The organism is Bradyrhizobium elkanii USDA 76 (assembly GCF_023278185.1).
Classification (GTDB): Bacteria; Pseudomonadota; Alphaproteobacteria; order Rhizobiales; family Xanthobacteraceae; genus Bradyrhizobium; species Bradyrhizobium elkanii.
In genome coordinates this window covers 4121830-4345415 of record NZ_CP066356.1, presented here as the reverse complement: position 1 = coordinate 4345415, position 223586 = coordinate 4121830, and the positions used below count along the sequence as shown (strand labels likewise).

223 protein-coding genes, 3 tRNA genes, 1 pseudogene and 1 riboswitch (2 of these 228 only partly in view) are annotated in these 223586 nt (G+C 64.7%); of the genes and pseudogenes, 71 read left to right on the top strand and 156 right to left on the bottom strand.

Translation table 11 applies throughout. The features are described from left to right. From JEY66_RS21065 to JEY66_RS21050, 4 genes are all read right to left on the bottom strand, one after another. On the bottom strand, positions 1-428 hold the 5' portion of the coding sequence (locus JEY66_RS21065; protein ID WP_026191947.1) for an IS5 family transposase. It extends 397 nt beyond the left edge of the window; the window shows 428 of its 825 coding nt (coding positions 1-428); it begins with the start codon at positions 426-428; the stop codon falls past the left edge of the window. Positions 429-480: 52 nt separating this feature from the next. Continuing rightward, entirely contained in the window at positions 481-1731 is a 1251-nt protein-coding gene (locus tag JEY66_RS21060; protein ID WP_018272006.1) for an IS4 family transposase, read from the bottom strand. A gap of 266 nt (positions 1732-1997) precedes the next feature. Further along, positions 1998-3050 (bottom strand): phenylacetaldoxime dehydratase family protein, encoded by a 1053-nt coding sequence (locus JEY66_RS21055; RefSeq protein ID WP_041482663.1) that lies wholly within the window; start codon positions 3048-3050, stop codon positions 1998-2000. 87 nt (positions 3051-3137) lie between these two features. Next, entirely contained in the window at positions 3138-4148 is a 1011-nt protein-coding gene (locus JEY66_RS21050; protein ID WP_018272008.1) for a carbon-nitrogen hydrolase family protein, read from the bottom strand. 207 nt (positions 4149-4355) lie between these two features. Here JEY66_RS21050 and JEY66_RS21045 point away from each other — a divergent pair, with 207 nt between their 5' ends. The 3 genes from JEY66_RS21045 to JEY66_RS21035 all read left to right on the top strand — a co-directional run bounded on the left by JEY66_RS21045 (position 4356) and on the right by JEY66_RS21035 (position 7377). Further along, a complete protein-coding gene (locus JEY66_RS21045; RefSeq protein WP_018272009.1) occupies positions 4356-5312 on the top strand; it encodes an AraC-like ligand-binding domain-containing protein in 957 nt (318 codons plus the stop codon). 164 nt (positions 5313-5476) lie between these two features. Continuing rightward, on the top strand, positions 5477-5830 hold the full coding sequence (locus tag JEY66_RS21040) for a PilZ domain-containing protein (protein WP_016848266.1): 354 nt from the start codon (positions 5477-5479) through the stop codon (positions 5828-5830). Between the two features lie 125 nt (positions 5831-5955). Continuing rightward, entirely contained in the window at positions 5956-7377 is a 1422-nt protein-coding gene (locus JEY66_RS21035) for an MFS transporter (RefSeq protein WP_018272010.1), read from the top strand. Positions 7378-7476: 99 nt separating this feature from the next. Here the strand turns inward: JEY66_RS21035 and clpA are convergent, their stop codons facing one another. Then, positions 7477-9882, bottom strand: a complete 2406-nt coding sequence (gene clpA, locus JEY66_RS21030) for an ATP-dependent Clp protease ATP-binding subunit ClpA (RefSeq protein WP_026192862.1) — start codon at positions 9880-9882, stop codon at positions 7477-7479. A 260-nt stretch (positions 9883-10142) separates the two neighbouring features. Beyond that, the gene (gene clpS, locus JEY66_RS21025; protein ID WP_026192863.1) at positions 10143-10475 is read right to left on the bottom strand and encodes an ATP-dependent Clp protease adapter ClpS; all 333 of its coding nucleotides are present in this window, start codon (positions 10473-10475) and stop codon (positions 10143-10145) included. A gap of 514 nt (positions 10476-10989) precedes the next feature. Between clpS and JEY66_RS21020 the strand changes: the two genes are divergently transcribed. Beyond that, a complete protein-coding gene (locus JEY66_RS21020) occupies positions 10990-12870 on the top strand; it encodes a TadE/TadG family type IV pilus assembly protein (RefSeq protein ID WP_018272012.1) in 1881 nt (626 codons plus the stop codon). A gap of 72 nt (positions 12871-12942) precedes the next feature. Here JEY66_RS21020 and JEY66_RS21015 read toward each other — a convergent pair whose 3' ends face one another. After that, on the bottom strand, positions 12943-13281 hold the full coding sequence (locus JEY66_RS21015; RefSeq protein WP_016844841.1) for a phasin family protein: 339 nt from the start codon (positions 13279-13281) through the stop codon (positions 12943-12945). 423 nt (positions 13282-13704) lie between these two features. Between JEY66_RS21015 and JEY66_RS21010 the strand changes: the two genes are divergently transcribed. Continuing rightward, positions 13705-15498: a D-alanyl-D-alanine carboxypeptidase gene (locus tag JEY66_RS21010; RefSeq protein ID WP_026192864.1), complete on the top strand. Its 1794-nt coding sequence runs from the start codon at positions 13705-13707 to the stop codon at positions 15496-15498. A gap of 238 nt (positions 15499-15736) precedes the next feature. Here the strand turns inward: JEY66_RS21010 and JEY66_RS21005 are convergent, their stop codons facing one another. The 5 genes from JEY66_RS21005 to JEY66_RS20985 all read right to left on the bottom strand — a co-directional run bounded on the left by JEY66_RS21005 (position 15737) and on the right by JEY66_RS20985 (position 21421). Continuing rightward, positions 15737-16456 carry a DnaJ domain-containing protein gene (locus tag JEY66_RS21005; protein ID WP_016842845.1) on the bottom strand — a complete coding sequence of 240 codons (720 nt, stop codon included), beginning with the start codon at positions 16454-16456 and terminating at the stop codon, positions 15737-15739. 295 nt (positions 16457-16751) lie between these two features. After that, positions 16752-18038, bottom strand: a complete 1287-nt coding sequence (locus tag JEY66_RS21000; RefSeq protein WP_018272014.1) for a TAXI family TRAP transporter solute-binding subunit — start codon at positions 18036-18038, stop codon at positions 16752-16754. A 299-nt stretch (positions 18039-18337) separates the two neighbouring features. Next, positions 18338-19078, bottom strand: a complete 741-nt coding sequence (locus JEY66_RS20995) for a vWA domain-containing protein (protein ID WP_016842847.1) — start codon at positions 19076-19078, stop codon at positions 18338-18340. A gap of 89 nt (positions 19079-19167) precedes the next feature. Next, positions 19168-20109 (bottom strand): alpha/beta hydrolase, encoded by a 942-nt coding sequence (locus JEY66_RS20990; RefSeq protein ID WP_050999547.1) that lies wholly within the window; start codon positions 20107-20109, stop codon positions 19168-19170. Positions 20110-20497: 388 nt separating this feature from the next. Further along, positions 20498-21421: a division plane positioning ATPase MipZ gene (locus JEY66_RS20985; protein WP_018272016.1), complete on the bottom strand. Its 924-nt coding sequence runs from the start codon at positions 21419-21421 to the stop codon at positions 20498-20500. Positions 21422-21714: 293 nt separating this feature from the next. Between JEY66_RS20985 and panC the strand changes: the two genes are divergently transcribed. Further along, on the top strand, positions 21715-22566 hold the full coding sequence (gene panC / locus JEY66_RS20980; RefSeq protein WP_018272017.1) for a pantoate--beta-alanine ligase: 852 nt from the start codon (positions 21715-21717) through the stop codon (positions 22564-22566). A 121-nt stretch (positions 22567-22687) separates the two neighbouring features. Then, positions 22688-23434, top strand: coding sequence for a hypothetical protein (locus JEY66_RS20975; protein ID WP_018272018.1), 747 nt, complete (start codon positions 22688-22690; stop codon positions 23432-23434). A gap of 21 nt (positions 23435-23455) precedes the next feature. Here the strand turns inward: JEY66_RS20975 and JEY66_RS20970 are convergent, their stop codons facing one another. The 5 genes from JEY66_RS20970 to JEY66_RS20950 form a co-directional block, all read right to left on the bottom strand. Further along, complete coding sequence (locus JEY66_RS20970) at positions 23456-23896, bottom strand: DUF1489 family protein (protein ID WP_018272019.1); 441 nt, start codon at positions 23894-23896, stop codon at positions 23456-23458. Positions 23897-24035: 139 nt separating this feature from the next. Then, positions 24036-24986, bottom strand: a complete 951-nt coding sequence (locus JEY66_RS20965; protein ID WP_018272020.1) for a hypothetical protein — start codon at positions 24984-24986, stop codon at positions 24036-24038. Between the two features lie 153 nt (positions 24987-25139). Further along, positions 25140-25343, bottom strand: a complete 204-nt coding sequence (locus tag JEY66_RS20960; RefSeq protein WP_018272021.1) for a hypothetical protein — start codon at positions 25341-25343, stop codon at positions 25140-25142. A 218-nt stretch (positions 25344-25561) separates the two neighbouring features. Beyond that, positions 25562-25930, bottom strand: coding sequence for a YidB family protein (locus tag JEY66_RS20955; protein WP_018272022.1), 369 nt, complete (start codon positions 25928-25930; stop codon positions 25562-25564). Between the two features lie 105 nt (positions 25931-26035). Then, positions 26036-26689, bottom strand: coding sequence for a glutathione S-transferase family protein (locus JEY66_RS20950; protein ID WP_018272023.1), 654 nt, complete (start codon positions 26687-26689; stop codon positions 26036-26038). Positions 26690-26809: 120 nt separating this feature from the next. On the opposite strand from JEY66_RS20950, the gene JEY66_RS20945 reads away from it, so the two are divergent. Further along, positions 26810-27487 (top strand): DUF599 domain-containing protein, encoded by a 678-nt coding sequence (locus JEY66_RS20945; RefSeq protein ID WP_018272024.1) that lies wholly within the window; start codon positions 26810-26812, stop codon positions 27485-27487. A gap of 12 nt (positions 27488-27499) precedes the next feature. Here JEY66_RS20945 and JEY66_RS20940 read toward each other — a convergent pair whose 3' ends face one another. The 4 genes from JEY66_RS20940 to JEY66_RS20925 all read right to left on the bottom strand — a co-directional run bounded on the left by JEY66_RS20940 (position 27500) and on the right by JEY66_RS20925 (position 32697). Continuing rightward, the gene (locus JEY66_RS20940; RefSeq protein WP_018272025.1) at positions 27500-28402 is read right to left on the bottom strand and encodes a hypothetical protein; all 903 of its coding nucleotides are present in this window, start codon (positions 28400-28402) and stop codon (positions 27500-27502) included. A gap of 187 nt (positions 28403-28589) precedes the next feature. Beyond that, a complete protein-coding gene (locus JEY66_RS20935) occupies positions 28590-29375 on the bottom strand; it encodes an aldo/keto reductase (RefSeq protein WP_018272026.1) in 786 nt (261 codons plus the stop codon). A 72-nt stretch (positions 29376-29447) separates the two neighbouring features. Beyond that, positions 29448-30779 (bottom strand): cytochrome-c peroxidase, encoded by a 1332-nt coding sequence (locus JEY66_RS20930; RefSeq protein WP_018272027.1) that lies wholly within the window; start codon positions 30777-30779, stop codon positions 29448-29450. 271 nt (positions 30780-31050) lie between these two features. After that, entirely contained in the window at positions 31051-32697 is a 1647-nt protein-coding gene (locus tag JEY66_RS20925; RefSeq protein ID WP_080650432.1) for a phospholipase C, read from the bottom strand. A 159-nt stretch (positions 32698-32856) separates the two neighbouring features. Here JEY66_RS20925 and JEY66_RS20920 point away from each other — a divergent pair, with 159 nt between their 5' ends. Beyond that, positions 32857-33174, top strand: a complete 318-nt coding sequence (locus JEY66_RS20920) for a hypothetical protein (RefSeq protein ID WP_145972846.1) — start codon at positions 32857-32859, stop codon at positions 33172-33174. Between the two features lie 6 nt (positions 33175-33180). Here the strand turns inward: JEY66_RS20920 and JEY66_RS20915 are convergent, their stop codons facing one another. From JEY66_RS20915 to psrA, 10 genes are all read right to left on the bottom strand, one after another. Continuing rightward, positions 33181-34065 carry an alpha/beta fold hydrolase gene (locus JEY66_RS20915; RefSeq protein WP_018272029.1) on the bottom strand — a complete coding sequence of 295 codons (885 nt, stop codon included), beginning with the start codon at positions 34063-34065 and terminating at the stop codon, positions 33181-33183. Positions 34066-34107: 42 nt separating this feature from the next. Next, on the bottom strand, positions 34108-35520 hold the full coding sequence (gene hydA / locus JEY66_RS20910) for a dihydropyrimidinase (RefSeq protein WP_018272030.1): 1413 nt from the start codon (positions 35518-35520) through the stop codon (positions 34108-34110). Beyond that, on the bottom strand, positions 35520-36284 hold the full coding sequence (locus tag JEY66_RS20905) for an aspartate/glutamate racemase family protein (protein WP_018272031.1): 765 nt from the start codon (positions 36282-36284) through the stop codon (positions 35520-35522). The genes hydA and JEY66_RS20905 overlap by 1 nt, the downstream gene beginning before the upstream one ends. Continuing rightward, positions 36281-37099, bottom strand: coding sequence for a GntR family transcriptional regulator (locus tag JEY66_RS20900; RefSeq protein WP_018272032.1), 819 nt, complete (start codon positions 37097-37099; stop codon positions 36281-36283). Before JEY66_RS20900 ends, JEY66_RS20905 begins: the two co-directional genes overlap by 4 nt. Positions 37100-37114: 15 nt before the next feature. Continuing rightward, positions 37115-37891, bottom strand: coding sequence for a maleate cis-trans isomerase family protein (locus JEY66_RS20895; RefSeq protein ID WP_018272033.1), 777 nt, complete (start codon positions 37889-37891; stop codon positions 37115-37117). A 52-nt stretch (positions 37892-37943) separates the two neighbouring features. Next, positions 37944-39248: an MFS transporter gene (locus JEY66_RS20890; RefSeq protein ID WP_016846566.1), complete on the bottom strand. Its 1305-nt coding sequence runs from the start codon at positions 39246-39248 to the stop codon at positions 37944-37946. 363 nt (positions 39249-39611) lie between these two features. Further along, a complete protein-coding gene (locus tag JEY66_RS20885; protein WP_016846567.1) occupies positions 39612-40928 on the bottom strand; it encodes an MFS transporter in 1317 nt (438 codons plus the stop codon). Positions 40929-41012: 84 nt separating this feature from the next. Then, a complete protein-coding gene (gene phnY / locus JEY66_RS20880) occupies positions 41013-42461 on the bottom strand; it encodes a phosphonoacetaldehyde dehydrogenase (protein WP_018272034.1) in 1449 nt (482 codons plus the stop codon). 26 nt (positions 42462-42487) lie between these two features. Further along, positions 42488-43732, bottom strand: coding sequence for a phosphonoacetate hydrolase (gene phnA / locus JEY66_RS20875; RefSeq protein WP_018272035.1), 1245 nt, complete (start codon positions 43730-43732; stop codon positions 42488-42490). 28 nt (positions 43733-43760) lie between these two features. Beyond that, a complete protein-coding gene (psrA, locus tag JEY66_RS20870; protein ID WP_018272036.1) occupies positions 43761-44891 on the bottom strand; it encodes an iron-containing alcohol dehydrogenase PsrA in 1131 nt (376 codons plus the stop codon). 80 nt (positions 44892-44971) lie between these two features. On the opposite strand from psrA, the gene JEY66_RS20865 reads away from it, so the two are divergent. Further along, positions 44972-45880 carry a LysR substrate-binding domain-containing protein gene (locus JEY66_RS20865; protein WP_041482664.1) on the top strand — a complete coding sequence of 303 codons (909 nt, stop codon included), beginning with the start codon at positions 44972-44974 and terminating at the stop codon, positions 45878-45880. Between the two features lie 21 nt (positions 45881-45901). Here JEY66_RS20865 and JEY66_RS20860 read toward each other — a convergent pair whose 3' ends face one another. The 3 genes from JEY66_RS20860 to JEY66_RS20850 are packed head-to-tail and all read right to left on the bottom strand — an operon-like array spanning position 45902 to position 48808. Next, complete coding sequence (locus JEY66_RS20860; RefSeq protein ID WP_026192868.1) at positions 45902-47074, bottom strand: MFS transporter; 1173 nt, start codon at positions 47072-47074, stop codon at positions 45902-45904. Then, positions 47074-48444: an NAD(P)-binding domain-containing protein gene (locus JEY66_RS20855; RefSeq protein ID WP_018272039.1), complete on the bottom strand. Its 1371-nt coding sequence runs from the start codon at positions 48442-48444 to the stop codon at positions 47074-47076. Before JEY66_RS20855 ends, JEY66_RS20860 begins: the two co-directional genes overlap by 1 nt. A gap of 46 nt (positions 48445-48490) precedes the next feature. Further along, a complete protein-coding gene (locus tag JEY66_RS20850) occupies positions 48491-48808 on the bottom strand; it encodes an ArsR/SmtB family transcription factor (protein ID WP_026192869.1) in 318 nt (105 codons plus the stop codon). Between the two features lie 132 nt (positions 48809-48940). On the opposite strand from JEY66_RS20850, the gene JEY66_RS20845 reads away from it, so the two are divergent. From JEY66_RS20845 to arsC, 4 genes are read left to right on the top strand one after another with little or no spacing between them, the layout of a single operon-like run. Continuing rightward, positions 48941-49303 carry an ArsR/SmtB family transcription factor gene (locus JEY66_RS20845; RefSeq protein ID WP_016847441.1) on the top strand — a complete coding sequence of 121 codons (363 nt, stop codon included), beginning with the start codon at positions 48941-48943 and terminating at the stop codon, positions 49301-49303. After that, the gene (locus JEY66_RS20840) at positions 49296-49823 is read left to right on the top strand and encodes an arsenate reductase ArsC (RefSeq protein ID WP_018272040.1); all 528 of its coding nucleotides are present in this window, start codon (positions 49296-49298) and stop codon (positions 49821-49823) included. The genes JEY66_RS20845 and JEY66_RS20840 overlap by 8 nt, the downstream gene beginning before the upstream one ends. A 4-nt stretch (positions 49824-49827) precedes the next feature. After that, the gene (gene arsB / locus JEY66_RS20835; RefSeq protein WP_018272041.1) at positions 49828-50889 is read left to right on the top strand and encodes an ACR3 family arsenite efflux transporter; all 1062 of its coding nucleotides are present in this window, start codon (positions 49828-49830) and stop codon (positions 50887-50889) included. Beyond that, positions 50886-51287, top strand: a complete 402-nt coding sequence (gene arsC, locus JEY66_RS20830) for an arsenate reductase (glutaredoxin) (RefSeq protein WP_018272042.1) — start codon at positions 50886-50888, stop codon at positions 51285-51287. Before arsB ends, arsC begins: the two co-directional genes overlap by 4 nt. Before the next feature lie 621 nt (positions 51288-51908). Here the strand turns inward: arsC and JEY66_RS20825 are convergent. Beyond that, complete coding sequence (locus tag JEY66_RS20825; RefSeq protein ID WP_018272043.1) at positions 51909-52229, bottom strand: helix-turn-helix domain-containing protein; 321 nt, start codon at positions 52227-52229, stop codon at positions 51909-51911. Positions 52230-52356: 127 nt separating this feature from the next. Next, complete coding sequence (gene mgtE / locus JEY66_RS20820) at positions 52357-53778, bottom strand: magnesium transporter (RefSeq protein ID WP_018272044.1); 1422 nt, start codon at positions 53776-53778, stop codon at positions 52357-52359. An 84-nt stretch (positions 53779-53862) separates the two neighbouring features. Here mgtE and JEY66_RS20815 point away from each other — a divergent pair, with 84 nt between their 5' ends. Beyond that, positions 53863-54678, top strand: coding sequence for a polysaccharide deacetylase family protein (locus tag JEY66_RS20815; protein ID WP_018272045.1), 816 nt, complete (start codon positions 53863-53865; stop codon positions 54676-54678). Positions 54679-54774: 96 nt separating this feature from the next. Beyond that, complete coding sequence (locus JEY66_RS20810) at positions 54775-56154, top strand: polysaccharide deacetylase family protein (protein WP_018272046.1); 1380 nt, start codon at positions 54775-54777, stop codon at positions 56152-56154. A 41-nt stretch (positions 56155-56195) separates the two neighbouring features. On the opposite strand, the gene JEY66_RS20805 is transcribed toward JEY66_RS20810, so the two are convergent. The 3 genes from JEY66_RS20805 to JEY66_RS20795 all read right to left on the bottom strand — a co-directional run bounded on the left by JEY66_RS20805 (position 56196) and on the right by JEY66_RS20795 (position 57156). Beyond that, entirely contained in the window at positions 56196-56477 is a 282-nt protein-coding gene (locus JEY66_RS20805) for a hypothetical protein (protein WP_370143546.1), read from the bottom strand. A 255-nt stretch (positions 56478-56732) separates the two neighbouring features. After that, a tRNA-Leu gene (locus JEY66_RS20800) sits at positions 56733-56817 on the bottom strand. Positions 56818-56910: 93 nt separating this feature from the next. After that, complete coding sequence (locus JEY66_RS20795) at positions 56911-57156, bottom strand: FliM/FliN family flagellar motor switch protein (RefSeq protein WP_021080574.1); 246 nt, start codon at positions 57154-57156, stop codon at positions 56911-56913. Positions 57157-57216: 60 nt separating this feature from the next. Here JEY66_RS20795 and lipB point away from each other — a divergent pair, with 60 nt between their 5' ends. Beyond that, positions 57217-57945: a lipoyl(octanoyl) transferase LipB gene (gene lipB / locus JEY66_RS20790; protein WP_018272048.1), complete on the top strand. Its 729-nt coding sequence runs from the start codon at positions 57217-57219 to the stop codon at positions 57943-57945. A gap of 3 nt (positions 57946-57948) precedes the next feature. Here the strand turns inward: lipB and JEY66_RS20785 are convergent, their stop codons facing one another. Continuing rightward, positions 57949-58374 (bottom strand): tautomerase family protein, encoded by a 426-nt coding sequence (locus tag JEY66_RS20785; protein WP_018272049.1) that lies wholly within the window; start codon positions 58372-58374, stop codon positions 57949-57951. A 114-nt stretch (positions 58375-58488) separates the two neighbouring features. Here JEY66_RS20785 and JEY66_RS20780 point away from each other — a divergent pair, with 114 nt between their 5' ends. Beyond that, positions 58489-59346, top strand: a complete 858-nt coding sequence (locus JEY66_RS20780; RefSeq protein ID WP_018272050.1) for a LysR family transcriptional regulator — start codon at positions 58489-58491, stop codon at positions 59344-59346. 18 nt (positions 59347-59364) lie between these two features. On the opposite strand, the gene JEY66_RS20775 is transcribed toward JEY66_RS20780, so the two are convergent. The 4 genes from JEY66_RS20775 to JEY66_RS20760 all read right to left on the bottom strand — a co-directional run bounded on the left by JEY66_RS20775 (position 59365) and on the right by JEY66_RS20760 (position 62484). After that, the gene (locus JEY66_RS20775; protein WP_129965101.1) at positions 59365-59727 is read right to left on the bottom strand and encodes a hypothetical protein; all 363 of its coding nucleotides are present in this window, start codon (positions 59725-59727) and stop codon (positions 59365-59367) included. Positions 59728-59801: 74 nt separating this feature from the next. Continuing rightward, a complete protein-coding gene (locus tag JEY66_RS20770; RefSeq protein ID WP_018272052.1) occupies positions 59802-61238 on the bottom strand; it encodes a TIGR01777 family oxidoreductase in 1437 nt (478 codons plus the stop codon). After that, positions 61235-61900 (bottom strand): DUF4166 domain-containing protein, encoded by a 666-nt coding sequence (locus JEY66_RS20765; RefSeq protein ID WP_016841399.1) that lies wholly within the window; start codon positions 61898-61900, stop codon positions 61235-61237. The genes JEY66_RS20770 and JEY66_RS20765 overlap by 4 nt, the downstream gene beginning before the upstream one ends. A 26-nt stretch (positions 61901-61926) precedes the next feature. Beyond that, on the bottom strand, positions 61927-62484 hold the full coding sequence (locus JEY66_RS20760; RefSeq protein WP_016841400.1) for a GbsR/MarR family transcriptional regulator: 558 nt from the start codon (positions 62482-62484) through the stop codon (positions 61927-61929). 230 nt (positions 62485-62714) lie between these two features. On the opposite strand from JEY66_RS20760, the gene JEY66_RS20755 reads away from it, so the two are divergent. After that, positions 62715-63527, top strand: a complete 813-nt coding sequence (locus JEY66_RS20755; RefSeq protein ID WP_016841401.1) for a class I SAM-dependent methyltransferase — start codon at positions 62715-62717, stop codon at positions 63525-63527. 9 nt (positions 63528-63536) lie between these two features. Here JEY66_RS20755 and JEY66_RS20750 read toward each other — a convergent pair whose 3' ends face one another. From JEY66_RS20750 to JEY66_RS20735, 4 genes are all read right to left on the bottom strand, one after another. Further along, positions 63537-63836 carry an acylphosphatase gene (locus JEY66_RS20750; RefSeq protein WP_016841402.1) on the bottom strand — a complete coding sequence of 100 codons (300 nt, stop codon included), beginning with the start codon at positions 63834-63836 and terminating at the stop codon, positions 63537-63539. Then, positions 63833-64699, bottom strand: coding sequence for an isocitrate lyase/PEP mutase family protein (locus JEY66_RS20745; RefSeq protein WP_016841403.1), 867 nt, complete (start codon positions 64697-64699; stop codon positions 63833-63835). Before JEY66_RS20745 ends, JEY66_RS20750 begins: the two co-directional genes overlap by 4 nt. A 137-nt stretch (positions 64700-64836) precedes the next feature. Next, positions 64837-66852, bottom strand: coding sequence for an acetyl-CoA carboxylase biotin carboxylase subunit (locus JEY66_RS20740; RefSeq protein WP_248887625.1), 2016 nt, complete (start codon positions 66850-66852; stop codon positions 64837-64839). Positions 66853-67059: 207 nt separating this feature from the next. After that, positions 67060-67266: a hypothetical protein gene (locus JEY66_RS20735; RefSeq protein ID WP_016840474.1), complete on the bottom strand. Its 207-nt coding sequence runs from the start codon at positions 67264-67266 to the stop codon at positions 67060-67062. A gap of 339 nt (positions 67267-67605) precedes the next feature. Between JEY66_RS20735 and JEY66_RS20730 the strand changes: the two genes are divergently transcribed. Both JEY66_RS20730 and JEY66_RS20725 read left to right on the top strand, forming a co-directional pair. After that, positions 67606-68385: a thermonuclease family protein gene (locus JEY66_RS20730; RefSeq protein WP_016840473.1), complete on the top strand. Its 780-nt coding sequence runs from the start codon at positions 67606-67608 to the stop codon at positions 68383-68385. Positions 68386-68487: 102 nt separating this feature from the next. Then, complete coding sequence (locus tag JEY66_RS20725; RefSeq protein ID WP_026192871.1) at positions 68488-70956, top strand: PAS domain-containing hybrid sensor histidine kinase/response regulator; 2469 nt, start codon at positions 68488-68490, stop codon at positions 70954-70956. A 19-nt stretch (positions 70957-70975) separates the two neighbouring features. Here the strand turns inward: JEY66_RS20725 and JEY66_RS20720 are convergent, their stop codons facing one another. The 3 genes from JEY66_RS20720 to JEY66_RS20710 form a co-directional block, all read right to left on the bottom strand. Continuing rightward, on the bottom strand, positions 70976-71272 hold the full coding sequence (locus JEY66_RS20720) for a septal ring lytic transglycosylase RlpA family protein (RefSeq protein ID WP_016840471.1): 297 nt from the start codon (positions 71270-71272) through the stop codon (positions 70976-70978). 105 nt (positions 71273-71377) lie between these two features. Next, positions 71378-71827 carry a PPC domain-containing DNA-binding protein gene (locus JEY66_RS20715; RefSeq protein ID WP_018272056.1) on the bottom strand — a complete coding sequence of 150 codons (450 nt, stop codon included), beginning with the start codon at positions 71825-71827 and terminating at the stop codon, positions 71378-71380. A 77-nt stretch (positions 71828-71904) separates the two neighbouring features. Continuing rightward, the gene (locus tag JEY66_RS20710; protein WP_018272057.1) at positions 71905-74607 is read right to left on the bottom strand and encodes a bifunctional diguanylate cyclase/phosphodiesterase; all 2703 of its coding nucleotides are present in this window, start codon (positions 74605-74607) and stop codon (positions 71905-71907) included. A gap of 259 nt (positions 74608-74866) precedes the next feature. Here JEY66_RS20710 and JEY66_RS20705 point away from each other — a divergent pair, with 259 nt between their 5' ends. The 5 genes from JEY66_RS20705 (at position 74867) to JEY66_RS20685 (ending at position 82073) form a co-directional block, all read left to right on the top strand. Further along, on the top strand, positions 74867-75094 hold the full coding sequence (locus JEY66_RS20705; protein WP_018272058.1) for a hypothetical protein: 228 nt from the start codon (positions 74867-74869) through the stop codon (positions 75092-75094). A 74-nt stretch (positions 75095-75168) separates the two neighbouring features. Further along, positions 75169-75543 (top strand): hypothetical protein, encoded by a 375-nt coding sequence (locus tag JEY66_RS20700; RefSeq protein WP_018272059.1) that lies wholly within the window; start codon positions 75169-75171, stop codon positions 75541-75543. Positions 75544-75654: 111 nt separating this feature from the next. Next, entirely contained in the window at positions 75655-76875 is a 1221-nt protein-coding gene (locus JEY66_RS20695; RefSeq protein ID WP_026192873.1) for an efflux RND transporter periplasmic adaptor subunit, read from the top strand. After that, positions 76868-80092 carry an efflux RND transporter permease subunit gene (locus JEY66_RS20690; RefSeq protein ID WP_018272061.1) on the top strand — a complete coding sequence of 1075 codons (3225 nt, stop codon included), beginning with the start codon at positions 76868-76870 and terminating at the stop codon, positions 80090-80092. Before JEY66_RS20695 ends, JEY66_RS20690 begins: the two co-directional genes overlap by 8 nt. Before the next feature lie 139 nt (positions 80093-80231). Continuing rightward, positions 80232-82073: an alkaline phosphatase family protein gene (locus tag JEY66_RS20685; protein ID WP_026192874.1), complete on the top strand. Its 1842-nt coding sequence runs from the start codon at positions 80232-80234 to the stop codon at positions 82071-82073. 43 nt (positions 82074-82116) lie between these two features. Here the strand turns inward: JEY66_RS20685 and JEY66_RS20680 are convergent, their stop codons facing one another. Beyond that, positions 82117-82698 carry a hypothetical protein gene (locus JEY66_RS20680; protein WP_026192875.1) on the bottom strand — a complete coding sequence of 194 codons (582 nt, stop codon included), beginning with the start codon at positions 82696-82698 and terminating at the stop codon, positions 82117-82119. Positions 82699-83086: 388 nt separating this feature from the next. Between JEY66_RS20680 and JEY66_RS20675 the strand changes: the two genes are divergently transcribed. Next, entirely contained in the window at positions 83087-83746 is a 660-nt protein-coding gene (locus JEY66_RS20675; protein WP_016844449.1) for a peroxiredoxin, read from the top strand. 21 nt (positions 83747-83767) lie between these two features. After that, a complete protein-coding gene (locus JEY66_RS20670) occupies positions 83768-85231 on the top strand; it encodes a cryptochrome/photolyase family protein (protein WP_018272063.1) in 1464 nt (487 codons plus the stop codon). On the opposite strand, the gene JEY66_RS20665 is transcribed toward JEY66_RS20670, so the two are convergent. Further along, a complete protein-coding gene (locus JEY66_RS20665) occupies positions 85228-86100 on the bottom strand; it encodes a DMT family transporter (RefSeq protein WP_018272064.1) in 873 nt (290 codons plus the stop codon). The genes JEY66_RS20670 and JEY66_RS20665 overlap by 4 nt on opposite strands. 413 nt (positions 86101-86513) lie before the next feature. Between JEY66_RS20665 and JEY66_RS20660 the strand changes: the two genes are divergently transcribed. Both JEY66_RS20660 and JEY66_RS20655 read left to right on the top strand, forming a co-directional pair. Continuing rightward, positions 86514-87803 carry an IS4 family transposase gene (locus tag JEY66_RS20660; RefSeq protein WP_018272065.1) on the top strand — a complete coding sequence of 430 codons (1290 nt, stop codon included), beginning with the start codon at positions 86514-86516 and terminating at the stop codon, positions 87801-87803. Positions 87804-88134: 331 nt separating this feature from the next. Next, the gene (locus JEY66_RS20655) at positions 88135-88962 is read left to right on the top strand and encodes a hypothetical protein (protein ID WP_026192876.1); all 828 of its coding nucleotides are present in this window, start codon (positions 88135-88137) and stop codon (positions 88960-88962) included. Positions 88963-88992: 30 nt separating this feature from the next. On the opposite strand, the gene JEY66_RS20650 is transcribed toward JEY66_RS20655, so the two are convergent. Together JEY66_RS20650 and JEY66_RS20645 are read right to left on the bottom strand one after the other, a co-directional pair. Beyond that, a complete protein-coding gene (locus tag JEY66_RS20650; protein ID WP_240537239.1) occupies positions 88993-89496 on the bottom strand; it encodes a hypothetical protein in 504 nt (167 codons plus the stop codon). Positions 89497-89506: 10 nt separating this feature from the next. Further along, complete coding sequence (locus JEY66_RS20645) at positions 89507-90688, bottom strand: MFS transporter (RefSeq protein WP_018272067.1); 1182 nt, start codon at positions 90686-90688, stop codon at positions 89507-89509. Positions 90689-90805: 117 nt separating this feature from the next. Here JEY66_RS20645 and JEY66_RS20640 point away from each other — a divergent pair, with 117 nt between their 5' ends. The 4 genes from JEY66_RS20640 (at position 90806) to JEY66_RS20625 (ending at position 92562) form a co-directional block, all read left to right on the top strand. Next, on the top strand, positions 90806-91627 hold the full coding sequence (locus tag JEY66_RS20640; protein ID WP_018272068.1) for an AraC family transcriptional regulator: 822 nt from the start codon (positions 90806-90808) through the stop codon (positions 91625-91627). An 87-nt stretch (positions 91628-91714) separates the two neighbouring features. Further along, positions 91715-91942, top strand: coding sequence for a hypothetical protein (locus tag JEY66_RS20635; protein WP_016844441.1), 228 nt, complete (start codon positions 91715-91717; stop codon positions 91940-91942). Positions 91943-92027: 85 nt separating this feature from the next. Further along, positions 92028-92246 (top strand): hypothetical protein, encoded by a 219-nt coding sequence (locus JEY66_RS20630; protein WP_016844440.1) that lies wholly within the window; start codon positions 92028-92030, stop codon positions 92244-92246. A gap of 13 nt (positions 92247-92259) precedes the next feature. Then, entirely contained in the window at positions 92260-92562 is a 303-nt protein-coding gene (locus JEY66_RS20625) for a hypothetical protein (protein WP_018272069.1), read from the top strand. Positions 92563-92886: 324 nt separating this feature from the next. Here JEY66_RS20625 and JEY66_RS45155 read toward each other — a convergent pair whose 3' ends face one another. Beyond that, on the bottom strand, positions 92887-93009 hold the full coding sequence (locus tag JEY66_RS45155; protein WP_256438759.1) for a hypothetical protein: 123 nt from the start codon (positions 93007-93009) through the stop codon (positions 92887-92889). Positions 93010-93179: 170 nt separating this feature from the next. Between JEY66_RS45155 and JEY66_RS20620 the strand changes: the two genes are divergently transcribed. Further along, positions 93180-95492, top strand: coding sequence for a cation:proton antiporter domain-containing protein (locus JEY66_RS20620; protein ID WP_018272071.1), 2313 nt, complete (start codon positions 93180-93182; stop codon positions 95490-95492). Positions 95493-95544: 52 nt separating this feature from the next. On the opposite strand, the gene JEY66_RS20615 is transcribed toward JEY66_RS20620, so the two are convergent. Next, a complete protein-coding gene (locus JEY66_RS20615; RefSeq protein ID WP_018272072.1) occupies positions 95545-95991 on the bottom strand; it encodes a hypothetical protein in 447 nt (148 codons plus the stop codon). A 212-nt stretch (positions 95992-96203) separates the two neighbouring features. On the opposite strand from JEY66_RS20615, the gene JEY66_RS20610 reads away from it, so the two are divergent. Next, positions 96204-96476, top strand: coding sequence for a hypothetical protein (locus JEY66_RS20610; protein ID WP_018272073.1), 273 nt, complete (start codon positions 96204-96206; stop codon positions 96474-96476). A gap of 102 nt (positions 96477-96578) precedes the next feature. After that, positions 96579-96655: transfer RNA gene (locus JEY66_RS20605), tRNA-Arg, on the top strand. Between the two features lie 282 nt (positions 96656-96937). On the opposite strand, the gene JEY66_RS20600 is transcribed toward JEY66_RS20605, so the two are convergent. Next, complete coding sequence (locus JEY66_RS20600) at positions 96938-97948, bottom strand: AraC family transcriptional regulator (RefSeq protein WP_026192878.1); 1011 nt, start codon at positions 97946-97948, stop codon at positions 96938-96940. 159 nt (positions 97949-98107) lie between these two features. On the opposite strand from JEY66_RS20600, the gene JEY66_RS20595 reads away from it, so the two are divergent. Beyond that, complete coding sequence (locus tag JEY66_RS20595; protein WP_018272075.1) at positions 98108-99253, top strand: alkane 1-monooxygenase; 1146 nt, start codon at positions 98108-98110, stop codon at positions 99251-99253. Between the two features lie 26 nt (positions 99254-99279). Here JEY66_RS20595 and JEY66_RS20590 read toward each other — a convergent pair whose 3' ends face one another. From JEY66_RS20590 to JEY66_RS20565, 6 genes are all read right to left on the bottom strand, one after another. Beyond that, the gene (locus tag JEY66_RS20590; protein ID WP_018272076.1) at positions 99280-100062 is read right to left on the bottom strand and encodes a class I SAM-dependent methyltransferase; all 783 of its coding nucleotides are present in this window, start codon (positions 100060-100062) and stop codon (positions 99280-99282) included. A 182-nt stretch (positions 100063-100244) separates the two neighbouring features. Beyond that, positions 100245-100616, bottom strand: coding sequence for an SANT/Myb-like DNA-binding domain-containing protein (locus tag JEY66_RS20585; RefSeq protein ID WP_016846479.1), 372 nt, complete (start codon positions 100614-100616; stop codon positions 100245-100247). Between the two features lie 239 nt (positions 100617-100855). Continuing rightward, positions 100856-101149 (bottom strand): hypothetical protein, encoded by a 294-nt coding sequence (locus JEY66_RS20580; RefSeq protein WP_016846480.1) that lies wholly within the window; start codon positions 101147-101149, stop codon positions 100856-100858. A gap of 223 nt (positions 101150-101372) precedes the next feature. Continuing rightward, complete coding sequence (locus JEY66_RS20575; RefSeq protein WP_063710733.1) at positions 101373-101795, bottom strand: zinc-ribbon domain containing protein; 423 nt, start codon at positions 101793-101795, stop codon at positions 101373-101375. Between the two features lie 211 nt (positions 101796-102006). Then, a complete protein-coding gene (locus tag JEY66_RS20570; RefSeq protein ID WP_016846482.1) occupies positions 102007-102468 on the bottom strand; it encodes a MaoC/PaaZ C-terminal domain-containing protein in 462 nt (153 codons plus the stop codon). A 127-nt stretch (positions 102469-102595) separates the two neighbouring features. After that, positions 102596-103459, bottom strand: a complete 864-nt coding sequence (locus tag JEY66_RS20565; protein WP_018272078.1) for a bifunctional methylenetetrahydrofolate dehydrogenase/methenyltetrahydrofolate cyclohydrolase — start codon at positions 103457-103459, stop codon at positions 102596-102598. A 15-nt stretch (positions 103460-103474) separates the two neighbouring features. Continuing rightward, positions 103475-103554: riboswitch (ZMP/ZTP riboswitch) on the bottom strand. Between the two features lie 220 nt (positions 103555-103774). Between JEY66_RS20565 and JEY66_RS20560 the strand changes: the two genes are divergently transcribed. Continuing rightward, positions 103775-104182: a hypothetical protein gene (locus JEY66_RS20560; protein ID WP_018272079.1), complete on the top strand. Its 408-nt coding sequence runs from the start codon at positions 103775-103777 to the stop codon at positions 104180-104182. A 120-nt stretch (positions 104183-104302) separates the two neighbouring features. On the opposite strand, the gene JEY66_RS20555 is transcribed toward JEY66_RS20560, so the two are convergent. Continuing rightward, positions 104303-104827, bottom strand: coding sequence for a hypothetical protein (locus JEY66_RS20555; RefSeq protein WP_018272080.1), 525 nt, complete (start codon positions 104825-104827; stop codon positions 104303-104305). A gap of 213 nt (positions 104828-105040) precedes the next feature. Further along, positions 105041-105679, bottom strand: coding sequence for a hypothetical protein (locus tag JEY66_RS20550; protein ID WP_018272081.1), 639 nt, complete (start codon positions 105677-105679; stop codon positions 105041-105043). A gap of 261 nt (positions 105680-105940) precedes the next feature. On the opposite strand from JEY66_RS20550, the gene JEY66_RS20545 reads away from it, so the two are divergent. Then, a complete protein-coding gene (locus tag JEY66_RS20545) occupies positions 105941-106324 on the top strand; it encodes a VOC family protein (RefSeq protein WP_026192879.1) in 384 nt (127 codons plus the stop codon). Between the two features lie 15 nt (positions 106325-106339). Here the strand turns inward: JEY66_RS20545 and JEY66_RS20540 are convergent, their stop codons facing one another. Then, a complete protein-coding gene (locus JEY66_RS20540) occupies positions 106340-106771 on the bottom strand; it encodes a hypothetical protein (RefSeq protein WP_240537240.1) in 432 nt (143 codons plus the stop codon). Between the two features lie 237 nt (positions 106772-107008). Here JEY66_RS20540 and JEY66_RS20535 point away from each other — a divergent pair, with 237 nt between their 5' ends. Further along, complete coding sequence (locus tag JEY66_RS20535; RefSeq protein WP_026192881.1) at positions 107009-107359, top strand: GrlR family regulatory protein; 351 nt, start codon at positions 107009-107011, stop codon at positions 107357-107359. A gap of 185 nt (positions 107360-107544) precedes the next feature. Here JEY66_RS20535 and JEY66_RS20530 read toward each other — a convergent pair whose 3' ends face one another. The 11 genes from JEY66_RS20530 to JEY66_RS20480 all read right to left on the bottom strand — a co-directional run bounded on the left by JEY66_RS20530 (position 107545) and on the right by JEY66_RS20480 (position 122558). After that, positions 107545-110226, bottom strand: a complete 2682-nt coding sequence (locus tag JEY66_RS20530) for a PAS domain S-box protein (RefSeq protein ID WP_018272083.1) — start codon at positions 110224-110226, stop codon at positions 107545-107547. 145 nt (positions 110227-110371) lie between these two features. Then, positions 110372-111343 carry a Bug family tripartite tricarboxylate transporter substrate binding protein gene (locus JEY66_RS20525; RefSeq protein ID WP_018272084.1) on the bottom strand — a complete coding sequence of 324 codons (972 nt, stop codon included), beginning with the start codon at positions 111341-111343 and terminating at the stop codon, positions 110372-110374. A gap of 138 nt (positions 111344-111481) precedes the next feature. Beyond that, positions 111482-112390, bottom strand: a complete 909-nt coding sequence (locus JEY66_RS20520) for a DMT family transporter (RefSeq protein ID WP_018272085.1) — start codon at positions 112388-112390, stop codon at positions 111482-111484. 303 nt (positions 112391-112693) lie between these two features. Then, on the bottom strand, positions 112694-113494 hold the full coding sequence (locus JEY66_RS20515) for an NUDIX hydrolase (RefSeq protein WP_018272086.1): 801 nt from the start codon (positions 113492-113494) through the stop codon (positions 112694-112696). Positions 113495-113496: 2 nt separating this feature from the next. Beyond that, positions 113497-114453 carry a dihydrodipicolinate synthase family protein gene (locus tag JEY66_RS20510; protein WP_018272087.1) on the bottom strand — a complete coding sequence of 319 codons (957 nt, stop codon included), beginning with the start codon at positions 114451-114453 and terminating at the stop codon, positions 113497-113499. Between the two features lie 130 nt (positions 114454-114583). After that, positions 114584-115462 (bottom strand): SDR family oxidoreductase, encoded by an 879-nt coding sequence (locus JEY66_RS20505; protein WP_018272088.1) that lies wholly within the window; start codon positions 115460-115462, stop codon positions 114584-114586. Between the two features lie 82 nt (positions 115463-115544). Continuing rightward, positions 115545-116405, bottom strand: a complete 861-nt coding sequence (locus tag JEY66_RS20500; protein ID WP_018272089.1) for a MaoC/PaaZ C-terminal domain-containing protein — start codon at positions 116403-116405, stop codon at positions 115545-115547. Between the two features lie 206 nt (positions 116406-116611). Then, on the bottom strand, positions 116612-117001 hold the full coding sequence (locus JEY66_RS20495) for a Zn-ribbon domain-containing OB-fold protein (RefSeq protein WP_018272090.1): 390 nt from the start codon (positions 116999-117001) through the stop codon (positions 116612-116614). Then, entirely contained in the window at positions 117001-118158 is a 1158-nt protein-coding gene (locus tag JEY66_RS20490; protein WP_018272091.1) for a thiolase domain-containing protein, read from the bottom strand. The genes JEY66_RS20495 and JEY66_RS20490 overlap by 1 nt, the downstream gene beginning before the upstream one ends. 398 nt (positions 118159-118556) lie before the next feature. Further along, the gene (locus tag JEY66_RS20485) at positions 118557-119060 is read right to left on the bottom strand and encodes a DUF4262 domain-containing protein (protein ID WP_018272092.1); all 504 of its coding nucleotides are present in this window, start codon (positions 119058-119060) and stop codon (positions 118557-118559) included. Between the two features lie 3 nt (positions 119061-119063). Beyond that, complete coding sequence (locus tag JEY66_RS20480; RefSeq protein WP_018272093.1) at positions 119064-122558, bottom strand: indolepyruvate ferredoxin oxidoreductase family protein; 3495 nt, start codon at positions 122556-122558, stop codon at positions 119064-119066. Between the two features lie 234 nt (positions 122559-122792). Here JEY66_RS20480 and JEY66_RS20475 point away from each other — a divergent pair, with 234 nt between their 5' ends. Next, complete coding sequence (locus JEY66_RS20475; RefSeq protein ID WP_018272094.1) at positions 122793-124019, top strand: c-type cytochrome; 1227 nt, start codon at positions 122793-122795, stop codon at positions 124017-124019. A gap of 4 nt (positions 124020-124023) precedes the next feature. Here JEY66_RS20475 and JEY66_RS20470 read toward each other — a convergent pair whose 3' ends face one another. After that, positions 124024-124665 (bottom strand): trimeric intracellular cation channel family protein, encoded by a 642-nt coding sequence (locus JEY66_RS20470; protein WP_018272095.1) that lies wholly within the window; start codon positions 124663-124665, stop codon positions 124024-124026. A 144-nt stretch (positions 124666-124809) separates the two neighbouring features. Here JEY66_RS20470 and JEY66_RS20465 point away from each other — a divergent pair, with 144 nt between their 5' ends. Further along, a complete protein-coding gene (locus JEY66_RS20465) occupies positions 124810-125250 on the top strand; it encodes a hypothetical protein (protein ID WP_018272096.1) in 441 nt (146 codons plus the stop codon). 64 nt (positions 125251-125314) lie between these two features. Here JEY66_RS20465 and JEY66_RS20460 read toward each other — a convergent pair whose 3' ends face one another. From JEY66_RS20460 to JEY66_RS20450, 3 genes are read right to left on the bottom strand one after another with little or no spacing between them, the layout of a single operon-like run. Further along, positions 125315-126133, bottom strand: coding sequence for an isocitrate lyase/PEP mutase family protein (locus JEY66_RS20460; RefSeq protein ID WP_018272097.1), 819 nt, complete (start codon positions 126131-126133; stop codon positions 125315-125317). A gap of 56 nt (positions 126134-126189) precedes the next feature. Beyond that, positions 126190-126540, bottom strand: a complete 351-nt coding sequence (locus JEY66_RS20455) for an antibiotic biosynthesis monooxygenase family protein (RefSeq protein WP_016839915.1) — start codon at positions 126538-126540, stop codon at positions 126190-126192. Positions 126541-126573: 33 nt separating this feature from the next. Next, entirely contained in the window at positions 126574-126882 is a 309-nt protein-coding gene (locus JEY66_RS20450) for an NIPSNAP family protein (protein ID WP_018272098.1), read from the bottom strand. Positions 126883-126999: 117 nt separating this feature from the next. On the opposite strand from JEY66_RS20450, the gene JEY66_RS20445 reads away from it, so the two are divergent. After that, positions 127000-127695: an ArsR/SmtB family transcription factor gene (locus JEY66_RS20445; protein ID WP_026192884.1), complete on the top strand. Its 696-nt coding sequence runs from the start codon at positions 127000-127002 to the stop codon at positions 127693-127695. Between the two features lie 305 nt (positions 127696-128000). Then, a complete protein-coding gene (locus JEY66_RS20440; RefSeq protein ID WP_016839912.1) occupies positions 128001-128264 on the top strand; it encodes a GCG_CRPN prefix-to-repeats domain-containing protein in 264 nt (87 codons plus the stop codon). A 58-nt stretch (positions 128265-128322) separates the two neighbouring features. Here the strand turns inward: JEY66_RS20440 and JEY66_RS20435 are convergent, their stop codons facing one another. Further along, entirely contained in the window at positions 128323-128619 is a 297-nt protein-coding gene (locus JEY66_RS20435; protein ID WP_018272100.1) for a twin-arginine translocation signal domain-containing protein, read from the bottom strand. A 341-nt stretch (positions 128620-128960) separates the two neighbouring features. Here JEY66_RS20435 and JEY66_RS20430 point away from each other — a divergent pair, with 341 nt between their 5' ends. Beyond that, positions 128961-130208 (top strand): glycerophosphodiester phosphodiesterase family protein, encoded by a 1248-nt coding sequence (locus JEY66_RS20430; protein ID WP_018272102.1) that lies wholly within the window; start codon positions 128961-128963, stop codon positions 130206-130208. 149 nt (positions 130209-130357) lie between these two features. Beyond that, complete coding sequence (locus tag JEY66_RS20425) at positions 130358-130708, top strand: cupin domain-containing protein (RefSeq protein ID WP_018272103.1); 351 nt, start codon at positions 130358-130360, stop codon at positions 130706-130708. 550 nt (positions 130709-131258) lie between these two features. Here JEY66_RS20425 and JEY66_RS20420 read toward each other — a convergent pair. From JEY66_RS20420 to JEY66_RS20405, 4 genes are all read right to left on the bottom strand, one after another. Further along, a complete protein-coding gene (locus JEY66_RS20420; protein ID WP_016840013.1) occupies positions 131259-131606 on the bottom strand; it encodes a hypothetical protein in 348 nt (115 codons plus the stop codon). A 68-nt stretch (positions 131607-131674) separates the two neighbouring features. Next, complete coding sequence (locus tag JEY66_RS20415; protein WP_129965104.1) at positions 131675-132052, bottom strand: hypothetical protein; 378 nt, start codon at positions 132050-132052, stop codon at positions 131675-131677. Between the two features lie 20 nt (positions 132053-132072). Then, positions 132073-132282, bottom strand: coding sequence for a hypothetical protein (locus tag JEY66_RS20410; RefSeq protein WP_018272105.1), 210 nt, complete (start codon positions 132280-132282; stop codon positions 132073-132075). 154 nt (positions 132283-132436) lie between these two features. Beyond that, positions 132437-133969: an acyl-CoA carboxylase subunit beta gene (locus JEY66_RS20405; RefSeq protein WP_018272106.1), complete on the bottom strand. Its 1533-nt coding sequence runs from the start codon at positions 133967-133969 to the stop codon at positions 132437-132439. 159 nt (positions 133970-134128) lie between these two features. On the opposite strand from JEY66_RS20405, the gene JEY66_RS20400 reads away from it, so the two are divergent. Then, complete coding sequence (locus JEY66_RS20400) at positions 134129-134530, top strand: DUF4260 domain-containing protein (RefSeq protein ID WP_016840011.1); 402 nt, start codon at positions 134129-134131, stop codon at positions 134528-134530. Here JEY66_RS20400 and JEY66_RS20395 read toward each other — a convergent pair. Next, a complete protein-coding gene (locus tag JEY66_RS20395) occupies positions 134523-135323 on the bottom strand; it encodes a PilZ domain-containing protein (protein WP_018272107.1) in 801 nt (266 codons plus the stop codon). The two genes, JEY66_RS20400 and JEY66_RS20395, sit on opposite strands and share 8 nt — an antisense overlap. A 148-nt stretch (positions 135324-135471) precedes the next feature. Continuing rightward, positions 135472-136335 (bottom strand): DMT family transporter, encoded by an 864-nt coding sequence (locus JEY66_RS20390; RefSeq protein ID WP_018272108.1) that lies wholly within the window; start codon positions 136333-136335, stop codon positions 135472-135474. Positions 136336-136701: 366 nt separating this feature from the next. On the opposite strand from JEY66_RS20390, the gene JEY66_RS20385 reads away from it, so the two are divergent. Continuing rightward, positions 136702-138057, top strand: a complete 1356-nt coding sequence (locus JEY66_RS20385; protein ID WP_018272109.1) for an aminotransferase-like domain-containing protein — start codon at positions 136702-136704, stop codon at positions 138055-138057. A 24-nt stretch (positions 138058-138081) separates the two neighbouring features. On the opposite strand, the gene JEY66_RS20380 is transcribed toward JEY66_RS20385, so the two are convergent. The 5 genes from JEY66_RS20380 to JEY66_RS20360 all read right to left on the bottom strand — a co-directional run bounded on the left by JEY66_RS20380 (position 138082) and on the right by JEY66_RS20360 (position 142454). Further along, positions 138082-138738, bottom strand: coding sequence for a carboxymuconolactone decarboxylase family protein (locus tag JEY66_RS20380; RefSeq protein WP_016840007.1), 657 nt, complete (start codon positions 138736-138738; stop codon positions 138082-138084). Positions 138739-138818: 80 nt separating this feature from the next. Further along, positions 138819-139628 (bottom strand): class D beta-lactamase, encoded by an 810-nt coding sequence (gene blaOXA, locus JEY66_RS20375; RefSeq protein ID WP_018272110.1) that lies wholly within the window; start codon positions 139626-139628, stop codon positions 138819-138821. A gap of 132 nt (positions 139629-139760) precedes the next feature. Then, entirely contained in the window at positions 139761-140024 is a 264-nt protein-coding gene (locus JEY66_RS20370) for an EscU/YscU/HrcU family type III secretion system export apparatus switch protein (protein ID WP_016840005.1), read from the bottom strand. Continuing rightward, positions 140021-141604, bottom strand: a complete 1584-nt coding sequence (gene fliK / locus JEY66_RS20365) for a flagellar hook-length control protein FliK (protein ID WP_018272111.1) — start codon at positions 141602-141604, stop codon at positions 140021-140023. Before fliK ends, JEY66_RS20370 begins: the two co-directional genes overlap by 4 nt. Before the next feature lie 64 nt (positions 141605-141668). After that, a complete protein-coding gene (locus tag JEY66_RS20360) occupies positions 141669-142454 on the bottom strand; it encodes an ATP12 family chaperone protein (RefSeq protein WP_018272112.1) in 786 nt (261 codons plus the stop codon). Between the two features lie 70 nt (positions 142455-142524). Here JEY66_RS20360 and JEY66_RS20355 point away from each other — a divergent pair, with 70 nt between their 5' ends. After that, complete coding sequence (locus JEY66_RS20355; RefSeq protein ID WP_018272113.1) at positions 142525-142980, top strand: hypothetical protein; 456 nt, start codon at positions 142525-142527, stop codon at positions 142978-142980. 115 nt (positions 142981-143095) lie between these two features. Here JEY66_RS20355 and JEY66_RS20350 read toward each other — a convergent pair whose 3' ends face one another. From JEY66_RS20350 to glsA, 4 genes are all read right to left on the bottom strand, one after another. After that, entirely contained in the window at positions 143096-144403 is a 1308-nt protein-coding gene (locus tag JEY66_RS20350) for a metal-dependent hydrolase family protein (RefSeq protein ID WP_018272114.1), read from the bottom strand. Positions 144404-144575: 172 nt separating this feature from the next. Then, positions 144576-145139 (bottom strand): HdeD family acid-resistance protein, encoded by a 564-nt coding sequence (locus JEY66_RS20345; RefSeq protein WP_026192887.1) that lies wholly within the window; start codon positions 145137-145139, stop codon positions 144576-144578. Positions 145140-145568: 429 nt separating this feature from the next. Continuing rightward, a complete protein-coding gene (locus JEY66_RS20340) occupies positions 145569-147221 on the bottom strand; it encodes an MFS transporter (protein WP_026192889.1) in 1653 nt (550 codons plus the stop codon). Between the two features lie 71 nt (positions 147222-147292). Continuing rightward, on the bottom strand, positions 147293-148291 hold the full coding sequence (gene glsA / locus JEY66_RS20335; protein WP_018272117.1) for a glutaminase A: 999 nt from the start codon (positions 148289-148291) through the stop codon (positions 147293-147295). A gap of 426 nt (positions 148292-148717) precedes the next feature. Between glsA and JEY66_RS20330 the strand changes: the two genes are divergently transcribed. Further along, positions 148718-148927, top strand: a complete 210-nt coding sequence (locus JEY66_RS20330) for a hypothetical protein (protein ID WP_018272118.1) — start codon at positions 148718-148720, stop codon at positions 148925-148927. A gap of 152 nt (positions 148928-149079) precedes the next feature. On the opposite strand, the gene JEY66_RS20325 is transcribed toward JEY66_RS20330, so the two are convergent. From JEY66_RS20325 to JEY66_RS20315, 3 genes are all read right to left on the bottom strand, one after another. Continuing rightward, positions 149080-149382, bottom strand: a complete 303-nt coding sequence (locus JEY66_RS20325; protein ID WP_026192891.1) for a hypothetical protein — start codon at positions 149380-149382, stop codon at positions 149080-149082. Between the two features lie 88 nt (positions 149383-149470). Further along, the gene (locus JEY66_RS20320; protein WP_018272121.1) at positions 149471-150685 is read right to left on the bottom strand and encodes an amidohydrolase family protein; all 1215 of its coding nucleotides are present in this window, start codon (positions 150683-150685) and stop codon (positions 149471-149473) included. A 108-nt stretch (positions 150686-150793) separates the two neighbouring features. Then, positions 150794-152080: an RluA family pseudouridine synthase gene (locus JEY66_RS20315; protein ID WP_026192892.1), complete on the bottom strand. Its 1287-nt coding sequence runs from the start codon at positions 152078-152080 to the stop codon at positions 150794-150796. Positions 152081-152208: 128 nt separating this feature from the next. Between JEY66_RS20315 and JEY66_RS20310 the strand changes: the two genes are divergently transcribed. Continuing rightward, complete coding sequence (locus JEY66_RS20310) at positions 152209-153162, top strand: alpha/beta hydrolase (protein ID WP_041482665.1); 954 nt, start codon at positions 152209-152211, stop codon at positions 153160-153162. A gap of 214 nt (positions 153163-153376) precedes the next feature. On the opposite strand, the gene JEY66_RS20305 is transcribed toward JEY66_RS20310, so the two are convergent. Next, on the bottom strand, positions 153377-154711 hold the full coding sequence (locus JEY66_RS20305) for a replication-associated recombination protein A (protein WP_016843778.1): 1335 nt from the start codon (positions 154709-154711) through the stop codon (positions 153377-153379). A 19-nt stretch (positions 154712-154730) separates the two neighbouring features. Further along, on the bottom strand, positions 154731-156089 hold the full coding sequence (locus JEY66_RS20300) for a DegQ family serine endoprotease (protein ID WP_018272124.1): 1359 nt from the start codon (positions 156087-156089) through the stop codon (positions 154731-154733). 341 nt (positions 156090-156430) lie between these two features. Here JEY66_RS20300 and JEY66_RS20295 point away from each other — a divergent pair, with 341 nt between their 5' ends. Then, positions 156431-158029: an OprO/OprP family phosphate-selective porin gene (locus tag JEY66_RS20295; RefSeq protein WP_016843776.1), complete on the top strand. Its 1599-nt coding sequence runs from the start codon at positions 156431-156433 to the stop codon at positions 158027-158029. Positions 158030-158184: 155 nt separating this feature from the next. On the opposite strand, the gene JEY66_RS20290 is transcribed toward JEY66_RS20295, so the two are convergent. Continuing rightward, positions 158185-158565: a winged helix-turn-helix transcriptional regulator gene (locus tag JEY66_RS20290; RefSeq protein ID WP_016843775.1), complete on the bottom strand. Its 381-nt coding sequence runs from the start codon at positions 158563-158565 to the stop codon at positions 158185-158187. Positions 158566-158684: 119 nt separating this feature from the next. Here JEY66_RS20290 and JEY66_RS20285 point away from each other — a divergent pair, with 119 nt between their 5' ends. From JEY66_RS20285 to JEY66_RS20275, 3 genes are all read left to right on the top strand, one after another. Next, on the top strand, positions 158685-159698 hold the full coding sequence (locus JEY66_RS20285; protein WP_018272125.1) for a zinc-binding alcohol dehydrogenase family protein: 1014 nt from the start codon (positions 158685-158687) through the stop codon (positions 159696-159698). 191 nt (positions 159699-159889) lie between these two features. Further along, a complete protein-coding gene (locus tag JEY66_RS20280) occupies positions 159890-160969 on the top strand; it encodes a phosphotransferase (protein WP_016843772.1) in 1080 nt (359 codons plus the stop codon). A 63-nt stretch (positions 160970-161032) separates the two neighbouring features. Continuing rightward, a complete protein-coding gene (locus JEY66_RS20275; RefSeq protein ID WP_018272126.1) occupies positions 161033-162160 on the top strand; it encodes an Rv3169 family protein in 1128 nt (375 codons plus the stop codon). Positions 162161-162287: 127 nt separating this feature from the next. Here the strand turns inward: JEY66_RS20275 and JEY66_RS20270 are convergent. The 33 genes and pseudogenes from JEY66_RS20270 to rpsL all read right to left on the bottom strand — a co-directional run bounded on the left by JEY66_RS20270 (position 162288) and on the right by rpsL (position 182693). Next, positions 162288-162592: pseudogene (locus JEY66_RS20270) on the bottom strand (DUF1330 domain-containing protein). A gap of 6 nt (positions 162593-162598) precedes the next feature. Then, on the bottom strand, positions 162599-163393 hold the full coding sequence (locus JEY66_RS20265) for an SDR family NAD(P)-dependent oxidoreductase (RefSeq protein WP_018272128.1): 795 nt from the start codon (positions 163391-163393) through the stop codon (positions 162599-162601). Between the two features lie 291 nt (positions 163394-163684). After that, positions 163685-164101 carry a 50S ribosomal protein L17 gene (gene rplQ, locus JEY66_RS20260; RefSeq protein ID WP_016843769.1) on the bottom strand — a complete coding sequence of 139 codons (417 nt, stop codon included), beginning with the start codon at positions 164099-164101 and terminating at the stop codon, positions 163685-163687. A gap of 122 nt (positions 164102-164223) precedes the next feature. Next, complete coding sequence (locus tag JEY66_RS20255) at positions 164224-165255, bottom strand: DNA-directed RNA polymerase subunit alpha (protein WP_035631062.1); 1032 nt, start codon at positions 165253-165255, stop codon at positions 164224-164226. Between the two features lie 119 nt (positions 165256-165374). Next, the gene (gene rpsK / locus JEY66_RS20250) at positions 165375-165764 is read right to left on the bottom strand and encodes a 30S ribosomal protein S11 (RefSeq protein ID WP_006021048.1); all 390 of its coding nucleotides are present in this window, start codon (positions 165762-165764) and stop codon (positions 165375-165377) included. A gap of 114 nt (positions 165765-165878) precedes the next feature. Beyond that, positions 165879-166247, bottom strand: a complete 369-nt coding sequence (rpsM, locus tag JEY66_RS20245; protein WP_016843766.1) for a 30S ribosomal protein S13 — start codon at positions 166245-166247, stop codon at positions 165879-165881. Between the two features lie 189 nt (positions 166248-166436). Further along, positions 166437-167321, bottom strand: a complete 885-nt coding sequence (locus JEY66_RS20240; protein ID WP_026192895.1) for an adenylate kinase — start codon at positions 167319-167321, stop codon at positions 166437-166439. 71 nt (positions 167322-167392) lie between these two features. Further along, the gene (secY, locus tag JEY66_RS20235) at positions 167393-168727 is read right to left on the bottom strand and encodes a preprotein translocase subunit SecY (RefSeq protein WP_016843764.1); all 1335 of its coding nucleotides are present in this window, start codon (positions 168725-168727) and stop codon (positions 167393-167395) included. Between the two features lie 156 nt (positions 168728-168883). Further along, positions 168884-169369: a 50S ribosomal protein L15 gene (rplO, locus tag JEY66_RS20230; RefSeq protein ID WP_018272131.1), complete on the bottom strand. Its 486-nt coding sequence runs from the start codon at positions 169367-169369 to the stop codon at positions 168884-168886. Between the two features lie 21 nt (positions 169370-169390). Then, on the bottom strand, positions 169391-169582 hold the full coding sequence (gene rpmD / locus JEY66_RS20225; RefSeq protein WP_024578582.1) for a 50S ribosomal protein L30: 192 nt from the start codon (positions 169580-169582) through the stop codon (positions 169391-169393). A 34-nt stretch (positions 169583-169616) separates the two neighbouring features. Beyond that, positions 169617-170192, bottom strand: a complete 576-nt coding sequence (gene rpsE, locus JEY66_RS20220; RefSeq protein WP_016843761.1) for a 30S ribosomal protein S5 — start codon at positions 170190-170192, stop codon at positions 169617-169619. Positions 170193-170250: 58 nt separating this feature from the next. After that, positions 170251-170610, bottom strand: a complete 360-nt coding sequence (rplR, locus tag JEY66_RS20215) for a 50S ribosomal protein L18 (RefSeq protein ID WP_016843760.1) — start codon at positions 170608-170610, stop codon at positions 170251-170253. 11 nt (positions 170611-170621) lie between these two features. Next, on the bottom strand, positions 170622-171155 hold the full coding sequence (gene rplF / locus JEY66_RS20210; RefSeq protein WP_016843759.1) for a 50S ribosomal protein L6: 534 nt from the start codon (positions 171153-171155) through the stop codon (positions 170622-170624). A gap of 14 nt (positions 171156-171169) precedes the next feature. After that, entirely contained in the window at positions 171170-171568 is a 399-nt protein-coding gene (rpsH, locus tag JEY66_RS20205; RefSeq protein WP_018272133.1) for a 30S ribosomal protein S8, read from the bottom strand. A gap of 16 nt (positions 171569-171584) precedes the next feature. Then, positions 171585-171890, bottom strand: a complete 306-nt coding sequence (gene rpsN, locus JEY66_RS20200) for a 30S ribosomal protein S14 (protein ID WP_016843757.1) — start codon at positions 171888-171890, stop codon at positions 171585-171587. Between the two features lie 46 nt (positions 171891-171936). Continuing rightward, positions 171937-172494, bottom strand: a complete 558-nt coding sequence (rplE, locus tag JEY66_RS20195) for a 50S ribosomal protein L5 (protein WP_016843756.1) — start codon at positions 172492-172494, stop codon at positions 171937-171939. Further along, entirely contained in the window at positions 172487-172801 is a 315-nt protein-coding gene (rplX, locus tag JEY66_RS20190) for a 50S ribosomal protein L24 (protein WP_016843755.1), read from the bottom strand. The genes rplE and rplX overlap by 8 nt, the downstream gene beginning before the upstream one ends. Next, the gene (rplN, locus tag JEY66_RS20185; protein WP_011473865.1) at positions 172801-173169 is read right to left on the bottom strand and encodes a 50S ribosomal protein L14; all 369 of its coding nucleotides are present in this window, start codon (positions 173167-173169) and stop codon (positions 172801-172803) included. The genes rplX and rplN overlap by 1 nt, the downstream gene beginning before the upstream one ends. Before the next feature lie 75 nt (positions 173170-173244). Continuing rightward, positions 173245-173493 (bottom strand): 30S ribosomal protein S17, encoded by a 249-nt coding sequence (gene rpsQ / locus JEY66_RS20180; RefSeq protein ID WP_016843754.1) that lies wholly within the window; start codon positions 173491-173493, stop codon positions 173245-173247. Positions 173494-173503: 10 nt separating this feature from the next. Next, complete coding sequence (gene rpmC, locus JEY66_RS20175) at positions 173504-173710, bottom strand: 50S ribosomal protein L29 (RefSeq protein WP_016843753.1); 207 nt, start codon at positions 173708-173710, stop codon at positions 173504-173506. A 5-nt stretch (positions 173711-173715) separates the two neighbouring features. Beyond that, on the bottom strand, positions 173716-174129 hold the full coding sequence (gene rplP / locus JEY66_RS20170; protein ID WP_018272134.1) for a 50S ribosomal protein L16: 414 nt from the start codon (positions 174127-174129) through the stop codon (positions 173716-173718). A 30-nt stretch (positions 174130-174159) separates the two neighbouring features. Continuing rightward, positions 174160-174861 (bottom strand): 30S ribosomal protein S3, encoded by a 702-nt coding sequence (gene rpsC / locus JEY66_RS20165; protein ID WP_018272135.1) that lies wholly within the window; start codon positions 174859-174861, stop codon positions 174160-174162. 20 nt (positions 174862-174881) lie between these two features. Continuing rightward, positions 174882-175268, bottom strand: coding sequence for a 50S ribosomal protein L22 (gene rplV, locus JEY66_RS20160; RefSeq protein ID WP_018272136.1), 387 nt, complete (start codon positions 175266-175268; stop codon positions 174882-174884). Between the two features lie 10 nt (positions 175269-175278). Further along, complete coding sequence (gene rpsS / locus JEY66_RS20155; RefSeq protein ID WP_018272137.1) at positions 175279-175557, bottom strand: 30S ribosomal protein S19; 279 nt, start codon at positions 175555-175557, stop codon at positions 175279-175281. A 12-nt stretch (positions 175558-175569) separates the two neighbouring features. Then, entirely contained in the window at positions 175570-176403 is an 834-nt protein-coding gene (gene rplB, locus JEY66_RS20150) for a 50S ribosomal protein L2 (RefSeq protein WP_018272138.1), read from the bottom strand. Positions 176404-176415: 12 nt separating this feature from the next. Then, positions 176416-176715: a 50S ribosomal protein L23 gene (locus JEY66_RS20145; RefSeq protein WP_016843746.1), complete on the bottom strand. Its 300-nt coding sequence runs from the start codon at positions 176713-176715 to the stop codon at positions 176416-176418. Beyond that, positions 176712-177332, bottom strand: a complete 621-nt coding sequence (gene rplD, locus JEY66_RS20140; RefSeq protein ID WP_016843745.1) for a 50S ribosomal protein L4 — start codon at positions 177330-177332, stop codon at positions 176712-176714. The genes JEY66_RS20145 and rplD overlap by 4 nt, the downstream gene beginning before the upstream one ends. Before the next feature lies 1 nt (position 177333). Continuing rightward, positions 177334-178053, bottom strand: a complete 720-nt coding sequence (gene rplC, locus JEY66_RS20135) for a 50S ribosomal protein L3 (protein ID WP_018272139.1) — start codon at positions 178051-178053, stop codon at positions 177334-177336. A gap of 54 nt (positions 178054-178107) precedes the next feature. Continuing rightward, on the bottom strand, positions 178108-178416 hold the full coding sequence (rpsJ, locus tag JEY66_RS20130; protein WP_002712302.1) for a 30S ribosomal protein S10: 309 nt from the start codon (positions 178414-178416) through the stop codon (positions 178108-178110). 86 nt (positions 178417-178502) lie between these two features. Next, positions 178503-179693 carry an elongation factor Tu gene (gene tuf / locus JEY66_RS20125; RefSeq protein ID WP_018272140.1) on the bottom strand — a complete coding sequence of 397 codons (1191 nt, stop codon included), beginning with the start codon at positions 179691-179693 and terminating at the stop codon, positions 178503-178505. A 39-nt stretch (positions 179694-179732) separates the two neighbouring features. Continuing rightward, positions 179733-181805, bottom strand: a complete 2073-nt coding sequence (fusA, locus tag JEY66_RS20120) for an elongation factor G (protein WP_018272141.1) — start codon at positions 181803-181805, stop codon at positions 179733-179735. 30 nt (positions 181806-181835) lie between these two features. Next, on the bottom strand, positions 181836-182306 hold the full coding sequence (gene rpsG, locus JEY66_RS20115) for a 30S ribosomal protein S7 (RefSeq protein ID WP_016843741.1): 471 nt from the start codon (positions 182304-182306) through the stop codon (positions 181836-181838). Positions 182307-182321: 15 nt separating this feature from the next. After that, positions 182322-182693 carry a 30S ribosomal protein S12 gene (gene rpsL / locus JEY66_RS20110; protein WP_006611834.1) on the bottom strand — a complete coding sequence of 124 codons (372 nt, stop codon included), beginning with the start codon at positions 182691-182693 and terminating at the stop codon, positions 182322-182324. Positions 182694-183391: 698 nt separating this feature from the next. On the opposite strand from rpsL, the gene JEY66_RS20105 reads away from it, so the two are divergent. Then, complete coding sequence (locus JEY66_RS20105; protein WP_018272142.1) at positions 183392-184603, top strand: FAD-dependent oxidoreductase; 1212 nt, start codon at positions 183392-183394, stop codon at positions 184601-184603. Between the two features lie 46 nt (positions 184604-184649). Here the strand turns inward: JEY66_RS20105 and JEY66_RS20100 are convergent, their stop codons facing one another. The 6 genes from JEY66_RS20100 to rplJ all read right to left on the bottom strand — a co-directional run bounded on the left by JEY66_RS20100 (position 184650) and on the right by rplJ (position 198991). Next, positions 184650-186683 carry an ABC transporter ATP-binding protein gene (locus tag JEY66_RS20100; protein ID WP_018272143.1) on the bottom strand — a complete coding sequence of 678 codons (2034 nt, stop codon included), beginning with the start codon at positions 186681-186683 and terminating at the stop codon, positions 184650-184652. A gap of 226 nt (positions 186684-186909) precedes the next feature. Beyond that, a complete protein-coding gene (locus JEY66_RS20095) occupies positions 186910-188970 on the bottom strand; it encodes an FAD-dependent oxidoreductase (protein ID WP_026192896.1) in 2061 nt (686 codons plus the stop codon). A gap of 180 nt (positions 188971-189150) precedes the next feature. Further along, a complete protein-coding gene (gene rpoC / locus JEY66_RS20090) occupies positions 189151-193353 on the bottom strand; it encodes a DNA-directed RNA polymerase subunit beta' (RefSeq protein ID WP_016847590.1) in 4203 nt (1400 codons plus the stop codon). Positions 193354-193480: 127 nt separating this feature from the next. Further along, complete coding sequence (gene rpoB / locus JEY66_RS20085; protein WP_018272145.1) at positions 193481-197599, bottom strand: DNA-directed RNA polymerase subunit beta; 4119 nt, start codon at positions 197597-197599, stop codon at positions 193481-193483. Positions 197600-198041: 442 nt separating this feature from the next. Beyond that, positions 198042-198419, bottom strand: a complete 378-nt coding sequence (rplL, locus tag JEY66_RS20080) for a 50S ribosomal protein L7/L12 (protein WP_016847588.1) — start codon at positions 198417-198419, stop codon at positions 198042-198044. Between the two features lie 53 nt (positions 198420-198472). Beyond that, a complete protein-coding gene (gene rplJ / locus JEY66_RS20075; RefSeq protein ID WP_018272146.1) occupies positions 198473-198991 on the bottom strand; it encodes a 50S ribosomal protein L10 in 519 nt (172 codons plus the stop codon). Between the two features lie 619 nt (positions 198992-199610). On the opposite strand from rplJ, the gene JEY66_RS20070 reads away from it, so the two are divergent. Together JEY66_RS20070 and sigJ are read left to right on the top strand one after the other, a co-directional pair. Further along, a complete protein-coding gene (locus JEY66_RS20070; RefSeq protein WP_051110113.1) occupies positions 199611-200525 on the top strand; it encodes a hypothetical protein in 915 nt (304 codons plus the stop codon). After that, positions 200503-201387 (top strand): RNA polymerase sigma factor SigJ, encoded by an 885-nt coding sequence (gene sigJ / locus JEY66_RS20065; protein WP_018272148.1) that lies wholly within the window; start codon positions 200503-200505, stop codon positions 201385-201387. Before JEY66_RS20070 ends, sigJ begins: the two co-directional genes overlap by 23 nt. Positions 201388-201395: 8 nt before the next feature. On the opposite strand, the gene JEY66_RS20060 is transcribed toward sigJ, so the two are convergent. The 7 genes from JEY66_RS20060 to JEY66_RS20030 all read right to left on the bottom strand — a co-directional run bounded on the left by JEY66_RS20060 (position 201396) and on the right by JEY66_RS20030 (position 206934). Next, positions 201396-202352, bottom strand: a complete 957-nt coding sequence (locus JEY66_RS20060) for a 2-hydroxyacid dehydrogenase (RefSeq protein ID WP_018272149.1) — start codon at positions 202350-202352, stop codon at positions 201396-201398. A 155-nt stretch (positions 202353-202507) separates the two neighbouring features. Continuing rightward, entirely contained in the window at positions 202508-203200 is a 693-nt protein-coding gene (rplA, locus tag JEY66_RS20055; RefSeq protein WP_018272150.1) for a 50S ribosomal protein L1, read from the bottom strand. Between the two features lie 6 nt (positions 203201-203206). Further along, positions 203207-203635 carry a 50S ribosomal protein L11 gene (gene rplK, locus JEY66_RS20050; protein WP_016840552.1) on the bottom strand — a complete coding sequence of 143 codons (429 nt, stop codon included), beginning with the start codon at positions 203633-203635 and terminating at the stop codon, positions 203207-203209. Positions 203636-203766: 131 nt separating this feature from the next. Next, positions 203767-204300 (bottom strand): transcription termination/antitermination protein NusG, encoded by a 534-nt coding sequence (nusG, locus tag JEY66_RS20045; RefSeq protein WP_016840553.1) that lies wholly within the window; start codon positions 204298-204300, stop codon positions 203767-203769. Between the two features lie 20 nt (positions 204301-204320). Next, positions 204321-204512, bottom strand: coding sequence for a preprotein translocase subunit SecE (gene secE / locus JEY66_RS20040; protein WP_016840554.1), 192 nt, complete (start codon positions 204510-204512; stop codon positions 204321-204323). A 338-nt stretch (positions 204513-204850) separates the two neighbouring features. Then, entirely contained in the window at positions 204851-206188 is a 1338-nt protein-coding gene (locus tag JEY66_RS20035) for an ATP-binding protein (RefSeq protein ID WP_018272151.1), read from the bottom strand. Beyond that, positions 206188-206934, bottom strand: a complete 747-nt coding sequence (locus JEY66_RS20030) for a response regulator (RefSeq protein WP_018272152.1) — start codon at positions 206932-206934, stop codon at positions 206188-206190. The genes JEY66_RS20035 and JEY66_RS20030 overlap by 1 nt, the downstream gene beginning before the upstream one ends. Before the next feature lie 204 nt (positions 206935-207138). On the opposite strand from JEY66_RS20030, the gene JEY66_RS20025 reads away from it, so the two are divergent. Next, positions 207139-208047: a DUF3313 domain-containing protein gene (locus JEY66_RS20025; RefSeq protein ID WP_018272153.1), complete on the top strand. Its 909-nt coding sequence runs from the start codon at positions 207139-207141 to the stop codon at positions 208045-208047. Between the two features lie 5 nt (positions 208048-208052). Here JEY66_RS20025 and JEY66_RS20020 read toward each other — a convergent pair whose 3' ends face one another. Both JEY66_RS20020 and JEY66_RS20015 read right to left on the bottom strand, forming a co-directional pair. Continuing rightward, on the bottom strand, positions 208053-209666 hold the full coding sequence (locus JEY66_RS20020) for an acyl-CoA synthetase (protein ID WP_018272154.1): 1614 nt from the start codon (positions 209664-209666) through the stop codon (positions 208053-208055). Between the two features lie 80 nt (positions 209667-209746). Then, the gene (locus JEY66_RS20015) at positions 209747-210511 is read right to left on the bottom strand and encodes a FadR/GntR family transcriptional regulator (protein WP_018272155.1); all 765 of its coding nucleotides are present in this window, start codon (positions 210509-210511) and stop codon (positions 209747-209749) included. 184 nt (positions 210512-210695) lie between these two features. On the opposite strand from JEY66_RS20015, the gene JEY66_RS20010 reads away from it, so the two are divergent. Next, entirely contained in the window at positions 210696-211901 is a 1206-nt protein-coding gene (locus JEY66_RS20010; protein ID WP_018272156.1) for an ABC transporter substrate-binding protein, read from the top strand. Positions 211902-212039: 138 nt separating this feature from the next. Here JEY66_RS20010 and JEY66_RS20005 read toward each other — a convergent pair whose 3' ends face one another. Beyond that, entirely contained in the window at positions 212040-213026 is a 987-nt protein-coding gene (locus tag JEY66_RS20005) for an AraC family transcriptional regulator (RefSeq protein ID WP_018272157.1), read from the bottom strand. Between the two features lie 341 nt (positions 213027-213367). On the opposite strand from JEY66_RS20005, the gene JEY66_RS20000 reads away from it, so the two are divergent. From JEY66_RS20000 to JEY66_RS19970, 7 genes are all read left to right on the top strand, one after another. Further along, complete coding sequence (locus tag JEY66_RS20000; protein ID WP_026192900.1) at positions 213368-214579, top strand: OpgC domain-containing protein; 1212 nt, start codon at positions 213368-213370, stop codon at positions 214577-214579. Positions 214580-214703: 124 nt separating this feature from the next. Next, positions 214704-215108 (top strand): DUF2059 domain-containing protein, encoded by a 405-nt coding sequence (locus tag JEY66_RS19995; RefSeq protein WP_016840564.1) that lies wholly within the window; start codon positions 214704-214706, stop codon positions 215106-215108. A 35-nt stretch (positions 215109-215143) separates the two neighbouring features. Further along, positions 215144-215317 carry a hypothetical protein gene (locus JEY66_RS19990; RefSeq protein WP_157183464.1) on the top strand — a complete coding sequence of 58 codons (174 nt, stop codon included), beginning with the start codon at positions 215144-215146 and terminating at the stop codon, positions 215315-215317. A gap of 78 nt (positions 215318-215395) precedes the next feature. Further along, on the top strand, positions 215396-215785 hold the full coding sequence (locus JEY66_RS19985; RefSeq protein WP_016840565.1) for a VOC family protein: 390 nt from the start codon (positions 215396-215398) through the stop codon (positions 215783-215785). Between the two features lie 82 nt (positions 215786-215867). Further along, positions 215868-217010: a beta-keto acid cleavage family enzyme gene (locus tag JEY66_RS19980; RefSeq protein WP_129965105.1), complete on the top strand. Its 1143-nt coding sequence runs from the start codon at positions 215868-215870 to the stop codon at positions 217008-217010. Between the two features lie 74 nt (positions 217011-217084). Further along, on the top strand, positions 217085-217849 hold the full coding sequence (locus JEY66_RS19975; RefSeq protein ID WP_018272160.1) for a carboxymuconolactone decarboxylase family protein: 765 nt from the start codon (positions 217085-217087) through the stop codon (positions 217847-217849). A 26-nt stretch (positions 217850-217875) separates the two neighbouring features. After that, positions 217876-218406 (top strand): hypothetical protein, encoded by a 531-nt coding sequence (locus JEY66_RS19970; RefSeq protein WP_041482888.1) that lies wholly within the window; start codon positions 217876-217878, stop codon positions 218404-218406. 182 nt (positions 218407-218588) lie between these two features. Here JEY66_RS19970 and JEY66_RS19965 read toward each other — a convergent pair. Further along, positions 218589-218664, bottom strand: a tRNA-Trp gene (locus JEY66_RS19965). 169 nt (positions 218665-218833) lie between these two features. Between JEY66_RS19965 and JEY66_RS19960 the strand changes: the two genes are divergently transcribed. Further along, complete coding sequence (locus JEY66_RS19960; protein ID WP_026192902.1) at positions 218834-220057, top strand: serine hydrolase domain-containing protein; 1224 nt, start codon at positions 218834-218836, stop codon at positions 220055-220057. A 139-nt stretch (positions 220058-220196) separates the two neighbouring features. Here the strand turns inward: JEY66_RS19960 and JEY66_RS19955 are convergent, their stop codons facing one another. Together JEY66_RS19955 and JEY66_RS19950 are read right to left on the bottom strand one after the other, a co-directional pair. Continuing rightward, positions 220197-220964: an SDR family NAD(P)-dependent oxidoreductase gene (locus JEY66_RS19955; protein ID WP_026192903.1), complete on the bottom strand. Its 768-nt coding sequence runs from the start codon at positions 220962-220964 to the stop codon at positions 220197-220199. Positions 220965-221040: 76 nt separating this feature from the next. After that, positions 221041-221748 (bottom strand): histidine phosphatase family protein, encoded by a 708-nt coding sequence (locus tag JEY66_RS19950; RefSeq protein WP_018272163.1) that lies wholly within the window; start codon positions 221746-221748, stop codon positions 221041-221043. 139 nt (positions 221749-221887) lie between these two features. Here JEY66_RS19950 and JEY66_RS19945 point away from each other — a divergent pair, with 139 nt between their 5' ends. Both JEY66_RS19945 and argE read left to right on the top strand, forming a co-directional pair. Continuing rightward, complete coding sequence (locus JEY66_RS19945) at positions 221888-222673, top strand: SDR family NAD(P)-dependent oxidoreductase (RefSeq protein ID WP_018272164.1); 786 nt, start codon at positions 221888-221890, stop codon at positions 222671-222673. A 474-nt stretch (positions 222674-223147) separates the two neighbouring features. Continuing rightward, on the top strand, positions 223148-223586 hold the beginning of the coding sequence (gene argE / locus JEY66_RS19940; RefSeq protein ID WP_018272165.1) for an acetylornithine deacetylase. It continues 731 nt past the right edge of the window; the window shows 439 of its 1170 coding nt (coding positions 1-439); it begins with the start codon at positions 223148-223150; its stop codon lies beyond the right edge, outside the window.

Genomic DNA, 223586 nt, shown 5'->3' with positions numbered 1-223586 from the left:
TTGCGCCCCTTGACCCGCTTGGCCATGTCAAACCCGCTTGGACCGCCATTTTCCGCGGTCTTCACGCTCTGGCTGTCGATGATCCCAGCCGTTGGAGTGGGGTTGCGTCCTTGCCGTTCGCGCATGCGTCGGACCAGGGCATCATTGACCCTGCGCCACAATCCAGAACCGCGCCATTTGTAAAAATAGTACTGAACCGTCGAGCATGGTGGGAAGTCCTTTGGCAGCGCGCGCCATTGGCAGCCGCTGGCTCCAATGTAGAGAATTGCATTCATGATCACGCGCAGGCTGATCTCGCGCGGACGGCCGCGCCGGCATTGCGCAGGCATCAACGGCTCGATCAGTTCCCACTCCGCATCCGTCATGTCGCTTGCATAACGAAGTCCGTCGCGTCGATATTGTTGTCGGGTGATTTCGGTCCAACACATGTTGTGCTCCCTCGAGTCTTCGCAAACACGAAGGAATCACAACGGGCTGAAATCACTCAACTTTCTTTTTAAAGCAGGCTCTGAGGGCCAACAGGCCCTGGAGGATCGTGATTGGGCCTGGTTTGCCGTAGTATCCGGTCCAACCGCCGAGACGCGCGCATACCCAGGCTGCGTAGGCAAGCGAGCGAGAGGGATGCGGGTTTTTTTGCCGATCAGTTTTTCCCTCGAGAGTTTGGCAGATTGCCTCGATAGCCGAATGATCCTCGGGATTGAACGCATCTTCGAGCGGTCGGCCTGCTGCCCCATCGCGCTCTCGCACCATTTGCAGGACTTGGATCGCGGCGACCAGCGTTGCCGCGGTTAAGTTCTCGAATGGACCGCCCTCAACCACGCGCACGGCTTCGATGTTGAAGCCCTTGGCCTTCATGAGGCGGAACAGTTGCTCGATAGTCCAGCGCTGGCGATACAGGCCGGTGATCTGCTGTGCAGATGCCAGTGTCGTCACTTGATGTGTCGTTAGTAACCGCCAGTGCACCGGAGAGATGTTCGCAGCGGGATCGACCTCGCGCGCCTCCACCAGAGTGAGCGTGACCTCCTTCGGTAGTTCGGCCTCTTCGCCTGGGTATTTGCGTCTTGGCCGCAGCAGGCTGATCTGCCGTGTCCGCAAGGCTAACACGGCTTTCCTTGCCGGCTGGCCTGGCTTGGCCGGTAGATCAATGACTTCCCGGCCAAGCTCTGGCACTTCATCCAAGCAATTGTAGAGCGTGCCACCACCCTTCAGAGCTCGATCGTAATTGGCTCTGATCAGCAGCTCGGTCTCGACCGGTCGACAGGCAAACTCCTCGTAAATGTCACCCTCTCGGTCGGCAACCACTGTCACGCACGCCGCCCCATGAGCTGCCAACTCAGCCGCCGTGAGAGTGCTATCGAGCCAGCGGCGGCTCTCCTTATCCGCAAATGCCCGCACGGCCCGCTGGCTCTTCTTGCCGCCAACATGTTTGAGGAACGTCGCATCAATGAGCCCGAGCAATGCGCCGTCACCGGCGTCTACCGCGATCATCGCGTGAAGGCTCAAACTGTCGAGCCTGCCATCGTCTCGCAAGCTCGTGGTGTCCTGTATCGCCAGAACATGACGTCCCTTGACCAGCCCTGCGGTCCGCAACCGGGCCGTGGCCACCATCTCCTCCGGGATCACCCGCCGATTGCGCAGGAAACGCGTGATGCGGATCTCGCCGGCCCGATCCCCACCAACACGTCGAACACTGATCCCAGATTGACCGACGCTGACAAGGCGGGCCAGCAAACGGGCCCCCCTTTTTCCAGGCGCCGGTCGCCAAACCGTCCCAATCCGCCTTCCATCGCGCTCTCCATCGGGCACAACCCTCCCAATGGATTCAGAATTCAGGGAAACTGACAAGCCACCGCAAGCTCAAGATGTGTGAACATGCTAGGGTCAAACCGAGGGACGACAAGCGGAGGCAAATGCTCACTTTCGCTTCTTTTCAGTCATGGGCGCAGACAAGCCCGGTCATGACGAAGTTATCTCTCACGGCCGTCTCTTAGGCTAACTCAGCTCGACTGATCCGCCGCGACCTGTACGGCGGTGAGCATGCCGGTCCGTTCGTGGCAGCCGAGATATTCGAAGAACTGCTCGTCGGCGGCAGCGACCGTGACCTCGTGATACAGCCTGAGCTTGGCGCTCGGGCCCAAGGTCGAGAGATATTTCATCGCCGCGCCAAAAATCCTGACATGGGTCGGGTGCGATTCCGCCCAGCGCTCGAGCGCCGCGAGGCTCTTCCACCAGCTCTGGCCGTAGGACTTCTCGGTCGGTCGTCCCTGCGCATCAACGACGCGCATATAGCGGTTGGCGTAGCAGCCGATCGGCACGCCGTCGTCGCGCAGGAAATCCATGCCCTCGCGCAGCACCGGCTCGACATCGTCGAGATACATCTTGCGCTCCGACGCTTCGGTGTCGCTCCAGTCCTGTCCGGAGCGGATCAGGCAGAGATTGTCATGCGCGACCACGCGGATGCGCGCGCCGTCGCGGACCGCACGCGGCTCGCCGCCCGGCGTCATCGCGTCGGTCTGCGACAGCGGGATACGGTCGCGCATGCCGCCCCAATAGGCGTGCTCCTGCACCTCTCCGTTCATGCCGTCGGCGAGCACCGCGACACCCTCCGGGCGGCCGAGCGACGAGAACAGCGTCTCGTAGCGCGCAACATGCGGCCGCAGCACCTCGATGAAGCGGCCGAGGCCCTCAGTGGCACCGCCGCCGGTCCAGGCCTCGCGCGCACCGTCGAACCAGGCGTCGAAACGCCCGGCGTCGTCCCAATAGGCAACCGAGACGACGTTGGTGTAGCCGGCCTGGTCGACATGTTGCGCACGATCCCAATGCGTCGGGCCGTTCTCGCCGGCAAAACGTTTTGCGATCGATGCGAGCGCCTCGTTCGCCGCGGCAGTCAGTTCGCCGCGAAACTGCACGCCGAAATAGGCCATGATCACGCGCGTGACCGCGGGCTTGTGGCGTGCGACGAAGGACGGATAAGGCGGCGCATAATCGTCGGGCACACGCCGATGACGCGATCGGGCCGTCTGCAGATGAGATGGAATGGCTGATTCCATGGCAGTCGCCTCCGGTTGGATGTCGTGCAAGGCATGATCCGGAAAAGTGCGAAGCGGTTTTCCGAAAAGATCATGCCCGTAGTTTGTTCAGCTCGCGGCCGCGTCGATCTCCTCAAGGCTGTCGAGCGGCAGCGCGAAGTGCTCGACGCGCTTCGAGGGCTTCTTGTTCAGCAGCAGGCGCGTGACATCGGGCCGCGAATAATGTCCGGCCGGGTCGGCGGCGTTCTTGGCGATCCCGATCGCGCCGAGATCGATATCGGCGAGCAGCAGGCCCTCCTGCTCGGGCGGCAGCTTCTCGGCGATCGAGCTGCCGTCCGGCCCGTAGATCGCGGCGTGTCCGCCGCCGACATGCAGCAGCGCGTGCTTGTCGTCGCGGTCGCACATCTCGTCGATCATCGCCTGCGAGACCGTGGCGCAGGGCGCGAGCACGAAGCACGAGCCTTCAACGGCGTAGACCCGCGAGGCCGCGTTGTTGACCTCCCAGCCGAACGCCGGCGCGAACGGATCGTACAGCGAGAAGCTCGGCCAGGCCGCGACATGGACCTGCTCGTTCTGGGCGTACATCGCGTATTTCGACAGCGGCTGCAGGTGCTCCCAGCAGCACAGCGCGCCGAGCCGACCGATGCCGGGACGGTCATGCACCGCAAGGTCGCTGCCGTCGCCCTCGCCATAGACGGTGCGCTCGGCATGGGTCGGCCGCAGCTTGCGCCGCTTGGCGATGGTCTCGCCGTCGGGGCCAACAAGCCATTGCGCGAGATAGAGGCTACCGCCGTTGCGCTCGGACAGGCCGAGCACCGCGGTCATGCCGGCCTTCTTGACCGCGAGCCGCAACTTCTCGGCCTGCGGGCTGTCGTAGCTCAGCGAATTGTCGAAATAGCGCTGCACGAAGCCGCGCCCGATCGCCCAGGCCGGCGAGTCCAGCCAGATGTACCAGGGGTAGCCGGGGATGAAGGCCTCGGGAAACGCGATCAGCTTCGTCCCCTTGGCGGCGGCCTCCTCGATCAGCGCGATGGACTTGGCGATGGAGGCGTCGAGGTCGAGCCAGGCCGGTGCGGCCTGCACCACCGCAACGCGGTATTTCGGATGTTCGATGCCCATGATGTCCTCCTCGCGGCCGACGCTTCCGGCCGGTTCGTGCTTGATCGGGCCTAGCGGCCTCTGACATCATGCTGCCCCGTGACCGGGCACGCCGTTCGACCAGGACGGAAGGAAAATTCGACTACGGAGGAGATTCCCCGGCCGTCCCCGGTATGAAGCTTGCTTTGTTCGCGTGGCCAGCGTTTGCACTCGTGAAGGGAGGAAATCATGCCGGCCCTGTTCACCACTGAAGACGCGCCCACCCATCGGCGCCTTGCGCTCTGGCAGGACATCGTCTGCGACGTGTTCGTGCAGCTCGACTGCAAGTCCGATCTCGGCACCGCCTTCCACGGCGCCATCACCAGCGCGCAGCTCGGCGCGGTGAAATGCTCCGTTGTCTCGTCGAGCCGGCAGCGCGTGCTGCGCACGCCGTCGCGGATCGCACGCGCCAGCGAGGATTTTGTGCTGTTCGCGCTCGGCCGGAGCGGCGCGGGCGGCGTGGTGCAGGACGGCCGCGAGACCGTGATCCAGCCCGGCGAGTTCGCATTCTACGACACCACCCGGCCCTATGAATTGCGGTTCAACGCCGAGTTCACGCAGACCATCTTCCAGGTGCCGCGCGCCATGCTGCACCGGCGCTTCGCCGGCACCCAGGGCCTCACCGCGACCACGTTCACATCGGATCGCCCGGTGCAGCGGCTCGCCTGGCAGTTCATCTCGGGACTCTCCGAGATCGCCGACAAGCTCGATCCTGACAACGCGATCCGCCTCGCCGACCAGGCTGCCGACCTGCTCGCGATGGCGATGAGCGAGCGGCTCGGCGGCGCCGCGCTGCCCGCCTCGACCCACCGCTCCGCGCTGCTCTACCGCCTGAAGGCGCATGTGCTCGCGCATCTGCCGAACCCCGAGCTCGGCCTCACCGAGACCGCCGCCGCGCTCGGCATCTCGCCGCGCTACGTCAACAGCCTGCTGGCCGACGAGGACACCTCGTTCCAGCGCTTCGTGCTGGCGCAGCGGCTGGAGCGCTGCAAGCGCGACCTCGCCTCGCCGGCGCACGCGCATCGCCACATCGGCGAGATCGCATTCGCCTGGGGCTTTAACGATCTCTCGCATTTCGGGCGCGTGTTCCGCGACCATTACGGCCTGTCGCCGCGCGACTGGCGGCAAAGCCGGCTGCCGAACTAAAGCGTTTTCGAGCGAAACCGAGGGCCTCTTGCGGCGCAAAATAGCCGGGAATCCACGCCCTCACGGATGCAAATATTTACACTAACTGCAACGGGTTCCCCTGGCGCCCTTCTTTTCGCTGAGGCGGACCGGTACAGTCGTGCCGTTCATTTGGAGGATTTCCCATGCAGGACCGGCGCCAGAGCGTACGCGACAAGGTGTTTTTTGGTGCGGTTGCGGAGATCAATGAACGCGGCTCGACGATGGATTGCGTCGTGCGCAATATCAGCGAAGGCGGTGCCTGCGTTGAATTTGGCGATGCTGTGCATCTGCCCGAAGAGTTGAATCTCAGCGTCGCACGCAAGGGCCGCTCGTTCCTGGCCCGCCTGATCTGGCGCCAGGCCAACAAGGTCGGCCTCGCCTTCCGGATCATGACCTCGGACACGCCGGTCAGCGATCTCGACGAGCGGGTCCGCCGCAGCGAGATCAAGAAGCGGCAGCTGCAGCGGCGCATCAATGAGTTGCTCGGCCAGGGCTGAGCCAGCTCGGCTGGGAGCCATCGTTTCCGTCGCGGCCGGCATCCGGCATTCGGGGTTGCAAAGGCCGGGCTAATCCAGCATGCGGTAATCCCCGCAACGCCGGAACCCAAGAGCCACTCCACGACATGTCGTCCGCGATGACAGAGCATCCCGACGGGCTGCCGCAACCGCAGCGCAATTGGGCCATTCTCACGATCGCGCTCGGCCTCGTGATGGCCGTCGTCGACGGCTCGATCGCCAACGTTGCGCTGCCGACCATTGCCCGGGATCTGAACGCCAGCCCCGCGTTCTCAATCTGGATCGTCAACGGCTATCAATTGGCGATCACGATCTCGCTGCTACCGCTGGCCTCGCTCGGCGAAATCATCGGCTATCGCCGCGTCTATCTGGCGGGGCTGTTGCTGTTCACGCTGGCCTCGCTGTTCTGCGCGCTGTCGCACACGCTGCCGCTGCTGACGGTCGCCCGCATCCTGCAGGGGTTTGGCGCTGCCGGAATCCTCAGCGTCAACACCGCGCTGGTTCGCTTCATCTATCCGCATTCGCAGCTCGGCCGCGGCATCGGCGTCAACGCGCTGGTGGTCGCGATCTCGGCCGCGGTCGGCCCGACCATCGCCTCGTTCATCCTGGCGGTCGGGACCTGGCCGTATCTGTTCGCCATCAATGTCCCGCTCGGCATCGTCACGCTGGCGCTGGGCTGGCGCTTCCTGCCGCACACCAGGCCGGCGGTTCACGCGTTCGACTGGCAGAGCGCAGCGATGAGCGCCATCGCGTTCGGGTTCGGCATCAGCGCGATCGACAGCGCCGGCCACGGCGGGGCGCTGTATCTCTGCGCATTGGAGTTCGCCGTCGCCGCAGTCGCCTCGCATTTGCTGTACCGGCGGCAGCAGCATCTGCCCTCGCCGCTGCTGCCCGTCGACCTGCTGCGGATTCCGATCTTCGCGCTCTCGATCGGCACCTCGATCGCCTCGTTCTGCGGCCAGATGCTGGCCTTTGTCGCGATGCCGTTCTATCTCGAGAACCATTTCGGATATTCCGCGGTTCAGATCGGCCTGTTGATCACGCCGTGGCCGATCGCGGTCGCGTTCGCCGCCCCGCTCGCGGGCTGGCTGGTGGAACGCTATCCGGCCGGCCTGCTCGGCGGCATCGGCCTGCTGCTGTTCGCGACGGGATTGGGCACGCTGGCCTTGATGCCGGCCAACGCGACGCCAATCGACGTGATCTGGCGCATGGCACTCGCCGGCGCCGGCTTCGGCCTGTTCCAGACCCCGAACAACCGCACCATGATCGCCGCCGCCCCGCGCGAGCGCTCGGGCGGCGCCAGCGGCATGCTAGGGACCGCGCGCCTGCTCGGACAGACCATCGGCGCCGCTTTGGTGGCGCTGCTGCTGGCGCGCTATCCGGCTGACGGCACCCGGATCTCGCTGATGGTCGGCGTCGGTTTTGCCCTCGTGGGCGCCGTGCTCAGCACGCTGCGGCTGTCCTCCGCCGGCAGCCGCGGCGCCGATCAGGTCCGGGTCCATGAGGGCCAGCGTTTGAAGGGCGAGTGACGCCGCGTACAATGCGGATCGCATCGGAGCCCTCCACCGCCGCAAACAAAAAGGCCGGCTGTTCAGCCGGCCTTTCCATTTCGTTGCTCGGCTCGCGCCTCAGACCTTGACCATCGGCCCCTTTGAGGCCGGCCCCTTGGTGCCGCCTCCGCCACCGTTGGGACCACCCTTCGGCGGCTTGCGCTTGCGCGGCGGCAGGTTCTCGGGCTTCGGCGTGACCGGGCCCTCGACATATTCGAAGCCGATCTTGTCCTTGGCGGCCGCCTCGTCCTTGACCAGGATGACGCGGACGTGTCCGCCGCCCTTGAGCTGGCCGAACAGCACCTCATCCGCGAGCGGCTTCTTGATGTGCTCCTGGATGATGCGCGCCATCGGACGTGCGCCCATCTGCTCGTCATAGCCGTGCTCGATCAGCCAGGCCTTTGCAGGCTCGGACAGCTCGATCGTGACGTCGCGGTCGGCGAGTTGCGCCTCGAGTTGCAGCACGAACTTCTCGACCACCATGCCGATCACCTCGGCATTGAGGTGCGCGAAGGAGACGATCGCATCCAGCCGGTTACGGAACTCCGGCGCGAACTGGCGATTGATCGCCTCGTGATCGTCGCCTTCCCGCTTCGAGCGGGTGAAGCCGAAGGCCTGCCGCGCAAGATCGGCCGCGCCGGCATTCGTGGTCATGATCAGGATCACGTTGCGGAAGTTGACCTGCTTGCCGTTGTGGTCGGTGAGCCGGCCATGATCCATGATCTGCAGCAGCACGTTGTAGAGGTCCGGGTGCGCCTTCTCGATCTCGTCGAGCAGCACCACGCAATGCGGATGCTGATCCACGCCATCGGTGAGCAGGCCGCCCTGGTCGAAGCCGACATAGCCGGGAGGCGCGCCGATCAGGCGCGACACGGTGTGCCGCTCCATGTATTCGGACATGTCGAAGCGCAGCAGCTCGACGCCGAGCGACGCCGCGAGTTGCTTGGCCACCTCGGTCTTGCCGACGCCGGTCGGACCCGAGAACAAATAGCTGCCGATCGGCTTCTCCGGCTCGCGCAGGCCGGCGCGCGCCAGCTTGATCGACGCTGCCAGCGACTCGATTGCCTTGTCCTGGCCGAATACCGTGCGCTTCAGGGTCTGCTCGAGATGCTTCAGCACCTCGGCATCGTCCTTCGACACGCTCTTCGGCGGGATCCGCGCCATGGTCGCGATCGTGGTCTCGATCTCCTTGATGCCGATCGTCTTCTTGCGCTTGCTCTCGGCGACCAGCATCTGCGCCGCGCCGGACTCGTCGATCACGTCGATCGCCTTGTCGGGCAGCTTGCGGTCGTGGATGTAGCGCGACGACAGCTGCACCGCCGCCTCGATCGCCTCATTGGTGTATTTCAGCCGATGGTAATCCTCGAAATAGGGCTTCAGGCCCTTGAGGATCGCGATCGCGTCTTCCACCGTCGGCTCGTTGACGTCGATCTTCTGGAAGCGCCGCACCAGCGCGCGGTCCTTCTCGAAGTGCTGACGGTATTCCTTGTAGGTGGTCGAGCCCATGCAGCGGATCGTGCCCGAAGCCAGCGCGGGCTTCAGCAGATTGGACGCATCCATCGCGCCGCCGGAGGTGGCGCCGGCGCCGATCACGGTGTGGATCTCGTCGATGAACAGGATGGCGTTCGGATGCGCCTCCAGCTCCTTCAGGACCTGCTTGAGCCGCTCCTCGAAATCACCGCGATAGCGGGTGCCCGCAAGCAGCGTGCCCATGTCGAGCGAGAACACGGTCGCGGCCGCCAGCACTTCCGGCACGTCGCTGTCGACGATGCGCTTGGCGAGGCCTTCGGCAATCGCGGTCTTGCCGACGCCAGCTTCGCCGACGAACAGCGGGTTGTTCTTCTGGCGGCGGCACAGCACCTGGATCGCACGATTGATCTCGGCATTGCGGCCGATCACCGGATCGATCTTGCCGTCGCGCGCCTTCTTGTTGAGGTTGACGCAATAGGTCTCGAGCGCTTCGCCCTTCTTCTTGGCGTCCTCGTTGCCCTTGGTCTCGGTTTCCTCGTCGACGCCGCGCACCGGCCGCGCCTCGGACACGCCGGGCCGCTTGGCGATGCCGTGGCTGATGTAGTTGACGGCGTCGTAGCGCGTCATGTCCTGCTCCTGCAGGAAGTACGCGGCATGGCTCTCGCGCTCGGCGAAGATCGCGATCAGGACGTTGGCGCCGGTCACTTCCTCGCGACCGGACGACTGGACGTGAATCACCGCGCGCTGGATCACGCGCTGGAACCCGGCGGTCGGCTTCGCGTCATCGGCGCCGTCAGTCACCAGGTTTTCGAATTCGGTCTCGAGATAATTAACGAGGCTGGTCCTGAGCTTGTCGAGATCGACGCTGCAGGCCCGCATCACAGCCGCCGCATCCGAGTCATCGATCAGCGACAGCAGCAGATGTTCGAGCGTCGCGTATTGATGGTGACGCTCGTTTGCGATCGCCAATGCACGGTGCAGCGATTGTTCAAGGCTTTGGGAAAAAGTTGGCATTCGCGTCCTCTATGGCCCCCTGCCATCATGATCGCCATTACCGGGTCAGGCAATAACAACCTTCGTGATCGCCTTTGATATAGTTACGACGGATCGTGGCGAAAGACCGGTCCCGCGATGATGGTTTTCTTCTAAATTCGGGGCATCGGGGCGTCGCGCGGCGGCGCCCCGTGATCGTACGGGAACGCCGTTCACCACCATCAAAAACCGCGATGCAAGACCCGTTCCGCGCCTCGCGGCGGGTCAGTCGTTCCAGCGAGCTATTTCTTTTCCATCACGCATTGCAGTGGATGCTGATGCTTGCGCGCGAAGTCCATGACTTGCGTCACTTTGGTCTCGGCGATCTCGTAGGTAAAAACGCCGCACTCGCCGATCCCGTGGTGGTGAACGTGCAGCATAATCTTGGTCGCCGCCTCGGCGTCCTTGTTGAAGAATCGTTCCAGCACGTGAACGACGAACTCCATCGGCGTGTAGTCGTCGTTCAGGATCAGGACGCGGTACAGGTTCGGGCGCTTGGTCTTCGGCTTGACCTTGGTGATGACCGAGGTCGACGGGCCGCTGCCCGTCCCGTTGCGGTTGTCATCATTGCTCATTTTCGGCGCCGGCGCGGCGGCCACCGCCGGCATCGACGAAACCGGCTCGGAAATCGGGACTGTCAACGTGGATCGCAACATGGCTCAGGCGTTCGAATTCCCCAAGGGAAGCCGGATGGCGGAAAACCGGATGGCAGTTGGACGGCGGTCGCGATTGCCGCAAGACTGATCGCGGAACCCCCAGCAATGCTTTCCAGCTTGCCGCTCCCGGTCCGATCCGGCGGCCGGATCGACTTCCCGAATATGGGCCTCGCGAGGCCCTGCCGCAAGCGCGGACCCGGCGCGGCCCACCGGTCCGATTCCCGGCGCGGCAACCCTCGGAAGGTTAATCATTTCTGCCTGATTTGACAAAGGAGTCGGGCCGCCAATTTAGACGTCATTGAGGATAGCCAGCGCTTTTGCCCGGCTTTTGAGCCTCCCCCACGCCACCCTGCCGGGTTTCCCGCGCCCGATTCACCATCTGTTTAGCGGCGCCGGTCGAGATGCCACCGCAATTCATTTCGACGAGAGTGCCATGCTTGGTTCAGCCATTTCCGATCGCGTCTGCGCGGTTGCTCGCCGGTTTTCCAGGGCAAATAACGGCAATGTCGCGGTGATCTTCACCTTCGCAATGCTGCCGCTCCTCGCTTTCGTGGGAGCTGCGATCGACTATACCCGCGCCAACAACGCCCGCTCCGCGATGCAGGCGGCGCTCGATTCGACCGCGCTGATGCTGTCCAAGGATCTGACCATGGGCAACATCACGGCTGCGGAGATCCCGAGCAAGGCGCAGACCTACTTCACCGCGCTTTACACCAACAAGGACGGCCAGGGCATTTCCGTCACGGCCAACTACACCACCCCGACCTCGAGCGCGGCGGCCAACATCCTGCTGGGCGGATCCGGCTACATCAAATCCGATTTCATGCAGCTGGCCGGTTTTCCGACGCTGGGTTTCAAGAGCTCGACGACCACCACCTGGGGCAACGTCAAGATGCGCGTCGCCCTCGCCCTCGACAACACGGGATCGATGGCGCAGGACGGCAAGATCACCGCGCTGCGCAACGCCGTGGCCGGAACCGGCGGACTGATCGACCAGCTCAGCGCGCTGAGCAAGAACAATGGTGACGTCTATATCTCCGTCATTCCGTTCGCCAAGGTCGTCAATGTCGGCACCAGCAATGTCGGCCAGAGCTGGATCGACTGGACCGACTGGCTCAATCCTCCGACCACGCAGCCCGCCAACGGCACCATGCAGGCGAGCCTGCCGATGAACTGGCACGCGGTCGGACCCGGTGCGCGATGCCCCTGGACCAACAGCAATGGCGGCTTCACCTGCACGAAGAACCCGACCAGCACGTCCAACACGAACTACATCCCCTCGAGCGGGAGTTATTCCGGCTACATTTGCCCCAGCGTCGATGCGAACTCGCACACGCGCTACAATGGCTGCTGGGTGAGCACCGCGGCCGGCACCGGCGTGTTCTGCAGCGGCTCAAACTCGTGTGCATGTCCGACGGACTCCACGGGCAACGCGGTGTCCGGCTGCAGCTGTAAGACGACCAGCGGCGTCTATCAGTGCACCGGCAAGCTGTATACCCACGACTGGACGCAGCCGGGCCCCAACGACACGGTCGACAATACGAGCCAGCCCCGGGTCAGCGCCGTTGTCGGGTGGACCAACAACCAGTGGACCTCGACCAGTCAGACCCCGACGGTGAAGAACGACTGGCGGCAAGCCTCTACCAATCCGATCGGCAACTGGACGGGCTGCATCACGGACCGCACCCAGCCGAACGATGCGACCGGCGTCCTGCCGGCGTCGTCCGACGTCACCACGCTGTTCCCGGCCAACGAGTACTATGAGAACAGCACATTCTATTGCAGCAGCAGCGCCTCGACGTCGCTCGAGCCCATCATTCCGCTGAGCTACAACTGGAGCGCGCTCAAGACGGCGGTCAACGCGATGCAGCCGACCGGCGGTACCAACCAGGCCGTCGGGCTCGCTTGGGCGTGGCAATCCCTGCTGGTGGGCGGTCCGCTGAACACGCCGTCGGAGGACACCAACACGACCTACAATCGGGTCATCATCCTCTTGTCCGACGGTCTGAATACCGAGGACCGCTGGCCCGAATACGGCGACGGCAGCTCGCAGGCCTCAGGCAATCCGATCGACGCAAGGCAGGCATTGATGTGCCAAAATCTGCAGAACGCGAAGGATTCCAACGGAGCGCCGTTGTACACGATCTACACGATCCAGGTGAACACGAGTTCGCCCGCCGATCCGACCTCGACCGTCCTGAAGAACTGCGCCAGCACGCCCGACAAATTCTTCATGCTGACCAGCTCGACCCAGATCCTGACGACGTTCAACACGATCGGAACCGCCCTGAGCAAGCTGCGGCTGGCGAAATAGCCGCCCGCTTCAGGCACAACAAAAAAGCCCGGCCAAACGGCCGGGCTTTTCGCTTGTCTTGGCCGGCAACGCTTACTGAGCGGCGGGCGCGAACTTGGAGACCAGGCCCTCATAGGGCTTGAAGGTCTGCTTGGCGCAGTCGCTGTACAGGCCGGCGATCTTCTGCGATTCCGCGACGAAGGTCTCGTAGGACGAGCGCAGGTACTCGGTCTGCGCCTCGAGCGCCTTGTCCAGCGACTTCACGCCCGACAGCTTCTCGACGAACGACTTGGTGTCCTCAAAGGACTTCTTGGCATAGTCGCCATAGGCGGTGGCGATGGCCTGAACGCCGCTCTGCAGGTTGTTGGCCGACGCGGTGACCGACTCGAAATGCTCTTTGCCGTAGTTCTGAATGTCTTCGATCTTGACCATGGATGGAATTCCTTTTCCCAGACTTGAAGGCGCAAATTCCCATTGCCGGGAAGCTCCCGGCCCCTTGACGCCGATAGCAATATCGCATCGCACAATATAGTCAACGAATATTGTGCATCGCACAATCACACAACCCCGAATCTCCGGCATTTGCGATAAACCCCGGGGGACTACGCAACGGTTGCTTAATCTTTTGGAAACTCGGTCCGCCTAACCTGATTCCCGGACTTTGTTCGCCTTCCGACAGACAGCCTCGAAAGCTGTTTGTGAACAACACCTTAGCTAGAAGAGCGACCTGAGCCGCCACCTCGGCCGATGGTTCTGCCCGAAGTGGATTGTTGCGCAGGCAAGGATCGATGGCCGCCGGGCACAATTTCGCCTCACGAGCCAGTGATCTAGATAGAAATTGGGACGGGGAAGTAGATGCTTCGAACAACCTTGGCCTCCTCGCGGGCGCTGCGAGTTGGCGTTCTTGGGCTCGTTACCGTCACGACGGCGATCCTGATCACGAGTGATAGCGCCGAGGCGCGCCGTCACCGGCGCCACTACGCCCGTCACCACCACAGCCAGGAAGCGCGCGAGAGCTACAGCCCGCAATTCGCGTCGATCATCGTCGACGGCAACACCGGGTCGGTGCTGACCGCCACCAGTCCCGACGGCCTGCGCCACCCCGCCTCGCTGACCAAGATCATGACGCTCTATCTGCTGTTCGAGCGCCTCGATTCCGGAAAGATGAAGCTCGACACCGAAATGCCGGTGTCCGAGCATGCCTCCGAGCAGGACCCGACCAAGCTCGGCCTGCGGCCCGGCTCGACCATCAAGGTCGAAGACGCCATCAAGGGCCTGGTCACCCGCTCGGCCAATGACGCCGCGGTCGTGATCGCCGAGGCGATCGGCGGCAGCGAAGACGATTTCGCCCGCATGATGACCCGCAAGGCCCGTGCGCTCGGCATGAGCCGGACCGTCTATCGCAACGCCTCCGGCCTGCCCAATGATGAGCAGGTGACGACGGCGCGCGATCAATCGACCCTCGGCCGCGCGATCCAGGACCGCTTCCCGCGCTATTACCGCTACTTCTCGACCTCGGTGTTTAACTTCCGCGGCCAATCGATCCGCAACCACAACCATCTGCTCGGCAACGTCGAGGGCGTTGACGGTATCAAGACCGGCTATACCCGCGCCTCCGGCTTCAACCTCGTGACCTCGATGCGTCGCGGCAATCGCTTCCTGGTCGGCGTGGTGCTCGGCGGCCGCAGCGGCGGCTCGCGTGACGCCATCATGCGCAACCTGCTCGCCGAGAACGTCGGGAAGGCCGCGACCACCCGCACCGCCGCCGCGATCACCGAACGCAATCCGGCCGACGCCAATGTCGAGGTCGCCGACGCGGATAATGCGCGCGCGCCGGACACTTCGCCGGTCGCGGCGTCGGAGCCCGCCGCTGCAGCTGCCGCGATCCAGGCGCCGCGCCCGGCCAGCAAGCCCTCCCTGATGGCGGCCGCGGCCGCCGCGCTGCCGCCGCTCCCGGCCAAGCCGGAGCCGCAGGCCAAGCCCGAGCCGGCGCCGCTGACCTCAGGCGTGATCCAGACCCAGCCGATCGCCGCGATCCCCGGCTCGGCTGAACCGATGAAACCGGTCAAGGTGAAGACGGTGCAGGTCAAGGCCGGCCAGATCAAGCTCGCCGCCGCCGGCCCGGCGCAGTCCGCGCCCCCGATCACCAACACGATCCCCGCGCGCGGCGAAGTCCCCGAGACCTCCAATGCGATGATGGCGCGGGCCGCCGAAACCTCGAGGCCCGAAATGCCGCCGCAGCCGGCCAATTTCGGCACCGGCAACGGCATCCTCGGCGTGCTGCCGGCCTCGGCCGTCCATGCACCCGCTGCCCCGGCATCGCAGGCCGTGGCGTCGATCGAACCCGCCACCCGCAGCGTGCAGGCCGCTCCGCCGACCAGTTCAGCAAGGCCGAGCGCCGCCCACACCGGCTGGATCATCCAGGTTGGCGCGCTGGAGTCCGAGGGCGAGGCCAACAAGCGCATCGACCTCGCGCGCAGTTCGGCCCGCGGCCTGCTCAGCAAGGCGGATCCGTTCACCGAGGTGGTCGCCAAGGACAATCGCAAGCTCTATCGCGCCCGCTTTGCCGGCCTCGAGCGCGATCAGGCCGAGGCGGCTTGCAAGACGCTGAAGCGCGCCGAGATCTCCTGCATCACCGTTCGCAACTGATCGTCGGCATCAGCTGATTTCGAACGGCCGGCGCCGCAAGCGCCGGCCGTTTTGTTTTTGCCCTCGCGAAACGGCCGGCCGGCCGCGCGCGGCACGAACATGAAACTTCTCGTCAAGATTTTACGGTTAAGTTTTCCCGAAAGAGCGATCGGCCACGCCGGACAGCGGCGGGCCAGACGGGGCATCAATCAGAAACGGAAGGCAGCTCTCGGCTGTGGCGTTGGTAGCGTAGCCGGAGTTAGAGATGCGTGCGAAGCAGAGTGTCCTTGGCCTCGTTCACACGGGCCGCGAGGTACGTCGAGCCCCCCTGGTCGGGATGGAGTTTCTTCATCAGGGTACGGTGAGCCCGGCTGATGTCGTCGCGCGACGCTCCCGGCTGCAGGCCAAGGATCTGATAGGCCTCCTCGTTCGTCATTTTGCCGCCCGACGCCGCACGGCCCTGCCCCCGTGCCCGGTCGCCCTGTGCGTCCTGACGCCAGGCGGGAAAGCGGCGGTCCAGATAGCTTTCAAGTAGCGCGACGCTCTCGGCGTCGAAGCTCGGAACCATCGCCAATAGCTGCGACAGGTCGAACTCATCGAGCATGCGGCCGGCCTGCGGTCCGGCCACGATCTGGCCCCTGAGCACGCCGCTGCCGTGATCGAGGGTCATATCGAGATATTGCGAGCGCACCCGCGAGCTTTGTCCCTGGCTGCGCGAACCGCCGAACATGCCGCCGAGATTGGGAAATCCGGTGCTTCCGAACGGCGACCAGCCGAGCAGTCCGGCGCCGAAGATGCCGAGCGGAATTGCCACTGCCAGTTCGCCCCGCACGCCGGTAAAGGCCGCGACCGCCAGTGCGAGCACCCCGCCGCCGATCTTGATCGCGCGCGCAAGCACGGCAGGATTGGCCGCACGAAACATCTGCAGCGCGGAATAAAGGACGACAACGGCGACGACGCCAGCGATCAGGGTTGGCATGTCTGGAATATAGGCGGCCCGGCGGCAAAAAGCATGCGGAGCTTCGTCTCACCGGAGTGTGAAGCGCAGCCGCGTGGCGCCGACGTCGGCGACTGGCTGCGCCATGGACCCATAAAATGGTCGATTGTGCCGCGCACACCCGATGTCCGCTTGAACCAACGGTTTCCAACGGATGCTGGGGGCCGCCGAATTCGACGCCTGTTCAACGCAAGGTCCGCCGAGGTCTGGAAATTCGGGCTTGCGCCTGAGTCCGCCGCGCACAAGCTTCATGATGCCGTTCTGTCGTGTGTCCCGGTCAAGCCATTGCGGCCAGACGGGTGCGCACGAGATCGATGTGGCTCCGCAGGGTATAGAGGCTGCTCGCATAGACATTCGGCAATTGCATCTGGTTCGCGCGCTGATCCATGAGATCCAGCTTCGCGTTCAATGCGCTGACGTCGATCTTCCTGCCCCCGGCATTCATCTCGCTCTCGATCGACCTGATCTCGTCGTACAGCCGCCTGATCCTGAGCTGCATCATCCAGTCGTAGGTCTGCGGCAGGAACTTGAACACCGGGAACAGCAAGGCGGCCAGCGGGAGCAGCACGACGACCACCTTCTCCACCAGCGTCGCTCCCCAGAATGGGAGATAACCTTGCAGGAACGGCCGCCCGGTCTTGTAATAGCGTTGCGCTTCCTGGCTGAGCGGAATGCCGATCGACTCGGCTGCGGGAAATTCTCCTGCTTTCTGAAAAATGCCGGGCTGCGAATGAATTTCCGCGGCGGCATTGAGCAGAACGTATTGCAGCGCCGAATGCAGGTCAGCCCTCACGACGAGACTGGCCTTCGGCGCCAACAGCACGACATCCGCGGGCGGGCGGTTCGCCAGCAGATCGATCACCCCGGCAGGCAGGACCAGTTTGTGCAGAAAGGGATAGATCGCGACGAAGGCATCCGCACGCTGGGCGCTGGAAAGCTCGATGCCTTTGGCATTGAGGATGGATTGCACGACGGGAGACTCCCAGGCAGTCACGATAAACGCCGCATCGATATCGCCAGCCACCAGTTTCTCCGCCGCAGCTTGCGGTGCATATCCCGAAATTTCTCCGACGATAGAGTCGATCCTGGTCCTTTGCATTATTTGCAGCGCCAAGGCGCGCCCGCCGCTTCCTTCGGCACCGATCGAAAGTCGTCGGCCGCGCAACGCCTGTACGCCTTCTCCAATCTCGCTTCGGCGGAACAGCCATAACGGCTCGTAGAAGATCGTGCCGAGCGACTCCAGTTCCGGGGCTTCCTTGCCGGTCGTCGTGCCGCCTTGGATGAACCCAACGCTGACCCGCGACCGCGGGTCGCGCAGATACTTCAGATTTTCGAGGCTGCCGGAGGTCGGCTGGAGCTGCAGCCTGACGCCTTCTTTCGCCAGGATTTCGCGATAGCGGATACCCAGTTCGTAGTTGGCGCTGCCCTCGGCGCCGGTCGCCATCACGAGTTCGCGCGGCGGCAACGTCGCCATAATGAACGCGCCCGCGCCCAGAAATATCGCTAGCGCCCCGGCAATCGAGAGGTAGCGCCAAAATCCGTAGGCATAATCTCCGGCAATCATCGCGCGTCGACCTCGTTGCTCAATGCAAGCCGCGAACGCATGACAGTCAGCCCCCTCGGGGATCAGCCTGCCGAAGTCTGAAGTCGATATCCTCGTAAAATCCCAGTGTTTGCGGCCGGCACTGAGACATCCTGTGCTCCTCCATTTGTTGCATGGTTCAATGCCCATGCCGCGACGCCTTGATCCACGTCAAACACTAGGTTGGGCCCGACGCGTTGACGGAGCCCGCCAAGACGGCCTCGGTCACGAACGATAAGAAATCAAGCCGGGCAAAAGGGCGGAGACTGCGCGGCGCCGCGCTATTTCATCTGGCCGATCAGCTTCGCCGCACCGCTCGTGGTCTTGGCCAGCTGCAGCAACGCCTCGCGGCCTCCGGCGGCGTAGGCCGCGGCGGCCCGCAGCAGCTCGCGGAGCTGCGCGGCCGCGCCGGGATCGAACCTGCACCATGCGCCGCCGGTCAGTCGCGCGATCTCGCGGAACGTCTGCTCGGCGGCCATGTCCCGGCCCTCCTGAAACATGAAGACCGGCACCTTGAGCAGGCCGAGCTCGCCGGCCTTGGCGCAGAGATCGTCGGCGCTCTCCTCCATCGCGTCGCCGACGAACACCAGCGCGCGCACCCCTGCCTCGACCGCCTCGCGGCGCGTCTCGGACAGCACCTTGCCGATCTGGGTATTGCCGCCCTGGCAATCGATCTTGCTCATCAGCCGAGCGAGCTGCGCGCTGTCGGAGATCCAGCCCGACGCGCGGCACTCATTGAAGCCGCGATAATAGACGAGGCGGATATCGAGACTGCCGAGCGAGCCGGCCTCGCGGAACATGTCCGCCTGCAGCGTGCACGCCATATCCCATGTCGGCTGCCGGCTCATCGTGGCGTCGAGCGCGAACACCAGCCTGCCGCGGGCACCCGCGCGATGCGGCGACATCGCCCGCGCCTTGGCGACGAATGCCGCGATGTCGTTCGCGCTGGATGTCGGCACGCCAGGCGCATGAGCCGGGCGTACATCGTTTCCGGATGTCGGTTTGATCGTCTTGCCGGCCATCAGCGCTTGCCTCGTACAGCAAACACTATGTGGGCCGCGGCAGCGGATTGGTCAACGTGACGGGCCAGCCTGGATCCCGGGCCGCCCGGTCAATTCGTGACTGATGGATCCTTCTTCGTCTCGGTCTTGGTCAGCGAGAGCGACTTCTTGAGCTTGTCGGTCAAGGTCTGAGGTTTCTCGACCGGCACGTAGAGCGAGACGGGACCCGGCTCCAGAATCTTCGGCGGCGCATTCCTGGTGTCGACCGGCGCGACAGCGCTGTCGGTGTCGGCCAGGAATTTATCGAGCATGGCCTGGATCGAGTCCTTGGCCTTCTCGGGCCCGGTGTCCCGCATGTCGTTGTGCTGGAAGTTGGTGTTCACGACGGTGATGCCGGCCTTCTCGCATTCGTCGGCATCGGGAACGACACCCGGATCCGGCTTGAACTGCGAATCGTGAGACCGGAATGAAAGAATCTTGAACTTGCCGTCGGTCATGAACGGCACGCGCAGATTGTCCAGCGTCACCACCTTCTTGATCTCGTCCGGATACTGCTTGGCGAAATACATCGCGATGTCGCCGCCATTGGAATGGCCGACCATCGTCAGCTTGCTGTAGTCCGCGTTCGGCTGGCGCTTCTTCATCTCCTCGATCGCGAACTTGATGTTGGTGATGCCGCGCTGGTACTGCGGCAGGCGGCCGACATAGAGCTCGCCGACCTTGGTCACCATCGGTCCATCCGACGGCAGGTCGTTCTGAATGCTGATGGTCAGATAGCCGCGCGCCGCGAACACGTTCGCGAGGAAGGAATATTCGGTGAATTTGACGGTATTGCCATGATTGAGGATCGCAACCGGCAGCGTGATCATGCCAGCGTCGGCCTGCATCTCCTTGTCGAAGCGCACGGCAACGTCGACCGCGACCGGCCGCTCATCGCGCGTCGGGTCCTTGAACATGAGAGTTTCGTGACGGATCGCCCACTTGCTCGCGGTGAAATAGGCCGCCGTGATCACCACGGAGAGAGAAAGCAGAACGAGAATTCCACGCTTCATGACGTCCTCGAGGTGCCCGCCTTTTCAGGGCTATTCTTGGCCGGAGACTCTTCGGCCTCCTTTTGAGAATATATGTCACGGCGCTGTGACAGGAAGTCTAAAAGTTGGGATTTCGCAGCACGTTCATTGTGCGGTGCACACAACCTTTGTGCATTCGCTTCTAGCGCCATGGCTCTGCGGCACGATAATACCTCAAGACCAGCCGACGGGAGCGAGAACGCGGCTGACTTGGGAAAACCGGATCTGGCCAGCTTTGTTCCGGCATATTGGCGACGGAGTGGCCGAAAACCCCGCAAGACTACCGTGCTTCTGCAACCTCCAAAAGTGACGATCGTCACCTGCTGCGCGCCAGGCGCCCTGGAACCTGCCCGAGGGAGTACCTGACGGCCTAGCTGCCGATGATGTCGTCGACTTCCAGCGGCTTGTCGACCTGGCTGAACCATTCGGCCCGGTTGGCGGCCCGGCGGCGGCCGCGCTCGTCCAGCGGCAGCTTGAGCTCGCGCAGCAGGCTCATCACCTCCTCGCGGGCGGTGACGTGGCCGAGGCTCGGGCGGGTGCCGAGCGTCGCCTCGTCGATGTCGTCGAGCGCCGTCAGCCCGCGTGGGAAGAATTCGCGATAGACCACCCGCTCGGCAAAGCCGTCGACCGAACGGAACCCGAGCTGCAGCGACAGCTGCTTCAAGCCGTCAGCGACCAGCTGCTTGTTGCGCGAGCCGAGCATCGACAGGCGGTTGCGCACCACGATCCAGTCGGTCGAGGCGCCGTCGAGCTGGCGGCGCTTGCGCCTGGTGTCGCGCACCATCTCCGCATAATGGCTCTCGCCGGTCACCGCGTAGGTCGCGGGATCGACGGTACCGAGCACGTCGAAATCGAGGAAGCTGTCGTTGATCGGCGTCACCAAAGTGTCGGCCATCGAATGCGCGAGCCGCATCAGGTAGCTGTCCGCGCCCGGGGTGTCGATGACGATGAAATCATAGGCGCGTTCCACCGCGCTCACCGCGGCCATGAACTGCTGGAATTCCGCGTTCTCGTTCTCCTCGATCTGCATCGTCTCGCCGTACTTGATGCAGTGGTGTGCGGGGAGCTCGAGGTCGAGCCCGGTGCGTCGCGCCCAGGCCTGGCGATTGCTGATGTAGCGGGTGAAGCTCTGCTGGCGGCAGTCGAGATCGATGCTGGCGACGCGCTGCCCGGCCTTCAGCAGCGCGACGGCGATATGCAGGGCGGTGGTCGACTTTCCCGATCCACCCTTCTCGTTGCCCAGCACAATGACATGTGCGGAGCCGGATTGACCCTGACGAGCCTGCACCAACATGATTCAAATCCCGTCAATGATCTTCAAAGCGAGCGCCGCTGCGGTCAAGTGAAATGCATCGCCGCGACAGGAAATCAATTGCGGCCGTGCTTGATGACGAACCGATCAAGCAAGACTGCTGCGTCGATCGGCGGCACGGCAGCTGTGATCCATGCGCGTCCGAGATCGGGTAAGGCTTGTCGCGGCGGTTTGCCGATAGCGGTTCGGACTTGGTAAGCTGCGTGACTTGCCGAACGCCAACCCGTCCCACCCAGATTCGTCCCCACCCGGATTGCCCCACGAGCCGAGACCAGATGCCGAGAAATCCCACCGTCGTCCGTACCGTCCCCGCCCTTCGTCGCGCCGTCGACGCCCTGCGCGCCAAGAAGGCGACCGTCGCGCTGGTCCCAACCATGGGAGCGCTCCATGACGGCCATGTGTCGCTGGTGCGCCTCGCCAAGCGCCGCGCCAAGCGGGTCGTCGTCTCGATCTTCGTCAACCCGACCCAGTTCGCGCCGACCGAAGATTTCGGCTCCTATCCGCGCACCTGGAAGGAAGACGTCGCCAAGCTCGCCGCCGAGGGCGTCGACCTGATCTGGCATCCCGAGGTGAAGGCGATGTACCCGGACGGCTTCGCCACCAGGATCGTGCCGGAGGGGCCGGCCACTGCCGGGCTCGAGGATCGCTTCCGACCGCATTTCTTCGGCGGCGTCGCCACCGTGGTCGGCAAGCTGTTCACCCAGGTCCGGCCCGACCTCGCGATCTTCGGCGAGAAGGACTTTCAGCAGCTCCGGGTCGTCACCCAGATGGCCGCGGACCTCGACCTCGGCGTCAGGGTGATCGGATCCAAAACGGTGCGCGAGCGCGACGGTCTCGCGATGTCGTCGCGCAACGTCTACCTCTCCCCGGAGGAACGGCGCGCAGCCCCTGAGCTTCATCGGGTGATGAAGGAGACGGCCGGCCGCCTGCGCGCCGGCGAGGATACCGCGACCGCAATGGCCGACGGCGCCGCGGCGATCACCAGGGCCGGCTTCGTGCTCGATTATCTCGAAGTGCGCCACGCCGCCTCCCTGGCGCCGATCGGCTCGCTGAAGGACGGCCCGATGCGGATGCTGGTGGCGGCAAAGCTCGGCAGCACGCGCCTGATCGACAACATCCCGGTCTGAAGCAGGATCCGGAAAGTGTGATGCGGTTCATGCGCAAACGAGGTTCGAGCCTGTAATGAGGGCTCGGCCTCATCTGCGCGGCCCGACGCGTGGATGATCGCGCCTTTCAGAGGCGATCGGAATGAGCGGTTATTTCAGGCAAGGCATTGCTTTCGGCATCGCGCTCGCGGCCGCAGGCCTGGCGCAGGCGCAGACCCGGCCGCCGGTCGGCGGGGTCAATTCGGCGCCCGGCGCGATGATCTTCTATGTCGCGCACGGTGCACCCGATGCCTGCGGGCCCGGCTGCTCGGACTGGATCGCCGCCGAGGGCGCCGTGCAGTGGGATACCTACAAGCGCCTGCTGGCGATCCTCGACCGGCAGAACGGCCGCAAGCTGCCGGTGGTGATCAACGTCAAACCGGGGTCCGACCTCACCGTCGCTGCCAGCCTCGGCCGCATCCTGCGCGGTCGCGGCATCGACGCGGCGGTGGCGGCGACCGAGGTCGAGGCCTGCACCGGAAAATCCGAAGAGGAATGCTTTGCGCTGAAGCGGCCCGGCGGCCCGCTGGATGCGAAGGAAAAGCTCTCCGGTGTACCCTGCGAGCTTGCATGTGTATTGATGCTTGCGGGCGGGGTGCATCGCAGCCTGCCGCCCGGCAACCGCGTCATCCTGACCGCAAGGATGCAGATCTACGACCGGCTCGCATCCAACGTCTCTGCCGAGCACCGCGACAGCCTCACGACAATCTTCACCGATCAGTTCCGGAGATATCTCAGCGAGATGGGGATCGACCATGAACTGTTCGACGTCACGGCCGACAAGGCGGGTGGCCGTTATGTCGAGGTCCCGGCCTCAGAATGGGCCCGGCTGCATCTCGTGACCCAGTGATCCCGGATCCCGCTCGATTGCTCAGAGCAAGCCGAGGTCGCGCAACTCGCGACGCATCGGCTCGGGCATCGATGCCACGCTGGCCGCGCTCGACTTGGTGAGATCGGCCGGCGCGGAGTCCGCGGTCAGGTAGCGCCAGCCCTGGAACGGCCGCATCGGCCGCGGCGAGACCGCGATCACCTTGGGCTGCATCACCAGCCGGCAGCGGCCGATGCCGTCCTTGTCGCGGAACGGCTCGATGGCGATGATCTTCTCGCGCGCGGCGATCTCGCCGCGGATCACCCAATAGAGCGAACCGCCGGCAAGGACCTCCTCCTCGCGCTTCGGCGTCATCCGCGTGATGTGGACGTGACGGAGCGGCAGGCCCTTTTTCTTCGCGGTCGCCATCCGTTCGGCAACCCAGCCCTTGAGTTCCTTGACGGAGTCACAACCGACGGCGAGCTTGATGAGATGAAGCGGCATGTGCCGGATGTAGCGGCCGGCGCGCGCTTTGGAAAGGGAGCGCTCTCCGCGGCGGTGGATATCGGGACTAGAAGCACATTTCGAGCGAAGCGAAGCCGGAACAGTGCAATGACGGCGGCTCAAGCCGCCGCCATCACGCTCATTGCTCGTTCGCAGCCGCCGGTGCGCTGGCGGCGGCAGGAGGCGGCGCCGACGCGGCCGGGGCCGGCGCGATCTGGACCGGGCGCTTCGCCGCCGGCGGCCGCTTCGGGGCTGCGGCGGGCGGCGCGGCGGCAGCGCGCGCGGCCGGCGCTGGTGCGGCGGCGGCCGGCTTTGCCGGCTCGGGCGTCATGATGCTGACGGGCGGCGTGTTCGCCGAGCTCGGAAACTCCGCATTGGTCGGCTTGCCGGTGGGCAATGACTGCGGCAGCGCTGCGACCAGGCCAGAGGCGGCCGACGCCTGGGCGCCGGCCGGCGCGTTCCACGACCCCGCGTAGCGCGTGATCAGGTTCTCGTAGGTCCGCTCGTTCATGTTGGCGATGATCTGATGGTTGTCGCCGAACGAGCGGAACGCGGGGCACGCGGTCGGCGTGCAGTGGTCGCGCGCCATCAGCGCATAGGCGACCAGGCCGTAGCGGTCATGCTCGATGGCACGGCGCAGCGCCTGCAACTCGGTGGTCGAATTGCGCTCGGCGGTCGCGAGGTCGCCGAGCGCAGTCAGGCGCGAGACCTGCGCCGCCGCGTAGCTGACCGCCGCTGCCGCCGTATCCGATGAACCGAACAGCACCTTCTCGCAGGCGTTGAGAACGGCGTCTCCGGCGAGATCGTCGACGCAGGCCAGCGCCGGCACCGTCTGGCTGGCCAGTTGCGCCGTCCGTGCCTCGGCCGGCGCCCCCTGCCCGCCCGGGCCGAAGCCACGGATCGTCGCGGCGACCGCAACCGCGATCGACAGCAGCGTGATCACGGTCAGCGCGCCGTTGGCGACGGATTTTTCCGCACGCAGCAGCGTGACCAGAACGACGATCCCAAAGAACCCCGCGGCGGCCAGCGTCAGCCACATCGGGAAGGTCGGTGAGCGCCAGATCTGATCCAGCGAGGAAGCCCAGTTCATGCGCGATGTCCCTCAACGCAGCGTAAGCACAATCGGCGACGGCGAACGCCGCCACCCCGACGTCCAACCTTCAGCACAATGGGTCTGCGAACAGGGCCTTTTGACGGCGGCGGTGCGGAACCCGCCCCAGCCGCCGGCTTGCGCACAACTCCTTCAGGACAGCGCGAGCTGACTCTCCTTGGCCACCCGTTCGAAAGCTTCAGTCGAGCTCTTGATGCGATATTGGCAGTCGTCACCGTCGGTCGGCAGCAGCCGGATCACTTGATAGGTGCCGCTCGCGGCGGGGCGCGCCACGTTGCTGGCCGTGAAATAGACGGTCTCGCCAATCGAGTACTTATGCTTCAACGCCCTCTCCATTTTCTTAGAGATTGCTGGCTGAGCTGACAGTCCCGATAGCTCAGGCCGGCATTTTGAGAACCCTGCGGCAAGCTAGCACATCGCACCTCCCCAAATCCAGCAAGATTGGGGCATAGCGAAGGTGCGATTTTTGCAGGTTTTTCAGAGCGATAGGCAGCAATTTGCGTGCCAGCCGGAAATTGCCCGCCGAGCCCGGCTGGAACCCTGATTCCAGCCGCTCAGGCGGTGTGCGGCAGCTTGCCGTCCGGGCTCGCGCCATCGACCGCAGCCGGAAGTTGCTGGGCAAGCACCTTGGACAGCTGGTCCACCGGAATGTTGAATTTGGCGGCGAGCTGCTTGACCGTATCGCTGCCGAGCACCTGCTGGAGCTGCTCAGCCGTGATCGGCAGGTTCTGACCGGTACCGATCCAGGATTTGACCTGCTCGCCGAGCCCGGCCTGCTCGAGCTTGGCGACAATCGCGGACAAGCCGCCCTGCCCGCCATTGCCCAGAACTTCGCCGAGCACGACCGGGATCACCGCCGCGCCAAGCTGGCCAAGCATGCCTTTCAGCTCCGGCGAATTCTCCAGGGAATCGAGAATGCCCATGGTCTAAGTCCTTTCACGACTTGCGAAACCAGCCTTGCCGGATTCGACGCCCTTGGCCTCGCGGCGTCAAGCCGCGATCTTCGCGACCGCTGTCACAATTCGGAATCAGACGTGCTCGAATCGATCGATCCGCAGCGTCTCGGCAATGCCGTCGCGGGTCCATTCGGCAAACGCCGGGAGCGCCATCATGGCATCGACATAGTGCTGCGCCTCGGCCTTCACCGGGATCGCGTAGGTGCGGAAGCGATGCACCACGGGCGCATACATCGCGTCCGCCGCGGAGAATGCGCCGAACAGGAACGGACCCTGCTTGCCGTAGCGCAGATGGCACTCGGCCCAGATCTCCTGGATCCGCGCCACATTGGCGCGCGCATCGTCCGACAGCGCAACGGCACGGATCGGCCGGTGCAGGTTCATGCCGCATTCGTTGCGCAACGGCATGAAGCCGGAATGCATCTCCGCCGAGATCGCGCGGGCATGCGCGCGCGCGGCGCGATCCGCAGGCCACAGCTTCGCCTCGGGAAATCTCTCGGCGAGATATTCGATGATTGCCAGCGAGTCCCACACCGTGACGTCGCCATCGATCAGCGTCGGCACCTTGCCGGCCTTACTGAAAGCGAGAATGCGGTCCTTGTCGGCTTGGTCCGTGTAGAGCGGAATGAAAACCTCTTCGAACGGGATGTTGTTGGCGCGGAGCGCCAGCCAAGGCCGCATCGACCATGACGAATAGTTCTTGTTGCCGATGACGAGCTTGAGCATGTCCGGGGAATCCTGTTGCCACGGTAGTTTGCCATAGTGCATTGCACGCGTTCAACCTGTACATGACGCGGATGCGGCCCGGCGCGGACAGTCGGCCGCGCGCTCACGAAGGAAGGCAACATGACCGGCTATTGGACCGACATCCTGGCCGTCGGCTTCTTTGCGCTGGAATGGCTGGTCTACGCCATCACGCTGGAGCACACCGCGTATGGGCGCGACAGCCTGTCGGCGCGGATGCACGTCTATCGCGAGATCTGGGTGCGGAATCTGCTCAACCGCGATGCACGGATGGTCGACATGCAGATCATGGCCAGCTTGCAGAACGGCACCGCGTTCTTTGCCTCCACCAGCCTGATCGCGATCGGCGGCGCGCTGGCGCTGTTGCGCGCCACCAATGACGCGCTCGCCGTGCTCGGCGCGCTGCCGGTCAACCTCACGCCCTCGCCCGCTTTGTGGGAGGTCAAGTGCATCGGGCTGATCCTGATCTTCATCTACACCTTCTTCAAATTCGCCTGGGCCTATCGCCTGTTCAACTATGTGGCGATCCTGTTCGGCGCGATGCCGCCGGCCGACCAGCGCGATACGCCGGAGGCAGAGGCCCATGTGATCCGCACCACGCGGCTGTTCGAGACGGCGGGCCGGCACTTCAACCGCGGCCAGCGCGCGTTCTTCTTCGCACTCGGCTATCTCGGCTGGTTCGTCAGCCCCTGGGTGCTGTTCGTCACGACAGCCGCGGTCGTGATCGTGATCTGGCGCCGACAGTTCGCCTCGAATGCCTGGCAGGCGATGGGAAGCTGACGCGACCCTTGTCTACGACGCAAAATCGCGCGGGCTGAAATCGAGATCGAGCACCTTCCATTCGCCGTAGCGATCCCGCGGCAGCATCGCATAGGGCTGGCAGGCCTGCAGCGCATCGGTCGCGCTCTTCAGCAACAGCGGCCCCTTTTCCGAGGCGGTGGCCTCGATCAGCAAGGGCTGCGCCGCAAGCTTGCCGTCGGGCTTCATGAACACCCTGAGCTTGATCTTCACGTCGTCGCCTGTACTCAGCGTCGGCGGGAGTTTCAGGCAGGTCTTCAGGTGACGGCGGAATTCGGCGACCACGCGCGAGCCGACGTCGGCCTGCTCGGTGGCGGCTGCGTCGAAATTGTCCTTGCCGGGGCCGGGGCCGGACGGCGCGCTGGCGGGCGGCTTCACGGAGATGTCGGGCGGCAGGCCGAGCATGACATTGTATTTGACCGAAAGATCAGGCTCGGGCTGCGCATAGGCAGGCGACGACGCTGCCGCCTGTTGCTGCGCCGTTGGCTGGGGCATCGGTGGCGTTTGCGGTGCCGGCGGCGCGGGCGGCGGCTCGGCCGCGGCACGTTGCGGCGCCGGGTTGGGCTTGGGCGGCGTCGGCTGCTTCTGCGGCGGCTGCTGTGGCGCGTTCTGCTGTGGCGCGGCCGCCTGCGCCGATGGTTCGGGCTTGGCTGAATCCACCGGCTTGTCGAGCGACGGCAACTGCAACTCGGGCGTCGGCGACGGGCTCGGTGCCGGTTCGGGCTTGGTCTCGACCTCGGATCTGGCGACCTCCTGCGGCGTCACGATCTCGACCGGCACCGTGTCAGCGGAGACGGGATCGAACTGATGGACCTCCGAATAAAGGAAAATCAGCCCGAGCAGCATCAGGTGCACGAACACCGACGCCATCAGATCCGCGTTTGGCCGAAACTTCATCCCACTCGATCACGTCAGTGATGTCTCTCCCCGCCGATGACAATACCGGCCGGAACCCGCCTGCCTCAATCCCCATTCGGTCCAAAGCTGCAATCGGCCAGCGGGGCATTAGCATGATCGGGATCAGGACCCAGCCATTTTTCCGAGACTTGATGCTCAGGCAAAGACCCCATGCGTCGCGGGGCCGTCACCGCGCACCGGCGCTCCCGATCGCCGAGATTTCGCGCATGTCGTCCACCGATAACTCGAAATCGAAGATGTCGATGTTCTCCTGCAGACGTTCGAGCTTCGAGGTGCGCGGGATCGCGGAGACATTCTGCTGCACCAGCCAGCGCAGGCAGACCTGGGCGGCGGTCTTGCGGTAGCGGTCGCCGATCCGCGCCAGCGCGCGGTCGCCCTTGACCCGTCCCTTCGCGATCGGACTGTAGGCAACGAATGCCATGCCGTGGCGTCGACAGGCCTCGATCACATCGGCCTGGTCGAGATAAGGATGGTACTCGACCTGGTCGCAGGCGAGCGGCTCGGGACACGTCGCCACCGCCTCCTCGATCAGCGCCGCGTTGAAATTGGAGACGCCGATATGCCGCGCCAGGCCCGCCTGCCTGACCCGCGCCAGCGCGCCGAGCGTCTCGGCAAGCGGCACCTGCGCATTGGGCCAGTGCAGCAGCAACAGATCGACCTCGGTGAGGCGCAGCCGTGCCAGGCTCTCCTTCGCCGACCGCTCGAGATCCTTCGCCATGAAATGCGTGGTCCAGATCTTGGTGGTGACGAACACGTCGTCGCGCTTGATGCCGGAGGCACGCAGCCCCTCGCCGACTTCGCGCTCGTTGTCATAGATCTCCGCGGTGTCGATGTGGCGATAGCCGAGCCGCAACGCCTGCTCGACGATGCGGGCGCAGGTCCGCCCGCGCAACTCCCATGTGCCGAGCCCGATTGCCGGGATCCTGGCACCGTTGCCTTCGACGACATTCATGCGCTCATTATGCGCGCATGACGAAGCCCTGCCAACTCACGGTTCGGTTCCGCGATGGAACGCCGCGACGTCTTACCGCTCCGGCTGGTAGCCGTCGGTCAGCGTCTTCAGGAAGGCGATAATGTCGGCCTCGTCCTGTGCCGTCATCGCGGGCGTGTCGCCGAGATGGCGCTCGAACGGCGGATCGCTGACGTCGACATTGCCGTGATACTTTTCCGGCAGGTCATCGTACTTGCGCACCGTGCCGTCGGCGCCGCGCGGAAAGACCTTCTCCGGATTGGTATCGCGGAAGTTATAGAAGTCGAGCACCTGCTCGAGGCTGGTGAAGACGCCGTTGTGGAAGAACACGCGACGCGTTGCCGTGTTGCGCAAGGTCGGCGTCAGAAACATCCCGCAATATTGCGTCTGCTCGGCAATGTCGGTGCGGTACGGACCGCAAACCCCGAGATCGAAATGGTCGGGATCGCGGTTGCCGGCGAGCGCGGCGTTGCCCGGCGCGCCGAGCGCCTCATATTGATGATCGGTGAACAGCGGCGGTAGACCATCCCGGGTCGGCTGCGACGTATGGCAGCCGCCGCAATTGGCCTTCTCCGGATCATTGAACAATTGCAGGCCGCGTAACTCGCTCTCGTTCAATCGCGCCTTGCCCTCCAGCCAGTAGTCGAACTTGCTGGTGTAGGGATGGAAGCTCGGCTCCTCCACCTGATAACGCGCGACGGCAAACATCGCCTCCGCGACCAACAGCCGCGTATTGTCGAAGACACCAGCGCCGAACAGCTCGGCGAAGCGCGGCGCGTAGCTCGCCCGGCGCAGCTTCTGCGCCACGATCTCGATGCTGCCGCCGTCCATCTCGTTGGGATCGAGCAGCGGGAAGATCGCCTGGTCCTGCAGCGTATCGGCGCGGCCGTCCCAGAACAGTCCGCCCTGCGGCACGATGTTGACCGCCGAGGTGGCAGTCCCGGTCGCCACTTTCCTGGCGCGCGCGGCCTGCTGGCCGAGCGCGGCCAGTTGCGCGAAGTCGACGACATTGTCGTCCTCGTCCTTTTCCGGCCCGATGCTGAAATTCGGCTGCCGCTCGAGATAGGTCAGGCCCGGCACGGCGCGTGTCCCTTGCCGGGATTGCGCGGGCCCGCCAAGCATCACCGGTCCATCATTGGGTGGCCCGTAGGCGTGGTCCGGACTGTGACAGGACGCGCATGACAATGCGCCCGAAGAGGACAGCGACGCGTCGAAGAAGATCTTCTGGCCGAGCCGCGCCATGGCGGACAGCGGGGCGACCGGCGGACGCCTGAGCTGCACCGGGTTCGGATTGGTCCCCGGAAGTCCCTGCGTCTCGACGGCCGCAACAGTGCCGGCCATGCACAGCAGGCCGGCGCCGAGAAGCCACAAGGTGCGGCCGTTCATGTCATATCCAGTGTCGTTAAGCGTTTTCGAGCGAAGTGGATTCCGGTTCGCGTGAAGAAAACGCGTCAAGACGGGAAGTAGAGTGTCGGCGGCGGACTGGCTTCACCTCTCCCGCTTGCGGGGGAGGTCGCATCGCATCCACGATGCGATGCGGGTGGGGGCTCTCTCCGCGACGTGACTCGTGGAGGGAGCCCCCACCCCAGCCCTCCCCCGCAAGCGGGAGAGGGAGCGCACCGCTTTCGCGTTGCCAATCAACCTAACTCTTCATGCTTTAGTGGTGATGGTGATCATCCGGCGGGCTGACGATGACCGTGCCGGCGGTCGGATCGAGGAACAGCGTGTCCTGCCGGTACTCGTGGTCCTGGCCGTGGCCGCGCTCGAAGTCGAACATGTCAGCGATCGATTCGACGTTGTCGTCGAACGAGCCGCCGCCGAGACGCTGGCCGTGCAGCCAGTTGTCCTCGATGAAGCGCACGACGGACGCCTGCGAGATGCGGGTGTGGCTGACGTAATTCCGCTTGGCGAAGGGCGAGATCACCAGGAACGGGACGCGCGTACCGGGACCGCAGCGGCCGTTCACCGGCTGGCCGTTGAGGCCGTTCGGCTGCGTCTGCTTGCCGACACCGCGACCGCACTGGCCGGGACCGTTGAGCTGGTCGGCGGTCGGATCATACGAGGCACTGATCGGCGCAAGATACTGGTGGTCGTACCAGCCGTCGGAGTCGTCATAGGTGATGATGACGGCGGTCTCGCCCCACTCCTTCTGCTTCTGCAGGAAATTGATCAGCTCGACATTGCCGGCCTGCTCGTCGAGCGGATCGGAGTTGCCGGGATGACCGTCCTGATAGGCCGGCATCTTGATGTAGGAGACGGCCGGGAAGTTGCCGGCCTTCACCGCGGCGTAGAAGTCCTCGAGATCGTAGGCATGATTGGCCGGGTCGAGCGTCTTGCCGCCGGGCACATAGGTGTGTCCGACCGCATTCACCGAGCTCGGCCGCGCATGGGTCGGGTTGGCGGTCGACTTGTAGTATTGGAACCAGGCGTGGTGCGGAATGTAGTCCACGACGGTGCCGTTGACGTTGCTCGAGAATGTGCTGCGGCCGCAGTTGGTGGTGCCGTTGCTGTTCTTGAGCGTCAGGTCGAAGCCGCCCATGAAGCTGCCCCAGCTGATCTGCTCGGCATTGAGCAGGTCGCCGATGTTCTTGCTGGTCATCAGGACCTGGCTGGTCGTGCTCGAGCAGGCATCGTAGGCAGGGTCGGTATCACCGATCAGCGTCAGGCCGCCCTGGCCGTCGGCGATCGACGATGACGAGCCGACGATGTTCTGCGCGCCGTTGGTCTGGCCGGCAACCACCTCGAGGGCGCCGGGCGTCGACGGACCAAAGGTGTCGGTCCAGCTGTTGTCGCTCATCGCGAAGTTCTGGGCGTAATTCCAGAACGCGGTGACGGTGTTGCCGTCGAAATAGCCCATCACCTGCCCGTTGGTGCCGAAAGCGCCGACGCCGCCGGCGGTTCCGCGACCGGTGAATTTCGGAAACAGGTCTTCCTTGCCGTTGTCGACCGCCTGCTGTTCGGGCGTGTAGGCGTGATTTTGCGACTTGGTGTTGGCCTGGGTGCGGTCGAGGCGGAACGGATTGGTCGCGCCGGTGCCGTTGGCCGGGTTGGTGTTCGGGTTGTTGGTCAACAGATTGGCGCTCGCGAGGTTGTTGACCTTCGGCGTATGCGGCTTCGCCGTGAACGGAATCGAGCCGGTCGGGTTGGTCGCAACCGGGTAGGTTGCGAAGTAGTGATCGAACGAGCGGTTCTCGTTGAAGATGACGACGAGATGCTTGATCGGCGTTTGGGTGTGAATGTCGTGCGGATGATGATCGTGGCCGTTATTGCCCTTGTTGTCGTCCTGAGCGGCGGCACTGCACATCACCGCAGCGGCAGCAAGCAGACAGACTCCGACCGTCGAAAGAAATTTGGCTTTCACCGTAGCGCCCCTTTTATTTTTGAAAGATTTATGACGTCGACCTGCGACAAGTTATCCATCGCCGATGACAGCGCTGTGTCGGTCGAATGACTGCAACGAACGATGATGCGCGCTGATGTTCGCTTCGGTTGCAGCAGAGATCGGGAGATCAATTTCCGCGCGTACGACAGAGGCCCCACCTCTTCCGTCTCACACGAGCGGCTAATTGTGGCCGCGGTTTCAGTCAAAAGCCTTGGAATTGAAGGGATCGCGTTGGAGATGACTGCAGCAGTCAGCAATCATGCGAACAAGTCATGCGCCGCCGGCCGTCGCGGCTTGCTCACGCCCGAAAAATCCGCGCTTCCGAGGATGCTCGAAAAGCGCGGATCTTTTGGTCTAGTAGCAGATGAAGGCCGCGAAGTCAGTTCGGCGCGGCGGTGAACGAGGCTAATCCTTCATCCCCGTAATCGAGGCACTGACGGCTCTGGGATCGCGCTGCGGCCAGCGGCCGCTTTCGACCTGCGACAGGAAATCGCCGACGATCCGGTTGTATTCGTCGGGCTCCTCGATGTTGATGGCGTGGCCGCAGTTCGGCATCACCGCGAGCGCCGCCGACGGGATGCTCTGCTTCATCAGGATGCCCGGCAGCAGGCAAGGCCAATCCTCGTCGCCGGTGATGATCAGCGTCGGCACCGTGATGCGCTTCATCTCGTCGACCAGCGTGTAGAGCGAGGGACGCTCCTTCTGCACGCCCTGCTGGGTGTTGGCCGATCCCACCGCCGAATGCTCGGCCAGCATGGTCTTGAACTCGGCGTGGCCGCGCGGGTCCTTGTTCTCGTATTGCACGCGGGTCGGCCCATAGGCGTAGCGCTCGGCGAAGGCCGGCATGCCTTCCTTGCGGATCATGTTCGCGATCACGTCGGCCTCGGCGCGAAACGTCTCGCGCTTGTCGAGCTCCGCGCCGTAGCCGCAGCCGCCGATGCACAGCGACAGCGCCCGATCAGGGTGACGCAATCCGAAATGCAGCGTCGCAAAGCCGCCCATCGACAGACCGACGATATGCGCCTTCGGCGCGCCGATGTGGTCGAGCACGGCGAGGATATCGTCGGCGGCGCGCGCCTGCGAATAGGACGAGACCTGATCCGGCACATCCGACGGCGGAAAGCCGCGCGCATTGTAGGCGATGGTCCGGAAGCGCTTGCCGAAGTGCCGCATCTGCGGCTCGTAGCTGCGCAAATCGCCGGCGAACTCGTGGACCAGGATCACCGGATGCCCCGATCCGGTCTCCTCGAAATAGAGCCGCACTCCGTCGTCTGTCACAGCATAGGGCATGTTGATCTCCTGCCTTCTCTCTTTTGTTACGGGATGGTCGCGTTACGGAATGGTCGCGGCCTTCGGCGGCTTGGCGCGCGGCAGATAAGTGCCGTGATCCTTGCCGCCGACGAGCATCCCGTTATCGACCACGACCTTGCCGCGCACCATGGTCAGCACCGGCCAGCCCGTGACCTCGAGCCCTTCATAGGGCGTGTAGTCCGCGCCGTCGTGGATCAGCTCGTGACGGATCGTCACCTTGCGCTTCGGGTCCCACAGCGCGATGTCGGCATCCGAGCCGACCGCGATCGTGCCCTTGCGCGGATAGAGGCCGTAGATCCTGGCGTGGTTGGTGGCGCTGAAGGCGACAAAGCTGTTGAGGTCGATCCGCCCCTTCACCACGCCTTCGGAGAACAGGATCGGCAGGCGCGTCGCCACACCCGGGATTCCGTTCGGCACCCAGCGGAAGCTGGTGCGCCCCTTCGGCGCAAGCTTGCCTTGCGGGTCGTCGTAACGGAACGGACAATGGTCCGACGAGAACACCGAGAACACCTTCTGCTGCAGACCTTCCCAGCAGGCCTGCTGGCTGGCGACGTCGCGCGGCGGCGGCGAGCAGACGTATTTTGCGCCTTCCATGTTGAGCTGATCGAGATCCTTTTCGGTCAGCATCAGGTACTGCGGACAGGTCTCGCCCATGACCCGCAAGCCCCTCTGCTGCGCACGCCGGATTTCGTCCATCGCCTCGCGGTTCGAGACATGCACGATCATGATCGGCACGTCGACGAGCTCGGACAGCGAGATCGCGCGATGGGTGGCCTCGCGCTCGACCGGGATCGGCCGTGACGTCGCGTGGAAGCGCGGCGCGGTGTTGCCGGCGCGCTCCAGCCGGTCGGTCAGGAAGCGGATGGCGTCGAAATTCTCCGCATGCACCATCAGCATGGCGCCGGTCTCGCGCGCGACCGACATGGTCTCCAGCAGCTCGCGGTCCGACAGCGCGAGCCCCTCATAGGTCATGAAGACCTTCAGCGAGGTGTAGCCGTCCTCGACCAGCGCCGGCAGCTCCTGGCCCAGCACATGCTCGGTCGGATCGGTGAGGATGAGATGGAAGGCGACGTCGACATGGCACTCGCCTTCGGCCAGCGAATGGTAATGCTTCAGCGCCTCGCGCAGCGTCTGGCCCTTCTCCTGCAGGCAGAACGGCAGCACCGTGGTGTTGCCGCCGAACGCCGCCGAGCGGGTGCCGCTGGCAAAGCCATCGGCCATCACGATGCCGTCGCCGGACGGCTGGGCGAAGTGGACGTGGCTGTCGATGCCGCCCGGCAGCACCAGGCGGTCGGTGGCATCGATGATTGTGGCCGCATCGCCGAGATCATGGCCGAGCGCCGTGATCTTGCCGTCGCGGATACCGACGTCGCAGGCGAAGGTGTCGGCAGCGGTCACCACGGTGCCGCCGCGGATGATGGTGTCGAAGGACATCAGTTTGTCCCCTCCTTCGGTGAGCGGTGTTCGATGATTGCGGCGAGCGGCTCGGCGAGCCCGCGCGTCGGCTTCGGATCGGGACGGCGGAAGGTGCCGGCCACCGCCTTGCGCGGCTTGAGCATGGCGAGCGTTTCAGCCTGCCGCACCGCCGCCGCGACCGGATCGACCACCGGCACCGGAATGCGGTCGCGGACCTTTGCCGCGAGTCCGGCGAGCGGCGCGCCCGACAGGATGACGACGTCGGCGTTGTCCTGCTCGACCGCGCGGTTGGCGAGCGCGACCAGCAGTTCCTCCTTCTCGGCCTGCACCTGCGAGATCGACTGGAAACGACCGTCAAGCGCGCGGATGCCGGCGCAGCGCGCGTTCAGCCCGTGCATGGCGACGCATTCCTCGTACCAGGGCGCCAGCGCGCCGGCAAAGGTGACGATCGCAAACCGGCGGCCGAGCATGCAGGCCGTCAGCATCGCAGCTTCGGCCAATCCCACGACGGGAAAGGCGAACAGCTCACGCGCGCCAAACAGGCCGGGATCGCCGAACGCCGCGATCACGGCGGCATCGACGCCGGGGGCGGCTTCGGCCAGCATCTCCAGCGCGATCGCGCCGCCGATCTGGGCCTCCGCGCGAGTCGCGATATAAGGCACGCCGCGCGCGGCGGTGACCGGCACGAGCTCGGTGCCGGCCGACGCCGCCTTGCTGCCGGCGGCATGAAGCAGATCCGTCACATCAGCCGTCGTGTTGGGATTGAGCAGCAGGATCTTCATGGCGCAACGTTCCTCGTCTTCCGGCCACGCGGTCTTGCCGGTGCCTCCGGTGCCGCAGCGTCGTCCGCCTCGGCATCCAGCGTCTTGGCGTCCAGCGTCTCGGCGACGATCTCGCCGGTGCGGCGCACGTGATGGGCCAGTATCTGCCCGGCCCGTGCCGCATCGCGGCGCTTCAGCGCGGCCAAAATCTCCTGATGCTCCCGCACCGATTCATCCCAGCGGCCGAGCACCGACAGCGCGAAGAAGCGCGCGCGCTCGGCCCGCGCCAGCAGCGCCTCGTGTGTCGCCTTCAGCACGGCATTGCGGGCGAAGCCGACGATCGCCGAATGGATCTGCTGATTAACTTGAAAATAGTCGCGCAGCTCGCCGCGGCCGTGATGCCACTCGATCTTGTCCTGCAGCGCCGCGAGCCGTTCGAAGTCTTCCGGCTCCATGCGCAGCGCGGCGAGCTCGGCGGCGCAGCGCTCGATGCCGCTGACGGCCTCGAAGAGTTCGGCGAGCTCGGCGCGGCGGAACGGCGCCACCACGGCGCTGTGGTTGAGCCGCAGCTCGACCAGGCCCTCGCTCGCCAATTGCTTGAGCGCCTCGCGCAGCGGCGTGCGCGAGATGCCGAGCGCGTCGGACAAGTCGGCCTCCCCCAGCGATTGCCCCGGCGCCAGCTCGCCGCGCACGATCATGGTGCGCAGCCGCGCCGCAGCCTGCTCGTGCAGCCCGACCCGCGGCACGCGCAGGCGGCGCCGTTGCAGCGCCGTCATCGCCCGCTTGGGTTCCTTGGTACGTCTGGTCGCCTTTGTTTTGGTCTTGGCTTCAGTCACCGCTTGCCTGCATTGTCATGATTGGAGATCGCGCCCTCCCACGTGGATCGCGGTGGCCGCGCGCAGATCGGGGTTCGTGAACAGGCTGCCCCAGCCCTGCACGCGCGACGGAACGCAGCCGGCAGCTGTGAGGCACGCCCACAGCGTCACAGCAATCGAATCCAGCACCGGGACGCCAAACCTCCGCTCCAGCCGCTCGGCCGCGCCGGCGCCGCGCATGTTGGTGCAGAGCACGACGGCGGCATCGCAGCCCTCGCGCACCACCTCCTCGATCAGCCTTGCGATCTCGGCCTCGCGGACCTCGGCAAAGGAGAAATTGTCCTGCAGCGACAGATGCCGCTCGGCAAAACAATGCAGCCCTTGCGAATTCCAGTTGACGATGATCCGCTCCTGCACGTCCTTGCGATATGGCGTCACCAGCCCGATGCGGCTGGCGCCGATCCGCCGCAACAGGTCGCGATAGGCCAGCACCGTGGTGCAGGCCTTGATACCCGTTGCCGCCGTGATCTCTTCGCACAGGCTCTCGTCGCGGTCGAAGCCGAGCCAGCTTGCCGAGGTGCCGTTCCAGGCGATGACGTCGACCTTGGCATGGGCGAGCAACTCGGCCGCGCGAAGAATCTCGCTGGCGTCGAACTGGCGCAGCGCCTGCTCCGACAGCGCGATCTCGGTCACCTTGAAGCGCGAGAAATGCGCCGAGACGTCGTCGATTCCCGATAGCATCGCGCAGGTGATCGGCTCGAGCGCGGTATTCGACGACGGCGTCAGCATGCCGAGCCGGACGGGACGTGTCATTGGTGAGCCTCATCAAGCGGCCGAACCCTTGGCAGATTCGGCCGCATCCGTTTTAGACCGGGAGCTTGCGGCTGTAATCGATCATGGTCGAGCAGATCAACAGTGCAATGCCCGCGGCGGCGAAGTACATCAAGGCCAGGAAGTAGGAGCCGGTGGCCTGCACGATGAAGCCGACGATCAGGGGCGTCGTGATGCCCGCGATGTTGCCGCCGAGATTCATGCAGCCGCCGAGGAAGCCGGACTTGCCGCGCCCCGCCAGCGCCGACGGAATCGCCCAGTACATGCCACACCAGCGCAGGAAGAACAGCGTCGTCGACAGCAGCACCACGACCGCGACCGCGTTGGTGACGTAGGCGACGAGGAAGATCGAGACCGTCGCCATGATCGCCGCGATGCCGAACAGCGTGCGGAACACGGTGTTGGGCGCCCCGCCCCGCTCCCGCCAGTTATCGCCGATCCAGCCGCCGACCAGCTCGCCGACGAAGCCTGCGAAGAAGATGATGAAGGACGCGCCGCCCAGCGCCTTGATGTCGAAGCCGTGCACCTTGAACAGGTAGGTCGGCATCCAGGTCAGCAGCCCGTAGAAGGTGGTGTTGAAGAACATCCAGCCGAGGCACATGCACCACACCGAGCGAAACCGGAAATACGCCATCCAACTTGCGCCCGAAGACGGCGGCGTCGCCGCATCCTCGATCGCATGCGCCTCCTCGAGATAGCGCGCCTCGGCTTCATTGACCGACGGATGCTCGCGCGGCACGTTGCGGATGTAGTACCAGGCCCACAGCCCGCACAGCATGGTGCCGACGCCGGCGATGACGAAGGCGACGCGCCAGGAGCTGAACGCCGCCATCAGCCAGGCGATCACGATCGAGCCGAGCGCCGCACCAAGCGGCGCGCCGCCGTCCAGCAAGGTGGCGCCGCGGCCGCGCTCGGTCTGCGTCATCCAGATCGCGTTGAGCTTGCCGCCGGCCGGATAGATCGGCGCTTCCGACGCGCCGAGCCCGAGCCGGGTCAACAGCAGCAGCATCCAGCTGGTGGACAGCGCAGCCAGCGCCTGGAAGAAGCCCCAGAACAACGTCGCGAGCGCGATCACGATGCGCGGCTTGAAGCGATCGGCGAGCATGCCGCCCGGCACCTGCATCAGCGCGTAGGTCCAGAAGAACGAGCTCAGGATCAGGCCCTGCATCGCCGGATCGATATCGAACTCCTTGGCGATGACCGGCATCGCGACCGAGAGCGAGGCACGATCGATATAGTTGATCGAGATCAGGAACAGCATCAGCAGGAAGATCTTCCAGCGCACGCCGCTCGGCTTTGCCGTATCTGCCATTGCGATGGTGGACACCTGATCGCTCATTGCTCGCTCCTCCCGACAGATTGTTTTGCCCTGGCGCGACCCCCGTCCTTGAAGGTTGCTGGCCGCTCCTGCCATGCGCGAAGTCTGCTTCAAGGCGGCCGAACCGACAAGCACATTTTGTATTCTGCATGCAATTTATGATATCGTACTGATATCACTGTATATATTATTATCTTGGCACTATAATTGAGCACCAATGATCAGGGATTGGGCGCCGGATCGCTCGCTCGAGCCAGGCAAGTTCAGGGAATTGGTCCCCGCGTGCGGCTGCAGCGATCGCACGCACAACGGCGTTCCGCTCAGTGGTCCGCGCTTCCCGTCGGAAGCGCGGACCTGCGGTGAGCCGCTGATAGGGATCGTTCGTCAGCGGCGGATGAAGGCCGCAACCACCGCGCTGGAGGTGGCGCAGACCGCGACCACCAGGAACACCAGCGAGGTCTGGTTATGCTTGTCCATGAAGTGGCCGATCATCGGCTCGCCGAGACCTGCGAACAGATAGGCGAAGAAGTTCATCACCCCGGTTGCGGTCCCTGCCCGCTTGTGGCCGACCAGATCCGGGCACAGCGCCCAGAACGAGGATTGCGGGCCGTAGGTGAAGAAGCCGCACAGGAACAGCACGGCCATCCCGAGAACGACGTCCGAGGTCGGGATCGCGTACATGCACAGCGAGGTGACCGCGGCGAGCGCCATGTAGAGCACGATGGCGAGGTAACGGCGCGAGCCGAACACCTTGTCCGAGACCCAGCCATTGCTGAACGCGCCCACCGCCATGCCGACCGGCAGCGCGATGCTGATCCAGCGCGGATCGATCACCGAGGCGGCGCCGGCCTTGGCCCAGTTGCTGCCGAGGAAGTGCACGGGCACCCACACCAAGAGGCCGTAACGCGCCGCGTTCTGGAAGCCGATCGCGACGCCGGCGACCAAAAGGCGCCAGTTCGACAGCACCGCCTTGTAGCGCGCCAGCGAGCCCTCATCGGCGCTGACCGCGGCTTCGCTTGCAGCGACATCGTCGGCCTCGTCATGCGGCGAGGCAAAGCCCATGTCCTCGGGCTTCTCGCGCGCGATCAGGTAGAACGCGATGCCACCGAGCAGCAGCAGCACCACCGGGATGCGGAAGATCCAGCGCCAGTCGAGCTGGAAATAGCCGACCACGACCAGCGAGGTGACGAACGACAGCACCGAGGCGAGACCGGCCGCGAATGTGTAGAGCCCGTAGACCGTGCCGCGCTCGTGCCGGCCCCACCAGTTCGACAGCAACCGGCTGCCCGGCGCCCATCCCATCGACTGGAAATAGCCGTTGATGCCCCAGAACGCGGTGAGGCTGACGATCCCGGTCGACAGGCTGGTGGCCCAGTTCATGATGAAGGAGAGGATCGCGCCGGCGCTCATCACGCGGCGGCCGCCGAACTTGTCGCCGAGATTGCCGTTGATGGCCTGCCCGACCGCGTAGCACCAGAGCAGCGCCGCGCTGGCCCAGCCCAGCGCCTCCTTGGTGACGCCGAACTCGGCCTGGATGCCGGGAATGGCGAAGCCGAAGGTTTGCCGCCCGGTGTAGAAGAACAGATAGCAGAACATCGCCGCGAACAGCATCCGCCACTGCGCACGGCGGAACGATGTCGCAAGCTCCGGATTCTGGACTCCGACCGAGCCGACGCCCGACGGACTGAACGTGATCGACATTGAGGCCTCCCCTGATTGATTGGTGATTGCAGTCGGCCGCCGCGTTGTTCTTGTCGTACGCGTGCGGCCCTCGTTCGGACGTCCCTATGCCGGCCAGGGCAGCGAATAGGTCTTGACGTTGGTGAAGCTCTTGATCGCCTCCTGCACGCCTTCCTTGTAGCCAAGGCCGGAGTCCTTGATCCCGCCGAACGGCGACATCTCGATCCGATAGCCCGGGACTTCCCAGACGTTGACGGTGCCGACGTCGAGCTCATTGACGAACCGCGTGATGTAGTCGAGCCGGTTGGTGCAGACGCCGGACGACAGGCCGAACGCGGTCGCGTTCGAGATCCGGATCACGCTGTCGATGTCGTTGGGCACGCGGATGATCGGGATCACCGGGCCGAAGGTCTCCTGCATCACCAGCTCGCTGGTGTAGGGAATCCGGTCGACCACCGTCGGCGGATAAAGCGCGCCGTCGCGGTCGTTGCCGTGTAAGAGCTCGGCGCCGTCGGCGACGGCGGCATTGACGCGGCGCTCGAATTCCTTCGCCGCGCCCTCGTGGATCACGGTGCCGACGTCGACCGTCGGGTCCATCGGGTCGCCGCATTTCAGCTTGCGCGCCTTCTTCAGCACCAGCGCAGAGAAATCGTCGGCGACCGCTTCGACGCAGAGGATGCGCTTCACCGCCGTGCAGCGCTGGCCGGAATTCTTGGTGGCGCCGGTGACCGCGAGCTCGGCCGCCTTCTCGAGGTCGGCGTCCTCCATCACGATCAGCGGATCGTTGCCGCCGAGCTCGAGCACCAGGCGCTTGTAGCCCGCCTTGCTGGCGATGTGCTTGCCGACCCTGACCGAGCCGGTGAAGGTCACGAGATCGGCGTCCGGGTCGGTGAGCATCGCATCGCCCATCGAATGCGGATTGCCGGTCACCACCGACAGCATCTCCGGCGGCAGCCCGGCCTCGTAAAGCACGTCGGCGAGCGCAAGCGCGGTCAGCGGCGTCAGCTCGGTCGGCTTCAGCACCACGCGGTTGTTGGTTGCGATCGCGGGGGCGATCTTGTGGCTCACCATGTTGAGCGGATGGTTGAACGGCGTGATCGCCGAGATCGCACCGAGCAGCGGCGTGCGCGTCGTGAAGATCTTGCGCGCCTTGCCCTGCGGGCTGATGTCGCAGGAGAACGTCTCGCCGTCGTCCTTGATCGCGAGCTGGCCGGCAAACGAATAGACGTCATAGGCGCGGCCCGCCTCGTAGAGCGAATCCTTCCAGCACAGGCCGGACTCGGCGGTGATCAACCGCGCGAATTCCTCCTTGCGCCCGGCCAGGATCTCGGCGGTGCGCAGCAGGATGCGCTGGCGCTCGTAGCGCGTCAGCTTCGGCTTGAACGCGGCCGCCCTGGCAAAAGCGCTGCGCACATGCTCCGGCCGCGCCGCCGGGACCGTGCCCACCACCTTGTTGGTATAGGGATTGAAAACCTCGACATGCTCGTCGGTGTCGACGAGGCTGCCTGCGATCCGCATCTGCTCGTGGCGAACGGCCGGGCTCTGCATGTTCATGGCACTGTCCTTGGGGTCCGAAGGCGTCACTGGATGCGGTTGAGCGCGACGTCGAAGGCGTCGAAATTGCGCAGGGCGTGGCCGGCCGGCAGCGCGATCTTGCGGTTGGCGATCAGCGGCACCCGCTCCTCGGTCAGCCCGCCATGCGAGCGCAGCGGCTCGGTCAAGCCCGAAAGATCGTGCCGGGCCTCGCTGGTGCCGAGCACCTTGTGCCTGGTCGAGATCACGACGATGTCGCCGATCCGGTCCGGCGGCAGCTCGAACCTGGCGCAGGCTTCCATGCGCGTCAGCGCAACCTCAATGCCTCCGGTCGCACGCAGCCGCGACAGCAGCGTATCGACGTTGGCGCCCTCCGGCGTGTAGATGGTCGCGAACGAGCCGAGCGAGCCGTGATGGGCGACATAGGGATCGGTGATCGGCAGGATCACGCGCGCCGCGCCCGCACCCGTCCAGTCGTCCATGACGTCCTGGAGGTAGATCACGTCGGGCCTGCCGTCAGGCAGGAACTTGTCGTTCATGCCGTGGTCGGCGGTCGCCACGATGTTGCAGCCGAGGGCATCGAGCTTCGCAAGATAGGCGTCGATCATGGCGTAGAAGTCGTTGGCGATCTTGGTGCCGAGCCCGACCTTGTGCTGGATGTAGTCGGTGGTCGACAGGTACATCAGATCCGGACGGTAGCGCTCGACCAGCTTGACGCCGGCCGCGAACACGAAGCGCGACAGATCGGCCGAATAGACCTCGGGCAGCGGCAGGCCGACGAAGTCGAGCACATCATCAATGCCGTTATTGGCCTTGGTGGCCTGGTCGGCCTTCTCCGACGAGAACGCGATGGCGCGGCCGCTGGAATAGTCCAGACCGTACGCAAGCAAGGTGCGCAGCTTGTCCTTGGCGGTGACGGCGGCGACCTTGTAGCCGGCGTCATGGACACCGGCCAGGATGGTCGGCGCGCGCAGGAACTTCGGATCGTTCATCATGACTTCGGCGTTGTTCGCCGTGTCATAGAAGTAGTTGCCAGCGATGCCGTGCACCGCGGGCGGCCGTCCGGTGATGATCGAGAGGTTGTTCGGATTGGTGAAGCTTGGGATCACGCTGGCGGCATGGACATGCGTGCCCTCCTTCATGAAGCGCGCGAAGGTCGGCGCGACGCCGGCCTCGATCGCCTGCTCGATGTAGCCGGGCTCCGAGCCGTCGAGGCAGATCACGACGGTTGGCCGCGTCGGCGCGTCGTAACGGCGCCCGTTGACGGTGATTGTCTTGCGCTTGTCTGGCATGATGCCTCTCCTTGTCACTGCGCCGTCGTCACGCGCTCACCGAGCTCGGCATCCGCAGCGTCTGCGCTGCCTCGATCAGCCGTTCCTTCGATCCTAAGAAGTTGCGGCCGCGCTCGCCTTCGAGCGAGTCCGCGATCAGCGCGTGCCATTCCGCGCGCTCGATCCTGTAGGCGGCCGGATTGCAGGAGATGCCGAGCCGCGCCATGAAGTCCTCGAGATCGTCGGCCGCCCGCGCCAGATCGGCGCCGAAGATCTGCTTCAAGCTGTCCTCGCAGAGCCCGCCCGCCCCTTTGACGCTCCGCAGCACCATCGGCAGCGAGAACGAGCAGGCGATGCCGTGCTGCACGCCGTGCCGCAGCGTGATCGGATAGGACAGCGAATGCGCGATCGCGGTCTTGGTGTTGGAGAATGCCAGGCCGGCGAACAGCGCCGCCTGCGCCATCCGGCTGCGCAGCTCGAGATTGCCGAGGTCATTGGCGAGCTTCGGCAGCACGTCGAGGATGCTGCGCGCCGCGGCCACCGCGTGGTTGGCCGACACCGGATTGTTGTTGACGTTCCAGATGCTCTCCAGCGCATGCGACAGCGCGTCGAGCCCGGTGCTGATGGTGAGGAGTTGCGGCTTGCCGAGCATCAGGCGCGGATCGATCACCGCATGGGTCGGATAAAGCGACGGACGCGCCAGGGAGTATTTCTTGCCGCTGGCCTCGTCCCACACCGTGCCCCAGCAGGTCACCTCGCTGCCGGTGCCGGCGGTGGTCGGCACCGCGATGATCGGGATCGCCGCGAGGCGCTCGGCGCCCTGCTGCGTTTCCAGATAGGTCTTGACCGTCGCGAAGTCGCCGCCGGCGGCCGCGAACACCTTTGCGGAATCGATCACCGAGCCGCCGCCGATCGCGACGATCACCTCTGGCTGGCTCGCGAGCCCGGCAAAGCGCGCGGCCTGCTCGGTAAGCAGGCGGTAGTCCGGATTGGGCGCGACGTCGCGGATGGTCAGGACGGACGGTCCCGCCGCGGCACGCAGCCGCCGCTCGAGCTCGTCGAAGACCGGCTCGCCATAGGTCACGAGCGCATAGGCGCGCTTGCCGATCAGTCCCGGCAGCTTGTCGAAGCTGTCGGCTCCGAATTCGATCCTCACCGGGTTGGAATAAGTCCAGTCCATCAGCGCGTCCTCCGTTTCGCGCGAAGGTACGGCGCCGGCTGCTATTGACAAATTCATTCTACGGATGCGTTCTATTGATTATGTCAATAGTGTTCAGCCAGCTGCGCGCCTTCCATGCGGTCGCCGCCCATGGCGGCTTCACCGCGGCCTCCCGCGTGCTCAACGTCGGTCAGCCGACGCTGACCATTCAGGTCAAGGAGTTGGAGGAGACCTATGGCGTCGAGCTTTTGATCCGGAAGCCGCGGCATACCGAGCTCACCGAGGCCGGCGCCGCGCTGTTCGAGATCACCCGCGGCATCATGACGTTCTGCGACGAGGCTCACGACCTCCTGGCCGCGCACGGCAAGGCCACCAAAGGACACCTGCGGGTCGCGACCGTCGGGCCGTTCCATGCCACCGAAATCATCGCGGCATTCAAACGCGATCATCCGGAGGTTCAGATCTCGACCCTGCTCGGCAATTCCGAACGCACCTTCCGCCACATCGTCGACTTCGAGGCCGACGTCGCGATCCTGGCGGAGGTGCCGGAGGATCCGCGCGTGACCATGATCCCCTACCGCACCCACCGCGTGATCGTGTTCGTCAACCGCGACCATCCCTGGTTCAAGCGCAAGTCGGTCAGGCTGCGCGAGCTGGCCGACCAGCCGATCGTGCTGCGCGAGCGCGGCTCGACCACGCGGCGCGCGTTCGAGGCGACGATGCAGGCCGAGGGCATCAGGATCGAACCGGTGTTCGAGATCGAGAGCCGCGAGGGCGTGTGGAAAGCGGTCGAGCGCGGCCTCGGCATCAGCGTCGTCGCCGACTTCGAATTCGTGCCGCATCCCAATCTGCGCGCGCTGGAGATCAGCGACCGCACCATCAAGACGCAGTACAGCATCGCGCATCACAGCGGACGCGGTCATTCGCCGATCATCAAGGCGTTCATCGACACGGTCCGGCGGATGAAAGGTCGTGATGCTAGCGCGAGGGGGACACAGCGGTTGTCGTAGCCACGCCAGAATCGATGTGGATTATTCCGCAGGCGCCGACGAAGGCGCGGATTTGGTTCGCGGCAGCATGGCCAGGGCGATCAGCGCCGACAGGCTGAGCCCCGCCGACACCACGACCACGGCCCGTCCCATTGGTTCGATCAGCAGTCCGAACGCCAGCGGAGCAAGTGCCTGGCATATGCGCGACGGCGCCCCGATCAATCCTAGCCGATAGGCATAGTTCTCCGATCCGAAGATCGCGAGCGGCAGCGTTCCCCGCGCGATCGTCAGAATGCCGTTGCCGGCACCGTGCAGAAGAGCGAAGGCGGCCGCGGCTCCGCCGCCGAAGATGCCGATGACGCACGCCCCGATCGGATGGGTAAGGCAGGCAAGCCGTGTCGAGAGCAGCGGATGGAAACGACTGAGAAAGCCCGCCTCGAGAATACGCGCGGCGACCTGCGCCGGGCCGATCATCATGCCCGCGAACACGGCCTGTGCCGGCGTCGCCCCGAAGGCTTCCACGATCCGCGGCAGATGTGCCGCCATCGCCGACGTCACCGTCCAGGCGGCGGCAAAGGCGAATGAAAGCACCACCATGGTCCGATCGATCCGGATATGGGGCTTCACATGCAAAGCTTGGGATGAAGCCGCCCGTTCGGTGCGTGGCAGCAATAGATTGAGTGGCAGTCCGATAACGAGATGGGCAATCGCCCAGGCGTAGCAGGTCTCCCGCCAGCCAATCGTGGCGAGGCCCAGCGAACTCAGCGGCCAGCCGACCGTGCTGGCGAATCCCGCGATCAGCGTGATGCCCGTGATCGCGGCCCGCGCATCGTTGCCATAGATGCGTCCGAGCGTGCCGAACGCAGCGTCGTAGAGTCCGAGCCCCATGCCGATGCCGAGCAGCAGCCATGCCGCCGACATCGTCCACACCGACCCGGAGGCGCCGAGCAAGGCGAGCCCCGCTGCGAGGACGACGTTCGAGGCGCAGAGCACCTGCCGCCCGCCGACGCGATCGATCTGCCGGCCCACGCGCGGACCAAGCAGCCCGGAGATCACCAACGATGCGGAAAACGCCGCGAAGAACCAGTTGCTGGAAATCCCGAGATCGTGCGCGATCGGATCTGCGAGTATCGCGGGCAGATAGTAACTCGAACCCCAGGCAAGGGTCTGGGCCGTACCGAGCGCCGCAATGATCGTGAGTCGGCCGCGGTCCATCAGGAGCAGCCACAACCGGCGCGACCTGCCGCCTTGGCAGATGCGTCGTCCGCGCAGCAGGCGTCGGCTCCAGCTGGGGCCGGGCCGCCGCAGCAGCCGCTCGCAGCGCCTTCGCCCTCGACGCCTCCACGCGTACAAACGCCGGTCTCGGGCAATTCGAGCTCCACGCGTTCCGCCGCTTCGCGATCTCCCGCGATATCGGCGGCGATCGAGCGCACCTGTTCGTAGCCGGTGATCATCAGGAAGGTCGGCGCACGGCCGTAACTCTTGATGCCCGCGAGGTAGAAGCCGGGATCGTCCTGAACCAACTCCCGCGCTCCATGCGGACGTACCGTTCCGCAGGAATGCTCGTTCGGATCGATCAGGGGAGCCAATGCCAACGGCGCTTCGATTGCCGGATCGAGCCGCAGACGGACCTCGCCGAGGAACGACAGGTCGGGACGGAAGCCGGTCGCGACGACCAGTTCGTCGACAACGACACTGCGTCCGCAACAGGACGTGGCGGTCGCGATCCGGAGCCGCCCATCCAGACTGCCGATCGCGGCGACCGGAAAGCCCGCTTCGACCTGAACACGGCCCGAAGAGACCAGCGAAGCAAAGTGCACGCCCAGTTCGCCGCGGGCGACCAATTTGTCGTTCGCACCGCCGCCAAAGGCCTTTGCAGGGTTGCTGCCACGCAGCAGCCAGATCGGCCGCGTGCTCGGCACCTCCTCGGCCAGCTTCGTCAAATCGATCAGCGTGCCGATCGCTGAATGCCCGGCCCCCAGCACGGCAACTGCCCTGCCCGCATATCGGTCCCGATCCTTGCCGAGCACGTCAGGCATCCCATAGGCGATGTTCCGTTGGGCTTCGCGCTCGCCGATGGCGGCAAGCCCGTTGGCGCCCGCCGGGTTCGGCGACGTCCAGGTGCCGGAGCTGTCGATCACGGCATCTGCGTGCATCGTCTCGTGGCCCTTGCCGTTCTGATAGCGAATTTCGAACCGCGCCTTTTCCCGGTCCTTCGTCTTGGCCTTGTCAAAGCCGGCGCGCGAGATTGCGGTGACACGGCTGGATGTGCGGATCACGTCCTTGAGCGGTGTCCGGGTGGCGAGCGGAACGAGATACTGATCGAGCAGTTCGCCGCCGGTCGGGTACACGGTGGGATCGGGCCGATTCCAGCCGATGTCAGCAAGCAGCCGCGCGGCGGCTTGATTCACATTATACTCCCAGGGCGAGAACAGCTGGACGTGCTGCCATTGGCTCACCGCATGGCCGGCCTCGGCGCCAGCCTCCAGCACCACCGGCGTCATGTCGCGCTCCATCAAATGGGCCGCGGCGGCGAGGCCTACCGGCCCTGCTCCGATGATAGCGACCGTCTTTGCCGAGTTCATCGCTTTCTCCCATCTTTCTAGGATAATCGAATGATAATCCAAAAAATCAGGCGGCTGATTGCGCCGCGCCGCAGCCGGACTCCTCGATGCAGCATTCGGCGACGAGGAAATTCACCAGCGTCTGCATCGCATCGTACTCCGCGTGACAAACCAGCGTCGTGCCTTCGCGCTTCTGAGAGACAAGGCCTACCGAAACGAGCCCCTTCACGTGGTGCGACAGCGTGGACGCAGGAATCTTGAGCCGCTCCTGCAGGCGACCGACGGGCATGCCTGCATGGCCCGCACGGACGAGCGCTCGATAGATCTTGAGCCTCGTTGGATTGCCCAAGGCCTCAAGGCGCGCTGCTGCATCATCGATCTTCATGATCACATCATGCATCCACATTCCCACCGCGTCAATCGATATTTCTAGAATATTCGAAATATCCGGATGCATCGGTCGCACCGAACGCAAAATCCGGTTGACTCTCGGCAACATTTCCATAAATCTGGATATATGGAAACTGAAGTAGCCGTTCTGGCCCTCGCAGCCCTTTCGCAGTCGACCCGTCTGGAAGCATTCCGGGCGCTCGTCAAACACGAACCCGAGGGATTGGCCGCGGGCGATCTCGCCCGTCTCCTGGAAGTGCCCCAGAACACCTTGTCGGCTCATTTGTCGATCCTCACCCGGGCCCGCCTCGTCAGATCGCAGAGGCGGAGCCGATCAATCGTCTATCGCGCCAACCTGGACGAGTTTCGCAACGTCGCTGTGTTCCTGCTTCGTGATTGCTGCGACGGCCGGCCCGAGGTCTGCGCGCCAGTCGTCGAAAGCTTGCAACCGTGTTGCCCTCCGGCGCGAAAGGAGCGAAGCCGTGCCTGACCATCCGTACAACGTGCTGTTCCTCTGCACCGGCAATTCCGCGCGTTCGATCCTCGCAGAATCGATCCTGCGAAAAGATGGAGCCGGCCGCTTCAGAACCTTTTCTGCCGGGAGTTCTCCGAAGGGCGCGGTGCACCCGTTGGCGCTGCACACGCTCGAGAGCCTGAACTACCCGGTTGATGACATGCGCCCAAAGAGCTGGCTGGAATTCGCCGCTCCTGATGCGCCGGTGATGGATTTCGTCTTTACCGTCTGTGACAACGCCGCCGGCGAGGCCTGCCCGGTCTGGCCGGGTCAGCCGATGACTGCCCATTGGGGTATCGAAGACCCTGCCGAGGCCACGGGCACCGAGCTGGAAAAACAGGCGGCCTTCATGACTGCGTTCCGATACCTGAAGAACCGGATCGGCTTCTTCATCAACCTTCCACTGCGAAGCATCGACAAGCTCTCGCTGGGCACCAAGCTGCGCGAGATCGGGCGTTCCGAGGGCGCGACGTCCTCACGAAACGACGTGGCATGAAACAATGAACATCTTTGAAAAATACCTCACCCTTTGGGTCGCGCTCTGCATCGTGGCCGGCGTCGCACTTGGGCACATCATGCCCGGCTTCTTCGGCGCGGTCGCTTCCGCCGAGATCGCCAAGGTCAACCTGCCGGTCGCGATGCTCATCTGGCTAATGATCGTGCCGATGTTGCTCAAGATCGACTTCGGTTCGCTGGGCCGGGTTCGCGAGCACTGGCGGGGCGTCGGCGTCACGCTGTTCATCAACTGGGCCGTCAAGCCGTTCTCGATGGCGCTGCTGGGATCGTTCTTCATCGGCCACGTCTTTGCTCCCCTGCTCCCGCCCGGACAGATTTCGTCCTACATCGCGGGCCTGATCCTGCTCGCGGCTGCGCCCTGCACCGCGATGGTGTTCGTATGGTCCAACCTCTGCGAGGGCGAGCCTCACTACACGCTGAGTCAGGTCGCGCTGAATGATACGATCATGGTGTTCCTGTTCGCGCCGCTGGTGGGCCTCCTGTTAGGCGTCGCATCAATCACCGTTCCCTGGGGGACGCTACTGCTGTCAGTGGTCCTGTACATTGTGGTGCCCGTCGCCATCGCACAGGTCTGGCGGAGCGCGCTGCTGCGCAGCGGCAGCGGAGCATTCAACCGGACCATGCGTGTGCTGCAGCCGATCTCGCTCGTCGCGTTGCTTGCGACCCTCGTTTTGCTGTTCGGATTTCAAGGCGAGCAGATCATCAGGCAGCCGACCGTCATCGCAATTTTGGCGGTGCCGATCCTGATCCAGGTCTACCTCAATGCGGGGCTGGCCTATTGGCTGAGCCGGCGTTTCGGCGTCGCCTGGTGCGTGGCCGCTCCTGCGGCCCTGATCGGCGCCAGCAACTTCTTTGAACTCGCGGTGGCCGCCGCCATCAGTCTGTTCGGCCTTGATTCCGGAGCCGCGCTGGCGACGGTCGTGGGCGTTCTCGTTGAGGTCCCCGTGATGCTCTCGGTGGTTCGCATCGTCAAGGCAACGAGAGGCTGGTATGAAGCCGGAACTGGCGTCTCGGCACCGGTGTCAGCAATGGAGGCGCGTCAATGACCGTCACGATCTATCACAACCCGGATTGCGGCACCTCGCGCAACACGCTGGCGATGATCCGCCAGAGCGGCGCTGATCCCGTCGTCATCGAATATCTCAAGGCGCCGCCGTCACGCGAGACGCTCAAGGAGCTAATTACCACGATGAGAATGCCCGTGCGCTCCCTGCTGCGCGAGAAAGGAACGCCTTACAAGGAGCTCGGCCTGGACCAACCGAAATGGACGGACGAGGAGTTGATCGATTTCATGCTGGCGCATCCCATTCTCATCAACCGGCCGATCGTGGTGACGCCAAAAGGCGTGCGATTGTGCCGGCCATCGGAGGCCGTCATCGATCTTCTGGACTCACCGGTTGGACGGTTCGTGAAGGAAGACGGCGAAGTGGTAGCGGCGCGATGACGGGCTGATACGGCCGACGCAGCACCACTGGGTGCGACAATCGGCCCCGACGGGCAACTCAGCAAAACCTGTCAATCCTCGCGCGCGAAAATATTTCGCTTTATCCGAAGAACAACTCAGTGTATAGATGCACCCGTCTCACCCGATCGAGGGGCGCTGCGCATCGTCACGGGTGTTGCGGTGAGATGCGGTGGACGCGGCAAGCGCAACTGACGAGTGCGCATGACGCGGACGGTGAAATCGTGCAGGCCTGACGCCCTAGCGGCAGGTGTCTCTTCGCAGGACGTGAATGCGTCGTTGCGAAGACGGTGACAAAAAAGCCCAGTCTCACCGGGGAGAGCACGTATAAGCCGGAAGACCATCGCGCAGGGAAAGCCGGGTTGTATCCGGTTACACCTGTGGTCCTACCCCCGTGCTTTCTACCTTTTGCACGGGGCCCATGGGTGCGATCGGCACCCGGCTTTCCCTGCGCCCTCTGTTCAAGAGAGGGCGGAACGAAGAGCAAAGCTCGGACAAATCATGTCGCGAGAATGCGGAAGTTCGACTCACAGCCTTCGACTCACAGCCAGCGCAGTGCGCGATCAGTTGGTTGATACTGATGGCGAAGTACGCCCTACCCGCTCAAGCCGCCGTCGGCTCGCTCGACAACGCGGCGAACACCGTCTCCGGCGAATGGGCGATCACCGCAAGCAGCGCGCGGGCAGGTCCGCGCGGCGCGCGCTTGCCCTGCTCCCAGTTGCGGATGGTTTCCACCGGCACGCCGAGCTTGGCGGCGAATTCGAGCTGGGTGAGCCGGGCCCGGCGGCGCAGATCGCGTACGGCCGGCTGCGCGGCCGCAGGCTGCATCGCCGCCTGATCGGGATGTGCGGGCGCGAGCGGAATTTCCTGCCCGTCGCGCAATTCGACGATCCGTCCGTCCGCCTTGAGCCGCAACCGCTGCATGATGGCCCCCGTGATGGCCCCCTTGGAGATAGCGGCATCATCGATGAAGCGTGTTAAGTTCGGATTAACGGTAAGCGGCCCGGCGCGGCTCGCGCCCGAACCATGCGCCGCCCTGCCCGCGAGCGCGTTACTTGAGCCCGAACCACAGCGTGGCGATGCCGAGGAACGAGAAGAAGCCGACCACGTCGGTGACGGTCGTGACGAAGGTGCCGGAGGCGACCGCGGGGTCGGCCCGCACCCGTTCCAGCACCATCGGGATCAGGATGCCGCCGAGCGCGCCGGCCACCAGATTGCAGATGATCGCAAGTCCGATCACGATGCCGAGGCCGGGGATCTTGAACCAGGCCACCGCGGCGACGCCGGTGATGACGGCAAAGGCGATGCCGTTGACGAGCCCGACCATGGTCTCGCGCAGCACCACCCGCATCGCGTTGTACGGGCCGAGCTCGCGGGTGGCGAGCGCGCGCACCGCGACCGTCATGGTCTGGGTCGCGGCATTGCCGCCCTGGCTCGCCACGATCGGCGCCAGCACCGCAAGTGCCACCATCTTCTCGAGCTGGCCCTCGAACAGGCCGAGCACCGACGAGGCCAGGAACGCGGTGGCGAGATTGACCAAGAGCCAGTTGAAGCGGCCGCGGGCGATGGTCCACACCGTGTCGGACAGCTCTTCGTCGCTGGTGACGCCGCCGAGCGCCTTCAAGTCTTCGTCGGCCTCCTCCTCGATCACGTCGACGACGTCGTCGATGGTGATCACGCCGACCAGCCGGTCGGTGGTGTCGACCACGGGAGCTGCGACCAGGTTGTACTTGCCGAACACCCGCGCGACCTCTTCCTGGTCCTCCAGCGCGGAGACCCGGCGGCGGTCCTCGTCGATCAGGTCCTTGACCGGAACCGGGCGGCGCGTGCGCAGCAGCACGTCGAGCGGCACCGCGCCGAGCAAATGCTTGTCGGCGTCGACCACATAGATCTCGTAGAAGCGGTCAGGCAGATCCGGCGTGTCGCGCATGTAGTCGATCGCCTGCCCGACATTCCAATCCGGCGGCACCGCGATGAACTCGGTCTGCATCCGCCGGCCGGCGGAATTCTCCGGGTACAGCAGGCTGCGCTCGATGTCCTCGCGCTCGGCCGCCGGCAGCTTCTCCAGGATCTCTTCCTGGTCCTCCTCGTCGAGGCTCTCCAGGAGCTCGACGGCGTCGTCGGATTCGAGCTCGCGGACGCCTTCGGCAACCGTCTCCGGCTCAAGTTCCTCGAGGATCTCCTCGCGGACGGTCTCGTCGACCTCGTTGAGCGCCGAGAAGTCGAAATCGGTGCCGGTGATCTCGACCAGGGTGACGCGGTCGTCCGGCTCCAGCGCCGCGATCAGGTCGCCGAGATCGGCCTCGTGCAGTTCCGCCACCACCTCGCACAGCAGTGGCCGGTCGGCGGCGTGGATGGCCCGGGTGATCGCCGCGACGAATTCGCCGCGGAGCTCGCCCTCCTCGTTCCGCATCGGCATCCGGGCCAGCGGATCGGCCTCGGCGGGTTCGGCAACGTCGAAATTCTCGGCCATGCCGTGTTTCGCCGGTTTGACAGGAGGGGAAAAACTGGTTGGATGAGTGCGGAACGGATTACCTAATCGGTGGGGCCCAGTGCAATGAGAAAGATGTCGAGCGCACCGCGACCGCTCCGGAAGGCTTTCGCGGCGCTGGTCGCGCTCGCGCCTGTTGCGCTGTTCGGCTCGGCGCACGCCGCCGAATGCCAGCGCAAGGACGCGCTCGGTACCTCACGTGTGCTCGAGGTCGACCCCGCGACCTATCCGCGCGTCGGGCTGAAGAGCTTTCCGCAGACCCTGCCGCTCAGGGATGGCGAAGTCGTGCTGACCTTCGACGACGGACCGACGCCGGGGGTCACCGACAAGGTGCTGACAGCGCTGGCGGCCGAATGCGTCCAGGCCACCTTTTTCATGGTCGGCCGCAACGCGGCCGATCATCCCGATATGGTCCGCAAGATCGCGCGCCTCGGCCACACCATCGGCTATCACAGCTGGGACCATCCGCATCTCAACAGGATGCCGACGGATCAGGCCGAGGCGAACATCAACTTGGGGATCGAAGCGGTCCAGAAGGCCCTGCGCGGGACCGCGAGCACGATTCCGAGCACGCCGTTCTTCCGGTTCCCCTATTTCGAGTCGACGCCCGCCCTGCTCGGCCACCTGGAAAAGCGCGGTATTGCGGTGTTCGGAGCTGATTTCTGGGCCAGCGATTGGAACAAGATGGCCCCCGAGGAGGAACTCAAGCTGCTTACCGGGCGGCTCGAAGGCCACCGCAAGGGAATTATCCTGCTGCATGACCCGCAAATGCGGACGGCCGAGATGCTGCCCGCCTTCTTGAGGTACCTGCAGGAGCATAATTACCACGTCGTCCACATCGTCCCGGCGGCGATGAAAACCGTGTCCGACCGGACACATTGAACCCGGGACCCTAGGTGGATTACAGACCGTTAAGGCGGCATTCATGGCGCCGCACCTAAGGATTCGTCAGTGCGTTTGGAATGCGGCCGAGATTCGATGATTGCAAACGTCCTGGTGATGATCCGGAAGCGGTCGCGGACCGTGGTCCGTGCGGCGCTGCTGGGCTGCGGCTTGATGACGCCGTACGCTGCCCTCGCCGCAGACTGCCCTAACCCCAACGCACTCGGCACTTCGCGGACCCTCGTCGTCGATCCCAAGGAGCATCCCCGGATCGGCACCATGCAGTATCCGGAGACCTTGCCGCTCGCCGATCACGAAGTGGTACTGACCTTCGACGACGGGCCGCTGCCGAAATACAGCAACCAGGTGCTGGCCATTCTCGCCAGCCAGTGCGTCAAGGCGACCTTCTTCACCATCGGCTCCCAGGCCCGGTTTAATCCAGAGGGCGTGCGCAAGCTGATCGCGGCCGGCCATACCGTCGGCACGCACAGCCAGAACCATCCGCTGACGATGAACAAGATGCCGCTCGAGAAGGTGCGGCAGGAGGTCGACGACGGCATCGCCTCGACGCTCGCCGCCCTCAATGGCGACAAGAGCAAGCTCGCGCCGTTCTTCCGGATTCCCGGCCTGATGCGCGCCGAGATCCCGGAGGCCTATCTGGCGTCCCAGGGCATCCAGGTCTGGAGCGCCGACTTCCCCGCGGACGACTGGCGCCACATCTCGCCGCAGCGGGTCTATGACCTCGCGATCCAGCGGATCGAAGCCAAGCGCAAGGGCATCCTGCTGCTGCACGACATCCAGCCGCGCACCGTTGCGGCGCTGCCGCGCATCCTCAACACGCTGAAGGAGCGCGGCTACCGGATCGTTCATGTCGTGCCCGCAACGCCCGATCGCCCGGCGACGCCGACCCAGCCGCAGCAATGGTACCTGCATCCACCGACCGAGACGGTGGCGACCACGCGCTGGCCCAAAATTCCGAACTTCGTGTTCACCGCGACGCGGGCGCTGCCTGCCCCGGTGCTTGCCGACATGGATTGGCGCGATGCCGACATCCTCGACCACGCACAGCGCACCCGGGTCGCGATGCCCGTCCGCACGCTGTGGCCGCAGCCGCAGCTTGCGCGGTTCGCATCGGTCTCGACATTGCCGGTCCCGGCGTCCGACGTGTTCCGCGTTCCCGAAGCGCTCGACCTGACCTTGCTCGCGGCCCGATCGACGGCCAATCGCCGCCTGGCGCAGCGCGCGGCCGTAGGCGCTGGCGTACCGCGCGCGCAGGCGTTCTCCGCGCGCCAGGCCGGGCATCCGAAGCACGCCGCGCATCAGGCGCCCGCCGCGGCGCACGGCAGAGCGCACGGCGCCCCCTTGCATGTCGCGCCGCCGGCCGCGGACAATGCTTCAGTCCACGTCGCCAATAATTTGAAGAAGCGCACGCCGCGCGCCGAGGCGGCGGCGGCCGGCAAGCGCGTGCCCGATTGACGTGATCTAGCTGGCCATGATCTTGGCGACGCAGAGCAGGATCACCAGCGCCAGGAAGAAGATGTCGATATAGGATTTGATCTCGCCGGCATGCCTGAGCACAGTGACATTGGCCGCCGCGTCTCACCCACCAGGCGCTCGATGCGCTGGAAGAAATAGAACGAGCGCAGGCCGGAAAAGGCGTGCATCGCCGCATAGACCAGGATCAGGATCGCGACCGTCGCGCGCTGCTCGTCCTTCTCCAGAAGGTTCAGCGTGAAATAGACCAGCCCCAGAAACACGAAGTTGGAGATGACACGGTAGGCGTAGCTGGCAAAGATCATCAGGCGCTCCGGGTGGGGCAGGCTTGCGGCCGCGTAATCGGGGGAAAGCGGCCGGCTTCGGTCGGCAACACCAAACCGGTAAGGCCATGCATCCGCGAATCTACCTGACCGGTGTTACATGACCGCATCGACCGGCACCTCCACGTCACGCGCCTCCTCTCGTCGGACCTGCCCCCCCCCCGAGGCACGGGCCGGCATAGCCGGCGAGCGGCCATGCTCCGAAAAGTCCAGCGATTTCAAGGATCAGCTGAGGTGTGGTGCGCTCGGAGGGACTCGAACCCCCACGGTGTTACCCACTGCCACCTCAAGGCAGCGCGTCTACCAATTCCGCCACGAGCGCTTGGGATACCGGATGGAACCCCGAAGGCACCGCCGGATCGACGGGGCCATGTAACAAATCACGGATGCAGGGACAAGGCGATTAATGCGGGAATTAACTGCGAACGCCGGGAGATTTCGGCAGCATTTGCTTGACCTCGACCGCAATCCGGTTTCGGTCGACCAAGACCACGCCGCTGGCCACCGGCAGGTTGTTGGCGAGGATCTTGACCTCGTCGGCCTCGGTGGCATCGAGTTCGATGATGGCGCCGCGGGATAGCCGCATGACCTGGTGAATCGGCATCGTGGTGGTGCCGAGGACCACCATGAGATCAACGCTGACTTTATCGAGGGTGGGCACTTCTGGACCGCCAACGGGGAACTAGATTGTGGGTTCACCTGACCACGTTAGGGTTAGCTAATGGTTAACGACCGCCAGAGCCTCGATTTGACGACCTTTGCGCGCCCTTCGGGCGGCGAAGCGGTCGAATGGCGGGTTTCGGACCGCGCGGTGCCCTACCCCGATTCGCTCGCCGCAATGGATGACCGGGTGGCGAAGATCGCGGCGGGCTCGGCTCCCGAACTGGTATGGCTGCTCGAGCACCCGCCGCTCTATACCTCCGGCACCAGCGGCAAGGCCGACGATTTGCTCGCGCCGCGCTTTCCGACCTTCCAGAGCGGCCGCGGCGGCCAGGTCACCTATCACGGCCCGGGCCAGCGCGTCGCCTATGTGATGCTCGACCTCAAGCGGCGCCGGCCCGATGTGCGCGCCTATGTCGCTTCGCTGGAGGAATGGATCATCCGCACCCTCGCCGCCTTCAACGTCCGCGGCGAGCGCCGCGAGGACCGCGTCGGGGTCTGGGTACGGCGCCCAGACAAGGGACCGGGCCATGAGGACAAGATCGCCGCGATCGGGGTGCGGCTGCGCCGCTGGGTCTCGTTCCACGGCATCGCGATCAATGTCGAGCCTGATCTATCGCACTTCCAGGCCATCGTGCCCTGCGGCGTGGTCGATCCGCGCTACGGCGTCACCTCGCTGGTCGATCTCGGATTGCCGGTCACGATGGCCGATGTCGACATCGCGCTCCGGCAGGCCTTTTCCGCGGTGTTCGGCGATAGCGCAGCGCGCCTGCCGGAAGCGACGTCATAGGCTTCACGCCGCGTTCTGCGGCACGATCTCGAGCTTGCCGGCGATATAGCGGCGCTCCTGGGTGAGGCCGCCGAAGCCGTAGGCATCGCCCTTCACCTCGTCGACATGGGCGTAGCTCTCGGTGTGGAGCGGCCCGAGCAGTTCGCCCATCCGCTTGAACAGTGCCGCGAGATAGGTCGCCTTCTCGTCCTTGGTGTTGGTGCCCTCGGTGACGTGGATGTCGAGCCAGTAGCTCGCAAGCCCCTGCTCGGCCAGCGACTTGCCGCCGGCGAACCAGTCGGCGGCGTCGGCGGACTTCACGATAACAGCAGTGACCTTGGGATCCTTGTGCAGAATCCCGGCGGTCAACTCCGACACCGCGGCGGCGATGTCGGACTTCAGCGACGGCCTCTCACGGGACGTCGCATAGGTGACGGTGATGAGGGGCATGTTCGGTCTCCTTGAACTTGGTTGGCGCGGTCAATCGCGCGCCCTCTAGCTAGACCTTTGCGCATCATCTTGGTATCTTATCAAGCTGGATAGCAATGATAACGATCATTGATCATGACGACGACGCTCGACATCGACACCGTGCAGGCCTTCCTCCTCGTCGCCGAGCTGCAGGGCTTCACCCGGGCAGCCGAAGCACTCGGCACCACGCAGGCGGCGATCAGCATGAAGTTGCAGCGGCTCGAAACGGTGCTCGGCAAGCGGCTGGTCGAGCGCTCGCCGCGCGCGGTGCGGCTGACCGCCGACGGCGCGGCCTTCCTGCACCACGCCCGCGCGCTGATCGAGGTGCATGATCGCGCGCTGGCCGGCGAGAAACCGGCGCGCCAGCAGCTCACGCTCGGGATCAGCGATCACGCCGCGGGCCCGGAGCTGGTGCCGCTGCTGGAGCGGCTGCACGCGATGGCCTCCCAGCTTGCCCTCTCCGTGACCATCGGCTTCTCGCGCGAAATGCTCGATGCCTACGATGGCGGCGAGCTCGACGCCGTGATCGTGCGCCAGGAAGGTAGCCGGCGCGGCGGCGAGAAACTGACCGAGGACGAATTCGGCTGGTTCGCCGCCAAACGCTTCGTCTGGCCGCGCGGCGATGCGTTGCCGCTGGCAACGCTGGCGCCGCCCTGCGGCGTGCGCGCCCTCGCCGTGCGCGCGCTGGACAAGGCCGGCATCGCGTGGACCGAAAGCTTCGTCGGCGGCGGCGTCACCGCGGTGGTGGCGGCCGCGCTTGCAGGGCTGGCCGTCGCGCCCCTCGTCCGCCGCATCGCGCCGCCGGGCCTGGTCGATATCGGCCCTGCCCACAAGCTACCTCGGCTCGGCACGTCGAAGGTGATGCTGCATTCGAAGGTCGGCGATCCCGCCAAGCTCGCGGCACTCAGGACGCTGGCTGCGACGTTTCGGAGCGTGGCCTCGGCAGCATAGGTTGAACATCGTAGCGGTTCACATCGAGTCTTCGCCTGCCGCCAGTTCGCACATCACGAACCAGTAGGTCAGGCCGGCAACAAACCCGGCCACGACGAACAGGCAAACCAGTCCGGATGTCCAGACAGCCGGGGATCGTAGAAGGACAGTGATGCACAACGCGCCGATCGCCGCGCCTGCGCAGGCGAAAAATCCCGCGGCTCGGATATGGAACTCCTCAGTGAACCAGACGACGATCACAGTGGGAATTGCTGTGAGCAGACAAGTGATGATGAAGACCGCGGCCGACGGAGGCAACATCACGACGATGCCGTAGAGCAGCCGCGCGACATCGCCGTGCGACGTCATCATCAGAATGGTTTGACCGACGGCGGAAATCACCGCCGTCGCGGCGCCACAGCCCGCAAGCCAACCTCCGAATGCACGGGAACAGGTGCTGCACATCCGGGGTCTCCTCACAAGATCGCATCGAACGCGCTGCGCAGGGTTTCGTGCCGGAACACAAAGCCGTTGCTCAGCGCCTTGTTCGGCAGCACGCGCTGGCCGCCGAGCAGGAGCTCGTCGGCGAAGTCGCCGCCAACGGCACGGAGCAGCGCCGCCGGCACGCGGAAGATCGCCGGCCGGTGCAGACGGCGTCCGAGCTCCTCGGTGAATTTCGTGTTGGTCACCGGGATCGGCGCGGTCGCGTTGACAGGACCGGACAGTTCAGGTCTCGCAATCACATGCGCGATCAGGCGCACGAGGTCATCGCGCTCGATCCACGACATCCACTGCTTGCCCGAGCCGAGCGGGCCGCCGAGACCGAACTCGAACGGCGTCAGCATCCGCGTGATGAAGCCGCCATCGGTGCCGACCACGAGACCGATCCGCAAATATGCCACGCGCACGCCGTGATCCGCGGCCGGCTTGGCCGCATTCTCCCAGGCCTCGCACAATTCGTGACTGAAGCAGGCGTGGGATTTCGCCGACTCGGTCAGCACCTGGTCCTGCCAGAGTCCGTACCAGCCGATCGCGGAGCCGCTCACGAATACCGACGGCTTGCGTTCGAGGCGCGCGATCAGCTTGATCACGTCAGACGTCATGTCGATACGTGAGGCGATGATCTTGCGGCGCTTGGCCTCGGTCCACAGGCCGTTGCCGATCGGCTCGCCCGCGAGATTGACGATGGCGTCGATCCCGGAGTCGGCGGGCAATTGGTCAAGGCTCGTGATCAGCGTCACCGGCGGCGGCAGCATGTCGGCCTTTGCCGGATTGCGGATCAACGCAATCACCTGATGGCCGGATATGGTGAGGCTCGCCACCAGGCGGCTGCCGATGAAGCCGGTCGCGCCGGTGACGAGCACGGTCTGCCGCGCCGGCAATTTCTCGACCAGCGTCGCGGCCGGCACGCTGGCCATTCGTCCGAGGCGTCTGGCCGCGGCAAAGTCGCGCGCGCCGAACAGCGCGGCGCCGAAGGCCGCAGCGGTCGCGAACAGGGTTAGCGGACCCGCATAGGCCGGCGCGACGGCGGTCGGCAGCATCGCCCAGCCGATCAGGACCGGCACCAGCAGCACGAGGATGGCGCCGTAGTTGATCGCCAGCAGCGTGTGATTGATCCGCTCGCTCGACGGCAGCTTTCGGCTCAGATCCTCCTCGACGAAATCCATCAAGGTGATGACGACCTCGACGACGAGGACGGCCATGATGGCGATCGCTAGAATGCCGTGCACCTCCAGCCAGCCGAGCACGAGGAACACCAGCGCATAGAGCATGTTGCGCACGCCGTGCAGCTGGAGCTCGTGGCGCTGCGAAGGACGCCAGGCCAGCCGCTCGGTGAATTCGTGGTGATAGAACGTATCGAATGCGCCCATCGCAATCTGGATGGCGACAAGCGTCCAAAGCAGCGGCGTCATGGCGTGGCCTCCCTGAACACAGCGGACTGACGGATCAGCCGGCCGAAACGCGGGTGGATGATCTCCAGCGTGAAGCGGAAGTCGCCGCAGCCGAGATCGGAATGGGTCACGGTGAGATCGCCGGGTGTGAGCCATTCGGGCAGCGGCATCCGAAACGGGCCGAGCTGCAGCGAATAGCCGACGCTGCGAAACACCAGCGCCTCGTGCTCGACCGCGATCCGCAGCGCCATGCTGACACCGAAGCCGACATATTCCTCGAGCCCGGTGGACCCGGCAAAACGCTTGGCGGAATGAATCACCTGCGGAAAGCCGTCGCGGCGCGCGCAGATGCGGGTCCAGACCTGGCCGCCGCTGGCCGCGTCCTCGGTGACGGTGACGATCATCGGCACGCGCGTTTCGGTGCCGGTCGGGAACGGCCCGCCGATCAGCCGCGCGGCCTGCGCCAGCCACCAGCCGATGCGGCTGCACGAGGCCTCCTCGACCTCGCCGACATAGACGACGGTGTTGCCGTCTTCAAACCGTTTCGAGAAGCGCCGCCAGATGGCAACCGGCAGGCGGCCCCAATCCTCGTCCGACAGCAATGCGCGGAAGCGATGGTCGTCGAGCAGCTTGGTATCGGAAGCCGGCGCTGTCTTTAAGGTGGATATCCTTGCTGACGCCATCGCACACTCTCGTTACGCCGCCGCCTTTATTTGACTCTGCCTGTCGGCAGGAAACTCACGATCTTCTCGCCGAGCTTGATCAGCGCGACCAGGCGCGGCCGCGGCACGTTCAGCATCTGCGTGTACCAGCGGTCGACAAGCTCGGTGAATGTCAGCATCTCCTTCAGCCGCTTGCTCGCGAGCGGGCTGATGGCCGGATCGCCGGCCGCGTCGGAGACGCAGGCGCGCAACGCTGCGAGCGCGGGATCGATTTCGCGCTCCTTGCGTCCCGCCGCGATCTTGGCCGCGACCTCCCAGATGTCGGTCTCGGCCTCGAAGTGGTCGCGGCGGTCGCCAAGGATCGGCACTCGCCGGATCAATCCCCAGGACAAGAGCTCCTTGATCGAGTTGGAGACGTTGGAGCGCGCCATGCCGAGGGTGTCGGCAATGTCCTCTGCCGTCATCGGCGCTTCGGCGAGGTAGAGCAACCCGTGGATCTGGCTCACCGAGCGGTTGACGCCCCATTCGTCGCCCATGTCGCCCCAATGCAGGATGAAGCGCTCGACGACGGCAGGAAGTTTTTTCTTGGCGGTTATTTCTGTCATGACAGAACTATCAGATTATTCGGAGCAGAAGTCAAGGCTGACCTTCGGTCAACGAAAGCGCAGGAGGCATGGCAGGTCTCCTGACCCATCCGACGCCCCCCGCGAATACCATTCGTTACAGGTGAGGAGTTTTCCTTTGTGACCCCCGAGCTCTTCGTCCAAGCTGATCCGGGTGGATGATTGAGCCGTGCACCGGGTTGCCCGCGTCGCGGCCGCAAGGGAGATTGCGCATGCCGGCGTCCGACAAGGAGTTCGTTGGGTCCATTCCGGAGCTCTACGACCGGCTCCTCGTGCCGATGATTTTCGAACCCTACGCACGCGATCTGGCGCAACGCGCCAAGGTTCTTGGCCCGCGCGACCTGCTTGAGACGGCAACCGGCACCGGCGCCGTCACTCGCGCGCTGGCGTCCGCGCTCGGCAGCGACACCAGGATCGTGGCGACCGACCTGAATGAACCGATGCTCGAACGAGCGAAGTCACAGATGCCGGGCGGGACCGCCATCACGTGGCGGCAGGCCGACGCTCTGAACCTGCCGTTCGACAATGCGAGCTTCGACGTCGTCGCCTGCCAATTCGGCGCGATGTTCTTCCCCGACAAACCCAAGGGTTATTCGGAGGCGCGCCGTGTGCTGAAGCCGGGCGGCCGTTTCCTGTTCAGCATGTGGGGTCGCATCGAAGACAACGAGTTTGCCGACGTGGTGACCCAGGCATTGGCGGAGGTCTTTCCGGCCGATCCGCCGCGCTTCCTGGCGCGCACGCCTTATGGCCACTACGCGGCCGACCCGATCCGCGCCGACCTTGCAGCCGCGGGCTTCAGCAAGATCGAGATCGACGATGTTCAGCTGCAAAGCCGGGCCAATGCGCCTCATGATCCTGCGATCGGCTTTTGCCAGGGATCACCATTGCGCGGCGAGATCGAGGCGCGCGGCGGTGTCGGCCTTGATGCTGCGACCGAGCACGCCGCGTCGGCGCTTGCCCGCCGCTTCGGCAGCGGCGCGATCGAAGGCCGGATTCAAGCGCTGGTGATCTCGGCGGTCGCGTGATGCCGCGCGTTAGACCGTCGGCAGGACCGAGAACCGCTCCCCTGCCTGGCGCTGGTTCAAAAGATCGGAATTGCCTGATGCGGCGTGCACGGCAGCAACGCGCGCCGAGAACGGACCGCGGTTGCATGCCGCGATCATGTCAGTGACGACGTCGTCGGGGCCGGCAAATACCGCCTCGACGCTGCCGTCGCGGCGGTTGCGGACCCAGCCTTCGAGGGCGCGTGCGTTTGCCTGCTCGTCGACCCAGGCGCGATAGCCGACGCCCTGGACGCGACCGCTGATGGTGACGTGGCGGATCACGCCGCTCATTTCTTCAGACCAAGGAACTCGCCGCTGCGCGCCTTGGTCTCCGCCTCGCGCATGACGCGACCGGTCAGTTCGGACGAGGCAATGCCCCTGAGGTTCTTCGGCGAGGTGCCTTCGCGCAGCGCCTTCAGCGTCTCGAAGACGGCCTGGGTTGCGGCCGCGAATGGTGCGTGGCCTTGCAGCGCGATCCTGACGCGCTGGCTTGCCAGATAGTCGAGCGCGGTCATCTCCTCCGGCGCGCCGCCGAGCACGATCGGCAGCGTCGTCGCGGCCGAGAGCGCCTCCAGTTCGCCTCGCGATCTGATGCCGGTGAAGAACAAGCCGTCGACGCCGACCGCCTCATAGGCCCTGGCGCGTGCGATCGCATCGTCGAGATCAGTGATCGAGACGGCACCGGTCCGGCCCAGGATGACGAGCGACGGATCGCTGCGGCCATCAAGCGCGGCCTTCATCTTGCCGACACCTTCTTCCAGCGAGATCAGCTGGGTCTTGGCCTGGCCGAACGCCTGCGGCAGCAGCGTGTCCTCGATGGTAAGGCCGGCCGCGCCAGCCGCCTCCACCTCCTGCACGGTGCGGCGGACATTGAGCGCGTTGCCGTAACCGTGGTCGGCATCGACGAGCACCGGCAGCGTCGACGCACGCGACATGCGGCGTATCTGCTCGGCGAATTCGGTCAGCGTGATCAGCGCAATATCGGGGTCGCCGAGCACAGCGAGCGAGGCCACCGAGCCGCCGAACATGCCGAGCTCGAAGCCGAGATCCTCCGCAATCCGGATCGAGGTCGCGTCATAGACCGAGCCCGGGCGGATGCAGGTTGATCCGTTGAGAATCGATCGCAGTGCTTCGCGGCGTTTGCGGAAGGCCATGATGTGTCTCCATCCACGTCATTGCGAGGAGCCCGCGACAAAATTGCTAAGCAATTTTGCACTGAAGCGACGAAGCAATCCATCTCTCATCATGCGCGGTTAGATGGATTGCTTCGCTGGCGCTCGCAATGACGGTGCTAAGCGAACTCCAGGATCAGCGCGTCGACCGCGAGCGTGGCGCCGGCGGCGGCGTGGATCTTCTTGACCGTGCCGTCACGCTCCGCGCGCAGCACGTTCTGCATCTTCATGGCTTCGACCACCGCCAGGGTCTCGCCGGCCTTGATCTCCTGCCCCTCGGTCACCGCGATCGACACCACGAGCCCAGGCATCGGACACAACAACTTCTTGCCGGTGTCGGCGGCCGAGACCACCGGCATCAGCCGCGCCGAGGTCGCCTCGGTCTCGGTGAAGACGTAGGCCGGGACCTCAAAGCCCTGATGCGCGAGGCGGAAGCCGTTGTTGATCGCCCGCACCTGCACGGCGACGAAGTTGCCGTCGATGGTGCCCTGCCAGACCGGCTCGCCCGGCACCCAGCTCGATACGAGGTTATGAGGGTTGCCCGGCAGCCCGTCGGCGCCGATGAAGCGCACCGCAATCGCGTCACCCTCGCGCGCCACGTCGAGCGCGATCTCGGCGCGGTCGAGCCACACCGCGCGGCGGCGCTCGCGCAGCACCACGCGGCCGCCCATCTGGCCGGAGATCTGCCGCTTGCGCTCGCCCAGCACGTGATCGATGGCGGCGCCGACCGCGGCCAGCCGCCGCGCGATCTCGCCCTCGGGCGCGCGCGCCGAAAACCCTTTCGGGAATTCCTCAGCGATGAAGCCAGTCGAAAGCCGGCCCTCGCGCCAGCGCGGATGGTTCATCAAGGCCGACAGGAACGGAATGTTGTGCCGGATGCCTTCGACATAGAACGCGTCCAGCGCGGTCGCCTGCGCCTCGATCGCCGCAGCGCGCGACGGGGCATGGGTGACGAGCTTGGCGATCATCGGATCGTAGTGGATCGAGATCTCGCCGCCCTCCTGCACGCCGGTGTCGTTGCGGATCGTGATGCCGTCATGGCTGGCCTCGGCCGGCGGACGGTATTTCACCAGCCGTCCGATCGAGGGCAGGAAGTTGCGGAACGGATCCTCGGCATAGACGCGGGATTCCACCGCCCAGCCGGTCAGCGTCACGTCCTTCTGCGCCAACGCGAGCTTCTCGCCGGCGGCGACGCGGATCATCTGCTCGACGAGGTCGATGCCGGTGATCAATTCGGTGACGGGATGCTCGACCTGCAGGCGGGTGTTCATCTCCAGGAAGTAGAAGCTCTTGTCCTGGCCGGCGACGAATTCCACGGTGCCGGCCGAATCGTAGTTCACCGCCTTCGCCAACGCGACCGCCTGCTCGCCCATCTTGCGGCGGGTGGTCTCGTCGAGCAGCGGCGACGGCGCCTCCTCGATGACCTTCTGGTTGCGGCGCTGGATCGAGCACTCGCGCTCGCCGAGATAGATCACATTGCCATGCTTGTCGCCGAGCACCTGGATCTCGATGTGCCGGGGATCGACGATGAATTTCTCGATGAAGACGCGGTCGTCGCCGAACGAGGCCTTGGCCTCGGCCTTGGCGAGCCCGAATCCCTCCTCGACCTCCCTCGTCGAATAGGCGATCCGCATGCCCTTGCCGCCGCCACCGGCGGAGGCCTTGATCATCACGGGATAGCCGATCGCATCGGCAATCCTCACCGCATGCTTACCGTCCTCGATGACGCCGAGAAAGCCCGGCACGGTCGAGACGTCGGCGTTGGCCGCCGCCTTTTTGGATTCGATCTTGTCGCCCATCGCGGCGATGGCGCCGGGGTTCGGGCCGATGAAGACGATGCCGGCGGCTTCCAGCGCACGCGGAAACGCCTCGCGCTCGGACAGGAAGCCGTAGCCGGGATGCACCGCCTGCGCGCCTGTCTTGCGGCAGGCCTCGACGATCTTGTCGATCAGAAGATAGCTCTCGGCCGCGGCGGGCGGTCCGATCAGCACGGCTTCGTCGGCCATCTCGACATGCAGCGCGTCGCGGTCGGCCTCGGAGTAGACGGCGACCGTCTCAATCCCCATACGGCGCGCAGTCTTGATGACCCGGCAGGCGATCTCGCCGCGGTTGGCGATCAGGATTTTCTTGAACATGCTCTTCTTGCTTGGGCTTCTTAGGACTTGTGCTTCTTAGCACTTGGGCTTTGGCAGGATTCCTCCCCGCGCAATCTGGCACGGGCGATTGGGCGTAACCACTCCGTGGTACAGCAAATTGCCCCGGAGGCAACGGTCTAATGCACGCCCTGCCCGATACCTGGCCAAATCCTCGGCCAAATCCTCGGCGGTAGCCTGAGGGGTATTTCAGCCCGAATAGGTCTTGAAGCGGCCACGCGAATGCGCCTTGGCGACGGCTTTCATCAGTTCGCTGACCTCGTTCTCCAGGAATTCGTTGGCCACGATCAGCGCCCGGATGGTGGCGCGCAGATTCCCGCCGCAGGCGGAAATGGCCTGATCGACAGCGGCTTCCAGCCCGTCATCGTCGTCAGATTCGGGCCGTGCAGACATCATTGGTTATCCGGGTTCAGGTGGCGCATCATGTTCCTAGTTTGTTCTCATCAAGTCAATCGGATCTTCGATCGGACGCGGTCTCCTGGGCCGCCCCTCTCTTCCGCCGCCAGCGCGCGAGGCATTGCAGGTCCAGATGTCGGTGACGATTTCGGCGAGGACGTTGATGATTGAACTCGGCCATGCGCATCCCTTCAATGGCAATGTCCGGCCGTTCTACGTCGCGGAATGCCGATCGGGACGTGACGGTGCGCACGCCCCTATTCGCGAACAGTCCTTGGTTGGATCGTACCGGCTTGTGCTAGAAGTTCAGATGCCCGCCAAAGATCTGAAGTTGAGAAAATGCGGTTTCGAAATCCGGTCGCCACCACGCTTCTCCTGGCCTGCCTCTCTGCAACCACCAGCCTGACTGCAACCGCAGGCCCCACGGCGTCAGCGGTCATCAAGGACGCCGGCACCGTTCAGCTCGGCAACACGACCTATCGGCTCGACGGCATCGACGCGCCGGCGGTCGATCAGCTTTGCATCGACGAGCACGCCGACGTCTGGACCTGCGGGATCGAGGCGCGCGACCAGCTGACCAGGCTGATCGGCGGCAAGCAGGTTCACTGCGACGATATCGGCGTCGATCCGACCTTCAAGAAGCGCCGCCTCGGCGTCTGCAAGATCGAGGGCGACCCGACCAGCCTCAGCCAGGTGTTGGTCCAGAAGGGCTATGCTCTCAATGTCGAGGAATCGGCCACTGGCCGATTCAAGCCGGACGAAGCCACCGCCAAGGACAATCGCGCCGGGCTCTGGAAGGGCTGCTTCGTGGCGCCGCGCGACTTTCGTACGGCCAGGAAGGACGGCGCCCTGCTCGGCAACGCCTGCCCCGGCGACCGCGACCAGCAGATCCGCGACGCGCTCTTCCCCGACGACCTGCCGATGCCGGCCAGCTGCAACATCAAGGGCAAGTACGCCGTGCGCGCCCGCGTCACCGGCAATGTCGGCATCTACCATCTGCAAGCGTGCCGCAGTTACCCGGGCCTCGGCAATCCGGATCGCTGGTTCTGCTCCGAGGAGGATGCACAGGCGGCCGGGTTCCGCCGGGCCTATAATTGCCGTCCGCCCAAGGCCAAGTGAGTGGCAAGTGAAGAACCAGTGAAGGGCAAGTGACCGCCGTAAATCAAGCTGGCAAAGCCGCCGCGTCCTGTGTGAAACTGCACCGAGAGGTTGCCGGCGCGCATGACCCCATCCGATCCCGCTGATGTGCTTCCCGAAGCTGCGGCAGCCGAACGGCTGCGGCAGCATCTTGAGGAGATCGCGCGCGAACGCGATCGCGCCCATCGCGAGCTCCAGGAGCGCGAGGCGGAACTGGCGCGGATCCAGCGCATCGCGCGGGTCGGCGGACTCGAGATCGATTTCCGCGACGGCGTGCGCAACCGCCGCTCTCCCGAATATCTCCTGGTGCACGGGCTGCCGCCCGAAGAGGTCAACGAGACCTATGAGAACTGGGTCGCGCGCATCCACCCCGAGGATCGCGAACGCACGATCCGGCACCTGTTCGGCGTGCTCAAGGCCGGCGGCGAAGACTACACGGCCGAATACCGCATCATCCGCCCGAACGACGGCGAGAGCCGCTGGATCCGCGTCGTCGCCAAGATCGAGCGCGACCGCAGCGGCCGTGCGCTGCGGCTGGTCGGCGCCGATCTCGACGTCACCGATCAGATGTTGGCGCAGGAGACCCTCCGCGAGAGCGAAGAGCGATTCCGCCTGATCGCGGACAGCGCGCCGGTGCCGATCTGGGTGACCAAGCTCGACCGCACCCGCTCCTTTGCCAACCAAGCCTATCTCGACTTCCTTGGACTGCCATTCGAGGAAGCGATCGTGTTCGACTGGCGCAAGGCGCTGCATCCGGATGACCTGCCGCAAATCCTGCAGGAGCAGATCACCGGCGAGCTGTCGCTGAAGCCATTCGTGCTCGAGGCCCGCTATCGGAACGCCGCGGGCGATTGGCGCTGGCTGCGCTCGGAATCGCAGCCGCGCTGGGACCCGAACGGCAAGCACATCGGCTTCATCGGCGTCGCCCACGACATCACGGCGGCGAAGGAAGCCGAGATCGAGCTTCGCAAGCTCAACGAGTCGCTGGAGCGGCGCATCCTGGAGCGCACCGCGCAGCTCGAATCCCGCGAAGCGCAGACGCGCGCGATCCTGGAAACCAGCCATCAATACCAGATGCTGCTCAATCGCGATGGCGACCTGCTCTACAGCAACCAGACGGCGCTGGCCGGCATCTGTACCGATGCCGCCGACGTCGTCGGCAAGCCGTTCTGGGACACGCCGTGGTTCGCCGCGACCGAGGGCATGCCGCGCGTGATCCGGAATGCCTTTGCGACCGTGATGCGCGGCGAGGAAGTCAAGATCGAGATGCAGCTGCGCCTGCCGATCGGCGAACGCTATTTCGATTTCGCGATGCGGCCGCTGCAGGACCAGCACGGCACCATCGTCGGCGCCGTGCCGGAGGCCGTCGACATCACCGAACGGCGCCGCGGCGAGGAAGCCCTGCGGCAATCGCAGAAGATGGAAGCGGTCGGCCAACTCACCGGCGGCGTCGCGCATGATTTCAACAATCTGCTCACCATCATCCGCTCCGCGACCGACTTCCTGCGCCGCCGCGAGCTGCCGGACGACCGGCGCCGCCGCTATATCGACGCGATCTCCGAGACCGTGGAGCGAGCCTCCAAGCTCACCGCGCAGCTATTGGCATTTGCGCGCAGGCAACCGCTCAATCCGGAAGTGTTCAATGTCGGGACGCAGGTCGACAGCGTGACGCAGCTGATCCGCCCGCTGGTCGGCGCGCGGATTCACATCGAGGTCAGGATCGAGGATCCCGACTGCTTTGCGATCGCCGACATCGGCCAGTTCGAGACCGCGCTGCTCAATCTCGCGGTCAACGCCCGCGACGCCATGAGCGGCGAAGGCCAGCTGACGATCGGCGTCCGGAAGGTCAAGAATATCCCTGCCCTGCGCGCCCAGGCCTCGCGCAGCGGCGATTTCGTCACGGTCTCGATCCAGGACACCGGCACCGGCATCTCGCCGGAAAATCTCGACGCGATCTTCGAACCGTTCTTCACGACCAAGGAGGTCGGCAAGGGAACGGGTCTTGGATTGAGCCAGGCCTTCGGCTTCGTCAAGCAATCCGACGGCGACATCGAGGTCACCTCCACGCCCGGGCACGGTGCGACCTTCACCATCTATCTGCCGCACGCGATGCGCCCGGCGGACGCCAAGGTCGCAGCCAGCGCGGGCACCGAGCAGGCTTCGATCGGCCGCGGCTATCGCGTCCTCGTGGTGGAGGACAACGACGATGTCGGCCAGTTCTCCACCGAGCTGCTCGAGGATCTCGGCTATTCGGTCAAGCGCGCGGCCAATGCCAATGCCGCGCTCTCGATCCTCTCGGAGAACGAGTTCGCCGCCGACCTGGTGTTCTCCGACGTGATCATGCCGGGCATGAACGGCGTCGAGCTCGCCGGAATCATCCGCGACCGTTTTCCCGGCCTGCCGGTGGTGCTGACCAGCGGCTACAGCAACGTGCTCGCCGAGAATGCGCACAGCGGCTTCGAGCTGATTCAGAAACCCTATTCGGTCGAGGCCCTGTCACGGACGCTCCGAAAGGCAATCGCCGAACAGCGGGCGACCGCTTCCAAGCCCTGATCCTGTCGCCCGCCGCGCTCTACTGGATCACGACATGCGCGACGCCCAGCTGAAGGATGCCGAGCGCGCGGGCCGCGGTGGTCGACACATCGATGATCCGTCCACGAACGAACGGGCCCCGGTCGTTGACGCGGCACCGGATCGATTTTCCCAGATAGGAGACGGTGATCATGCTGCCGAATGGCCGCTTGCGATGCGCGCAGGTCATCTCGCCACTCCTGCCGATGCCACGATAATAGGACGCAAGGCCACTCTCTGCGTTTGCCATGCACGAGGCAAACAGCAGCATGGCCGCGGACGTTGCTGCGGTTTTCATTGATCGCCTGCCGGTCGAGCCCCGCAAGGGAACGCGGTTCCACGGTTTCGGTTCCGCGCCCCGGCGTCGGCAGGTCGATTTTCAGGAACTTTTCGACGGAAGGCGTCAGGCGGTCGCGGCGGGATCGATCAGGGCAATGCCGAGCTCGGGCCGCTTCCGCCGGCGAAGCCTGGCGGGGGCTTCCGTGACCACAACCTCCAGCGTCGGGCGGACGATGCCGGCAAGCAGATGGCCGCCGCGGGTCGATCCGTCCGACAGTCCGAGCACGATGTGCATGTGCAGGCTGGCCTTGCCGTCGTCGCCGGTCGCGATGTCGCCGAGCGCGCACAGCACCTCGCACTGTTCGTTGATCTCGATCTTCCGATAGCTCTTGGATGCGAAATCGAACCAGCCGACGGTTGCCCGCTCGAACGCGCCGATCGCGGTGAGCGATGCCGCCGTCACCTTGGCATCATTGGCGAACTTCGTCAGCGCGCCAAACGCTTCCTCGCCGCTATCGAGCACGACGACGTGAACCTGCGCGCTGGGCGCATCGGACACGAGCTTGCTTTTCATGGACCGCCTCGCCTCTCAAGAGCTTCCACTCTCAATCGGAGACGGCGACGATTGTTCCTGACCGGATCGGCAGGCGCTCAGGCGGCGACGCAATCGGCCGCGAGCAGCGTCCGCAGGTCCCGCGCAGGAACCGGCCTGCTGAACAAATAGCCCTGCATCTGCGTGCAGCCGAGCATCTGCACAGTGTCGCGCTGCTGGTCGGTCTCGACGCCCTCGGCGGTGGTGATCATGTTGCGGTCGGCTGCGATCGAAACCACGGCGCGGATGATCGAGGCCGAGCCGCTGTTGCGGGTCACTTCCTTGACGAAGCTGCGGTCGATCTTGATCTTGTCGAACGGGAAGCGCTGCAGATATTGCAGCGACGAGTATCCGGTGCCGAAATCGTCGAGCGCGATGTGGACACCGAGCGCGCGGAGCTGGCCGAGCGTGACCAGCGCCGCATCGTCGTCGGCGATCAGCACCGCCTCGGTGATCTCGAGCTCGAGCCGGCGCGGATCGAGCCCGCTCTCGGCAAGCGCATGCGCAACCTTCAGCGCCAGCGTCTCCGACTTGAACTGGATCGGCGAGACGTTGACCGCGACGCGCACATGCGCCGGCCAGGCTGCCGCCTCGGTGCAGGCGGTGTGCAGCACCCACTGCCCGATCTCCTCGATCAGCCCGGTCTCCTCGGCAACCGGTATGAACTCCGCCGGTGAGATCATGCCGCGCATGGGGTGCCGCCAGCGCAGCAACGCTTCGCAGCCGGTTACCTCGTCGCTGCGCAGATCGACCAGCGGCTGGTAGTGCAGCTCGAAGCCGCCCTCGGCCAGCGCGGTGCGTAAGTCGGCCTCCAGCGCGCGGCGCAGATTGGCCTGCGCTTCCATCGCCGGATCGAAGAAGCGATGGGTCCTGCGGCCCGCTGCCTTGGCCGCGTACATCGCAAGGTCGGCACATTTGAGCAGGCGGAACAGGTCGGAGCCGTGACGCGGGGCGATCGCAATGCCGATGCTGGCGTCGCTCGACAAATGATGGCCGAGGCAGTCGAACGGCGTGCGCAGCGACTGATAGATGCGTGCGACCAGGTCGCCGACGTCGTCGTCCGAGGTGATGTCGTGCTGGACGATCGCGAACTCGTCGCCGCCGAGCCGCGCGATGAAGTCGTTCGACCCGACCGACTGGCGCAACTTCTCGGCGACGCGCCGGAGAAATTCATCGCCGATCAGATGGCCCAGCGTGTCGTTGATCCGCTTGAACTCGTCGATATCGATGTAATGGATGGCGAACTCGCGCGTGGCGGCCTCGAGCAGCAGCCCTTCCGCGTGGCGCTGGAACAGCGTCCGGTTCGGCAGATTGGTCAGCGCATCGTAATGCGCGAGATACTCGATCCGCGCCTGCGCACGCCGCCCATCGGTGACGTCCTCAAGCGTGGTGGCCCAGCCGCCGTCGGGCGCACGCTTGTAGATCAGGCGGATGCTGCGACCGTCAGGCGTCATGATCACGGAGTCCCGGACCTCATCGCCCCTCGGGTTTGTGAAGCGGGCGCAGTACTCATCGACGTCGCCGACAAACGAGCCGATCGCCTGGCGATGCAGAATCAGATCGCGCAGATGGCAGCCTGGCCTCGCGACATCAGGCGAGAGGCCGAACATGTCGATATATTGCTGGTTGCAGATCACGAGCCGCGCCGAGGCATCGAACAACAGCAGCCCCTGCGTCATGGTATTGATCGCGGTGTCGAGATGCTGGCTCTTCTCGGACAGCCTGCGGCTTGCCGCGTCGTGCTGCCGCTGCAGTTGGCGCACGATCAGGAAGACCGCGAAGCTGATGATCAAGACCGCCAACACGGCTGCGCAGAATTGCAGTTTGGTCTGGGCGCGCCAGTCCTCCAGCGCGCTCGATGTTTTCGTGGTAGCGAGAATCAGGATTGGAAAATGCGACAGCGATCTGACCGCACCAACGTTCTCCTCGCCTGAAGCGCCAACGAACCGTCCCGACGTGTTGCCGCCAAAGCTGATGACCTTTTGGAACACCGGCAGGTTGATGATGTTGCGGCCGATCACGCCGGCATCCTGCGGATAGCGCGCGATGATGGTGCCGTCGCGGTGGATCATCGAAATCACGGTGTCGCCGCTCAGCGCCAGCGAGGCGACGAAATCCTCGAAATGGCTCGGCTCGACGCCGCGGCTGGCGAATCCGATGATCTCGCCGTTGCGCCCGGTGATCTTGCGCGCAAAGATAGTGGTCCAGTTGCCGGTCACCTTGCTCATCGCGGGCTCGACGATCACAGGTGAGGTCGGCCGCCCCGAAGTGAACTCCCGGAAATAGCGCCGGTCAGCGACGCTGATGTCGGGCACCGGCCACATCTCGGATGAATTGATCAGCCATCCCTTGGCGTTGAACAGATTGAGCCCGCCGACATGCGGCAGCGCCGCCAGCCGCGTGCGCAGCATCTCGTGCGCGCTCAACAGCGACATGTTCTTTTCGAACTGATCGGCGGTCTCGACCTGCTCGGCCCGCAGATAATTCACGATGTCGTCGTGGACATGCTGGAGATCGGTAAGCTGCTGGTCGAAATGCCGCGACAGCAGCAGCGCGGTGTTGTTGAGCTCGCGCTCGGACATCTCCAGCGCGCGCTCGCGAAACTGCAGCGCGAGATAGCCAGTGCCAAGCGTGATGGCGAGCACCAGCAGCGCGGCGCTCAGGACGAGCCACTGGATGGCGCCCATTCTGCTGGCGCGCAACACACCCTTGATCGACAGCCGCCGGTATTCCGGCACGCTGCTCGTTGAGACAACCGACATTTTCCTGCCCCTGTGGATGCCCTTGTACGGGAACACAACCCAAGGGGTGGTTAGGAAAATCAGTTATCGGACGGTTAAGGAGAGCGTGGACTCGCGCGCAACCGGCCCCTCGGCCGCTCCATGCTCACGAGTTGCAGCAAGCCGAGGCCCCGGGCGGCGCGGCCTGGGACTGTGGGGCGAGGGCGGCGGCGCTGGATGGATATTCCATCCCAAGCATGCTCAGATATCAACAGCGTTACAACAGGGGTTCTGCTGAGGAATGGATGCGCTGACGCTGTTCGGGTTATTCGCCGTGACCATGATGCTCGTCTGCTATGCGGCCGAAGATCGCAGCCCCTGGTTCATCCTGGCCTTCGCTGTCTCCTGCGCACTCGGCTCGGCCTACGGTTTCCTGCAGGGCGCCTGGCCGTTCGGCCTCGTCGAAGCGATCTGGGCGGTCGTCGCGGCGCGCCGATGGCTGCTGCGCCGAACCGCAGACAGCGCGTAACGTTATAGTATCCACGGCCAATCTGTCGCGGCCCCGAACTTGAATGCGCGCGGGCACGGCGCTAAGTAGGCCCCATGGACGCTTCGCGCACCATGATTCAGTCTTCTCCTCACGCAACGGGATCGCGCCGCTGGCGCAGCCTGCTTGCGGGACTGATTTCGCTCGCGCTGGTGCTGTCGTTCTTCCATGGCTGGACCTCCGACGGCGATGCCGACGCGGCTCACGGCTTCTCGATCGCACAGTCGATCGACGACGCCAGCGCCGGCGGCAAGGCTCCGGCGCATCCGGCCTCACCTCACGGCGACCATTGCCTGACGCACGTCGCGTCCGTGTCTCCGCAGGAGACCGCGTTCCCGATCGCCTATGCGCCGCATAGCTATGGCCACAGCAGCACTGGGCTGCCCGCTTCGGCCGATCGCCTCTCTCCCTTCAAGCCACCCCGCGCCTGATCCGGTCGACATGACCGGCCGTGCGTTGCTGCCATTCGCCAGCGCACGCTTCCGCACAGATCGATGTCGCGACAGCGCAGGGCCATAGGCCTGCGCTGCGGAGAGGCGCATATGAAACGGGTTGTTCTATTTTTCGCCGGCGTGGCCGCCGGCATTGCACTGGTCGTTGCGGCGGCGGGATGGATCGGCTGGCCGGTCAGGTTCCCGGCCGCGACGCAGGAGACTGCGACGACAGACACAAAGACCGAGGCCCGGCACGAGGCCCCCGGACATATCGAGCTGAGCGAAGACCAGGTTCGCGAAGCCGGCATTACCTTCGCGCAAGCCAGCGGCGGCATGCTGAAGCGGCATTTCCTCGCGCCGGGATCGCTGATCCCCGATGCGGATCACATCGGCCGGGTCTCGGTGCGCGTGCTTGCGACGGTCACGGAACTGCGCAAGCGCCTCGGCGATGTCGTCGAGAAGGGCGAGATCGTCGCCGCAATCGAAAGCCGCGAGGTGGCCGACGCCAAGAGCGAATACCTCGCCGCGCGGCTCACCAACGATCTGCAGCAGACCCTTTACGCGCGGCAGAAGACGCTGGTCGAGACCCGCATTGTGTCGGAAAACGAGTTCCTGCGGACGCGGCTGACCGCGAACGACGCCCAGATCAAGCTCGATGGCGCCCGGCAGAAGCTGTTTGCGCTTGGCCTCTCGGAGAGCGAGATCGCCGATCTGCCGAACCAGCCCCCGGAGAGCCTGCGGACGCAGTTCTTGCGCGCGCCGATCAGCGGCCGGGTGTCCGAACGGCGCGTCGATCTCGGCGGATTGATCGGGCGCGAGGGCCAGGAGAGCGAGCTCTATGTCATCGTCAATCTCGATGACATCTGGGTCGACCTCGCGGTCTCACCCGAAGACATCGGCGCTGTCCGCGAAGGCGTTTCGGTGAAAATCCGCGCCATCGGCACCGAGGATGAAGCCAGTGCCGGCGTGATCTTCGTCAGCCCCCTGCTCGACCGCGAGACCCGCAATGCGCGCGTGATCGCGACCATGCCCAACAAGGACCACCGCTGGAAGCCGGGCACCTTCGTCACCGCGGAGGTCCCGCTGTCAGATGCGCCGTCGACCGTGATCGTCTCGAAGAAGGCGCTCCAGACCATCAAGGGAACGCCGACCGTGTTCGTGCGCGATGCCGACGGCTTCGAGGCACGGTCGGTGCGGACCGGCCGTGAGGACGACGACGACATCGAGATCGTCGCCGGCCTCGCAGCCGGCGAGACCATCGCGGTGCAGAACACCTTCACGCTGAAGGCGGAGTTCGAGAAGGACGAGGCGGAGCACGACCATGATTGAGCGCATCATTGGTCTTGCGATCCAGCGGCGCTGGGTGGTCGTCACATTGGCGGCGACCCTGATGTTCATCGGCGGCCTTGCGCTAACCAGGCTGCCGATCGACGCAGTGCCCGACATCACCAACAAGCAGGTCCAGATCAACACGGTGGCCCCGGCGCTGTCGCCGGCGGAAATCGAGAAGCAGATCACCTTCCCGATCGAGACGGCCCTGGCCGGCGCGCCGGGGCTCGAGAGCACGCGCTCGCTCTCCCGCAACGGCTTCTCGCAGATCACGGCGGTGTTCAGCGAGGCCACCGACATCTATTTCGCCCGCCAGCAGGTCGGCGAGCGCTTGACCGAGGTCCGCGCGCGGCTGCCGCAAGGCATCGAGCCGCGGATCGGCCCGACCTCGACCGGCCTCGGCGAAATCTACATGTGGACCGTCCATTACTCCGGGCAGAAGGTGCAGGCCGACGGCGCGCCGGGCCTGCAAAGCGACGGCCGCTTCCTGACGGCGGACGGCCAGATGCTGCAGAGCGAGGTCGAGAAAGACGCCTATCTGCGCACCGTGCAGGACTGGATCATCAAGCCGCAGATCAAGATGGTGCCTGGCGTCGCCGGCGTCGATACGATCGGCGGATACCTCAAGCAGTATCAGGTCCACCCCGATGCGGCGAAGCTGATCGCGCTCGGCCTCACCTTTGCCGACGTCGCCAAAGCGATCGAGACCAACAATGTCAGCCGCGGCGCGCGCTACATCGAGCGCAACGGCGAAGGCTTCGTGGTGCGGTCCGGCGGCCGGCTCGAGAATATCGACGAGCTCGGCGCCGTCGTCGTCACCACCCGCGGCGGGGTCCCGGTCCGGATCCGCGACCTCGCGACGCTTTCGATCGGCGGCGAGACGCGCACCGGCAGCGCCAGCGAGAACGGCCGCGAGGTCGTGGTCGGCACGGCGCTGATGCTGATCGGCGCCAACAGCCGCACCGTGTCGGCCGCGGTCGACGCCAAACTGCGGACAATCATGCCGTCCTTGCCGGCCGGCATCGAGGTCAAGACGGTCCTGGATCGCACCCAGCTGGTCGATGCGACGATCGGCACCGTGGCGCGCAACCTCAGTGAAGGCGCACTGCTCGTGATCGCCGTGCTGTTCGTGCTGCTCGGCAATTTCCGCGCGGCATTGATCACGGCGCTGGTGATCCCGGTCGCGATGCTGATGACGGCGATCGGCATGTGGCAGGGCCGCATCAGCGCCAATCTGATGAGCCTTGGCGCGCTGGATTTCGGCCTGATCGTCGACGGCGCCGTGATCATCACCGAGAACAGTCTGCGTCACCTCGCCGAGAAGCAGCATGCGCTTGGCCGCGTGCTGACGCGCGACGAACGGCTGGCGACGGTGCGGGCGTCCGCCGTGGAAATGGTCCAGCCGAGCCTCTATGGCCAGGCCATCATCCTCCTGGTCTATGTGCCGCTGCTGACCTTCACCGGTGTCGAAGGCAAGATGTTCGAGCCGATGGCGCTGACCGTGATCCTTGCCCTCGCGGCGGCCTTCGTGCTGTCGCTGACGCTGGTTCCGGCGCTGATCGCGATCGGCATCACCGGTCGCGTGCAGGAGCAGGAAAACCGGCTCGTTGCGGCGCTGAAGCGCTGCTACAGCCCGCTGCTCCGGCGCGCGGTTGCAACGCCTATGCCGGTCATCGCGGTGGCGGTTGTGCTGTTCGCCACCGCCCTGTTCGGGTTCTTCCGCCTCGGCCAGGAGTTCATCCCCTCGCTCGACGAGAAAAACATCGCCATGCACGCGCTCAGGATTCCGAGCACGGCGCTGTCGCAGTCGCAGGCGATGCAGCTGTCGGTCGAGAAGGCCGTCAGCCGCTTTCCGCAGGTGTCGTTCGTCTTCTCCAAGACCGGCACCGCGGAGGTGGCGAGCGATCCGATGCCGCCGAACGCGTCCGACACCTTCATCATCCTGAAGCCGCGCGAGCAGTGGCCGGATCCATCGCTGACCAAGGAGCAACTGATCGAGGACATCTCGAAGGCGGTCGGCCGGCTGCCCGGCAACGTCTATGAATTCACCCAGCCGATCCAGATGCGCTTCAACGAGCTGCTCGCCGGCGTTCGCGGCGACATCGCGGTCAAGGTGTTTGGTGACGAGTTCGGGCCGATGCAGAAAGCCGCCAACCAGATTGCTGCGGCGCTGCGCAGCGTGCGCGGCGCGACCGACGTCAAGGTCGAACAGGCCGGCGGCCTGCCCGTGCTCGAGATCAAGGTCGACAAGGCTGCGATCGCCCGGCGCGGCCTCAGCGTTTCGGCCGTGCAGGACGTGATCGGTGCCGCGGTCGGCGGGCAGGATGCCGGCGTCGTCTACGAAGGCGATCGCAGCTTCGACATCGTGGTGCGATTGCCGGAGAGCGTGCGCTCCGATCTCGAGGCACTGAGCAATTTGCCGGTCGCGTTGCCGAAGGCGACGCCGAGTTCGCCGGTACAGAGCCTGCCGCTCAACCGCGTCGCCCAGTTCTCCTTCACCGAGGGGCCGAACCAGATCAGCCGCGAGAACGGCAAGCGCCGCATCGTGGTGACAGCCAACGTTCGCGGCCGCGATCTCGGCTCGGTGGTCGAGGAAGCCCAGGCAAAAGTCGCGCAATCGGTGCAGCTGCCGCCGGGCTATTGGATGACCTGGGGCGGCCAATCCGAGAATCTTGCCGCGGCGCGCCAGCGCCTGGCCGTCGTGGTGCCGGCGTGTTTTGCGATGATCTTCCTGTTGCTGCTGGCGGCGATGGGCTCGGCCCGCGAAGCGCTGCTGGTGTTCAGCGCAGTGCCGCTGGCGCTCACCGGCGGTATCGCCGCACTTTGGCTGCGCGGCATGCCGTTCTCGATCTCGGCGGCAGTCGGCTTCATCGCACTGTCGGGCGTTGCGGTGCTGAACGGGCTCGTGATGCTGAGCTTCGTCCGGCAGTTGAGCGAACGCGGCGTACCGATGCGGCAAGCCATCGAGCAAGGCGCCCTCACCCGCTTCCGCCCCGTGGTGATGACCGCATTGGTGGCCTCGCTCGGCTTCGTGCCGATGGCGTTCGCCACCGGCACCGGTGCCGAGGTGCAGAAGCCGCTCGCCACCGTCGTGATCGGCGGCCTGATCAGCGCGACCCTGCTGACGCTTGCCGTGCTGCCGGCGCTCTATGCCCGGTACGGGCATGCCGGCAGCGCTGCGCGCAATGAGAGAACCGCGATTCAACCTGCGGAATGACGGTGTGTTGACCGGCATTCCGCGGGAAAAATCCGGCCGTTACAGCGCCGAACAAGCGCTGTAACATTTCTGTCATATGGCAAAACTAAACGAAGACTGCGGCGGGCTGCCGCGGGGCTTCATCAGGGGGAATAACACCATGCGTCGTGCCATTACCTTACTGTCCGCGAGCATGATCGCGCTTTCGGCGGGCGCCGCCTCGGCGCAGAACGCCAAGCCCCGCAACCTCATCCTGTTCGTCCCCGACGGCCTGCGCGGCGGCATCGTGACGCCGGAGACGGCACCGACCATGGCCGAGATCCGCGACAAGGGCGTCAACTTCAAGAATTCGCACTCGCTGTTTCCGACCTTCACGATGGCGAACGGCTCGGCGCTGTCGACCGGCCACTACCTCGGCGACACCGGCACCTTCTCCAACACGATCTATACCGGCTACGCGTCGGCGCCGGCAGGCGACACCGTGGTCCCCTTCATCGAGAACGACGCGGTGCTTGCCGATGTCGACGATCACTTCAATGGCGACTACCTCAACGAGGAGACGCTGCTGAAGATGGCCCGCGGCCAGGGTTTCAGCACCGCCGCCATCGGCAAGGTCGGCCCGACCCTGCTGTTCGACCACACCGATCGCGGCAAGAACACGATCGTGATAGACGATTCCACCGGCGGCAAAACCGGCGTGCCGCTCTCCGACGAGATGAAGGAGGCCCTGACCAAGGCGGGTCTTCCGCTCGCCACCCCGAGCCGCGGCGACAATGCCAAGGCGGGCGACGCCAAGACGCCCGGCACGACGGTCGCCAACGTGGCGCAGCAGGCCCACATGGCCGACGTCGCGACCAAGGTCGTGCTGCCGATGTTCAAGGCGCGCAACAAGCCGTTCGTGCTGGTGTTCTGGTCGCGCGATCCGGACGGCAGCCAGCACAACACCGGCGACAGCCTCAACACCATCACCCCCGGCATCAACGGCCCGACCTCGATGGCCGGCATCAGGAACGCCGACAACAACCTCGCCCAGCTCCGCAAGGCGCTCGACGAGCTCGGGCTTTCCGCCGACACCAACATCATGATCTCCTCCGACCACGGCTTCTCGACGATCTCGAAGGAGAGCAAGAGCAGCCCCTCGGCCAAGATCGCCTATAGCGACACGCCGAAGGATTTCCTGCCGATGGGCTTTGTGGCGATCGACCTCGCCAAGGCGCTGGGCCTGCCGCTGTTCGACCCCAACGACAAGAACGCGAAGGTCGCCGACAATGCCCACCCGAAGGCCGGCAACGGCGTGCTCGGCCAGGACCCGGCCAAGCCCGACGTCGTGATCGCAACCAATGGCGGCTCGGACCTGATCTATCTGCCGAACCGCGACAAGAAGCTCGCCGACCGCGTCATCAAGGCGCTGCTCGAGCAGGACTATGTCAGCGGCCTGTTTGTCGACGACAAGCTCGGCACCTTCCCCGGCACGCTGGCGATGTCGAACCTCAATCTGAAGGGCAAGGCGGTGACGCCGAACCCGTCGATCGTGGTCAATTTCCGCTCCTGGTCGAGCGGTTGCGAAATCCCGACCAACTGCTCGGTGCAGGTCGCCGACACCGTGCTGCGTCAGGGCCAGGGCATGCATGGCAGCTTCAGCCGCGGCGACACCTTCAACTTCACCGCGGCGATCGGCCCCGACTTCAAGGCGGGCTATGTCGATCCGCTGCCGGTCAGTAACGCCGATGTCGGCATGACCGCGGCCCAGCTGCTCGGTCTGCGCGCGCCGAACAATGGCGGCCTGATCGGCCGGGTGATGTCGGAGGCGCTGCCGAACGGCATGGTGCCGAAGATGGCCGAGGGCACCATCATGTCGAAGAAGCCGTCGGCCAACGGCCTGCGCACCGTGCTGAAATTCCAGCGCGTACTCTCGACCCGCTATTTCGACGTCGCCGGATTTCCGGGGCGGACGCTCGGGCTCGAGGAAACCGGCGGCAAACAGAAAACGGCGGGGAAGTGATCCCCGCCGCTCTCGTCGAATTCCAGTCGCGCGGGATGATGGCTTACATCATCCCGATGTCGAACACGTTGGGGAGCTGCGCCGCGAGCGGCAGCGCAGTGGCGCCGACCAGCGTCGCCACCATCGCCGCCAGCGCGCGGCCGGTGCGGCGCTGACCGCGCATCTGGCCCGCGATCCACTCCAGGACCTTGGTGTCCATCTTGGCGCCCTGCCTCGGCGCCCAGCGATCGATCTCGGTGTCGGGCGACAGCGCCACCGTGCGCGGCGGCACCGGCAGGCCGGACTCCGAGGCGGCATGATGGGCGATCGCCTTGGCGAGCAGATCGTCGAACCGGCCGCCATCGCTGCGCTCGGCAGCGGCCTCGTTGATCGCGAACAGCGCCTCGATCTCGGCCCGGCTGACCGGCTGATGCTCGACCGCGGCCGCCGTCAGGATGCGCGCGCACCAGGCAGCGTCATCGGCATCGAGCGACCGGGAGAAATGGATGCGGCCCTTGGTGGTCGGGCCTTCGCCGGTGATCACGCCGTCGCGCACGATGGTGAGCGCATGGGCGGCAGTCTTGCGGCAGGACGGATGCAACGCACCGCTGAGAGGCTCAGCGGTCTTGGTACTTGGGGTAGACATTGTGGGAGCTTTCAATTCCTATCTCAGGCCAGCTTTTCCATGCGGGCGTAAACGAGTGGTTAACGATTCGGAACTTGCGTTCCGAGATTTTTAGATGGTTGCTATTTGGTCGCTTTAAACGTCGTCACGGTTCAGTCCTATAGCAGCCAGGGCCGGCGTGATGACGGCGATAAGCGGCATTATCTGGGCATTTCCAAGCCTTTGTGCCGCAGCTGATATTTCGCCGCAGGGATCCGGATCAAAACAAGTTGCTTGGAATTCCACCCTCAAGGAGAAATGTTTCACCTTTTTTCAGAACCCGTTCACTTAAGCCTTATCCCGTCCTATACTGGAACAGACAGCCTCAAGTACAAATTCCACTGTGACTTCAAAGAGATGAGGTAAGATCATGACACTTCCGATTGGCGCGACCGCACCGGACTTCGAAGCCCAGACCACCGAGGGCAAGATCAAGTTCCACGACTGGATCGGCAACAGCTGGACCCTGCTGTTCTCCCATCCGAAGGACTTCACCCCGGTCTGCACCACCGAGCTCGGCGCGCTCGCCAAGCTGAAACCGGAATTCGACAAGCGCGGCATCAAGCTGATCGGCCTTTCGGTCGATCCCGCGGATCGCCACGCCAAATGGGCCGAGGACATCCTGGAGACGCAGGGCGCCGCCCCGAACTACCCGCTGATCGCCGACACCGACTTCAACGTCTCCAAGCTCTATGAGATGCTGCCTGCCTCGACGTCCGGCGACCCGCTCACCCGCACGCCGGCGGACAACCAGACGGTCCGCAACGTCTTCATCATCGGCCCCGACAAGAAGATCAAGCTGGTGCTGGTCTACCCGATGACCACGGGTCGGAACTTCCAGGAGATCCTGCGCGTCATCGACTCGCTGCAACTCACCGCCAAGCACCGCGTCGCCACCCCCGCCGACTGGAAGCAGGGCGAGGACGTGATCATCGCAGGCTCGGTCAGCAACGACGAGGCCAAGACGATCTACCCGCAGGGCTGGAAAGAACCGAAGCCCTACATCCGCATCGTGCCGCAGCCGAAGTAACGGCAGGCTCACTGCGTCCGGGTGACCCGCGCACAGCCAATCATCGTCTGGTTTCGCGACGATCTGCGGCTGTCGGATCACCCGGCGTTGCATGAGGCGGCGGCAAGCGGCGCGTCGGTCGTCGGCCTCTATGTGCATGACGAAGAGAGCCGTGCATTGATGCCGCCGGCCGTACGTCGGCTCGGGGGTGCGACGCGCTGGTGGCTGGCGCAGTCGTTGCGCGCACTTGGCAAGAGCCTCACCATGGCAGGCGGATCGCTGGTGCTGCGCACCGGACCGGCCGCGTCGGTGATCGCCACGGTGGCGCGCGAAATCGGCGCACGCGCCGTATTCTGGAACGACATCGCGCATGCGCCGCATCAGGCCGTTGCCAGAGAAGTCGAAGCAGCGCTCGCAAGTGACAGCATCGACTCGCAAATTTTCCGCGGCGATCTGCTCGTCGAACCGAAGGCGATCCGCAACAAGAACAACCGGGCCTTGCGCGTGTTCACGCCGTTCTGGCGGCGCATCCAAGGCCTCGGCGATCCGCCAAAGCCGTTGCCGGCGCCGAGGAGACTCACATCCATCGGCGGCATCGCGAGCGACGCCCTCGATGATTGGAAGCTCGAGCCTGACGGGCCGGATTGGGCCGGCGGCCTGCGCGAGACCTGGACACCGGGTGAAACCGCGGCACAGGCGCGGCTGAAGCGATTCCTCGATGAGGGGATCAGCGGCTACACCGGCGACCGCGACCGGCCGGACCGCGACGGCACCTCGCGCCTGTCGCCGCATCTGCGCTTCGGCGAGATCAGCCCGCGGCAGGTCTGGCATGCCGCACGCTTCGCCGCCGCGGAAGACTCGCGCCTTGCCGGCGACATCGACAAGTTCCTCAGCGAGCTCGGCTGGCGTGAGTTCTGCCGCCACCTACTGTTCGACGTCCCCGACATGGCGGATCGGAACTTGCAGGAGCAGTTCGATGCCTTTCCGTGGAAGCGCAACGCTCTAGCCTTGGAGGCGTGGCAGCGCGGACTCACCGGCTATCCGATCGTCGATGCCGGCATGCGCGAGCTCTGGCACAGCGGCGTGATGCACAACCGGGTGCGGATGGTGGCGGCCTCGTTCCTGGTCAAGCATCTCCTGATCGACTGGCGCACAGGCGAACAATGGTTCTGGGATACGCTGGTCGATGCCGATGCCGGCTCCAATCCGGCGAACTGGCAATGGGTCGCGGGCTGCGGCGCCGATGCCGCGCCCTATTTCCGCGTCTTCAATCCGGTCCTGCAGGGCGAGAAATTCGACCCCGACGGCGGCTATGTCAGGCGCTGGGTGCCGGAGCTCGCGCAATTGCCCGACGATCTGATCCACCAGCCATGGACCGCGACGCCGATCGAGCTGGCGAGCGCCGCCGTCGAGCTCGGCAAGACCTACCCGCTGCCGATCGTCGATCACAAGCAGGGGCGCGAACGCGCGCTTGCAGCTTACGCGAAGATCCGTCGCAAAGACTAAGCGCGGCGATTGACCAGCAGCACCGCCGCGGCGCAGGCGGCCATGCCGGCGATGGCGACATGATCCAACCGCTCGTCGAACAGGATGTAGGCCATCAGAGCGGTCACCGCCGGCACCAGATAGAACAGGCTCGCGACCGAGGTCGCGGCGTGGTGACGGATCAGCCAGTACAACAGCCCGATCGAGCCGATCGACAGCGCGAACACCAGCCAGGCCAGCGCCAGCACGAACTCGCCGGTCCAATGCACGACATTGGTCTCGAACACAAAGGCGCCGATGCCGAAGAAGATCGTGACCGCGATGTACTGCACCAGATTGCCGGCGCGCCAGTCGATCCGGTTGCAATAGCGCCGTTGATAGAGCGTGCCCAAGGTGATGCTGATCAGCGAGACGCCGGAGGCGAGCCAGCCCCACCCCGCCTCGCCCGTCATCGGCCGGTTGTGCAGGATCAAGACGACGCCGGCGAGGCCGAGCACCAGCCCGCCCCATTGCAGCGGCGTGACGCGCTCGCCCAGCCAGCGGTTGGCGATAGTCGAGGTCAGGATCGGCTGCAGGCCCGGGATCAAGGCCGACAGCCCCGCCGGAACCGAATGCGCGATTGCAATCGCAGTGCCGCCGAGATAGAAGCCGTGCACTAGGATGCCGGCGACCGCGCTGTGAAAGATGCCTGTCCGATCCGGCCAGTTCGGCCGCGCGATCGCGGCGATGACCGCCATCACCACCACCACGAACGCCATCCGGATCGCCAGATAGGTCAGCGGCTCCGCATTGTTGATGACGTATTTGGTGCCGATGAATCCGGTGCTCCACAGCACGACAAAGATCGCCGGCGCCAGACGAGCGGCAGTTTCCTCGAAGCTCTTGTTCATTGCAGGCCGTCATTGCCTGAAGATGAGGCAGCCAGCAATCGCGAATTTAACGAGGGTGGCGGGCGAGCCCGCGGCTGTAAGCAGATGGCGCCTCACCCACAGTGTCGTCCCTGCGAAAGCAGGGACCCATACTCCGCGGCGGATGTTGTGAAAGGGACTCGTCGTTCCAGCGGCCTTCAACGATAACCATCGGTGGTTATGGGTCCCTGCTTTCGCACTAGAGCATGCACGTATTTGGTGCGGCGGATTGACTCGGGATGGAGACAGGGGATTCCAGAATCGGCGATCCGTGTGATTTCTATTGCGACGCTCCAGGTTGGACGGGGGTGTCGGGTGTTGTTACGAATTGACTGGACGTTAGGACGGTTCGGGGATCGTCGTCTCGATAAAGGGGGGCGGCGCTCGTCGAACGCATGGTTGCGGGCAAGACGGTCTGCCTGCGGCGGCTTTCCAGGGGTGATCGTGCGCTGGAGGTGCGGTTCAACCGCTTTCTCGGCCACGACAAGGTGACGGCGGAGCGGATCATCGAAAGCTGGGGCGACAGCACGGTTGCCGCGGTAGAGGGCCGCCATGTGCTGGCGATCCAGGACAGCAGCGAGATCCACTTCAACACCACGCCGCAACGCCGGCGCGGGCTCGGCGAAATCGGCAAGGGCAATAACCACGGCGTGCTGCTGCATCCGCTGCTGGCCGTGGATGCCGACGATGGCAGCTGTCTTGGACTTTTGAGTGGGCAGGTATGGACGCGCCAGGGGCGTCGCACCACGACGCATGACGCACGTGACTTGTCTGACAAGGAATCGCAACGCTGGATATCCACCGCCATTGCGGCCAAGCCGCTGCTCACCGCTGCCGGAACGGTGACGGTCCTCGGTGATCGCGAGAGCGATATCTTTGCCCTTTATGCCAGCTCGGCCGAGCAGCACTTCCATGTCATCGCGCGCAGCATGCATGATCGCAAGCTTGCCGACCGCACCGGCCTGTATGAGGCCACCGACGCCATGCCTGTGGTGGATCGGAGGGCGATCCAACTGCCTGCGCGCGCGGCGCGACCGGCACGTCAGGCCCATCTCGAACTCCGCTTTGGCGCAATCGAGCTTGCCCGCCCGCAGAGCAAGTTCCTGCGCCATTTGCCGAAAAGCTTGCCGCTGGCGGTGGTCGACGTGTGCGAGATCAATGCCGGGCCCGGCGCAGAGCCGCTGCACTGGCGTCTGATCACCTCTCACGAGATCGCCACCGTCGACGACGCCTGGCGTATCGTCGAATGGTACAAGCAGCGCTGGATCATCGAGCAGTTCTTCCGCATCCTGAAGACGCAAGGCCTCAAGCTCGAAGACAGCCAGATCGGAACCGCCGATCGTCTCCTCAAACTGGTCGCTATCGCCGCCAGGGCAGCCGTCATCACCATCCAGCTTCTGCAAGCGCGCGATGGCGGTCAGCAGCCCATTCGCGTTGCCTTCAACGACAACGAGATCAACGCGCTTGCCGCCCTCAACCGGCAACTCGAGGCCAGGAGCAAGCGACTGAAAAACCCACATCCGCCCGACAGCCTCACCTGGGCAGCCTGGATCATCGGCCGCCTTGGCGGTTGGGACGGCTACCCGTCGTCTAAACCTCCAGGCCCCATCACCTTCAAAAATGGCCTCGAATACTTCCTGGCCGTCGCAGCAGGATGGAGCCTCAGAGATATGTGCATGCCCTAGTGCTTTCGCAGGGACGACACTGAACGTGCTGCACGGTCTGCTAGCCACACATTCGCATTCTCGCGACATTGCCGATGACACGAGACCACTCCGACCTTGCAGACGCTCGCGGACCCAACGCCTATCGCTGCAATCACGACGATTTGTCCTCAGGGATGCCATGCACGTTTATCGGATGCGACATGCCGCCCTCGCCGATACGCTTCGGTGGAATCTCGCAGCCGTCGGTCGCGGCACGTTCCGGGTTGCACTGGAATCTACCGTCGCCGAATACCGGCGGCCAAAAACACTGCAAGAAGAGCCGGCCACGAGCCGGACAAGAAGAAAAACAATGGATCAAGTGGCGTTGGTCATCGTTCGGGCGGTCGAGAGCGGCGCGACGACGACGAAAGATATTATCGGCGTGACCAGATTGTCGCGCCTCAAGGTCGAGCGTGCACTGAGCACCTTGGAGAAGCAGAAGCTGCTCCTCCGCGAACGACAGGGCTCGTGGGCCCTCGGCTTTCCCGTGGCTCCGACGGTCAGGCAATGTGGATCATGCACCCTCTGCTGCAAGGTGCTTGAGGTGACCGATCTCGGCAAGCCGGTGAATACGGTCTGCAGCCACATCCTGGCGGGCGGTGGATGCGAGATCTACCACGAGCGTCCCCGGCAGTGCCGCTCATTCAGCTGTGCCTGGCTGCAAGGCCACCTCGATGATGATTGGTTTCCCGAGACCACGGGCATGGTGCCGCATTTCGGGCTCGACGCGCTGAATGTGCAGGTCGACCTCGATGATCCCGACCGCTGGCGCGAGGAACCCTATTTCAGCAAGCTGAGCGAACTTTCGTTGAAGGGCCTCAGGGTAAGTGAAGGGCGGCCGTATGCCACCCTCGTCATCGTCGGTCAGGACCGCTACCTGCTGCTCGGGCGGACCGTCGTGCCCGATCCAACGCTGTTCGGCACCGCCTTCGTGCCGATTACGCTCGACACCTTCCGCTACTGGAAGGCAACATCGCTTGAACATCTGCAGCGGTTGAACGATCGGGTTGTGGAGATCCGGCGCATCCAGCAGGAGTTCGGCCATTGCGCCATCCCTGACGACGACGATCCCTCCCCGCCTTACCGGCCGGCTCTTCTCCAACGGTCGAAGGAACTGGGCGTGATACGCACGACGTGACGACAGCCGGACACAGCGCGGGTCAGTTCGTCATCTGAGATGATACTTCCTGCCGTTGGTATTCGGGTCGGTGTTGTCGCTTGTCGAGAACATCAAGGCCGGGCCGAAGTAATTCCAGGTGTCCCGGTAAAATGCGAATCGGCCGGCACCCTTGTCGATGATCTCTTGCTGGGCCGTGTTCGCGGGCCCGAGCAGCTGGTCGTCTTCGTACAATCGGGCAGTCTCGAGCGTGCCGTCCACGTATTTGACGGGGATGAGATACGCATATCCCTTGTAAAGACGGAAGGCGCCACGCAACAGGTTTCTGTCGATCGGACTCGGAGGAACCAGAAAAAGGAATGCGCTCGACGCCAAGGCAAAGAGCGTCGATCCGATCACGATGCGCGTGCTGGCAGATATTCTCAACGACACTTTTCCCTTGGCTCTTGCTTGTGAGGCTTCCCGCCTTCTGTAGCGCGCGCCTGCAGCGCAGACAACCGACCGGCCCTCGCCACGCCTTGTTGCGAGCCGGATCCGGCTCGCGATATTTCGCATCGAACGACAATCAGATTGTCGCCGCGCGGCCGGCTGATCGGCCCAGGACGGCCATCAGCACCGTCGCGACGGCGCAGCACGCGAGCGCAACCTCCCAGCCTCCGGTCGCATCATGGGCAAATCCGGCGAGCGGCGAGCCCGCAGCGGCGAGCGAGTAGCCGAGGCACTGCGCCATGCCCGACAGCGCGGCCGCCTGGTGGCTGTGCGAGGTTCGCAGGCTGACGAATGTCAAGCCGAGGATGAAGGCAGCACCCGCCCCGAAGCCGAACAGCGCGACCCACAGCATTGCGAGCGCCGGAAGCTGCCACAATCCCAGCAGCGAGACGCAGGTCGCAAGCGACACTGCAATCGCGATGCCGCGCTGGTCCTTCATGCGCCGGACCATTGGCCCGAGGATCAGGCCGGGGACCGCGGTCGCCAATTGCAGCACGCCGTGCAGCATACCCGCCGTCGCCGCCGGGTAGGCTGCCTGCACGAGGATGGCGGGCAGCCATCCGACGATGATGTAGAACACGAGCGAGGTCAGGCCGAGGAAGCCGGTCACCTGCCAGGCGAGCAGCGAGTGCCAGATGCGCCCGCGCGGCGACGAGGCCGGCTCGACCGTCGGGGCCGCGTGCGTCCCCAGCTGGGGTGCCCAGGCTATCAGCGCCACCAACGGAAAGATCAGCGTGCTCGCAAGCGAGAGATGCCAGTTCGATCCCGGTAATTGGGCGAGCGGGATTGCGACGACAGATGCGAGCGCCTGGGCCAATGCGGACGTGATCGCGTAAGCGCCGGTCAGGCTGGCGATGCGGGTCGGAAAGTCCCGCTTGAGCAGGCTCGGCAGCAGCACATTTCCAACGGCGATTCCGGCGCCAATGGTGGCGGTGCCGGCGAACAGCGCCCAGACCGGACCGGACGAGCGCAGCGCGATCCCGGCCGCGATGACAAGCAGCGCACCGAACAGCGACCGTTCGATGCCCCATTTGCGCCCGAGCACAGCTGCAACCGGAGAGATCGCCGCGAATGCCAGCAAGGGCAGCGTCGTCAGGATCCCGGCCTCCGCCGCGCCGATCCCGCTGGTCTCACCGATCATGCCGAGCATCGGCGCGACGCCGGTAATGGGCGCGCGGAGCGTCGAGGCGATCAGCAGGATCCCCGTCAACAACAGCCCCTGCCCGCCCAGCGTGCGCATCGGCGCAATCATCGTCATCGCATGCTCTCCTGCCCATCTGCATGCGCGAAGCTATCGACTTGGCTACCGGAAGAATTTACATATCTGTTCTATCGATCGCTAAATTCAGTCACGCGACAGGTTTCCAGCTCCGTTATGGGCTTTCAACTTCGCTATCCCTGGCCGGACCTTGATCCGGATGACGTCGCAGCGGCGGCCATCGCCGTGCGCCTCGACGTCACCGAAAACAAGGTCGAGGCGGCCGAGCACGCGCACCGGAAGGGACAGCTCGTCTTTGCGCTCGGCGGCGGCGTGATGTGCCGCGTTCCGAACGGATTGTGGATGGTGCCGCCGCATTGCGGCGTCTGGCTTCCCGGCGGCACGCGCCACACCAATATCGCAACCGCCAATGCGCGGATCTTCTTCGTCTTCATCGAGCCCGGTGCCGCCGACCTGCCCGATCGCTGCTGCACATTGTCGATCTCGCCGTTGCTGCGCGAACTGATCATCGAGTTTTCCGATCGCATGCAGCAGGACGGCGGCAGCGAGACGCTCGTTGCGCAATTGCTGCTGAGCGAATTGCCGCGCATGCCACTGCAGCAGCTGCATCTGCCGATCTCGCCCGAGCCACGCTTGCGACGGATCGCGGCAGCGCTCGCCGACGATCCGGCCGATCGGCGCACGATGGCCGAATGGGCCGAACGCGTGGCGCTGAGCGAGAGCACTCTGGCGCGTCTCATCCTGAGAGAAACCGGCCTGACATTCGGGCGCTGGCGCCAGCAACTGCATTTGATCGTCGCGTTGCGCGAACTCTCCGCCGGCGCGAGCGTTCAGCAGGTCTCGTCCGCACTCGGCTATGAGTCCGTCACAGCCTTCATCACCATGTTCAAGAAGGCGCTCGGCAAGCCACCGGCGAGATATCTCAGCGATATCATGCAAGGTAGCGGATCGGCCTTCGCGGCTGGCGGGCGAATTTAGGAACACCGGTCAGCCACGGACGTTTTCGACATATCGGGCGAACGACAGGCGAGCCGCCTGCGCCAAGCCAATGCTCGAGGATGCCAGATGCCCTATGCGCTGTTCGATCGCGACAGACAAATCGACAAGGCCTTTCCGACGGAGAAGCAGGCGTGGGAACATGCACTGGTCTCCGGGCTGGTCTTCGATGTTCCGGTCGCGGATGAGGCTCCGGGACAGGTGCTGCCGGCCGGCTATCACATGAAGCAGATTCCTGACGACGGTGAAGTCTGCGAGCCGGCGCCCGAATGGAAATTGCCGAACGAGATTTCGTGATCGGCCCACGGCAGGGCTGCCGGTTGCGATCGTGACGTTGCGCGATAAGTAACGCCGAACCAGACCAACAATTCAGGATGAGCGCATGGCCGAAACCGGCAAGATTTTTCACGTTCGCTGCGTCGACAACACGTTGCAGCGGGACACGCTCTCGCTCGGGCGCGTCTACGAGGTGACAAGGGATATCGAACGTGACGGCTATTACGAGCTCAGCGGATTGGGCCGCTTCAGCCGGTCCAGATTCGAGGTCGTCGAGCCGGACGACGACCCGGGCGAAGCCCGGCGGACGTCTCGATCAAAATAGACAGGAGAGCGCAATGCCCAGAGGCGACAAGTCGAGCTACACCGACAAGCAGAAGCGGCAGGCCGAGCACATCGAGGAAGGCTACGAGCAGCGCGGCATTTCCAGCCGCGAGGCCGAGCGGCGGGCATGGGCGACCGTCAACAAGGAGACCCACGGCGGCAAGAAGAGCGGCTCCGGCCGCGGCACGCGCGAGGATCATTCCCCATCGCGCAAGGGCGGCAAGCTCGGCGGCAAGGCGGCCGCGGGCCGTCCCGCCGCGGAGCGGTCGCGCTCGGCGAAAAAGGCGGCCCGCACCCGCAAACGCCGGGCGGCCTGATCCGGACGGGCATCATTTCGCCGCCAGGAAGGAAATACCGGGCGCCTTGAGGCGGTGCCTCGCAAATGCGTGATCGGGCGCCACTATTGGTTGCCTTCATTTGGGCACCTATCGGGAACAGGCTGTCAGGCTAGGAAGCAAGGCGGCCACCGCAGGGGGTGCCTGCAATTGACGTATCGGTCCCATAGCAGCTGGCAGGACGTGGATCTGCGCAATCTCGTCCGGGTCATATCGGCCTGCACCCTCGGGCTTTGGGCATTTGCGGCCGGTCTCCTGATCGGGACCTTCCTGCTGTGAAGGATCGGCGCGGCACGCGCCGCCTGCCTATCCGCCGCTCAGGTGATGCGCGGCGACGAACAGGACGAGCGCGCTAAGCACCAATGCCGATGTGGCGCCGGCAACGCTACGCGCGAGTTCAGCCTTCGAAAGATTGGATCTGGTTGCCATTGCAGCCTCCCGTTCGCGCGAGCCGAGTCGCAGCCGCTCCGGCGGTTAGGCTCGCTCATGGAGACATTCGCATCACCGGGATGAACGCGTCATGAGCGAAACGAACCGCCGGTGCCTCCGTTCCAAAATCTGACCCGGTGGATCACTTTCGGAACCCGGGCGTTGACCGCATGCGGCAAGCCGGCCGGGCCGCGCTGGAATTGGAAATCGGAGATGCCATGGTGATCCGCTGGGGGCGGCTTCAACCGGCGATTTGGGCGACCGTCATCCTGCTCGTGAGCATCACGGCAGCCGACGCTGCGGGCGACAAGGCGAGCAAGCCATCCGAGTACATCCTGCTCGTCCAGATCGCGCTCCTGATCGCGGTCGGGCGCAGCCTCGGCGAATTGATGCAGCGGATCGGCCAGCCCTCCGTGATCGGCGAGCTGCTCGGCGGCCTGCTGCTCGGACCATCGCTGTTCGGCTGGCTGTGGCCGTCGGCGCATAGCGTGATCTTTCCGCCGTCCGGCGAGCAGAGGGCGCTGATCGACGGCATTGCACAGTTCGGCATCCTGCTCCTGTTGCTGCTGACGGGCATGGACACCGACCTCAAGCTGGTGCGCAAGGTCGGCCGCGCCGCGACCACGATCTCGGTCGCTGGCATCGCGGTGCCTTTTGTCTGCGGCTTCGCGCTCGGCGAATTGCTCCCCGGCGGCCTGCTGCCGCATCCCGAAGCGCGGCCGATCGCCTCGCTGTTTCTCGGCACGGCGCTGTCGATCTCCTCGGTGAAGATCGTCGCCGTTGTGGTGCGCGAAATGAACTTCATGCGCCGCAATGTCGGCCAGATCATCGTCGCCAGCGCGATCATCGACGACACCCTCGGCTGGATCATCATCGCCGTCATCTTCAGCCTCGCCTCGCGCGGCAGTCTCGACATCCTCTCGGTCGCGCAGGCGCTGTTCGGCACGCTGGCCTTCCTCGCGATCAGCTTCACGATCGGCCGGCGGCTGGTGTTCCGGCTGATCCGTTGGGCCAACGACCATCTGGTCTCTTCGGCCGCGGTGATCACCGTAATCCTGCTGTTGATGTGCGCGATGGCGATGATCACGCACCTGATCGGCGTGCACACCGTGCTCGGCGCCTTCATCGCCGGCGTGCTGGTCGGAGAATCCCCGATCCTGACCCGGCAGATCGACGAGCGGCTGCGCGGGCTGATCTCAAGTCTGTTCATGCCGGTATTCTTCGGGCTCGCCGGTCTCAGCGCCGATCTCACCGTGCTGAAGGATCCGTCGGTGCTGGGGCTGACCGCGGCGCTGGTCCTGATCGCGAGCATCGGCAAGTTCGGCGGCGCCTTTTTCGGCGGCGCGCTGGGCGGGCTGACCCGGCGGGAATCGTATGCGCTGGCGAGCGGCATGAATGCGCGCGGCTCGACCGAGGTGATCATCGCCACCATCGGCCTGTCGATGGGGGTGCTGAGCCAGACCATGTTCTCGATGATCGTGACCATGGCGATCCTGACCACGATGGCGATGCCGCCGATGCTGCGCAGCGCGCTGGCGCGGCTGCCGCTCGGCCAGGACGAGAAGGAGCGGCTGGAGCGCGAGGAATATGAGCAGCGCGGCTTTGTCGCCAATCTCGAGCGACTGCTGCTCGCGGTCGACGAGAGCAGCAATGCGACATTCGCCGCGCATCTCGCCGGCCAGCTCGCCGGCGGGCGCGGCCTGCCGATCACGGTGCTGCATGTCGGCGCCAACGCCAAGCTGCAAGAGAAAAACCGCGCCGATGAGGAGAGCCCCGAAGCGGCGGTCATCAGCGCGGCCAAGGCGAGCGCCGAAGCCGATGCCGACGGCGGCGGCAGTGTCGACGTCATCAGCCGCGCCCGCGAGGAGACGGCAGCGGAGGCGATTGCCGAGGAAGCCAGAAAGGGCTTCGACCTGCTGGTGGTCGGCATGGACGCGGTCGCCGGCCCCGATGGCGGCTTCGACAGGCGGCTCGACGACCTCGCCTCCGGCTTCGACGGCCCGCTGGCGATCGCGGCCGCCAAGGGCGTGCACGAGAAGGAGCCGACGGCGAATGCGCGGAAGATCCTGGTGCCGGTCTCGGGCAGCAACGTCTCGCGGCGCGGCGCCGAGGTCGCGATCGCGCTGGCGCGCCTCTCGAGCGAGCCGCTGCAGGTGGTCTACGTCTCGACCACGCGCGACAAGGGGGCCCGCCGCACCGGTCCCAGCATGTCGCTGGCGCATGAGGAAGCGATCCTGAAGGACATCGCGGCGACCGCGGCGCGCTACGACATCAACGTGACGACGCGGCTACGCGCCAACACCGCGCCTGAGGTCGCGATCCTGCAGGAGATCGCGTCAAGCCGGGCCGACCTCGTCGTGATCGGCGTCGACCGCATCCAGGGCGACAGCCTGAATTTCGGCAGCATCGCCGCGGCCGTGCTCGGCAAGTCGAAGGCGTCCGTACTGCTGGTGTCGGATGGCGACGTCAGGCCCAAGACTTGAAGCCGAAGACTTCAAACAAAGACCTGAGGACGGAGGTTCGGAGCGCGCGCGCCTACCACTCTTCCGGACAGGGGTCGACGATCTTCCAGAGATCGACCCCGTTCTTGATCTTCTTCATCTCGGTGGTGAGGCCGCCATTGCGGCGGATCCAGTCCTTCACCGTGTCGGGGTAGTAGGACATCAGGTCGGAGGTGCCCTCGAGGCTGGTGACCTTGATGCCGAAGGTGAAGGCCTTGTCGTAGTAGGCCTGGTGGAAGCCGATGCTGGCCCGCGGCGTGACGCAGATCTTGTTCAGCGGCACGATGCCGAACACCAGCGTGCAGGCCGAGTTGCAGATGCCGTCGATCACGACGCGCTCGCGGCGCTCGCGGATCTGCTTGTACTTGGCCTTGTACTCCTCGACATAGCCGCCATGGTCGCGCGTGATGTGCAGCACCGCCCGCGCGGGCGTCGCGGCCAGAACCGAGAGCAGCAAGGCGACAAGGGGCGTGATGCGCATGGATCGTTCGAAACCGCGGGAAAGGCCGGGCCCGGGCGGACCTGACCGCAAGACTCTGGCCGGACTGTGTTGGCAATCCGTTAAGCATCCGCAAAAAGGCAAAATTTGGCGCGCTGTGACTGATTTCCCGCAGCTTTTGGCCCCGATTCCGGGTTAAATGGGCCTTGGGGCGGCCCTCAATGCCGATTCCCGTAAATGCCCGGAGGCCGCCCATGACCAAGACCAAGCTTTTCGCCGCCCTCGCTCTGGCCGTGATGGCCCTGACCCCGGCGGCTGCGGCCGACCTCACGGCCCATCCGCGCCACCACCGGCATCACCACCACGCCCATTGGGGCCTGCCCTACCACATCAGCTATCTGCACAATTACGGCCCCGGCCCAACTGCCGGCAGCTTCGCCTATTACGACGGCCCCGCGCGCAACAAGTGCTATCAGAGCGCGGCCGCCTATATCGGCCAGGACCACCGCCGGCATCCCTGCTTCTGACGACTGTAAGGGAGAGGGCCGCCGGGACGCGCGGGCACCGCCGGGTGCCGCGCTCCGTGGCTGCTGGCCCTCCCCGCCCAAGTCTGATAATCGACCCGCAACGCGCTCGTAGCTCAGCTGGATAGAGCATCGGATTTCGATTCCGAGGGTCGGGAGTTCGAATCTCTCCGAGCGCGCCATCATTTGGACGCCCCCGCGCCAGCGTGCGACGGCAGCCACGAAACCATTTTCATCAGCGGACGAAACCGGGCGGAAACATTTCACCGGTAGCATCTACCCAAACAATAATGGGGAAGTGTCATGATGGAAGCGACCATTGTCGCGCTGTTGCTCCTCAGCGCCGCTGTGTTTTTTGCCCACGCCTACGACGCCCTGCATACGCATTGACGGGGGATAGGCATCGTTGAGTCTGCGTACCCTCCACTGGGATCTGTGGGCTCGCGCAGGCCATCGACTGTGCCCTAACCCCGCCCGCCCCTCTCTCCGAACCACCGCCGGCACGCCCGGCTGAAGCTCGTCGCATCGGTGTAGCCGAGCGCGGCCGCCATCTCGTCGCGCGATTGGGCGCCTGCCGCGAGCATGATCCTCGCGCGCTCGCGCAGTACGCCATCGAGCAGCGGGCGGAAGGCGCTGCCGGTCTCGGCGAGCCGCCGCACCAGCGTTCGCCGCGAGGTGCCGACGAGGCGCGCGGCCTCCTCCTCAGCCAGGCGCTGCGGCAGGCGCGCCGCGATCAGGCGCTCGACGATCCCCGCCAGCGCCGCGGTGTCGGGCTGCGGATTCTCGATCGCCTCGAGCGCTTCGATCGCCTTGGCGTGCAATTGCGGATCGGCAAACGGCGACGGCCGCGCGCCAAGCGCTTTCGGCACCTCGAAGATGAAGGCGGCAGCGTTGAACTTCACCACGCAGGAATAATGCTCGAGCAGCCGCTCCGCGCCCGCAGGTGGCGGCCAGGGAAATTGCAGCGTCGCCTGCCCGATCGAATCCTCGAGCAGCTGGACGTACACGGCGTGCACGTTGAGGCTGACCGCCAGCGCCACGGCGTGCCACAGCGCTCCGTCCATCTTGACCGCGGGAGAGATTTCAATCTGGATCGCGCGCGCGGTCTTGCGCAGCCGATTGCGGACGAAGGGCGCGCGGGTCGACCCGAAGCGCGCGCCGGTCGCCAACGCATCCGCGATGGTCGGCGCCGTCCTGGTCGCGACGTCGAGCGCGCCTTGCAGCGATGTCGACCAGACCGCCGCGGCCGACAATGGCCACAGCTCGCCATGCCGGCGGGTGATGTTGGCCGCCAGCACCACCAGCGAGGATACCGGCATGTGAGCGCCGGGCTGGTCGAGCGCCTCGAGCCGAATTCCGGTACCCTTCAGCAGTTCGTCGCGGTCGCTTCGCGTCTGGCCAAAGGCCCGCACCAGCGCCCGCGCATAAGCCGCGGACACCGGCGTGCGAAGGGCATCGGATTCCGATCCGTGCATGGCGTCGGCGACCTTCCCCTTGCGAACGACCGGCCGAACAGGCTTGGCGCAAAATGCCACAAAATTGGCCTGTTGTGAACTGGCGGCGCAGGCCCGCCTCGCGGCATGCTTGGCCCAACAACGGCGAACGCCGCCTCGCAAGAGACTGGAGGGAATGCGATGATCTTCACGGGCACCAATGCTGCTGGGGAAACCATCACCTACCGGGACGGCAAACGCTATCTCTGGATGCTCTCGTTCATTCCGCCGCTGATCCCGCTGTTGTCCTACTGGCTGTTCCTGCGGACGCACAATCCGCTGGTGACGCTGATCCCCTTCGTTTTCATCTTCATCCTGATCCCGCTGCTCGACGTCGTGTTCGGCGAAGACACCCACAATCCGCCGGCGGAAGTGGTCGCCGCGATGGAGGCCGATCCCTATTACCTGCGGCTCGCGCGCATCACCGTGGTGTTTCCCTGGATCAACTACGTCGCGCTGATCGCCTTCTTCGGCACCCAGGATCTGCCGTGGTGGTCCTATGTCGCCTTGCTGCTCGGCGTCGGCACCATCAATGGCGGTGCGCTCCTGATCGGGCACGAGCTCGGCCACAAGCCGGACAGGCTCAACATCCTGTTCGGCATGCTCGCCAACTGCGCGGTGGGCTACGCGCATTTCCGCGTCGAGCACAATCGCGGCCATCACACCTGGGTCGCAACCCCCGAGGACCCCGCCAGCGCGCGCTTCGGTGAATCGATCTATGCGTTCGCAACGCGCGAGCTGCCGGGTGCGTTCAAGCGCGGCTGGCGCAACGAGGCTGAACGGCTGACCCGGCGCGGCGAGCCGGTCTGGTCGGTCAACAACGAGATCCTGCAGGGCTTTGCGCTGACGCTCGTCGTCGCGGCCATCCTGATCGCGCTGTTCGGCTGGAAGGTCGCGCCGTTCATCGTCGCGCACCATTTCCTTGGCTGGTACGCGCTGACCCAGGCCAACTATGTCGAGCATTACGGGTTGCTGCGCGAGAAGCTGCCGAACGGCCGCTACCAGGCGGTCGAGCCGCGCCACTCATGGAATACCAACCACATCGTCTCGAACCTGATGACGTTCCACCTGCAACGTCACTCCGACCACCACGCCAACCCGATGCGTCCCTATCAGTCGCTCCGCGATTTCGACGACATCCCGCGGCTGCCGAACGGTTACACCGGCATGTTCGGGCTGGCGGCGATCCCGCCGCTCTGGTTCCGCGTGATGGATCCGAAGACATTGGCCTGGGCCGGCGGCGACAAGAGCAAGCTGAACCTCCGAGATCGGCCCGCGAGTTCGTGATCGCGGCGATTGCACGGCTCCCGGTCCTACATCTGCGCCGATCGCCGCTTCATGGCGCCGATGCCGAGGAAAGAGCCATTGACCGACGGATACTGGCTGGTGAATTCGAACATATCGAAGCTCGGCGCCTCGAACTGCTTCAGCGCCTTCCAGAGCAGCGTGGTATCGGGACAGGCTTGGGAATGGATGTCGTGATGCACGATGATGCGGGCGCGGGAACGCACCAGCAGATGATCCCGTAGTGCGCCGCGCAGGCTGTGATCGCCGTCGATAAAGACGAAGTCCGGCTTCAGCCGGTCGACATGCGCACCGACCAGCGGCGAGGTTGAAACATCCTGCATGTAGATCGGTTCGATAGCGGCCTGCTGCTGCGGCAGATCGAAATAGGCCGAGAGAAACGGCGTCGGCGCGATCGGATCGAGTGCAATCACGGTCTTGAGGTCGGCGCCGCTGTTCCTGAGCCATTCCGTAACCAGGATGAACATGCCGCCCCAGCGGCAGCCGATTTCCATGTACGAGGAGACGCCGGACGCGTTGCGCGCGAGCCAGGCGAGGTAGGGCGCAAGCTGGTTCGGATATTGCCAGAGGTGGAGGCCCTTGCCGAAGTTCGGCGGCAGCTCCGGCGGCTGCTCATGAAGCAGTTCGTCATTGAGCCCCAGCGCCGGGATGAATTCGCGTTCGAGGAAGTCCACGTTGGTCCGCTGAGCCGAGGTCAATGCGCCGATGGTACCGATCGCCTCGCGGATGAAAGGCGCAAGATCGGCGAAACGCTGGTATCGGTCGGCTTGGGCTTGCTGGGCGTTGAGCATCGGGGCGATCAGATCGGAGGGCGGACGGGAGACCGCTGGTCGTCGCGCCTCCAATCATTGAACGGACCAGGCAGCCGTCTCGAGCGCAAAATCTTGCGTTCGGTGTCGAATAGCCGCCCGCTCGCACCGCGCCGGCCGAGCCGCTTCGGCGCAGTGCTTCGAACGCGCAGCCTGCTCCGCTCTCAGCCGCTCGGAATCTTCCGCCGCACGGCCTCCACGCCGGCGTCGGTCACGTTGTATCTGCGCCCCATCTCCGGGACGATCCAGCCCTTCTCGATCATTCCGGCAATGGTGCTCGGGCCGACGCCCGCGGGAAACGGGCGGCGGTTGCGGATCGCGTCGATCGCGACCCGCTCGAGATGGGTGGCGACATGCGAGGGGCGCGCGCGAAACGCCTTTGCCATGATCAGGACCGACAGGACCTCGGCGCGCCGGCGCACGGCCGAAGCGCTGCGGGTCAGTTCGTTGCTGATCTCGAGAGCGTTCTTGCCGGCCCTGGCGAGTTCTCTGAGCTTCTCGTCCTCGTCAGGGCTCCAGCGCCGCACGATCCCCATCTGCCCCTCACCGCCTGGATACCCATCTCAAACCGATGCATACGCAGGCGGCGCTGATTTGCCATGTGACTTTCGGCACCTCTTGATGCGACGTCGGGGCTGTCGCCATCAGGAAGGCGCGGGTGCCGCGCGATGCAGCCCAAAGAGCATGATCCGATTGAATCGGATCATGCTCTCAATCCCCTTGCTTGGTGGCGTTTTGCTTGCGCGAACCGGTATCCACTTCGCGCTGGAACGCTTCAGTGCTTGCTGGGTTCAAGTGCGATGAGCACGCCGGTCGGCTCGGGCTCGTGCGGCCGAAGCGAGGTCAGCTCCGGATCGCTCCACTCGGCGAGACTGACGACTTCGCCGGTCTGCCCCGGCATGTCGGAGGTCTGGGCCGGTTCAAGCACCTTGAGCCCGCTGGTGTCGACGAAGAATGTGTGCTCACCGAACACGCTGTTCAGTTGCGCCACGGCCGGGTGATCGTCCGGAAGCACCTGGGCATTCAGTTGCGTCATGGTCTGCTTGACTTGCGTGGAATTGAGTTTCATCCGCTGCTCCTTCTCGTTGGTTCCGGCCGCAATGGTTTCCTTGACAGGTTTCCTTGACAAGTTTCCTTGGCTGGTTCCTCCCCGCCCGCACCCCGCACCGGGGGCTTCAAGGTCTCGAACCAATCAGGCAACGAAACGTTCCGCACGCGCGACGCATTGACCGCCTGCGCACCGGTTCCCCGCGTATCAGATGTGAAGTGCGACTCTGAAGTCACGCCCATCGCTACGAGACGCGAGGCTTCTTCCTTGCGAGTCCTTCCAGATGCACGCGGCGTACGGCGGATTTGCGCGCGCGCTCCCTGGTGCGGCAGGCCCGGCAGCGCACCGCCGCGGTAAATACATCGCCCTTGGCGGTCTCGTACCACCATTTCTGCTGCAACGGCGTCCAGACCTCGGCAACGCCGCAGTCCTTGCAGACGAAGGGCTCCGGTCGATAGGTTCCGCGCAGCACGAAATCGGGAGTCGAATAGCTGTTCGATGGTGCGAGCCGCGTCGTATCTACGGCAACCTCGTCGCGCGCCAGCGCAATCTTGTAGTCGCGGAGACGTTGCCGTTCAGCGGCGCGTTGCGTCTGGATGCGGCGCCATTCTTCCGCCTTGCGCCGCCTGGCTTCGATCCCTCCGTGCGTCTGCCTGCTGCGTTTCACGTCGGCACATCCGTTTGGGTCGAATGCCTTCGGCGCATCGACAAAGTGAATACCGGGCAGCACGACCTCGTCGATGATGACGTCATTGATGCGCTGCTGTTCTGCCGCCAGCTTGTCATAATTGCCGCAACATTGCGCGACGACAAGTCGCGTGCGGGGAACACATGGCGGCGTTGGCCGCGGTCCGAGGCGGATGACTTCGGGATGCCCCTCAGCCGAGCTGCGCCCGCCCCTGCTCCGCCGGCCGCATGTGGATCAGCGCGTCGAGCACGAGGACAAGAACGGGGCGCTGCTCGTCGTTGACCAGCTCCGTCTTGAAGATCACGACGGCGTCGCGCCGCTCAGGCCTGATGGTGATCTTCTGGATCCGGGATTGGCCGGTGAGCGTGGCGCCGGGCCGAACCGGGCTCGGCAGGCGAATCTCGAAGCTCCGCCCGACGATCCCCGCCACCTTGGTCCAGATCGCCTCCACGACGAGCCGCTGATAGATCGCAATGGTGTTGAAGCCGCTTGCGATCAGGCCGCCGAACGGGCCGGCCGCAGCCGCGACGGGATCGGTATGGATCGGCACCGGATCATATTTCCCGGCGAACTCCAGGATCTCGGCCTCGCCGATCGTGTAGCTGCCAAGCTCGAACGTCTGGCCCTCGGTGAGATCTTCCGCATACAGCATCGCGCGCCTCCATCTGTCGCGCGATGCTAGACGAACGGTGCGGGCTTTCCATTACCCCGGACGTCATGAAACTTCGCGCGATACGCGAGCAACACCGCCGCGCGCATATCGCCGCAGGCATCCCGCGCTATTGCAGCCGGGCCGCCCTCGCCTTTGCGGCCTTCACCGTGTTCTCCATCAGGCAGGCGATCGTCATCGGGCCGACGCCGCGCGGCACCGGCGTGATCGCGCCGGCGACCTGCACCGCCTCGTCGAACGAGACGTCGCCGCACACCGCATAGCCGCCGTCCGGCTTCTCGACGCGCGTGGTGCCGACGTCGATGACGATGGCCTGCGGCTTGATCCAGTCGCCGCGCACGAGGCCGGCCTTGCCCACCGCGCTCACCAGGATGTCGGCCTCGCGGCAGATCCTGCTGATGCCGCGGGTGTGGATATGAGTCTGGGTCACGGTCGCGTGCTCCTGCAGCAGCAGCGCGGCCATCGGCTTGCCGACGATGTTGGAGCTGCCGATCACCACGGCATGCGCGCCGGTGAGGTCCGACAGGGTCGATTTGATCAGCCGGAGACAGCCCAGCGGCGTGCACGGCACCAGCGCATCGTCGCCGTGAAACAGCCGGCCGGCGTTCAGGGCATGCAGGCCGTCGACATCCTTGGCGGGATCGACCGCCGCCATCACGCGCAAGGCGTCGATATGCGCCGGCAACGGCAGTTGCACGAGGATGCCGTCGATGTCGTCGCGCGCATTGAGCGTCTCCACTCTGGCAAGCAGATCGGCCTCGCTGGCATCATCCGGCAGGCGTGCGACCTCGCCGCGCAGGCCGAGCCGTTCGGCCATCCTGACCTTGCTCTGCACATAGATCTGGCTCGCCGGGTCGCAGCCGACCAGCACGACCGCAAGCCCCGGCGCGCGGGGCAGCCGGTCGAGTTCGCCAGAAATCTTGTCGATGACAATTTGGGCATGTGCATGCCCATCGAGAATGTTCGCCGTCATGGCACCTCCGTTTCGAAGCGGTGCCCAGGCGCGCGGCGTTCAGTCTCTGCGCTCCCCGATGGTGGTCCATCCAAGCGCCAGTCGCGCAGATGGCGTCGTCATAGCCACCCCGCCGGGCAAAGGCAATTCACGCTCTCCCCGCGGGTCGAACGGCGACGAATTGCCCCCACTTTTTTGCCGGTGGATCGGTGCCGGGCGGGTCACCTCTGGGGGTAGGATTCGGGCAAGACTTGCGTTAAGTCTCGGCGCTTGCCGGGCTTTTCCGATCCCCGGCGCCATCCTTCCGGTCATCACGCCATTTCGGACATTTTCGACATGAAACATATCATCCTCGCGCTGGCGCTCTTCTGCCCGGCTGCCGCGCTTGCCCAAGGCACCACGCCGGCCCCCGCCGACGCCGACAAGCCGGCGGCGACCTCGCAGCCGATGGTCGGCGACAAGCCGCTGGTCCAGGTCGGCAAGAAGTCGGCCGCCAAGAAGGGCGAGAAGCCTGCCGCGCCCGACAAGCCGCAATCGGTCGCCCAGAAGCTTCAGGCCTGTCAGGACATCGACGACGCCACCAAGGAACGGCTGATCTGCTACGACGAGATCTTCAAGCCGCAGCCGAAGCCGAAGGCCGCCCCGGCCAAGGGCGTCAACGATTGCCGCTTCGTGAAGGAGGAGGACGAGCGGCTGACCTGCTATAACGGCTTCGCGGACAAGATTCCGCGCCTGCCGCGCTAAAGGTAGCGGGCGGCGCTCGGACGCCGTCGCGGATCCGGCCACCCGCCTGATCCCGGACATGAAAATGCCGCCGCAAGTGCTTGCGGCGGCGGATCGATTGCCGGCTGCGGGCGGCCTTTCTTACCAAGTACCGAAGCCACCGAAGAAGCCCATGCGCTGCTGCTGCGCGACGCGGTAGGGCTGATACATGCCGGGCTGTGCCAGCCGCATCGGCTGCTGGGGATGGGCATGGTAGCGCGCGACCTTACGCTTCTTCGGCGCCTGAGGCTGGGCCTGCGCGGGCTGCTCGGCCGGCTTTGTCTCGGCCGCGACCTTCTGCGCGTCAGCCTTCTCCGGCGGAATGAACTGGGCGAACGTATTGCGGACGCGGGCTTGCGCCGACGCGTCGCCCGTAGCCGACGGCATGGCCGCGGCAACCGCGTTGACCTGCGCCGGAACGATGGTCGGCAAATTGGTGTCGTAGACCACCCGCTCGGGCAATTTCTGGATCGACTTGATGCGCACCATGGTCTTGTCGACGCCCGGCGACGACAGGCCCTGGTTCTGGCCGCCGACCACGGCCTCCTGCGGCACGATGACATTGACGACGAAGAGCAGCGCGAGCAGCACGCCACCAACGAACAGGAAATAACGCGCCACAGGCATTTTGGTAGCTCCCCCCGCGCTGCGGGCGCGGTTCATCTCGGCGCGACGACATAAGTCATCGCGCGGGCGATTTCATCGTCTGCGCATGATCACCCGGACGCTGTCCGCGCTGCCGGTCGCTCACTAACGGCTGGTTTATTAGTTAGTTCCTGTCCGGCCGTTACGGTTCACCCGACAAGTCAATTCGCGGTCACTTTTTCGAGATGCCGGGAATTAGAGGCGGCTCGCGGTCACGACCGAACATTTCGCCTTGTTTGCGTTAACATTGACGAATCCGACCAACATCCGCGAATAAGTTTTGCGGCTTTTCATGGCGATGGTGTCGGAGATCAGCCGCTTGCGCTCGGTCAGCGGCCGACCGTCCCGGCGGATGAAGGCGCAGGCGATCTCGATGTCCTTGACCGCGAAATCGTTGGCATTGCGCAGCGTCAGGGTGACGAGCGCCTTCGAACCCAGCCCGCCGCGCCGCCACGATTGCGAGGCGATCCGCAGCTTGTCCAGCGGCGACCTTTCAGCGCCAGGCCCGGACGGCCTGGCCTCCTCTGTCCCCTGTGGGGCGGTGGCCACGCCGACAGTGGTCGGCTCGTCCGCCGGTGCGGCCAGCGCATCCCTCGCGGCCTGATTTGTGATTTGGGCCGGTTGCGCGCCGGTCGAGGCATTCTGCGCGGTGCGGACCATGGAGGAAGACACCGGCCAGACATCCTGGTCTCCGGCGTCGCTCGGCTCGGGGAGCATGAACCAGGCGGCGATCCCGGCGAGCGCGATCAGCGGCAGTAGCAGGCCGGCGTAGAAGCCCCCCTCACCGAGACGTCCGGCGGCCAACCTCCGAAACGACGCCAAGCCGATCCGCATCGTCGTGCCCTCACCCTGGCGGCCTGATCGGGCCGCCCCCACACAGAGAGGAAGCCGCACCGTGCGACTTCCGGGTCGGCCGCAGGTCGAGCGGCCACGCAAAGACAATCGCTGATGGCCGCAATGGTTTCATTCCGGGACGGTAATCTTGCGGCCGGCAGCACGGAGGGATGGTCTCACGGCCGGCCGCTCGCTAAGTTCGCGCCGCCCGAGAGCGAGTGCCGCGCGCCGAAGCGGCGCGAGAACAACAAGGAGATCGCAATGCCTGTCGTCACCTGGGACCACGTCCACCTGCGCAGTCCCGATCCCGAGGCCACCGCGACCTGGCTGCGCGACATTCTCGGCGGCGAGATCATCCGCGGCCCCGGCCGCATCGACGTCCAGCTCGGCGGCGCCAAGGTGTTCATTGCCGAGGTGACCCAGGGCGACGGCGTCAACGCCGCGCCGGTGACGCCCTATCAGGGGCTCGATCATTTCGGGCTCACGGTGAAGGACATCGACGCGGTTGCGGCCGAGATCAAGGCCAAGGGCGTCGAATTCACCAAGGAGCCGACCACGATCCGCCCCGGCGTGCGGATCTGCTTCATCCGCGGCCCGCAGGGCATCTCAATCGAACTGCTCGAGCGCGACCAGAAATACGTCTGAGCCACGCGTGCGGCGCTAAGTCATGCTGCCGGGCATGAAGCAGCGGATCGTCACGCCCATGTAGCTCGGAATCGGCCAGACCATGGCGCGACCGACCCGGTTGGGCTCGGTGACCACGGCCTCGTCGGGGACATCGATCCACGCCCCGTCGAGGCGCACACGATAGTGCCCGTCCTTGGATTCCCAGTCGACATCGCTGACCGCTGTGCCGTCGGCATCCGAACAGCACGGCCCTTTGCCGCTGCGCAGGCCGTCGAACCATTCCTTCAGCGGCGAATTGGCGTAGCGGCCGTCGGGATCGCGCGCTTGCGCGATTCGCACGGCCGCAACCAGCACCAGCGTTATCAACCCGAGGAATACGATGACGTGGCCCGCATGACGGGCCGAAGTTCCATTGAGTCTGCGAGGGCGTGCCCAATGGCCGCCGGATTCAATCCAGTCAGACATGTGTTTGCTCCAGCACTCACCGGCCAGTGCAACCAGAGCTATGCATTTCGCGGGCCACTTTGATTCGCGCGTACGGTCCGCTGTCATCGCGCCGTCACACTGCCTGGCAGGAACCGAGGGTGTCACCCGAACGCGGAACACCCGGGAATCAACCTGCCGCATTGCACGAGGTTGCTCGCTTTGGCATAAAAAACCAACTGGCTTGCCGTGGGCGCGGCGGCCAGCAATCGGGACGTCATGAAGAACGGACTTTACTCAATTCACGTCACCCTGCTGGACGGTCGCGTCGGTAAGGGCAGCGGCGTCATTCTCTTCCGCGACGGCCAGATTCTGGGCGGCGACGCCTATCTCTACTACACCGGCAGCTACACGGTGAAGGGCGATGCGTTCAAGGGCGAAGTCCTTGTGCAACGCCACACGACACCGCGCGACACCGACAACCCGCTGTTCGGCGGGCCCGCGCCCGTCGGCATCGGCGTCTCCGGCACCTTCACCGATACCCGCGGTACCATGAGTGGCACCGCACTGGTCGGCAAGGCGAGCCTGATCTTCGGCGCCACGCTGCACAAGCTCGCGGATATCAATTAGCGATTGGAAACTCGCTGCTGGATCCGTCACCCCCGCGCAAAGGCTTTGCCTTTGTCGCTGGAGGAGCGCGCCCTTGTCTCGAAGGGTCGACGGCCACCAGCGCGCGCCGAGCATCTTTCGAGACGCGCTTCGCGCTCCTCAGGATGACGGAACAACGCACGAGTCGGTCTGAGCCATAGTGCGGCCTACTCCGCGGCCTGCTCCAGCGGCGCGACGCGCGGCAGGATCATCTGGATGCGGGTGCCGTTGCCCGGTGCGGAATCCAGCGAGAGCCGGCCGCCGAGCCGCGTGGTGACGATGCTGTAGACGATGTGCAGGCCGAGCCCGGTGCCGCCCTGATCGCGCCGCGTCGTGAAGAACGGATCGAAGGCGCGGCGGCGCACGTCGAGGCTCATGCCGCAGCCATTGTCGGCGAAGATCACCTCGACATTGTCGCCGCCGGCGGCGTGGACCTGGATCTCGACCTCGCCGGCCTTACCGTCCGGGAACGCATGCGCGACCGCGTTGAGGAACAGATTGGTCAGCACCTGGCCATACGGTCCCGGATAGGAGTTCATGATCAGGTTCGGCTCGCAATCGACGTTGAGCGTCAGGTTGTGCTTGCGCAGGCCGGGCCTCAGACTCATCACCACCTGCTCGGTGAGGTCGCCGAGATCGAAGGTGCGCTGGTCGGAATAGTTGCGGTCGGCGGCGACCTGCTTGAACGACTGGATCAGCTCCGCGGCGCGGTTGAGATTGGCGACGAGTTGCGAGGAGGCATCGCGCGCCGTGTTCAGGAAATCGTTGAGGCTGGAGCGGCGCAGGTCGCCGCGCTCGACCTGGGTGGCGAAATTCGCGGTCTTGCGCTCCAGCGCGGACGCCACCGTCAGGCTGATCCCGACGGGATTGTTGACCTCATGGGCGACGCCGGCCACCAGGCGGCCGAGCGCGGCGAGCTTTTCAGCCTCGATCAGCGAATTCTGGGTTTCGCGCAGATTGCGCAGCGCGGCTTCCGCGGAATCCCTCGCCTTGCGCATCTCCTGCTCGGAGCGCTTGCGCTCGCCGATATCGAGCGCGACCGTGACGATGTTCTCGATGTCGCCCTGCGCGTCGAGGATCGGCAGCTTGTTGACCAGCCATTGCCGCATGTTGCCGGCGACGTCCTTGTACTCCTCTTCATAGAAGCCGAGCTCGCGCCGCGCCGACAGGACGCGCTTGTCGTTCTCATCGGTCTTCGCCGCGCCGTAGCGCGACATCAGGTCGCCAGTGGTCTGGCCGATCGCGTCCTGCGGCTCGATGCCGAAGATCCCGGCCATGTAGCGGTTCATCAGCACGTAGCGCAGGTCGCGGTCCTTGACGTTGATGACGGCGGGCACCGTGTCGATGACCATCTGCAGCAGCCGCCGGCCTTCGGCGATCGCGTCTTCGGCGCGCTTCTGGTCGGTGATGTCGCGCACCGTGCCCTCGTAGCGGATCACCTCGCCTTCGTCGTTGCGGACGACGGTCGCCGAATCGGACAGCCACAGCACCGTGCCGTCGCTCGCGCGCACCTGATACTCGTAGTCGCGCACCATGCCATCGCGCTGCATCAGCTGCTGGTACTGCTCGCGCGCCGCGGGATCGACATAGACGGTGGTGGCGATGTCGTCGATGCCCTTGATCAGGTCTTGCGGCGTGCCATAGCCCATCATCCGCGCCAGCGCCGGATTGGCGTTGAGCAGCGCGCCGCCCGGCGTCGTGACGTAGATGCCCTCGACCGACGCCTCGAACAGCTTGTGGTAGCTCTCCTCGGCGAGCCGCTGCTCGGCAAGCGCGCGCAGCGCCGCCTCGCGCGCGCTGTCGGCGTCGACCAGGGTCTGGCGGAACACTTCGGCGGCGCGTGCGATGTCACCGATCTCGTTGTCGAGGTCGGCGCCGGGAATGAACGCGCTCTTCTCGCCGCCGGCAACCTTGCGGATCGAGCCCGCGATCCTGGCGAGCGGGCGGACGGTGCGGCGAACCACCAGCACCGACGCGAACAGGCCGATCAGCACGCCCGCCGTGCCGAGCACGATGCTCTGCCATTTTGCTTCAGCCAGCGTCCGGGCAAAATCGCGCGACAGCACGTGGCCGCGGCGAGAGCTGAGCTCGCGGAGCAGCTCGGTGACCTTCTGGATCAGCCGGCCTTCGGCGCCGAGCACCTCCTTGTCGATGTCGGCGATCTGGCCCTCGCGCACCGAGACCGCGACGATCGCCTCGGCATAATCGTCGACGGCGCCGCGCAGCGCGGGATCGGAGATGGTCATCGCCCGCATGCTCTGCGCGGCCTGCTCGGCGGCGGACGTATTGTGCGCCAGCAGCGCGGTGGCGATCCGGCTCTGGGATTGCGACAGCGCATTGGCCAGCGCCGCATCGTTGCTTGCGGCGACCGCCTTGTCGAAGGCCTCGCGCAGCGGCGGCAGCCCGGCGACCAGCTCGGCGCGGCGGCTGAGCAGCGCCGAGATGCGCTCGATGCCGTTGCGATAGGTCGCCAGCCGCTGGGTGACGCCGTCGATCATGTCCTGCTGCTCGGGCGCCAGCTTGATGCGGGTCTTTTTCAGGATCTCGCTCAGCGACTGGGCCGCCTCCGCGACCTGGACCGACTGGCTGCCCGGCTCGGTGACGAAGTCGCGCGCCGCCAGCCGCAGCTCGTTCATGCGGCGGTCGATATCCTCGGCGATGTCGCCGACGCTCTGCAGCCGCTGCAGCTCGGCGAAGGTCGTATCGATGTGGCGGATCGCGATCACGCTGGCGGTGGATGTGATGATGATCACAGCCAGGACCAGCAGGAAGCTGCCGAACGTGAGCTGGCCAATGGAGAGGGAGAACGCACGCGGCGCTTGCGAATTCGGCGGCAATTCAGCGGTCATGTCATCAAGGGCCGGGGTCCAATGGGCCCCAATATACGGGAAATTACGGATTTTGGGGAAACATGCTGCAGGACCGGGCCGGCCGGTGTGATCTGTATCACCCCTGCCCCCGGCCCACCGCTTCCGGTAGGGGCCAGCGGCCGGCTCAGTCCGGTTGGATGCCGGCCTCCTTGACCACCCGGGCCCAGAGGGCGACGTCCGCCGCGATGACGTCGGCAAAGCGTTTCAGCGGCGCGCTCCGGGCGTCGCAGCCGGCGACATCCAGCTTCCTCCGCACCTCGGCGGAGGCTAGCGCGGTTTCGAGCGCCGCGCTGATGCGTTCGACGACCGGCTGCGGCGTGCCCGCCGGCACCACGAAGCCGAACCACGGCGTCACCTGCGCCTCGGCAAAGCCCTGCTCGGCCATGGTCGGCACGTCGGGAAAGTATTTCGAGCGGCCGTCGCTGATCGCACCGATGATCCTGATGCTGCCGGACTGCACCTGGGCCAGCGCCTGGTTGGCCGACAGGAAGCTCGAGGTGATCAGCCCGCTCGCGATATCGGGCACCATCTGCGGATAGCCGCGATAGCCGATCGCGGTGACGTCGATCCCGGCGAGCCGCTTGAACAGTTCGAAGCCGAGATGGCCGGTCGAGCCCTTGCCGGGATGGCTGTAGTTCGGTGTGCCCAGCTTGGCCTTGGCCAGCGCGACATAGTCGGCGACGGTCTTCACCGGCAGCGAGGTCGGCACGATGAAGAAGTTCGGGGCGAGACAGATCTGCCCGACCGGCACGAAGTCCCTGACCGGATCCCAGCGCAGCTGCGTGTTCAGTGCCGGGCTCGCGGTGAAGAAGGTCGTCACCAATAGCCATGTGTAGCCATCGGGCGCGGCGCGTGCGACCTCCTCGGCCGCAATCGAGCCGTTGGCGCCGGATTTGGCCTCGACGACGATCGTCCCCTTCCACTGCTCCTGCATGTCCTGCGCCATGATGCGCGCGAACACGTCGGCGACGCTGCCCGGCGCGTAGGGAATGACGATGCGGATCGGCCGGCTCGGGAAGTCCTGCGCGCGCACCGCGCCGGCCATCGCCAGCAACGCCATGCACGCACCGGCAATGAGGCTGATCCGCCGCAACATCGTCCCGTTTCCCGCCCTGCGATCTCGTTGCGGGCAGCATGCAGGGATTGCCGGACAGCAGCAAGGCGCCGGTTTCAGCGGGCGAAACTTCAGGCGGTGGCGATCTTACGCGAGGGAATCGTCATCGCGGCGATGACGTCAGGCTGTGGCGATCCTTCGTGCAGGAATCGTCATCGCGGCGACGCCGATCACGACGCAGGCGAGGCCGATCCACGCCGTCGGGCTCAACCGCTCGCCCAGCACCATGACGCTGAGCGCCACCCCGATCGGCACCCGCAAGTAAGCCTGCGCGGTGGTGCCGACCGAGCCGAGGGTCTGGATCAGGTGAAAGTAGATCGCGAACGCGATCGCGGTCGAGAACATCGCAAGCGCCAGTAATGCGGCGAGCGACGTCGTCGACGGCGACAGCGTCCAGGGCCGCTCGACGACAAGGCTGAGCGGAACGAGGATCGCAGCGCCCGCGATCAGCGAACCCGCCGCCGGCGCCATCGGATCGAGCCCCTTGAAGCCGCGGCTGAAGATCGCGGCACAGGCGTAGCAGATGGTGGCGGCGACGATCGCGACCTCGGCCAAGATCCCCTGCCCGAGATCGCGGAACGCATCGACGCCGACGATCAGGCAGATGCCGGCCATGCCTGATATCACCCCAAACAGCTTGCGCAGGCTCGCGGCCTCGTGGCGGGTGATTGCGGCGGTGAACAGGAAGGTGAAGATCGGCGAGGCCGAATTGAGGATGGTGGCGAGCCCGGCATCAACGAAGCGCTCGCCCCAGGCGATCAGCGTCCACGGGATCACGCTGTTGAGGCACGCCTGGAAGATGAAGCGGACCCAAGTCGCGCCATCCGCCGGCATCGTCACGCCGCGCATCCGCATGATGGCGAGCAGCAACAGCCCCGCGATCGCGGTGCGCGCCGCGATCAGCGTGATCGGCGGGATGGTCGCGACACCAAGCTTGATGAAGGTATAGGAGCCGCCCCACATGGTGGCGAGCGCGAGCAGCAAAGCGAGCTCGAAGCCCATGCTCGGCTGGCGGTGGGTGGCGGTCATTGGCGGGATTCCGTCTCGATGGTTGAGACGGAAGCTACACTGCTGCGACGTGATGATATTTCGATCTAAGCCGAAATGTGGAGAAGCGACTCTCCTTCCCCCGTCGTCCCGGCGAAGGCCGGGACCCATTACCACAGGGTTGTGTTGTCAGAAGAAGCTGTGGCTCCAGAGTCGCGCAACATTGCAGTTCAGTGGTTGGATCCCGGCCCCCGTGCGCAATTGCGCACTAGGCCGGGACGACGCCTAGTATTGTATTGCGCCGCCTCCGAGTCAGAGGCGCTCTCGATCTCTCAGGATAACGCGCTACCCCAGCGCCCCGACGTCGAACACCTCGCCGTCGTAGCCCGCTTCCTTGGGGATGCGGAGCTGGCGGCCGGTGGCGGTCTTGGTCATCACGGGCATCACGGCGACGATCGGCTTGCCCTTGCTGTCGGCGAGCGCGGCGCCGACGTTCGGCTGCTTGCCGAGCCGGATCAGGTTGCGCGTGGTCGGGAACGGCAGCTTGAAGCGGCCGGTCTCGCCGCCCTCCAGCGCCTCGCGCGTCGACACCCAGATCGAGTCGGTCGATTCCTTGCCGTCATGGGCGCCGAGTTGCTCGGGCGGCGCGGCGGCGAGGAAGAACCAGGTGTCGAAGCGCTTCGGCATGCCCTCCGGCGTGATCCAGTGCGCATAGGGCACGAGCTCGTCGAGCGCGAGCACCATGCCGTTGTCAGTCAGCACCTTGAGGAAGCCGATCTTGCCTTCGTTCAGCGCCGCGCGATGCGCGGTCGCGATCTCGTTCGCACGCTTCGCATCGACCAGATGCTTCGACCCCTGCGGCCGCGCCAGCAGGATGCCGCTCTCCTCGAAGGTCTCGCGGATCGCCGCGATCCGGAAGCCGAGTGCGTCGCCGTCGAGCCCTTCTCCGCCCGAATAGAGCGCGGGATCGGCGGCGATCTCCTTGTCATTCTTGTCGACGCTGCCGCCCGGAAACACCAGCGCACCCGAGTTGAACTCGATCTGGTGATGGCGGACCATCATGAAGACTTCGATTTCGCGTGACGACGTCCCGTCACGCAGCAGCAGCACGGTCGAGGCAAGGCGCGGGGCAACGATCTCATTCATGACTAGCCTGCTGCACTGGATTGCGGTTGCAGATTGGCGCGGCGATCGACGCGCGCCACGCGGGAAAGCAGATAGTCGACCTCCGCCCTCGCTTGCGGCGTGATGACAGCACCCGGCTTGCGCTGCGCGCTCGAGGAGATGATGCCGCGCTTCTGCAGCACGTATTTGCGCACGGTCAGGCCGACGCCGGGCTGCTGCTCGTAGCGGATCAGCGGCAGATGCGCGTCGAACAGATCGTGCGCCGCATCGCGTTTTCCCGCCTTGGACAGATTGACGACGTCGATCAGGAGTTCGGGGAAGGCATAGCCGGTCATCGCGCCGTCGGCGCCGCGCTCCATCTCGAAATCGAGGAACAGGCCGCCATTGCCGACCAGGATCGACAGCGGCCGCAGCGAGCCGTCCTTCTGGAAATTGCGCAGCGTCGAAATCTTCTCGAGGCCCGGCCAGTCCTCGTGCTTGAGCATCACGCAGGACGGCGAATCCATCACGATCTTGCGGATCACGGCGGGCGTGAACACGACGGTCAGCGTCAGCGGATAGTCCTGCAGCACCCAGGGAATATCGTCGCCGATCGCTTCCTGCGCCTGCTTGAAGTAGCCAATGATCTGGTCGTCGGTGCGCAAGTGCGGCGGCGGCGCGATCATGACACCGGCAGCGCCCGCATCCATCGACTTCTTCGCCAGCGAGCGCATCGTGGCAAAGCCCGGCGCTGAGACGCCGACAATGACCTGCAGCTTCTTGGCACGCTTGACGAAGCGCAGCGCGACCTGCTCCGCCTCCGCGGCATCGAGCTTCGGCGCCTCGCCCAGGATGCCCAGTACCGTGACGCCGTCGCAGCCGACATCGGTGTAGAAATCGGTCAGCCGGTCGATCGACGCCTCATCGATGCGGCCGTCATCGTGGAACGGGGTCGGCGCGATCGCAAAGGTTCCTGCGGCCTGGGCGGTGAGTTTTGTCATTTGGGCATCTATCCTCTGGTCTGTCGTTCCGGGACGGTGCGCCAGCACCAGACCCGGAACCTCGAGATTCCACAATGCGCAATTGCGCATTGGGGTTCACGCTTCGCGTGCCCCAGAATGACGGTATACATCAGAACCGGCGCGCGCCCATCTTGATCTGCTCCTCGGAGAAGAAGATCTCCTTGGCGTGGGTGACGATGTCTTCGGCCTTCCAGCCAGTAAAGGGCGGCTTCCAGCCCTCCATTTCCATCATCCGCATCTCGCGGACGCCACGCGGACCCGAGACGCCGAGGACCTTGCCGGTCTGGTCGCCGGACAGGTCGCTGACCATGTAGAGCACCGCCGGCGCGATGCCGTCCGGGCCGAGCGCCGCACCCGGGTTCTCCTTGTAGCGGGGCAGGTCTGCGGTCATGCGGGTCAGCGCGCCCGGCGCCAGGGTCCAGATCCGGATGTTGTACTTGCGGCCCTCGATCGCCAGCACGTTGGACAGGCCCCAAATGCCGCCCTTGGCGGCGCCGTAATTGGTCTGGCCGAAATTGCCGATCAGACCCGAGGTCGAGGACGTGTTGACGATGACGCCGCCGCCGTTGTCGCGCATCCATTTGAACACCGGCTGGGTGCAGCAGAAGGTGCCCTTGAGGTGCACCTTCATCACCTTGTCCCAGTTCGCTTCCTTGGCCTTGTGGAAGGTCTCGTCGAGCAGAATGCCGGCGTTGTTGACCAGGATGTCGGCGCGGCCGAAATGCTTGATGGCGTCGTCGAACACCGACTGGCCGCCGGCCAAGGTCGAGATGTCGGCGCCGTTGGCGACCGCACGGCCGCCTTCGGCCTTGATCGCGTCGACCACCTTGTCAGCCATCGACTTGTCCGAACCCGAGCCGTCGCGCGGGCCGCCGAGATCGTTGACCACCACGGCCGCGCCCTCGCGCGCGAACAGCTTCGCGTAGGCTTCACCAAGCCCGCCGCCGGCGCCCGTGATCAGCGCCACCTTGCCGTCGAGTAATCCCATGGTTGTTCTCTCCGTTTTGTTCTTTCTTCTTCCTCTCCCCCGCGCGAGCGGGGCGAGGGAGCATCCCGGCCTTGACGCGCGGCTACGCCAGCACCGTCTTGCCGCTCTTGATCACGGTGACGCCGCGCGATTTCACCTTGGCCTCGAACGACACCACGTTGCCGTCCTTCCACAGTTCCATGGTCACGGTCTCACCGGGGAACACCGGCGAGGAGAACCGCGCCACGTGCTGCTTGAAGGCCGACGGATCGAAGTCGGCGTAGGTCTGCAGCACGCCGCGGCAGGTGATGCCGTAGGTGCACATGCCGTGCAGGATCGGCCGCGGGAAGCCGGCCTTCCTGGCGAACTCCGGATCGGAGTGCAGCGGGTTGCGGTCGCCGCAGAGCCGATAGACCAGCGCCTGGTCGGGCCGCGTCGTGATGTCGACGATCTTGTCCGGCGCGCGCTCCGGCACCTTGTGCGGCTCGGGCTGGCCGTCGGACGGGCCGCCGAAGCCGCCATCGCCGCGGGCGAAGCGCGAGGCGACCAGCGTGGCGAGCTTCTCGCCCTTCTCGTCTTTCAGCACGGTCTGGTGGCGGATCACCGCGCCCTTGTCCTTGCCCTTGTCGAACACGTCGAGCACGGTCGAGTCGGCCGTGATCTGCGCCGCGGTCGCGAACGGCTTGTGGAAGGTGATGTCGCGCTCGCCGTCGACCACCATGACGCGGTTGAGGTTCATCTCGCCGGGACCGGCGCCCCAGGCCGCGACCGAGGCAAACGTCGGAACCACCTTGAGCGGACGCGGCGTCAGCACGCCCTCATTGACGAAGGCGAGCTCCTTCTCGTCCATCGGATCGGCTCCCAAGCCGATGCCATAGGCGTAGAGCATCACGTCGCGGTCGCTGTAGCTGTATTTCTGGCCGAGATTCTTCAGGGCCATCAGCTGTTCGTACACGATCGGCATTGTTGTTTTCTCCCGAACTGTTCTTTCTTCGCCGTTGCGCGTTATTGCGCCCTCTCCCCTTGCGGGAGAGGGCCGCACCGGCATCAAACGCAAACTCGTTTGGGAGAGGGGTTGGCTCCTCAAACGCATCTCTCGCGGAGAGAACCCCTCTTCCGGCAGCCTTCGGCTGCCACCTTCCCCCGCAAGGGGGAAAGGTACTTTCTAGGCTAGGCCGGCGTGAAGAACGGCAGCGGGGCGCCGTCGGTCGGCTTCCATACCACCTTGACCTTCTGGCCGATCTTCACCGTCTCCAGATCGCAATCGACGATGTTGGTCTGCAGCGACGGACCTTCCTTCAACGTCACATAGGCGATCGCATAGGGACCGGTCGGTGATTTGCGCATCAGGCTGTAGGTGTAGACCGTGGCCTCGCCGCTCGACTCTTCCCACACTGTCTTGTCGGAGAAGCAGAACGGGCAGATCGCGCGCGGGAAGTAATGCGCCTCGCCGCAGGTGTTGCAGCGCTTGATCATGAACTTGCCCGCCTTCGCCGCTTCCCAGAACGGCGCGGTCTCCGGGTTGGTCACCGGGGCATTGTACTTCTTCGCTTCAGACATCACGCACGCTCCAGAATGCAGGTTGAGGCGGCGTGGCGAACGCCGAGCAGACCGCCGGTGCCGTGGGCGATCGCGAGGTCGCAGTTCTTCACCTGCACCTTCGGATGCGCCTCGCCGCGCAACTGCCGTACAGCCTCGAGGATTTTCGTCATGCCGCCGCGATTGACGGGATGGTTGCTGCACAGGCCGCCGCCATCGGTGTTGAACGGCAGCTTGCCGACGCCCGAGATCAGATTGCCGTCGGCGACGAACTTGCCGCCCTCGCCCTTCTTGCAGAAGCCGAGGTCCTCGAGCTGCATCAGCACCGTGATGGTGAAGCTGTCATAGATCGAGGCGTATTTAATGTCCTTCGGCGTCACGCCCGCCTCCTCGAAGGCGCGCGGGCCGGACCACACACCGGCGGAGTAAGTCAGATCGAGATCCTTGCCGCCGCGCGGGCCCTTCATCGCCTCGCCATGGCCGATCAAGCGCACCAGCGGCTTCTTCAGGCTCTTGGCGATCTCCGGCGTCGTGACGATCATCGCGCCACCGCCGTCGGTGACGACGCAGCAATCCATCCGGTGCAGCGGATCGGAGATCATCGGCGAGTTCAGCACGTCCTCAACGGTGACGACCTCCTTCAGCATCGCATGCGGGTTGTATTGCGCGTGATGCGAGGCCGCGACCTTGATCCAGGCGAGTTGTTCGGAGGTGGTGCCGTAGTCGTGCATGTGGCGCATGGCACACATGCCGTAGGCATTGTGCGTGGTAGCCCCGTAGGCGGATTCGAAATCGGCCTCGGCGCCCGACGCGCGCGGCGGCATCGGGCCGGTGCGCGGCTTGCCCGCCAGCGTGACCAGCGCGACCGAGCACTTGCCCGCTGCGATCGCCTCGGCGGCGTGGCCGAGATGGATCAGATAGGAACAGCCACCGGTCTCGGTGGAGTCGACGTGACGCAGCTTCCTGGTGTTAAGGCCGAGATAATCGACCATCGGCCACAGCCCGCCCGGTGCGTCGCCGGCGCAGAAATAGCCGTCGATATCGTCCTTGGTGAGCCCGGCATCCTCGATCGCGCCCTTGGCGACCTCGGCATGTAGCTGTGCTGTTGATTTATCGGGTGCGTGCCGGGTGGGATGTTCGTAGATCCCGGCAATGTAGGCCTTGCCCTTGATGGTCAAATCGCTCTCCGCTGGCGTTTCTTCGCTCGAGCGTTTTTCTGAACCGACGACGCGACCTTGGCAAGCGCGATAATATTCCGTCAGGCGAGACCGTATCCGCAACTCAATCGTCGTCCCGGTGAAAGCCGGGATCCATAACCACAGGGTTGTGTGGTGAGAGTGAGCTGTGGCCCCAGCGTCGCGCTACAACGAAGTGCGGTGGTTATGGGTCCCGGCTTTCGCCGGGACGACACCGAATGTGTGACTACACTACTCCGCCGCCATCTGCCGCGGCGCCGGCGGCGGGTTGGCGAGGGCGGCGGCGAGTTGCGCGTAGCGAACTTTCGCGTCCTCTCGCAAAGGCGGTGCTGCTAGCGACCTCCTCTCAGGCTTGGTCCGCGCGGAAATCGCGAGGCACGCTATCGACCGCGTAGCCCGGACCAATTGCCAGCGGTCAAGTCTGGCTGCGCCGACCTAAACTCATCTGACGATCCCGGTGCCCACGGAAACGCTCCGCCTCGATCCGGGAATATGATCTGGTGGCATTCAAAGTTGTCGTTACCGTAAAACCATCTGCTCCACCCGAGATGGGATCGATAATGCTCGACAGCGACCGGGAGCAGCACCGCGAGAGCATTCTCGAATATCTCCTCCGTTGGCTCGCCAACGGGAAACCGTCGTCCAGCCTCGAATTGGCGCCAGATGTGCCAGAACGTATCCTGGGCGTTCTCCATCGACATTGAGAACAGGATCAATTCCGGAAGCTTGAATTTCAGCCAAAATCCAGTGGTGTACGAGAACCCCGGACCTGCGTCGTCCGATGCGACATGCGTACCGAACCAGCCATGTTTTCGGATCTGCCCGACGAAATTCTGCTCATGTTCGTCGAGCCGCTCCGGAGCTGCATCGAGCGCCGTGAACACCCGCTACTCCGCCGCCATCTGCCGCGGCGCGGGCGGCGGGTTGGCGAGGTCGGCGGCGAGTTGCGCGTAGCGAACCTTCGCCTCCTTGATCGCCTTCTCCTTCACCGGACCGTAGCCGCGGATCCGATCGGGCAGCGCCAGCAATTCGACCGCGATGTCGTGGTTGAGCGGCGACAGCAGATTCAGCACCGTCGCGACATCCTTCTCATAGCCCGCGATCAGATCGCGCTCCAGCCTGCGGTCGGCGTTGTAGCCGAAGATGTCGAGCGGCGTGCCGCGCAGGAAGCGGAATCGCGCCATCACCTTGAACACCGACATCATCCACGACCCGAAGGCGCGCTTCTTCGGACGGCCCTGCGCGTCGAGCCCGCCGCCGAGGATCGGCGGCGCGAGATTGAAGTTGAACTTGAACTCACCTTCGAACTGGTCATGCAACTGCTTCTCGAAGCGGCCGTCGGTGAACAGCCGCGCCACCTCGTACTCGTCTTTGTAGGCGAGCAGCTTTGCGTAGTTGATCGCGACCGCGCGCGGCAACGCCTCGCCATAGCCGCCCTTGGTGGCGGCGTCGCGAACCTGGTCGACGAGCTTGCGGTAGCGCTTTGCCAAACGCGCGCTCTGATAGTCAGTCAGAAGCGCCATGCGGTGGGTGATGATCTCCTCGAGCGACATCGCATCCAGCGCCTTGACCGGGGCTGCGTCGTCATCCTGCCCCTTCATCATCGCGGCGAGCCGCGCCGGATCGGCCGCGGCCAGCCGCCCGAGCTGGAACGCCTGGGTGTTCATCTTGATCGAGACCCCGTTGACCTCGATCGCCTGCTGGATCGCTTCCGCCGACAGCGGCAGCAGCCCGCGCTGATAGGCAAAGCCCATCATCATGATGTTGGTGGCGATGGAGTCGCCGAGCAGCGCTTCGGCCGGCTTGGTGAAGTCGAAGAAGGCGGAGTCCTTGCGCAGCTCGGTCTCCAGCACGCTGTTGACCTTGCGGCTCTGGAAGTTGAAGTCGCGGTTCAGGATGAAGTCCGCGGTCGGGATCACGTGGCTGTTGATGATACCGACGGTGCGGCTCGCATCGCACAGCGTGATGGTGTCCTTCGACGCCGCCACGACCTCGTCGGCCGCGAGCACCAGATCGGCCGTTCCGGTCACGATGCGCGAGCAAGTCACGTCGGCGGTGTGCTCGGAGAGCCGGACGTGGCTCAGCACCGCGCCGCCCTTTTGCGCGAGACCGGACATGTCGAGGATCATCGAGGCCTTGCCCTCGATATGGGCGGCCATGCCGAGCAGCGCGCCGATCGTCAGCACGCCGGTGCCGCCGACGCCGCCGACCGCGATGTTGTAGGGCCGGTCGAGCGCGGGCTTGGAGGCCGGCTCCGGCAGATTATCGATGCTGCCGAGCTCAGGCGGCGCGCGCCGCCTGAGCTTGCCGCCGTCGACCGTGACGAAGGACGGGCAAAAACCCTTCACGCAGGAATAGTCCTTGTTGCAGGTCGACTGGTTGATGGCGCGCTTGCGCCCGAGCTCCGTCTCCAGCGGCTCGACAGAGATGCAGTTCGACTGCACCGAGCAGTCGCCGCAACCTTCGCAGACCGCGGGATTGATCAGCACGCGGCGCTGCGGATCCTCCATCAGGCCGCGCTTGCGGCGGCGGCGCTTTTCGGCGGCGCAGGTCTGCACGAACACGATCGCCGAGGTGCCCTTAGTGTCGCGGCACATCTTCTGGACGTTCTCGAGCTCGTCGCGATGGAACAGCTTGACGCCGGGCGCGATGGTATCGGCCGGATAGGCACCGGGATTCTCCGAGACCAGGTAGATTTCTCGAATGCCTTCGGCGTGGAGCTGGAAGGTGATCTGCTGCGGCGAGAGATCGCCGTCGTGGCGCTGGCCGCCGGTCATCGCGACCGCGTCGTTGTAGAGGATCTTGTAGGTGATGTTGGCTTTGGAGGCGATCGACTGGCGGATTGCGAGAATGCCGGAGTGGAAATAGGTGCCGTCGCCGAGATTGGCGAAGATGTGGTTCTCGTTGGTGAACGGCGCGATACCGACCCACGGCACGCCCTCGCCGCCCATGTGGGTGAAGGTCTCGGTCGAGCGGTTCATCCACAGCGCCATGAAGTGGCAGCCGATGCCTGCCAGCGCGCGGCTGCCTTCCGGCACCTTGGTCGAGGTATTGTGCGGGCAGCCCGAGCAGAAATACGGCGTACGGCTGACGGGCGCGGTCGCCTGCATCTGCGTCGACTGACGGCCGTTGAACCAGTCCGCCTTGGCGCGCAGCATCTCGGCGATTTCAGGATTGAGATTAAGTCGAAGCAGCCGTTCGGTGAGCGAGCTCGCAAGCGAGGCCACGCTGAGCTCGGCGGCGAAGGTCAGGAAGCGCTTGTCGTGATCGTCCATCTTGCCGACGATGCGCGGGCGCACGTCGTCGCGCCAGTTGAACAGCTCCTGCTTGACCTGGTTCTCGACGATCTCGCGGCGTTCCTCGACGATGAATATCTCCTCGAGGCCGACGGCGAAGTTGCGCACGCCTTCCGGCTCCAGCGGCCAGGGCATGCCGATCTTGTAGAGGCGGATGCCGATCTTGGCGGCGATCTCGGGCGTGATGCCGAGCTCGCGCAGCGCCTGGCGGATGTCCTCGTAGCTCTTGCCCGAGGCCATGATGCCGTAGCGCGCGTTCGGCGAATCCATGGTGATGCGGTTGACCTTGTTGGCGCGGGCGAAGGCGATCGCTGCAAAGCCCTTGTAGTCCTGCAGCCTTCGGTCCTGCTCGAAGCGGTCGTCGGGCCAGCGGATGTTGAGGCCGCCCGGCGGCAGTTCGAAATCGGTCGGGATGATGAACGGCGTCATCTCGTCGGTGAGGTCGATCTCGGCCGTGGTCTCGACGGTCTCGGTAATCACCTTCATGCCGACCCAGCAGCCCGAGTAGCGCGACATCGCGATGCCGAGCAGGCCCATCTCGATCATTTCGTGGATGCTGGAGGGGTAGAGGTAGGGCATCAGCGCGGAAATGAAGGCGTGGTCGGACTGATGCGGGACGGTGGAAGATTTCGCGCCATGGTCGTCGCCGGCAAGGCAGAGCACGCCGCCATGCTTGGCGGAGCCGGCCGCATTGCCGTGGCGGAACACGTCGCCGCAGCGGTCGACGCCGGGGCCCTTGCCGTACCAGATGCCGACCGCGCCATCATATTTGGCGCCCGGCGACAGGGCGAGCTGCTGCGAGCCCCAGATCGCGGTGGCCGCGAGGTCCTCGTTCACGCCGGGCTGGAATTTGATGTTGTACTGCTCGAGATGCTTGCGGGCGGCGAACAGCTGCTGGTCGTAGCCGCCGAGGGGGGAACCGCGATAGCCGGAGATGAAGCCTGCTGTGTTGAGACCCGCGGCGCGGTCGCGCCTGATCTGCGCCATGGGCAGGCGGACCAGCGCCTGGATGCCGGTCATGAAGACGTGGCCGGTGCCCTGGGTGTACTTCTGGTCGAGGCTGATAGGCCCTTGGTTGATTCCCATTTAGCCCTCTTTTCGCTGGTCGCGACGACTGCTTTTTAGCTAGTCATCCGAGCTTGTTAGAACCAGTCTATGTCGGATTTTCCGGCTCGCGCAGCACAATTCTGGGCGACCAGGCCCGTCGCTCAAAAATCGCAATTTCGTGCCGGGAATATTGCAGGGCCGTTTCGGTTTCTGTCGCAGGACCGGCCCGCGGCGAAATGGCGTGACGCGTCTTGTGGACCGAAAGGTGATTGGATGCGGCGACGATTTCGAACCACGGGTGCGATTCTGGTCGCAGCGCTGCTGTGCGGTGCGCTCGCGACCCGCGAATGTGCCGCCGTGCCGACCGACGACGTCGTCGCCCGCGGCAAGGCGCTCACGATCGCCGGCGACTGCGCCAGCTGCCACACGGCCGACCCGGCAAAGCCCTTCGCCGGAGGCAAGCGGATCGACACGCCGTTCGGTGCGGTGTTCTCGCCGAACCTCACCCCCGACCGCGATACCGGCATCGGCGGCTGGAGCGACGACGATTTCCGGCGCGCACTGCGGATCGGCGCTTCGCCGAGCGGCGCGCATTATTATCCCGCCTTCCCCTACCCGTATTTCACGAAGCTGATCCGCGACGACATCCTGGCGATCCGCGCCTATCTCGCAACGCTGGCGCCGGTCAGCAACAAGGCGCCGCCGCCGGAGTTGCGCTGGCCGTTGAACTACCGCGTGCTGATGCGGGCCTGGAACGCACTGTTCCTTACGCCGGGCATCATCCAGCCGGACCAGAACAAGGGGGCGGAATGGAATCGCGGACGCTATCTCGTCGAGGCCCTCGCCCATTGCGGCGCCTGCCACACGCCCAAGAACGCCTTCGGCGCCGACAGGCGCGACCAGGCGCTCGGCGGCAGCATGGTGCAAGGCATGTTCGCGCCCAGGCTCGATGGCGCCGCGCGCAGCGGGCTGAAATCATGGAGCGTGGCTGACATCGCCGAATATCTGCAGAGCGGCCGCAACGGGCACAGCCATGCCGGCCCCCTGATGTCCGAGGTGGTGCTCAATTCGACCTCGAAGATGAGCGACGCCGATGTGCGCGCGATCGCGGCCTATCTGAAGAGCCTGCCCGCCGGCGCGCCGGAGCCGGAGGTCACCCCGCCCTCGCCGGCGCAGATGAGCAATGGCGAGCGTATCTATCGCGGCGCCTGCATCGCCTGCCATGAGCTCGACGGCACAGGCAGCCCGCGGATCTATCCGCCGCTGCCCGGCAACGCCAATCTGCAATCGGCCAATCCGGCGAGCACGCTGCGCGTCATCCTCGACGGCGCGCAGACCGTGACCACGCCGCGCGCGCCGAACGCAGGCTCGATGCCGGCGTATCCGAAGCTGACCGACCAGGAGGTCGCGGACGTTGCGACCTACATCCGCAATGCCTGGGGCAACGCGGCGCCGGCCGTCACCGCGGACGAGGTCGCGAAGGCGCGGACCGCGAAATAGCCGTTCAACGCTCCTCGCCGCTGAACACGAATTTCGGCATCTCCCATCGGTAGCGGATCGCAAGCATGCGGAACGTCAGCCCGAGCGCGAAGGTCAGCGCGGTCCAGAGCTGGGCGTTCACCTGCAGCCCGGAGCCGGCCACATAGAACAGTCCGGTCACCACGGAGACGCTGGCGTAGAGCTCGCTGCGAAACAACAGCGGCACCTCGTTGCAGAGAATGTCGCGCAGCACGCCGCCGGCACAGCCGGAGATCATGCCGGCGACGATCACGATCGGCAGCGGGACGTCGACTTGCGAGGCCACGTCACAGCCGGCCATGGTGAACACCACAAGTCCGATCGCATCGAGCACCAGGAATGCGAGGTTGAGCCGGTGCACCAGCCGCGCCAGCAGGATGGTGGCGAAGGCGCCGGCGGCTGCGACCGCAAGGTAGATCGGGTGCGCGACCCAGAGCAGCGGATAATGCCCGAGCAGCACGTCGCGGATGGTGCCGCCGCCGAGCGCGGTGATCGCGCCGAGCATGCAGACGCCGGCCCAATCCATGCTGCGCCTGCCGGCCGCCAGCGCCGCCGTCATCGACTGCGCCGCAACCGCAATGAACGAGAGCACTTGCAGCACCGAATCGGTGGGCGGCATGGTCCACATTGAAAAGGCCTCATGAAACAGGTTGGAACCCAAGGAATCGACGGTTCCGGCATGAACAGGTTGCAACATTGGCGCGGAACATCCTCGCGCGCCAGCCATTGTCCCATGCGTTTAGCTTTGAGGTGCTAACGGAGGAACTTTGCAATGGCCTATCAACCTGACGATCCGTATCGCGCCAACCTGACCGAGGACGAAATGCGCCGTCAGGCGCGCTTCAACAGCCTGGACAACGAGCTGCAGCCGGATCCGGAACTCCAGGAGGGACCGGCCAGCACCACCAAGATCGCGATGTTTGCAGTTGCGGTGGCCGTGGTGCTCGGCGCGCTGTTCTACGGCTTGAACAATACATCGGTGCATGAGGCGGGCACGACGCCATCGACGCAGACCGCGCAGCAGCAGCCGGCCAATCCGGCCGCGCCGCCTCCGGGCATGCGCGATGTGACGCCGAAGCCGAACAGCCAGCCCGGCACGACCACGGGCGCGGCACCGGCGCAGCCCGCGTCTCCGTCGGCCAACAAGCCGACCGGACAGGAAATCGACCGCTCGGCGGCGCCGTCCGACTCGACCGGCGACAAGAACAAGTAATCCGCTTCCGTCCCCGGAGTGGTGAAGCAGCGGGCCCAAGCGGCCCGCTGCTTTTTTGTGAAGTCTACTTGAACATCTTGTTGAGCTCGCCGCCGGGATAGCCGTTGGCGAATTCGGTGAAGGTGCCCTTCTCGGCCATCTCCTTGGCCGCCTTCATCACGCCGGTCCAGGCCATCCGCGCCAGCGCTCCGCCGACGCTGATCCGCCGCACGCCGAGATCGGCAACCGATTGCAGCGTCAGCTCCGACGCGCCGCCGATCAGCAGATTGACCGGCTTTGGCGCGACCGCCTTCACGACCGCGGAAATCTCCTCCTTGGTCGCGATGCCCGGCGAATAAAGGACGTCCGCTCCTGCTTCCGAATAGGCCTGCAGCCGTTCGATCACCAGATTGAGGTCCTTCCTCCCCCACAGGAATGCCTCGCAGCGGCCGGTGAGCAACACGCCGCTGTTGTCGGCATCGATGGCCTTGCGCGCCGCCTTGATGCGCTCGACCGCGAGCTTGTGCTCGAACAGCGGGTTGGCGGCGTCTCCGGTGGAATCCTCGATCGAGAGCCCGGCGACGCCGGTCTTGACGCCGCGCGCGACATTGGCGGCGACCTTGTCGGGCTCGACCGCGAAGCCGCCCTCGAAATCCGCATTGACGGGAATATCGACCGCCGCGCACAGCGCGGTCAGGTGGCCGCAGACGTCATCGACGGTGACGCGGTTGTCGGCTTTGGCGATGGTCCAGGCAAAGCCCGCGCTGGTCGACGCCAGCGCCTTGAAGCCGAGATGTTGCAAGGCGCGGGCGCTGCCGACATCGAACGGGTTCGGAATGATGAAGCAGCCGCTCTCATGCAGCTTCTTGAAGGCGGCGCGTTTGTCAGCAGTTGGCAGTGGCATTGGTCGCTCCCTGGAGTCATTGGCCGCGCAGAGATAGGCACCCACGCATCCGCCCGCTAGTGCGGCTCATGCACCGCGCGGCTGTCCTTCGGCGCCTGATCGCGTTCGTTCAGGCCGTAATCACGGATCACGCTCGCCACCCGCAGCCGGTAGTTCTCGAAGATCCGCGCGCGGCCCTTGGCCTGGGTGCGGCGATGCTCGATCGTGTTGCGCCAGGCTTCCACCGCAGCCTCGTCGCGAAAGAATGACAGCGACACGAACTTGCCCTTCTCGGTGATGCTCTCGAACCGCTCGACCGAGATGAAGCCGTCGATCTCCTGCAGGATCGGCTTTAGCTCGGCCGCGAGGTCGAAATAGAGATCCCGATGCTCAGGCTTCGGCCAGACTTCGAAGATCACGGCGATCATGGGCACCTCCCGTACATTGCTTTCGTGGTCCCACTATAACTCGACCTTGCGGAGAAATGTCCGTTCCTCGGCGAGGATGAAGCGGTTTTCTTCCGCGAAGTTGAAGTTGGCCACGCCCTCCTTGTCCTGGCGCAGCCGCGCGCGATAGGCTTCATAGGCGGCAAGGCTTTCGAATGAGATCAGCGCGAAGGCGACATTGTTGGTTCCCTCATGCGGCATCCAGTAGCCGATGAGATCGCCGCCGCAGCGCGGGATGATCGAGAGCCAGTTCCGCGAATACTCCTCGAACATCGCGCGCTTGAACGGATCGAGCTGGTAGCGGATGAATACGGTGACGGTCATTGATGGCCTCCGGTCATGTTTCCGTCGTTGCGAGCGTCAGCAGAGCAATCCTCGCAATGACGGCACGGTGAACAATAGCGGGTTGTCCGACCTCGATGCTTCGGCTATCATCGAACTATGAAAGCAGGACCCGACATTTCCCGGATCGCCGCTTTGGTCGGCGATCCCGCACGCTGCAACATGCTGACCGCACTGATGACCGGCCGCGCGCTGACCGCGAGCGAGCTGGCGCAGGAGGCCGGCATCACGCCGCAGACGGCGAGCTCGCATCTTTCCAAGCTCGAGGCCGGCGGGCTGATCGAGCCCGAGAAGCAGGGCCGCCACCGCTACTACCGCCTCTCCGACCCCGACGTCGCCGACGTGCTGGAAGGCCTGCAGGGCATTGCCGCCCGCGCCGGCCATATGCGGGTGCGCACCGGGCCGAAGGATCCGGCGCTGCGCCGCGCCCGCATCTGCTACGACCACCTCGCCGGCGATCTCGGCGTGCAGATGCTCGACAGCATGAAACGGCAGAAGCTGGTCCGCCAGAGCAAGCAGGCGATCGAGCTCACCGGCGAAGGCAAGCGCTTCATGGCCGAGGAGCTGCAGATCGACGCCGATGCGCTGACGCATCCGCGCCGTCCGGTGTGCAAGGCCTGCCTCGACTGGAGCGAGCGGCGGCATCATCTCGCCGGCACGCTGGGCGCTGCCATGATGGACCGCTTCACGGAACTGAAATGGGCCGCGCGCGATGCTGCGCCGGGCAGCCGCGTGGTCAATTTTTCGCGCAACGGCGAGAAGCGATTCGCCGCGCTGTTCGGCCCCGACCAATAGCGGCGCGCCTTCGGGCAAGCGTCGATGAACCGCCGGTCTCGCTTGCCTCGCCTTCCGATGTATTTTCGTACGCTCGCCATTAGCGCGCGGCTGCCCGCGTCCGCGAAATATTTCGAAGTGATGCTGAGCCGGCTTGCGGCGTGCTGACGCAGCTGTGAGCTGCAACATTCATGTCGCATTCAGGCCGCAACATTATGGTCGGCGACATCGGGCACGCCTTCTGCAATGATCCGGCCGGGCGAATCGGTAGACGAAAGCTTGTTGCGGTGCCGCAGCGCGGCCCAAAAAATAAAAAAGGAGAAGACATGAAGTATCTTTTTGCTGCAGCAGTTCTGCTGACGACCGCATTCGCCGGCATCAGCGCCGCTGATGCCGCCGGTGGCTGCGGCCCCGGCTGGCACCGTGGCCCCTATGGCGGCTGCGTCAGGAATCGCGGCGTCGTCGTCGCACCGGGCGCCGTTGTCGTGCGCCCGCCGGTCGTGGTCGAGCGCCCCGTCGTGGTGGCGCCGCGTGTCCGCGCCTGCCCCTACGGCTTTGCCTGGCGCTACGGCCGTTGCCGCCCGATCTGATCGCGGCAGATTCCGAACTAACAAAACCCCGCCTGGCGCGGGGTTTTTCTTTTCGAGATCACCAGCGGCGCCAGTGATGACGGCGCCAATGGTGGCGGCGCCAGCCCCAATGCCTGCGGTGCCAGTGCCGGTGACGCCAACCCCAGCGGCGATGATGCCAGCGTACTTGCTCGGGCTTCATGCGGCCGACCTCCTCGCCCGTGGTGACGGCGGGATGCGCATCGCCAGCCGCCGGTGCGCGTGCATCCTGGTTGAGGGGAAGCGGCGCGAGCGGCGCCGCCTCCGCCGTCGCTGCGAAGGTGACGGCTCCGGCGGCGACACCGAAGGCCATCTTCAGAAAATCCCGGCGTTCCATGAGCGTTCCCTTTGTTGCTGAGTTGGACCAACTGCAGCGGCGAGTTTTTGCCTCGCGAGCTGAACGCTCGCTGAACCGCGCGTTCACGTTTCATGGAACTCGAGGGTTGTCGACGTCGCGACGTCACGCAACCATCATGCCGCCGTCGCCTCCTCCGCCAGCACCAGGAGATCGCGCGTGCGCGTCACCTCCGGCCAGTCACGGTTGAAGTCGGCGACCAGCCGCTTCATGTCCTCGCTATTCACCGCGCGCTCCCTCCATGGTTTCATTTCGCGCAGGCGGCCGGCATATGCTCCGTGATATGTCGGCCTGCTGACAATGCCTGATCAGGGGGATCACCCATGCTTGCCCGCCACCGCACCGCCCTGCTCTCGTTCCTGCTCGCCCTCGGCGCCGCGCTGCCCGTCGCCGCTGGGGAGATCGCGCTGCCGCGCGAGGCGCAGCTCGGGCCGCGCCCGTTCTATCTGGTCGACAAGATGAAGGACGGGCCCCTGAAGCAGCAGCTCAGCCAATGCACCGGGCCGTTCCACAAGACCGATTTTTCGATCGGCCATCGCGGCGCCGCGCTGGAATTCCCCGAGCATAGCCGCGAATCCTATCTCGCCGCCGCGCGGATGGGCGCCGGCGTGATCGAATGCGATGTCACCTTCACGCGGGATCGCCAGCTGGTGTGCCGGCATTCGCAATGCGACCTGCACACCACGACCAACATCCTGACGGTGCCGGATCTCGCCGCAAAATGCACGCAACCCTTCAGCCCTGCCGATCCCGCCACCGGCAGGAAGGCCTCGGCGAAATGCTGCACCAGCGACATCACGCTCGCCGAATTCAAGCGGCTCACCGCGAAAATGGACGGCTTCAATCCGGATGCGAAGACGCCGGCGGAGTTCCAGAACGGCACGCCGCGCTGGCGCACCGAGCTCTACGCCAATTCCGGCACGCTGATGAGCCATGACGAGAGCATCGCCTTGATCAGGAGTCTCGGCGCAAAATTCACGCCCGAACTGAAGGCGCCGGAAGTGGCGATGCCGTTCGACGGCGACTACACCCAGGAGACATATGCGACCCAGATGCTCGCAGCCTACAAGGCCGCCGGCATTCCGCCGAGCGACGTGTTCCCGCAGAGCTTCAGCCTCAAGGACATTCTGTATTGGGTGAAGACCGAACCCGACTTCGCGAGCCAGGCGCTCTATCTCGAGGACCGCTACGAGAAAGCAGGCCTCGATCCGAACCGGCCGGAGACCTGGAAGCCGTCGATGCAGGAATTGAAGGCCTCCGGCGTCGCGATCCTGGGGCCGCCGATCTTCGCGATGCTGGCGCTGAACGAAAAGGGCGAGATCGTCCCGTCGGCTTACGCCAGGGCGGCGAAGGCGGCCGGCCTCGATCTGATCGGCTGGTCGCTGGAGCGCGACGGCCCGCTGAACAAGGGTGGTGCGTTCTACCACAAGTCGGTGAAGGCGGCGATCGACCGCGACGGCGACACGCTGACCGTGCTCGACGTGCTGGCAAAACAGGTCGGCGTCCGCGCGATGTTCTCCGACTGGCCGGCGACGACCACATTCTATGCGAACTGCATGGGGATGAAGTGAGGTCTTGCTGGGCGGGTTACGGCCGCGCCTGAGGCGCCCTACGCACCGTGCGCGCCCGCCATGACCATTCCGGCCGTTCCGCGCGCGGCAGAACAGGACTAGCATCATCGCCTTCCCGCCCGACGGGACAACACCACAGGGAGGCCGCCATGAAACCAGGACAACCGGTCAAGGACGCCAGCCATCTCTACGAAGTCGAGCGCCGCGCCCAGCACGCCGCCCGTCCCGGCTTTCGCATCATGGAGCTGCAACTCTCGCCGACCCAGAAGGTGCCGTGGCACACCCACAGCAACATCTCGGACACCTTCTACGTGCTGGAGGGCCAGATGCGGCTGTTCCTGCAGGAGCCCAAGGAGGAGGTGAACCTGAAGGTCGGCGAAGTCTACGCCGTCCGTCCGACCCGCCCTCACCTCGTCACCAACGCCGGCACGACGTCGCTGACGTTCCTGATCCTGCAAGGCGTCGGCGAATACGACTACGTGCCGCTGGCGTCGAAGTAACTCCCTCCGCTGTCGTCCCGTCGAAAGCCGGGACCCATACACCGCAGCAGATGGTGTTGAAGGGACTCGTCGTTGCAATAGTGCATAACAGTTTGCTTCGGTGGTTATGGGTCCTGGCTTTCGCACGGACAACAGTGAGTCTGTTGCACCGCGGCTGCAAATATTGTCGTCGTCCTGGCGAAAGCCAGAACCCATAACCACAGGATTGGGTTGGTGAGAAAAGCTGTGGCCCCAGCGTCGCGCAACAATTGAGATTTGGGGTAATGGGTCCTGGCTTTCGCCAGGACGACACTGAATTTGTGGCACCGCTTGTGGGTCACACATCCACATTCTCGCGACATGATTTGTCCGAGTCTTGCTCTTCGTTCCGCCCTCACCTGAACAGAGGGCGCAGAGAAAGCCGGTGCCGATCGCACCCATGGCCCCGTGCAATGGGTAGCGTGTAGCTCGCATGAGCGAAGCGATATGCGGGACGATGCGCGCCGCACGATGGATTAGTCCCGGATATCGCTGCGCTCATCCGGGCTACGCCGAGATTCGAGCCCTTATCTCACATCAGCTTCAGAGGCGCATCGTGAACCAGCCGCAGGTCGATGTTGCCGATCAGGCGCGCGCGGCGCGCCTCGGCGGTGCTGATCGCAGCCTCGGTCTGCCGCAGCGTGCTGACATTCGAGCCAAGCGACACGATGCCGCCGAGCACCAGTGCGATCGATCCGAGTGCCGCAGTCTGACCGGCGCCTAACAGCCCAAGCAGCGCGACGGCCAGCAACGCAAACCCGCCTGCGATCGCGACCTTCGACCCGAGAATGATCCGCCGGGAGCGCTCGGCGCTCTCGGCAAGCTCCTCGATCTGCGCCTCGATCTCGGAAATCTCGTCGGTCGGATCGTCTTCGGTCATCGGGTTCGGACCTGTCGGGCGGGTCGGGCAGAAGCCGTAACCTGCCGCGCTCCCCGCCACAAGATGGTTTACGTTTTGTCCGTCCGCCTTGCGTGTTGTTCCGCAAGCTCAAGCGCCAGTTTGAGTCGACGGCGTCCTATTTTTGTAAGGTGCGTTCGAGTGTTCAGGTACTCGTCAACACCGAATATCTTGAACACAACCTCTTCGCTACGCGCATCGCGTGGCAACTCGATATGGACGACCAGCTTGCCATCGACGAGGACGTCAAACAGGTCCTCAGCCTGTTCAGAGATATGCCGAACTATGTAGATGTTTTGAGTGATGGATTGCAGTCTACGCCGCAAACTCATCAAGAGCCTTTGTGACGCGGGCTCCAGCAGTAAATGTTCGCGCCCCGTCTCTAACTCAGCAATCGTCAGCTTGTCGGATAACGAAAGCCGGGCCACGATCACACTCCAGTGTCGTCCTACACGCTACCGTTCACTTTATTCATCACGGCGAGCCAGTCTGAGAATTCAAATGACCACGGCATCCGTGAAGGGCTCGCATGCAGATCGATGAATCGCTTGCCGTCAGCACCCCGGCGCACTTCCGCAACCAACTGCTCATTCCACCAGACTTCAGTCACCAACTCATCACGATCGGAAGCGCTGGCAACTTGCAGGACGAAGCTCATGGTCTTGGTCCAAAGGTCAGGTGGGTTGTAGGGCGGGTTAGGCGACTGCGTCCGCCGTAGCTCAACGAACGAAGGCGGAAGCCGTAACCGCCGCGGATCATGAGAGAAGATGGTGGGTTGCGCTTGCGCCACGCCAACCCACCCCACGCTCTCCTCACAACGGCAGATTGTCGTGCTTCTTCGCGGGGATCTCGACCTTCTTGTCCTTCAGCATCGCCAGCGCTCGCGCGATCCGCCGCCTTGTCGAATGCGGCATGATGACGTCGTCGATGTAGCCGCGTTCGGCGGCGATGAAGGGGGAGAGGAAGCGGTCTTCGTATTCCTTGGTGCGCGCGGCGATCTTGTCGGGGTCGCCGATGTCGGAGCGGAAGATGATTTCCACCGCGCCCTTGGCGCCCATGACAGCGATCTGCGCGGTCGGCCAGGCGTAGTTCATGTCGGCGCCGATTTCCTTTGAGGCCATGACGTCGAAGGCGCCGCCATAGGCCTTGCGGGTGATGATGGTGACGAGCGGCACCGTGCACTGCGAATAGGCGAACAAGAGCTTGGCGCCGTGCTTGATCAGGCCGCCATATTCCTGCGCGGTGCCCGGCAGGAAGCCCGGCACGTCGACGAAGGTGACGATCGGGATGTTGAAGGCATCGCAGAAGCGGACAAAGCGCGCGGCCTTGCGCGAGGCATCCGAGTCGAGCACACCGGCCAGCACCATCGGCTGGTTGGCGACGAAGCCCACGGTGCGGCCGGCGATGCGGCCGAAGCCGGTGACGATGTTCCTGGCGAAAGTCTCCGAGATCTCGAAGAAGTCGCCCTCGTCGACGACCTTCAGGATCAGCTCCTTCATGTCGTAGGGCTTGTTCGGATTGTCGGGGATCAGCGTGTCGAGGGACATATCGACCCGGCCGATATCGTCGAAGCTCGGCCATTCCGGCACGCCGTCGGTGTTGTTCGACGGCAGGAAGTCGATCAGCCGGCGCATCTGCAACAGCGCATCAACGTCGTTCTCGAAGGCGCCGTCGGCGATCGAGGAGCGCGTCGCATGCACGGAGGCGCCGCCGAGCTCCTCGGCGGTGACCACCTCGTTGGTGACGGTCTTCACCACGTCGGGGCCGGTGACGAACATGTAAGAGGTGTTCTTCACCATGAAGATGAAGTCGGTCATCGCCGGCGAATAGACGTCGCCGCCGGCGCAGGGGCCCATGATCACCGAGATCTGCGGGATCACTCCCGAAGCCTGCACGTTGCGGCGGAACACGTAGGAATAGCCCGCGAGCGCCGCGACGCCCTCCTGAATGCGCGCGCCGCCGGCGTCATAGAGGCCGACGATCGGCGCCCTCGCCTTCATCGCCATGTCCTGAAGTTTCGTGATCTTCAGCGCGTGGGTTTCGGAGAGCGAGCCGCCGAACACCGTGAAGTCCTTGGCGAAGACAAACGTCTTGCGGCCGTTGACCGTGCCCCAGCCGGTGACGACGCCGTCGCCGGGGATCCTGGTCTTCTCCATGCCGAACTCGATCGAGCGGTGCTCGACGAACATGTCGAATTCCTCGAACGAGCCCTTGTCCAGCAGGAGCTCGATCCGCTCGCGCGCGGTCAGCTTGCCGCGGGCGTGCTGCGCCTCGATGCGCTTTTCGCCGCCGCCCAGCTTGGCGCCGGCGCGCCGCTCTTCGAGGGTATCGAGGATATCTTTCATTTGTTTCCGCCCGTGTTAGCTACAGTCCGCGTCCCGGCACGAGCCGGTCCGCTTCGTTCGGAAATGGCTTTAGCACGGCCGTTTCGGAACCGGAAAGCCGCTTGTGAGCGGGTTCGGGCGCAAAAACGGTAGGATTTTCCGACATCTGGGGAGACAGTGATGACCGATACGACCACGGCCGAGACCGGTGCCGCGACCGGTGGGGTGCGCACCCTGCTCCGGCTGGAGGGCCTGGTGCTGTTCCTCGGCATGACCGTGCTCTACTACAAGTGGGAGGGTTCCTGGCTGGTCTACGTCCTGCTGTTCCTGGTGCCGGACATCAGCTTCGCCGCTTACTTGATCAGCCCGCGGGTCGGCGCCATCGCCTACAACGCCGCGCACACCTATCTGGCACCGGTGGCGCTGATGACGCTGGGCTTTGCCGGCGAAGGACCGCTGGTGCTCTCGATCGCGATGATCTGGCTCGCCCATATCGGGATCGACCGCGCGCTCGGCTACGGGCTGAAATATTCTGTTGGTTTTGGCTTCACCCATCTCGGGCGGATCGGGAAGCTCAGCTGAACTGGACGCCGATCCGGCCCTTCCTGCGCCAGACGACGCGGCAGCGCCGCTCGGTCGCTTCCATCTCCAGCACGAGGCGGAAACTGTCGGGGATCGCGGCAGGATCGGTCGCCTCGACCGCGGCGCCGGTCGCGGAGAGGTTGCGGACGATGCAGGTCATGCTGCGCCGGGCGAAGCTGAGCCGCGCCGCCCGCGCGACGTTGCGCCTGACGGCCCTGCGCTGGTCGCCGGCGGCCTCGCTGGTCGCGCCGGTCGAGAAGCCGGAACGGATCCTGCCCTCCAGCCGGACCTCGCTGTGCATGTCGAAATGCTTGAGAATGCGGGGCCTGCTTCCGACCACAGTCAATTGCAGCGACGCCAGCAGATGCTCGACCTTGAGGCCATTGCCGAACGGCAGCAGCAGCCGCTCGCAATCAACCTGCCGGTCACTGGCATCGACAGTCGAGAACACCATGTAGACCGCGCAGCCGCTCGCGGCGCATTCCTTCGCCGGCCTGAGCGTGATGCGCCGGAGCGACATCGGGACGACCTGCTCCATGGTCTTCCCGGCCCAGGCGGAATTGAACGCCTCGGCGACGTTCTCGCCCTGATACATCGCGCGGAACTTGCGCAGGCGGCCCTCGCCTTCGACAGCCCATGCCACGAGTTGCCGGGGATCGTGCATCGCCGGATCCGGCCTCAGCTCGGCAAAAGCGGGAAATGGCCGGCCGGCGGCCAATTGATCCCACTCTTCCAGCAGTGCGCGCTGGCTTGCCGACCTGATCGCATCAGGCGCAATGAACCTGAAGGTCATCTGCCCCTCTCCTGTCGCGTCAGCGCGCAAGGTGGGCAACTCCACTTAAGGATCGCTGAAACCCGATCCGTAACAGTGCGGGACCCCGCGGCGGGCGGGATGAATTACCACTTGGCATGGTTAGCATCCGCTTTACAGTTCGACCGAGTCACGCGAAGCGGCGCGCGAACACCACGCAGGCGACGACCAGCATGGTCGCCGCGATCATCGACCAGGCCACCTGCTCATGCAGCAGCAGGCCGGCCAGCGCGAGGCCGAAGAACGGCTGCAGCAGCTGCAATTGGCCGACGCTGGCGATGCCGCCGATCGCAAGCCCGCGATACCAGAACACGAAGCCGACCAGCATGCTGAAGATCGAGACATAGGCGAGCCCGAGCCAGGCCGGCGCGCCGATGCCCTGCCAGCTCGGCGGCAGCGTCATGATCGTCATCACGAACACCACCGGCGCCGACAGCACCAGCGCCCAGGAGATCACCTGCCAGCCGCCGAGCCGCCGCGACAGCGCAGCCCCCTCGGCATAGCCGAGGCCGCAGACGATGATGGCGGCGACCATCAGGAGGTCGCCGGTCAGCGACGCCGATCCGTCGCTCGACAAGGCGAACGCGCCGACCGTCGCGCTGCCGACGCAGGAGAACAGCCAGAATAGCGGCTGCGGTCGCTCGCCACCGCGCAGCACGCCGAACACGGCGGTCGACAGCGGCAGCAGCCCGATGAACACGATCGAATGCGCCGAGGTGATGTGCTGGAGCGCGAGCGCGGTGAGCAGCGGAAAGCCGATCACGACGCCGAGTGCTACGATGGTCAGCGACACCAGGTCCTTGCGCTTCGGCCAAGGCTGCCGCAGCACCGCCAGCAGCGCGGCGCCGAGCAGCGCCGCGATCGCCGCCCGCGCCGAAGTCAAAAACAGCGGCGAGAACCCGGCGACGGCCACGCGGGTGGCCGGCAGCGAGCCGCTGAAGATAATCACGCCGAGCAAGCCGCTGCCCCAGCCGTCGATCGAAGCCTTGTCCATTGTACCTCACCTTCGGGGCGCGTCGCGAGATGAGGTCGAGCCGCGAACTGCTCCCTCTCCCGCTTGCGGGGGAGGGTTGGGGTGGGGGTTTCTCCACGAAGAGGCTATCTCTATGTGACAAGAGCCCCCACCCGCATCGCATCTTCGATGCGATGCGACCTCCCCCGCAAGCGGGAGAGGTGCAGCGAGATTGCGGCCGGACCGATTCAACCGAATCTCACGCGGCCTTCGCCGCGAACATAGCCGGCGAAGGCTCGCCAAGGCAGCTACAGATCAGTACAATACCGCAAAACTGTATGGGCAAAGGTAGGCATACACTTGCAACAGCAATCCGATGCACCAAAGGCGACGCGGACGACCGACGTGATGAACGCGATCCGCGCCAAGGTGGCGAGCCGCGCGCTGGTCGCCGACGACCGCCTGCCCTCGATCCGCGGCCTGGCCGCGACCATGGGCGTGTCGCCCTCCACCGTCGTCGAGGCCTATGACCGCCTCGTCGCCGAGGGCCTGATCCGGGCCCGGCCCGGCTCCGGCTTCTATGTCTCGTCCGCGGCGCTGCCGCCGCTCGCGCTCGCCAAGGACCAGCCGCAGCGCGACCGCGCGGTGGATCCGTTCTGGGTGTCGCGGCAATCGCTCGATGCCGAGACCGGCGCGCTCAAGCCCGGTTGCGGCTGGCTGCCGGCCGAGTGGATGCCGACCGAAGCGCTGCGGCGCGCATTGCGCGGCCTGGCGCGGGCCGACGACGCCGTGCTCTCCGACTATGGCGCGACGCGCGGCTCGCTCGCGCTGCGGCGGATCCTGATGGCGCGGTTTGCCGATGAGGGCCTCGAGGTGCCGCCCGAGCAGCTTTTGCTGACCGCGTCCGGCACGCAGGCGATCGACCTCGTCTGCCGCTTCCTGCTGCGGCCGGGCGACACCGTGCTGGTCGACGATCCCTGCTACTTCAATTTCCGCGCGCTGCTGCGCGCGCATCAGGTTCGCATCGTCGGCGTGCCCTACACCGCGTCGGGCCCCGATGTCGCGAGCTTCGAGGCGACGCTCGCCGCCGAGCGGCCGCGGCTCTATGTCACCAACTCGGCGCTGCATAATCCGACCGGTGCGACGCTGTCGCCGCAGACCGCGCACCGCGTGCTGAATGCCGCGACAGCCTATGACCTCACCATCGTCGAGGACGACATCTTTGCGGACTTCGAGCCTGAGCCTTCGGCGCGGCTCGCCGCGCTCGATGGCCTGAGCCGCGTGATCCGGATCGGCAGCTTCTCCAAGACGCTGTCGGCATCGGTGCGCTGCGGCTTCATCGCCGCGCGCGCGGACTGGATCGAGGATCTCGTCGATCTCCAGGTCGCGACCGGTTTCGGCGGCCCGAGCGCGGTCGCGACCGAGATCATCGCCAGCGTGCTGTCGAGCGGCTTCTATCGCAAGCATGTCGAGGAGTTGCGCCGGCGCCTTGCCCGCGCCCGCCGCGACGTCGGCGACAAATTGCAGCGCATCGGCGTCACCCCCTGGCTGATGCCGCGCGGCGGCTTCTATCTGTGGTGCCACCTGCCCGACGGGTGCGACTCCGCCGACGTGGCGCGCGCCGCGCTTGCCGACAACATCGTGCTGGCACCGGGCAATGTGTTCAGCGCCTCGCAGACGGCGGCCGCCTTCATGCGCTTCAACGTCGCGCAATGCCGCGACCCGAAGCTGATGCCGACCTTGCAACGGGCGATCGGGCGGTAATTCACACCCGATCGCCACCGCGCCCTATTTCTCGCCGACCTTGAACGGCTCCTCCTTGCCCGGCGGCACCGTTTCCTCCGCCATCGCCAGGATCATCGCCACCATCACGTAATTGCCGGCGACCGCGGTGAGGTCGACGATCTGCTGATCGTTGAAGATCTTCTTGGCGCGCGCAAAGGTCTCGTCGGAGACTTTCTTGGTCGTGGTCAGCTCGGTGACGAAGTCGTACACGACGGCCTCGTCGTCGGCCATCTTCGACGGCCGGTTGCCGGCCTTCAGCTCGGCGATCACATCGGGCGGCAGGCCGGCCTTGGCGGCGAGCGGCGCGTGCGCGAACCACTCGACCTGCGAGCGCCACTGCCGGCCGATGATCAGGATCGCGAACTCATTCAGCCGTGTCGGCACCGAGGTCTGCCAGCGCAGATAATAGAACAGATCATAGAGCCGCTGGCCGAGCACCGGGCTCCGGATCATCGGATTGTAGGGCCCGCCGATGCCGACGCTCGACACCTTCATGATCTGCTCGCCGAGCGGTTTTTGCAGGTCGCTGAGCTGCTCCATCGTGAGCTGCGGGAAGCGCGGCTCCTTGCTGGTGGCCGGCGCCGAAAACACCGTCGCCGCGAGCCAGCCGCCGGCCGCGGCCAGCGTGAGTGACGAGAGCCAGACTGTTGCCGAATGCATGATTCCTCCGCTTGATTTTATCGGAGGATGCTAGTCGAGCTACGAAGCGCCAGCCAGCGATGAACACGCAGGTCAGGTCATCACAGCGCGACGATATCGATGAGGCATTGCTGCGTGACGCTCATCCGCGCGTCGATCTGCGCCTGGGTCTTGCAGTCCATGTTCATCGCGAACACCGTGACGTCGGTGCCCTTCTCGGCCCAGCCGACCAGCCAGCCGAGCGAGCCGTGCTCCTTGTCGGTGAGGCCGGTCTTGGCGCGAATGACGGCGTCGCCGACTTTCGTGACGGGGAGAATGTCGCACACCAGCTGCTGGCTGCGCTTGCCGACCGGCAGCACGCCACGGCGCAGCCGGTCGAGGAAATCGATCTGCTGCACCGGATCGATGCGCAAATTACCCGACACCCAGAACTGGTCGATGCCGCCGCCGATGTCGCGGTTGCCGTAGTCGATGATGTCGACATACTTCTTCATCCGCTCCTCGCCGATGCGGCGGGCGATCTCCTGGAACACCGGAAAGGCCGATACTGCCAGCGCGGAACGCAGCGTGTGATCCCTGTTCCAGGCCTCGATGCTCCGGGTTGTGCCGTCCCACTTGAACACATCCTTGTCGGGATCCTGCACCACGCCGCTCTCGAGCGCGATCAGCGCGTTCGGGATCTTGAAGGTCGAGGCCGGCAATTTGCCCTCGCCCGAGCGGACCTTGTCGCTGGCGATGATCAGGTAGTCCTCGATCTTGTAGCCGACGAATGTGCCTTCAGTTCCGAGATCGAAGAACCGTTTTTGCAGCTGCTCGCGAAACTCGCTGCGCTGGTAGGACACGTTGGCGAAGCTGCGTGACGGCAGGATCGTAGCAGCAAGCAGACCGAGCGCATGGCGGCGATGGATCACGACAAGTCCTGGGCAGGTTCGGGTTGACGACGATGGTGGATGCCATCGTGGTGAAAGGATGGCAACAAGACTCGCTTGTTTGTCGCGTTTTCTTCACGCGAGCCGGTGCGCACTTCGCTTGAAACGCGCCCGTTACCGCGCCCGGCCCGACATCCGCAGCACGAACACCAGCACCTCGGCGACGGCCTTGTAGAGCTCGGCCGGAATCTCGTCGCCGAGCTCGACATTGGAGAGCGCGCCGGCCAGCACCTCGTTCTCCTCGATCGGGATGTCGTTGGCCTTGGCGACCTCGATGATCCTGGCGCCGATCGCGCCCTTGCCTTTTGCCACCACGCGCGGCGCGCCGGCGTGGTCGTAATGCAGTGCGACCGCGAGCTGGTTGTTGGCCTCGCTCATGATGCGCGGTCCAGGAAATGGCCGGCGCGCGCCGGCGCGGGTTGCGGCGGGCTGCCGTCGCGGATCTCGATGTCGCCTGGCGTGAGCTCGGCTCTGGTCAGCGCCTGGCTCAGTTCGGACGCGCCGGCGCGCAGCTGCGCGGCGGTCGACGGACGCTCGGCCCACATCCGCACCGAGGTGCGCTCGCCGTTCAGCGAGACCAGCGCGTGCACCGGGCCGGCCGGCTCGACATCGAGCGTGAAGCGCGCGCGCCACACCCGCTTGGCCGCCTCGACCTCATTGCCGCCGCCGTCGCGGGAAATCTCGAACTGCGCCATCGCCGTGCCCTGCTGGGTCAGGAACGGGATCTCGAAATTCCAGCGCGGCACCATGGCGTCGAGCTGCGGACGCGCGATGTCGGCGCGATCCGGCAGCGAGGCGACCTGCAGCAGCGTCTGCCGCGCCAGTGCGGCGTCGGTGTTTTCCAACAGGCGATGCGCGACGGTTGTGAGCGGCGTGCCAGGGGCAATCGACGGCTCCGCAACGGCCTGGGCCGACGGCAGCGCGCCATGAAACGGCGGTGGCGGCCCGTTGCCGCGTGCGGGCACATCACCGGGCAGCATCTCCCTCGGCGCGACGCCCTGCCGTGCCGGGTTGCCGAGCTCGTGCAGCGCTTCCTGAATGAGATTAAGCGCGCCGCCCGATGACGGGCCGGTGTCGAGCGCATCCGCGAGCGCGCCGGCGAGCCCCGTGGCGCCGCCGCGGGCGATATCCTCGGCGACCGGCACGCGCGCCTGCGGCAGCAGGATCTCCTGAACGTCGAGGTCGGGCGTGGCCGGCGGCAAGATGCTCGGCGCCGTGCCTATATTGGGCAGCGCGGGCTGCTGCAGCGGTGTGGCCGCGGGCTTGGCCGCATCACCGGCGCCGAGCGAGCTCAGCGCCTGGCGCAGCACGATCAGCGCAGCCTTCAGATCCGGCGCGCTGCCGGCCGCCGGCGGGACGCCCGCAGCCAGCGTCGCCTCGAACAGCAGGCCGGATTTCTGCAAGCCGGCCTTGACCGCATCGCCGCTCAAATTCTCGTCGAGCCCGGTCTGCTGCGCCAGCACTTGTGCGATCGCAGCCTGCAGCTTCGGCGGCAGATTGGCCGAAGCAACCGCGGCGAGATTGGCAAACAGCGGCGCCTGGCTGCCCTGCACCGCCGCCGCATTCTGTGCCGCAGCCGTGATGGTGACGCGCTCGAGCGGCGTCAGCACAGCCTTCGGTGCCGTGGCGACGGGCTGGGCGGCATCGGTGGCGTCGGACGCTGCCGGCGACAGCCGTGCGGCGTCGCCGGTGTCCGGGCCCTGCCCGACCAGCTGCAGGCGGATTCCGTCATTGGTCTGCGACACCGCAAGCTGCAGGTTCTGACCCTGCTGCAGCGGCACCTCGGTCTGGACGTCGATCGACAGGCTCGCGATCGCGATCCGCACCAGATCGGCGGACAGCACTTTCAGCACCAGCGCGTTGACGACGCTGCCGGCCTCGAGCGTGAGATCAGGCGCAACGCTGTCCGCCTGCTTCGAGGCGAGCACCGGCAGCACGGGATTGATGGCGAGTGCCATGTCGGAGGTCTCGGCCAGGCGCGAGGAACGTGCCGCAGGCTAGCCCGGCGCCGTAAACCCCTCGTTAACCGGCAGAGGGCTTGAGCTCCCTCAGCACGCCGGCAGCCGCCTTGAAATCGAGCTGGCGGGCGGCGCGGCGAGCGGCGACCTCCTCGTCGACACCCCATTTCTCGATGTTCCAGTCCTCGTCGACATGGGCGGCGGCCCAGACCTGGTCCTCGTCGCGGACACCGTGCGCCAGCGCCAGCGCGAGCAGTGCCGAGCCGGTCAGCGTCGTCACCACATGGAGCGCGGCGACCGACCATGGGTCGGTCGGGAACGCCGCCCGCGCCGCCTTGATCGCAGGCTCGGGCTGCCCGATATGCATGACGCCCTCGGCCATCACGAAATGGGCGCCGAGCGCGTCAGCGGCCCAGAACAGGATCGGATCCCAATGCCGGGCCTCGCGCGCCACCAGCGTTTCGGGATGCCCGGCGCGATAGAACAAGAGGTCGCTGCCGAGGAACTTGGCCGCATCGTCGGCCACCTCGTCGACGCGATCGATCACCCCCTCGATCACGCTGTTGGCAAGCCGCGTCAGCGGCATGGTCATGGGATCGATGGTCTCGCCCTGCGCATTCCATTCCGCCGCCACCGTGTCCGCAATGGCCCGCGTCGGCACCGCGATCGGCTTGCCGGACGGCGAGCGGATCGCCTTGCCGTCGAGCGTGATCGAAAATCCGCCGTCGGCCTCCGCGACGCCGGCGCTGGTGTAGAACCGCTTGCGCTGGGGCGTGCGGATGTGGCGCCGCACCGCCTCCTGCGGATCGAACGGAGATTGTTCTGGGACATCGTCGAAAAGTTCGCGCATCGCGCCGGCCGGCTTTCGTTCGGAAGGATTTCCCTGCAAGATATGTCAGGGGCAACGGCAAATAAAGCTGATGGGACGCGTCAATATCCTCGCGGGTTTCTCGCTCGTTGCGGCCGCCCTGGGCGCCGCCACCGCCGACGCCGGGTTCCGCACACCGGAATCGCTGATCCGCAACGTCTACGCCCATTATGGGCGAGGCAGCGCCGAATATTCCAACGGCCTGCCGCGTGACGAGGAAACCGCTCGCCGATTCTTCGATCCCACCCTGCGCGGTGCCTGGACCGCGCTGGACGATGCGCCCTACGATTTTCTGGTGCAAAGCCCGACCTGGCGGCTCGGCCCAATCTCGATCGCAATCCCGCGCCGGCAGTTCGACAAGACCGACGTAACGGTGACGTTCGACAATGAAGGCCGCGCCGTCACGCTCAACTTCATCGTCGTCAACGGTCCCGACGGCTGGGTGATTTCGGATGTCGAGAGCCAGCACGATTCCTTGCGGACGTTTCTGACGCAGTTTCGGCGGTAGCAGACTGCCTTTGCCCTTCCGGCGATCGCTGCTCCACCGGCCAACGTCGGCAGCCATATCGGCTACAAGCCGATGCTTTGACGCTGCCGCTTGCCCACCTTGTGATCATGTCCGCCTACTTGTTCCGGTCACCACCAAGAAGATTCTTGTAGACCTTTCCATCCTTCATGATGACCAGGAAGTTCTTTGCCGGATCTTCGATCAGCTTGATGTTGTCGATCGGATTGCCTTCGACCAGCAGAAGGTCGGCGAGCGCACCTTCCTCCACCACGCCCAGCTTGCCCGAATATGGATTTCGAAGCCCGGACAGAGCAAGCAATTCGGCATTCGTCGATGTCGCCATGATGAGCGCTTCAGCCGGCGTGTACCATCGCGTGAGGGCAGTCAGCATGGCGCCTTGCCGGTCAGCGAGCGCTTGCGAGAACAAGACGTCGGTACCGAAGGCCGTCTTCAACTTGTACTTCTTGGCAAAGCCGTAGACCCTGTCGGTGCCGGCAACGACCTGCCGCATCTTGTCCTGCTCCGCAGGCCCAAGGGCACTTGCGCCCGACAGATCGAGGAAGGGCTGTGTGCTCAGCCAAATTCCCTTCTCGGCCATCAGGCGGGCCGACGCGTCGTCCATCAAATGACCGTGCTCGATGCACTTGACCCCCGCTGCGATCGATCGCTGGATCGCGACCGAGGTATAGGCGTGTACGGCGACATAGGTACCCCAGTTCTCGGCAGCATCCACCGCGGCACGCAACTCCGGTTCAGTAAACGTGGACACGTCGAGCGGACTGAACGGCGACGCCACCCCACCGCCCGCCGTGAGCTTGACCTGCGTCGCCCCCTGCATGAGTTGCTCGCGCGCGCGGACGCGGACTTCATCCGGGCTGTCCGCGACCATGGCGCCACCAATCCTCTCCATGCGGCTGAGCATGCCGCCGATCGTTCTGGGCAGATCGGACAGCTGCCGGAAGTCGCCATGGCCGCCGGTGATGGTGATCATGGCACCGGATGGGTAGATGCGAGGACCGACGACGAGACCCTCGTCGATCGCCCGCTTGAGGGAAAAGGCCGGCCCGCCCATGTCGCGAATGGTGGTGAAGCCTCGCATGAGCGTCGCCGTTGCCTCGGCGGCCGCAAGAAGATTGGTGTAGCCGACGTCGCTGGCCATCACGGCCGCCGGCGTCGGGCGTACCAGCAACGCATGCCAATGCGCGTCGATCAGCCCGGGCATCAGCACCCGTCCATCGCCGGCGATCACCTGCGCGTCGGCCGTGATCGCCGCAGTCGAAATCTTCTCGATCTTGTTGTTCCGGATCAGCACATTGGACGGCCCGGACAGCGCGCCATTCTTGCCATCGAAAATGCGTACATTCTGGAACAGCACGCCACCATCCTGCTGAGCCTGCGCCGGCCGCGAGGCGACGAGGCTCATCGCAATCGACGCAACCAGCGCCGAAACCCTGACGCTCTTCCTCAAACCCGACATGTCCACTCTCCGCCGATGGCGCATCGCGCGAGACCTTCATTGATCTCGCTGTGCGCGAGGGACCGACCTGATTTCAGCTATTGGTGAGAGTTCTGCTGCTCCCTGGAGGATCGACGGCCTATTGAGCCGCTCTGGCGGCAGGCTGCAAAGCGTAGCTCAGCCATCCGATGCCATGGGACAACAGATCGATCCCCAGCAGCAGCCCGAGCACCCACAGCCCGGTGGCCGGAAATCCCGTCAGAATGACGAGGCCGGCCAGGACGCCAAACAGACCGGACGCCAGCATGATCCAGCCGGACTGCTGCCAATGGCCGATGCCGACCAGCATGCGCACAATCCCGGAGACCAAAAGCATGAGACCGAGGGCATAGGTCAGGAGCAGCGCACTCGCCACCGGCTGGCTGAGCAGGACGATTCCGCAGGCGAGGTAGAGCACTCCGAGCAGAAGCTGCCACACGAATCCACCCCAGCCCTTGGTCCAGAAGGCGTGCAGGATTTCGAACCCGCCGGCAACGATGGCGGTCCAGCCGATAAAGATGGCGCTGATCACGGTGAAAAGCACGACGTCTCCCAGAACCAGAAGGCCCGCGGCGATCATGACGAGGCCGAGCAGAACGCAGACCCATAAAGGCGGGCCAGGCAGCCCGCGGAGCATCGTGGAACTGTTCTCATAGGTAGCCATGTCGTCCTCCCTGATCCCAGGCAGCCATGGCACGGTCGCGCGTTCCAGGCCGCGCCACTCGAGCTGCCGAAGCTTGTGCCTGACGTCACCACCGCCATCCGCAGCGGCGGCGACCTCTGTGCCACCAACAGGTCCAGCGGCGCCGGCGATGCCAGCGGCGGCGTGGTGGCGGAGGACGCGGGCGCGGTGGTGGCCGGGCGACGACCATATGAAGCGGCCGCTCCGGATCATCCGTCTTCGCCACGAGGGCATCTTCAGGGGCCAGCGGCAGCGCTTTGGCCGCTTGCGTCAGCAAGCCTGTTCCGAGACCAACAGCAGCGACGCCGCCGAGCATTTTCCGGAGCACGATCCGACGGTCGAGTTCATCCATATCCGGCACCTCGTTTGTTGTGCAGAGACCTTGCTGCTCAGCGGCGGCCAGCATCCCGATCAGGCCGATCGCTCGCGTTCGCCGGTCGCTCCGTCGTCCGGTATTTCGCCCGGCCGGTAATTCGGCAACCGTCCCGCCGGAATGACAGCAAGCAGTGCGAGGCCGGCCATGATCAACAATCCGATCTTCAAAGCGCGCAGGCGCGCTTCGGTGTTGACCCGGACGGCTTCCTCGACCTGCTGCGGCGTACCGCTCGTGCCTTCGAGCACACTGCGCAGCCGGTCATTGCTGACGAAGGTGATGTTGCTGAGGTCAACCTGGCTCTGAAGCTCGTTGGTCAGCACCGGACTGGCCGCGATCCTGCCGAGCGCGATCGTGCTCAAAAGACCGACCAGCAGAGCTCCGGCCACCGCGGTGCCGACGGCAGCCGCCAGATTCTGCGTGGTTCCGCGCAAAGACCCGACATCCCCGGCCAACGCCTTGGGCGAAGCCGTGACCAGAACGTTGAACAGCAGTGTCACCAGCGAGCCCTGGCCAATGCCGAACAGCACGAGGCCAAGGAGAACGGGAATCTCGCTCCAGTCGTTGCGCACGACGAAGGCGAGCCACAGCAACGCAACGGTGCAGAGGCCGAAGCCAAAGCGTCCGATCTGGCGGGGCGTCAGTTTGTCGTAGAGATTGACGATCAGCATCGCCGAGAGAAAGACGGTCAGATTGAACGGCATCATCGCGATCGCCGTCGCGATTGGCGAGCGTCCCTGCACGATCTGAATGTAGAGCGGCACCGTGAAGTTCAGCGCGGCCTCGAGCGCCACGACCGCGAATAATGCGTAGACCGCACACCTCTCCTCCGGCGAGTCGATCACCTCCAACGCCAGCAGGGGCGTCTTCTCCGCGGACTGTTGCCGATGCGTCCACATCAGGAATGCCTGCCCGAGCACGGTGCCGAGCACGATCAGGATCGGCGCCGGCGAGACGCCCAGCAAGTCAAACGGCGCGTTGGGGGTCGCCAGGATCACCCCCCAACCGTTCAGATTATTGAATCCGAAGCTGATGAAAATGATTGCGCTCGCAGCTAGAGCGACGCCGATCAGATCGATCTGGACATCCGCGCGACCGTGGTCGGGCCGCAAGCGAAAACTCAGAGCGAAAGCGATCGCCGAGGCGACGATGAGAATTGCAAACGCCGGGCGCCAGCCGATATAGGTGCCGAGCAACCCACCGACGACAAATGCCAGCACGCCGGCGGCGGCCCTTGCCGAACCCAGCGCACCAAGGGCGCTCGCCTGCTGGCGTCCAGCATAGTTCTCGGCAATCAGCGCGACGAGCGAGGGCACGATCACCGCGCCCGCAGCGCCGCAAAGCGCCTGAGCGGAAATCATGACGGAGGCCGTGGGGCTGAACGTCATCGCGATCTGCGCTATCAGAAAAAGCACGACGGCACCGCGAAATACCTGCACCGCCCCGAACCTTTGGGCGAGCTTGGCGCCAAGCATCACGAACCCGGCCACGAGCATCGAGTAAGCCACGATTCCGGTCGCGACCGTGGTCGGCGGCACGCCGAAGCTGGCCACCATTCCCCCCATCGCAACCGGCAACGACGCGACGTTGAACGACATGATCATCTGGCCGACCGCAATCGCAATCATGGGCACCCATGATGCGCGCTCTTCCTGTTGAATGTCGCCGATCGAGATCGCTTGCGTTGCCATCGCGTCCTCCAACCTGCCTGGTGTTGCGATCGATCGAGCGACAGCTCCACCGATCCTCACAGCATCTGGTTTCACTCGTCCGGTTGGGACACGAACAGATCCATGCCCAGTCTCTGCGACAGGAACTTCGCGGCGAGCTGCCCTCGCACGCTGTTGCCGGCCGCATCCAGTGGCGGCCCGAAAGTGCCGAATCCACCCTTTCCCGGAGACACCGCGACGATACCGCCACCGATGCCGCTTTTGCCGGGCAGACCGATGTCGTACAGCCAGTCGCCCGACGTCTCATACAGTCCGGCCGTGACCATGACGGCCAATGCATAGTGGCACACGGCCGCATCGACCACCCGCTGCCGGGTCACCGGATTCACGCCACCATCGGCCAGCGTCGCCCCCATCACGGCCAGGTCCCTGGCGCTCACGTTCAGCGAACACTGCCGGGTGTAGAGATCGGTCGCCTGCCTGGCGTCGCAGTAGATCCGGTCGTAGCTCTCCAGCAGCCGCGCGATGCTTCGGTTGCGAAAATTGGTCTTGGATGCCGATGCGTAGACTTCCTCGTTGAGCGAAAGCTTGCGGCCCGCGAAGCGCGAGAGGCCGTCATGGATGAACCGCCATTGCTCTTCCGCGCTCGAACCCGGCACGAGGCTTGTGGTCGCGATCGCGCCTGCGTTCACCATCGGGTTGGTGCGCCCGGCGCCATGCTCGATCGCCGCCAGCGAATTGAACGGCAGCCCGGTCGCGTTCGCGCCCAGTCTTGCGCGAGCCTCTTCAGGGCCGATGGCCTCGCACACCAATGCGAATACGAATGGCTTCGATACACTCATGATCGAGAATTCGTATTCGATATCGCCGGCGCCGTAGACGCGCCCGCTGGTACCGGCCACGCAGACGCCGAACAGTTCACTCGGCACCCTGGCCAGGGCCGGATAAACCTGCGAATTGGTCCCTTCGCTGTTCGGCTTGAAGCGCAGATGCGCTTGAGACACGAGCTCCTGCACCATCTCGGGCTTGGGCAAGTGCCCAGTCGAGATGTAGGGCCGCTCCGCTTGTTCCGCGATCGAAGGCGGCCACATTGGCACTCCTTCCGGATTTCGACCTTATTGCATCAGGTCTTCTAGTCGGCAACCAGAAGTAGGCTCCCAAAAAACCGCGGAGTCAACGATCCGCTCCCACAGCCTTTGCAATGCTTGCGTTGGTCCAGAACACTTTACGACAAATGCGCTAAACGCATTGCATGTCGCGGAATTGCAGCGCCGTTGCGCGATGCGACACTCGATATAGCCATGCGACGTTTCGGCGCGGCTAGGTAAGCAAGATTGTCCAATCGCCCGCGCGACGCAATTGAATCAAAAATGAAGTCATCAGCAACGAGCGATTTCCATCGTAGGCCTGCGAGAGTACGATTGTCGTATGCGGGTGTGAGCCCGCTGCTTGGTCCAAGCAGCACCGGCCAGCGGCGATGGTGGAATGACCGCATCACTTGCAGAGTGAGGTTAATCATGGTGGCGCGCACAAGCGACGGACAGCTTCTGCTGGTAAAGAAGCTGGGTGGGCTCATCGCTATCGTTGTTGGCTGCTTGCTGACAGCAGTCGGTGTGACATTCGAATCGACAAGCACAATTGTCGTCGGTGTCCTGCTTCTTGTGCTCGGGGCGGCCCTGCTCACGCTCAAGATCATGAGACGCAATCAAAGTGGTCCGTTTGGATAGCCAAACAGATTCGCACGCTCGACTCGTCATACCCGGGCTTGTCCCGGGCATCCACGTCTGCGTTTCATGCAAAGAAAGACGTGGATGGCCGGGACAAGCCCGGCCATGACGGTGCAGAAAAATCAGTTCTTTCCAAGTGCGATTACCCTGCCCTAATCCCGGTGGTTGGCGCAGGATCGCGAATAGGCGGCGCGCTCGGCCTGGTTCAGGCCGGCGGCGGCAGCCTCGTCGAGGCAGCGGCTGACGCGGTCACCGAACGAACTGCGCGGCCGCGAACGCAGGCTCGGCTGCGTCGGTGCATCCATCCTCGGGATGGCCGGCACCTCGATCCGCGGCGGCGGCGGAGGCTGGGGCACCGGCGGGTCCCACATCGAGCGGCCGGGCGGAGGGAATTGCGCGCTCGCCGCACTCATGGCGCAGAGCAAAACGCCGCCGATAATCAAGGATCGTTTCATCAGCTATATGTCGTGACGCGGCAGCAACGCTTCAAGTGAACGCACCATGCGTCGACGCTGCCCCCGAGATGCGAGTTCCCCGCCCTCGTCACGGCTTCTGGTAGATCACGTGACCGGCACGGATGGTGGCGCTCACTTTCGCGAAATTGCCGACGTCGCCGAGCGGATCGCCGTCGAGCACCACGAGATCGGCGTCGAAGCCCTGCTCCACCCGTCCCTTCCTCGCGGCCTTGAAGAACCCTGCCGGATTGGTCGTCATCGAGGCCAGCACCTGCCGCTCCGACAACACGCGGTGCATCAGCTGAAATTCCTGCGTGGTGTCGTACAGCGTGGTGAAGCCGACATCGGTGCCGAACAGCACCGTGCCGCCATTCTCCGAAAACTGCTTGAGCTGGTTGACGGTCGAAGCCACCAGACGGTTGGTGACGTTCGGATCGAGCACCACGGTGGTGAACAGCGACAGTGTGGGAACGAGCGCAGTCCCCTGCGCCTTGAACCGCGCCAGCTGATCCCCGGTGTAGCTGGGTTCGCCGGGTGTGGTGTGCGCGAGCACGTCGACGCCGGCCTGGATCACCGTTTCGACGCCGACCTTGTTCTGCGGATGCGCGAACACCGGCCGGCCCTGCGCATGCGCCACATCGACGGCTGCCTTCGCAATCGCCGGGTCCATGTTGACGACGGGCTTGTCGCCCATGAAGGCGCCGGTGAACAGCTTGATGCCGTCCTCACCCATAGCCAGCCAGTCGCGCGCCCATTTCGTGGCCTCCTCGGGCGTTGCGACTTCCGGAAGCTGCACTTCGCGCGGGATGTAGACGGGGTGCCCGCCCTTCGGGAAGATGTTGCCGGCAAACAGGATGTTGGGGCCGGCGACTTCGCCCGCGGCGATGCGCTTGCGCAGCGGCAAGGTGTCGCTCGGATCGGAGCCGAGATCCCAGACCGTCGTAAAGCCCCAGCGCGTCAGCATCTCCTGCATGTGCTGCGTCAGCGCCGCGGCCGGCGCTGCGCCGGAGTTGCGCCAGACATTCTGCGTGAAATGGACATGGCTGTTCCAGAAGCCGGCGACGATGGTCTTGCCGCTGCAATCGATCACGCGGGCATCCGGCGGCGCCTGGATGTCGCCGGACTTGCCGACCGCGCTGATGATGCCGTCGGTCATCACGATCACCGCATCCGGCAGCGCTTCCGCATCGGCCGATGCGTAGAGCGTGCCGCCGCGGAGCACGATGGTCTCGGCCTGCGCCGTCACCGCGGCGACAGCCGACCCAATCAGGAAAAGCGTGACGCGCAGCCAGGTGCCGATCATGGAGAGTCTCCGTTGCAGGCCGGCATAGGCCGGCGCGCGAGGATAGCCGCAAAGCGCAGAGCCGTTTGATCGTTCTTGCTGTCCGCGCCGGATAGCGGCGCCCGACCGTCACTCCTCGGGCGCGTTCTCGATCGGGTCGAAGCGGTCGGCCTCGAGCCCGAGCAGATTCCAGGATTGCAGCATGTGCGGCGGCAGCGGCGCGGTGGCATCGATCACGCCGCCCCTCGGGTGCGGAATCACGATACGGCGGGCGAGCAGATGCAGCCGGTTTTGCAGGCCGCCGGGCAGCTGCCAGTTCTCCTTGTTGAAGTATTTCGGGTCACCCACGATCGCGTGATCGATATGCGCCATATGGGCGCGCAATTGATGGGTGCGGCCGGTCACCGGTTTGAGCGACACCCAGGCGAGCTTGGTCGCCGAGGTCTCGACCACGGCATAATAGGTCACCGCGTGGCTCGCGCCCTCGTCTCCATGCTCGGCGATCCGCATGATGCTGTCCTCCTCGCTCTCCTCCTTGGCGAGATAGGTCGAGATGCGGCCCTGTTTCGGCTTCGGCACGCCGGCGACCAGCGCCCAGTAGATCTTGCGCGCGGAGCGATGGCGGAATGCGCCGGTGAGATGCGTGGCGGCGAAACGCGTCTTGGCGACCAGGAGGCAGCCCGAGGTCTCGCGGTCGAGCCGATGCACCAGCCGCGGCTTCTGCCCCTTGGCATCGCGCATCACCTCGAGCATCTGGTCGACATGGCGCGTCATGCCGGAGCCGCCCTGCACGGCGAGACCGGCCGGCTTGTTCAGCACCAGCACGTCGTCGTCTTCGTAGAGCGTCATGTCCTTCAGCGCCTGCAGCGTCTTCGCCTCGGCCTCGGAGAGCGCGCCGGCCGTCTTCGGCGTGTCGAGCCGCAGCGGCGGAATCCGCACGCTCTGGCCCTCCTCGAGCCGGTCCTTGGAATCGGCACGCTTGCCGTTGACCCTGAGCTCGCCCTTCCGGACGATGCGCTGGATATGGGAGAACGAGAGGCCCGGAAACCGCGCTTCGAGGAAACGGTCGACGCGCATGCCGTTCTCGTCGGCGGTGACGACAACGGTCTGCACCTTGGTTGGCAATGGCTGCTCGGCCGCGGCAGTTTTCGACATGGCGGGCTCGGCCCGCTCCTGCCGGTCGCGGCGCGGCTCGGCAAAGCGCGGCGGCTTTCCGGCCGCGCGGTGCGCGAACGGACGGTCGCCGGACTTGCGCTCACCGGACTTGCGGTCACCGGATTTGCGCTCGTCCGGCTTGCGGCTGCGCTGCGCCGATCCGCTCTTGCCACGATCGCCGGCGCGGTCCCGGTCGCGGCCCTTGTCGCGCCCTTTGGCGCGGTCGCCCGGCGATGTGGTTCTCTTGATGCGGCGGCTCATGGTGATTTTTCGGCTCCAGACCTGCATTGTGCCTAGCGCAAATGCCGCGAATCGTCACGGCGAAATCGGTGTGAATCCGGTGCGGCATCGGCCATGTCGAATACGGCAATCGACGGGGGGGGCCTGGAATGAGACTGGCGATATCGGCTTTGGCGGCGGCCCTGATGCTCGCGGCCCCGGCGCTCGCCCAGCAAAGCCCGATGCCCGAAGCCGCGATGCCGGAAGATCTGGCCTGGAAGCTCCTGGAACTCGGCCGCGTCATCGACCCGCCCAAGACCGCTGCGCTCTACGCGCCGCTGCAACAGAAGGAGCCCTATCAGGGCGTCAAGGTCGGGCGCGACGTCAAATACGGCCCCGCCGACCGGCATCTGCTCGACGTGTTCACGCCGGAGACGACGGCGCCGGGGCGAGCCGTGCTGATCTACATCCATGGCGGCGGCCTCATTGCCGGCCACAAGCGCGCCCCCGGCAGCCCGTTCTACGACAACATCATGCTGTGGGCGGTGAAGAACGGCTTCGTCGGCGTCAATGCCACCTACCGCCTGGCGCCGGCCTTTCCGTGGCCGGCAGGCGCGGAGGACATGGGCGCGATCGTGCAGTGGGTTTCGGAAAACATCGCCTCCCGCGGCGGCGAGCCGAAGCGCATCTTCCTGATGGGCCAATCGGCCGGCGCGATCCATGTCGCGAGCTATGTCTCCCATGGCGAATTCCACAAGGTGAAGGGCGGCGGCCTCGCCGGCGCGATCATGGTGTCGGGCATCTATGATCTGACGGCCTCGCCGGCCGGCGACGCCGAGCTCGCCTATTACGGCTCGGACCCCTCGCGCTATGCCGAGCGCTCCTCGCTGCAAGGCCTGGTCACGAGCCCGATCCCGTTCCTGATCACCGCGGCCGAGCTCGATCCGCCGCGCTTCGTCGAGCAGTTCGAGCTCATGAAGCAGGCCAGCTGCAAGCGGCCGAGCGGCTGCGCCCGCAGCTTCATGCTGCCGCAGCACAGCCACATGTCGGAGGTCTATGCGATCAACACGCCGGACACGCGGCTGACGGACGAGATTTTGGAGTTCGTGAAAAGCGTCAAGTGATCGCTAGAGCAATATGAAGTTATTGGCGGGCGGGCGTTGCCAAAATGTCGAAAACAACCCCATGCAAAGGAGCCGGCGGCGATCAGCGTGGCACCAAGCAACTTGACACGTCGGGCAACTCAGGGATATATTTCTAGTATTCCGAACTTGTGCAAGTGTACCTCGCCCCCGCAGACAGGACCGGAACGCGCGTCATTCGCGGCCGCAGCCTAATCTAGCTCCCGCCCCGCTCCTTGCGCAGCCGCGCCCAGTAATCCAGCCGTTTGCGGATCTCGCGCTCGAAGCCGCGGTCGGGCGGATCGTAGAAGGTCTGGCGGCCCAGCGCTTCCGGGAAATAGTCCTGGCCGGAGAATGCGTCCGGCATGTCGTGATCATATTGATAGCCGGAGCCGTAGCCCTCCGACTTCATCAGCTTGGTCGGCGAATTCAAAATGTGCTTCGGCGGTAGCAGCGAGCCGCCCTGCTTCGCGGTCTGCATCGCTGCGCCGAACGCGGTGTAGACCGCGTTGGATTTCGGCGCGGTGGCGAGATAGACCACGGCCTGCGCGATCGCGAGCTCGCCTTCGGGCGAGCCCAGGAAATCGTAGGCCTCCTTGGCGGCGTTGCAGACCGCCAGCGCCTGCGGATCCGCAAGGCCGATATCCTCGACCGCCATCCGCACCACACGCCGCGCCAGGAACAGCGGATCCTCGCCGGCATCGAACATGCGCGCGAGATAGTACAACGCCGCGTCCGGATCGGAGCCGCGCACCGACTTGTGCAGCGCCGAGATCAGATTGTAATGGCCGTCGGCCGACTTGTCGTAGATCGGCGCGCGGCGCTGCAGGATGGCCTGCAACTGCTCGGCGTTGAACACCTCGCCCTTGCGGGCGGCGCGCCAGACCTCTTCGGCCAATGTCAGCGAGGCGCGGCCGTCGCCATCGGCCATCCGCACCAGCACGGCGCGGGCTTCCGCATCGAGCGGCAGCTGCTTGCCCTCGATCTTCTCGGCATTGGCAAACAGCTTCTCGATCGCCGCCGTATCGAGCGAGTGAAACACCAGCACGCGGGCGCGCGACAAAAGCGCCGCGTTGAGCTCGAACGATGGATTCTCCGTGGTGGCGCCGACCAGCACCACCGTGCCGTCCTCCATCACGGGCAGGAAGGAATCCTGCTGCGCGCGGTTGAAACGATGCACCTCGTCGACGAACAGCAGCGTGCCCTTGCCGGTCTCGCGGCGGGCACGCGCGGCATCGAACGCCTTCTTGAGATCGGCGACGCCGGAGAACACCGCGGAGATCTGCTCGAAATGCAGCTCGGTGGCGTCGGCCAGAAGCCGCGCCACGGTGGTCTTGCCGGTGCCCGGCGGTCCCCAGAACACCAGCGAGCCCAGCGTGCGCGTCTCCAGCATCCGCGTCAGCGCGCCGTCGGGGCCGAGGATGTGATCCTGGCCGACGACATCGGCCAGCGTGCGCGGACGCAGCCGGTCCGGCAGCGGGTGCGGCGCGTCCTGCTCCATCCCCGCCGCTGCGAACAGGTTGCCGGCCTCGCGCGGTTGCTTCGGGCTCACTTGCGGTTCACCTTGGGGCTCATCCGCCGAGCGTCACGTTGATCTGCTGGCCGCCGCGCACCAGCGTGATGCGCCAGATCCGCGACCCCGTCTTCGAAGCCTTCTCGAGGTCGCCGGTCCGCGCGATCTTCTCGTTGTTGACCGCGATGATGATGTCGCCCTTCTGGAAGCCGACATTGGCGGCGGTGCCGTCATCGGCGAGCTCGGTCACCACGACGCCCTCGGCGCCGGCGTCGAGATGCAGCTCATCGGCCAGCGCCGGCGAGATATTGGCGACCCTGGCGCCTTGGAACGGCGAGCGCGCGGTCAGCACGATCTCGTCGCGATTGGTATCGGGCGCGGTCTCCAGCGGCACGGTGAGCTTCACCGGCTTGCCGGCGCGCTGCACCTCGATCTCCGCGTTGCCGCCGAGCGGACGGGTCGCGAAGCGGTAGTCGAACGCGTTGGGATCGTCGATCGGCGTGCCGTCGATCCCGACGATCAGGTCGGAGAGCTTGAGCCCGGCCTTCGCCGCAGGACTGTTCGGCGCGACATTGGCGACCAGCGCGCCGCTCGGCAGCTTCAGCCCCAGCGTCTCCGCGATCTCCGGCGTCACCGCCTGCAGCCGCGCGCCGAGCCACGGCCGCTTCACATTCTTGCCGCCGCTCTTGGCGGAGGCCACCACCACGCGCACCATGTTGGCGGGGATCGCGAAGCCGATGCCCTGCGAGCCGCCGGAGCGCGAGAAGATCGCGGTGTTGATGCCGGCGAGCCGGCCGCTCATGTCGACCAGCGCGCCGCCCGAATTGCCGGGATTGATCGCCGCGTCGGTCTGAATGAAGAATTGATAATCCGTGATCCCGACTTGAGTGCGCGCCAGGGCCGAGATGATGCCGTGCGTCACGGTCTGGCCGACGCCGAACGGATTGCCGATCGCCAGCACGACGTCGCCGACCAGCAATTGGTCGGAATTGGCGAAGTCGAGCGTCGCGAATTTTTCCTTGTTGGTGTTCTTCAGCCGCAGCACCGCAAGGTCGGTACGGCTGTCCTTCAGCACGATCTCCGCCTCGTATTCGCGCTTGTCGGCGAGCGAGACCTTCACCTGGTCGGCGCCCTCGATCACGTGATTGTTTGTGACCACAAGCCCGGAGCCGTCGACCATCACGCCGGAGCCGAGCGAGCGCTGCATCTGCTCGGGCTGCTGTCCCGGCACGCCGAAGAACCGGCGAAAAATCGGATCGTCCAGGAAGGGATTGCGGTTCTGCACGGTCTTGGCGGCGTAGACATTGACCACCGCCGGCTGCACCCGCTGCACGATCGGCGCATAGGACAATTGCAGCTCGGCCTGCGAGGACGGCACGCGGCGGTCCTGGGCCGCGGCTGCGGAAAGATTCCCCATGAAGGCCAAGGTGCACAGAGCGGATACGGCAGCAAAACGGACAGGTCGGAGCATTCTCACCTCTCGTGGAAACGCCGGAATATAGGCGTGTTCGCCGGGCAATTGAAGGGCGCCCGGCTGGATAACTGGCCCCCCGCCGGACCGGTGCACAACCCGCGGCAGCCACGTTGAAGCGCGCCGCCAAGCTTCTATGATGGCTGTCATCTCACTGCGCCGCTCCGCTTGTTGCCTGCGGACCACAAGCGGAACTGCGATGCCCGGAAGCACTGTCGTGCATCAGTCACGATACGCTCCTAGGACCGTTCAGTGAGTGGGGACTTCAAACACAACAGGGGTGCACAATGGGTGCGACAAAAGTTGGTGCCATCGCCATCGGCCTGGCCGGGGCGCTCGCCGCCTCGCCGGCCTATTCACAATCGGCCGGAGGCGGCAGCGATGCGGAGATCGCGCTGCTGAAGCAGCAGCTGAAGATGCTCGAGCAGAAGCTCGACAGACTGCAGAAGCAGACCAACGCCAATACCGCAACCGCGGCCAGCGCAAACGCCAATGCGAAGGCGGCGGACGCCAAGGCAGCGCGGGTGGCGAGCGCCAACGCCGCGATCCCGGTGAAGGGCCCGGTCGCGCCATCCGGCGTCGTGGTGACGATGCCGAACAACCGGCCGACCATCTGCACCGCGGACGAACAGAACTGCGTTGCGATCACGAGCCGCGTGCACTGGGATGTCGGCGGCTACGACTATCGTCCGAACACCGCAGGCACCTCGCCGCAGAAGCTCGACAGCGGCGAGAACGTCCGCCGCGCGCGCATCGGCATCGTCGGCAAATTCTTCGGCGACTGGAATTACTCGCTGATCTACGACTTCGGCGGCTCGTCCGACGGTTTCGGCGGCGCGGCGCCGGGATCGCTGCCCGGCGGCGGCACCTCCGGCATCGAGAACGCGTATCTGAGCTACACCGGCTTCAAGCCGTTCGGCGGCAAGATGGCGATCGAAGGCGGCATCATGGACGTGCCGTGGACGCTCGACGAAGCGACCAGCTCCAACGACATCCTGTTCATGGAGCGCGCCTCGGTCGGCATCATCGCACAGAATATCGCCGCCGGCGACTTCCGTTCGGCGGCCGGCACCCGCTGGTGGAACGACCAGTTCTGGATCGGCGGCTATGTCACCGGACCGACGTCGGGCGCCATCCACTCCGCGTCCTCGACCTCGCCGGCCGGCACGTCCGAGCAGTATGGCGGCGTCATCCGTGTCGCCGGCAATCCGATCAGCGGCAAGAACTATTCGGTGCATATCGGCGCCGATGCGGAATGGCTGGTGCAGCCGCCGCGCAACCAGCTGACGCAGGCGCAGACGCTCACGCTCAGCGACCGGCCCGAGCTGCGCATCGATCCGACGACGCTGATCTCGACCGGTGCGATCGCCAATGTCTCCGGCGCGCAGGTGTACGGCGTCGAGGCGGCCGCGACCTATGGTCCGTTCATCGCGCAGGGCGAATATTACTGGTTCAATGTCGATCGCTCCGCGAACACCGGATTGCCGCCGTTCGGCGCGCCGAGCCTGAAGTTCGACGGCGGCTACGCGCAGGTCGGCTACGTGCTGACCGGCGAGAACCATGCCTACAATCCGGCGACGGCCTCCTATAGCGGGATCAAGCCGCATGATCCGTTCTCGCTCGCCGGCGGCGGCTGGGGCGCCTGGGAAATCGCCGGCCGCGTCAGCACGATGGACCTCAACGATCAGATCGCGCAGGCGGTCGGCATCGCGGGTGGACGGCAGACCGTCTACACCGCCGCGCTGAACTGGTACGTCAACAACAACGTCCGCTTCATGCTGAACTATCTGCACGGCGATATCGCCAAGCAGGCCTCGGCGACCTCGACCGCGGACGTCGGCTCGAAGTTCGACGCGGTCGCGCTGCGCACGCAGGTTGCGTTCTGAGGCGACGTACCTCTCCCCAACGGGGAGAGGTCGAATTGCGAAGCAATTCGGGTGAGGGGCGCCGCTTCCTCGGTGGAGCGTAATCCCTCACCCGGATCGCATCTTGCGATGCGATCCGACCTCTCCCTCCGGGAGAGGTGAAGCGCGAACGCCCATCAGGCCGCGCGCTTCGACTTCTTCACAATGACCTCCGGCGCCGGCGCGCAGGACAGCCGCTCCTGATGGCCCTCGCCCCAGGCTTTCAGAATATCGATCACCGGGCGCAGGCTCTCGCCGAGTTCGGAAAGCGTGTATTCGACCCGCGGCGGCACCTCGGCATAGACCTTGCGGATCACGAGGCCATCGTCCTCGAGCGCGCGCAGCTGCTTGGTCAGCATGCGCTGGGTGATGCCGGGCATCCGCTTCCGCAGCTCGCCGAAGCGCTGGGTGCCGGCCTGCAAATGATACAGGATCACGCCTTTCCATTTGCCGTCGATCAGGTCGAGCGCCGCCTCGACCGCGCAGCCCGGCCGGCGCGCGAAATTCTTCCGTTTCATGCAATATTTTCCCAATAGTATACAAACAGGGACTAGTTCCCTGTTTTTACAGTACTTGCCAAATGGACGCCAGCGCGACAGGTAAGACGGCAAGCAATCGCCCACCACGGAGACCAGGCATGAAGGCCGTCGGATACCAAAAATCGCTGCCGATCGAGGCGGTGGATTCGCTCGTCGATTTCGAGATCGCCAAGCCCGAGCCGAAGGGGCGCGACATCCGCGTCGCGGTGAAGGCCATCTCGGCCAATCCGGTCGACTACAAGGTGCGCAAGCGCGCGGCGCCGACCGACGGCGGCTACAAGATCCTCGGCTTCGACGCGGCCGGCGTGGTCGACGCGGTCGGGCCCGAGGTCTCGCTCTTCAAGCCCGGCGACGAGGTGTTCTACGCGGGCTCGATCCTGCGCCAGGGTACCAATTCGGAATTTCATCTGGTCGACGAACGCATCGTCGGCAACAAGCCGGCGTCGCTGTCCTTCGCGCAGGCCGCCGCCCTGCCCCTGACCTCGATCACCGCGTGGGAGCTGCTGTTCGACCGGCTCGGCGCGGTGCCGGGCAAGAGCCTCGACCCGCGCACGCTGCTGATCACCGGCGGCGCCGGCGGTGTCGGCTCGATCCTGATCCAGCTTGCGCGCCGCCTCACCGGGCTCACCGTGGTCGCGACCGCAACGCGGCCGGAGTCGCAAAAGTGGTGCCGCGATCTCGGCGCCCATGCGGTGATCGACCACTCGCAGCCGATGAAGGAGCAGATCGAAAAACTGAAGCTGCCGCCGGTCGGCCTCGTCGCCAGCCTCACCTTCACCGACCAGCACTACAAGTCGATCGCCGACTTCATCGCGCCGCAGGGCAAGTTCGGCCTGATCGACGATCCGCCGGAGTTCAACGTCGCCGCGTTCAAGGGCAAGGCGGTGTCGGTGCACTGGGAATCGATGTTCACGCGCTCCTCGTTCCAGACGCCTGACATGATCGCGCAGCATCATCTGCTCAACGATGTCGCCGACCTGATCGACAAGGGCGTGCTGCGCACCACGCTCGACCAGACCTTCGGCACCATCAACGCCGCCAACCTCAAGCGCGCACACGCTCTGCTGGAAAGCGGCAAGTCGCGCGGCAAGATCGTGCTGGAAGGCTGGTAAGGCTCCTCACGTCTGCTTCCTCATGCCCGGGCAACATCCCGGGCATGATATCCCCACAGGCCGGCGGGTGGCTTTTGCCAAAGCCACGGCATCGCCTGTATGATTTGCGCAACGATCACCCCGTCCTCAATCCGGCTGACGCGAGACGCAGCCGGAGCGGTGGTGACGCCCACGGGGATGGGAGGAAACCGATGAATTTGCTCACGGCCGATCCGTCGCGGATCGATCCGGAGTGGATGACGCGGGCGCTGCGTGAAGCCGGTGTGATCGACCAGGTCAGGGTCGTCGATCTCGCGTGTAAGCCGGTCGGCAATGGCCTCGTTGGCGACAGCTATCGATTTCGCCTGACCTATGACGGCGATGAGCCGAACATGCCCGCGAGCGTGGTCGGCAAATTCCCGGCCGCGGATCCCGACAGCCGCCGCTCCGGTTCCGCGCACACGCTTTACGTCCGCGAGGTCGCATTCTATCGCGAGCTGGCCGCCACCGTCGCCATTCACACGCCGCGGCCGATTCTCGCCGAAATCGATCCGGCGACCGACGACTTCACGCTGATTCTGGAAGACCTGGCGCCGGCGCGCGCTGGTGATCAGCTCGCCGGATGCCTGATCGCGGACTGCCTGACAGCGATGCGTGAGGCCGCCGCGTTGCATGCGCCGCGATGGAGCGACCCGACGCTCGACGCGGTGCCGTGCTTCGTGGTGGCCGCAGGCCGGCGCAGAGACCTTCGCGCGGTGCTGCCCGGCATCATCGGTCACTACAAGGAGCGATATCGCGGCGTGATCGAGCCGGAATTCCTTGGTCTGATCGACCGGCTTCCGGACGCGCTATTGCGCTACCAGTCCGATCGATCGGCGCCGCGAACCCTCCAGCATGCCGATTTCCGGCTCGACAACATGCTGTTCGACGTCCGCGGCAATAGCCATCCGATGGCGACGCTGGACTGGCAGACGCTGACGGTGGGTCCAGGTATCGTCGACGTCGCCTATTTCCTGTCGGCGGGCATCGACCCGATCGAACGGCGGCTTCATGAAGCCGACCTGGTGCGGTTCTATCATTCGGAACTGATCCGGCGCGGCGTGCGGGACTATGACTGGGATCGTTGCTGGCGGGATTACCGGCGGTACACGCTGCATGGCATCATGATGGGCGTGGTCTCCGCCCTCAGCGTGCAGCGCTCGGAGCGCGGCGACGCGCTGTTCCTGAAAATGACCCGCGGCGCCTGCGCGCAAGCACTGGATCACAACAGCTTCTCATACTGGCAGGACTGAAGCGGCTTCGAGCGAAATCGGTTCGCATGCGGAAAGCGCGTCAGGACAGCGAAAGGGATCGGCGTGCTCAACAAACTGGACGACTTCCCCATCCACCAGACGCCGGAGCCGATCGCGGTTCCCTCGACCAGCGACCGCAATGTCTATGACCGGACCTGGTTCAACGGCTACACCGCCGACGGCGCGTATTATTTCGGGATCGGCATTGCGATCTACCCGCACCGCAAGATCCTCGATTGCGCCTTCAGCGTCGTGGAACGCGGTGGGCGGCAGCACTGCTTTTACGGTTCGCGGCGGGCCCCGATCGAGCGCACCGAGATGCAGGTCGGTCCGTTCCGGCTCGAGGTCATCGAACCGATGCTGCGGACCCGGGTGGTGCTCGACGACAATGCGACGGGCCTCGCCTGCGACCTGACCTTCTCCGCGCGCACCGCGGCGATCCAGGAAGCGCGCCAGACGCTTTGGTCGGGCGATCGCCGCGCGATGGATTCGACCCGGTTCGACCAGTTCGGTCGCTGGAGCGGCGTCATCAGCCACCCCGATGGCGGGATCAAGGTCGACGATCGCACCTGCTACGGCACCAAGGATCGCTCCTGGGGCGTGCGCAATGTCGGCGAACGCGACGTCGGAGGCGCGCCGATGCCGCCGCCGAGCGTGTTCTTCCTCTGGGCGCCGCTGGTCTGGGACGACCACATCTCGCACGCGATCTTCTTCGACGGGACGCAGGGCGAGGCGCTGGTCCGCGAGGGCATCACCGCGCCGCTCTACCGAAGCGAGGCCGAGATCCCCGGCGTGATCGACGGCCTCGACCGCCGCATGGCGACTGCGCGGCATCGCGTCAAATACGTGCCGAACACCCGGCTCGCGCAGTCAGCTGAAATCGACCTCGTCGATATCGACGGCCACACCACGACCATCGCGCTCGACCCGATCCTCAAATTCCAGATGAAGGGCCTCGGCTACGGCCATCCGCAATGGGGCCAGGGCATGTGGAAGGGCGAGCTCGAGACCGGCGGCGAGTCGTTCGATCCATCGACGCTCGACCCGCTGGCCCGCGAGAATGTGCACGTCCAGCAGGTGGTCCGCGCCCGTCAGGGCGGCCAGACCGGAATTGGCGTGCTGGAGCAGATTTGCTTCGGTCCCTACCGTCCCGCAGGCTTCAGCGAATTCCTGGACGGCGCGAAGGGATAGCTAAAGCATGATCCGGAAGAGTGCGAAGCGGTTTTCCCTCGCGACAAACGCGGACGCGTTTGCGCGGAGATCATGCTCAAATAAAGAGCTAAGGCGCGATGACGATTCAGCCCAATCACATCGCGCTTTAGATCGGCGGCACGCCCTCGACGAACAGCAGGCGTCGCTCCAGCGCGGTTGCGCGAAGCTTCAACGCTTCGGCGTATTCCGCTGACGCGTACCATTCGCGCAGGCGCGCCATGGTCGGAAATTCGACGATAACGATCGCGTTCGGTGGTGGGCCACCCTCCACCACCTCGACTGTGCCGCCGCGCACGACGTAGCGCCCGCCATCCCGCCATATTGTACGATGGTGTTCGCCGCCAGCGTGCGATAGGCCTCGAACGCCGCGGCGTCGCGCATCTCGACCTCGGAGATCACATAGGCGGGCACGCGGCTTCACGCGATGGTGTTGACGATGCCGCCTTCGGCACGCAGCGCGGCGCCGTTGGTCGCCGAGGCCTGTTTGGAGCAGGCATAGACCACGAGATTGGCGATCTCCTCGGTGCTGGCGAAGCGCTGCAGCAGCGAGGTCGGCCGGTGCTGCTTGACGAAGTTGGATGCCGCCTCCTCGACCGACTGACCGTTCTGCTTGGCGAGATCCTTGACGAAGGTCTCGACACCCTCGGACATGGTCGGCCCGGGCAGCACCGAGTTGACGGTGACGGCGGTGCCCTTGGTCAGCTCGGCGAGCCCGCGCGCAATCGCAAGCTGCGCGGTCTTGGTCATGCCGTAGTGAATCATCTCGGTCGGGATGTTGAGGCCCGACTCGGAGGAAATGAAGACGATGCGGCCCCAGTTGCGCTTCAGCATGCCCTGCATGTAGCCGCGCGACAGCCGGACGCCCGACATCACGTTGACCTCGTAGAAGCGGCTCCAGTCCTCGTCGGGAATGTCAAAGAACGGCTTCGGCTCGAAGATGCCGGCATTGTTGACGAGGATGTCGACGTCCGGCAGCGCCGCGAGCAGCGCCTTGCAGCCCGCCGCGGTCGAGACGTCGGCGGCAATGCCGCGGACCTTTGCGCCGGGTACGGCCTTCCCGATCGCGGCAACCGCGGCATCGACCTTGGCCTGGCCGCGGCCGTTGACCACGACCTCGGCGCCGGTCTCGGCAAGCCCCTTTGCGATGGCGTTGCCGATGCCCGCGGTCGAGCCGGTCACCAGTGCAGTCTTTCCGGAAAGGTCGATTTTCATCTGTCATCTCCATTGATGTCGATGAGATATCGGGCGTGGCACGCAGCGCCGCAATTGCATCTCACCGATGCGTGAGGAAGCAGAACACACCTCGTCGTCCTGGCGAAAGCCAGGACCCATTACCACCGCTGGTGATTATGAGAAGGACTTGAGCCCCAGCGTCGCGCAACAATTTAGATTTGGGGTAGTGGGTCCTGGCTTTCGCCAGGACGACGTCCGGGATGGAGCGTGGCCACCAAATAAAAACGGCGCCCGAAGGCGCCGTTTTCGAAACCTGGCTCTAAGCGAGGCTTACGCCGCCTCAGCTTCCTTGTCCTGCGCCGGACCGGAGTCCTGGCCCTTGGCGTCGACGTCGCGGTCGACGAACTCGATCACGGCCATCGCCGCGTTATCGCCGTAGCGGAAGCCGGCCTTGATGATGCGGGTGTAGCCGCCCTGGCGGTCCTTGTAGCGGGTCGCCAGCGTATCGAACAGCTTCTTGACCTGGTCGACGTCGCGCAGCTCCGAGATCGCCTGGCGGCGCAGGGCGAGGCCGCCCTTCTTGCCGAGGGTGACGAGCTTCTCGACGATCGGCCGCAGCTCCTTGGCCTTCGGCAGCGTGGTGACGATCTGCTCGTGCTTGATCAGCGCGGCCGCCATGTTCGCGAACATCGCACGCCGGTGCTCGGCGGTGCGGTTGAGCTTCCGATGAACCTTGCCGTGACGCATTGACTTCTTCCTTCTTCAATCTGCCGCGGTGGTTCAGCGACAAGTTTTGCAGGTGGGCATCCTGCGTTCGCCCATTAAAAAATCGTGGCCGGAGATTCTCCGGCCACGACGGTGAAATCGGATCAGTAGTGATCCTCGAAGCGCTTGGCGAGCTCGTCGATGTTCTCCGGCGGCCAGCCCGGCACTTCCATGCCGAGGTGCAGACCCATCTGGGCCAGCACTTCCTTGATCTCGTTCAGCGACTTGCGGCCGAAGTTCGGGGTGCGGAGCATTTCCGCTTCCGACTTCTGCACGAGGTCGCCGATGTAGACGATGTTGTCGTTCTTCAGGCAGTTTGCCGAACGCACCGACAGCTCGAGCTCGTCGACCTTCTTGAGGAACGCCGGGTTGAACGCGAGATCGGGGATGATCTCCTGCGTAACTTCCTTGCGCGGCTCTTCGAAGTTAACGAACACGTTGAGCTGATCCTGCAGGATGCGCGCGGCATAGGCCACCGCGTCCTCCGGCGTGATCGCGCCGTTGGTCTCGATCGTCATGGTCAGCTTGTCGTAGTCGAGGATCTGGCCCTCACGGGTGTTCTCGACCTTGTAGGACACCTTGCGGACCGGCGAGAACAGGCTGTCGACCGGGATCAGGCCGATCGGCGCATCCTCGGGACGGTTGCGCTCGGCGGCGACATAGCCCTTGCCGGTCGTGACCGTGAACTCCATGCGGATCTCGGCGCCGTCGTCCAGCGTGCAGAGCTGCAGGTCGGGGTTGAGCACGGTGACGTCGCCGACGGTCTGGATGTCGCCGGCGGTGACGGCGCCCGGACCCTGCTTCTTCACGACCATGCGCTTTGGGCCTTCGCCCTGCATCTTGATCGAGATGTCCTTGATGTTGAGGACGATGTCGGTGACGTCTTCACGGACACCCGCGATCGAGGAGAACTCGTGGAGCACGCCGTCGATATGCACCGACTGCACCGCCGCGCCCTGCAGCGAGGACAGCAGGATGCGGCGCAGCGCGTTGCCGAGCGTCTGGCCGAAGCCACGCTCGAGCGGCTCGGCGACCACGGTGGCGAACCGGCTCGCGTCCGAGCCCGGCGTCACCTGCAGCTTGTTCGGTCGAATGAGTTCTTGCCAATTTTTCTGGATCGTCACTGTTTCACCCATTTGCCGGTCACAGGGCCAAATCGACTGGCCGAACCCGGCGTTGGAGATCGCGGATCAGTCCGCGCGGTCAATTCCAAAAACCATCGCAGGGCGGCCAGAGGCCGCCCGCGACTTACAGATCAAACGCGCCGACGCTTGCGCGGACGGCAGCCATTGTGCGGGATCGTGGTCACGTCGCGGATCGAGGTGACGGTGAAGCCCGCAGCCTGCAGCGCGCGGAGCGCCGACTCACGGCCCGAACCCGGGCCGGCCACTTCAACCTCCAGCGTGCGCATGCCGTGTTCCTGCGCCTTCTTGGAGACGTCTTCGGCCGCGACCTGCGCGGCATAGGGGGTCGACTTGCGCGAGCCCTTGAAGCCCATGGTGCCGGCCGACGACCAGGCGATGGTGTTGCCCTGCGCGTCGGTGATGGTGATGGTCGTGTTGTTGAACGACGAATTCACGTGCGCGATGCCGGAGGCGATGTTCTTGCGTTCGCGGCGGCGTACGCGGGTGGCTTCCTTGCCCATTTCAAACCTTTCCTGTGATCTCGACGCCGCCGTAGTGCCAGCGGCTACACCTCAAAACGCAAATGGCGAGTAGCGAATTTCCATTCGCTACTCCCCACCTGCAATTCGCAAAACTTACTTCTTCTTGCCGGCGATCGCCTTGGCCGGCCCCTTGCGCGTGCGCGCATTGGTGTGGGTGCGCTGGCCGCGCACCGGCAGACCGCGGCGATGACGCAGGCCGCGGTAGCAGCCGAGGTCCATCAACCGCTTGATGTTGATGCCGACCTCACGACGGAGGTCGCCCTCGACCAGATAGTCGCGGTCGATCACTTCGCGGATCTGCAGGACCTCCTGGTCGGTCAGCTGGTTGACGCGACGGTCCACCGGGATCTTGACCTTCTCCATGATGTCGGCAGCGTTCTTCTGGCCGATGCCATGGATGTACTGAAGCGCGATCAGGACGCGCTTGTTGGTAGGAATGTTGACGCCGGCAATACGGGCCACGGACTTCTCTCCTGTCGCCGATCCATCACGGATACGGGCTTCTCAAGTTCTTGCTCTCTCGGGCTTGTGTCCACAAACGCGAACACGACGCCCTCCCCTCATGTCCTTCGGGGCCCGGCATCGTCATAAAACTATCCAACTTGGATGCGGGGCTTATTAAAGGATTCATGTCGGTTTCGTCAACCGCTCCTAGCGTTTAGCTCGCTTTTTCGTGAGCTTTTTTGCCGCCTTTTTGGCGGTCTTTGCTCCCTTGCGGGCTTTCGCGGCGCCGGCGGCCTTCTTTACCGCCTTCTTCGCGGCTTTCTTCACGACTTTCTTGGCCGCTTTGGCCTTGGAGGGCGCCTTGGCAGCCTTCCGGGCCGATTTGGCGGCCTTTTTGGCTGGTTTAGCTGCCTTCTTGGCCGGCTTCTTGCTGGCCTTCACGGCCGCCTTGGCGGCCTTTTTAGCCGCCTTGGGAGCGTGATCCTCGTGATCCTTCGGTTCCAGCGCGCCGAGCGCGGTCAGGATCCGGTTGATCTCGCGGGTGACGTGCTCGATGGTCATCATGCCATCGACCGTCAGGAGCTTCCGCCGCTCCGAATAATAGTGAATCAGCGGCTCCGTCAGCGAACGGTACTGCGCCAGGCGCTTGGTCAGCACTTCCGGCGTGTCGTCGAGGCGAACTTCCTCGCCGCGCGCGCGGGTTTCCTCGGCACGCTTCTCAACGCGGGCGAGCAGCGCGCTCTCGTTGACGCGGAGCTCAACCACCGCGTCGAGCTTGAGGTGTTTTTTCCGGAGCAGATCGTCGAGCGCCTCGGCCTGCGGCACGGTGCGCGGGAAGCCGTCGAGAATGAAGCCCTTCTTGGCATCGGGCTCCTCGATCCGGTCGGCGATGATTCCCACCACGACCTCGTCGGGAACCAGGCCGCCATTGGCCATGATCTCCTTGGCCTGCAAGCCGACCGGCGTGCCCGCGGCAACCGCAGCGCGCAGCATCTCACCGGTCGAGAGCTGGACGATGCCGTGCCTGTGCACCAGCCGCTGCGCCTGGGTTCCCTTGCCCGAGCCCGGCGGCCCCAAAAGGATCAATCTCATATCTGTTTCGCCCCCCGGCTAGGTGGGCGACGTCCGCACACCTGTGTTTTGAATTCGAAGCCGAGCCGCGATCAGCGGCGGCGGCCTCCCCTGAGCTTCGACTTCCTGATCAGCCCTTCGTACTGATGAGCGAGCAGATAGCCCTGCACCTGCGACACCGTATCCATCGTCACGCTGACGACGATCAACAGCGAGGTGCCGCCAAAGTAGAACGGGACCGATGCGTAGGAAATCAGAATTTCAGGAATCAGGCAGACGATCGCGAGATAGACCGCGCCGAGCACCGTGATGCGCGACAGCACATAGTCGATGTACTCGGCGGTGCGCTCGCCGGGCCGGATGCCCGGGATGAAGCCGCCATGCTTCTTCAGATTGTCCGCGGTCTCGGTCGGGTTGAACACGATCGCGGTGTAGAAGAACGCAAAGAACACGATCAGCGCGAGATACATGAACAGGAACAGCGGCCGGCCGTGGCTGAGCTGGGTCGTGATCCACTGGAACCATTCCGGCCCCTTGCCGGCGTTGAAGTTCGCGACCGTGGTCGGCAGCAACAGCAGCGACGAGGCGAAGATCGGCGGAATCACGCCCGAGGTATTGAGCTTGAGCGGCAGATGCGAGGACTGGCCCTCGAACATCTTGTTGCCGACCTGGCGCTTCGGATACTGGATCAAAAGCCGGCGCTGCGCGCGCTCCATGAACACGATGAAGGCGATCACGGCGACCGCCATCACGATGACGATCAGGATCAGGCCGGTCGACATCGCGCCCTGGCGACCAAGTTCCAGCATGTTGGCGAGCGCCGACGGCAATTCGGCGACGATGCCGGCCAGGATGATCAGCGAAATACCGTTGCCGATGCCGCGCGAGGTGATCTGCTCGCCGAGCCACATCAGGAACATGGTGCCGCCGGTCAGCGTGATTGCGGTCGAGATCCGGAAGAACATGCCGGGGTCGCTGACGACATTGCCGGCGCCTTCGAGGCCGATCGCGATGCCGTAGGACTGGAACAGCGCCAGGATCACCGTCAGATAGCGGGTGTACTGGTTCAGCGTCTTGCGGCCCGCCTCGCCTTCCTTCTTGAGCGCTTCGAGCTGCGGCGACACGGTGGTCAGGAGCTGCACGATGATCGACGCCGAGATGTACGGCATGATGTTCAGCGCGAAGATCGCCATGCGGTGGATGCCGCCGCCGGCGAACATGTTGAACATGCCGAGGATGCCGCCGGATTGGCTACGGAACACCTGCTCCCAGATGTTGGGATCGATGCCGGGCAGCGGGATGTAGGTGCCGAGCCGATAAACAAGCAGCGCACCCAGGGTGAACCAGATGCGCTTCTTCAGCTCGTCGGCTTTCGCCAGCTGTCCGAAATTGAGGTTGGCGGCAAGTTGTTCGGCTGCTGAGACCATGTTTCGGCTTTCTCCCGGAGCCCGCTTCGCCGGCGCCCCCAAAGAGATCAATTCCCTGGGCGCCGGCAGACACCGGACATTATCTGGTGCTCGGCCTCGATAAGTCCATCATTCGATCTGCGGATTGCCGGCGCGTCGCGGGCAATGACGCAGATGTTACGCCGCCTCGCCTTCTTCCTTGGCGGGGGCCAGGATCTTGACCGAGCCGCCGGCCTTCTCGACCGCGGCAATGGCCGACTTGGAAGCGCCGTGCACCTCGATGGTCAGCCTGGTCTTGATCTCGCCGCGGCCGAGCAGCCGCAGGCCGTCCTTGGCGCGGCGCAGCACGCCGGCCTTCACCAGCGATTCGACGTTCACCGTCGCGCTCGCATCGACCAGCTTGTTGTCGATCGCTTCCTGCAGACGGTCGAGATTGATCTCGGCGAAGTCGAGCCGGAAGATGTTGTTGAAGCCGCGCTTCGGCAGACGGCGATGCATCGGCATCTGGCCGCCTTCGAAACCCTTGATGCGGACGCCCGAACGCGCGGTCTGGCCCTTGCCGCCGCGGCCCGAGGTCTTGCCCTTGCCGGAACCGATGCCACGGCCGACACGCATGCGCTTCTTGCGCGAGCCGGCGTTGTCGGCGATATCGCTGAGCTTCATCGCCCTTCTCCTTATCTCTGCTTACTCGCCGACGACGCGGACGAGATGCTGAACCTTGCTGATCATGCCGCGAACTTCAGGGGTATCCTGCAGCTCGGCAACCCGGCCGATCTTGTTGAGCTTGAGGCCGATCAGCGTCGAACGCTGCGAGTGATGGCGGCGGATTGCGCTGCCGGTCTGCTCGACCTTGATCGTCTTGCTGGCCTTGGCCATCGTCTTGAACTCCAGAAAGCGCTGGTCGCGCGGGTTATTCCGCCACCACTTCGGCATCGCCGCCGACGCGGCGCGACTGCAGGGTGGAGACCTTGATGTTGCGGCGCGCCGCCACCGAGCGCGGCGAATCCTGATGCTTCAGCGCGTCGAACGTCGCGCGAACCATGTTGTAGGGATTCGACGAGCCGATCGACTTCGCCACCACGTCCTGGATGCCGAGCGTCTCGAACACCGCGCGCATCGGGCCGCCGGCGATGATGCCGGTACCGGCCGGAGCGGCACGCAGGTAGACGCGGCCGGCGCCGTGACGGCCGGCGATGTCGTGATGCAGCGTGCGGCCTTCACGCAGCGCGACGCGCGTCAAATTGCGCTTCGCCGATTCGGTCGCCTTGCGGATCGCTTCCGGAACTTCGCGCGCCTTGCCGTGGCCGAACCCGACCCGGCCCTTCTGGTCGCCGATCACGACCAGCGCCGCAAAGCCGAAGCGCTTGCCGCCCTTGACGACCTTCGCCACGCGATTGATGTGGACGAGCTTGTCGACGAACTCGCTGTCGCGCTCCTCGCGCTCCCTGCTCCGTTCGCGTCCGCCGCGTTCGCGTTCACCTGCCATGGTGTTTTCCAATCTCTAGGAGGCCTTGCGCCTCTTTCCTCGTCATCGTTCGTAAAGTTTAGAAGCTCAATCCGCCTTCGCGCGCCGCATCCGCGAGCGCCTTGACGCGCCCGTGATAGATGTAGGCGCCGCGATCGAACACGACTTCCTTGACACCCTTCTGCGCCGCGCGCTCGGCGAGCAGCTTGCCGACCGCCTTCGCCGCATCGATGTCGGCGCCGGTCTTGCCGGCGTCGCGCATGGTCTTCTCCAGCGACGAGGCGGAAGCGAGCGTCTCGCCCTTCTGGTCGTCGATGACCTGGGCGTAGATGTGCTTGGACGAGCGGAACACCGACAGCCGCGGACGGCCGCCTGCCGAGCGGCGAAGCGCAAGGCGCACGCGCTGCTTGCGCCGGGCATTCGTAACCTTGAGTGACATGACCGGCTCCGTTACTTCTTCTTGCCTTCCTTGCGGAAGATGAATTCGTTGGCGTACTTCACGCCCTTGCCCTTGTAGGGCTCCGGCGGACGGTAGGCGCGGATCTCGGCGGCGACCTGGCCGACGCGCTGCGGATCGTTGCCGGTGATCGTGATCTCGGTCGGCTTCGGCACCGCGATGGTGATGCCTTCCGGGATCGCGTACACCACGTCGTGGCTGTAGCCGAGCGCGAGCTGCAGGTTCTTGCCCTGCATCGCGGCGCGGTAGCCGACGCCGGTGATCTCGAGCTTCCTCTCGAAGCCCTTGGTGACGCCCTCGACGAGGTTGGCGACCTGCGCGCGCGCGGTGCCGTACATCGCCTGCGCGCGGTTGGTCTTGACCCGCGGAGCGACCTTGACCTGGCCGTTCTCGAACTTCACCTCGACGTCGTCATGCACGACGAACTGAAGCTGGCCCTTCGGCCCCTTCACCTTGACCGTCTGGCCCTCGACGGTCGCCGTCACACCCGACGGGATCGCCACCGGCCTTTTGCCGATACGTGACATCGCAATATCCTTCCTCAGAACACCGTGAAGAGAACTTCGCCGCCCACGTTGGCGTCGCGCGCCTGGTGGTCAGCCATGATTCCCTTCGGCGTCGACAACACCGAAATGCCGAGACCGTTGTTCACGCGCGGCAGGTTCTTCACCGAGGCGTAAACGCGGCGGCCCGGCTTCGACACCCGCTCGATCTCGCGGATGACGGGCTCGCCGTCGAAATACTTCAGCTCGATCTCGAGCTCGCTGCGGCCCGAGGCATGCTCGACGCTGGCGTAGCCGCGGATGTAACCCTCGGACTTCAGCACCTCGAGCACGTTGGCGCGCATCTTCGAGCCGGGGCTCGAGACCTTGGACTTGGAGCGCATCTGCGCGTTGCGGATGCGGGTGATGAGATCGCTGATCGGATCGTGCGTAGACATTGTTCCGACCCTCCCCTTACCAGCTCGACTTCACGAGGCCGGGAACCAGGCCCTTGGAGCCGAGTTCACGCAGCGCGATGCGCGAGAGCTTGTTCTTGCGATAGTTCGAGCGCGGACGCCCGGTCAGCTCGCAACGGTTGCGGATGCGCGTCGGCGACGAGTTGCGCGGCATCTCGGCGAGCTTCAGCGTCGCCGCGAAGCGCTCTTCCATCGGCTTGGTCTTGTCGGCGATGATCGCCTTCAGCTTCTCGCGGCGCGGGCCGGCGTTCTTCGCCATCCGCTTGCGCCGGTTGTTCTTCTCGACTGAACTCTTCTTTGCCATGCTTGGCTCCTGGGTATCCGCGTTTGAGTGGCTTTGGCTCAGCTACTCACTGCCGGAACGGGAAATTGAAAGCGGTCAACAAGGCACGCGCCTCGTCGTCGGTCTTGGCGGTGGTGCAGACCGTGATGTCCATGCCACGCGCTTCCGAGACCTTGTCGAAGTCGATCTCGGGGAAAATGATGTGCTCCTTGATGCCGAGCGAATAGTTGCCGCGGCCATCGAAGCTCTTCGGGTTCAGGCCGCGGAAGTCGCGGACGCGGGGCAGCGCCACGTTCACCAGGCGGTCGATGAACTCGTACATATGGGTCTTGCGCAGCGTGACCTTGCAGCCGATCGGCTGGTTCTCGCGCAGCTTGAAGGTCGCGATCGCGATCCGCGAATAGGTCACGATCGCCTTCTGGCCGGCGATCTGGGTCAGCTCGGCGGCGGCGGTCTCGGCCTTCTTGCGGTCGTTGACGGAGTCGCCGACGCCCATGTTGAGCACGACCTTGTCGAGGCGCGGCACCTGCATCACATTGGCATAACCGAACTTCTCGGTCATCATGCCGCGGATCTTCTTGTCATACTCCGCGCGCAGACGCGGCGTGTAAGCTGTATCAGCCATCGATCTCTGCTCCCGAGCTCTTGGCAACACGAACCTTCTTGCCATCGGCCTGAATCTTGAACCCGATGCGGGTCGGCTTTCCGTCCTTGCCGACATACGCAATGTTCGAAAGGTCGATCGGCATCTCCTTGGAGATGATGCCGCCTTCCTGGGTCTGGGTCTGCTTCTGGTGGCGCTTCACCATGTTGATGCCGCGAACGAGAGCCTTGTTCTCGTCCGGACGCACCTCGAACACCTCGCCGGTGCGACCCTTGTCGCGGCCGGTGAGCACCATCACCTTGTCGCCCTTGCGGATCTTGGCAGCCATCACAGCACCTCCGGCGCGAGCGAAATGATCTTCATGTGGTTCTTGGCGCGCAGCTCGCGCGGCACCGGCCCGAAGATACGGGTGCCGACCGGCTCGGACTGATTGTTGATCAGCACGGCGGCGTTGCGGTCGAAGCGGATGACCGAACCGTCGGCGCGGCGGATGTCCTTGCGGACCCGGACCACGACGGCCTTCATCACGTCGCCCTTCTTCACCTTGCCACGCGGAATGGCTTCCTTGATCGACACAACGATAACGTCGCCCACGGTGGCATAGCGGCGCTTGGAACCTCCAAGAACCTTGATGCACATGACACGGCGTGCGCCTGAATTATCGGCCACGTCGAGGTTGGTCTGCATCTGAATCATTGATGCACCTCGTCCTCTTTCTGCGCTTAAGCGCGCTCAAAATTTCCCTGAATTCCCTCGGCCAGGCCGAATTAATCAGGCCGTTTTCTTGTGTTCGCCCCGGACCACGGTCCAGCGCTTCAGCTTCGAGATCGGCTTCGATTCCTCGATCCAGACCATGTCGCCCGGCTTGAACTGGTTGTTCTCGTCGTGCGCGTGGTAGTTCTTGGAACGGCGGATCGTCTTCTTGTAGATCGGGTGGGTGAAGCGGCGATCGACGCGCACCACGATGGTCTTGGCTTGCTTGTCGCTGACGACCACGCCCTGCAGAGTACGTTTCGGCATAGCTGGCCCCTTACTTCTTCTTCGCGCGCTGCTGGGCAGCGATGGTCTTGATACGAGCGATATCGCGGCGGGCTTCCCGCATCCGCGAGGTGTTCTCCAGCTGCCCGGTGGCGCGCTGGAAACGCAGGTTGAAGCGCTCCTTCTTCAGGTTCAGGATCGCGTCTTCCCGCTGGTCGTCGCTCATCGCGCGAATGTCTTCAACTTTCATCTCGGCCATGGCGATTACTCCGCAATGCGCGCAACGAAGCGCGTCTTGATCGGCAGCTTGGCGGCGGCGAGCGACAGCGCTTCCTTCGCGGTCTGCACCGGCACGCCGTCGATCTCGAACATCACGCGGCCCGGCTTGATCCGGACCACCCACAATTCCGGGGCACCCTTGCCGGAGCCCATGCGGACTTCGGCGGGCTTCTTCGACACCGGCACGTCCGGGAACACGCGGATCCAAACGCGGCCGGCGCGCTTCATGTGACGGGTCAGCGCGCGGCGGGCGGCTTCGATCTGACGGGCGGTGACGCGGTCAGGCTCCATCGCCTTGAGGCCGAACTGGCCGAACGCCAACGTCGCGCCAGAGGTCGCAACGCCGTGGATACGGCCCTTATGCGCCTTCCGGAACTTCGTTTTCTTAGGTTGCATCATGGCTTTAAGCCCTCAAATTCCTGCTTTGCCTCAAGCGGCGTCGCGGCGCGAACGCGGCGTGTTGTCGCCCTCGGCCATCTTCTTGTCCTGGGCCATCGGATCGTGCTCGAGGATCTCGCCCTTGAAGATCCAGACCTTGACGCCGCAGGTGCCGAAGGTCGTGAACGCGGTGGCAACGCCGTAGTCGACGTCGGCGCGCAACGTGTGCAGCGGCACGCGACCTTCGCGGTACCACTCCATGCGCGCGATTTCGGCGCCGCCGAGACGGCCCGAGCAGTTGATACGGATGCCCTCGGCACCGAGACGCATCGCCGACTGCACGGCGCGCTTCATGGCGCGGCGGAACGCGACGCGGCGCTCGAGCTGCTGGGCGATCGATTCAGCGACCAGGGTCGCGTCGAGCTCCGGCTTGCGGATTTCGACGATGTTGATCACGACGTCCGACGAGGTGATGTCGGCGACCTTCTTGCGCAGCTTGTCGATGTCGGCGCCCTTCTTGCCGATCACGACGCCCGGACGGGCCGAGTGGATCGTCACGCGGCACTTCTTGTGCGGACGCTCGATAACGATGCGGGCGACGGCCGCCTGCTTGAGCTCCTTGTGCAGGATCTCGCGGATCTTGACGTCCTCGTGCAGGAGCTTGCCGTATTCCTGCTTGCCGGCGAACCAACGGGAGTCCCAGGTCCGGTTGATGCCGAGACGCAGCCCGATTGGATTGATCTTTTGACCCATCGTCTTCTCCTGCGCCCTTCTTAAGCGCTTGCCTCGGCCTCGACCTGACGAACCACGATGGTCAGGTGCGAGAACGGTTTGAACACACGGCCCGAACGGCCACGGCCGCGCGGAGCAAAACGCTTCATCACGATGCCGTTGCCGACATGCGCCTCGGCAACGACGAGATCGTCGACATCGAGGTCATGGTTGTTCTCGGCGTTGGCGATCGCCGATTCCAGGCACTTCTTGACGTCGACCGCGATCCGCTTGCGCGAGAACTGCAGGTCGGCGAGCGCAGCGGACGCCTTGCGGCCGCGGATCAGCTGCGCCACCAGGTTGAGCTTCTGCGGGCTGACGCGCAGCATGCGGGCGACGGCCTTGGCCTCATTGTCCGCGAGGCTACGTTCGCGCTTTGGTTTGCTCATCGTCTATTCCTCAAGCCTTCTTGGCTTTCTTGTCGCCCGAGTGGCCGTGGAAGGTCCGGGTCGGCGAGAACTCGCCGAACTTGTGACCCACCATTTCCTCGTTGATCGCCACCGGCACATGCTTCTGGCCGTTGTAGACACCGAAGGTCAGGCCGACGAACTGCGGCAGGATGGTGGAGCGGCGGCTCCAGATCTTGATGACGTCGTGACGGCCGGACGCGCGGGCGGCATCTGCCTTCTTGAGCAGAGAACCTTCGACGAACGGGCCTTTCCAGACTGAACGAACCATGTCCGGCGTTCCTTACTTCTTCCGCTTGTGGCGGCTGAGGAGAATGAATTTGTTGGTCGACTTGTTGGTGCGGGTCTTCTTGCCCTTGGTCGGCTTGCCCCACGGAGTAACCGGGTGGCGACCGCCCGAGGTACGACCTTCACCACCGCCGTGCGGGTGATCGATCGGGTTCATGACGACGCCGCGGTTGTGCGGACGCCAGCCGAGCCAGCGGGTACGACCGGCCTTGCCGATCGAGATGTTCATGTGATCCGGGTTCGAGACCGCGCCGATCGTGCCGCGGCAACGGCCGTGCACCAGACGCTGCTCACCCGAGTTCAGACGGATGATCACGTAGTCCTGGTCGCGGCCGACGATCTGGGCGTAGGTGCCGGCGGAGCGCGCCAGCTGGCCGCCCTTGCCGATCTTGAGCTCGATGTTGTGCACGATCGTGCCGACCGGCATGTTGCCGAGCGGCATGACGTTGCCCGGCTTGACGTCGACATAGTTGCCGGCGACGACGGTGTCGCCCGCTGCCAGGCGCTGCGGCGCCAGGATGTAGGCCAGCTCGCCGTCCTGATACTTGATCAGCGCGATGAACGCGGTGCGGTTCGGATCGTACTCGAGCCGCTCGACGACCGCCGGCACGTCCACCTTGTCGCGGCGGAAGTCGACGGTGCGGTAGGCCTTCTTGTGGCCGCCGCCGCGGAAACGCACGGTGATGCGACCGGTGTTGTTGCGACCGCCATTACCGAGCTTGCCCTCGGTCAGGGTCTTCACCGGCTTGCCCTTGTAGAGCGCCGAACGATCGACCATGACCAGCTGGCGCTGGCCCGGCGTCGTGGGATTAAAGGTTTTCAATGCCATCGTCGTTGCGCCTTATAGTCCGGTAGTCACGTCGATGCGGTGGCCCTCTTCCAGGGTCACGATCGCGCGCTTGGTATCCGACTGCGAGCCGAGATTGCCGCGGAACACCTTGGTCTTGCCCTTGCGAACGAGCGTGTTGACGCTCTTCACCTTGACATCGAACAGCTTCTCGACCGCTTCCTTGATCTGCGGCTTGGTGGCCTTGCCGGCGACCTTGAACAGCACCTTGTTGTGCTCGGAGGCGAGCGTCGCCTTTTCCGTCACGACCGGCGAGATGATGACGTCGTAGTGGCGCGGATCGATGTTCTTCATTTGAAGCGCGCCTCCAGCGCATCAACCGCAGCCTTGGTCAGCACCAGCTTCTGGCGGCGGAGAATGTCGTAGACGTTGATGCCCTGGATCGGCAGCACGTCGATGTTCGGAATGTTGCGGGCCGCGGTCGCGAAACCGGCGTTCAGCTCGGCGCCGTCGATGATCAGCGCGTTGGTGAGCCCGAGGCCGGAGAAGTGACCGAGCAGCGCCTTGGTCTTCGCGGCCTCGAGCTGCGCATTGTCGATCACGATCAGCCCGCCGTCCTTGGCCTTGGCCGACAGCGCATGCTTCAGCGCGAGCGCGCGCACCTTCTTCGGCAGGTCGGTCGCGTGCGAGCGAACAACCGGACCGAACGCACGGCCACCGCCGCGGAACTGCGGCACGCGGGCCGAGCCGTGACGGGCGCCGCCGGTGCCCTTCTGCTTGTACATCTTCTTGCCGGTGCGCCAGATCTCGGCGCGGCCCTTGGCCTTGTGGGTGCCGGCCTGACGCTTGTTCAGCTGCCACTGCACACAGCGCTGAATGATGTCGGCACGCGGCTCGAGACCGAAGATCGCGTCCGAGAGCTCGACGGATCCGGCGTCCTTGCCTTCAAGGGTCGTGACTTTCAATTCCATCTCACACGCCCTCCTTCTCGGCCACAGCCTCGGCAGCTTCGCCACCTGCAACCTTGAACTTGCCGGGCTTCGGGGCTTCCTTCGGCAGCGGCTTCTTGACGGCGTCGCGCACCGAGATCCAGCCGCCCTTGGAGCCGGGAACGGCGCCTTCGACGAGGATCAGGCCGCGCTCGACATCGGTCGAAACCACGCGCAGATTGAGTGTGGTGATGCGGTCGACGCCCATGTGACCGGGCATCTTCTTGTTCTTGAAGGTCTTGCCGGGGTCCTGACGACCACCGGTCGAACCGATCGAACGGTGCGAGATCGACACGCCGTGGGTGGCGCGCAGACCGCCGAAATTCCAGCGCTTCATGCCGCCGGCAAAGCCCTTGCCGATCGAGGTGCCGGTCACGTCGACAAACTGGCCGACCACGAAATGGTCCGCCTGGATTTCCGCGCCGACCGGGATCAGCGCGTCCTCGGACACGCGGAACTCGGCGACCTTGCGCTTCGGTTCGACCTTGGCGACCGCGAACTGGCCGCGTTCGGCCTTGGGCATGTACACGGTCTTGCGGGCGCCCGAGCCGAGCTGAAGAGCGACATAGCCGTTCTTCTCGGTCGTGCGGTGGCCCAGCACCTGGCAGTTGCCCAACTTCAGCACGGTCACAGGGATATGCTCGCCGGTCTCCGTAAAGACCCGCGTCATCCCGACCTTTTGTGCGATCACTCCGGAGCGCATCGGCGTGCTTCCTGTCTTTCTGTCCGCAAGCGGCGGACGTAAAAATCCAAAACCTTAGAGCTTGATCTCGACGTCGACACCGGCGGCCAGGTCGAGCTTCATCAGCGCATCGACGGTCTGCGGGGTCGGGTCGACAATGTCGAGGAGGCGCTTGTGGGTGCGCATCTCGAATTGCTCGCGGCTCTTCTTGTCAACGTGCGGCGAACGGTTGACGGTGAACTTCTCGATGCGGGTCGGCAGCGGAATCGGTCCGCGAACCTGCGCACCGGTGCGCTTCGCCGTGTTCACGATCTCGCGGGTCGACGTATCGAGGATTCGATGGTCGAACGCCTTGAGACGGATGCGAATATTTTGGCCGTTCATTGCCGTATTCTTTCTTTAGTGAGTGGCGAGTAGCGAATAGCGAATGGAGTGACCCACTCGCTACTCGCCATTCCCTATTCGCGTAGTTACTCGATGATCGCGGCGACGACGCCGGCGCCGACGGTGCGGCCGCCTTCGCGGATCGCGAAGCGCAGCTTCTCTTCCATCGCGATCGGCACGATCAGGTGCACTTCCATCGCGATGTTGTCGCCCGGCATCACCATCTCGGTGCCTTCCGGCAGGTGCACGACACCGGTCACGTCGGTGGTGCGGAAGTAGAACTGCGGACGGTAGTTGGTGAAGAACGGGGTGTGGCGACCGCCCTCTTCCTTGGTGAGGATGTAAGCCTCAGCCTTGAACTTGGTGTGCGGCTTGACCGAACCGGGCTTGCACAGCACCTGGCCACGCTCAACTTCCTCGCGCTTGGTGCCGCGGAGCAGCGCACCGATGTTGTCGCCAGCCTGGCCCTGATCGAGCAGCTTGCGGAACATTTCGACGCCGGTGACGATGGTCTTCTGGGTGTCGCGGATACCGACGATTTCGATTTCCTCGCCGACCTTGATCACGCCGCGCTCGACACGGCCGGTGACGACGGTGCCGCGGCCCGAGATCGAGAACACGTCTTCAACCGGCATCAGGAACGGCTGGTCGATCGGACGCTCCGGCTGCGGGATGTACTCGTCGACGTTGCGCATCAGCTCGAGGATGGCGTCGTGGCCGAGCTTCTTGTCCTTGTCCTCGAGGGCGGCGAGCGCCGAGCCCTTGATGATCGGGATCTTGTCGCCCGGGAATTCGTACTTCGAGAGCAGCTCGCGGACTTCGAGCTCGACGAGCTCGAGCAGCTCCGGATCGTCGACCATGTCGCACTTGTTGAGGAACACGACGAGCGCGGGCACGCCGACCTGGCGGGCGAGCAGGATGTGCTCGCGGGTCTGCGGCATCGGGCCGTCAGCAGCCGACACGACCAGGATCGCGCCGTCCATCTGCGCGGCACCGGTGATCATGTTCTTCACGTAGTCGGCGTGGCCGGGGCAGTCGACGTGGGCGTAGTGGCGGTTGGTCGTCTCGTACTCGACGTGAGCGGTCGAGATCGTGATGCCGCGGGCCTTCTCTTCCGGCGCCTTGTCGATCTGGTCGTAGGCGGTGAACGTCGCGCCGCCGGTTTCTGCGAGCACCTTGGTGATCGCTGCGGTCAGCGAGGTCTTGCCATGGTCGACGTGACCGATGGTGCCGATGTTGCAGTGGGGCTTGTTACGTTCGAATTTAGCTTTGGCCATTTGACTCTCCGTTCAATCGTTGACTGCCATCAACGACAATCAGGCAAACTTCTTCTGGACTTCAGCCGACACGTTCGCCGGAGCTTCGGCGTAGTGATCGAACTGCATGGTGAAGGTCGCGCGACCCTGGCTCATCGAGCGCAGGTTGTTCACGTAACCGAACATGTTCATGAGCGGCACCATCGCGTTGATGACGTTGGCGTTGCCGCGCATGTCTTGGCCCTGGATCTGGCCGCGCCGGGAATTCAGGTCGCCGATGACCGAACCGGTGTAGTCTTCCGGGGTCACCACCTCGACCTTCATGATCGGCTCGAGCAGAACGGACTTGCCCATCTGCAGCGCCTCGCGGAAGCAGGCGCGCGTGGCGATTTCGAAGGCCAGCGCCGACGAGTCGACGTCGTGGAACTTGCCGTCGATCAGCTGCACCTTGACGTCGACGATCGGGAAGCCCGCGACCACGCCGGAGGACAGCACGCTCTCGAGACCCTTCTCGACGCCGGGGATGTATTCCTTCGGAACCGCGCCGCCGACGATCTTCGATTCGAACTCGTAGCCCTTGCCGGCTTCGTTCGGCTCGACGATCAGGGTGACGGCCGCGAACTGGCCGGTACCGCCGGTCTGCTTCTTGTGGGTGTAGCTGTGCTCGACCCGCTTGGTGACACGCTCGCGGAACGCCACCTGCGGCGCGCCGATATTGGCGTCGACCTTGTAGGTGCGCTTGAGGATGTCGACCTTGATGTCGAGATGCAGTTCGCCCATGCCCTTGAGGATGGTCTGGCCGGACTCGTGGTCGGTCGACACGCGGAAGGACGGATCCTCCGCGGCGAGCTTCGCCAGCGCCACGCCCAGCTTCTCCTGGTCGGCCTTCGACTTCGGCTCGATCGCGATCTCGATCACCGGCTCCGGGAATTCCATCTTCTCGAGGATCACCGGCTTGTTGGGATCGCACAGCGTGTCGCCGGTGCGCGCTTCCTTCAGGCCGGCCAGCGCGACGATGTCGCCGGCATAGGCTTCCTTGATGTCCTCGCGGTTGTTCGCATGCATCAGCAGCATCCGCCCGATCCGCTCCTTCTTCTCGCGGGTCGAGTTGATGACGCCGGTGCCCGACTGCAGGATGCCGGAGTAGATGCGGCAGAAGGTGATGGTGCCGACGAAGGGGTCGTCCATGATCTTGAACGCGAGCAGCGCCAGCGGCTCCTTGTCGTCCGCCTTGCGCACGACCTCGTTGCCGTCCTCGTCGGTGCCCTTGATCGCGGGCACGTCGATCGGCGACGGCAGGTAGTCGACGACGGCGTCGAGCAGCGGCTGCACGCCCTTGTTCTTGAACGCGGAGCCGCACAGCACCGGATAGAACGCGCCGGTCAGCACGGCCTTGCGGATCAGGCGCTTCAGGGTCGCCTCGTCCGGCTCCTTGCCGTCGAGGAACGCAGCCAAAGCGTCGTCGTCGAGTTCGACGGCGGCTTCCACCATCTTCTCGCGATACTCCTTGGCCTGCTCGACCAGATCTTCCGGAATGTCGACATAGTCGAACTTGGCGCCGAGCGATTCATCGTTCCAGATGACGCCCTTCATCTTCACGAGGTCGACGAGACCCTTGAAGTTGTTCTCGGCACCGATCGGCAGCTGGATGGCGATCGGCTTGGCGCCGAGGCGGTCGACGATGTCGGACAGGCACTTGAAGAAGTCGGCGCCGGTCTTGTCCATCTTGTTGGCGAAGACGATGCGCGGAACCTTGTACTTGTCGCCCTGGCGCCAGACGGTCTCGGTCTGCGGCTCGACACCCTGGTTGGAGTCGAGGACGCAAACGGCACCGTCGAGCACGCGCAGCGAACGCTCGACCTCAATGGTGAAGTCGACGTGGCCGGGGGTGTCGATGATGTTCAGGCGCTTGCCGTTCCAGAACGCGGTGGTCGCAGCCGAGGTGATCGTGATGCCACGCTCCTGCTCCTGCTCCATCCAGTCCATCGTCGCGGCACCTTCGTGCACTTCGCCGATCTTGTGGCTCTTGCCGGTGTAATACAGGATGCGCTCGGTGGTCGTGGTCTTGCCGGCGTCGATATGCGCCATGATACCGAAGTTGCGGTAGTCCTCGATGGCATGTTGGCGGGGCATGAGACTGTTCCTTAAATTCCGTTGTTCGCCTTACCAGCGATAGTGCGAGAACGCGCGGTTGGCTTCCGCCATCCGGTGCACGTCTTCACGCTTCTTGACGGCGTTGCCGCGATTGTTCGAGGCGTCGAGCAGCTCCGCCGAGAGACGCTCGGTCATGGTCTTCTCGTTGCGCTCGCGGGCGGCCGAGATCAGCCAGCGGATGCCGAGCGCCTGACGGCGCACCGAACGGACTTCGACCGGAACCTGGTAGGTCGCGCCGCCGACGCGGCGGGAACGAACCTCGATGGTCGGCATCACGTTCTCGAGCGCCTGCTCGAACACGCCGAGCGGGTTCTGCTTGGTCTTGGCCTCGATCATGCCGAGCGCACCGTAGACGATGTTTTCGGCAACCGACTTCTTCCCGGCGTACATCACCGAGTTCATGAACTTCGTAATGATGATGTTCCCGAACTTCGGATCCGGAAGAACTTCACGCTTCTCGGCAGAATGGCGACGCGACATCTGATCGGTTCCCGCTTACTTCGGACGCTTCGCGCCGTACTTCGAACGACGCTGCTTACGGTTCTTGACGCCCTGGGTATCCAGCACGCCGCGGAGGATGTGGTAGCGCACACCGGGCAAGTCCTTGACGCGGCCGCCGCGGATCATGACCACCGAGTGCTCCTGCAGGTTATGGCCTTCACCCGGGATGTAGCCGATCACCTCGAAGCCGTTGGTCAGGCGCACCTTGGCGACCTTACGAAGCGCCGAGTTCGGCTTCTTCGGGGTCGTGGTGTAGACGCGCGTGCACACGCCGCGCTTCTGCGGCGACTGCTGCAGCGCCGGCACCTTCTTACGCGACTTCTGCACTTCACGCGGATTTGCGATCAGCTGGTTGATCGTCGGCATGCAGCCTTCACCCTTTAGTTCGCGCGAAAACCTTGAATGGCTCCGCAAATTTCTTCTCAGGACTAGCCGTCCCGCACGGCCCACTCGACACGGAACAAACAACCGCGCAAAGCGAAATCGCGCCAACCACTCATCGCTGAGCGGAAAGCGCATCGACGCCACAGAGGACCGCGATCCCGAACCGATCAGCGTTCGCTGTTCGGTCCGCCACCGAGGTCATGCATCCGAAATCACTCTCAAGAGGACGTGCTCAAGAGAACTAATATCGTCCTGGCATTGCCTAGCTATCATCGACAGCGTTTGAGCGGCATTCGTCGAGGTTGGTGCCCGTCCGGCTCCTCAAAAAGGGCCTTCGGGTGTTCCGTTCCGACGCTGGCGTAGCTCACCGCCTGTCGTTAAGTGGGCGCCTTGTATAATCGAGAGATAGTGAAGTCAAGCAAAACGACAAGCAAAGAAACGCCTCTGGCACTTGCGGATTTCGCATTTCGCCGAGGTTCGGCGCAAGCGAAATGTGACCGCCAACCAACCTCCCCGCGCCCATCATCCGAATCTTCGGGCGCGTGCGGAATCACATTATATCCGGGTAAAATATGAATAGAAACAACTCTCCCCAAGTTAGTCCCGAAGGCAAACTTCGAAACTAAGCCTTTATTTGCCATTCGCAGCGCAAAAATCGGGGTCACAGCCACGGAATTCTCATGCGGTACACCGACATCGCGATCATCGGCGGCGGTCTTGCGGGCTCGACCGCAGCCGCCATGCTCGGCCGTGCCGGGATACCGACGGTCCTGATCGACCCCCACCAGGTCTATCCGTTCGATTTCCGTGTCGAAAAGATCGGCGGCGACCTCCAGCTCGAGCGATTCGCCAGGACCGGCCTTGCCGAGTCGGTGCTCCGCTCGGCGACACTGGACGGCGAGAACTGGATCGCGCGATTCGGCCGGTTGCTCGACCGGCAGCCGAGCCGGCAATACGGCATCATGTACGACGCGCTGATCGCTGCGATTCGGAACGAGATCGCCGGGCCGGCGGAATTCGTCTGCGACAAGGTGATCAACGTCGCGACCAGCTCCGAGCGGCAGCGGCTCGTGCTTGCCGATGGCGAGGAGATCTCGGCGCGCCTTGTGGTGCTTGCCAACGGCCTGAACGTCGGACTGCGCCGGATGCTGGGCATCGAGCGCCTGGTCACGAGCTTCTGCCACTCGATCTCGCTCGGGTTCGACTTCGTCCCCGTCGGCCGCCCCGCCTTCCCGTTCGCGGCCATGACCTATTTCTCGGAGCGGCCGAGCGACCGCATCCCCTACATTACGCTGTTTCCGGTCGGAGACCGGATGCGCGCCAACCTCTTCACCTATCGCAAGGCCGACGATCCCTGGCTGCGGGCGATGCGGCGCAATCCGGTCGAGACGCTGAACGCCGCGCTGCCGCGGCTGCGCCGGCTCACCGGCGAGTTCGACATCGCGGGCGATATCAAGATCAGGCCCGCCGACATCTATGTCAGCACCGGCTATCGGCAGGCCGGCATCGCGCTGGTCGGTGATGCCTTCGCCAGCACCTGCCCCGTCACCGGAACCGGCACCGACAAGGTCTTCACCGACGTCGTCCAGCTCTGCAACGTCCACATCCCGGCCTGGCTGTCGACCGACGGCATGGGCGAGGAGAAGATCACCGCGTTCTACGATGATCCGGTCAAGACCGCCTGCGACGCCTGGTCGAACGCCAAGGCATTCAGCTTCCGCGAGGTGTCGGTCGGCAGCGGGCCCACCTGGCAGGCCCAGCGCTGGGCACGCTTTTTCGGCTATCTCGGCCGCGGCTGGCTGCGCCGGCTGCACAACCCCGCGGCGGCGGCGTCAACGACGCGGCCGGCCAATCACTTCCGGCAACGTCCGCAAGCCGCTGACCGGGCGTAAAAGTAAAATCTACCGCTCGGCCATCGCCCGCGACGCGGCGCGGGCCTCACGCCTCCTCATCCTCGTCTTCGTCCTCATCTTCATCATCGTCATCATCCGCGTCGTCGGCGTCCTCGTCGTGATTCAGATGTCCCTGATCGTCCCACAGCTTGCGATAGACGCCGTTGCGGGCGAGCAGTTGCTCGTGCGAGCCGCGTTCGATCGCCCTGCCGCCGGAGATCACGATGATCTCGTCCATCTCGACCACCGAAGTCAGGCGGTGCGTCGACCAGATCATGGTGCGGCCCTTGGCGACCTTGAGCAGCGTCCGGTTGATCGCAGCCTCCGTGGTCTGGTCGAGCGCCGAAGTCGCCTCGTCGAGCAGCAGAACGGACGGGTTGCGGATGATCGCGCGCGCGATCGCGATGCGCTGGCGCTGGCCGCCCGACAGGGTATCGCCGCGCTCGCCGACCGGCGTGTCGTAGCGCTGCGGCAGGCTCATGATGTAGCGATGAATCTCGGCCTTCCGGGCGGCGTCCTCGACCTCCGCGTCGGTCGCGCCTTCCTTGCCGAGCCGGATGTTCTCGCGGATCGACATGTTGAACAGCATGTTCTCCTGGAACACGACCGCCATGTTCGCCCGCAGCGACTCGCGCGTCACCCGGCGGATATCGACGCCGTCGATGGCGACGCGGCCCTCGTCCGGCACGTAGAGCCGCAGGATCAGGTTGATCAGCGTGCTCTTGCCCGAGCCGCTGGGACCGACGATCGCAATGCTCTTGCCGGCATTGAGCTTGAGGCTGAGATTGTCGAGCACCGGCGTCTGCGCCCCCTCATACTGGAAGGTGACGCGATCGAAGGAGATGTCGTTGGTGATGCGCGGCAGATCCGGCGCGCCGGGACGGTCGGCGCCGCGGGTCGGCTCGTCGAGCAGTTCCTGGATGTGCCGCACCGCTGCCGCCGACTGGATCGACACCGGGATGAAGTGCATCAGATGGGCGATGTTGTACGACACCTCCCAGAACGCACTCTCGAAGGTCACGAAGGTGCCGACGGTGATCTGCCCCTTGGTGGCGAGATAGGCGCCGATCGCCAGCACCACGAGGTGGAGCAGCAACACCGCTATGGTGACGGTGCGCTCCACCATGGTCGACAGGAACATGGCTGACGCGGCCTTGGCCCGGACGTCGCGGTTGCGCATCGTGAACCAGCCGAGCGCCCGGCGCTGCAGATTGAACGCCTTCACCACCGCCTGGGCGGCAACGTTCTCCTGCACGATTCCGAGCAGCGCGGCTTCGTTCTGCTTCTGCTCGTAGTTGGCCTGCACCGCCTTCGGCGTCAGGATGCGCGGCCCGATCAGGGTGATCGGAAACACCAGCAAGGCGACCACGGCAAGCTGCCAGTTCAGGAACAGCATCAGGATGATGCCTGCGACCAGCTCGAGGCCCGGCAGCGCCGCGCTGTTGGCAAAGGTCTTGACCGAGCCCTCGAACGCCGAGAGATCGATCGAGAAGCGCGACAGGATCTCGCCGCGCTTGGTGCGCGCGAAATAGGCCGACGGCAGGTTCTGGACATGGTCGAACAGCCGCGTCCGCACGTCGGCGATGATGCCGGCGGCGAGCCGCGCATCCCAGCGTTCGTACCAGACCGCGATGATCGAGGTGACGATACCGGCCACCGCGAGCACGCCGAGGATCTTGTAGAGGGCTCCGAAGTCCTCCTCGCCGAGCGCGTCGTCGATCAGGAATTTCAGGCTGAGCGGCATGATGACGTTGAACAACGTCTCGACCAGCACGCCGAAGGCGACGCAGGCGAACGGCTTCTTGTAGTTCGCCAGGATCGGTCTGACGAAGCCAAAGATCGTGGAGAGCGCGCCGGCGGCTTCCTTGGCGGTGAAGACGACGAGGTCCTCGTCATCATCGTCGTCATCGAGCTCGAACTCGTCGTCCGCGTCCTCATCCTCTTCGTCGTCAGCCGGCGCCGCGGCTGGCTTTGTGGAGGCGGCCGCCGCGGGCGGACCGGACGCGGGCTTCTTCTTCAGCTCGGGATCGTCGGCCGCCGCTCTCGTCGGATCGTCTGATGCAGGAGGTTTTGGCGCCATGAAACCAACCGATGCTCCACGGCCGGCATGACCGCAAATCGAAACCGCAGCTGATAACACTGCGGCCGCAATTCTATGCGATCATGACGAATTCGGCAAAGCGTTTGGAACGGCCGACGCGCCGCCGCACGCTCGCGCGGAATCGCGGAGCACAGCATTGCCGCCGTTTGACAGCTGGTCGACACAAGGCCGGTCGCCTGGCGGCAAAGGCTTCCGCTCGGTGCCGCTAGTCGTCGAGGTCGGCTTCGACCTTGTCGAAGAAGGAATAGCGCAGGCTGTCGGAGTCGGCGTACCACTGCCCCGGCCCCTTGTTGGCGGCCAGCGTCAATGTCCACAGCGCATCGGTGCAGTCGCGGCGGTGCATCGACAGGTCGAAGCCGTTGCCGAAGAACAATTCCGACCACTCCCACCAGGTGCCGAGCTTCTTCACCCCGCGCAGCAGGTCGTAGCGATCGATCACCGCCGGCGCCATGTCGGAGGTCACCGACGCGAACACGACGCCGGTCTTGACCACGCGGTTGAGCTCGCGCACCCCGCGCACGACCTGCTTCTCGCCGAGATGGCACAGCGAGGTCTCGAACACGAAGTCGAACTCGTTGGCCTTGAACGGCATGTCGGCGATCGAGCCGAGCTTGTTGTACTTCTTGAGCGCCTTAGGCGTCTTGCCGTGGATGTAGCGGTTGTTCTCGATGCCCCAGGCATCGATGCCACGTTCGCGCAGCGCGCCGACCAGTTCGCCGCTGGCGGAGCCGGCGATCAGCAGCTTGTAGCCCTTCGCCCTGCCCCACACCGTCTTGATCAGGTCCGTCAGATAGGCGGGGTCGGTGAAGTTGCGCCAGGCCTCGCTGTAGGGCCCGGCGCCGCGATAATTGTCGAAATAGCTGCGATCGATCTTGTCGGACAGCGCGCCCTCGTCCTGCGCGCGGGCGCGGCGCAGCCGCATCATCTCGGTGAGGATGATGTCGGTCGCGGCATCGGAGGAATCGAGCAGCCCGTTCAGCGTCGAATCGAACAGATAGTCGCCGACCACCACGATGCCGGGGTGCTCCTTCGGCTCCGGGCGGTGGTTGGTCATGACGTCGCGCACCGGCAGGCCGCCCGGCAGCGCGTTGACCGACGACAGCCAGCGATGGATCTTGCCTTCCAGGAAATGCTCGCGCGCATCGCCGAGCGAGGCCGGCAGCGACTTCAACGCGGCGTCGATCAGCTCCTGGTCGCTGAGATTGGCGAAGGCAAGCGCATCCGAGCCTGCGATCAGCCAGTTCAGCACGCCGTGCTTGCCGACATCGTGGCGCGCGCCCTCATTGTAGACGCAGCAGCCGCCGAACGCTTCCGACATGAACCAGGCGCCCGGGATCTTCTCGCCCCAGAACGGCTCGTCGAACAGGATCGAGACCCGCAGATAATGCGCGGGCCGGTCGAAATAGGCGACGTGCTTGACCATCGACTTGCGCAGCTGTTCGCCGTCCCAGCGCATGGTCGCGAGCCAGGAGTGCGGCAGGCAGACCAGCACGAGATCGAAGTCGCGCGTCTCCGGCCCCTTGCCGTTCATCATGTTGAGCTGGTAGCGGCCATCGGCGGTCTTGCCGACCTTGAGCACACGATGGTTGAGCTGGATGTCGGCGCTGACTTCCGAACGCAGACAATCGATCAGCTGCTCGTTGCCGTTCTGGATCGAATACAGGCCGATATAGCCGTCGACGTCCATCACGTAGTTCTTCAGCGCGTTGAGGCCGTTGGTGTTGTGGCTCTCGGTCGCGATGTCGGAACGCGCCATCACCTTGAAGAAACGCTTGGCGGTCGCGTCCTCGACCTCCTCGTCGAGGACCTGCTCGGCGGTCTTGTAGGCCCACGGGTGTTCGTTGTCGTGGGCGCCGACGCCCTCGTAATATTCGATCGGCGACACCAGGTCGCTGCAGCGCCTGCGGAACGCCTCGATCGCGGCCGCGGTCTTCGCCCCGTATTTGCGGCGCATGCCGGGAACGTCGGCGAGCAGCTCGCCGTCGAGCTGCACCTGCTCGGCATCCATCGGGATCGTCTGCAGGCCGAAATGCTGGATCAGCTCGCGCAGCGGGTCCGGCCCCGTCATCGAGTAATCATAGATCTCGGCGACGCCGGCCTCATACATCGCGGGCGCAGTGTCGAATTTGCGCGTGACGATCTTGCCGCCGAGGCGGTTCGACGCCTCGAAGATGGTAACGCGGCAGAGGTCGCCGAGTTTGCGCTTCAAATACCAGGCGCTCATCAGCCCCCCGGGGCCGCCGCCTACGATAGCCAAGTCGAGCATATGGATTCCGTCGTCTCCGGCGCGAGCCAAACAGCCGGTCTAAGTCACCCTAGCAAAGGCACTTTTTTGCCTGAAGGAAAGATGAACAAACTGCGTCCCTGCACCGCAGCAAGCAAAGAAAGCAGCAAAAAGGCCGGCTAAACGCCGGCCTTCTCGCCATACCCGTAGTCTTGCGGATGCCTATTCCGCGGGCGGCAGCGCCAGCGGCTCCGCTTCCGGAGCCGTCGGCACGATCGCCGCCTGCTGCTTCTCGCGCTCGTCGAGGATCAGCTTGTCGCGCTTGACCGCGACTTCGCGGATCCGCGCCATCGAGGCGCCGGTGCCGGCCGGGATCAGGCGGCCGACGATGACGTTCTCCTTGAGGCCCTCGAGCGGGTCCACCTTGCCGTTGACGGCAGCTTCGGTGAGCACACGCGTGGTCTCCTGGAACGAGGCCGCCGAGAAGAAGGAGCGGGTCTGCAAGCTCGCCTTGGTGATGCCGAGCAGAACCGGCGTACCCGTGGCGGGCTTCTTGCCCTCCTCCTTGGCCTTGGTGTTGAGCGCGTCGAACTCGATCTTGTCGACCTGCTCGCCCGAGATCATGTCGGTGTCGCCCTGATCGGTGACCTCGACCTTCTGCAGCATCTGACGGACAATCACCTCGATGTGCTTGTCGTTGATGAGCACGCCCTGCAACCGGTAGACCTCCTGGATTTCGTTGACCAGATAGGCAGCGAGTTCCTCGATGCCCTTGATCGCCAGGATGTCGTGCGGCGCCGGATTGCCTTCGACGATGAAATCGCCCTTTTCGACGATATCGCCGTCCTGAAGGTGGATGTGCTTGCCCTTCGGGATCAGGTACTCGCGCGGCTCCTCGGTCTTGTCCATCGGCTCGATCGAGATGCGGCGCTTGTTCTTGTAGTCGCGGCCGAAGCGGATCGTTCCCGCCGTCTCCGCGATGATCGCCGCATCCTTCGGCTTGCGAGCCTCGAACAGTTCCGCCACCCGCGGCAGACCGCCGGTGATGTCACGCGTCTTGGCGCTCTCGGTCGAGATGCGCGCCAGGATGTCGCCGGGCATCACCTTGCCGCCGATGTCGACCGACAGAATGGCGTCGACCGACAGCATGTAGCGGGCATCGCCGCCACGCGCGAGCTTCATCACCTTGCCGTCCTTGCCCTTGACCACGATGGCCGGACGCAGGTCCGAGCCGCCGCGCGTCGTGCGCCAGTCGATGACCACGCGCTTGGCGATACCGGTCGATTCGTCGAGCGTTTCCGAGATCGACTGGCCTTCGACCAGATCCTCGAAACCGATCGTGCCCTCGACTTCGCTCAGCACCGGGCGGGTGTAGGGATCCCACTCGGCGATGCGCTGGCCGCGCTTGACCATGTCGCCTTCGTCAACGTGCATCTTCGAACCGTACTGGATACGGTGGGTCGCACGCTCGGTGCCGTCGGCATCGACGATCGCAACGACCATGTTGCGCACCATCGCGACCAGGCTGCCTTCGCTGTTGCGGGCGATCGCCTTGTTCCTGATCACGATCTTGCCGTCGAAGTTCGATTCGACGAACGACTGCTCGTTGAGCTGCGCGGCGCCGCCGATGTGGAACGTGCGCATCGTCAGCTGCGTGCCGGGCTCACCGATCGACTGCGCCGCGATGACGCCGACGGCCTCACCGTGGTTGACCGGCGTGCCGCGAGCCAGATCGCGGCCGTAGCACTTGGCGCAGATGCCGTTGATCAGCTCGCAGGTCAGCGCCGAGCGGATCTTCACTTCCTGGATGCCGGCCTGTTGGATCGCATCGACGTGGCTCTCCTCCATCAAGGTGTCACGCTTGATGATGACCTCGTTGGTGGCGGGATCGCGCACGTCATCGCAGGCCACGCGGCCCAGGATGCGCGAACCGAGCGAGGCGACCACGGTGCCGGCGTCGACGATGGCGCGCATCTTGATGCCGAGCGTGGTGCCGCAATCGGTCTGCGTGATGATGCAGTCCTGCGCGACGTCGACCAGACGGCGGGTCAGGTAGCCCGAGTTCGCGGTCTTCAACGCGGTGTCCGCGAGGCCCTTGCGGGCGCCGTGGGTCGAGTTGAAGTACTCGAGCACCGACAGACCTTCCTTGAAGTTGGAAATGATCGGCGTCTCAATGATCTCGCCCGACGGCTTGGCCATCAGGCCGCGCATGCCGGCGAGCTGGCGCATCTGGGCCGGCGAACCACGCGCACCGGAGTGCGCCATCATGTAGATCGAGTTGATGTCGGCATCCGCGCCCGCTGCCGTCTTCTTGGTGGACGAGATCTCCTTCATCATCGCCTTGGCGACTTCTTCACCGGCCTTCGACCAGGCGTCGACGACCTTGTTGTACTTCTCGCCATGGGTGATCAGGCCGTCATTGTACTGCTGCTCGAAATCCTTCGCCAGCGTACGGGTCTGATCGACGATCTTCCACTTCGACGCCGGCACGACCATGTCGTCCTTGCCGAACGAGATGCCCGCCTTGAAGGCGTTGTAGAAGCCGAGCGCCATGATGCGGTCGCAGAAGATCACCGTCTCCTTCTGACCGCAGTGCCGGTAGACCTGATCGATCACGCCGGAAATCTCGCGCTTGGTCATCAACTTGTTGATGATGTCGTACGAGATCTTCGGGTTCTTCGGCAGCAGGTTGCCGAGCATGACGCGGCCCGCGGTGGTTTCGATCCAGCGCTTGGACTGCTTGCCTTCCTCGTCGAGGCCTTCCCACCGGTACTTGATCTTGGTGTGGAGGTGGATGACCTTCGAATGCAGGGCGTGCTCGAGCTCGGCCATGTCGCCGAAGATCTTGCCCTCGCCGGGCAGGCCTTCGCGCATGATCGAGACGTAGTAGAGGCCGAGCACGATGTCCTGCGACGGCACGATGATCGGCTGGCCGTTCGCCGGATGCAGGATGTTGTTGGTCGACATCATCAGGACGCGCGCTTCCAGCTGCGCTTCGAGCGACAGCGGAACGTGCACGGCCATCTGGTCGCCGTCGAAGTCGGCGTTGAAGGCGGCGCAGACCAGCGGATGCAGCTGGATCGCCTTGCCTTCGATCAGCACCGGCTCGAACGCCTGGATGCCGAGGCGATGCAGCGTCGGCGCGCGGTTGAGCAGCACCGGATGCTCGCGGATCACCTCGTCGAGGATATCCCAGACCTCCGGACGCTCCTTCTCGACCAGCTTCTTGGCCTGCTTCACCGTAGTGGACAGGCCCTTGGCGTCGAGCCGCGAGTAGATGAACGGCTTGAACAGCTCGAGCGCCATCTTCTTCGGCAGGCCGCACTGATGCAGGCGCAGCTCGGGACCGACCACGATCACCGAACGGCCGGAATAGTCGACGCGCTTGCCGAGCAGGTTCTGGCGGAACCGGCCCTGCTTGCCCTTCAGCATGTCGGCCAGCGACTTCAGCGGGCGCTTGTTGGCGCCGGTGATGACGCGGCCGCGGCGGCCGTTGTCGAACAGTGCGTCGACGGCCTCCTGCAGCATGCGCTTTTCGTTGCGGATGATGATGTCGGGCGCACGCAGCTCCATCAGCCGCTTCAGGCGGTTGTTGCGATTGATGACGCGGCGGTACAGGTCGTTGAGGTCGGAGGTCGCGAACCGGCCGCCGTCCAGCGGCACCAGCGGACGCAGGTCCGGCGGAATCACCGGCACGACCGTCATGATCATCCATTCCGGCTTGTTGCCGGAAACGCGGAAAGCCTCGACGATCTTCAGACGCTTGGCGAGCTTCTTGTGCTTGATGTCGGAGTCGGTCTCCGCCATGTCGGCACGCAGCGTTGCCTCGAGCTTCTCGAGCTCGAGCCCCTTGAGCAGCTCGCGGATCGCCTCCGCGCCGATCATGGCGGTGAAGGAATCCTGGCCGTACTCGTCCTGCGCCTTCAGATACTCGTCTTCCGACAGCAGCTGACGGTCCTTCAGCGCGGTGAGACCCGGCTCGAGCACGACGTAGTATTCAAAGTACAGGATCCGCTCGAGATCCTTCAGCGTCATGTCGAGCAGGAGGCCGATGCGCGAGGGCAGCGACTTCAGGAACCAGATGTGGGCGACCGGCGCCGCCAGCTCGATATGGCCCATGCGCTCGCGCCGGACGCGCGACAGCGTCACCTCGACCGAGCACTTCTCGCAGATGATGCCCTTGTACTTCATCCGCTTGTACTTGCCGCACAAGCACTCGTAGTCCTTGATCGGCCCGAAGATGCGCGCGCAGAACAGGCCGTCACGCTCCGGCTTGAAGGTGCGGTAGTTGATGGTCTCCGGCTTCTTGATCTCGCCGTAGGACCAGGACAGAATCTTCTCCGGAGACGCGATCGAAATCCGGATCTGGTCGAAGACCTGGGCCGGGGTCGTCGGATTGAAAAGATTCATAATCTCTTGATTCATGGTCTTCTCCTCGCGTGCCGATCGTCACCGGCAGCAAATTCGAAAGTTTTATTCAGCGCGCGCCCCACTCAACGTCCGAGCGGAGCGCGAAGGCCCGGCGCTTTCGCGCCGGGCGTCAATCACAGCGTTACTCGGCCGCTTCCGACGTCGGCGCCGGTCCCACCTTGGAATTGTGCAGGTCGACGTTGAGGCCGAGCGAGCGCATTTCCTTGACCAGCACGTTGAACGATTCCGGAATACCGGCCTCGAAGGTGTCGTCGCCGCGCACGATCGCCTCGTACACCTTGGTACGGCCGGCGACGTCGTCCGACTTCACGGTCAGCATCTCCTGCAGCGTGTAGGCGGCGCCGTAGGCTTCCAGCGCCCAGACCTCCATTTCGCCGAAGCGCTGGCCGCCGAACTGCGCCTTGCCGCCCAGCGGCTGCTGGGTGACGAGCGAGTACGGACCGATCGAACGCGCGTGGATCTTGTCGTCCACGAGATGGTGCAGCTTGAGCATGTAGATGTAGCCCATCGTCACCTTGCGATCGAACGCATCGCCGGTGCGGCCGTCATAGACGGTCGACTGGCCGGAGGCGTCGAAGCCCGCGAGCTTCAGCATCTCCTCGATGTCGGCCTCCTTGGCGCCGTCGAACACCGGCGTTGCGATCGGCACGCCGTGGCTCAGATTGCGGCCGAGCTCGACCAGCTCGTTGTCGTTCAGCGACTTGATGGTTTCATCCTCGCCGTAGATCTTCTTCAGGGTCTCGCGCAGCGGCTTGAGATCCTGCTTCTGATAGTAGGCGTCGATGGTCTGGCCGATGCGCTTGCCGAGGCCGGCGCAGGCCCAACCGAGATGGGTCTCGAGGATCTGACCGACGTTCATGCGCGAAGGCACGCCGAGCGGATTGAGCACGATGTCGGCATGCGTTCCGTCCTCGAGGAACGGCATGTCCTCGATCGGCACGATCTTCGACACCACGCCCTTGTTGCCGTGACGGCCGGCCATCTTGTCGCCGGGCTGAATCTTGCGCTTCACCGCGACGAAGACCTTGACCATCTTCATCACGCCGGGCGGCAGCTCGTCGCCACGCTGCAGCTTCTCGACCTTGTCGAGGAAGCGCTGCTCGAGGCCCTTCTTCGACTCGTCGTACTGCTTCCGCATGGCCTCGATCTCGGCCATCAGCTTGTCGTTCGGCGAGGCGAACAGCCACCACTGCGACTTCGGATACTCGTCGAGCACCGCACGGGTGATCTTGGTATCCTTCTTGAAGCCCTTCGGGCCGGCGATGCCCTGGCGGTTCTCCAGCAGCTCGGCGAGGCGGTTGTAGACGTTGCGGTCCAGGATCGCCTGCTCGTCGTCGCGGTCCTTGGCCAGACGTTCGATCTCTTCCCGCTCGATCGCCAGCGCACGCTCGTCCTTGTCGACGCCGTGGCGGTTGAAGACGCGGACTTCCACGATGGTGCCCTGCACGCCCGGAGGCACGCGCAGCGAGGTATCGCGGACGTCGGAGGCCTTCTCGCCGAAGATGGCGCGGAGCAGCTTCTCTTCCGGCGTCATCGGGCTCTCGCCCTTCGGCGTGATCTTGCCGACCAGGATGTCGCCGGCGCGGACTTCCGCACCGATGTAGACGATACCGGCTTCGTCGAGGTTCTTCAGCGCTTCTTCCGAGACGTTCGGAATGTCGCGGGTGATTTCCTCAGGACCGAGCTTGGTGTCGCGGGCCATCACCTCGAACTCCTCGATGTGAATCGAGGTGAAGACGTCGTCCTTCACGATCCGCTCGGAGAGCAGGATCGAGTCTTCGAAGTTGTAGCCGTTCCACGGCATGAACGCGACCAGCACGTTGCGGCCGAGCGCAAGCTCGCCGAGATCGGTCGACGGACCGTCGGCGATGATGTCGCCCTTCTTGACGATGTCGCCGACCTTCACCAGCGGACGCTGGTTGATGCAGGTCGACTGGTTGGAGCGCTGGTACTTCATCAGGCGGTAGATATCGACGCCCGACTTGGTCGGATCGAGATCCTCGGTGGCGCGGATCACGACGCGGGTGGCGTCGATCTGGTCGATCACGCCCGAGCGGCGCGCGGCAATCGCCGCGCCCGAGTCACGGGCGACCACGCCTTCCATGCCGGTGCCGACGAACGGCGCCTCGGCGCGAACCAACGGCACCGCCTGGCGCTGCATGTTCGAGCCCATCAGCGCGCGGTTGGCGTCGTCGTTCTCGAGGAACGGGATCAGCGCCGCGGCGACCGAAACCAGCTGCTTCGGCGACACGTCCATGTAGTCGACCTTGTCCGGCGTCACCGGCAGCACTTCGCCGGCGTGACGGCAGACCACGAGGTCGTCGGTGAAGCGGCCCTTGGCATCGAGCGGCACGTTGGCCTGCGCGACGCGGTAGCGGCCCTCTTCCATCGCCGACAGATAGATCACCTCGTCGGTGACCCGGCCGTCCTTGATCTTGCGATAGGGCGTCTCGACGAAGCCGTACTTGTTGACGCGCGCGAACGTCGCCAGCGAGTTGATCAGGCCGATGTTCGGACCTTCCGGCGTCTCGATCGGGCAGATGCGGCCGTAATGCGTCGGATGCACGTCGCGGACTTCGAAGCCGGCACGTTCGCGGGTCAGACCGCCCGGGCCAAGCGCCGACAGGCGCCGCTTGTGGGTGATTTCCGACAGCGGGTTGGTCTGGTCCATGAACTGCGACAGCTGCGAGGAGCCGAAGAACTCGCGCACCGCGGCAGCCGCGGGCTTGGCGTTGATCAGGTCCTGCGGCATCACGGTGTCGATATCGACGCTCGACATGCGCTCCTTGATCGCGCGCTCCATGCGGAGCAGGCCGATCCGGTACTGGTTCTCCATGAGCTCGCCGACCGAGCGCACCCGGCGGTTGCCGAGGTGGTCGATGTCGTCGATCTCGCCCTTGCCGTCGCGCAGGTCGACCAGCGTCTTGATGACCGCCAGGATGTCTTCCTTGCGCAGCGTACGATGGGTATCGGGCGCATCGAGCTCGAGGCGCATGTTCATCTTGACGCGGCCGACCGCGGAGAGGTCGTAGCGCTCGGCGTCGAAGAACAGCGACTGGAACATCGCCTGCGCCGAATCCAGCGTCGGCGGCTCGCCCGGACGCATCACGCGGTAGATGTCGAACAGCGCGTCCTCGCGCGTCATGTTCTTGTCGGCCGACAGCGTGTTGCGGATGTAGGCGCCGACATTGACGTGGTCGATGTCGAGCAACGGCAGGTCCTTGTAGCCCTGCTCGTTCAGCACCTTGAGCGACTTCTCGGTGATCTCCTCGCCGGCTTCGGCGTAGATCTCACCGGTCTTCGGGTTGACGAGATCCTCGGCGAGATAGTTGCCGACGAGCTCCTCGTCCGACATGCGCAGCGCCTTCAGGCCCTTCTCCTGAAGCTGGCGCGCCTGGCGCACGGTCAGCTTCTTGCCGGCCTCGAGCACCACCTTGCCGGTGTCGGCGTCGATCAGGTCGTTGACGGTCGAATAGCCGCGGAAGCGGTTGGCGTCGAACGGCACGCGCCATCCGTCCTTGGTCCGCTTGTAGGTGATCTTCTTGTAGAAGGTCGACAGGATCTGCTCGCCGTCGAGACCGAGCGCGTACATCAGCGAGGTCACGGGCAGCTTGCGGCGACGGTCGATGCGCGCGAACACGATGTCCTTGGCGTCGAACTCGATGTCGAGCCAGGAACCGCGATACGGAATCACGCGCGCGGCAAACAGCAGCTTGCCGGACGAATGGGTCTTGCCCTTGTCGTGGTCGAAGAACACGCCGGGCGAACGGTGCATCTGCGAGACGATGACGCGCTCGGTGCCGTTGACGACAAAGGTGCCGTTCATCGTCATGAGCGGGATGTCGCCCATGTAGACGTCCTGCTCCTTGATGTCCTTCACCGACTTGGCGCCGGTTTCCTCGTCGATATCGAACACGATCAGGCGCAGCGTCACCTTGAGCGGCGCAGCGAAGGTCATGCCGCGCTGGCGGCACTCGTCGACGTCATATTTCGGCGGCTCGAACTCGTAGCGGACGAATTCGAGCATCGAGGTGCCGGAAAAGTCCGAGATCGGGAACACCGAGCGGAACACGGCCTGCAGGCCCTCGTCGGGGCGCCCGCCCTCGGGCTCGTCCACCATCAGGAACTGGTCGTAGGACGCCTTCTGAACCTCGATGAGGTTCGGCATCTCGGCGACTTCCTTGATGTGACCGAAAAACTTGCGTACGCGTTTGCGACCGGTGAATGTCTGCTGCGCCATCGTGGCCTCTCATTTTCGTCGCCTTTGTGGGGCGAACCTTCCGGGACGCGACTGCCATCGGCCCCGGGTTGAATTTCGAATCGTCTCGAAGGAACGAAGCGCAAAGTCAGGAATTAAATCCCCGGCCCGGCCCCCATAACCTCCAAAACGCAAAACGACGCGCGGGGCGCATCACTGCACCCGCTCGTCCAAACGCTCCGCTTTACGGACTGAAAAAGCCCGAAATCTGACTGTCTCCCAACGGCTTCCGCCGGGTGCCCTGCCGCCCCCGCCGCCTACCGTGTTTTTCCGCTGCCAACCCGATATGGGATGGCAATAAAGGAGATTCGAGGGTTAAGTCCACGGATCCCCACACTTTTTTGTGTCCGGCACGCCACGCGACAACCTGTCGCACGCCGTTTGCATGGCCCGGGAGCGCCCTGCGGCGCTCCCGGATCGCGCATTACTTGAGCTCGACCTTGGCGCCAGCCTTCTCGAGCTGGGCCTTGATCTTGTCGGCTTCTTCCTTGTTGACGCCTTCCTTGAGCGGCTTCGGAGCGCCTTCGACGAGGTCCTTGGCTTCCTTCAGACCGAGGCCGGTGATGGCGCGGACTTCCTTGATGACCTCGATCTTCTTGTCGCCGGCGGCAGCCAGCACGACGGTGAAGTCGGTCTTCTCTTCAGCCGGAGCAGCGGCGGCACCACCAGCAGCCGGGCCGGCAACCGCGACCGCGGCAGCGGCGGACACGCCCCACTTTTCTTCGAGGAGCTTGGCGAGTTCGGCCGCTTCGAGCACGGTGAGGCTCGAGAGGTCGTCGACGATTTTCTGCAGATCAGCCATTGTTCAGTTCCTTAAACGTTTGGTTCGAACCAGGTTTGAGATTAGCGAAGGGGTCAGGCCGCTTCGCCCTTTGAGGCATGAGCCTGAATGACGCGCGCGAGCTTGGCCGCGGGCGCGTTGGAGAGCTGAGCGAGCTTGGTCGCGGGCGCCACGAGGAGGCCCACGATCTTGCCGCGCAGTTCGTCGAGCGACGGCAGTGAGGCGAGCGCCTTCACGCTGTCGACATTCAGGACGGTTTTGCCCATCGAGCCGCCGAGGATGACGAACTTCTCGTTCGCCTTGGCGAATTCGATGGCAACCTTTGGCGCCGCAACCGGATCGTTCGAAGTAGCGATCACGGTCGGCCCCTTCAGCAGGGAACCGATGGCTGCGACGTCAGTGCCTTCAAGAGCAATTTTGGCGAGACGGTTCTTCGAGACCTTCACCGACGCGCCCGCCTGCTTCATCTGCATGCGCAGCTTCTGCATCTGGGCCACGGTGAGGCCGGAATAGTGAGCAACGACCGCGACGCCCGTGGTCTTGAAGACCTCATTGAGCTGTTCGACCGCCTCTTTTTTTGCCGCTCGTTCCACAGCAAGCTCTCTCCGGTTGGCGGCCTTTCCGCGAGGACAGGACCGCCGGGTTGCACCCATCGTCCCGCCCTAAACCTGATCCTTGGGGCGCAACACCCTTCGGACATGCCGGGCAAGACGACATCTAGAAGCCTGCCCTCCCAGAGCCTTGCGGCCATGGGCTGTCGAGGTTCGAACCAAACCAGCCTCCCGGCCGCGAACTGATCGCGACGTGGGGTGCAAAATCCGGTCTTCACCCGTCTATGCAGGCCATGCGATTAAGCCGTTGAAAACACGAAGTTCTCGCGGGCGCCTGCAGTCTTGGACAGGATCGAGGCACTTCAGCACGCTGAAGGCCCCTGCTCTCACGCCGTCAGAGGCGACGGGTTTCCTTCCTTTCGAGCATCCTTGCGGGCATGCGGAAAGGAATGATCTCCTATCATCTCAGGTTTTCGGATTGCGAGCACGGACATGCCAGCAAGTGCCAGCACGCCCGGAAGGCGCTATGTAGCCGGTCCTGCCCTGCTTGCCAAGAGCAAATTTCAGACCAGTTCGGCGACCGGCCCGGCCCAGCGAAAAATTTCTTCCCGGACGGCGTCACGCGCCGTCTCCGTCGCTCGTCTTGGCGCTGGAGGCTCGCATGAAACGATGGATTGCAGGAATTCTCGCCCTATTCAACCTCGGCAATGGGCTGGTGATGCTCTCAGCCGGTTCCCTCTGGTGGTCGTTTGTGCCCGGCGCCGCCGATACCGGTCCGTTCAACCCTCATTTGGTCCAGGATGTCGGCATCGCCTTCATCGCAGCCGGGCTCGGCCTGGCGGCGCGAGCCTTGTGGCCGGCCTGGTGGCCGGCAGCGGTCGCGGGCGCCGCGTTCCTGGCCGGCCACGGCGTGCTGCATCTCGTGATGATTGCCGGCGGCCACGACCGCCACGCCGCATCCGATCTGGTGGCGGTCGTCCTGCCCGCGGCGCTCGCCCTCTATTCCGCTCTGCCAAATCAAGGAGAAGACATGCGTAGTTTCATCGCGCGCCGCATGCTGCGCGCCTATTCCAGGCGCTACGGCTACGACACCACCTATCTCGAGACCATGCTCAAGGAATCGCCCGCCGCGTTCTTCAAATTCGCCGGCGCGATGAAGGCCGCCGCCTACCGCGCGGTCGCGCCGGTTGAGGCCTTCTATGCCGCCAAGCTGACCGGCGCCCTGGCGGAAGATTGCGGTCCCTGTGCGCAACTCGTCGTCGACATGGCGATCGGAGCCGGAATGGCGGAACAGCAGGTCACCGCCGTGCTCCGGCGCGATGTTGCCGCCATGACCGCGGACACCGCGCTCGGCTTCCACTTCGCCAACGCCATCGTGCAGCGCTCGACCGACGACGATGCCTGCCGCGACGCGGTTCGCGCGCGCTGGGGCGAAAAAGGCGTGATCGACCTCGCTTTGGCCCTACAAATCGGCCGCATCTTCCCCATGATGAAGCTGGCGCTGGGATATGCCAGGGAGTGTCGCCGCGTGACCGTGGCCGGCCATCAGATCGATGTCATCAAGCAGGCTGCCTGAGCGCGACCCGCTGGCGCCGTATCGGGCGCGGCTGACCGGGCTTGCCTATCGCATGCTCGGCAGCCGCGGCGATGCCGACGATGTGGTCCAGGACGCCTGGCTGCGGTTCGCCGCGGCCGACGACGTTCGCAATCCCGAGGCGTTCCTCGTCACCGTGGTGACCCGGCTTTGTCTTGACCGGCTGAAGAGCGCCCGCGCCCAGCGCGAGGTCTATGTCGGTGCCTGGTTGCCCGAGCCGGTGTTCGACGAGACGCTGTCGGCCGAGGCGGCGACCGAACTCGCAGACGATCTCTCCTTCGCGCTGATGCTGGCGCTCGACGCCCTGACGCCGCTCGAGCGCGCCGCGTTCCTGCTGCACGACGTGTTCGACCGGCCATTCGCGGAAGTCGCCCGCACCCTCGAGCGCAGCGAGGCGGCCTGCCGGCAGCTCGCCGCGCGCGCCCGCCGATCGGTCCGCGGCAACCGCCCTGTTCCCGTCGAGCCGCCCGAAGGCCACGCACGGCTGCTGACGGCATTCTGCAAGGCCGCGGCCAGCGGCGACGTCTCCGCCCTCGCCAACCTGCTGCGCGAGGATGCCATCGCGATCACCGATGGCGGCGGCCGCAAGCTGGCGGCGCTGAAGCCGATCAAGGGGGCAGAGAAGATCGTCCGCTTCATCATCGGTATCGCCGGCAAGAACGCCGGCAGCGAGGTTCGCGTCGAGCCGATGATGGTCAATGGCTGCGCGGGCGCGCTGATCTTCCTCGATGGCGAAGTCGACCACACGCTGAGCATGGCGATCGACGGCGAGACCGGCCGGATTGCGGCGATCTACATCGTCCGCAACCCGGACAAGCTGCGTCACGCGCCGCGCCGGAGCTGAAGCTCCGGTCAGGCCGCCGTCGCCACCGGATAGGCGAGCGGCTTGCCGGCGAAGAACGCGTCGAGATTGGCCAGCACGCAATCCTGCATGGCGACGTGCGATTCCAGCGTGTGGCCGCCGAGATGCGGCGACAGCACAACGTTCGGCAACGCGGTCAGCGCATCGGGCGCATGCGGCTCCCTGGCGAACACGTCGAGGCCGGCGCCGGCGATCACGCCGTCGGTCAGCGCCGCGACCAGCGCCGTCTCGTCGATGACCGAGCCGCGCGCGATGTTGACGACAAAGCCGTCGCTGCCGAGCCGGCGCAGGATGTCGGCATTGATCGCATGCTCGGTCTCGGCGCCGGCGCGGACGGCCACCAGCAGCACGCTGCACCAATCGGCGAGCGCCTCCAGCGTCGGAAAGTATTGATAGGGCACGTCGTGCTTCGAGCGGCTGAAGTAGCCGACCTCGGTCTCGAAGGCGGCGACGCGGGCGGCGATCTTGCGGCCGATCTCGCCCATGCCGTAGACGCCGACCTTGCGGCCGCGCATGCCGGCCTGCGGCCGCATCATCGGCGACGGCTTTGCACGTGCCCAGTCGCCGCTCCGGACGTAATTGTCAGCCACCAGCAGCCGCCGCACCGACGCCAGCATCAAGGTGACTGCGGTGTCCGCGACCGACGCCGCATTGGCACCGGGGCTGTGACCGACCGCGATGCCGCGTTTCGCGGCGGCGGCGAGATCGACGCCGTCGTAGCCGGTGCCGTAGCAGACGATCGCGCCGAGCTTCGGCAGCATGTCCATGGCCTCCGTGCCGAGCGCCGTGCCGCCCGCAGTGATGATGGCGCGGATCTCGGCGAGCTCGGCCGGCGGGAACGCCTCGTCCCATCGCTTGCCTGCCGCGTTCAGCAGCTCATAGCGCTCGCCGAAGCGGATCAGCTGGGCCTTGGGAAAACGCGAATAGACCAGGACCTTATCGGGCATTGTTCTTCTTTCTTGCGAGAGGCTTCAGCTGGTTGTTCTGACGCGTTTTCTTCACGCGAACCGGCACCCACTTCGCTGGAAAACGCTCTTGCAAAACAAAGGGCGGAACCGGTTACCCGGTCCCGCCCCTCTTTATCTCGTCACGGCCAAGGATCTCAGCCGAGGATCGTACCCGGCTCGACCTTCACACCCGGGCCCATGGTGGAGGAAACCGCCACGCGCTGGATGTAGGTGCCCTTGGAGCCCGCCGGCTTCGCCTTGGAGACCGCGTCGGCCAGCGCCTTGACGTTCTCGACCAGCTTGTCCTCGGAGAACGAGGCCTTGCCGATGCCGGCCTGCACGATGCCGGCCTTCTCGACGCGGAACTCGACCGAGCCGCCCTTGGCACCCTTCACGGCGTTGGTGACGTCCATGGTCACGGTGCCGATCTTCGGGTTCGGCATCATGCCGCGCGGACCGAGCACCTTACCGAGGCGGCCGACCAGCGGCATCATGTCGGGCGTGGCGATACAACGATCGAAATCGATCGCGCCGCCCTGCACCTTCTCGACCAGGTCTTCGGCACCGACGACGTCGGCACCGGCGGCCTTGGCTTCCTCAGCCTTGGCGCCCCGCGCGAACACGCCGACGCGAAGCGTACGGCCGGTTCCGTTCGGCAGGTTGACGACGCCGCGGACCATCTGGTCGGCGTGACGCGGGTCGACGCCGAGATTGATCGCGATCTCGATCGTCTCGTCGAACTTCGACTTGGCGCGCTCCTTGACCATCTTGATGGCATCCGCGAGGGGATAGAGCTTCTCGCGATCGACGCCCTCGCGGGCCTTCTTCAAACGCTTTCCGATTGACATGGCCCGTTACCCCGCAACTTCCAGACCCATCGAACGGGCAGAGCCCTCGACCATCTTCATGGCCGATTCGATGGTGTCGCAATTCAAGTCCTTCATCTTCTTCTCGGCGATCTCGCGCACCTGCGCCTTGGTCACCTGGCCGGCCTTGTCACGGCCCGGCGCCTTCGATCCGGACTGGATCTTGGCGGCCTGCTTGAGGAAGTAGGACATCGGAGGGGTCTTCATCTCGAAGGTGAAGGACCGGTCCGCATAGATGGTGATGATCACCGGGATCGGGGTGTTCTTCTCTTCCTTCTGGGTCTGCGCGTTGAACGCCTTGCAGAACTCCATGATGTTGAGACCGCGCTGACCAAGCGCGGGGCCGATCGGGGGCGAAGGATTCGCCGCACCGGCCGGGACCTGAAGCTTCAGGTATCCGGTCACTTTCTTTGCCATTTATCACTCCTGTTGTGCCGGACAGGGCCGGCGGTTTCAGGTTCCGTGGTTCGGTTGAAGGGGCTGGCGACCGCCTCCTCCCTCCCACGGCCTCTCGACTTGACGCGAGGCATATACCCCGCGCCGTCCGGTCAGACCACCTTTTCGACCTGACCGAATTCCAGTTCCACAGGGGTCGCGCGGCCGAAGATCGACACCGCAACCTTCACGCGCGAGCGCGCCTCGTCGATTTCTTCCACCACGCCGGAGAACGAGGCGAACGGGCCGTCGGCCACGCGCACGTTCTCGCCGATTTCGAACGACACCGACGCCTTCGGACGCTCCACGCCCTCCTGCACCTGGTGCAGGATCCGCATCGCCTCGGCTTCGGAGATCGGCATCGGCTTGTTTTCCGCGCCGAGGAAGCCGGTCACCTTCGGGGTGTTCTTGATCAGATGGAACGCCTCGTCGGTCAGCTTCATCTTCACCAGCACATAGCCCGGGAAGAACTTGCGCTCGGCGTCGATCTTGCGGCCGCGGCGCACCTCGGTGACCTTCTCGGTCGGCACCAGCACCTGCTCGAACAGCTCTTCCAGCCCGCGCTGCTTGGCCTGCTCACGGATCGATTCCGCGACCTTCTTCTCGAAGTTCGAATAGGCGTGAACGATGTACCAGCGCTTGTCCATCAATTGAGTTCCCATGCTCATCAGTGGATGCCCAGTATCAGGGTGATGAGGTAGCGGATGATCTGATCCGCGGCGAAGAAGAAGATCGAGGCCAGCGCCACCATCACGAACACCATGATGGTGGTGATGGTCGTCTCGCGGCGCGTCGGCCAGGTGACCTTGGCGGTCTCCGAGCGCACTTCCTGCAGGAATTTGAACGGGCTGAAAGCCATCGTGAGATCCGCGTCCGTGACCGGACGATTGCAACGTTTCAAGGAATCCGAACAGCCGACCTTGCGGACCCAGCCCTCGTTTGGAAGGTTGAGCCGATAAACGAGCTCGAATGTTCGGGGAATTAGGCCGCGCCGGATATCCGCCCTCAAAGCGGGCCGGCTGCGAGTGCCGGGTATCTACTGCGAGACCGGCCAAACGTCAAGGTCGACGGGGTCGCATCCGGCGCCTGCCCGGCTCGGGCCGATCGGGCATTGGCCTCTCCAAATCAAGGGCTTAGCCGGCACCCGGCGGCAGGAGGACGCTTCCGTCGCGCATCGCAGCCGCTGTCTGGCCTCCTCTAGGCCAGGACGGGCGTCGGCGGCAGCAGCATCGAGACAAGCAATCCGCTCGGCTCGCCCGGCTTCAACGCGATGCTGCCGCCATGCCGTTTGACAATATCCTGGGCGATCGACAGCCCCAGCCCAAAGCCGCCGCTGTCCTGACGCGCGCTGTCGGCCTTGAAGAAAGGCTTGAAGACCTTGTCACGCAGCGCCGGCGGGATGCCGGGACCATCGTCGGCCACCGCGATCTCGATGTGATCCGCCTCCGCGCGGCGCAGCGTCACCGCAACCAGGCTGCCGTGCTTGACCGCATTCTCCACGACATTGGTGACGGCGCGCGACAGCGCGCGGGGCCGGCAGACATAGGGCAGCCGCGCGGGCCCGGCATAGGACACCGCATGGCCCGTATCGGCGAAGTCCGAGCAGATCGTCTGCAGAAAGCTCGGCAGGTCGATGCACGATGCCGCCTCGGTGCGGGCATCCTCGCGCAGATACTCCAGCGTCTCGTTGATCATGCGCGTCATCTTGGCGATATCGCCCAGCATCGCCGTGCGCAGCGCGTCTTCGCGCACTCGCTCGGAGCGCAACCTGAGCCGCGTCAGCGGCGTCCGCAGATCGTGGCTGATCGCCGCCAGCATGCGGGTGCGGTCGTCGAGCAGTGCTGCGATACGGGTGCGCATGTCGTTCAGCGCGTCCGCGACCTGGGCGATCTCGCGCGGACCGCGCCGGCGCAGCACTTTGGAAGTCCGCGGCGAGCGGCCGAACGAGGTCGCAGCGCGTGCGACCTCCGCCAGCGGCGCAATCACCCAGCGCACCGCATAGACCGACAGCAGCAGCATCGAAATCAGCAAGATGATCGCGCCCCCGGCCACCGGACGGAGCAAAGTGGACCAGAGGCCGCCCTTGACCGCAACGTCGGCCATCAGCGCGTGGCCCTCGTCGAGCCTCACGATCAGCTGTGACGACGAGCCTGCCGGATGGCGCAGGTCCTCCATCAACTCAATTCCGGGCTCGGCCGCCAGTTGCCGGAATGCTCGCATGGAAAACGACCGCGTCTCCGCGGTTGTTCGAGGCACCAGTTCGCCCAAGGCGACGCGCCTGACGTCGAGACCGCCGCGCCTGGCTGCGGCCAGCAGTTCATCCGCGTCTGCCGGCGTCTTAATCGAACGCACCAGCTGTGTGAGCTCCGCGACCCGCCCTGCCAGAAACTTCTGCGTGTCGGTGATCGAGGGAGAATCGAACAGATAGATGATGGTCACCGCCGCGAGCATGATGCCGATCAGTTCCGAGAGCGCGACGAGGCTCATCAGTTGCGCAGCGACGCTGCGCGGTATCAGCCGCTGCGCCCATCCCATCAGATCTGCTCGACTGCAGGCGTGAAGAGGTAGCCGCCGAGCCGCACGGTCTTGATCATCGAGCGGTCCTTCGGATCCGGCTCGATCTTCTGCCTGATGCGGCTGATATGGACGTCGACGCTGCGCTCGACCGATGCGATCAGGCCGCCGAAGGCCTGCTCGATCAATTGCTCGCGTGACAGCACCCGTCCCGGATTGCGGCAGAACGCCAGCAACAGATCGAACTCGGCACCGGTCAGCGTGATCCGGACGCCCGCGGGGTCATGCAGCTCACGGGTGGTGGGGTTGATGCGCCATCCGGCGAAGGTCAGCGGACGCGGCCGTGACCGCGACGAGGCGCCGCTCTCGACGCGGCGCAGCAGGGCCCGGATACGGGCGACCAGTTCGCGCGAATTGAAAGGCTTGGTGACGTAGTCGTCGGCACCGAGCTCGAGGCCGAGGATGCGGTCGATGTCCTCGCCGCGCGCCGTCAGCATGATGATGGGAATCGTGGACGACATGCGCAGGCGTCGGCAGATGCTCAGCCCATCCTCGCCGGGCAGCATCACGTCGAGCACGATGAGATCGAAGCTCTCGCGCTTGAGCAGCGCATCCATCTCGACGGCCGAACCAACCAGCACCGGCCTGAAGCCGTTGTCCTGCAGCACCTCGGCCAGCATGCGGGCGATATCGGCATCGTCCTCGACGCAGAGGATGCGTGCGTTGGTGACGGGGAAAGCCACGAGGTCATATTCCAGGATTTGCATCACGGCATTTTAGAGGCCTCGGCCCCAAATGCGCAGCGCGCAAATATAGCGTTTTGTTAAGCCTGCACGGCCAAATGTGGCTCAAATAGGTCGCGCGGTTTCGCGAGCTACATCTGACTTAATATCTCTTAATCCCGACCCCGGCGGCCCTGCCCTATCGTGACGTGCGATCGTTCGTGGGGTGAGCGATCGTTCGAGGGGTACATGAGAGTCGAATTTCTGCCGGGCGCTGCGACTGATGCGCAGAGCACGGGCCCGGCGTCGCGCAATGGTCAGCCCAATCGGCCGCCCCTGCTTGCCGGCGCTGCGGTTGCGATGGCGTTGCTGTCGGGCTGTGCCAGCGCACCGATGACGCGGGGCGGGTCATTGGCATCCTACGACAATCTCACGCCGTCCGACGGAGTGCTGGCGAAATCGCTGGTTCGCGTCAACAAGGACGAGGTCCTCGCCGCGAAGACGGTGCGGATCGTCCCGACGACCTTCTCGCAGGCAGCGTCGCCGACGCTGTCCCAGGAGCAGCGGCACCTGGTGGCCAACGCGATCGATCGTTCGCTATGCGTCGGCCTGAGCGAGCGGCTTCAGGTCGTTGGTCCCGATCAGCCCGCGGATCTGTCCGTGCACGCGCTTGTCACCCAGGCGGCCCCCACCGACGAGGTCGCGGCGGGTACTTCCAAGGTGGTCAGCTTCCTGCCGAGCGCGCTCGGCGCGGGAGTGCCGGTGCCGGTGCCGCGGTTGCCGGTCGGGCTTGGCAGCCTGACCGTCGAAGCCGAGGTGCGCGATCAGGCCAGCCGCCAGCAGGCGGCGATGATCTGGGCCCGCGGGGCGAATTCGTTCACCAACTCGCCCATGGTCTCGAGCGCCGGTGACGCCTACGATCTCGCCCCTTCCTTCAGCGACGATTTCAGCAAGCTCGTCGTCACCGGCGCGACGCCATTCGGAAAGGCGCCGGAGCTGCCATCGTTCGACAAGATTGGCGCAACGCTCGGCGGCAAGCCGAAATACGCGGCCTGCGAGGCGTTCGGCCGCAATCCCGGCCTGGTCGGAATGGCCGCCGGCAAGCTTGGCCTGCCGCCGGAATGGTCGGACAAGGCGCCGGCGACAGCTGGCCAATAGGCAGCCTAGCCGGCGAAGCTCTTCTGCACCGCCTGATCTAGCGTCGTCCCGCCGACATAGCGCTGCCGCAGCTCACGCTTCAGCAGTTTGCCGCTCGGGTTCTTCGGCAGGCTGTCGACGAAGATGACCTGCTTCGGCACCTTGAAATGGGCCATCGACGCCGCGCAATGCTTGATGACGGCGTCGGCATCGAGGCTTTGGCCGGCCTTGACCACGACGATCGCGGTCACCGCCTCGATCCAGCGCGGATCGGGCAGCCCGACCACCGCAACCTCCGACACCGAAGGCAGGCGGTAGATCATCTCCTCGACCTCGCGGCTCGCGACATTCTCGCCGCCGCTCTTGATCATGTCCTTCACCCGATCGACGACGGTGATGTAGCCGTCGGCATCGACGGTCGCGAGATCGCCGGAATGAAACCAGCCGCCGGCGAACGCGGCCGCGGTCTTGACCGGATCATTGTAGTAGCCGGACAAGAGATGCGGCGAGCGGTGCACGATCTCGCCGACCTCCCCGATCCCGACGTCGGTCATGTCCGGCCTGACCACCCGCGTCTCGACATTGATCGCGGGCTTGCCGGCCGAGCCGGCCTTCAACAGCTGGTCTTCCGGCGAAAGCACGGTCGCGAGCGGCGCGATCTCGGTCTGGCCGTAGAAATTCCAGAACTTCACGTCGGGCAGCCGGCGCTGCAATTCGAGCAGCACCTCGACCGGCATGATCGAGGCACCATAATAGCCCTTGCGCAGGGTTGACAGGTCGGTGCGGTCGAACGCGCCCGAGCGCAGCATCGCGATCCAGATCGTCGGCGGCGCGAAGAACGAGTTGATCTTGTGAGCCGCGATCAGCGCCAGGACATTGTCGGGCACCGGCTTGCCGGTAATGAGGCTGGTGGCGCCGAGATAGATCGCGGGCCCCAGGAAGACGTCGAGCTGCGCGCAGTGATAGAGCGGCAGCGCGTGCAGCACCGTGTCGTCGGTCGCCATGCCGCCGTCGATGATGCAGCTGACATACTGCCACATGACGGCTTCATGGGTGAGGATCGCGCCCTTCGGCAGCGACTCGGTGCCGCTGGTGTAGATGATCTGCGCGGGATCGCGGCTGTCCACCGACACATCCGGCGCCGACGCGTCGCTGTGCAGCAGGCTGTCGAATGTCGTGATGCCGTCGGGCGCAGTGGACGGATCCTCGCCCGGCAGCCAGATCAGGGTCTCGACCGCCGAGCCCTTGGCAGCCGCAGCGTGCGCCGTCTCAACGAAATCGGGGCCGACCGCGAGCAGCTTGGCGCCGGAATTGGCGAGGATGAAATTGATCTCGTCCGGATTGAGCATGAAGTTGATCGGCACCAGGATGGCGCCGATCCGGGCCACCGCAAACCGCAGCGCGGCGAAGCCGTGCGAGTTGCGCGACAGCACCGCGACGCGATCGCCCTTCGCAACGCCAAGCGTGAGCAGGCCGCGGCCGAGCCGATTGCAGATCGCGTCCATCTCCGCAAAGCTCCAGCTCACCTCGCCGCAGATCAGCGCGGTCTTGCCGGGGTAGCGCTTCGCCGACCGGCGCAACAGATCGCCGATGCTGTGCTCGCGGGCGCGCTGGATGGTTGCTGCGATGTCTCCGCTCATTTGTCCCTCCCGAATGTGCTTGTTGTCGCTGTCTTGTTTTCGTCTTGTCTTGTTTGCGTCTTGTCTTGGCCGCGCCGTCGCTATTGCCGGGCGGCGTAAGCGTGTTCCATGTAGGTGTGCTCGACCGAGCGATCGAGCGAGGCGATCTTCTCGAAGCCGCGCCGCCAGTCCTGCAAATGCCGCCGCGTCCACAGCACGCCGGCCTCCTTGTCGCGCCGCTTGATCGCGTCGAGCAGATGATGGTGCGCCTCAACGAGGCGCGCGCCGCCCTCCGGCACGCCGCCCACGATCATCTCGGTGGTCGGAAAGAACAGCTGCGCGGCGGGCTCGCGCGCCAGCTGCAGCACGCGGTTCTGCGAGGCCTTGGCCATCAGCACATGGAATTCCGCATCGAGCTCGGCAAGCGCAGCGGGATTGCCGACGACAGCTGCGCTGCGCTCGAGATTGCCGGCGAGCTCGGCGATGTTCTCCTCGGTGGCGCGCTCCACCGCGCCCTCGACGCTCGCGACCTCCAGCGTCATCGAGGTCTCGAACAATTCGCGGAACGTCACCTCGTGCAGGATCAGCGCGCGGGACAGTCGCGTGGCGAGCTTGTTGTAGCGCGGCAGGCAGGCCTGCAGCCGCCGGCTGGAATCGCGGCGGATCAGCCCGCCCTCCTCGAGCACGCGAATGCCTTCGCGCACCGTCGAGCGGTTGACGCCGAACTGCGCAACCAGCTGCTGCTCGGTGCCGATCGGCTCGCCCGGCTTGATCCGGCCGTTGATGATCTCGCGTTCGATCGCGTCGGCGACCTTCTGATAGGCCGGCGCGACATCGATGCGCCGGAACAGCGGCGTGGTGGGCATCTTCAGCTCCCCGGACTCCCGATTGTTGTTTGTCGGACAAAGGATAGGCGAAGGCTTTTGGGGCGTCAAACGAGCAATATTCGGCCTGATTGTCGCACCCAGGCAGCCGGAATTGACACCGGAACCGGGCAAATCTAGCTTTGTCGGACAAACTGATAAGAACACCTCGGGGAGGCACACCATCATGAAATCCATCGTCACGAGTCTGTCCGCCGCCGGCCTGATCGCGGCTGTGCTGGCAGGGCCAGCGCTCGCGCAGCAGGCGCCGCTCAAGATCGGCGTGCTCACGGATTTCCAGTCGGTCTATTCGGACATCGGCGGCGCCGGCAATGTCGAGGCCACCAAGATGGCGATCGAGGAGTTCGGCGGGTCGATGTTCGGCAAGCCGATCGAGCTCGTCACCGCGGACGCCCTCAACAAGGCCGACGTCGCCGCCACCATCACCCGCAAATGGTACGAGGCCGAGAATGTCGACATGATCATCGACATGCCGACCTCGGCGACCGCGCTCGCCGGCATGGAGATGTCGAAGCAGTTCGAGAAGATCATGATCGTGACGGATGCGGCGAGCTCCGACATCACCGGCAAGTCCTGCTCGCCCTACACGCTGCACTGGACCTACGACACCTACGCCAACGCCCACACCGTCGGCAGCGCGATCGTGAAGAACGGCGGCGATACCTGGTTCTTCATCACCGCCGACTATCTGTTCGGCCATTCGATCGAGCGCGACACCGGCGACGTGGTCCGCGCTGCCGGCGGCAAGGTGCTCGGCAGCGCGCGGCATCCGCTCAACACGCCGGACTTCTCGTCCTTCCTGCTGCAGGCCCAGGCCTCGAAGGCCAAGATCATCGGCATGGCCAATGGCGGCGCCGACACCATCAACACCATCAAGCAGGCCTCCGAATTCGGCATCGTTGCGGGCGGGCAGAACCTCGCCGGCATCGTGATGTTCATCTCTGACATCCACAGCCTCGGGCTCAAGCTCGCGCAGGGCCTGATCATCACCGAGGCCTACTATTGGGATCTCAACGACCGCACCCGCGCCTTCGGCAAGCGCTTCTTCGAGCGCATGAAGCGGATGCCGACGATGAACCAGGCCGCGACCTACAGCGCCACCCTGCACTACCTCAACGCGGTGAAGGCCGCCGGCACCAAGGAGACCAAGCCGGTGCTGGCCAAGATGCGCGCGACCCCGGTTCGCGACGCCTTCACCGATAACGGCGTGGTCCGCGAGGACGGCCGCATGGTGCACTCGATGTTCCTGTTCGAGGTCAAGAAGCCCGAGGAATCGAAGGCGCCGTGGGATTATTACAAGGTGCTCGCCGAAGTCCCCGGCGACCAGGCGTTCCGGCCGCTCAAGGATGGCGGCTGCCCGCTCATCAAGTAGGCAAACATGATCATGGCCGGGGTCCGGGACCTCGGCCAGATGCGGCTCTCTTACTGGCTTGTTTGCTCGCGGGGGACAGCGTTTCGCTCCGAGTTCAACATACAGACCACATCAAGAACCGGATTGGGCCAAAGCCAATCAGTTGCTCCGCCATTCGCTGGGCGCCACACCGGACCAGCGCTGAAAGGCATGGCTGAAGCCGCTCAGCTCCGCGTAGCCGAGCGCGAGCGCGATGTCGGTGATATCCATCCGCGTGCCTGCGAGCAATTGGCGCGCAACTTCGAACCGTGATTGGTTCACCAGTTCGCGAAAGCTCTTGCCCTCCGCCTGCAGCCGGCGGTTCAGCGTCCGGGGTCGTACCGACAGTTCGCTAGCGACCTCTTCCAATGAGACGTCCGGAAATATCACCCTTGCGCGCAGCATGCGGGTAACCGTGTCGGTGACGCAGGGTTGTTCGACGGCCCAATAGGCGGCGATGGACTTCTCCAGTATTCGGCGCAGCTCCCCGTTTGCACCGCGAACAGGACGGTCGAGGAGACTGGCCGGAAACACCAGCGCATGCTGCTCTGCATCAAATCGAGGAACGAATCCAAAGAAACGGCGATAGGGTTCAACGTTGCTTGGGGTTCGACGAGAGGTGCGCACCTCTTCGGGCGCCGCACCGACCAACTCCCTCATCATATTGAACCCGATCGCGATCGCTCCGTCACTGATCTGGTCAACGGCCTGCACACCCGGATAGTGCACGGCATACCCCCAAAAAGCGACGTCGTCCTGGATCACAAGATAAGTAACTGCGCCGCGCACATAGCGTCGCTGGTTGGTGCAGAGGTCCAGGATCGCATCCTTGAGCGTCGGAGCAGTATGCATCAGTCGCCCGACGAGCCCAAGGCTGGCGGTCCCTGACCGCTGCCCGACGAGGAATCCGAAATGCTGGCATCCCGTCGCAGCTACGCCAGCCTCGATGAGCCGGCCCAACTCGATGAATGAAATCGAGTTTTCGGGGTTGCGCAGCAGGTCGAGATTGATGCCCGCGCCCGCGATGACGCCTGCGGGATCCTTGCCCAGTTCTCGCAAGACCTGGGGAAGCTCGACCAGAGCTCCGACGCGTTGTCGCCCTTCCATTGGTCGCACCTCGGCTTGACGCCTACGGGTTAACTACACTTCGGGGACGTGAGACCATGGGACGTGTCGCAAAATAACAAGCGGCATGAATTGATCTCGATCAACATGTCAAACTGAGACGTCACGTCAGATGATGCGATACTCTGACAATCCAATCGTGCTCTTTGTAACGAATAGAGGTCTGGCAGGGGTATTTCAGGCGTAAGGCCGGGCGCCTTCGACACGGCCCCTGTGTGCGATGTCGCGGGCATTTCCGAGAGACCCGGTCGGGCAGTTTGCTCACGACGCGTTCGAGAAGCGTGACAGCGTAATGGCGCGTCATCCAGCAAATGGAGCGTGACATGCTTAACCGGGACTCGCTAGCTCTCTTCACCCCAGTCGAACGCGATCTTCGGCTCGATTTCTTTCGCGGAATCGGACTGTGGATGATCTTTCTCGATCACATCCCCCACGACGTCGTGTCGTGGCTGACGTTGCGAAACTATGGGTTCAGCGACGCCGCCGAATTCTTCGTCTTTATTTCCGGCTATCTGGTCGGATGGATTTATAGCCCGATTGTTCGCGGTGGCCAGTTCGCGGCGGCGATGAAACGGCTGTGGAAGCGAGCAGCCCAGATGTACGTCGCGCATATCATGCTGTTTCTGATCTTTACGGCGCAGATCGCGCGCACCGCGCGGCGGTTCGACAATCCAATGTACGAAAACGAATTCAACGTGTTCAACTTCCTTCAGCACCCGGACGTGCTGATTCAGCAGGCGATTACGTTGCGGTACAAGCCGGTCAATCTCGACGTCCTGCCGCTCTACATTACGCTGGTGCTCGCAGCGCCCTTCATGGTCTGGTGCCTGGTGCGCCGTCCCAACCTCACCCTGGCCGGTTCCGTGGTGCTCTATGTCCTGTCGCGGCTGTTCGACTGGAACATCGCATCCTATCCGCCGGGCACGACCTGGTACTTCAATCCGTTCTGCTGGCAGCTCCTGTTCGTGTTCGCCGCCTGGTGCGGGCATGGAGAAATCGCAAAGTACTCGAAATGGGTGTGGTCGAAGACCGCGCTCACGATAGCCGTGGCCTGGCTCTTGTTCGCCTTTGTCATCGTCATGACCTGGCACAGCGCATTCCTCGAATCGCTGATCCCGAAATGGATGGTCAAGGCGATCTATCCCATCGACAAGACCGACCTCGACATGCTGCGCTTCACGCACTTCCTGGCGCTCGCCACCGTCGTTACACTCTTTATCTCACCCGAGTGGAAGCCGTTGAAATCAAAATGGCTGCACCCGACGATACTTTGCGGTCAGCATTCCCTGCCGATCTTCTGTATCGGCGTGCTGCTGTCATTTTCGGCGCATTGGATTCTGACGCAGTACACCAAGGGTGCCTGGGAGCAGCTTGCGGTTAGTTTCGCCGGCGTTCTGATCATGGTGGTCATAGCTTGGTTTCTGGACCGCGCGGCAAAAGTGCCCGACCTGTTTATCCGTGTGACAGAGGGTAGCCAACCCGCGATCGAGGTCGGAGAAACCATCGTCGAGGGGGCGCAAGTTGCAGCTCAATAGGCGACGATTGCTTGGAATACACAACCTTGCGGGGTTTTCCATGCCCAGACATTCATTGGTCATCGGCGGCATTCTTCTTGGTTTGACTTTGACCACATCCGCACAAACACCGCCGCCCGACGCCATGACGGTGGCGAGAAGCCTGGTGGTTACCCTGAAGCTCGGGGATCAGTACAAGGCGCTGCTTCCTGCTATCCTGTTCCGCATCAAACCCCTGGTCACGCAAGAGAGAGCTGAGCTCGAAAGCGATTACGATCTCATTGTCACCAAAGCCGGCGATCTCTATACGCCCTACTACAATGAAATGCGTGAGCAGGCGGCAGCCGTCTACGCCGCCAATTTCACTCTCGACGAATTGTTCCAGATGGACGCTTTCTTTCGTCAGCCGGCAGGACAAAAGCTAATCGAAAAGTGGTCTGCGATGTCGCTGCAAACCGCTCAGATCGGTCAAGACGTCGGCCGCAAGGCAAGCGAGGATTTACGTCAGCGGCTGACGGAAGCGCTACGGCAGAAGGGTCACAGGCTTTAGCGCCGAGCTCGTTTGATCAAAATCGGATGGCTGGCATGAAAAGGCTATTCGGTATTCTGACGAGAAGCCCGCAATTGCCTGCATCGATAACGATCTTTGCGATGTTGTTGGCTGCAATGTTGGTCAAGTTCAACAAGGCGGGATGGACGATTTCTGCGCTCCTTTGTGTGTTGCAGATAGCAAGAGGCGGAACAGGAGAGCGCGGCTAGCCTCCCGACGTATTCCGGTCGGGAGCCGCAACATGCAGCGACGACGGCTTGCGGCCAAACAATGGAGGGAGAGGATCGATGACCAGCCTGGTGACTCACTTTGAAGTCTACGGCGAAGCTCCTGCGCAGCTCGCGCGGTTCTACGCCAGCCTTTTCGGCTGGCAGATCGAGAAGGCGCCGGGCGTCGACTATTGGCGAATTCAAACCGAACCGGCGAATGGCAAGAGCTTCGGGGGCGGTCTGACCTACCGCGCAGCGGACGGACCGAGTTCATGGCTGCCTTACGTGACCGTCAGCGCGCTGGACGACACTCTTTCGGAAGCGCAGCGCATCGGCGCACATATCGTGCGTCCCAAGACAGCCGTGCCCAGAACCGGCTGGTATGCGGTGCTCACGGATCCCGAGGGAAACTGCTTTGCCATCTGGCAGGCGGACCGCACTGCATTTCCACCGCCAGAACCCGACTGAACAGCCTTCCTGTCGCGGCAACGAACTGCGAGGCGCAGTTTTGAAGTGAAATGCAACGACCACACGATAGAGGGAGACGGACATGTACTACACTGACGACTCGATTCTTCCTGAGAACATGGCGCCACTAATCATCACCGCGGCCCCATATGGGCCGGAGTGGATTCCCGGCGACGCCGACATCCCGGTGACGTGGGATGAACAGGTTCAGGCCGCGGTGGACTGCTACAATGCCGGAGCCACGATGCTCCACGTGCATGTGCGTGACCCCGCCACCGGGCACGGATCGATCGATTTCGACCAGTTCAACTACTTCATCGGCCGACTGAAGCAGGCCGTGCCCAAGATGATCCTGCAGGTCGGCGGCTCGATCTCGTTTGCTCCCAAGTCGGCCGACGCCAAGGCGAAATGGCTCGATTATGATACGAGACACATGTTGACGGAGCTCGATCCAAAACCGGAATGCGTCACGATCGCGACCGGCACAACCCAGTGGGACATCATGTCCTGGATGTCAGCCGACGACATCAAGGGCACCCACCTCGAGAATAACCCAAAGGTCCAGGCGGCATGGGCAGGCATGTGGGTTGATGCTGCGCCGGCCTTCTACCTCGAACACTTGAAGCGGTTGCGGAAGAATCGGATTCAACCGTATTTCGTCCCGGCCCATGTCCATCAGCTGGAGCTTATAGAACGGCTGATCCGTGCCGGCGTCTATATGGGGCCCATGAACCTTGCGATTGCCGGCTATGGCGGCGGCACGCTCGGCCGCAATCCCTATCACTGGATGGAATTCCTTCGTCAGGTCCCGCAGGGAGCGTCTGCGACTTTCTGGACCAGCATGCGCGGCCTGATTCCGATCTCCGCCATGGCGATCGTGCTCGGGCAGCACGTGCGCGTCGGCAATGAGGACAATCTGTGGGGCCCGGACAAGAAGCGCCGGACCACCGTGCAGCAGATCGAAGGTGCCGTGCGGATATGCAAGGAGTTCGGTCGCAAGGTCGCAACCGCGGAGGAAGCTCGCCAGATCATGAAGATCGGCGTCTGGTATGACAGCGTCGAGGAGACGTTGCACAACCTCGGCCTGCCGCCTACCCGCAAGGACGGACAGACCGGGTTCCTGGTGTGGGAGACCGACGGCAAGAAGGCGGTCGCAAAGACCGGCGGCGATTCCCATCCGATGGCCTACTGCATGGTGCCGCCGACACAGGTGGCCGCCGAATAGACCGTGCTACGGATCCCGCATTCCACTGATGCGGGACCCAGCAACATTTGCTCGACACTTGTTGAGGTGCGGACATGACCAGCAATCGGCAAGCTGAAGCGAACACCGCAACCCGCTCGCCGCATCGGACAGGTCCATGGGATGCGGCGGTCGGTACGCTCCACGAATGGGACCCGACCTGGGCACGCGCGTGTGTCAAGATGACAACCGGCCCGTGGGCCCACGAGGTCATGCCTCGGAAGCTTGTCGAGCTCGTCAGCGTCGCACTGAACGCCGCCTGCACAAATCTCAATCCAGACGGAACACGGCGCCACATCCGCGCTGCGCTCGAAGCGGGCGCGACGCGGGACGAAATCCTCACAGTTCTCAAGATGGCGTCCGTGATGTCGATTCATTCATGCAGTCTGGGCGCCCCCATTCTGCTCGAAGAGGCCAAGGTAGCGGGCGTATCCTCGTCGAAGATGCAAGCAACCGCGACGCCGGCTTGCGACAAGATGAAGACGGTCAGGCAATGGAACAGCGCATGGGATCCGTTCCTTGAACTCGCTCCCGCCTGGACCGATGAATTCATGGCGACCGGCGCGGGCATTTACGGCAGCGGCACTTTCTCGCCAAAGGACATCGAACTTCTCAGCATCGCCTTCGATGCCTCCTACACCCACATGTACGCGCCCGGTACGCGACGGCACATCAAGGGTGCCCTCAAGGCAGGCGCGACCATGGAGGAAATCATGGAGGTGCTGAAGCTCTGCGTTGTGCAGGGCGTGCAGGCCTGCAATCTCGGCGTGCCGATCCTGGCGGATGAATTGGAACGGCGGCGGATTGGTGCCGAGCCTTGATTGGTAAGTCGGAGCAGGACCGGACAATGCGCGATCAACAACTTGCTCATATCAAGGAGAAAGGCGTCGCAGAGGCCCGGAGGTTGTTCTGGATTGTTCTCTACCTTTGGGTCCTGCTCGGCCTGTTTGCCGTTCACAGATCGATCGTCCTGAACCAGCAAGACGTATTCTATCATCAGGGCTTCGCCTTCATCAATGCATTGGTGCTGGCGAAGATCATGTTCGTCGCGGAGGCGTTCAACATCGCCGAAGGTATGAAGCACAGGCCACTGATCTATCCGATCGCATACAAGTCGGCCGTGTATGCCGTGATCTTGCTGTCCTTTCACGTGGTTGAGGACGCTCTTATCGGCTTGTGGCGCGGCAAGACGCTCGGCGAAAGCATCTCTTCATTGGGCGGAGGAAGTCTGGAGGAAATACTTGTCGTCGCGCTGATCATGTTCGTCGTTCTGATGCCGTTCTTCGCGTTGAGGGAGGTCGGCAGGGAAATTGGCGACGACAAATTGTACGAGCAATTCTTCGTACGAAGGACGAAGTACATTCCAATGCAATCCTAGCGAAGCTGCTCCGCAGGACGTCATCGCTCCACGTCGGACGTATCCGAAACGCGCCCCCTTGCATCAGCCTGTCGACTGCCGTTCGCGAGGCGGCTGAGCCCGTTTGGGTCCGAACTGGGGCCCGCGCGTCTAGTGTTCCCGGTGCGTTCGCCGCGCAATAATGGCTAAGTATTTGATTTAGCTGGCAGGAGTGGCAGGGCTCGAACCTGCGACCCCCGGTTTTGGAGACCGGTGCTCTACCAATTGAGCTACACTCCTGCAGGGAACCAGCGTCGCCGCCGGTTCGCGCCGTTTCAAGCACAGGGCATGGCCGGTTTGCAAGGGCGAAGCGGCGAAGCTTCTGTTCATTGCAAAACTTCTGCGTCAGACTTCGGCCATCACCCCACGTCGGCGCTCCGCCGCAAGAATCAAGAACCAGGGAGAGACCATGAACGCCCAGACCGCCGCCAAGCACGCCACCAACCCAACCACCCCGTCCCTCCCCCTCGCCAAGCCCGAATCGATCGGACTGTCGGGCGCGCGGCTGCAGGCGCTATCCGATACCTTCAAGCGCGAGGTCGACAAGGGAACCGTGCCCGGCGTGACGGTGCTGGTGGCTCGGCGCGGCCAGATCGGCTGGTTCGACGCGATCGGCCGGCAAACCCCGACCGCCTCAGCGCCAATGACCCATGACACGATCTTCCGCATCTTCTCGATGACCAAGCCGATCGTCTCGGTCGGCATCATGCAGCTGCTGGAGAACGGCCACTTCCTGCTCAACGATCCCGTTGCGAAGTTCATCCCCGAATTCGCCGAGACCAAGGTCGGCGTCGAGAACAACGGCAAGCTCGAGCTGGTCGCGGCGAAACGGCAGATGACGATCCAGGACCTGCTCCGCCACACGTCTGGGCTTACTTATGACCACACCGGCAACGGCCCGGTGCAGCAGCTTTACCAGCAGTCGCGGCTGCGCAGCCGCAAGATCACCAATGCCGAGCACGCCACCATGCTCGCCGGCATGCCGCTGGTCTGCCAGCCCGGCGCCGAGTGGAACTACAGCCGCTCCACCGACGTCCTCGGCCGCATCATCGAGGTCGTCAGCGGCAAGACGCTCGGCGCGTACCTCACTGAGCGCATCCTCGCGCCGTTGCAGATGACCGAGACCGCCTTCCACACCGGGGAAGCCAATGCCGGCCGCCTCGCCGAGGCGTTTGCCAACGATCCCTGGACCAACGAGAAGGTGCAGCTGTTCAACATGCTGGAGAAGCCGGCGATGGAATCCGGCGGCGGCGGACTGGTCTCGACCACGATGGACTATGCCCGCTTCGCGCAGATGCTGCTGAACGGCGGCTCGCTCGACGGCACCAGGATCATCGGCCGCAAGACGCTCGAATTCATGGCCTCCGATCACCTCGGCGCCGGCGTCACGATCCAGGGCACGCTGGTGTCACCCGGCCACAGTTTCGGCCTCGGCTTCGCCGTGCGCATGCAGCAGGGCATCGCGCCGTTCTCCGGCTCGGTCGGCCAGTATTTCTGGAGCGGCATGGCCGGCACGTTCTTCTGGATCGATCCGAGCGAAGACCTGATCGCCGTCTTCATGATGCAGGGCCCGGGCCAGCGCGAATATACCCGCTCGCTGGTGCGCAACGGGGTGTATGCGGCGGTGGAGTAAGGCGACCACGCCTCCCCTTGCTCCGCGTCATGCCCGGGCTTGTCCCGGGCATCCACGTCTTTGGGGTCGCGAAGGACGACGTGGATGGCCGGGACAAGCCCGGCCATGACGACAAATCGCGACCTCGACGACGCCGGCGTCAGCTGATCGTAGCGCCGCCGTCGATCACGATGGTCTGGCCGGTCATGAAGTCGCCGGCGCGCGAGCCCATCATCACGGCGGCGCCCGCGATCTCGTCCGGCACGCCGATCCGCAGCAGCGGCGAGCGTGCGGTCGAGGCCTTCAGATTGTCCGGATTGTCCCACAGCGCCTTGGCAAAGTCGGTCTTGATCAGGCCCGGCGCGATGCAATTCACGCGGATATTGTGCTTGCCGTATTCGCAGGCGAGGTTGCGCGCGAGCTGCATGTCGGCGGCCTTGGAGATCGCGTAGGCGCCGAGGATGGTCGAGCCCTTCAGGCCGCCGATCGAGGACACGATGATGATCGAGCCGTCCTTGCGCTCGATCATCTGCGGCACCACCATCGAGATCAGCCAGTTGTTGGCGACGATGTTGTTGTCGAGGATCTTGCGGAACTGATCGTCGGAGATGCCGGCGAGCGGACCGTAGTAAGGATTGGACGCCGCGTTGCAGACCAGCACGTCGATCTTGCCGAAGGCGCGGTTGCTCTCATCGACCAGGTTCTGCAGGTTTTCCTTCGACGAGATGTTGGCCGCGATCGCAACCGCGGTGCCCTTGCCGTAGCTGTCGTTGATCTCCTTCGCCACCTGCTCGCAGACGTCAGCCTTGCGCGAGGAGATCACGACCTTGGCGCCGTGCTCGGCCATGCGCTCGGCGATCGCGCGTCCGATGCCGCGCGTCGAGCCGGTGATGACGGCGACTTTTCCCTTCATGTCGAACAAGGTCATGTTTCTCTCCCTGATGTTGCGGTGTTTGAATTCTGCGTTGAGCTTAAGCAGCGTCGCGGGGTTGCGATAGCAGCGATCACGCAAGCTTGCTCGCCGGCCTGACTTCCGGCCCGGACGGCTGATGCATCGCGGCGTGGCGCGGATCGGCAATCCACGGCTGCTGGTTCACCATCGGCAGCCGCCAGGTCGACAGACCGGCGCTTGCGATGTGATCGAGCCGCGTCACCGAGACATTGTCGATATCGAACGACAGCCCCCTGTCCGGCTGGCCGCCAAGCGCCAGACCGACCGCGGCCTTGATGACGCCGCCATGGCCGACTGCGATGATATTCCTGCCCGCTTCCGCGGCGGTGATCCGCACGATGGTGCGGCAGACGCGGGTATAGAGATCCATGTAGCTCTCGCCGCCGGGCGCGGGCTCGTTGACATCGGCGAACCAGGCCGTGCCCGGCGGACGGCTGGCGAGAAACGCCGCGCGGTTCATACCCTGCCACTGGCCGAGATGCTGCTCGGCGAAGTCGCGTTCCTGCGTCATGATTTCAGGTCTTGGAAACCCGGCAGCCCAGATCGCGTCCGCGGTCTTGTGCGTGCGTTTCAAATTGCTCGAATACCAGACCGCATCGCGCGGCAGCATCTTGGCGACCGCCTCGAACACTTGGGTGTCGCCGGTGTCGCAGTCGATATCCTCTTGCCCGTAGATGTTGCCGCCGTCGCTGCGCACCGGCGCGTGGCGAACCCACCACCACCGCGTCACCGTCACGTCAGGCTTGTCTGGATTGGACATCGGATGAGCCCTTCAATAGTGTCCCGTCTCGCTGTACGTCACGCCGCACATCGTCTCAAGTGCTTCGGACGTTTGAAATTTTGTTTGAATTCCGTCGCGCGGCAGACGCGTCGGGGATCACGTGAACAGGGAGAAAATCATGGGCCGCCTCGAAGGCAAATCCGTCATCATCACCGGCGCTGGCAGCGGCATCGGCCGCGCCGCCTCGCTGCTGTTCACCAGGGAAGGCGCCAAGCTGATCGCGGTCGATCGCGCCGAAGGCGTGAACGAGACCGCCAAGCTGGTGCGCGACGCCGGCGGCACCGTCGAGGCCGTCACCGCCGATGCCGGCTCGGAGAGCGACGTGAAGGCCTTCATCGAGAAGGCGGTTTCGAAATACGGCAAGCTCGATGCGATCTGGGCCAATGCCGGCGTCAGCGGCGGCCTCGTCCCGCTCGCCGACCAGACCGTCGAACATTGGCAGGAAGTGCTGCGCGTCAATCTGATCGGCCCGTTCCTCGCGATCAAGCATTCGATCCCTCATATGACGAAGCAAGGTTCCGGTTCGATCGTCTGCACCGCGTCCGTCGCGGGCCTGAAGTCGGGTGCCAGCGGACATCCCTACGGCGCGAGCAAGGCCGGCGTCATCAGCCTGGTGCAGACCACCGCCTACTCGCTCTCCGGCACCGGGGTGCGCATCAATGCGGTGTGTCCGGGCCTGATCGAGACCGGCATGACCAAGCCGGTGTTCGATCGCGCCAAGGAGCGCGGCACCCAGGACAAGATCGGCCAGCTCAATCCGCTCAAGCGTGCCGGCCAACCGCACGAGCTCGCCGCGATGGGATTGTTTTTGGCGAGCGATGAAGCGTCCTACGTCAACGGCCAGGCCATCCCGGTCGACGGCGGCCTGACGGCGTCGATGCCGTATACGGGCAAGCCGATCTAGCAACGCCAGTCTCCAGTGGTCATCCCGGCGGCGGCCCAGATGACTCCACATTCACGACCGTCGTCCCGGCGAAGGCCGGGACCCATAACCACAGGGTTGTGTTGTTGGAACGGGCCGTGGCCCCAGCGTCACGCAACAATCGGCATTTGTGGTAATGGGTCCCGGCCTTCGCCGGGACGACATCGAAGGTGTGGTTCGCTGCGGGTCATACATCCGCGTTCTCGCGACATGATTTACCACGCGCAGCGTCCACCGCATCTCGACCCACGTTCGTGACGACCGCGAAGCGCGCCCTCGATCGGGTGAGACGACCGGATCCGAGCAACCGTGCGCCCTAGGATGGGTCTGCAATAACCGCCGGCAACGGTCCGAATATTGCTTGGCCCCGGCAGGCCAACCAGCTGTTATACTTCGCTGGCAGGATCGCCCGCACACTCGTCATTCCTCGCACAGTCCCTCGCAAACGAACAGGCAATGCAAAATCAACGTCCCGACCGCATCCGCAAGCTCTTGGCCGACCTCGTCGCGTTCGACACCGTCAGCGACCGCAGCAACCTGCCTCTGATCGACTACATCGAGCGCTACCTCGCCTCGCTTGGCGTCGGCAGTCAGCGCATCGTCGACGAAACCGGACAGAAGTCCTCGTTGTGGGTCACGATCGGCCCCGAGGACAAGGCCGGGCTGGTGCTGTCGGGGCATACCGACGTCGTGCCGGTTGTGGGACAGGACTGGAGCCACAACCCGTTCGAGCTCGTCGAGCGCGACGGGCGGCTGTACGGCCGCGGCACCACCGACATGAAAGGCTTTGTCGCCGTCTGCCTCGCGATGGTTCCCGAGATGCTCGCGGCCGATCTGAAGACGCCGATCAATCTTGCCATCTCCTATGACGAGGAGATCGGCTGCGTCGGCGTGC

Bases quoted from the DNA above. Each gene is read 5' to 3' on its own strand.
- JEY66_RS20020 (WP_018272154.1), bottom strand. From the start codon at position 209,666: ATGAGCGGAGACATCGCAGCAACCATCCAGCGCGCCCGCGAGCACAGC.
- rpsN (WP_016843757.1), bottom strand. From the start codon at position 171,890: ATGGCAAAGAAGAGTTCAGTCGAGAAGAACAACCGGCGCAAGCGGATG.
- JEY66_RS21050 (WP_018272008.1), bottom strand. From the start codon at position 4,148: ATGGGCATCGAACATCCGAAATACCGCGTTGCGGTGGTGCAGGCCGCA.
- rplX (WP_016843755.1), bottom strand. From the start codon at position 172,801: ATGGCTGCCAAGATCCGCAAGGGCGACAAGGTGATGGTGCTCACCGGC.
- JEY66_RS20465 (WP_018272096.1), top strand. From the start codon at position 124,810: ATGGCCTATCAACCTGACGATCCGTATCGCGCCAACCTGACCGAGGAC.
- JEY66_RS20995 (WP_016842847.1), bottom strand. From the start codon at position 19,078: ATGGCCGGCAAGACGATCAAACCGACATCCGGAAACGATGTACGCCCG.
- JEY66_RS21040 (WP_016848266.1), top strand. From the start codon at position 5,477: ATGCAGGACCGGCGCCAGAGCGTACGCGACAAGGTGTTTTTTGGTGCG.
- rpmC (WP_016843753.1), bottom strand. From the start codon at position 173,710: ATGGCCGAGATGAAAGTTGAAGACATTCGCGCGATGAGCGACGACCAG.
- rplV (WP_018272136.1), bottom strand. From the start codon at position 175,268: ATGAGCAAACCAAAGCGCGAACGTAGCCTCGCGGACAATGAGGCCAAG.
- clpA (WP_026192862.1), bottom strand. From the start codon at position 9,882: ATGCCAACTTTTTCCCAAAGCCTTGAACAATCGCTGCACCGTGCATTG.
- JEY66_RS20005 (WP_018272157.1), bottom strand. From the start codon at position 213,026: ATGGAAGGGCGACAACGCGTCGGAGCTCTGGTCGAGCTTCCCCAGGTC.
- JEY66_RS20545 (WP_026192879.1), top strand. From the start codon at position 105,941: ATGCCTGTCGTCACCTGGGACCACGTCCACCTGCGCAGTCCCGATCCC.
- JEY66_RS20760 (WP_016841400.1), bottom strand. From the start codon at position 62,484: ATGACAGAAATAACCGCCAAGAAAAAACTTCCTGCCGTCGTCGAGCGC.
- phnY (WP_018272034.1), bottom strand. From the start codon at position 42,461: ATGAACATGCAGAGCCCGGCCGTTCGCCACGAGCAGATGCGGATCGCA.
- JEY66_RS20500 (WP_018272089.1), bottom strand. From the start codon at position 116,405: ATGCCGATCGTGTACGAACAGCTGATGGCCCTGAAGAATCTCGGCCAG.
- JEY66_RS20430 (WP_018272102.1), top strand. From the start codon at position 128,961: ATGCTTGCCCGCCACCGCACCGCCCTGCTCTCGTTCCTGCTCGCCCTC.
- JEY66_RS20930 (WP_018272027.1), bottom strand. From the start codon at position 30,779: ATGAACGGCCGCACCTTGTGGCTTCTCGGCGCCGGCCTGCTGTGCATG.
- JEY66_RS20505 (WP_018272088.1), bottom strand. From the start codon at position 115,462: ATGGGATTACTCGACGGCAAGGTGGCGCTGATCACGGGCGCCGGCGGC.
- JEY66_RS20955 (WP_018272022.1), bottom strand. From the start codon at position 25,930: ATGGGCATTCTCGATTCCCTGGAGAATTCGCCGGAGCTGAAAGGCATG.
- JEY66_RS19980 (WP_129965105.1), top strand. From the start codon at position 215,868: ATGTACTACACTGACGACTCGATTCTTCCTGAGAACATGGCGCCACTA.
- JEY66_RS20470 (WP_018272095.1), bottom strand. From the start codon at position 124,665: ATGTGGACCATGCCGCCCACCGATTCGGTGCTGCAAGTGCTCTCGTTC.
- rplN (WP_011473865.1), bottom strand. From the start codon at position 173,169: ATGATTCAGATGCAGACCAACCTCGACGTGGCCGATAATTCAGGCGCA.
- JEY66_RS20690 (WP_018272061.1), top strand. From the start codon at position 76,868: ATGATTGAGCGCATCATTGGTCTTGCGATCCAGCGGCGCTGGGTGGTC.
- JEY66_RS20590 (WP_018272076.1), bottom strand. From the start codon at position 100,062: ATGCTCAACGCCCAGCAAGCCCAAGCCGACCGATACCAGCGTTTCGCC.
- JEY66_RS20945 (WP_018272024.1), top strand. From the start codon at position 26,810: ATGACCGGCTATTGGACCGACATCCTGGCCGTCGGCTTCTTTGCGCTG.
- JEY66_RS20935 (WP_018272026.1), bottom strand. From the start codon at position 29,375: ATGAATGTCGTCGAAGGCAACGGTGCCAGGATCCCGGCAATCGGGCTC.
- JEY66_RS20405 (WP_018272106.1), bottom strand. From the start codon at position 133,969: ATGAAAGATATCCTCGATACCCTCGAAGAGCGGCGCGCCGGCGCCAAG.
- JEY66_RS20625 (WP_018272069.1), top strand. From the start codon at position 92,260: ATGCCCAGAGGCGACAAGTCGAGCTACACCGACAAGCAGAAGCGGCAG.
- panC (WP_018272017.1), top strand. From the start codon at position 21,715: ATGCCGAGAAATCCCACCGTCGTCCGTACCGTCCCCGCCCTTCGTCGC.
- JEY66_RS20865 (WP_041482664.1), top strand. From the start codon at position 44,972: ATGTCAATAGTGTTCAGCCAGCTGCGCGCCTTCCATGCGGTCGCCGCC.
- JEY66_RS20325 (WP_026192891.1), bottom strand. From the start codon at position 149,382: ATGAAACGATCCTTGATTATCGGCGGCGTTTTGCTCTGCGCCATGAGT.
- JEY66_RS20400 (WP_016840011.1), top strand. From the start codon at position 134,129: ATGACCGATACGACCACGGCCGAGACCGGTGCCGCGACCGGTGGGGTG.
- JEY66_RS20640 (WP_018272068.1), top strand. From the start codon at position 90,806: ATGGGCTTTCAACTTCGCTATCCCTGGCCGGACCTTGATCCGGATGAC.
- rplL (WP_016847588.1), bottom strand. From the start codon at position 198,419: ATGGCTGATCTGCAGAAAATCGTCGACGACCTCTCGAGCCTCACCGTG.
- hydA (WP_018272030.1), bottom strand. From the start codon at position 35,520: ATGTCCTTCGACACCATCATCCGCGGCGGCACCGTGGTGACCGCTGCC.
- JEY66_RS21015 (WP_016844841.1), bottom strand. From the start codon at position 13,281: ATGGTCAAGATCGAAGACATTCAGAACTACGGCAAAGAGCATTTCGAG.
- JEY66_RS20540 (WP_240537240.1), bottom strand. From the start codon at position 106,771: ATGTCTGACTGGATTGAATCCGGCGGCCATTGGGCACGCCCTCGCAGA.
- JEY66_RS21045 (WP_018272009.1), top strand. From the start codon at position 4,356: ATGCCGGCCCTGTTCACCACTGAAGACGCGCCCACCCATCGGCGCCTT.
- JEY66_RS19975 (WP_018272160.1), top strand. From the start codon at position 217,085: ATGACCAGCAATCGGCAAGCTGAAGCGAACACCGCAACCCGCTCGCCG.
- JEY66_RS20525 (WP_018272084.1), bottom strand. From the start codon at position 111,343: ATGTTGCGGCGGATCAGCCTCATTGCCGGTGCGTGCATGGCGTTGCTG.
- rplE (WP_016843756.1), bottom strand. From the start codon at position 172,494: ATGGCTGATACAGCTTACACGCCGCGTCTGCGCGCGGAGTATGACAAG.
- JEY66_RS20480 (WP_018272093.1), bottom strand. From the start codon at position 122,558: ATGGGAATCAACCAAGGGCCTATCAGCCTCGACCAGAAGTACACCCAG.
- JEY66_RS20455 (WP_016839915.1), bottom strand. From the start codon at position 126,540: ATGATCGCCGTGATCTTCGAAGTCTGGCCGAAGCCTGAGCATCGGGAT.
- JEY66_RS20730 (WP_016840473.1), top strand. From the start codon at position 67,606: ATGCGGTTTCGAAATCCGGTCGCCACCACGCTTCTCCTGGCCTGCCTC.
- JEY66_RS20015 (WP_018272155.1), bottom strand. From the start codon at position 210,511: ATGCCCACCACGCCGCTGTTCCGGCGCATCGATGTCGCGCCGGCCTAT.
- JEY66_RS19945 (WP_018272164.1), top strand. From the start codon at position 221,888: ATGGGCCGCCTCGAAGGCAAATCCGTCATCATCACCGGCGCTGGCAGC.
- rpsS (WP_018272137.1), bottom strand. From the start codon at position 175,557: ATGGTTCGTTCAGTCTGGAAAGGCCCGTTCGTCGAAGGTTCTCTGCTC.
- JEY66_RS20710 (WP_018272057.1), bottom strand. From the start codon at position 74,607: ATGTCGGTTGTCTCAACGAGCAGCGTGCCGGAATACCGGCGGCTGTCG.
- JEY66_RS20060 (WP_018272149.1), bottom strand. From the start codon at position 202,352: ATGCCCGATAAGGTCCTGGTCTATTCGCGTTTTCCCAAGGCCCAGCTG.
- rplA (WP_018272150.1), bottom strand. From the start codon at position 203,200: ATGTCAATCGGAAAGCGTTTGAAGAAGGCCCGCGAGGGCGTCGATCGC.
- JEY66_RS20620 (WP_018272071.1), top strand. From the start codon at position 93,180: ATGCGGCAAGCCGGCCGGGCCGCGCTGGAATTGGAAATCGGAGATGCC.
- JEY66_RS20630 (WP_016844440.1), top strand. From the start codon at position 92,028: ATGGCCGAAACCGGCAAGATTTTTCACGTTCGCTGCGTCGACAACACG.
- JEY66_RS20610 (WP_018272073.1), top strand. From the start codon at position 96,204: ATGACCAAGACCAAGCTTTTCGCCGCCCTCGCTCTGGCCGTGATGGCC.
- JEY66_RS20885 (WP_016846567.1), bottom strand. From the start codon at position 40,928: ATGTCGATCACGTTCAGTCCGTCGGGCGTCGGCTCGGTCGGAGTCCAG.
- JEY66_RS20810 (WP_018272046.1), top strand. From the start codon at position 54,775: ATGATTGCAAACGTCCTGGTGATGATCCGGAAGCGGTCGCGGACCGTG.
- JEY66_RS20265 (WP_018272128.1), bottom strand. From the start codon at position 163,393: ATGAAAATCGACCTTTCCGGAAAGACTGCACTGGTGACCGGCTCGACC.
- rplK (WP_016840552.1), bottom strand. From the start codon at position 203,635: ATGGCAAAGAAAGTGACCGGATACCTGAAGCTTCAGGTCCCGGCCGGT.
- JEY66_RS20095 (WP_026192896.1), bottom strand. From the start codon at position 188,970: ATGCTCGACTTGGCTATCGTAGGCGGCGGCCCCGGGGGGCTGATGAGC.
- JEY66_RS20785 (WP_018272049.1), bottom strand. From the start codon at position 58,374: ATGCCCCTCATCACCGTCACCTATGCGACGTCCCGTGAGAGGCCGTCG.
- JEY66_RS20420 (WP_016840013.1), bottom strand. From the start codon at position 131,606: ATGACCGAAGACGATCCGACCGACGAGATTTCCGAGATCGAGGCGCAG.
- JEY66_RS20495 (WP_018272090.1), bottom strand. From the start codon at position 117,001: ATGTCTGAAGCGAAGAAGTACAATGCCCCGGTGACCAACCCGGAGACC.
- JEY66_RS20635 (WP_016844441.1), top strand. From the start codon at position 91,715: ATGCCCTATGCGCTGTTCGATCGCGACAGACAAATCGACAAGGCCTTT.
- JEY66_RS20295 (WP_016843776.1), top strand. From the start codon at position 156,431: ATGGGTGCGACAAAAGTTGGTGCCATCGCCATCGGCCTGGCCGGGGCG.
- JEY66_RS45155 (WP_256438759.1), bottom strand. From the start codon at position 93,009: ATGGCAACCAGATCCAATCTTTCGAAGGCTGAACTCGCGCGTAGCGTT.
- JEY66_RS20425 (WP_018272103.1), top strand. From the start codon at position 130,358: ATGAAACCAGGACAACCGGTCAAGGACGCCAGCCATCTCTACGAAGTC.
- JEY66_RS20350 (WP_018272114.1), bottom strand. From the start codon at position 144,403: ATGAGCCTCGTCGCCTCGCGGCCGGCGCAGGCTCAGCAGGATGGTGGC.
- JEY66_RS19990 (WP_157183464.1), top strand. From the start codon at position 215,144: ATGAAAAGGCTATTCGGTATTCTGACGAGAAGCCCGCAATTGCCTGCA.
- rpsC (WP_018272135.1), bottom strand. From the start codon at position 174,861: ATGGGTCAAAAGATCAATCCAATCGGGCTGCGTCTCGGCATCAACCGG.
- JEY66_RS20815 (WP_018272045.1), top strand. From the start codon at position 53,863: ATGAGAAAGATGTCGAGCGCACCGCGACCGCTCCGGAAGGCTTTCGCG.
- rplO (WP_018272131.1), bottom strand. From the start codon at position 169,369: ATGAAGCTCAGCGATATCGCCGACAACGCCGGCTCGCGCAAGAAGCGC.
- JEY66_RS20660 (WP_018272065.1), top strand. From the start codon at position 86,514: ATGGTTGCGGGCAAGACGGTCTGCCTGCGGCGGCTTTCCAGGGGTGAT.
- JEY66_RS20750 (WP_016841402.1), bottom strand. From the start codon at position 63,836: ATGAGCGGCGTGATCCGCCACGTCACCATCAGCGGTCGCGTCCAGGGC.
- JEY66_RS21055 (WP_041482663.1), bottom strand. From the start codon at position 3,050: ATGGAATCAGCCATTCCATCTCATCTGCAGACGGCCCGATCGCGTCAT.
- JEY66_RS20755 (WP_016841401.1), top strand. From the start codon at position 62,715: ATGCCGGCGTCCGACAAGGAGTTCGTTGGGTCCATTCCGGAGCTCTAC.
- JEY66_RS20345 (WP_026192887.1), bottom strand. From the start codon at position 145,139: ATGGCTACCTATGAGAACAGTTCCACGATGCTCCGCGGGCTGCCTGGC.
- JEY66_RS20555 (WP_018272080.1), bottom strand. From the start codon at position 104,827: ATGCCTGTGGCGCGTTATTTCCTGTTCGTTGGTGGCGTGCTGCTCGCG.
- JEY66_RS20000 (WP_026192900.1), top strand. From the start codon at position 213,368: ATGCTTAACCGGGACTCGCTAGCTCTCTTCACCCCAGTCGAACGCGAT.
- JEY66_RS20370 (WP_016840005.1), bottom strand. From the start codon at position 140,024: ATGAGCGAGGCCAACAACCAGCTCGCGGTCGCACTGCATTACGACCAC.
- rplR (WP_016843760.1), bottom strand. From the start codon at position 170,610: ATGTCACTCAAGGTTACGAATGCCCGGCGCAAGCAGCGCGTGCGCCTT.
- rpsJ (WP_002712302.1), bottom strand. From the start codon at position 178,416: ATGAACGGCCAAAATATTCGCATCCGTCTCAAGGCGTTCGACCATCGA.
- JEY66_RS20035 (WP_018272151.1), bottom strand. From the start codon at position 206,188: ATGGGATGGGCGCAGCGGCTGATACCGCGCAGCGTCGCTGCGCAACTG.
- JEY66_RS19950 (WP_018272163.1), bottom strand. From the start codon at position 221,748: ATGTCCAATCCAGACAAGCCTGACGTGACGGTGACGCGGTGGTGGTGG.
- rpsK (WP_006021048.1), bottom strand. From the start codon at position 165,764: ATGGGCAAGGAAGCCACCCGCGTACGCCGCCGCGAACGCAAGAACATC.
- JEY66_RS20475 (WP_018272094.1), top strand. From the start codon at position 122,793: ATGCGGCGACGATTTCGAACCACGGGTGCGATTCTGGTCGCAGCGCTG.
- JEY66_RS19960 (WP_026192902.1), top strand. From the start codon at position 218,834: ATGAACGCCCAGACCGCCGCCAAGCACGCCACCAACCCAACCACCCCG.
- rplB (WP_018272138.1), bottom strand. From the start codon at position 176,403: ATGGCATTGAAAACCTTTAATCCCACGACGCCGGGCCAGCGCCAGCTG.
- JEY66_RS20310 (WP_041482665.1), top strand. From the start codon at position 152,209: ATGAGACTGGCGATATCGGCTTTGGCGGCGGCCCTGATGCTCGCGGCC.
- JEY66_RS20330 (WP_018272118.1), top strand. From the start codon at position 148,718: ATGGTGGCGCGCACAAGCGACGGACAGCTTCTGCTGGTAAAGAAGCTG.
- sigJ (WP_018272148.1), top strand. From the start codon at position 200,503: ATGTCATCAAGCAGGCTGCCTGAGCGCGACCCGCTGGCGCCGTATCGG.
- JEY66_RS20255 (WP_035631062.1), bottom strand. From the start codon at position 165,255: ATGGGTGAAACAGTGACGATCCAGAAAAATTGGCAAGAACTCATTCGA.
- JEY66_RS19955 (WP_026192903.1), bottom strand. From the start codon at position 220,964: ATGACCTTGTTCGACATGAAGGGAAAAGTCGCCGTCATCACCGGCTCG.
- JEY66_RS20720 (WP_016840471.1), bottom strand. From the start codon at position 71,272: ATGAAAACCGCAGCAACGTCCGCGGCCATGCTGCTGTTTGCCTCGTGC.
- JEY66_RS20990 (WP_050999547.1), bottom strand. From the start codon at position 20,109: ATGAAGCGTGGAATTCTCGTTCTGCTTTCTCTCTCCGTGGTGATCACG.
- JEY66_RS20395 (WP_018272107.1), bottom strand. From the start codon at position 135,323: ATGACCTTCAGGTTCATTGCGCCTGATGCGATCAGGTCGGCAAGCCAG.
- JEY66_RS20745 (WP_016841403.1), bottom strand. From the start codon at position 64,699: ATGGCCTTCCGCAAACGCCGCGAAGCACTGCGATCGATTCTCAACGGA.
- JEY66_RS20445 (WP_026192884.1), top strand. From the start codon at position 127,000: ATGAAAGCAGGACCCGACATTTCCCGGATCGCCGCTTTGGTCGGCGAT.
- JEY66_RS20520 (WP_018272085.1), bottom strand. From the start codon at position 112,390: ATGACCGCCACCCACCGCCAGCCGAGCATGGGCTTCGAGCTCGCTTTG.
- JEY66_RS20645 (WP_018272067.1), bottom strand. From the start codon at position 90,688: ATGACGATGATTGCGCCGATGCGCACGCTGGGCGGGCAGGGGCTGTTG.
- JEY66_RS20890 (WP_016846566.1), bottom strand. From the start codon at position 39,248: ATGAGCGATCAGGTGTCCACCATCGCAATGGCAGATACGGCAAAGCCG.
- JEY66_RS20570 (WP_016846482.1), bottom strand. From the start codon at position 102,468: ATGCTGTATGCGGAAGATCTCACCGAGGGCCAGACGTTCGAGCTTGGC.
- JEY66_RS19985 (WP_016840565.1), top strand. From the start codon at position 215,396: ATGACCAGCCTGGTGACTCACTTTGAAGTCTACGGCGAAGCTCCTGCG.
- lipB (WP_018272048.1), top strand. From the start codon at position 57,217: ATGGTTAACGACCGCCAGAGCCTCGATTTGACGACCTTTGCGCGCCCT.
- JEY66_RS20565 (WP_018272078.1), bottom strand. From the start codon at position 103,459: ATGACGGCGAACATTCTCGATGGGCATGCACATGCCCAAATTGTCATC.
- JEY66_RS20905 (WP_018272031.1), bottom strand. From the start codon at position 36,284: ATGAAGATCCTGCTGCTCAATCCCAACACGACGGCTGATGTGACGGAT.
- fliK (WP_018272111.1), bottom strand. From the start codon at position 141,604: ATGGCACTCGCCATCAATCCCGTGCTGCCGGTGCTCGCCTCGAAGCAG.
- JEY66_RS20615 (WP_018272072.1), bottom strand. From the start codon at position 95,991: ATGCGCATCACGCCCCTTGTCGCCTTGCTGCTCTCGGTTCTGGCCGCG.
- JEY66_RS20770 (WP_018272052.1), bottom strand. From the start codon at position 61,238: ATGACGCCGCTGCTTTGGACGCTTGTCGCCATCCAGATTGCGATGGGC.
- JEY66_RS20780 (WP_018272050.1), top strand. From the start codon at position 58,489: ATGACGACGACGCTCGACATCGACACCGTGCAGGCCTTCCTCCTCGTC.
- JEY66_RS20030 (WP_018272152.1), bottom strand. From the start codon at position 206,934: ATGCAAATCCTGGAATATGACCTCGTGGCTTTCCCCGTCACCAACGCA.
- rplC (WP_018272139.1), bottom strand. From the start codon at position 178,053: ATGCGCTCCGGAGTGATCGCACAAAAGGTCGGGATGACGCGGGTCTTT.
- JEY66_RS20585 (WP_016846479.1), bottom strand. From the start codon at position 100,616: ATGGGGATCGTGCGGCGCTGGAGCCCTGACGAGGACGAGAAGCTCAGA.
- JEY66_RS21020 (WP_018272012.1), top strand. From the start codon at position 10,990: ATGCTTGGTTCAGCCATTTCCGATCGCGTCTGCGCGGTTGCTCGCCGG.
- JEY66_RS20920 (WP_145972846.1), top strand. From the start codon at position 32,857: ATGATGCGCGCTGATGTTCGCTTCGGTTGCAGCAGAGATCGGGAGATC.
- JEY66_RS20560 (WP_018272079.1), top strand. From the start codon at position 103,775: ATGAAACATATCATCCTCGCGCTGGCGCTCTTCTGCCCGGCTGCCGCG.
- JEY66_RS20985 (WP_018272016.1), bottom strand. From the start codon at position 21,421: ATGTTGGTGCAGGCTCGTCAGGGTCAATCCGGCTCCGCACATGTCATT.
- JEY66_RS20300 (WP_018272124.1), bottom strand. From the start codon at position 156,089: ATGGGGAATCTTTCCGCAGCCGCGGCCCAGGACCGCCGCGTGCCGTCC.
- JEY66_RS20440 (WP_016839912.1), top strand. From the start codon at position 128,001: ATGAAGTATCTTTTTGCTGCAGCAGTTCTGCTGACGACCGCATTCGCC.
- rpsQ (WP_016843754.1), bottom strand. From the start codon at position 173,493: ATGCCGAAACGTACTCTGCAGGGCGTGGTCGTCAGCGACAAGCAAGCC.
- JEY66_RS20965 (WP_018272020.1), bottom strand. From the start codon at position 24,986: ATGAACTGGGCTTCCTCGCTGGATCAGATCTGGCGCTCACCGACCTTC.
- rpsE (WP_016843761.1), bottom strand. From the start codon at position 170,192: ATGGCAGGTGAACGCGAACGCGGCGGACGCGAACGGAGCAGGGAGCGC.
- JEY66_RS20975 (WP_018272018.1), top strand. From the start codon at position 22,688: ATGAGCGGTTATTTCAGGCAAGGCATTGCTTTCGGCATCGCGCTCGCG.
- JEY66_RS20680 (WP_026192875.1), bottom strand. From the start codon at position 82,698: ATGTCTACCCCAAGTACCAAGACCGCTGAGCCTCTCAGCGGTGCGTTG.
- JEY66_RS20550 (WP_018272081.1), bottom strand. From the start codon at position 105,679: ATGCGGATCGGCTTGGCGTCGTTTCGGAGGTTGGCCGCCGGACGTCTC.
- JEY66_RS20340 (WP_026192889.1), bottom strand. From the start codon at position 147,221: ATGGCAACGCAAGCGATCTCGATCGGCGACATTCAACAGGAAGAGCGC.
- JEY66_RS20105 (WP_018272142.1), top strand. From the start codon at position 183,392: ATGCGGTACACCGACATCGCGATCATCGGCGGCGGTCTTGCGGGCTCG.
- JEY66_RS20450 (WP_018272098.1), bottom strand. From the start codon at position 126,882: ATGACCGTCACCGTATTCATCCGCTACCAGCTCGATCCGTTCAAGCGC.
- JEY66_RS20685 (WP_026192874.1), top strand. From the start codon at position 80,232: ATGCGTCGTGCCATTACCTTACTGTCCGCGAGCATGATCGCGCTTTCG.
- JEY66_RS20390 (WP_018272108.1), bottom strand. From the start codon at position 136,335: ATGGACAAGGCTTCGATCGACGGCTGGGGCAGCGGCTTGCTCGGCGTG.
- rpsH (WP_018272133.1), bottom strand. From the start codon at position 171,568: ATGTCTACGCACGATCCGATCAGCGATCTCATCACCCGCATCCGCAAC.
- JEY66_RS20145 (WP_016843746.1), bottom strand. From the start codon at position 176,715: ATGAAGAACATCGATCCGCGCCACTACGACGTCATCATCTCGCCGGTC.
- JEY66_RS20825 (WP_018272043.1), bottom strand. From the start codon at position 52,229: ATGCAGCGGTTGCGGCTCAAGGCGGACGGACGGATCGTCGAATTGCGC.
- JEY66_RS19970 (WP_041482888.1), top strand. From the start codon at position 217,876: ATGCGCGATCAACAACTTGCTCATATCAAGGAGAAAGGCGTCGCAGAG.
- JEY66_RS20360 (WP_018272112.1), bottom strand. From the start codon at position 142,454: ATGCGCGAACTTTTCGACGATGTCCCAGAACAATCTCCGTTCGATCCG.
- JEY66_RS20695 (WP_026192873.1), top strand. From the start codon at position 75,655: ATGAAACGGGTTGTTCTATTTTTCGCCGGCGTGGCCGCCGGCATTGCA.
- JEY66_RS20320 (WP_018272121.1), bottom strand. From the start codon at position 150,685: ATGATCGGCACCTGGCTGCGCGTCACGCTTTTCCTGATTGGGTCGGCT.
- JEY66_RS20385 (WP_018272109.1), top strand. From the start codon at position 136,702: ATGAACGCGATCCGCGCCAAGGTGGCGAGCCGCGCGCTGGTCGCCGAC.
- JEY66_RS21035 (WP_018272010.1), top strand. From the start codon at position 5,956: ATGTCGTCCGCGATGACAGAGCATCCCGACGGGCTGCCGCAACCGCAG.
- psrA (WP_018272036.1), bottom strand. From the start codon at position 44,891: ATGGACTGGACTTATTCCAACCCGGTGAGGATCGAATTCGGAGCCGAC.
- JEY66_RS20285 (WP_018272125.1), top strand. From the start codon at position 158,685: ATGAAGGCCGTCGGATACCAAAAATCGCTGCCGATCGAGGCGGTGGAT.
- rplQ (WP_016843769.1), bottom strand. From the start codon at position 164,101: ATGCGTCACGGCAAGGTTCATCGGAAGCTCAACCGCACCGCCGAGCAC.
- JEY66_RS20725 (WP_026192871.1), top strand. From the start codon at position 68,488: ATGACCCCATCCGATCCCGCTGATGTGCTTCCCGAAGCTGCGGCAGCC.
- JEY66_RS20915 (WP_018272029.1), bottom strand. From the start codon at position 34,065: ATGCCCTATGCTGTGACAGACGACGGAGTGCGGCTCTATTTCGAGGAG.
- JEY66_RS20240 (WP_026192895.1), bottom strand. From the start codon at position 167,321: ATGAGATTGATCCTTTTGGGGCCGCCGGGCTCGGGCAAGGGAACCCAG.
- JEY66_RS20100 (WP_018272143.1), bottom strand. From the start codon at position 186,683: ATGGCGCCAAAACCTCCTGCATCAGACGATCCGACGAGAGCGGCGGCC.
- rplF (WP_016843759.1), bottom strand. From the start codon at position 171,155: ATGTCACGTATCGGCAAAAGGCCGGTGGCGATCCCGTCGGGTGTGACG.
- JEY66_RS20740 (WP_248887625.1), bottom strand. From the start codon at position 66,852: ATGTTCAAGAAAATCCTGATCGCCAACCGCGGCGAGATCGCCTGCCGG.
- JEY66_RS20315 (WP_026192892.1), bottom strand. From the start codon at position 152,080: ATGAGCCGCCGCATCAAGAGAACCACATCGCCGGGCGACCGCGCCAAA.
- JEY66_RS20355 (WP_018272113.1), top strand. From the start codon at position 142,525: ATGGGACGCGTCAATATCCTCGCGGGTTTCTCGCTCGTTGCGGCCGCC.
- JEY66_RS20970 (WP_018272019.1), bottom strand. From the start codon at position 23,896: ATGCCGCTTCATCTCATCAAGCTCGCCGTCGGTTGTGACTCCGTCAAG.
- arsC (WP_018272042.1), top strand. From the start codon at position 50,886: ATGACCGTCACGATCTATCACAACCCGGATTGCGGCACCTCGCGCAAC.
- JEY66_RS20895 (WP_018272033.1), bottom strand. From the start codon at position 37,891: ATGACACGTCCCGTCCGGCTCGGCATGCTGACGCCGTCGTCGAATACC.
- JEY66_RS20855 (WP_018272039.1), bottom strand. From the start codon at position 48,444: ATGAACTCGGCAAAGACGGTCGCTATCATCGGAGCAGGGCCGGTAGGC.
- JEY66_RS20435 (WP_018272100.1), bottom strand. From the start codon at position 128,619: ATGGAACGCCGGGATTTTCTGAAGATGGCCTTCGGTGTCGCCGCCGGA.
- JEY66_RS20510 (WP_018272087.1), bottom strand. From the start codon at position 114,453: ATGACAAAACTCACCGCCCAGGCCGCAGGAACCTTTGCGATCGCGCCG.
- JEY66_RS20705 (WP_018272058.1), top strand. From the start codon at position 74,867: ATGGATGCGCTGACGCTGTTCGGGTTATTCGCCGTGACCATGATGCTC.
- JEY66_RS20675 (WP_016844449.1), top strand. From the start codon at position 83,087: ATGACACTTCCGATTGGCGCGACCGCACCGGACTTCGAAGCCCAGACC.
- JEY66_RS20380 (WP_016840007.1), bottom strand. From the start codon at position 138,738: ATGCATTCGGCAACAGTCTGGCTCTCGTCACTCACGCTGGCCGCGGCC.
- JEY66_RS20410 (WP_018272105.1), bottom strand. From the start codon at position 132,282: ATGAGCTTCGTCCTGCAAGTTGCCAGCGCTTCCGATCGTGATGAGTTG.
- JEY66_RS20665 (WP_018272064.1), bottom strand. From the start codon at position 86,100: ATGAACAAGAGCTTCGAGGAAACTGCCGCTCGTCTGGCGCCGGCGATC.
- JEY66_RS21000 (WP_018272014.1), bottom strand. From the start codon at position 18,038: ATGATTGCCGGAGATTATGCCTACGGATTTTGGCGCTACCTCTCGATT.
- secY (WP_016843764.1), bottom strand. From the start codon at position 168,727: ATGGTCTCAGCAGCCGAACAACTTGCCGCCAACCTCAATTTCGGACAG.
- JEY66_RS20925 (WP_080650432.1), bottom strand. From the start codon at position 32,697: ATGTGCAGTGCCGCCGCTCAGGACGACAACAAGGGCAATAACGGCCAC.
- fusA (WP_018272141.1), bottom strand. From the start codon at position 181,805: ATGCCCCGCCAACATGCCATCGAGGACTACCGCAACTTCGGTATCATG.
- JEY66_RS20735 (WP_016840474.1), bottom strand. From the start codon at position 67,266: ATGATGTCTGCACGGCCCGAATCTGACGACGATGACGGGCTGGAAGCC.
- rplD (WP_016843745.1), bottom strand. From the start codon at position 177,332: ATGGAATTGAAAGTCACGACCCTTGAAGGCAAGGACGCCGGATCCGTC.
- JEY66_RS20600 (WP_026192878.1), bottom strand. From the start codon at position 97,948: ATGCACGGATCGGAATCCGATGCCCTTCGCACGCCGGTGTCCGCGGCT.
- JEY66_RS20960 (WP_018272021.1), bottom strand. From the start codon at position 25,343: ATGGAGAGGGCGTTGAAGCATAAGTACTCGATTGGCGAGACCGTCTAT.
- JEY66_RS21010 (WP_026192864.1), top strand. From the start codon at position 13,705: ATGCTTCGAACAACCTTGGCCTCCTCGCGGGCGCTGCGAGTTGGCGTT.
- rpmD (WP_024578582.1), bottom strand. From the start codon at position 169,582: ATGGCCAAGGCCAGCAAGACGATCAAGGTCGAGCAGACCGGCAGCGCA.
- nusG (WP_016840553.1), bottom strand. From the start codon at position 204,300: ATGGACAAGCGCTGGTACATCGTTCACGCCTATTCGAACTTCGAGAAG.
- JEY66_RS20025 (WP_018272153.1), top strand. From the start codon at position 207,139: ATGAGAGTCGAATTTCTGCCGGGCGCTGCGACTGATGCGCAGAGCACG.
- rplP (WP_018272134.1), bottom strand. From the start codon at position 174,129: ATGATGCAACCTAAGAAAACGAAGTTCCGGAAGGCGCATAAGGGCCGT.
- JEY66_RS20765 (WP_016841399.1), bottom strand. From the start codon at position 61,900: ATGGCGTCAGCAAGGATATCCACCTTAAAGACAGCGCCGGCTTCCGAT.
- rpsL (WP_006611834.1), bottom strand. From the start codon at position 182,693: ATGCCGACGATCAACCAGCTGATCGCAAATCCGCGTGAAGTGCAGAAG.
- JEY66_RS20805 (WP_370143546.1), bottom strand. From the start codon at position 56,477: ATGATCTTTGCCAGCTACGCCTACCGTGTCATCTCCAACTTCGTGTTT.
- JEY66_RS20530 (WP_018272083.1), bottom strand. From the start codon at position 110,226: ATGACCGCTGAATTGCCGCCGAATTCGCAAGCGCCGCGTGCGTTCTCC.
- JEY66_RS20940 (WP_018272025.1), bottom strand. From the start codon at position 28,402: ATGAAGTTTCGGCCAAACGCGGATCTGATGGCGTCGGTGTTCGTGCAC.
- JEY66_RS20535 (WP_026192881.1), top strand. From the start codon at position 107,009: ATGAAGAACGGACTTTACTCAATTCACGTCACCCTGCTGGACGGTCGC.
- clpS (WP_026192863.1), bottom strand. From the start codon at position 10,475: ATGAGCAATGATGACAACCGCAACGGGACGGGCAGCGGCCCGTCGACC.
- JEY66_RS20290 (WP_016843775.1), bottom strand. From the start codon at position 158,565: ATGAAACGGAAGAATTTCGCGCGCCGGCCGGGCTGCGCGGTCGAGGCG.
- JEY66_RS20655 (WP_026192876.1), top strand. From the start codon at position 88,135: ATGGATCAAGTGGCGTTGGTCATCGTTCGGGCGGTCGAGAGCGGCGCG.
- JEY66_RS20595 (WP_018272075.1), top strand. From the start codon at position 98,108: ATGATCTTCACGGGCACCAATGCTGCTGGGGAAACCATCACCTACCGG.
- JEY66_RS20010 (WP_018272156.1), top strand. From the start codon at position 210,696: ATGAAATCCATCGTCACGAGTCTGTCCGCCGCCGGCCTGATCGCGGCT.
- JEY66_RS20070 (WP_051110113.1), top strand. From the start codon at position 199,611: ATGAAACGATGGATTGCAGGAATTCTCGCCCTATTCAACCTCGGCAAT.
- rpoC (WP_016847590.1), bottom strand. From the start codon at position 193,353: ATGAATCAAGAGATTATGAATCTTTTCAATCCGACGACCCCGGCCCAG.
- phnA (WP_018272035.1), bottom strand. From the start codon at position 43,732: ATGCCAGACAAGCGCAAGACAATCACCGTCAACGGGCGCCGTTACGAC.
- JEY66_RS20850 (WP_026192869.1), bottom strand. From the start codon at position 48,808: ATGAAGATCGATGATGCAGCAGCGCGCCTTGAGGCCTTGGGCAATCCA.
- JEY66_RS20950 (WP_018272023.1), bottom strand. From the start codon at position 26,689: ATGCTCAAGCTCGTCATCGGCAACAAGAACTATTCGTCATGGTCGATG.
- JEY66_RS19995 (WP_016840564.1), top strand. From the start codon at position 214,704: ATGACGGTGGCGAGAAGCCTGGTGGTTACCCTGAAGCTCGGGGATCAG.
- mgtE (WP_018272044.1), bottom strand. From the start codon at position 53,778: ATGGCCGAGAATTTCGACGTTGCCGAACCCGCCGAGGCCGATCCGCTG.
- JEY66_RS20460 (WP_018272097.1), bottom strand. From the start codon at position 126,133: ATGCCACTGCCAACTGCTGACAAACGCGCCGCCTTCAAGAAGCTGCAT.
- JEY66_RS20280 (WP_016843772.1), top strand. From the start codon at position 159,890: ATGAATTTGCTCACGGCCGATCCGTCGCGGATCGATCCGGAGTGGATG.
- JEY66_RS20515 (WP_018272086.1), bottom strand. From the start codon at position 113,494: ATGAATGAGATCGTTGCCCCGCGCCTTGCCTCGACCGTGCTGCTGCTG.
- JEY66_RS20845 (WP_016847441.1), top strand. From the start codon at position 48,941: ATGGAAACTGAAGTAGCCGTTCTGGCCCTCGCAGCCCTTTCGCAGTCG.
- JEY66_RS20860 (WP_026192868.1), bottom strand. From the start codon at position 47,074: ATGGACCGCGGCCGACTCACGATCATTGCGGCGCTCGGTACGGCCCAG.
- JEY66_RS20580 (WP_016846480.1), bottom strand. From the start codon at position 101,149: ATGAAACTCAATTCCACGCAAGTCAAGCAGACCATGACGCAACTGAAT.
- JEY66_RS20700 (WP_018272059.1), top strand. From the start codon at position 75,169: ATGGACGCTTCGCGCACCATGATTCAGTCTTCTCCTCACGCAACGGGA.
- JEY66_RS21005 (WP_016842845.1), bottom strand. From the start codon at position 16,456: ATGCCAACCCTGATCGCTGGCGTCGTCGCCGTTGTCGTCCTTTATTCC.
- tuf (WP_018272140.1), bottom strand. From the start codon at position 179,693: ATGGCCAAAGCTAAATTCGAACGTAACAAGCCCCACTGCAACATCGGC.
- rpoB (WP_018272145.1), bottom strand. From the start codon at position 197,599: ATGGCGCAGCAGACATTCACCGGTCGCAAACGCGTACGCAAGTTTTTC.
- JEY66_RS20650 (WP_240537239.1), bottom strand. From the start codon at position 89,496: ATGCGAAATATCGCGAGCCGGATCCGGCTCGCAACAAGGCGTGGCGAG.
- glsA (WP_018272117.1), bottom strand. From the start codon at position 148,291: ATGTGGCCGCCTTCGATCGCGGAACAAGCGGAGCGGCCCTACATCTCG.
- JEY66_RS20715 (WP_018272056.1), bottom strand. From the start codon at position 71,827: ATGAAAAGCAAGCTCGTGTCCGATGCGCCCAGCGCGCAGGTTCACGTC.
- rpsG (WP_016843741.1), bottom strand. From the start codon at position 182,306: ATGTCGCGTCGCCATTCTGCCGAGAAGCGTGAAGTTCTTCCGGATCCG.
- secE (WP_016840554.1), bottom strand. From the start codon at position 204,512: ATGGCTTTCAGCCCGTTCAAATTCCTGCAGGAAGTGCGCTCGGAGACC.
- arsB (WP_018272041.1), top strand. From the start codon at position 49,828: ATGAACATCTTTGAAAAATACCTCACCCTTTGGGTCGCGCTCTGCATC.